The sequence below is a fragment of the Herbaspirillum rhizosphaerae genome, from assembly GCF_046025915.1.
Lineage (GTDB): Bacteria > Pseudomonadota > Gammaproteobacteria > Burkholderiales > Burkholderiaceae_D > Herbaspirillum > Herbaspirillum rhizosphaerae_A.
Genome location: NZ_JAQQFR010000009.1, coordinates 57672 through 257771, shown reverse-complemented (window position 1 = coordinate 257771; position 200100 = coordinate 57672). Strand labels below are relative to the sequence as shown.

The 200100-nt window shown below is 56.5% G+C and carries 191 protein-coding genes, 1 tRNA gene, 1 pseudogene and 1 riboswitch (1 of these 194 cut by a window edge); of the genes and pseudogenes, 117 read left to right on the top strand and 76 right to left on the bottom strand.

What is annotated here, in order from left to right; genetic code table 11:
- Nucleotides 1-217: 217 nt before the first annotated feature.
- Together PQR63_RS15470 and PQR63_RS15465 are read left to right on the top strand one after the other, a co-directional pair.
- Nucleotides 218-574, top strand: coding sequence for a DUF2750 domain-containing protein (locus PQR63_RS15470; protein ID WP_408168886.1), 357 nt, complete (start codon nt 218-220; stop codon nt 572-574).
- Nucleotides 575-961: 387 nt separating this feature from the next.
- Nucleotides 962-1195, top strand: coding sequence for a DUF6881 domain-containing protein (locus tag PQR63_RS15465; protein WP_408168894.1), 234 nt, complete (start codon nt 962-964; stop codon nt 1193-1195).
- A gap of 112 nt (nt 1196-1307) precedes the next feature.
- On the opposite strand, the gene PQR63_RS15460 is transcribed toward PQR63_RS15465, so the two are convergent.
- On the bottom strand, nt 1308-2282 hold the full coding sequence (locus PQR63_RS15460) for an AraC family transcriptional regulator (protein WP_408168885.1): 975 nt from the start codon (nt 2280-2282) through the stop codon (nt 1308-1310).
- Nucleotides 2283-2328: 46 nt separating this feature from the next.
- Here PQR63_RS15460 and PQR63_RS15455 point away from each other — a divergent pair, with 46 nt between their 5' ends.
- The 3 genes from PQR63_RS15455 to PQR63_RS15445 are packed head-to-tail and all read left to right on the top strand — an operon-like array spanning nt 2329 to nt 3798.
- Nucleotides 2329-3072 carry an SDR family NAD(P)-dependent oxidoreductase gene (locus tag PQR63_RS15455; protein WP_408168884.1) on the top strand — a complete coding sequence of 248 codons (744 nt, stop codon included), beginning with the start codon at nt 2329-2331 and terminating at the stop codon, nt 3070-3072.
- Between the two features lie 19 nt (nt 3073-3091).
- Nucleotides 3092-3496 carry a VOC family protein gene (locus PQR63_RS15450; RefSeq protein WP_408168883.1) on the top strand — a complete coding sequence of 135 codons (405 nt, stop codon included), beginning with the start codon at nt 3092-3094 and terminating at the stop codon, nt 3494-3496.
- An 11-nt stretch (nt 3497-3507) separates the two neighbouring features.
- Complete coding sequence (locus tag PQR63_RS15445; protein ID WP_408168882.1) at nt 3508-3798, top strand: hypothetical protein; 291 nt, start codon at nt 3508-3510, stop codon at nt 3796-3798.
- Nucleotides 3799-3864: 66 nt separating this feature from the next.
- Here PQR63_RS15445 and PQR63_RS15440 read toward each other — a convergent pair whose 3' ends face one another.
- From PQR63_RS15440 to PQR63_RS15415, 6 genes and pseudogenes are all read right to left on the bottom strand, one after another.
- Complete coding sequence (locus PQR63_RS15440; RefSeq protein WP_408168881.1) at nt 3865-4224, bottom strand: hypothetical protein; 360 nt, start codon at nt 4222-4224, stop codon at nt 3865-3867.
- Between the two features lie 105 nt (nt 4225-4329).
- Nucleotides 4330-4725 (bottom strand): DUF1398 domain-containing protein, encoded by a 396-nt coding sequence (locus tag PQR63_RS15435; protein ID WP_408168880.1) that lies wholly within the window; start codon nt 4723-4725, stop codon nt 4330-4332.
- 19 nt (nt 4726-4744) lie between these two features.
- Nucleotides 4745-5212, bottom strand: a complete 468-nt coding sequence (locus PQR63_RS15430) for a MarR family winged helix-turn-helix transcriptional regulator (protein ID WP_408168879.1) — start codon at nt 5210-5212, stop codon at nt 4745-4747.
- 66 nt (nt 5213-5278) lie between these two features.
- A pseudogene (locus PQR63_RS15425) lies at nt 5279-5563 on the bottom strand (HoxN/HupN/NixA family nickel/cobalt transporter); the annotation flags it as partial.
- Nucleotides 5564-5613: 50 nt separating this feature from the next.
- A complete protein-coding gene (locus tag PQR63_RS15420) occupies nt 5614-5790 on the bottom strand; it encodes a hypothetical protein (RefSeq protein ID WP_408168878.1) in 177 nt (58 codons plus the stop codon).
- 139 nt (nt 5791-5929) lie between these two features.
- A complete protein-coding gene (locus tag PQR63_RS15415; protein ID WP_408168877.1) occupies nt 5930-7048 on the bottom strand; it encodes a methyl-accepting chemotaxis protein in 1119 nt (372 codons plus the stop codon).
- A gap of 32 nt (nt 7049-7080) precedes the next feature.
- On the opposite strand from PQR63_RS15415, the gene PQR63_RS15410 reads away from it, so the two are divergent.
- A complete protein-coding gene (locus tag PQR63_RS15410; protein ID WP_408168876.1) occupies nt 7081-8325 on the top strand; it encodes a porin in 1245 nt (414 codons plus the stop codon).
- A gap of 48 nt (nt 8326-8373) precedes the next feature.
- Here the strand turns inward: PQR63_RS15410 and PQR63_RS15405 are convergent, their stop codons facing one another.
- Nucleotides 8374-9084: a GntR family transcriptional regulator gene (locus PQR63_RS15405; protein ID WP_408168875.1), complete on the bottom strand. Its 711-nt coding sequence runs from the start codon at nt 9082-9084 to the stop codon at nt 8374-8376.
- A gap of 212 nt (nt 9085-9296) precedes the next feature.
- Here PQR63_RS15405 and PQR63_RS15400 point away from each other — a divergent pair, with 212 nt between their 5' ends.
- The 6 genes from PQR63_RS15400 to PQR63_RS15375 all read left to right on the top strand — a co-directional run bounded on the left by PQR63_RS15400 (nt 9297) and on the right by PQR63_RS15375 (nt 15657).
- Entirely contained in the window at nt 9297-9725 is a 429-nt protein-coding gene (locus PQR63_RS15400) for a GlcG/HbpS family heme-binding protein (RefSeq protein ID WP_408168874.1), read from the top strand.
- Between the two features lie 3 nt (nt 9726-9728).
- Nucleotides 9729-10739 (top strand): amidohydrolase family protein, encoded by a 1011-nt coding sequence (locus tag PQR63_RS15395; RefSeq protein ID WP_408168873.1) that lies wholly within the window; start codon nt 9729-9731, stop codon nt 10737-10739.
- Nucleotides 10740-10772: 33 nt separating this feature from the next.
- Entirely contained in the window at nt 10773-11669 is an 897-nt protein-coding gene (locus PQR63_RS15390; protein WP_408168872.1) for a VOC family protein, read from the top strand.
- Nucleotides 11670-11725: 56 nt separating this feature from the next.
- Complete coding sequence (locus PQR63_RS15385) at nt 11726-12592, top strand: fumarylacetoacetate hydrolase family protein (RefSeq protein WP_408168871.1); 867 nt, start codon at nt 11726-11728, stop codon at nt 12590-12592.
- 5 nt (nt 12593-12597) lie between these two features.
- A complete protein-coding gene (locus PQR63_RS15380) occupies nt 12598-14175 on the top strand; it encodes a bifunctional 3-(3-hydroxy-phenyl)propionate/3-hydroxycinnamic acid hydroxylase (protein ID WP_408168870.1) in 1578 nt (525 codons plus the stop codon).
- Nucleotides 14176-14298: 123 nt separating this feature from the next.
- The gene (locus tag PQR63_RS15375) at nt 14299-15657 is read left to right on the top strand and encodes an MFS transporter (RefSeq protein ID WP_408168869.1); all 1359 of its coding nucleotides are present in this window, start codon (nt 14299-14301) and stop codon (nt 15655-15657) included.
- A 596-nt stretch (nt 15658-16253) separates the two neighbouring features.
- Here PQR63_RS15375 and PQR63_RS15370 read toward each other — a convergent pair.
- Complete coding sequence (locus PQR63_RS15370) at nt 16254-16772, bottom strand: hypothetical protein (protein WP_408168868.1); 519 nt, start codon at nt 16770-16772, stop codon at nt 16254-16256.
- A 1309-nt stretch (nt 16773-18081) separates the two neighbouring features.
- On the opposite strand from PQR63_RS15370, the gene PQR63_RS15365 reads away from it, so the two are divergent.
- Nucleotides 18082-19206: a hypothetical protein gene (locus PQR63_RS15365; protein WP_408168867.1), complete on the top strand. Its 1125-nt coding sequence runs from the start codon at nt 18082-18084 to the stop codon at nt 19204-19206.
- 179 nt (nt 19207-19385) lie between these two features.
- Here the strand turns inward: PQR63_RS15365 and PQR63_RS15360 are convergent, their stop codons facing one another.
- Entirely contained in the window at nt 19386-20534 is a 1149-nt protein-coding gene (locus PQR63_RS15360; RefSeq protein WP_408168866.1) for a hypothetical protein, read from the bottom strand.
- Between the two features lie 909 nt (nt 20535-21443).
- On the opposite strand from PQR63_RS15360, the gene PQR63_RS15355 reads away from it, so the two are divergent.
- On the top strand, nt 21444-25493 hold the full coding sequence (locus PQR63_RS15355) for a helix-turn-helix domain-containing protein (protein ID WP_408168865.1): 4050 nt from the start codon (nt 21444-21446) through the stop codon (nt 25491-25493).
- Nucleotides 25494-25557: 64 nt separating this feature from the next.
- Here PQR63_RS15355 and PQR63_RS15350 read toward each other — a convergent pair whose 3' ends face one another.
- Complete coding sequence (locus PQR63_RS15350; protein ID WP_094566321.1) at nt 25558-25806, bottom strand: helix-turn-helix domain-containing protein; 249 nt, start codon at nt 25804-25806, stop codon at nt 25558-25560.
- A 131-nt stretch (nt 25807-25937) separates the two neighbouring features.
- Between PQR63_RS15350 and PQR63_RS15345 the strand changes: the two genes are divergently transcribed.
- Genes PQR63_RS15345 through PQR63_RS15335 form a run of 3 tightly spaced genes read left to right on the top strand, consistent with a single transcriptional unit; the run spans nt 25938 to nt 28228 of the window.
- Nucleotides 25938-26597, top strand: coding sequence for a hypothetical protein (locus tag PQR63_RS15345; protein WP_408168864.1), 660 nt, complete (start codon nt 25938-25940; stop codon nt 26595-26597).
- Entirely contained in the window at nt 26542-27345 is an 804-nt protein-coding gene (locus PQR63_RS15340) for a hypothetical protein (RefSeq protein ID WP_408168863.1), read from the top strand. The genes PQR63_RS15345 and PQR63_RS15340 overlap by 56 nt, the downstream gene beginning before the upstream one ends.
- A 55-nt stretch (nt 27346-27400) precedes the next feature.
- Nucleotides 27401-28228, top strand: a complete 828-nt coding sequence (locus tag PQR63_RS15335) for a hypothetical protein (RefSeq protein WP_408168862.1) — start codon at nt 27401-27403, stop codon at nt 28226-28228.
- Between the two features lie 175 nt (nt 28229-28403).
- Here PQR63_RS15335 and PQR63_RS15330 read toward each other — a convergent pair whose 3' ends face one another.
- The 6 genes from PQR63_RS15330 to PQR63_RS15305 form a co-directional block, all read right to left on the bottom strand.
- Nucleotides 28404-28973, bottom strand: a complete 570-nt coding sequence (locus PQR63_RS15330; protein ID WP_408168861.1) for a hypothetical protein — start codon at nt 28971-28973, stop codon at nt 28404-28406.
- A gap of 439 nt (nt 28974-29412) precedes the next feature.
- A complete protein-coding gene (locus tag PQR63_RS15325; protein WP_408168860.1) occupies nt 29413-29637 on the bottom strand; it encodes a hypothetical protein in 225 nt (74 codons plus the stop codon).
- Between the two features lie 392 nt (nt 29638-30029).
- A complete protein-coding gene (locus PQR63_RS15320) occupies nt 30030-31919 on the bottom strand; it encodes a DUF6538 domain-containing protein (RefSeq protein ID WP_408168859.1) in 1890 nt (629 codons plus the stop codon).
- A 61-nt stretch (nt 31920-31980) separates the two neighbouring features.
- Nucleotides 31981-32070: transfer RNA gene (locus PQR63_RS15315), tRNA-Ser, on the bottom strand.
- A 67-nt stretch (nt 32071-32137) separates the two neighbouring features.
- The gene (locus PQR63_RS15310; RefSeq protein ID WP_408168858.1) at nt 32138-32941 is read right to left on the bottom strand and encodes an SDR family oxidoreductase; all 804 of its coding nucleotides are present in this window, start codon (nt 32939-32941) and stop codon (nt 32138-32140) included.
- A 172-nt stretch (nt 32942-33113) separates the two neighbouring features.
- Nucleotides 33114-33323 carry a hypothetical protein gene (locus tag PQR63_RS15305; RefSeq protein WP_408168895.1) on the bottom strand — a complete coding sequence of 70 codons (210 nt, stop codon included), beginning with the start codon at nt 33321-33323 and terminating at the stop codon, nt 33114-33116.
- Here PQR63_RS15305 and PQR63_RS15300 point away from each other — a divergent pair.
- Entirely contained in the window at nt 33295-34059 is a 765-nt protein-coding gene (locus PQR63_RS15300; protein ID WP_408168857.1) for a sulfite exporter TauE/SafE family protein, read from the top strand. The two genes, PQR63_RS15305 and PQR63_RS15300, sit on opposite strands and share 29 nt — an antisense overlap.
- Nucleotides 34060-34087: 28 nt before the next feature.
- Here the strand turns inward: PQR63_RS15300 and PQR63_RS15295 are convergent, their stop codons facing one another.
- Both PQR63_RS15295 and PQR63_RS15290 read right to left on the bottom strand, forming a co-directional pair.
- The gene (locus PQR63_RS15295) at nt 34088-35014 is read right to left on the bottom strand and encodes a LysR family transcriptional regulator (protein WP_094564080.1); all 927 of its coding nucleotides are present in this window, start codon (nt 35012-35014) and stop codon (nt 34088-34090) included.
- 312 nt (nt 35015-35326) lie between these two features.
- Nucleotides 35327-36577 carry a glutamate carboxypeptidase gene (locus tag PQR63_RS15290; protein WP_408168856.1) on the bottom strand — a complete coding sequence of 417 codons (1251 nt, stop codon included), beginning with the start codon at nt 36575-36577 and terminating at the stop codon, nt 35327-35329.
- A gap of 324 nt (nt 36578-36901) precedes the next feature.
- On the opposite strand from PQR63_RS15290, the gene PQR63_RS15285 reads away from it, so the two are divergent.
- From PQR63_RS15285 to PQR63_RS15260, 6 genes are all read left to right on the top strand, one after another.
- On the top strand, nt 36902-37762 hold the full coding sequence (locus tag PQR63_RS15285) for an HTD2 family dehydratase (protein WP_408168855.1): 861 nt from the start codon (nt 36902-36904) through the stop codon (nt 37760-37762).
- A 66-nt stretch (nt 37763-37828) separates the two neighbouring features.
- On the top strand, nt 37829-38989 hold the full coding sequence (locus PQR63_RS15280) for an acyl-CoA dehydrogenase family protein (protein WP_408168854.1): 1161 nt from the start codon (nt 37829-37831) through the stop codon (nt 38987-38989).
- Between the two features lie 47 nt (nt 38990-39036).
- Nucleotides 39037-40227, top strand: coding sequence for a CaiB/BaiF CoA transferase family protein (locus PQR63_RS15275; RefSeq protein WP_408168853.1), 1191 nt, complete (start codon nt 39037-39039; stop codon nt 40225-40227).
- On the top strand, nt 40227-41072 hold the full coding sequence (locus PQR63_RS15270) for an HpcH/HpaI aldolase/citrate lyase family protein (RefSeq protein ID WP_408168852.1): 846 nt from the start codon (nt 40227-40229) through the stop codon (nt 41070-41072). The genes PQR63_RS15275 and PQR63_RS15270 overlap by 1 nt, the downstream gene beginning before the upstream one ends.
- 144 nt (nt 41073-41216) lie before the next feature.
- Complete coding sequence (locus tag PQR63_RS15265; RefSeq protein ID WP_408168851.1) at nt 41217-42341, top strand: zinc-dependent alcohol dehydrogenase family protein; 1125 nt, start codon at nt 41217-41219, stop codon at nt 42339-42341.
- Nucleotides 42342-42362: 21 nt separating this feature from the next.
- On the top strand, nt 42363-43379 hold the full coding sequence (locus PQR63_RS15260) for a TRAP transporter substrate-binding protein (RefSeq protein WP_408168850.1): 1017 nt from the start codon (nt 42363-42365) through the stop codon (nt 43377-43379).
- Between the two features lie 77 nt (nt 43380-43456).
- Here PQR63_RS15260 and PQR63_RS15255 read toward each other — a convergent pair whose 3' ends face one another.
- Nucleotides 43457-44506 carry an NADP(H)-dependent aldo-keto reductase gene (locus tag PQR63_RS15255; protein WP_408168849.1) on the bottom strand — a complete coding sequence of 350 codons (1050 nt, stop codon included), beginning with the start codon at nt 44504-44506 and terminating at the stop codon, nt 43457-43459.
- 110 nt (nt 44507-44616) lie between these two features.
- On the opposite strand from PQR63_RS15255, the gene PQR63_RS15250 reads away from it, so the two are divergent.
- Nucleotides 44617-45849, top strand: a complete 1233-nt coding sequence (locus PQR63_RS15250; RefSeq protein ID WP_408168848.1) for an MFS transporter — start codon at nt 44617-44619, stop codon at nt 45847-45849.
- A gap of 19 nt (nt 45850-45868) precedes the next feature.
- Here the strand turns inward: PQR63_RS15250 and PQR63_RS15245 are convergent, their stop codons facing one another.
- The 3 genes from PQR63_RS15245 to PQR63_RS15235 form a co-directional block, all read right to left on the bottom strand.
- Nucleotides 45869-46441 (bottom strand): DUF7482 domain-containing protein, encoded by a 573-nt coding sequence (locus PQR63_RS15245; protein WP_408168847.1) that lies wholly within the window; start codon nt 46439-46441, stop codon nt 45869-45871.
- A gap of 161 nt (nt 46442-46602) precedes the next feature.
- Nucleotides 46603-48192, bottom strand: a complete 1590-nt coding sequence (locus PQR63_RS15240) for an ABC transporter substrate-binding protein (protein WP_408168846.1) — start codon at nt 48190-48192, stop codon at nt 46603-46605.
- Between the two features lie 151 nt (nt 48193-48343).
- Complete coding sequence (locus PQR63_RS15235; protein ID WP_408168845.1) at nt 48344-51361, bottom strand: bifunctional diguanylate cyclase/phosphodiesterase; 3018 nt, start codon at nt 51359-51361, stop codon at nt 48344-48346.
- Between the two features lie 609 nt (nt 51362-51970).
- Here PQR63_RS15235 and PQR63_RS15230 point away from each other — a divergent pair.
- Nucleotides 51971-53077: an S-(hydroxymethyl)glutathione dehydrogenase/class III alcohol dehydrogenase gene (locus PQR63_RS15230; protein ID WP_116433896.1), complete on the top strand. Its 1107-nt coding sequence runs from the start codon at nt 51971-51973 to the stop codon at nt 53075-53077.
- Between the two features lie 4 nt (nt 53078-53081).
- The gene (fghA, locus tag PQR63_RS15225; RefSeq protein ID WP_408168893.1) at nt 53082-53927 is read left to right on the top strand and encodes an S-formylglutathione hydrolase; all 846 of its coding nucleotides are present in this window, start codon (nt 53082-53084) and stop codon (nt 53925-53927) included.
- A 93-nt stretch (nt 53928-54020) separates the two neighbouring features.
- On the opposite strand, the gene PQR63_RS15220 is transcribed toward fghA, so the two are convergent.
- From PQR63_RS15220 to PQR63_RS15210, 3 genes are all read right to left on the bottom strand, one after another.
- Nucleotides 54021-55586 carry a DHA2 family efflux MFS transporter permease subunit gene (locus PQR63_RS15220; protein WP_094564066.1) on the bottom strand — a complete coding sequence of 522 codons (1566 nt, stop codon included), beginning with the start codon at nt 55584-55586 and terminating at the stop codon, nt 54021-54023.
- Between the two features lie 15 nt (nt 55587-55601).
- Nucleotides 55602-56804 (bottom strand): HlyD family secretion protein, encoded by a 1203-nt coding sequence (locus PQR63_RS15215; protein WP_408168844.1) that lies wholly within the window; start codon nt 56802-56804, stop codon nt 55602-55604.
- Nucleotides 56805-56915: 111 nt separating this feature from the next.
- Nucleotides 56916-58412 carry an efflux transporter outer membrane subunit gene (locus PQR63_RS15210; RefSeq protein ID WP_408168843.1) on the bottom strand — a complete coding sequence of 499 codons (1497 nt, stop codon included), beginning with the start codon at nt 58410-58412 and terminating at the stop codon, nt 56916-56918.
- A 232-nt stretch (nt 58413-58644) separates the two neighbouring features.
- Between PQR63_RS15210 and PQR63_RS15205 the strand changes: the two genes are divergently transcribed.
- The 8 genes from PQR63_RS15205 (at nt 58645) to PQR63_RS15170 (ending at nt 65715) form a co-directional block, all read left to right on the top strand.
- Complete coding sequence (locus tag PQR63_RS15205) at nt 58645-59271, top strand: TetR/AcrR family transcriptional regulator (protein WP_408168842.1); 627 nt, start codon at nt 58645-58647, stop codon at nt 59269-59271.
- A 120-nt stretch (nt 59272-59391) separates the two neighbouring features.
- Nucleotides 59392-60000 (top strand): methylamine utilization protein, encoded by a 609-nt coding sequence (locus PQR63_RS15200; protein WP_408168841.1) that lies wholly within the window; start codon nt 59392-59394, stop codon nt 59998-60000.
- A gap of 45 nt (nt 60001-60045) precedes the next feature.
- Complete coding sequence (locus tag PQR63_RS15195; protein ID WP_408168840.1) at nt 60046-62430, top strand: putative bifunctional diguanylate cyclase/phosphodiesterase; 2385 nt, start codon at nt 60046-60048, stop codon at nt 62428-62430.
- Nucleotides 62431-62577: 147 nt separating this feature from the next.
- The gene (locus PQR63_RS15190; protein ID WP_408168892.1) at nt 62578-63429 is read left to right on the top strand and encodes a DUF3034 family protein; all 852 of its coding nucleotides are present in this window, start codon (nt 62578-62580) and stop codon (nt 63427-63429) included.
- On the top strand, nt 63429-63872 hold the full coding sequence (locus PQR63_RS15185) for a group I truncated hemoglobin (protein ID WP_408168839.1): 444 nt from the start codon (nt 63429-63431) through the stop codon (nt 63870-63872). Before PQR63_RS15190 ends, PQR63_RS15185 begins: the two co-directional genes overlap by 1 nt.
- 124 nt (nt 63873-63996) lie before the next feature.
- Nucleotides 63997-64365 carry a COG4315 family predicted lipoprotein gene (locus tag PQR63_RS15180; RefSeq protein ID WP_408168838.1) on the top strand — a complete coding sequence of 123 codons (369 nt, stop codon included), beginning with the start codon at nt 63997-63999 and terminating at the stop codon, nt 64363-64365.
- 46 nt (nt 64366-64411) lie between these two features.
- Nucleotides 64412-64912: an RNA polymerase sigma factor gene (locus PQR63_RS15175; RefSeq protein WP_408168837.1), complete on the top strand. Its 501-nt coding sequence runs from the start codon at nt 64412-64414 to the stop codon at nt 64910-64912.
- Complete coding sequence (locus PQR63_RS15170) at nt 64909-65715, top strand: anti-sigma factor family protein (RefSeq protein ID WP_408168836.1); 807 nt, start codon at nt 64909-64911, stop codon at nt 65713-65715. Before PQR63_RS15175 ends, PQR63_RS15170 begins: the two co-directional genes overlap by 4 nt.
- Before the next feature lie 31 nt (nt 65716-65746).
- On the opposite strand, the gene PQR63_RS15165 is transcribed toward PQR63_RS15170, so the two are convergent.
- Nucleotides 65747-67792: a site-specific recombinase gene (locus PQR63_RS15165; protein WP_408168835.1), complete on the bottom strand. Its 2046-nt coding sequence runs from the start codon at nt 67790-67792 to the stop codon at nt 65747-65749.
- A gap of 196 nt (nt 67793-67988) precedes the next feature.
- Here PQR63_RS15165 and PQR63_RS15160 point away from each other — a divergent pair, with 196 nt between their 5' ends.
- From PQR63_RS15160 to PQR63_RS15140, 5 genes are all read left to right on the top strand, one after another.
- Nucleotides 67989-68171, top strand: coding sequence for a hypothetical protein (locus PQR63_RS15160; protein ID WP_094564055.1), 183 nt, complete (start codon nt 67989-67991; stop codon nt 68169-68171).
- A gap of 224 nt (nt 68172-68395) precedes the next feature.
- Nucleotides 68396-68587 (top strand): YjfB family protein, encoded by a 192-nt coding sequence (locus PQR63_RS15155; protein ID WP_408168834.1) that lies wholly within the window; start codon nt 68396-68398, stop codon nt 68585-68587.
- Between the two features lie 222 nt (nt 68588-68809).
- Nucleotides 68810-69103, top strand: a complete 294-nt coding sequence (locus PQR63_RS15150) for a helix-turn-helix domain-containing protein (protein ID WP_408168833.1) — start codon at nt 68810-68812, stop codon at nt 69101-69103.
- Nucleotides 69100-70425, top strand: a complete 1326-nt coding sequence (locus PQR63_RS15145) for a type II toxin-antitoxin system HipA family toxin (protein ID WP_408168832.1) — start codon at nt 69100-69102, stop codon at nt 70423-70425. Before PQR63_RS15150 ends, PQR63_RS15145 begins: the two co-directional genes overlap by 4 nt.
- A complete protein-coding gene (locus tag PQR63_RS15140) occupies nt 70422-71324 on the top strand; it encodes a pseudouridine synthase (RefSeq protein WP_408168831.1) in 903 nt (300 codons plus the stop codon). Before PQR63_RS15145 ends, PQR63_RS15140 begins: the two co-directional genes overlap by 4 nt.
- 15 nt (nt 71325-71339) lie before the next feature.
- Here the strand turns inward: PQR63_RS15140 and PQR63_RS15135 are convergent, their stop codons facing one another.
- From PQR63_RS15135 to PQR63_RS15125, 3 genes are all read right to left on the bottom strand, one after another.
- Entirely contained in the window at nt 71340-71933 is a 594-nt protein-coding gene (locus tag PQR63_RS15135; RefSeq protein ID WP_408168830.1) for an HD domain-containing protein, read from the bottom strand.
- A gap of 162 nt (nt 71934-72095) precedes the next feature.
- On the bottom strand, nt 72096-72344 hold the full coding sequence (locus PQR63_RS15130) for a DUF3297 family protein (RefSeq protein ID WP_408168829.1): 249 nt from the start codon (nt 72342-72344) through the stop codon (nt 72096-72098).
- A gap of 64 nt (nt 72345-72408) precedes the next feature.
- Nucleotides 72409-73146: a siderophore-interacting protein gene (locus PQR63_RS15125; RefSeq protein ID WP_408168828.1), complete on the bottom strand. Its 738-nt coding sequence runs from the start codon at nt 73144-73146 to the stop codon at nt 72409-72411.
- A gap of 32 nt (nt 73147-73178) precedes the next feature.
- On the opposite strand from PQR63_RS15125, the gene PQR63_RS15120 reads away from it, so the two are divergent.
- Nucleotides 73179-73643 (top strand): MarR family winged helix-turn-helix transcriptional regulator, encoded by a 465-nt coding sequence (locus PQR63_RS15120; RefSeq protein WP_408168827.1) that lies wholly within the window; start codon nt 73179-73181, stop codon nt 73641-73643.
- 64 nt (nt 73644-73707) lie between these two features.
- Here the strand turns inward: PQR63_RS15120 and PQR63_RS15115 are convergent, their stop codons facing one another.
- Nucleotides 73708-74601 carry an SDR family oxidoreductase gene (locus PQR63_RS15115; protein WP_408168826.1) on the bottom strand — a complete coding sequence of 298 codons (894 nt, stop codon included), beginning with the start codon at nt 74599-74601 and terminating at the stop codon, nt 73708-73710.
- Between the two features lie 125 nt (nt 74602-74726).
- Here PQR63_RS15115 and PQR63_RS15110 point away from each other — a divergent pair, with 125 nt between their 5' ends.
- Complete coding sequence (locus PQR63_RS15110; protein ID WP_408168825.1) at nt 74727-75698, top strand: AraC family transcriptional regulator; 972 nt, start codon at nt 74727-74729, stop codon at nt 75696-75698.
- A 63-nt stretch (nt 75699-75761) separates the two neighbouring features.
- On the opposite strand, the gene argC is transcribed toward PQR63_RS15110, so the two are convergent.
- On the bottom strand, nt 75762-76691 hold the full coding sequence (gene argC / locus PQR63_RS15105; RefSeq protein WP_408168824.1) for an N-acetyl-gamma-glutamyl-phosphate reductase: 930 nt from the start codon (nt 76689-76691) through the stop codon (nt 75762-75764).
- On the opposite strand from argC, the gene PQR63_RS15100 reads away from it, so the two are divergent.
- Nucleotides 76690-76851: a hypothetical protein gene (locus tag PQR63_RS15100; RefSeq protein ID WP_408168822.1), complete on the top strand. Its 162-nt coding sequence runs from the start codon at nt 76690-76692 to the stop codon at nt 76849-76851. The two genes, argC and PQR63_RS15100, sit on opposite strands and share 2 nt — an antisense overlap.
- A gap of 28 nt (nt 76852-76879) precedes the next feature.
- Nucleotides 76880-77764: a LysR family transcriptional regulator gene (locus PQR63_RS15095; protein WP_408168821.1), complete on the top strand. Its 885-nt coding sequence runs from the start codon at nt 76880-76882 to the stop codon at nt 77762-77764.
- Between the two features lie 14 nt (nt 77765-77778).
- On the opposite strand, the gene PQR63_RS15090 is transcribed toward PQR63_RS15095, so the two are convergent.
- Complete coding sequence (locus tag PQR63_RS15090) at nt 77779-78483, bottom strand: GntR family transcriptional regulator (RefSeq protein ID WP_408168819.1); 705 nt, start codon at nt 78481-78483, stop codon at nt 77779-77781.
- Between the two features lie 296 nt (nt 78484-78779).
- On the opposite strand from PQR63_RS15090, the gene dctP reads away from it, so the two are divergent.
- From dctP to PQR63_RS15020, 14 genes are all read left to right on the top strand, one after another.
- The gene (gene dctP / locus PQR63_RS15085; protein ID WP_408168817.1) at nt 78780-79802 is read left to right on the top strand and encodes a TRAP transporter substrate-binding protein DctP; all 1023 of its coding nucleotides are present in this window, start codon (nt 78780-78782) and stop codon (nt 79800-79802) included.
- On the top strand, nt 79799-80362 hold the full coding sequence (locus tag PQR63_RS15080; protein ID WP_408168816.1) for a TRAP transporter small permease: 564 nt from the start codon (nt 79799-79801) through the stop codon (nt 80360-80362). Before dctP ends, PQR63_RS15080 begins: the two co-directional genes overlap by 4 nt.
- A complete protein-coding gene (locus tag PQR63_RS15075) occupies nt 80359-81708 on the top strand; it encodes a TRAP transporter large permease (RefSeq protein ID WP_007884665.1) in 1350 nt (449 codons plus the stop codon). The genes PQR63_RS15080 and PQR63_RS15075 overlap by 4 nt, the downstream gene beginning before the upstream one ends.
- A complete protein-coding gene (mdcA, locus tag PQR63_RS15070; RefSeq protein ID WP_408168815.1) occupies nt 81709-83385 on the top strand; it encodes a malonate decarboxylase subunit alpha in 1677 nt (558 codons plus the stop codon).
- A 1-nt stretch (nt 83386) separates the two neighbouring features.
- Nucleotides 83387-83698: a malonate decarboxylase acyl carrier protein gene (gene mdcC, locus PQR63_RS15065; RefSeq protein ID WP_094564037.1), complete on the top strand. Its 312-nt coding sequence runs from the start codon at nt 83387-83389 to the stop codon at nt 83696-83698.
- A complete protein-coding gene (locus PQR63_RS15060) occupies nt 83695-84609 on the top strand; it encodes a biotin-independent malonate decarboxylase subunit beta (RefSeq protein WP_408168814.1) in 915 nt (304 codons plus the stop codon). Before mdcC ends, PQR63_RS15060 begins: the two co-directional genes overlap by 4 nt.
- On the top strand, nt 84606-85322 hold the full coding sequence (mdcE, locus tag PQR63_RS15055) for a biotin-independent malonate decarboxylase subunit gamma (protein ID WP_408168813.1): 717 nt from the start codon (nt 84606-84608) through the stop codon (nt 85320-85322). The genes PQR63_RS15060 and mdcE overlap by 4 nt, the downstream gene beginning before the upstream one ends.
- Nucleotides 85306-86016: a malonate decarboxylase holo-[acyl-carrier-protein] synthase gene (gene mdcG, locus PQR63_RS15050; RefSeq protein ID WP_408168812.1), complete on the top strand. Its 711-nt coding sequence runs from the start codon at nt 85306-85308 to the stop codon at nt 86014-86016. Before mdcE ends, mdcG begins: the two co-directional genes overlap by 17 nt.
- On the top strand, nt 86004-86957 hold the full coding sequence (mdcB, locus tag PQR63_RS15045) for a triphosphoribosyl-dephospho-CoA synthase MdcB (protein ID WP_408168811.1): 954 nt from the start codon (nt 86004-86006) through the stop codon (nt 86955-86957). Before mdcG ends, mdcB begins: the two co-directional genes overlap by 13 nt.
- Nucleotides 86954-87892 (top strand): ACP S-malonyltransferase, encoded by a 939-nt coding sequence (locus PQR63_RS15040; RefSeq protein WP_408168809.1) that lies wholly within the window; start codon nt 86954-86956, stop codon nt 87890-87892. Before mdcB ends, PQR63_RS15040 begins: the two co-directional genes overlap by 4 nt.
- A 444-nt stretch (nt 87893-88336) precedes the next feature.
- Nucleotides 88337-89053 (top strand): sensor histidine kinase, encoded by a 717-nt coding sequence (locus PQR63_RS15035; RefSeq protein WP_408168808.1) that lies wholly within the window; start codon nt 88337-88339, stop codon nt 89051-89053.
- Nucleotides 89054-89063: 10 nt separating this feature from the next.
- Nucleotides 89064-89510, top strand: a complete 447-nt coding sequence (locus PQR63_RS15030; RefSeq protein WP_408168807.1) for a response regulator — start codon at nt 89064-89066, stop codon at nt 89508-89510.
- A 16-nt stretch (nt 89511-89526) separates the two neighbouring features.
- Nucleotides 89527-91629, top strand: coding sequence for an EAL domain-containing protein (locus tag PQR63_RS15025; protein ID WP_408168806.1), 2103 nt, complete (start codon nt 89527-89529; stop codon nt 91627-91629).
- 64 nt (nt 91630-91693) lie between these two features.
- On the top strand, nt 91694-92329 hold the full coding sequence (locus PQR63_RS15020) for a nucleotidyltransferase family protein (RefSeq protein WP_408168805.1): 636 nt from the start codon (nt 91694-91696) through the stop codon (nt 92327-92329).
- 16 nt (nt 92330-92345) lie between these two features.
- Here PQR63_RS15020 and PQR63_RS15015 read toward each other — a convergent pair whose 3' ends face one another.
- From PQR63_RS15015 to PQR63_RS15000, 4 genes are all read right to left on the bottom strand, one after another.
- On the bottom strand, nt 92346-93380 hold the full coding sequence (locus tag PQR63_RS15015; RefSeq protein WP_408168804.1) for an XdhC family protein: 1035 nt from the start codon (nt 93378-93380) through the stop codon (nt 92346-92348).
- Nucleotides 93381-93442: 62 nt separating this feature from the next.
- Nucleotides 93443-95752, bottom strand: a complete 2310-nt coding sequence (locus tag PQR63_RS15010; RefSeq protein WP_408168803.1) for a xanthine dehydrogenase family protein molybdopterin-binding subunit — start codon at nt 95750-95752, stop codon at nt 93443-93445.
- A complete protein-coding gene (locus tag PQR63_RS15005) occupies nt 95749-96216 on the bottom strand; it encodes a (2Fe-2S)-binding protein (RefSeq protein WP_408168802.1) in 468 nt (155 codons plus the stop codon). Before PQR63_RS15005 ends, PQR63_RS15010 begins: the two co-directional genes overlap by 4 nt.
- 172 nt (nt 96217-96388) lie before the next feature.
- Nucleotides 96389-97339: a LysR family transcriptional regulator gene (locus PQR63_RS15000; protein ID WP_408168801.1), complete on the bottom strand. Its 951-nt coding sequence runs from the start codon at nt 97337-97339 to the stop codon at nt 96389-96391.
- 309 nt (nt 97340-97648) lie between these two features.
- On the opposite strand from PQR63_RS15000, the gene PQR63_RS14995 reads away from it, so the two are divergent.
- Together PQR63_RS14995 and PQR63_RS14990 are read left to right on the top strand one after the other, a co-directional pair.
- The gene (locus tag PQR63_RS14995; RefSeq protein WP_408168800.1) at nt 97649-97903 is read left to right on the top strand and encodes a DUF6139 family protein; all 255 of its coding nucleotides are present in this window, start codon (nt 97649-97651) and stop codon (nt 97901-97903) included.
- Nucleotides 97904-98061: 158 nt separating this feature from the next.
- Nucleotides 98062-98295 (top strand): hypothetical protein, encoded by a 234-nt coding sequence (locus PQR63_RS14990; RefSeq protein WP_408168799.1) that lies wholly within the window; start codon nt 98062-98064, stop codon nt 98293-98295.
- 80 nt (nt 98296-98375) lie between these two features.
- On the opposite strand, the gene PQR63_RS14985 is transcribed toward PQR63_RS14990, so the two are convergent.
- The 3 genes from PQR63_RS14985 to PQR63_RS14975 form a co-directional block, all read right to left on the bottom strand.
- Nucleotides 98376-99950, bottom strand: a complete 1575-nt coding sequence (locus PQR63_RS14985; protein WP_408168798.1) for a sensor domain-containing diguanylate cyclase — start codon at nt 99948-99950, stop codon at nt 98376-98378.
- A gap of 330 nt (nt 99951-100280) precedes the next feature.
- A complete protein-coding gene (locus PQR63_RS14980; protein WP_408168797.1) occupies nt 100281-100637 on the bottom strand; it encodes a hypothetical protein in 357 nt (118 codons plus the stop codon).
- Between the two features lie 162 nt (nt 100638-100799).
- Complete coding sequence (locus tag PQR63_RS14975; RefSeq protein ID WP_408168796.1) at nt 100800-101504, bottom strand: MgtC/SapB family protein; 705 nt, start codon at nt 101502-101504, stop codon at nt 100800-100802.
- A 457-nt stretch (nt 101505-101961) separates the two neighbouring features.
- On the opposite strand from PQR63_RS14975, the gene PQR63_RS14970 reads away from it, so the two are divergent.
- The 4 genes from PQR63_RS14970 to PQR63_RS14955 all read left to right on the top strand — a co-directional run bounded on the left by PQR63_RS14970 (nt 101962) and on the right by PQR63_RS14955 (nt 104741).
- Nucleotides 101962-102879, top strand: a complete 918-nt coding sequence (locus tag PQR63_RS14970) for a 2-hydroxyacid dehydrogenase (RefSeq protein ID WP_408168795.1) — start codon at nt 101962-101964, stop codon at nt 102877-102879.
- Between the two features lie 225 nt (nt 102880-103104).
- Nucleotides 103105-103584: an acyl-CoA thioesterase gene (locus PQR63_RS14965; RefSeq protein ID WP_053198921.1), complete on the top strand. Its 480-nt coding sequence runs from the start codon at nt 103105-103107 to the stop codon at nt 103582-103584.
- A 28-nt stretch (nt 103585-103612) separates the two neighbouring features.
- Nucleotides 103613-104008, top strand: a complete 396-nt coding sequence (locus tag PQR63_RS14960; protein ID WP_408168794.1) for a CidA/LrgA family protein — start codon at nt 103613-103615, stop codon at nt 104006-104008.
- A complete protein-coding gene (locus PQR63_RS14955; protein ID WP_408168793.1) occupies nt 104001-104741 on the top strand; it encodes an LrgB family protein in 741 nt (246 codons plus the stop codon). Before PQR63_RS14960 ends, PQR63_RS14955 begins: the two co-directional genes overlap by 8 nt.
- A gap of 12 nt (nt 104742-104753) precedes the next feature.
- Here the strand turns inward: PQR63_RS14955 and PQR63_RS14950 are convergent, their stop codons facing one another.
- Both PQR63_RS14950 and pdxR (PQR63_RS14945) read right to left on the bottom strand, forming a co-directional pair.
- A complete protein-coding gene (locus tag PQR63_RS14950; protein WP_408168792.1) occupies nt 104754-105500 on the bottom strand; it encodes a sulfite exporter TauE/SafE family protein in 747 nt (248 codons plus the stop codon).
- 55 nt (nt 105501-105555) lie between these two features.
- The gene (gene pdxR, locus PQR63_RS14945; RefSeq protein WP_408168791.1) at nt 105556-107043 is read right to left on the bottom strand and encodes a MocR-like pyridoxine biosynthesis transcription factor PdxR; all 1488 of its coding nucleotides are present in this window, start codon (nt 107041-107043) and stop codon (nt 105556-105558) included.
- A gap of 163 nt (nt 107044-107206) precedes the next feature.
- On the opposite strand from pdxR (PQR63_RS14945), the gene PQR63_RS14940 reads away from it, so the two are divergent.
- Both PQR63_RS14940 and PQR63_RS14935 read left to right on the top strand, forming a co-directional pair.
- Nucleotides 107207-107971: a GNAT family N-acetyltransferase gene (locus PQR63_RS14940; RefSeq protein ID WP_408168790.1), complete on the top strand. Its 765-nt coding sequence runs from the start codon at nt 107207-107209 to the stop codon at nt 107969-107971.
- A gap of 41 nt (nt 107972-108012) precedes the next feature.
- Entirely contained in the window at nt 108013-108924 is a 912-nt protein-coding gene (locus PQR63_RS14935; RefSeq protein WP_408168789.1) for a DMT family transporter, read from the top strand.
- A gap of 34 nt (nt 108925-108958) precedes the next feature.
- On the opposite strand, the gene PQR63_RS14930 is transcribed toward PQR63_RS14935, so the two are convergent.
- Nucleotides 108959-109888: an alpha/beta hydrolase family protein gene (locus PQR63_RS14930; RefSeq protein WP_408168788.1), complete on the bottom strand. Its 930-nt coding sequence runs from the start codon at nt 109886-109888 to the stop codon at nt 108959-108961.
- A gap of 178 nt (nt 109889-110066) precedes the next feature.
- Between PQR63_RS14930 and PQR63_RS14925 the strand changes: the two genes are divergently transcribed.
- Both PQR63_RS14925 and alaC read left to right on the top strand, forming a co-directional pair.
- Nucleotides 110067-110963 carry a LysR family transcriptional regulator gene (locus PQR63_RS14925; RefSeq protein ID WP_408168787.1) on the top strand — a complete coding sequence of 299 codons (897 nt, stop codon included), beginning with the start codon at nt 110067-110069 and terminating at the stop codon, nt 110961-110963.
- 168 nt (nt 110964-111131) lie between these two features.
- Nucleotides 111132-112400, top strand: coding sequence for an alanine transaminase (gene alaC, locus PQR63_RS14920; RefSeq protein ID WP_408168786.1), 1269 nt, complete (start codon nt 111132-111134; stop codon nt 112398-112400).
- Here alaC and PQR63_RS14915 read toward each other — a convergent pair.
- A complete protein-coding gene (locus tag PQR63_RS14915) occupies nt 112363-112812 on the bottom strand; it encodes a CopD family protein (protein ID WP_408168891.1) in 450 nt (149 codons plus the stop codon). The two genes, alaC and PQR63_RS14915, sit on opposite strands and share 38 nt — an antisense overlap.
- Before the next feature lie 248 nt (nt 112813-113060).
- Between PQR63_RS14915 and PQR63_RS14910 the strand changes: the two genes are divergently transcribed.
- From PQR63_RS14910 to PQR63_RS14900, 3 genes are all read left to right on the top strand, one after another.
- Nucleotides 113061-113918, top strand: a complete 858-nt coding sequence (locus PQR63_RS14910; protein WP_408168785.1) for an MOSC domain-containing protein — start codon at nt 113061-113063, stop codon at nt 113916-113918.
- Nucleotides 113919-114053: 135 nt separating this feature from the next.
- Entirely contained in the window at nt 114054-115199 is a 1146-nt protein-coding gene (locus tag PQR63_RS14905; RefSeq protein WP_408168784.1) for a branched-chain amino acid ABC transporter substrate-binding protein, read from the top strand.
- Between the two features lie 71 nt (nt 115200-115270).
- Complete coding sequence (locus PQR63_RS14900) at nt 115271-115582, top strand: hypothetical protein (RefSeq protein WP_408168783.1); 312 nt, start codon at nt 115271-115273, stop codon at nt 115580-115582.
- 366 nt (nt 115583-115948) lie between these two features.
- Here PQR63_RS14900 and PQR63_RS14895 read toward each other — a convergent pair whose 3' ends face one another.
- The 4 genes from PQR63_RS14895 to galU form a co-directional block, all read right to left on the bottom strand.
- On the bottom strand, nt 115949-116488 hold the full coding sequence (locus PQR63_RS14895) for a hypothetical protein (RefSeq protein WP_408168782.1): 540 nt from the start codon (nt 116486-116488) through the stop codon (nt 115949-115951).
- Between the two features lie 155 nt (nt 116489-116643).
- Nucleotides 116644-117405, bottom strand: a complete 762-nt coding sequence (locus tag PQR63_RS14890; protein WP_408168780.1) for an alpha/beta fold hydrolase — start codon at nt 117403-117405, stop codon at nt 116644-116646.
- The gene (locus PQR63_RS14885; protein ID WP_408168779.1) at nt 117402-118397 is read right to left on the bottom strand and encodes a M14 family zinc carboxypeptidase; all 996 of its coding nucleotides are present in this window, start codon (nt 118395-118397) and stop codon (nt 117402-117404) included. Before PQR63_RS14885 ends, PQR63_RS14890 begins: the two co-directional genes overlap by 4 nt.
- 301 nt (nt 118398-118698) lie before the next feature.
- Nucleotides 118699-119643, bottom strand: coding sequence for a UTP--glucose-1-phosphate uridylyltransferase GalU (gene galU / locus PQR63_RS14880; RefSeq protein ID WP_408168777.1), 945 nt, complete (start codon nt 119641-119643; stop codon nt 118699-118701).
- 593 nt (nt 119644-120236) lie between these two features.
- Between galU and PQR63_RS14875 the strand changes: the two genes are divergently transcribed.
- The 29 genes from PQR63_RS14875 to PQR63_RS14735 all read left to right on the top strand — a co-directional run bounded on the left by PQR63_RS14875 (nt 120237) and on the right by PQR63_RS14735 (nt 152020).
- Nucleotides 120237-120488, top strand: coding sequence for a GlsB/YeaQ/YmgE family stress response membrane protein (locus PQR63_RS14875; RefSeq protein WP_408168775.1), 252 nt, complete (start codon nt 120237-120239; stop codon nt 120486-120488).
- A gap of 254 nt (nt 120489-120742) precedes the next feature.
- Nucleotides 120743-121126, top strand: a complete 384-nt coding sequence (locus PQR63_RS14870; protein WP_408168773.1) for a hypothetical protein — start codon at nt 120743-120745, stop codon at nt 121124-121126.
- A gap of 181 nt (nt 121127-121307) precedes the next feature.
- Nucleotides 121308-122975, top strand: coding sequence for a phosphoglucomutase (alpha-D-glucose-1,6-bisphosphate-dependent) (pgm, locus tag PQR63_RS14865; protein ID WP_408168771.1), 1668 nt, complete (start codon nt 121308-121310; stop codon nt 122973-122975).
- Between the two features lie 240 nt (nt 122976-123215).
- Complete coding sequence (locus tag PQR63_RS14860) at nt 123216-123392, top strand: hypothetical protein (RefSeq protein ID WP_007880828.1); 177 nt, start codon at nt 123216-123218, stop codon at nt 123390-123392.
- 165 nt (nt 123393-123557) lie between these two features.
- Nucleotides 123558-124067, top strand: coding sequence for a hypothetical protein (locus tag PQR63_RS14855; RefSeq protein WP_408168769.1), 510 nt, complete (start codon nt 123558-123560; stop codon nt 124065-124067).
- A 231-nt stretch (nt 124068-124298) separates the two neighbouring features.
- Nucleotides 124299-125591, top strand: coding sequence for a cation:proton antiporter (locus PQR63_RS14850; RefSeq protein ID WP_408168767.1), 1293 nt, complete (start codon nt 124299-124301; stop codon nt 125589-125591).
- 217 nt (nt 125592-125808) lie between these two features.
- Complete coding sequence (locus PQR63_RS14845; RefSeq protein ID WP_408168765.1) at nt 125809-127479, top strand: methyl-accepting chemotaxis protein; 1671 nt, start codon at nt 125809-125811, stop codon at nt 127477-127479.
- A gap of 307 nt (nt 127480-127786) precedes the next feature.
- Nucleotides 127787-127948, top strand: coding sequence for a hypothetical protein (locus tag PQR63_RS14840; RefSeq protein ID WP_408168763.1), 162 nt, complete (start codon nt 127787-127789; stop codon nt 127946-127948).
- Nucleotides 127949-127987: 39 nt separating this feature from the next.
- Entirely contained in the window at nt 127988-128425 is a 438-nt protein-coding gene (locus PQR63_RS14835) for a hypothetical protein (protein ID WP_408168761.1), read from the top strand.
- A 200-nt stretch (nt 128426-128625) separates the two neighbouring features.
- Nucleotides 128626-128888: riboswitch (cobalamin riboswitch) on the top strand.
- 174 nt (nt 128889-129062) lie between these two features.
- A complete protein-coding gene (locus PQR63_RS14830) occupies nt 129063-129272 on the top strand; it encodes a CbtB domain-containing protein (RefSeq protein ID WP_408168759.1) in 210 nt (69 codons plus the stop codon).
- A 28-nt stretch (nt 129273-129300) separates the two neighbouring features.
- Complete coding sequence (locus tag PQR63_RS14825; protein ID WP_408168890.1) at nt 129301-130044, top strand: CbtA family protein; 744 nt, start codon at nt 129301-129303, stop codon at nt 130042-130044.
- Nucleotides 130045-130123: 79 nt separating this feature from the next.
- Entirely contained in the window at nt 130124-130462 is a 339-nt protein-coding gene (locus tag PQR63_RS14820) for a (2Fe-2S) ferredoxin domain-containing protein (RefSeq protein WP_050478082.1), read from the top strand.
- Complete coding sequence (locus PQR63_RS14815) at nt 130455-134588, top strand: cobaltochelatase subunit CobN (protein ID WP_408168757.1); 4134 nt, start codon at nt 130455-130457, stop codon at nt 134586-134588. The genes PQR63_RS14820 and PQR63_RS14815 overlap by 8 nt, the downstream gene beginning before the upstream one ends.
- Nucleotide 134589: 1 nt before the next feature.
- Nucleotides 134590-136554 (top strand): putative cobaltochelatase, encoded by a 1965-nt coding sequence (locus PQR63_RS14810; RefSeq protein ID WP_408168755.1) that lies wholly within the window; start codon nt 134590-134592, stop codon nt 136552-136554.
- Nucleotides 136555-136576: 22 nt separating this feature from the next.
- Nucleotides 136577-137305 carry a cobalt-precorrin-7 (C(5))-methyltransferase gene (locus PQR63_RS14805; RefSeq protein WP_408168753.1) on the top strand — a complete coding sequence of 243 codons (729 nt, stop codon included), beginning with the start codon at nt 136577-136579 and terminating at the stop codon, nt 137303-137305.
- Nucleotides 137302-138945, top strand: coding sequence for a precorrin-8X methylmutase (locus PQR63_RS14800; RefSeq protein ID WP_408168751.1), 1644 nt, complete (start codon nt 137302-137304; stop codon nt 138943-138945). Before PQR63_RS14805 ends, PQR63_RS14800 begins: the two co-directional genes overlap by 4 nt.
- Complete coding sequence (gene cbiD / locus PQR63_RS14795) at nt 138932-140113, top strand: cobalt-precorrin-5B (C(1))-methyltransferase CbiD (protein WP_408168749.1); 1182 nt, start codon at nt 138932-138934, stop codon at nt 140111-140113. The genes PQR63_RS14800 and cbiD overlap by 14 nt, the downstream gene beginning before the upstream one ends.
- The gene (gene cobI / locus PQR63_RS14790; protein WP_408168747.1) at nt 140110-140868 is read left to right on the top strand and encodes a precorrin-2 C(20)-methyltransferase; all 759 of its coding nucleotides are present in this window, start codon (nt 140110-140112) and stop codon (nt 140866-140868) included. The genes cbiD and cobI overlap by 4 nt, the downstream gene beginning before the upstream one ends.
- A 24-nt stretch (nt 140869-140892) precedes the next feature.
- Nucleotides 140893-141714 (top strand): precorrin-4 C(11)-methyltransferase, encoded by an 822-nt coding sequence (gene cobM, locus PQR63_RS14785; protein WP_408168745.1) that lies wholly within the window; start codon nt 140893-140895, stop codon nt 141712-141714.
- Between the two features lie 2 nt (nt 141715-141716).
- Nucleotides 141717-142538, top strand: coding sequence for a cobalamin biosynthesis protein (locus tag PQR63_RS14780; RefSeq protein WP_408168743.1), 822 nt, complete (start codon nt 141717-141719; stop codon nt 142536-142538).
- Nucleotides 142539-142586: 48 nt separating this feature from the next.
- Nucleotides 142587-144164 (top strand): precorrin-3B C(17)-methyltransferase, encoded by a 1578-nt coding sequence (cobJ, locus tag PQR63_RS14775; protein ID WP_408168741.1) that lies wholly within the window; start codon nt 142587-142589, stop codon nt 144162-144164.
- Nucleotides 144161-145306 (top strand): CobW family GTP-binding protein, encoded by a 1146-nt coding sequence (locus tag PQR63_RS14770; RefSeq protein WP_408168739.1) that lies wholly within the window; start codon nt 144161-144163, stop codon nt 145304-145306. The genes cobJ and PQR63_RS14770 overlap by 4 nt, the downstream gene beginning before the upstream one ends.
- A 16-nt stretch (nt 145307-145322) precedes the next feature.
- Nucleotides 145323-145925 (top strand): cob(I)yrinic acid a,c-diamide adenosyltransferase, encoded by a 603-nt coding sequence (gene cobO / locus PQR63_RS14765; protein WP_408168737.1) that lies wholly within the window; start codon nt 145323-145325, stop codon nt 145923-145925.
- 2 nt (nt 145926-145927) lie between these two features.
- Nucleotides 145928-147313, top strand: a complete 1386-nt coding sequence (locus PQR63_RS14760; protein ID WP_408168735.1) for a cobyrinic acid a,c-diamide synthase CobB — start codon at nt 145928-145930, stop codon at nt 147311-147313.
- Nucleotides 147310-147963, top strand: a complete 654-nt coding sequence (bluB, locus tag PQR63_RS14755) for a 5,6-dimethylbenzimidazole synthase (protein ID WP_408168733.1) — start codon at nt 147310-147312, stop codon at nt 147961-147963. The genes PQR63_RS14760 and bluB overlap by 4 nt, the downstream gene beginning before the upstream one ends.
- Nucleotides 147963-148550 carry a bifunctional adenosylcobinamide kinase/adenosylcobinamide-phosphate guanylyltransferase gene (gene cobU, locus PQR63_RS14750; RefSeq protein WP_408168731.1) on the top strand — a complete coding sequence of 196 codons (588 nt, stop codon included), beginning with the start codon at nt 147963-147965 and terminating at the stop codon, nt 148548-148550. Before bluB ends, cobU begins: the two co-directional genes overlap by 1 nt.
- Nucleotides 148547-149533: an adenosylcobinamide-phosphate synthase CbiB gene (gene cbiB, locus PQR63_RS14745; RefSeq protein ID WP_408168729.1), complete on the top strand. Its 987-nt coding sequence runs from the start codon at nt 148547-148549 to the stop codon at nt 149531-149533. Before cobU ends, cbiB begins: the two co-directional genes overlap by 4 nt.
- Nucleotides 149526-150554 (top strand): threonine-phosphate decarboxylase CobD, encoded by a 1029-nt coding sequence (gene cobD / locus PQR63_RS14740; protein ID WP_408168727.1) that lies wholly within the window; start codon nt 149526-149528, stop codon nt 150552-150554. The genes cbiB and cobD overlap by 8 nt, the downstream gene beginning before the upstream one ends.
- On the top strand, nt 150551-152020 hold the full coding sequence (locus PQR63_RS14735; protein WP_408168725.1) for a cobyric acid synthase: 1470 nt from the start codon (nt 150551-150553) through the stop codon (nt 152018-152020). Before cobD ends, PQR63_RS14735 begins: the two co-directional genes overlap by 4 nt.
- On the opposite strand, the gene PQR63_RS14730 is transcribed toward PQR63_RS14735, so the two are convergent.
- The 8 genes from PQR63_RS14730 to phnD form a co-directional block, all read right to left on the bottom strand.
- Nucleotides 152017-152403, bottom strand: a complete 387-nt coding sequence (locus PQR63_RS14730; RefSeq protein ID WP_408168723.1) for a hypothetical protein — start codon at nt 152401-152403, stop codon at nt 152017-152019. The two genes, PQR63_RS14735 and PQR63_RS14730, sit on opposite strands and share 4 nt — an antisense overlap.
- 182 nt (nt 152404-152585) lie before the next feature.
- Nucleotides 152586-152786 carry a globin family protein gene (locus PQR63_RS14725; protein ID WP_094563977.1) on the bottom strand — a complete coding sequence of 67 codons (201 nt, stop codon included), beginning with the start codon at nt 152784-152786 and terminating at the stop codon, nt 152586-152588.
- A 79-nt stretch (nt 152787-152865) separates the two neighbouring features.
- Nucleotides 152866-153591, bottom strand: coding sequence for a sulfite exporter TauE/SafE family protein (locus PQR63_RS14720; RefSeq protein WP_408168721.1), 726 nt, complete (start codon nt 153589-153591; stop codon nt 152866-152868).
- Between the two features lie 89 nt (nt 153592-153680).
- Nucleotides 153681-154508, bottom strand: a complete 828-nt coding sequence (gene phnX / locus PQR63_RS14715; RefSeq protein WP_408168719.1) for a phosphonoacetaldehyde hydrolase — start codon at nt 154506-154508, stop codon at nt 153681-153683.
- 17 nt (nt 154509-154525) lie between these two features.
- On the bottom strand, nt 154526-155644 hold the full coding sequence (gene psrA, locus PQR63_RS14710; RefSeq protein ID WP_408168717.1) for an iron-containing alcohol dehydrogenase PsrA: 1119 nt from the start codon (nt 155642-155644) through the stop codon (nt 154526-154528).
- A gap of 72 nt (nt 155645-155716) precedes the next feature.
- Nucleotides 155717-156556, bottom strand: a complete 840-nt coding sequence (gene phnE / locus PQR63_RS14705; protein ID WP_408168889.1) for a phosphonate ABC transporter, permease protein PhnE — start codon at nt 156554-156556, stop codon at nt 155717-155719.
- 20 nt (nt 156557-156576) lie between these two features.
- Nucleotides 156577-157422 (bottom strand): phosphonate ABC transporter ATP-binding protein, encoded by an 846-nt coding sequence (gene phnC / locus PQR63_RS14700; protein WP_408168715.1) that lies wholly within the window; start codon nt 157420-157422, stop codon nt 156577-156579.
- The gene (gene phnD / locus PQR63_RS14695; protein WP_408168714.1) at nt 157419-158285 is read right to left on the bottom strand and encodes a phosphonate ABC transporter substrate-binding protein; all 867 of its coding nucleotides are present in this window, start codon (nt 158283-158285) and stop codon (nt 157419-157421) included. The genes phnC and phnD overlap by 4 nt, the downstream gene beginning before the upstream one ends.
- 142 nt (nt 158286-158427) lie before the next feature.
- On the opposite strand from phnD, the gene PQR63_RS14690 reads away from it, so the two are divergent.
- Nucleotides 158428-159300 carry a LysR substrate-binding domain-containing protein gene (locus PQR63_RS14690; protein ID WP_408168712.1) on the top strand — a complete coding sequence of 291 codons (873 nt, stop codon included), beginning with the start codon at nt 158428-158430 and terminating at the stop codon, nt 159298-159300.
- On the opposite strand, the gene PQR63_RS14685 is transcribed toward PQR63_RS14690, so the two are convergent.
- On the bottom strand, nt 159281-160060 hold the full coding sequence (locus PQR63_RS14685; protein ID WP_408168710.1) for an alpha/beta fold hydrolase: 780 nt from the start codon (nt 160058-160060) through the stop codon (nt 159281-159283). The genes PQR63_RS14690 and PQR63_RS14685 overlap by 20 nt on opposite strands.
- A gap of 168 nt (nt 160061-160228) precedes the next feature.
- Here PQR63_RS14685 and PQR63_RS14680 point away from each other — a divergent pair, with 168 nt between their 5' ends.
- Nucleotides 160229-160435: a hypothetical protein gene (locus PQR63_RS14680; RefSeq protein ID WP_007880888.1), complete on the top strand. Its 207-nt coding sequence runs from the start codon at nt 160229-160231 to the stop codon at nt 160433-160435.
- Between the two features lie 94 nt (nt 160436-160529).
- Here the strand turns inward: PQR63_RS14680 and PQR63_RS14675 are convergent, their stop codons facing one another.
- Nucleotides 160530-161063, bottom strand: a complete 534-nt coding sequence (locus tag PQR63_RS14675; protein ID WP_408168708.1) for a hypothetical protein — start codon at nt 161061-161063, stop codon at nt 160530-160532.
- A gap of 158 nt (nt 161064-161221) precedes the next feature.
- On the opposite strand from PQR63_RS14675, the gene PQR63_RS14670 reads away from it, so the two are divergent.
- Complete coding sequence (locus PQR63_RS14670) at nt 161222-161893, top strand: CYTH domain-containing protein (RefSeq protein ID WP_408168707.1); 672 nt, start codon at nt 161222-161224, stop codon at nt 161891-161893.
- A gap of 275 nt (nt 161894-162168) precedes the next feature.
- Entirely contained in the window at nt 162169-163503 is a 1335-nt protein-coding gene (locus PQR63_RS14665) for an MFS transporter (RefSeq protein WP_408168705.1), read from the top strand.
- 114 nt (nt 163504-163617) lie between these two features.
- Here PQR63_RS14665 and PQR63_RS14660 read toward each other — a convergent pair whose 3' ends face one another.
- The 3 genes from PQR63_RS14660 to PQR63_RS14650 all read right to left on the bottom strand — a co-directional run bounded on the left by PQR63_RS14660 (nt 163618) and on the right by PQR63_RS14650 (nt 167504).
- Complete coding sequence (locus PQR63_RS14660; protein ID WP_408168704.1) at nt 163618-166452, bottom strand: FtsK/SpoIIIE family DNA translocase; 2835 nt, start codon at nt 166450-166452, stop codon at nt 163618-163620.
- Between the two features lie 163 nt (nt 166453-166615).
- Nucleotides 166616-167038 (bottom strand): cupin domain-containing protein, encoded by a 423-nt coding sequence (locus PQR63_RS14655; RefSeq protein WP_408168702.1) that lies wholly within the window; start codon nt 167036-167038, stop codon nt 166616-166618.
- Nucleotides 167039-167063: 25 nt separating this feature from the next.
- Nucleotides 167064-167504, bottom strand: coding sequence for a carboxymuconolactone decarboxylase family protein (locus PQR63_RS14650; RefSeq protein WP_094563964.1), 441 nt, complete (start codon nt 167502-167504; stop codon nt 167064-167066).
- Between the two features lie 234 nt (nt 167505-167738).
- Between PQR63_RS14650 and pdxR (PQR63_RS14645) the strand changes: the two genes are divergently transcribed.
- Nucleotides 167739-169187 (top strand): MocR-like pyridoxine biosynthesis transcription factor PdxR, encoded by a 1449-nt coding sequence (pdxR, locus tag PQR63_RS14645; protein WP_408168700.1) that lies wholly within the window; start codon nt 167739-167741, stop codon nt 169185-169187.
- Between the two features lie 20 nt (nt 169188-169207).
- Here the strand turns inward: pdxR (PQR63_RS14645) and PQR63_RS14640 are convergent, their stop codons facing one another.
- Both PQR63_RS14640 and hmpA read right to left on the bottom strand, forming a co-directional pair.
- Nucleotides 169208-169618: a hemerythrin domain-containing protein gene (locus PQR63_RS14640; protein WP_408168698.1), complete on the bottom strand. Its 411-nt coding sequence runs from the start codon at nt 169616-169618 to the stop codon at nt 169208-169210.
- Nucleotides 169619-169758: 140 nt separating this feature from the next.
- Nucleotides 169759-170940, bottom strand: a complete 1182-nt coding sequence (gene hmpA, locus PQR63_RS14635) for an NO-inducible flavohemoprotein (protein ID WP_408168696.1) — start codon at nt 170938-170940, stop codon at nt 169759-169761.
- Between the two features lie 189 nt (nt 170941-171129).
- Between hmpA and norR the strand changes: the two genes are divergently transcribed.
- Nucleotides 171130-172689: a nitric oxide reductase transcriptional regulator NorR gene (norR, locus tag PQR63_RS14630; protein ID WP_408168694.1), complete on the top strand. Its 1560-nt coding sequence runs from the start codon at nt 171130-171132 to the stop codon at nt 172687-172689.
- Nucleotides 172690-172703: 14 nt separating this feature from the next.
- Here the strand turns inward: norR and PQR63_RS14625 are convergent, their stop codons facing one another.
- The gene (locus PQR63_RS14625; protein WP_408168692.1) at nt 172704-174446 is read right to left on the bottom strand and encodes a methyl-accepting chemotaxis protein; all 1743 of its coding nucleotides are present in this window, start codon (nt 174444-174446) and stop codon (nt 172704-172706) included.
- A gap of 224 nt (nt 174447-174670) precedes the next feature.
- On the opposite strand from PQR63_RS14625, the gene PQR63_RS14620 reads away from it, so the two are divergent.
- Nucleotides 174671-175186, top strand: coding sequence for a nucleoside deaminase (locus PQR63_RS14620; protein WP_408168690.1), 516 nt, complete (start codon nt 174671-174673; stop codon nt 175184-175186).
- A gap of 18 nt (nt 175187-175204) precedes the next feature.
- Here the strand turns inward: PQR63_RS14620 and PQR63_RS14615 are convergent, their stop codons facing one another.
- On the bottom strand, nt 175205-175960 hold the full coding sequence (locus PQR63_RS14615) for a DeoR/GlpR family DNA-binding transcription regulator (RefSeq protein ID WP_408168689.1): 756 nt from the start codon (nt 175958-175960) through the stop codon (nt 175205-175207).
- A gap of 206 nt (nt 175961-176166) precedes the next feature.
- Between PQR63_RS14615 and PQR63_RS14610 the strand changes: the two genes are divergently transcribed.
- Nucleotides 176167-176757 carry an NUDIX domain-containing protein gene (locus PQR63_RS14610; protein ID WP_408168687.1) on the top strand — a complete coding sequence of 197 codons (591 nt, stop codon included), beginning with the start codon at nt 176167-176169 and terminating at the stop codon, nt 176755-176757.
- An 18-nt stretch (nt 176758-176775) separates the two neighbouring features.
- Here PQR63_RS14610 and PQR63_RS14605 read toward each other — a convergent pair whose 3' ends face one another.
- Together PQR63_RS14605 and PQR63_RS14600 are read right to left on the bottom strand one after the other, a co-directional pair.
- Nucleotides 176776-176952 carry a hypothetical protein gene (locus PQR63_RS14605; RefSeq protein ID WP_408168686.1) on the bottom strand — a complete coding sequence of 59 codons (177 nt, stop codon included), beginning with the start codon at nt 176950-176952 and terminating at the stop codon, nt 176776-176778.
- Complete coding sequence (locus PQR63_RS14600; protein WP_408168684.1) at nt 176949-178103, bottom strand: PepSY-associated TM helix domain-containing protein; 1155 nt, start codon at nt 178101-178103, stop codon at nt 176949-176951. Before PQR63_RS14600 ends, PQR63_RS14605 begins: the two co-directional genes overlap by 4 nt.
- Nucleotides 178104-178591: 488 nt before the next feature.
- Between PQR63_RS14600 and PQR63_RS14595 the strand changes: the two genes are divergently transcribed.
- From PQR63_RS14595 to PQR63_RS14580, 4 genes are all read left to right on the top strand, one after another.
- Nucleotides 178592-179074: a sigma-70 family RNA polymerase sigma factor gene (locus PQR63_RS14595; protein WP_408168888.1), complete on the top strand. Its 483-nt coding sequence runs from the start codon at nt 178592-178594 to the stop codon at nt 179072-179074.
- Nucleotides 179053-180195: a FecR family protein gene (locus PQR63_RS14590; protein ID WP_408168683.1), complete on the top strand. Its 1143-nt coding sequence runs from the start codon at nt 179053-179055 to the stop codon at nt 180193-180195. The genes PQR63_RS14595 and PQR63_RS14590 overlap by 22 nt, the downstream gene beginning before the upstream one ends.
- 114 nt (nt 180196-180309) lie before the next feature.
- Entirely contained in the window at nt 180310-182736 is a 2427-nt protein-coding gene (locus PQR63_RS14585; RefSeq protein WP_408168682.1) for a TonB-dependent siderophore receptor, read from the top strand.
- Between the two features lie 113 nt (nt 182737-182849).
- On the top strand, nt 182850-184154 hold the full coding sequence (locus PQR63_RS14580) for a PepSY-associated TM helix domain-containing protein (protein WP_408168681.1): 1305 nt from the start codon (nt 182850-182852) through the stop codon (nt 184152-184154).
- Between the two features lie 92 nt (nt 184155-184246).
- On the opposite strand, the gene PQR63_RS14575 is transcribed toward PQR63_RS14580, so the two are convergent.
- The 4 genes from PQR63_RS14575 to PQR63_RS14560 all read right to left on the bottom strand — a co-directional run bounded on the left by PQR63_RS14575 (nt 184247) and on the right by PQR63_RS14560 (nt 187631).
- Nucleotides 184247-184675, bottom strand: coding sequence for a response regulator (locus tag PQR63_RS14575; RefSeq protein ID WP_408168679.1), 429 nt, complete (start codon nt 184673-184675; stop codon nt 184247-184249).
- A 209-nt stretch (nt 184676-184884) separates the two neighbouring features.
- Nucleotides 184885-185691: a transglutaminase-like domain-containing protein gene (locus PQR63_RS14570; RefSeq protein WP_408168678.1), complete on the bottom strand. Its 807-nt coding sequence runs from the start codon at nt 185689-185691 to the stop codon at nt 184885-184887.
- A 122-nt stretch (nt 185692-185813) separates the two neighbouring features.
- A complete protein-coding gene (locus PQR63_RS14565; protein ID WP_408168676.1) occupies nt 185814-186554 on the bottom strand; it encodes an N-formylglutamate amidohydrolase in 741 nt (246 codons plus the stop codon).
- Nucleotides 186555-186770: 216 nt separating this feature from the next.
- Nucleotides 186771-187631, bottom strand: a complete 861-nt coding sequence (locus tag PQR63_RS14560) for an HDOD domain-containing protein (protein ID WP_408168675.1) — start codon at nt 187629-187631, stop codon at nt 186771-186773.
- Nucleotides 187632-187819: 188 nt separating this feature from the next.
- Here PQR63_RS14560 and PQR63_RS14555 point away from each other — a divergent pair, with 188 nt between their 5' ends.
- The gene (locus tag PQR63_RS14555) at nt 187820-190249 is read left to right on the top strand and encodes a DUF3141 domain-containing protein (protein WP_408168673.1); all 2430 of its coding nucleotides are present in this window, start codon (nt 187820-187822) and stop codon (nt 190247-190249) included.
- Between the two features lie 43 nt (nt 190250-190292).
- On the opposite strand, the gene PQR63_RS14550 is transcribed toward PQR63_RS14555, so the two are convergent.
- A complete protein-coding gene (locus PQR63_RS14550; RefSeq protein WP_408168671.1) occupies nt 190293-191348 on the bottom strand; it encodes a fatty acid desaturase in 1056 nt (351 codons plus the stop codon).
- 158 nt (nt 191349-191506) lie between these two features.
- Nucleotides 191507-192121, bottom strand: coding sequence for an OmpW/AlkL family protein (locus tag PQR63_RS14545; protein ID WP_408168670.1), 615 nt, complete (start codon nt 192119-192121; stop codon nt 191507-191509).
- Between the two features lie 347 nt (nt 192122-192468).
- Between PQR63_RS14545 and hemN the strand changes: the two genes are divergently transcribed.
- The gene (hemN, locus tag PQR63_RS14540; RefSeq protein WP_408168668.1) at nt 192469-193899 is read left to right on the top strand and encodes an oxygen-independent coproporphyrinogen III oxidase; all 1431 of its coding nucleotides are present in this window, start codon (nt 192469-192471) and stop codon (nt 193897-193899) included.
- 135 nt (nt 193900-194034) lie between these two features.
- On the opposite strand, the gene fnr is transcribed toward hemN, so the two are convergent.
- Complete coding sequence (gene fnr, locus PQR63_RS14535; protein WP_408168666.1) at nt 194035-194793, bottom strand: fumarate/nitrate reduction transcriptional regulator Fnr; 759 nt, start codon at nt 194791-194793, stop codon at nt 194035-194037.
- A 316-nt stretch (nt 194794-195109) separates the two neighbouring features.
- On the opposite strand from fnr, the gene PQR63_RS14530 reads away from it, so the two are divergent.
- On the top strand, nt 195110-196699 hold the full coding sequence (locus PQR63_RS14530) for a hypothetical protein (protein WP_408168664.1): 1590 nt from the start codon (nt 195110-195112) through the stop codon (nt 196697-196699).
- A 98-nt stretch (nt 196700-196797) separates the two neighbouring features.
- Here the strand turns inward: PQR63_RS14530 and PQR63_RS14525 are convergent, their stop codons facing one another.
- Both PQR63_RS14525 and kdgD read right to left on the bottom strand, forming a co-directional pair.
- Nucleotides 196798-197256: a nuclear transport factor 2 family protein gene (locus PQR63_RS14525; protein ID WP_408168663.1), complete on the bottom strand. Its 459-nt coding sequence runs from the start codon at nt 197254-197256 to the stop codon at nt 196798-196800.
- 51 nt (nt 197257-197307) lie between these two features.
- On the bottom strand, nt 197308-198219 hold the full coding sequence (gene kdgD / locus PQR63_RS14520; protein WP_408168661.1) for a 5-dehydro-4-deoxyglucarate dehydratase: 912 nt from the start codon (nt 198217-198219) through the stop codon (nt 197308-197310).
- Between the two features lie 566 nt (nt 198220-198785).
- On the opposite strand from kdgD, the gene PQR63_RS14515 reads away from it, so the two are divergent.
- Together PQR63_RS14515 and PQR63_RS14510 are read left to right on the top strand one after the other, a co-directional pair.
- Nucleotides 198786-199655, top strand: coding sequence for an NAD-dependent epimerase/dehydratase family protein (locus tag PQR63_RS14515; RefSeq protein ID WP_408168660.1), 870 nt, complete (start codon nt 198786-198788; stop codon nt 199653-199655).
- 198 nt (nt 199656-199853) lie between these two features.
- Nucleotides 199854-200100: the 5' end (the start) of a hypothetical protein gene (locus tag PQR63_RS14510; protein ID WP_408168658.1), read on the top strand. Its footprint extends 305 nt past the window's final position; only the first 247 of its 552 coding nucleotides appear in the window; its start codon is at nt 199854-199856; its stop codon lies off the right edge, out of view.

Sequence of the window (200100 nt, the reverse complement as noted above, 5' to 3'; positions counted from 1 at the left end):
GTTGTTCAAGGAAGTTCGGGCGCTGAAGCGAGAAGAGCAGCAAGAGTCAAAGCAATAGAGAAGCGGCTGCAAAATTGAGGCTTCAGTTAAAGCAATTTTTGCAATCATTTTCGATTTTCAGCGCTCATCTGGAGAAACGTCCGTTCAGGATTCGGGAAAGATTAAGGTCAGCTTCCGGCCAAGAACGGCCGTTCAATTATTGACGAAAATGTAAAAAATGGGGTTTTCATCAGCTCACGCAACAGCGTTCTATTCCGAGGTCGCGGCGTCGAAGGTAATTTGGACAATAAGAGACGCTGCAGGTTTTCCTGCGCCAAAATCAACCAGCAGCGGCCGGGCAATGCCGTTTTGGTCGTCTGAATCCAGAGCGACTTTAGTCGTGAAGAACGTCTCGGCATATGGTGGTTTTAAGGCCGTTGCAATCAGTCTGGAGGAGTTTTGCGCTCGCTGGATTCCTGGTTTGGAGAGCGATGGTCTATTGGCAGGCTTGAACTGGTCAGGCGAACGAGCAACCGGATACGATGTTTCTCCCGGGGACTTATTATGCAACCTCGAAGCTGCATGCCATCGATAGCTGTCAGGTGCCGGCCAGTAGCGGACCATACAATTGCTGTCCGCTGCCTACCATATACGAACAATTTCTCAGAACCAGATGCTCGACGAACATATATTGCGGTCAATAATCGATATGTTTATCTTCCTTGAGTTTACGGACGATTCGCATATGAATGAAGATGTGGCGGTTTCTCAGATGGAAGCGCTTGCAGCTCAACTACAACGAGCGCCAGGACCAATACAGCTAAACCTGGCTAATCAAATCCGAGACCTCGCACCTAGTTATGGCGAACGTTCGGATTTTGTTCGAGAGCTACCGCAGACAATTGGCCTTGAATAACAGTCATCATGTCAGCTTCCGGCCTCGGCCAAGCGCGGACGCTTACGTCAAACCGGCTATGCCAATATTCAGGGGGGCTTTGTTGGAACAGTACATAAAGGTGACTGGCGACACGATTTCGAATCGGAGCCTGTGATGCTATACAGCGAGCTCGATGAAAAGCGCAATGAACTCCGCAAGGTAAAGTCTATCGCAACGGCCATCATGATTTTTCCGATGGTTCTAGGTCAACAGGGAATACCAGGCTCAGTGAAGAACCATCCCGCTTATCTTGGATATCAATCAGGATGGACAGTTTGAAGCCTCTCCGATACAACAGGAAGAGTTTGACGCTGTGTGGAAAAACGCCTTGCTTTCATGAAGTCGGAATAGTCCGTTCTCGGCCAGAAGCTGCCATCCGTAACATCGACAGCTACGACCTCATTTCATTTGTGATTCTTGTGGCATCCAGCCCAGGCGGTCGACCAAATTCGCGCGAATACTCCCTGCTGAACTGCGTTGAACTCTGGTAGCCGACCTCATACGCAGCGGCAGTGACACTGTAGCCCGCCGACACGAGCAAGGTCCGTGCTTGGAGCAAGCGAACTTTCTTTTGATATTGCAACGGACTTAACGCCGTCACAGCTTTGAAATGCCGATGGAACGCGGAGGCGCTCATGGCAGCACTGTTGGCCAGTTGTTCCACGCGCAACGGCTCCGCATACTGGCGGCGAATCTGCTGAATGCTCAGGTTGACCTTGGCCAGGGCCGTGTCCGGCAACGCAATATCGCGCAGCATCCATCCCATGGGGCCCTGTAATACCCGATAAAGAATTTCACGCTCGTACACTGGCGCCAACGCAGGTATGTCGGCCGGATGGCGCATGAGACGGAGCATCCTGACCCAGGCATCCAGCAGCTCGGGCGTCACCGCTGCCACCGAGAATCCAGCTGCCTTATTCAAGCGTTGGGCAGTATTGGGCAGGTTTTCGAGCAAATTCGAGATAATGTTGGCATCCAAGGTCAAACTGACTGCCAGATAAGGCTCGCCTGTGTCGGCGGGATGCACGACACCGGCCGCCGGCAAATCCACGGACATGACGAAATAGGTTGCTGGGTCGTAGTGCAAGCTGCGTCCTCCGACAGTCAGGGTCTTGCCACCTCTGAGAATCAAGTTAACCATGGGGTCGTAGACAGCCGCCAACTGATGCTCGGGGATGACGCCCTGAACCATGGCGACGCGCGGTATGCCGGTCTCGGTGCGGCGGTTTTGGGCGAGGGCAGTAAGGGCGCGAAGCTCGTTCAACTGATTTTCCATGTTGAGATTAAACCTCATCTTGAACTTTATTGGCAATCGAAAAGCAGGAATAGGCAGGATTGAGGCGTAAACCGGCAGGCTGAATTCCATGTGCTTCGCTATCGTAGAGGCTCTAATTAACTACTCGGAGCTTCTCATGAACATCGTCGTCATCACTGGTGGCAGTCGCGGAATCGGTGCCAGTACCGCCCGGGAATGCGCGCGCCGCGGCCTGGGCGTTATCCTCACCTACAACAATCAGCAAGCTAAGGCTGAGGAGGTGGTTCGACAAATTGTTGAAGATGGTGGCGTCGCTACCGCCCTCAGACTCGATGTCGGCGATTCGCACAGCTTCGCCAGTTTTCGCAGTGCTGTTGAGCGCACTTTGTCTAACGTCTGGGATGTTACGCAGCTTGCTGGACTGGTGAACAATGCCGGCTACGGCTTGTTCAATCCTATCGACTCCGTTACCGAAGCGCAGTTCGACGGCCTGATGAATGTTCACCTGAAGGGGCCGTTCTTCCTTACACAGGCGTTGTTGCCGCTGATGATGGAGGGGGCCAGCATCGTCAATTTGACCAGTGCGACGTCGCGTGTTGCTACTCCCGGGGTGGCACCCTACGCTGCCTTCAAGGGGGGACTCGAGGTCCTGAGCAGATACATGGCCAAGGAATTTGGTGAGCGACGTATTCGCGTCAATGCGGTCGCTCCAGGTGCTGTTCGGACAGAACTCGGCGGTGGTCTGAATGAAGAATTTGAAGCTCTGCTGGCATCCCAGACCGCGTTGGGACGGGTTGGCGAGCCAGAGGACGTTGCGCGTGTAATCGCGACACTACTCACGCAGGATGGTGGCTGGATAAATGCGCAATCCATTGAAGTCGCCGGCGGTTACATTATCTGATTCGAAACAGGAGAAAGTCATGCTGGACCACGTATTTCTATCGGTAAGCGACATCGACCGCTCAATTGCCTTTTACGCTGCCGTGCTGGCGCCGTTGGGCATCACCAATCGACATGACTACGACGGCAAGGATGGCCCGCCGGGACACCCGGACCTGAAAGGTTTTGGTGCCAACGGCCGCATATTCTTCTGGTTGCGCGAAGGCATGGTTGCGGGCGGTGCGGCGCATATTGGCTTCGTGGCGCGCAGTCAGGAACAGGTGAACGCAGCGTACGCAGCCGCCATGGCCGCTGGGGCCATCAACAACGGCGAACCTTCGGCACGCGCATACTACGACCCTCGCTACTACGCCGCCAACGTGCTGGACCCGGATGGCTACAGCCTGGAATTCGTTTATAAGAGCTGGCAGCACGGAGACCAATAATGGCCGAGGCGATGGAAATTACCACCTTCTTCCTTGCCAAGAGCGTGACGATGAAGGACTTCATCGCTGCTAATGCCGACGTGGATGCATGGCTCAAGCAGCAACCCGGATTCATCCTGCGCCGCATCACCCAACGGGCGGACGGCCTGGTCACCGACATGCTACTGTGGACATCCGCGAAGAACGGCGAGCGTGCCGCTCACGGTATCGTTACTGAACTAGCCGGCTCGGCAGTACATGCGGCCATCGACCATTCCACAGTCGACTGGTCGGTGAACGTGTGTCGGCATCGGGTGAATTGAGATGTCCTCAATCGGTCAGATGCGGACTTTAATTCGGTCATTGTTGAGTCGGTGCTTTGTTCAACCTCAAAGCTTTGTGGTGCCTACGACGCTGGCCCCACTGACTATCAACACCGCTCCCGAGATAACTTTTAGCAGGTTCAGCGATTGCCACTCGCCAAAAATAGTCGCTGATAGGGCAATAGAAACCAGTGCATTGGTATAAGTCAACGGGGCTAGAATTGAAAAAGGGATATTGAGCGTTGAAATAGCATAGACCATTGAGCTGATGGCACTTGCCCAAACCAAGCCCATGGATGCCGAGAAGAAAATGCCGCTCGGTTGGCTTACCCAACCTGCGCCAATGACGCTTCCTACAACACCGACTGCTAAAACAGGCACTCCGACTGAGACGAGATAGTTCGCAGTGCTCGAACCTTCGCGCATGCTCAATTTCATTAGCACCGTTCACAATCCGAGAAGAAGAGTCGGTAGTACGATGCCGAGGAAAACTGACTTTAGCTGCATAAGGAAACCTGATGTACGTTTCAACTAATTTGGAAAATGCTCAACGTGAGTTTCGCCTTTTCGACCGAAATAGCTAACGTGTCGTCCCGCAAGCCAGACGGTATAGCCAACACAACCCGCAGCTTGTGATAGTTGTTTGAATTGGGGATACATGACTTCACCACGTTGCGCTCCGAGAATTGCCGCCTTGATTCCGGAACTTGAGAATTTCTCTGCAATTTCGACTTTTTGCGGACCTAGTTCGAGCGCGAGTGTTTCTCCACACGGCATGTAATAGGTCGCTCGACAAGTTCGGTAGTCGACCGAATACGATTCAACACCTGTACTGACAAGGGTGCCGATAACTTGGCCGAAGTGAATACGTCCTTCGTTAGATGCATTCAGCGTTTCTCGGATTATGGCTTCGATAGCGTGTTCCATTTGATTTCCTATTGTTGGGTTATCTGGTAGGTACTTGTTTTAACTGATGATGGACGACCAATTCTTGCATCAGCGTCATTAAGGTTTCTTGCTGTGCCTTCGTGAGATGTCCGAAAAAATGAATATCGTTTTCGTCTGCAAGGGTGGCCAACTTTGGCACTAACTGGTTTCCCATGGCTGTAAGGGACAGTACCTGTTCTCGTAAGCTGTCTTTTGCTTGCTGTCGCTCAGCAAATCCCTTGCTTTCAAGCTTCGATATAACCTTAGAGGCGGCTCCCTTGGTCATTCCTAGGGCACTAATGAGTTCTGCATGCGTTGCATCACAACGACCATACAGTGACCGCATTGCTACCCATTCCGTCACTGAGATGTCGTGCTCTGCCAAGATATTCTCGAAGCGGCTGGAAACTTGATTAGAGACAAAGCGCAACCAGAAGCCAAGATGAGAATCGAGAGCGCTAACTTTAGAAGTATTGACTTTTTTCATGATTAGGTTTCCGTGGAAACATGGAAACTATAGTTTCCGCGGAAACAAATGTCAACCGTTTGTTGCTTAACTGTGCGTAGTCGAGAGGGGGCCGACCAGCACGATAACGAACCCTGACAGATATGGAGCGTTACGCGCAAAGATTCCGAATCTACTCCAGCCCCTGGATACATGCTTAACGCTCAGTGCGGCCAGTGCTCCTGATGCGACCATTGTCAGTGCAAGCCCGATGCTGAAATAGAGCACGAGTGTTGCTTCGAGCGCTACCTTCTTCAGCTGAAGGCATAACAAGAGAGCAGTAATAGAAGCGGGGCAAGGAATTAATCCTCCCGTAAGTCCGTGGACCGGTATCAAAAAGATGTCGAGATGTTTTCTATTTTGATTTTACGTCTAGGCGGTGCTTATGTTGATGCCGCCTTATCTGCTGGCGGATAGACCGCAATTGGCGGATGGTCTAGCCTGCAAGTGGTCACGGTACCGGTGCTTAAGCAAGTCTCAAATGCCTTGGCCAATCCTGGTGACGCAAATACGTAAATTATCTGGCCGACTTCAACTTCGTTTGTTTTTTCTTCATCCATTGTGCCTCCCAGCGCGGGAGCAATATTACCACCGCGCGCTTAATCATTTTGGATGAAAGCGCTGACAGTCCCGGACTGTCGACTCATGAGCATTTAAAGTTTTCTTGCGGGATATTCAGCTATCCGCTGCGAAGTGGCGTCATTGGATGCGGAATGGTGCCACGATAGTGAGCAGACTCTCTACTTGGCTATTCATCAGTAGAGACGTATTGGCATTTTTTTCGACTCGTGCGGCGTTCTGATGTGCCATTTCGTCGATTTTGTACATTGCCATCTTGGCCTGTTCAAGGCCGGTCGACTGTTCACTACTTGCCGCTGCAATTTCTGACATTATTGCGGCCCCGTCACCGATGGAGCGGACAATACGGTTCATGCGTTCTGCAGCGTTGTTCACTAATCGATTACCGTTCGATACATTCGCTGCAGACTTTTCTATCAGAATTTTGACTTCGCGTGCTGCGTTAGCTGAGCGCTGAGCCAGTGTGCGGACCTCGCTAGCTACAACCGAGAATCCTTTACCTTGTTCTCCAGCTCTCGCAGATTCGACCGCAGCATTCAAAGCCAGAATATTTGTTTGAAATGCGATGGAGTCGATGAGGCTGACAATGGTCACAATTTCCTGCGAGCTTTGCTCAATGGCAGTCATCGTTTTCGCTACATCGGTTATCGCCGCAAGTCCCTCGAGTGCTGCCTCCGAAGCGGCATTTACTTTGGTCTGGGCATTGTTCGCGTTGTCAGCGCTCTGAGCGATAGTTGAGGTTATTTGGTCGAAGGATTGGGAAGTTTGCTGGAGAAAATCAAGCTGCGTGTTGGTACGCACCGCAAGCTGTTGGCTCTCGCGCGCAATCTCTTTTGCGACCTCCCCGACCGTAGAGGCAGCTTGCGTCATGCCCACAACGAGTACCTTTGTGCTCTCTCTTAAAGTCGAAAGCTCTTTCTCGAGGCGGGCGAGCTTTGGTCCACCAACAGTTGCGGTTACTTCCGCCAAATTTCCCTTGGAAATTGCCCCGAGTTGGACAATCGCTCTATCGAGGGGTATCAGAACCGCCCGATATAAACCACGCCCACACAAGGCAGTGAGCATAACCCCCAATCCGGCGAGGATTGTCAGGAGCATGTTGAGCTGACCGGATTGGTCTGGTGTCCGACTACTTGCCACTATCGCCAGCGTTGCAATACACACGAACATTGCCCCCAGCATCAAGAAGCAGCATCGCATTTTTGCTTTAATAGTTAAAGTTGGTATTTTGACAATCATAGGGTCTCCGATTTTTATATGAGGTGCTTGATTTGCTGTTACCTTTTCAAGGTAATAATAAATATATATTCAATTTAAAAAGAAAAATATATACAAAATTAATTTATGGGAAATATAATCGATTAAATAAGAATAAGAAATTATTAATCGATAACAACTCGCCGCCTATTCAAGGCGGCATTCGGAGACCTTCAATGAAAATTAAGAATACGTTGGTAGCGTGCGCTTGCGTGCTGCCCGCCGTTTCGGCGCCGGTATTTGCGCAAAGTTCAGTGACCATCTATGGCGTCCTCGACGCCTCGATACAGACTGCACATACGGGCACAGGAACCACCACGCGCATGGATTCAAGCGCTGTGGCGCCGTCGCGCATCGGCTTCCAAGGAACGGAGGATTTGGGCGGAGGTATGGCCGCCGTATTTCGATTGGAGAATGGCTTCAACCTGGATACTGGTGGTATTGCCGGCAATGGAGCTCTCTTCAACCGTGAGTCTTGGGTAGGTTTGCGCGGAGCTTGGGGGCAAATACAGGCAGGTGTGAATTACACGCCTCTGTTTTCGACTTACGTGAATTACTCCTTGGGGGAGCTGAATACACTGGGGTGGGGTAACGCGACAAACAACTTCGTGTTCGTACCCACAGCTCGGGTTTCAAATTCCATCCGTTACGTCAGTCCGAATATGGGTGGGGTTACTGTCCGGGCGGTCTATGCCTTCGGAACGGAAGGGGCTGACCCGCGTACACTTGGTGATACCGCATCCTTAGGAGCGAACTTTAAGAGCGGTGCCTTCTCGGTCGACCTCGATTATCTGCAGCAGAAATATGCGAACAGCACTGCAACCACCGCGCCGGTCAACTTGGGTAAATACTATCTCGGTGCTGCATCCTACGACTTTGGCTTTATCAAGCCAGCGCTTTTATATCAAATTCACCGAGGTAGCCCGGACCCTGCCACGGCCATATCGAGTACCTACGCCAATCCGAACAATAACTTCTACGAACTCAACGCGACTATTCCCAACCTGGCTGGAGGAACCTTGCTCGTGAGCGCGGGACAATATCGACGCCAGTCCAGTAGCAGCGGAAACGCGACCTCATACGGAGTGCGCTACGACTATCGGCTTTCCAAGCGAACTGGTTTGTACGCGGGTGTATCTCAAATTCGCAACAATTCCAATGCGGCATTCACCGTCAATAACGCTGGCGGCGCTGGAGTTGCAACCACGGCGGGGAAAAACGTTTCGTCGATGATTGTGGGGATTGTCTCGACGTTTTAAGACGAGCTTGAGGAGCATTTCGGGCGCCTGATGGCGCCCTTTTTTAACTCACTTTGGGAAGAGGGTCGAGTCCTCGAGAATAATGTCCGCAGTGGCACGATAATGCGAGGTCAGTAGCTTGACGACCGAATCGGCATCTCCCGCGAGTGCTGCATCCAGAATGTCTTTGTGCTCAGACTGCTCGTGGCGCTTTGGGAAGACTTTTCGCACGGAAAGTTGTCGGTAGCGGTAAAGCTGGTCTGCCAATTGCTCGCAGAAGGAGATGAGCCACCGTGAGCCGCAACCGCCGATAAGGGCCCGGTGGAATGCTCGATGCAACTTCTCCCACTCAAGGTTTTCTTCATAGTGGTCATCGGCGAGAGAGCGCGGCGTCTTAGTCAAGCGGTGGAAGGCAAGCACTAGCTCTTCCTCCCACGACACCGAAGAGGCTGCAATCGATTCTCGCACGGCAACCTCCTCTAACCAGCAACGGGTCTTGGTAATTTCCACCAGGTCGATAGCGCTGATGCTCTTCACCACAAATCCACGTTGGTCACGCCTTTCTACCCAGCCATCAGACGTCAGTCTGTTCAGAGCTTCACGCACTGGTGTGGGACCAGCCTGATAGTAATCGGATAAAAACTCAATTTGTAACTTGCGGCCTGGTTCAAGCTTGCCTGCAAGCAGGTCCGTACGCATCCGGTCATAAAGATTAGTGGCCAGGGTCGACAGCCCAGGTGGTGCCAAGGGGGTGACTGAAGCGGATGGTGCTTGCACCATCTTTTCGTCAATAGCGACTACGGAACGGGTTTTGGGCATAGGAATGGGGCAGAACGCAAGTTTCACGCGAATGACCGAGTATAACGTATTGCGAGCAATGCACGGCGTTATCTATCAAAAACGAAATTAAATAAGAAAATATATATATTTTATTGTGTTTGTTATTTTTGTATATATAATCATCCAACAGCAAACAAACTAATGGAGATGTTATGCCCGAATTGTCGCTCGCTCAGGCCAATCAAATTATTCAAGCTGCACTGGCCGAAGCCCGCGCACGTAATACCAAGCCGATGGGCGTGGTGGTGCTAGATGCGGCAGGACAGCCTAAAGCAGCACAACGTGAGGATGGAGCTACCGCATTCCGTATGCAGATTGCAGAGGGTAAAGCTGGCGCCGCAATCGCAATGAGCGTAAACAGCCGAGGTTTAGTGAAACGGGCAGCCGACAATCCGTCTTTTTTTGCCGCTTTAGCTACCGCCGGTCAAGGGAAGTTCATCCCGCAAGTGGGAGCGGTGCTTATTCTCGACGATGCGGGCAATGTCATTGGTGCCGCAGGTGCGAGCGGTGATACGGGTGACCAAGATGAAGCGATTTGTATCGAGGGTATAAAGCGCAGCGGTCTGCGTGTGGCAGAGTAAAAAATGGCTGACACGCAATGCAGCTGCGGTATCGATGTGCATGCGCACGTGGTGCCACATTCCTTTCCCAGCTATCTCGGCAGCATAGTTCCGCCAAATTGGCCGTCAATGGCTCCGGCACATGAGTGCCATCGCCATGTGATGATTTCTGGAAAGGTCTATCGTACTGTTTCTGACCGCTGCTGGGACGTCTCTAAGCGGATAGCTGACATGGACGAAACAGCCATGAAAATTCAGGTGATTTCACCAATGCCGGAGTTGCTTTCATATTGGATGGACGCGCGACCCGCGCAACAGTTGCTCCGATATATCAACGAGCAGCTGGCGGAAATGGTGGGATATGCCGGCGGAAGGATGGCGGCGCTAGGAGCGGTGCCGTTGCAAGACGTGGACTTAGCCATTAAAGAGTTGCGGCATTTGAAAGAGACACTTGGCTTTTCTGGTGTTGAACTGGGTAGCAATATCAACGGAAAGCCGATTGGTGACCCGGTCTTTTTACCATTTTTTGAAGCGGCCAGCGATATGGGCGCGTCGATTTTTGTCCACGCAGTGAAGCCCTCTGGAATGGAACGTTTGGTGGGACCGCCGCAATTGCAACAAGCATTGGCGTATCCAAGTGACGTTGGCCTGGCAGCAGCATCGGTAATCACCTCTGGCCTACTTGAGCGCCATCCAAAGCTACGTATCGCTTTCAGCCATGGTGGCGGCACTTTGGCTAGCCTGCTGCCTAGGTTGGAGCAGGCGCAACAAGTTTTCCCCGCGCTGGCTGATTCAATCAACACCCCTGTCCGAAGCGTGGCGCAAAAAATGTACTACGACGCCTTGGTGTTCGACATGCCAACGCTGCGTCATCTGGTGCAGATGTTTGGTGATGACCGCATCATGATTGGCACGGACTATCCGTTCGTATTTCGCGATAAGAAGCCAGTCGAAAGATTATTCGATGCGATTGGAGACCACGCCGTACGGGAACGAATTCTTCATTTGAACGCGAAGGCGTTTCTGGCAATTTGACCATTCATCTAATTTAGCAACGAAGGAGCACATATGTCTGTATCCCCAGTGGCTGGACTGCGGAGTATCGCAATCGGCGTCACTAACCTGGATGAAGCAGAGAAGTTCTACACCGAGATTTGGCATCTGTCAGTGGCTGCGAGAACACTAGACGCAGTCTATCTGCGCGGCACCGGGCCCGCGCATCACATTCTGGCTATTCATCGTAGTGATGTGGCAGATGTGCGCTCTGTCACCTTCCAAGTGCGCCAAGCGGACGACCTGAAAAAAATTGCTATAGCTGTCCCGAACGAAGGGGGAGAGTTACTCAGCGATATTACGCCTGTGAGCGAACCTGGTGGGGGACGAGCCATCATCGTAAAAGACCCCCAAGGCCGGATTCTGCGTTTTGTGTACGGCGACGACAAGCATGGGGATGTGGAAAGCCGCAAGGATTTTCCCATCCGTATTACTCACACTGTCTTCAACAGCGCGGACGTCGCCATCGCCCAATCGTTCTACGAACGCGCACTTGGCTTCAAGCTCTCGGACCGTACACGCATCATGGCGTTCATGCGATGTGGAGCAGACCATCACAGCATTGCGCTGGCGGACGCAGAGGAGAATACCCTTAATCACATCGCCTTCGTCATGCCGGATATCGATTCAGTGATGCGCGGTGGCGGTCGTATGCGTGACTCTGGCTATCCGATTGAATGGGGCGTGGGGCGTCACGGTCCTGGCGACAATGCGTTTGCCTATTTCATCGGCCCCTCGAATTTTGTTATCGAATATACGGCCGAAGTGATGCAGGTCGATGATACGTACGTCGTGGGTGGCCCCGATGACTGGAAATGGCCTCCGGGGCGCGTCGACCAGTGGGGTATCTCGCCGCCACCATCCGAAAAAATCAAGGTGGCTCAGAAGCAGATTCGCTTCGTGGGCAACTGAACAAGTTCAAGGCGTTATTGCGCCGAGTTATCAGAACATTAAACCAGGAGAAATAAGTGAAATTCGTTACGTTCAAAACATCACAGGGCAATCGCCTGGGTCTCGTCGATGGTAGTCAAGTCATTGATGTAAATGCTGCTGCACCGCAGGTTCCATCTGACTTGCGTGCTGCGCTGCGCGCTGGCATTGACCTGGTTGCCGTCGCTAAAGAACTAATGGGTAAAGAGGCTGGACATCGTGTTCCGTTGGCAGGAATCACCTACGCTCCATTGATTCCAGAACCGGGAAAGACAATTTGCCTCGGTTTGAATTACTACGACCACGCAGCTGAAGGTGGCCGTGACAAGCCGGTCTATCCATGGTTCTTCTTACGTTCTAGCACTTCGCTGCTGGCGCACCAAGAAACTGCCATTCTGCCAAAGGTATCCGAGCGCTTCGACTATGAAGCCGAAGTGGCGGTAGTGATTGGTAAGAACACTGGAAAGCACGTGACGCAAGACCAGGCACTTTCCTACGTATTCGGCTATTCCGTCTTTAACGACATGTCGGTGCGCGACTATCAAAAAAAGACGCCTCAGTGGACTATCGGCAAAAACTTCGACAGAACCGGCGGTTTCGGGCCAGTTCTGGTTTCTGCAGATGAATTGCCGCCTGGCGCTGAAGGCCTGCGCATCCAAAGTCGCCTGAACGGCCAGGTGATGCAGGACGCAAACACTAAGGACATGATTTGGAATGTGGCTGAGACCATCGCGTTGCTGACTGAATGCATGACGCTCGAACCAGGTGATGTTCTTATCATGGGCACACCAGCAGGTGTTGGCCAAGCGCGCAACCCACCGGTCTGGATGAAGCATGGTGATAAGGTGGAAATCGAGGTCGAAAATATCGGCTTGCTTGTGAACACCATCGGCGCAGAAGGTTGAACAGAATGAAATCCAACTACGACGTTATCGTAGTCGGCTTTGGCCCTTCGGGAGCAGTTGCTGCTGCTTTGCTGGGGCAAGCCGGCCTCAATGTGTTGGTAATCGACCGTCTGCATCACGTCTATGACAAGCCGCGCGCCATCGCTTTGGACCACGAAATCATGCGTGTTTTCCAGCAACTGGGCGTGGCAGAAGCCGTAGCTGAGCACATCGAGCCGTTTACTCCTTCCGAGTATTACGGCGCGGACGGCGAGCTCATCAAGCGCCTAGCTGCTGTTGAACCGCCTTTCCCGATGGGTTACACGCCGTCGATGGTGTTCACGCAACCACCTGTAGAAAGAATTTTACGCGAGCGAGTAGCTAGTCTCTCCAACGTTGACGTGCATACGGGCATCGAATTCAAGAGCATGCAGCAGGATGCAAACTCGGTGACTGTAACTTTGCGCGACGAAAATGGTACAGAACATGCCGTTTCCTCGAAGTATCTGATTGGCTGTGACGGGGCCTCGAGTAGCGTAAGGGATGCGGCCGGAATTGAGCTCGAAGACCTAGACTTTGACGAACCCTGGCTGGTGGTCGACGTGCTCGTCAACGAGAAAGGTCTGGCCAAGCTTCCAGTGACTAGCGTCCAGTTCTGTGAACCAGAGCGTCCCTGCAGTTACGTGATTGGTCCGAAGAACCATCGCCGTTGGGAAATCTCGCTGTTGGAAGGGGAAGACCCTAAATACATGGCCACCGAAGAGGGGGCTTGGAGTGTTCTGAAGCGCTGGATTTCTACCGACGATGCAACTCTCTGGCGCCAGGCTAGTTATCGCTTCCATGCGCTTGTCGCGAAAGAATGGAATAACGGACGTGTGTTCATCGCCGGCGATGCGGCTCACCAGCAGCCGCCTTTTCTGGGGCAAGGCATGTGCCAAGGTGTTCGGGACGTCGTCAATTTAATTTGGAAGCTCAAACTTGTGATTACAGGTAACGCTGACGAGAGCTTGCTCCACACATACGGTGAGGAGCGCGGTGCCCATGTACGTGCGCTGACCGGACGTATCAAGGATATCGGCAAGCTTATTTGCGAGCGTGACCCGGAAGCTGCTCGGCAACGCGACGCCCACCTTATCGCTGCAGATGGCGGAACTATCAAGACGGTGCCGCGACAGAACATCATTCCCTCGCTTGACCGCGGGCTACTTTCACCGGTTCCTAGCGCTGCGAACGGCACGTTGTTCCCTCAACCTAGAATTTCGGTTTCTGGTGCCGATGTATTGATGGACCGTGCCTGCGGAACTGAGTGGCGTATCGTCTTCGACCCGACGCGCGTTCAGCCAGTGGATGCTCTGCTCAAGGTAGCCCGTCTAATTGGTGCGCAGCTTGTGCCGATTTTGCCTACGGCTGTTCAAGATTCTCCTCCGAAAGGCTATCGCGAACGTGATGGCGTTGTGAACGGTTGGTTTGAACGTATTGGTGTATGTGCGGCTATCGTACGCCCGGACCATTACGTCTATGGCGCAGCAAATGATATCGATGACCTGCTGGAGCAGTTGAACGGCTTGCAGCAACGCCTCGGTGAGACAACCGCTGTCGTTTAAGGCGCGGAAATACAAAAACACAAATTAATAAGAGGGGCGGTCAAGTGACCAAAGCCTCCGGTGAAAAATCAGTCATGAAAATGACTTGGTGAACCTGGATTTTTCCCACATATGGAGACATAAATGAAAACAATGCTCAACCCGCTCGACGAAGTCGGCGGGGCTCCCATCGGCCGATTTCACTGGACTTTCGGAATCCTTATCGGTTTCGTCATGCTGTTCGATGGCTATGATTTATTCAATGCCGCATACGTGATTCCCCTCGTCGCGAAAACGTGGAAGCCAGACCCTACTATGGTAGGTATCATGCTCTCCAGCGGAATCGTCGGCCTTTCGTTGGGCTCGGTGTTGCAGGGCTTACTAGCTGACAAGTTTGGACGACGAAAGGTTTTGGTGGCAGCCTTATTTCTGCTCACGATATGCAATGTGATATTGGCCCTGGTAGTAACTTCGCCATGGTCATTCGCCTTCAGCCGTATGGCATTGGGTACTGCCCTTGGTATGATTACGCCGCTGGTAATTACCTACATCAATGAGTGGGCGCCCAAAAAGCAGTCCAACACTTTTACTATTTGGACGTTCCAAGTTGGCTTCTCGCTCGGTGGTATCTCCGCAGGCATAGTAGGTATCACCTTGGGGCAACACTTTGGATGGCAATCCATTTACATTGTGGGTAGCGCCTCTCTGTTGGTCGCTATCTACGGGTGGCTTCGACTGCCAGAATCGATTCAATTCCTCGCGCTGAGAGGCGAGGAGGAGAAAATCCGAAAGCTGCTGTGTAAATTGCGTCCGGACCGGACACAGATTTACCGCGATGCTGGTTTCATCAATGCCAAAGCCGCGGAAAAGCGTGGTTCGATAAAGGTGTTGCTGTCTCAAAAATACAGGCGTGCTACTTTAATTAACTGGGTATCTGGTTTCCTGAGCCTGTTTTGTATTCATGGGCTGACCGGATGGTTACCGTCGATGGTGATTCAACGCGGGGAGGCAGTGTCTTCGGCATTCGCCTATGGCTCTTTGATTATGGTTGCGTCGTTGTTCGGAGGGATGTCCAGCGGTTGGTTCGCGGATAAAGTGCATAGTCGCATCAAGGCCATGGTCGTATGGTACGCCGCCGCAGCCGTCGCAATGGCATTCTTGGCGATGTTCTCCGAGCGTTATATGATGATTTTCTTCGTCGCAGCAGCAGGATTCTTTGTGTTTGGTGCGCAGGCCGTACTAAATAACTTCCAGGTAATGTCCTATCCGACGGAAGTGCGCGGCACTGGTATGGGCATCGCAGTGGGCGTGAATCGTTTGGGGGGCATCATGGGGCCATTCCTCATCGGTGTCCTCCACACCATCAATTCGGACCCTTCGACCACCTTTATAGGTCTTGGCGTAGCCTTGCTGCTTGCGGCTCTGAGTGTATCCCTTGGCCGTGCAGCGACGCTACAGCCCCGAACTCCCGCTCCCGAAGGTAACTCTTTCGCTGCTAAGTAAATAATTCTCCAGTTTCATGACACCCATGTTGTGTGGGTGCTTCAAGCCCTTCCAGGGCACCACCTGAGGCGACTCTCACAAAGAGTCGCCTTTTTTTGCGAATGGTGTAAACGAAAAAACTACTTTGTTATAGCGGTGATAGTCCAGGAGCGTTCAGCAAAGAGAGGGTACTTAAGCTATTCAACGTACTCGCCAATACAGAGAAGCCAAAACCTATGTCGACATTTCTCGGGGGGACTGCTTGGTGGACCTACGTCCGCAAGTCATACCGGAATCGGTACTAACAAGTTGCCATCCTCACTGGAATCATTCTGGCAATTATGTAGTCATCTGTTTGATGCCCTAAGCATCATTTCTCGAGCTACAATTTAAGTGGGCTGTTACAAGAGCATTTAGATAAGGGCGTGGTCGGTGGTAGGAGTCTTCACCTTGTCGGGCAACGGATTCGACCGATGAATTCGGGATAGAGGCATCGGGAAACCGCTGGTGCTCGGAACCGGTCGAAAGACTAGCTAACGAGAGGTTGCGGGTGACCCGCCCCCTTTGTATTCTGTTCACTCAGGGCTTTCTTTCGGCGCACTACCGATGGTCGGTACTTATCTACACTCGCCCTTCTTTAAGCGGCGCACGTCTTCAACTTTTTCTCGTACTATTTTTCCATCAGTCTCCGTTAATCTGTCGATGGCAACTCGACACATCTGACCATTCGCGATGTAGGTCATTTCGTATTGCTCATCTTTTTTGGGATTGAAGGCAACCTCGACGTAACATTGAACCCCGGCTCCTTGATACGCCGTAAATATTTGCATTTCTTTGCCGGCTTCGATTACTCGCTCCACGACGTTTTTATTTCCGTCGTTCGGCTGTGAACCATACATATCTGCTCTACTGATATCAGACTTGAGAAACGAGCTGAATCCCGCAAGCACTGGGGCGGAGTCGACCTTACATGTTGTGCTGGCATAAAGGAGCGCTGTTCCAGCACTGTGGTTCACCACCCGAATTCTTGCGGTATCCCCCGAGGTCGGGGATATGTATGGGTTTTTTACTGCACAGCCAGTGACGAGCGTGAGAGCGGCGAGCGCAGCACAAGATAAAGACGGATGTTTTCTCATTTTGTTATTTTAATAAGTGCTTTTTGGAAACTTATTATATTGGGGTTTCAGCGTGCGGAATAAAGTATCTTGAGTAGGATGGGCGCGACTTGCGACCGATTCGAAAGAAACCGTTTCAGGAGTTTTCAATGCCAATCACCTTCTTTTAACTATACAAAGTAAGACAATCATTTTGTGCAGGTCCTGAACCGCAGCGAAAGCTGAGGCGCTCGCATGCACGGCGGTCTGCCCCAAGGCTCTCTCTCGTAGCTACCAGGGGCCTTCGGACAGACCGCCAACTGTAAACACACATACTGTCCGAAAGGACATGCCGGGGCGCCACCCCGACAGGCATCAGGTCGCCAACCTGATGCCAAGCAAACGCTGTAGCTGCATGCCTCTAATAGGGCTGGTGCGGCTGCGATGGGCGCTGAAGGGTGTAATTCCCTTCTTCGACCCAATCCGCCGGCATATTGCCAAGGCGAGGTTGGGCGACACGGAAACGGCTCCAGGCAGGCAATGGCCTGGTGACCTGTTATTTGGTGAAAATCGGTGAAAGACCGATTCGGGGGATGTGCCGCAAGGGCATAACCCGTACCGCACACGTAGGCTGATGAGCGTACAGCGATGTACGAGGGCTGCAAGGGGAAACCTGGCGCAGTTGGCACCTTGGGAAACCATGGGCCTCTGGATAGCTTAAGCGTGTAACGGCGCCCCTCGATGGGTGCTGTGCGGAGCAACGTAGAGCCATAGGCATGAAGCCATGGTTCGTAATCGATGAAGCACAATCTGAGTACCTGAGCCGCTATGGAACATCGAGCCAGGGAAACCTAAGGGAAGTCGGAAGACTAGGGGAGTGTGGAGATGGTGGCGCTACGTTGCGCAGTAGCTGGTAACTAACGTGGGAACCTCTCGCCGTACCGTATCGGATGGCTCCGTACGGGACGATGGCGAGAGGGGGAGATTAACTGAATAGGGTTCGACTCAATGTGCGATACGACCGAAGCACTTGGGGAGCTGCGAAAGCGGCGGCATGGTTGGCGCCATGTCCCGAAAGGTTGAAGCGTTTTGCGAAAGTATGTGGTTAGGCTTGGCGGCCTGTTTCAGTGATGTGCCGTCTCGCCCGCTTGGCGGCGGACGAGACGAACTCTAACCTTGGCGGGTTGGATAGCGAAAAAGGAGAAATGGAATCAGGAATATATTCACAATGCCGGGCATCGCATTTCGATGCCCGGTTTCTCTCGTAATGGTGCCAGAGTACGTTCTAATGGAGATAAGATGAGTTAGGTAGAATCCTAGAAACGTCAAGACTGAATCGCTTTCAACAAACATGGCACTCAAGTTCATCAATCCCTTTAACGGCAATCCCACGAAAATTCGACTCACTGAGTTTTTTCTCTTTCATCCTCATACCTATTTAGACATCGCTGGCCATTCAATAAGTAGAACCTTTAAATTAATGGGGAAGGAGTCGCTTCTAAAGCGGTTAGATGCAATTAAGCCAGAAGATAAAGTATCTCCAGACCGAATGCGTAGTCTTATCGCGGAAATTATGGATGTAAGTAAGGCCCCTGAAGAGTTGAGGAAGAAATTCTCTGAGGAATTGGAGCGCGCGATTGAGAATGAAGAAAGAGGCGAGTCCAGTCATGAAAGTATGGGGATGTATGAGGCTATGGTCGCCGGATTCAATCCTCCAGGACGGGCATTGGGAGCGACTCAAGAATTTCTCCTGAAGATAGAAAGAGAATCTCGGGCCGCGCTTGCTCTTATGCACAAGCGACGATTTGCAGACGCAGCTCAAGAGATACTGAAAAATAAATTCTTTGCGCCATTTCTTTGGGAAGGTATTCGTGATGCTCTTGAACGAGTCACGGATTTTGGAACTTTGCTTTTGTTGCGTGCGAGTGTAGCCATGGAGGTCTTTCTCGCTGTAATGGTCATTTACGAATCCGAGTACGAGGCAGCTGCCGGTCGGGATGACCCAAGCTGTATGCTGGATGTATGGCCAACTGTAGGCCTCCAGGCTAAGAATCCGTTCGGAATGCTATTCGAATGGACCAAACGGGAATCTGGTGTCAGCACACAACGAGCATTCCTTGACCATAAAGCCCTAAAGGAGGTGGAAATGGACGAATTGCGGCTGAAGAGATGGAGCAGCGGAACGCACCAGCCTCGCAAAGAATGGCTGGACTGCGTGGCGGCGGGGCTTTGGGGTAATGCTGAGCATCCGGAATTTCAAATGCGTTTGGGCTATGCGCAGCAGGTCAATTTCCTCGGTCATTTCTATCATCTTTTGGTCGCACGTTTACCGGGGGAGATGACGGTTAGCCAAGCTCAGGAGGCTTATCCGTGGCCAAACTTTCCGTATGAGTATGCGGATTTTGCTTCTTGGGGTCGGTCACGCTATCCCTTCTGGCGGGACTACGCCCGCGACTACAGAGCCAAATTCAAGTAGTCACGGGCGCATCATTACTTGTTCTTCGGCGGATTGTTGCTGCGACCGCCGCCAGATTTTTCACCGGTCTTGCTAGGTGCGTTTTCGAGGGTGTAAGTGATTGCGCTCATATCGGTTCCTTGGTTATGCCGGACATCCCGGTGAGGAAAGTATCGCCTTAGTTATCGACATATCCGGTATCAAGGTTTGGAAATCTGACGGGGGGCGATAGTATCTTCTTCGTCGGCTCCGTTATCGACTGCTCTGGGGATTTTCCAATTTTTGCGCGCGACTACTATCTTCTTCCAGTCTGCAGAAATATCGTACTCTCGAATCCGATGACTTGGGTCCACGGATGCACTTGTCAGCTTCTCTACTGCAGCAACGAAGGCTTGTTTGAAGTTTTTTGATGTTCCTGGGTAGCCAGTCATTTTTTGCAGATATTCAAATGGAAGCCAACAGCATCGACTATGGCTGGCATAAAAACCGGCAATCCATGCCATCAGACCGTCATAGGTCAGAATATCTTTGTGCAAGGCTGTCCAACCTTGCGGGCCGCACAATTCTGCCACTCCGTCTAGGACTTGGAAGCGAATCAGGTCACTACCCCGTTGTCTCCCGTGTTCACTTCCATCCTGAAAACTAGCGTTAAGAATTTTTTGGCCTCGAAGGTTCCAACCCTTATATCTGATTCGGAACTGTACGGCATCGAGTCGAATTAGGCTGGCGAGAATAGCTCTATGAGTCGATTTTCCATACAGTTCCCCCATCTTCTTGGCGAAACCATAGAAATTGGTCTCCGTTTGCTCCGATGCGCCTTCCTTGGTAAGTGGCTTGTCGCGATAGAACTCGACACAGGTCCCCCATACCTTGCGGTCATACTGGCAGAGATTGTAGCCCTTTAGCTGCGCGTCAATGTAGTCAAAAGAGACAACGTCGGCGAAATCGTTAGTCTGTTCAAGCTTGCCGCTTAACAAATGGGCGTTACTCAACTGGACGCCGCGACCAGTTGTAAAAATTGCAGACCTTAGGCAAGCGTTGGGGACCACACGAAAGTCTTCTCCTACAATTGGAAGGAATACCTCGCCGTTAACTCTCACCGCTTGGGTAAGTCTGGCTTTGCTTACGTCCGATTTCAATGGCCGGCCATCGAAATTGAAAATAGCGTCGCTTGCATCAATCGCTTTTTGAATTCTTTCGGCTACGTTCTCGAGTTCTACAAAGCCAGCCATTAGCTGGCCGGGGCTAACTGTCATTCCCATGGCAGCTGCAGCAAGGTCGGCTGCTGTGTTTTTAACCTTCTTTTGGTACTTGACAAGTTGGGGAGTTACTTGGATTTTCTTGGTCATCTTTACTATAAGAACTCAGTGGTGGAGTTAACATATAGTTCGATTCGTAGATGATGATTTTGAAAGGATGGTGTCTAAATTTCCAAATTCCCCTTATGGCACCCGGACTATTCAACTCGGACTTCGGCAGAAATTATTTTTTTTCCTTTTGAATTTCGCCGGTACCACCTGGTATTCGCGGCTGGCTATCTTCAGACTTTGTACTGGGTTTAAAAATACCAATCGCGCAGTTTGAAAATTCCATTCACTGGTTTTGGAAATTCTATTCGCTGGTTTTCAAAATTCCCGAAGTGCCTGAGCGTCAACGCTGATAAGCGATTGCGGTGTTCCTTAGTAGTCGTAGTCGTTGTAGATATCAAAATGATTGTGCCTCTTCGGCTTTCGAGTGAAGAGTGTCTGGGTGAGTCGAGGTGATATTCGGGTCTCTCTTTTGTCGAAGGTGAAAATGAATTACCCTGGCTGCCTGTGGCAACGATGGAAGAGAAATCGCTCCTCGAAGAATTCTTTGCGACCCTAAGCCTACTTGAGGGCGGTTTTTATATTGAACTGAAAGCAGCCAGGGAGGGCGATTTTGGAACTTCATCTAGTTGACTTGGCCCTCCAACCTCATTTCCTATGGCTTGGGCATATTCGGTAGCTCCTTGAGATGTCAGCCGATGCTCAACGCCCTTCAGTACCAAGCGATAACCCTTAAATGCATCGACTTGGATGTCCAAGAGCTCCAGTAAAATCTCGCCATTTTCTTTCTGAAGACGGGTGACCTTAGTCGGTTGGCTACGTGCTGTTTACCCGTCAATATCTAGATGGTCAATAACCACTGTCATGCTATGGTTATTTCAACTTGAGTCTTGAATTTTGTGAGTTATTTCTTATACTCATTTTAATGTGTGTAAGAAATGAGGTGCATCCGTGTCTAAAACAGGCAACATCCCATATCAAGCATTTGGCGAGCTATTGGCAAAACGCCGGAATGCGGCGGGCTTCGCGAAGCAACGGGAGTTGGCTGAGGCCTTGGGCGTAACTCAGCAGACGGTCAGTCGGTGGGAAAAAGGGTTAGGCAGACCTATATCTAAAGAGATTCTCCGACTGGAGAAGCTGGTCAAGGCGCAGGAGGGGGAGCTTTTCGCAGCTGCCGACTATAAAGACGCACCTCTCCAAGCGAAGAGCGAATTGGCGACTTCTTACGATAAACCTCTCCCCTTGGCTGCATTGACGCCAGATACCTTTGAGATTTTTTGCACCTCTCTCTTGGACCGTCTCTATCAGCCCTTGGGAGGGCATGTTCATCGATACGGCGCAACAGGGCACACTCAACACGGCATAGATATCGTAGCTAAGGGGCCATTTGGGACGCACACATTCCAATGTAAAAGGGTTGTGGAATTTGGGCCGCAAAAAGTTCATAGCGCAGTTGCGAAACAGACATATGAAGCCGACCTGAAGGTGCTCCTATTGTCGAGTGTAGCCAGCCCCAACGCGCGAGATGCGGTGGCGATGCACGCAGACTGGCAAATCTGGGACCGCGACGACATTACTCGCAAGCTCCACGAGCTGCCACTTTACGACCGACTAGACTTAGTCGACCGATTTTTCCATGGCCAACGATTGAACCTGTTAGGCATTGAGGAGCCAGGGCCGATTCAGGACGAGGAGCGATTTTTCATTCAATTCTTGGTTCAAGACAGGTTCTTTAACCACGCTTGGGCTCTGGTCGGTCGGGAAAGTGAGATTGAACAGGTGGTCGTCGCAGCACGAAATGAAAAAGTCCTACTCACTTGTCTGATTGGGAACCCGGGGGCAGGAAAGACACGTGTTCTTCGGGAGATTTCTCGGCTGCTTGGTAGCGAAGGAGGGCTCCATGTTCGATTCATCTCCCCGACAGAGGAAGTGAAAGCTCATCATTTGGATGGTCTGCGCGATAGAAAAGGCGTAGCTACTATCCTGGTCATTGATGATGCCCATGATAGAGAGGATTTGGGCGTATTGCTCCGCCATGCCGCTGACCCGGGAAATCGAACTCGGCTGCTGTTTTCGCTTCGTCCTTATGGTGTTTCCACTCTGGTTAGCCAAGCGGCCGATGTGGCGCTTTCGGGGCCGTCGGTAGCGCTTGTTCAGATGACGTTGCAGTCAAAGGAGCAGGCTAGATTGTTGGCCGAGTCAATATTGAGGGAGTGCGGAGCAGCGTTAGAGGCTGCTGCCGAAATTGCCGAGGCAACATACACAACACCGTTGGCAACAGTTCTAGCCGCTCAGTTGGTCGCACGAGATGCAATATCTTTGCAGTTGCTTGGAAAAAGTGAAGAGTTTCGTCGATATGTGCTGTTGAAGCTGCGAGACGAAATAACAGCGAAATTGGTGTCTAAGCACGAGGAAGAAAAGCTAAAAGCTGTGCTCAGCGTCACAGCTTTACTGCAGCCAGTGATTCCTGATGACCCGAATTTGGTCACAATACTCACGACGGTCTACGGAGTATCGGACGCAGAGATTGCACGTCTGATGCTTCTGTTGGGACAGTCAGGCGTTCTGTTCAAGCGAGGTATCCGCACGCGATTGGCGCCCGACCTGCTCGCGGATGAGTTTATTCGGTGGAGCTATCTGAAAGAGGATGGAACGGTAAACGGAAGCTTTGCGGCGATATTTGAGCTTGCAAATAAAGACCATTTGAAGAATATGCTCGTCAATCTTGGGCGATTGGATTGGCGGCTGCGGGAAGGGGCGACTGACGATAGCGATGCGCTACGTAGCATTGAGCCGCATCTTCGCTGGCATGGTGACTATGTAAATCGGCACGTTCAGGCGGTGGAGGCGATGGCCTACTATCAGCCTCGCTTGGCCTTGAACTTTGCACGCAGGCTTGTAAATGAAGGGCACGGCAATGACACTCATGTGTGCAATATAATTCGTAACGCTTCCTACAACTACGACTACATTGAAGAGGGGTGCACGCTACTTTGGAAAGCGGGTAAGAATGACAATCGGCAGCTCAATCAAGAACCTGGTCATGCGGTCCGGATTCTGAAGGAGATGGCTAAGTACCAGCTACATAAGCCGGTAGAGCATGTACGTAAAGTGGTTGCTTTTGCGTTGAAGCTTCTGGAGCGCCCCGCCTCAGTGACATCCCTGTATACCCCGTTCGAGATGTTGATAGGGCCACTGGAAACAGAGTTTCAATCTACCTCATACTCAAAATCGACCTTCACCATCAGCCGTTATCGAGTTGCGTTGAAGAATGTGCAGCAGTTGAGAGATGACGTCACGAATGCTCTTCTGGATTTCCTAAAACTGGGGCGAGACAGGCGAGCATTTTTGGCAGCGCAGACCTGGCAGAACGGTCTGAGTGGAGCGATACCTGGTGATTCATCGGTTGATGAGTGGGCGGCCGAGCATGGAAAAAATCTGGCAGCAATAAGCACGTTAGTGAACGAGACGTACATACCACCGGTAGTGCTTGTAAGGTTGGCGCAGTCGCTCCGCTGGCATGCATTCCATGGAAGGCCTGAAACGTCAGTCCTCGCAAAACCAATTCTGGAACTTCTTCATCGCGATTTGACGACTCGGCTGACGCGCGCCCTCATCGATGGTTGGGGCATGGAGACATGGGATATCGGCGATTCACTCACCAGGTCAGGTTATGAAGAGGAGCGTCAGACATTGGTCGCGGAAATCGTGAAGGCCTATCAAGCCCCATCCGCACTATTCGAAGTGGTGAATTCTTGCCTGGATGAGATGAGCGCCATCGCTAGAGGATATGGAAGTCCATATATCTTTGTTGGATATCTATTGGAAGCTTCTCCAGCCTTTGCAGAGGAGATTGTTGCTCGAAACTTCGAAGGCAAAGCGGAACATCTGGCTTTGCACGTTGGGCGCGCACTGAGTATCGTCATTGCCTCAGGTGCTCCCGGCACGGTCAGTAAATATGTTCAAAGGTCCAAAGATTCATCAAAGGAATTGTCGCAGCTGGCGGAGGCCTATGCGAGTTACGTGCCGAAAGGTCCGTATCGACCGGATGAAGTCGCGCTTTTCGAACGAATCATGTCGTCCGATGATGAATCCGTTTTGTTGCCAGCGACATTCTTGGTGCAACAAGTCGCTTCAACGAATCCAGGCTTGGCAGTCGAATTGATTTGTAAGGTCGATTTCACGGTGTCGACGCGCGTCACCCACGATTGTCTGATGTGGGTCGCGGGTGGACAAACAATTCCGCAGGAGATAGTTAGCAGCATGCGGACACGTTTGTTGGAAAAGCTTGTGAGTCTTAAGGAACTGGACGACCATTGGGTGAAAGCCTTCTTGAGTTCATCCGTCAAAGAAGACTCTACAGCCGTGATGCAATTTATTCGTGCTCGCATGGTTGAGTGTGAACGCCATGGTACTTGGCGCTTCACTCCACTTCATAAGGAATATGGCGGAGCTGAAGATGGAATCGGATTTAACGAGAGCGAGAATGGATTACGGCACTTGGTTGAGTTCCTAGACTGGGGTTTGAAGAATACTACGCAAGACGGCAGCTTGCCCCGTATTGGAGAGGTAGTGGCCGGCATGTGGGGGAGCTACGATGAGGTAATGCTGAATGCATTGCTGACTTGGATGGCAGCTGGTGACCGTGAGCGCGCTTTAGTGGTTGGCCTGATACTGCGTGAAAGCCAGAATTCCTTTGTATATGAGTTTCCAGAGTTCATTCGAAAACTGCTCAATGCAGCTGAGCTGATTGACGACGAGGCACTTGATGCAGTTAGGTCTTCAATCGTAGCCGCCACGAATACTGGTGTTCGTCACGGCACGCCTGGCGAGCCATTTCCTCAAGACGTCAAGCTCGAGAAGCACTGCTTAGAGGTTCTAAGCACGCTTAGCCGTGTAGAGCCAGCTTATGAGCTTTACGACAGCTTGCTTAAAGATGCGCGCTATTCGATGGCACACGAGCGCCGGACTAGCCGCTACCTCGATGAAGAGGATGATTAGACAACTCCGATGGCCGGTAGCGGTGGTGACAGAATTGCGACGTCGCGATGCGCCCCCCCCCCCTTTACTTTTCCTCCAGCTGTTCCTGGACCAGCAATACGAACTGATGTGGCGTTACGTCAAGCGCCTGAGCAATCTTGAATATCGTAAACAGTGATGGCTGTTTCAGCCCCAATTCAATCTCGGATACGAAATTCCGCTGGATTGTTGCCTTAAAACTCAATTTCTCTTGCGTTAAATCCATCTCCTTTCGCAGTCGCCTGAGCACTTTCCCTGCGGCCGCTGCCACTTCTTCTGCTTGCAATTGAGTCATTGATTTCTCCCGCTGTAGTAGGAGAAATATTTGCCCCGTGGTACTCTTTAGTCTTCCCGCTATAGCGTGAAAACGCATGTTGTTTAGATAATTTTCATATTGCCAAAACGGCAAAATATGGAGTGAGATGAATGCTAGATGTACTGAGTGTCCTGAATGGACTGTTCTTGGGCGGCACAATGCTTGCCAATATCACGCTTTATTCAGACGCAGATTATGAAGTTCAGAGAACGTATGAAATCAGGGATGTCGCGACGCCGATAAGTGCGCATCGAGAATGGTGGCGCGATGAGAGCAAGTGCAAATTCATCGGAGTAATGGTCCCGTACGCGAGAGATTGGCCAGAAACCATCAGGAACGGAGAAATTGAAACCGTTTTACCACCAGAGCCAGATAAGGTCGCTGGCCAGGCATTCATCATTAACCGTAAGGTGTGCCCCGGCAAACCGGATGAGGCCATTTTTCGGGGGGCGGATAAATGGCGTAATCCAGGCATCTTTTTAGAGAAGCATCAAATCACGGCGGAAGATTTGACCGGCATGAAGCCACAAGACCGCCCTAAATGGTTTGGGCAGGTCATGGCGCGGATTGAGCGAGTCGCAAGGAATGATGCCCAGATTAGAGAGTTTCTGCAGTTCACAATGACGCAAGCCAAGCCTTCAAATGAGCGCGCAAGTGAGTCAGAAGGAGCTCAAGAGACCTTGGACGAAAATTCAGTTGTGAAGGAGTCGACGAATGAATCAATTAAAAATCGGGCGACAGATGATGACAAACGAAACAACCCAAGGTGAAAAAGATATCTCCGCGTTCAATCAGCTATTCACGGCACGCCGTGAGGAACTCAAAAGGGCCTGCAGGGAGGAGGCGTTAAGTGACGAAAGCTCATTCTTCTACGTGAGAAAAGGTAGAGCCGAAGCATTGATTGAGGCGCTAACCGCTCCTTATTCTGTTTGTGCGAAATGGTACAAGCCCTTGATGCTGCAAAAAATTCAAGACATAGCTGCTGACCCGTTTACGGGTGACGCAGGACGGCATCTGGATAGCATTACATCGTACGTTGAGTTGGCAGCCGAAGAATATTGGGAAGAAAAGAAGGCTAGAGAATGCGCATTCTCTGAGCTCAAATCTAAGATTAATAAGATTCTGGGAAATGAAAAGGCGATGGAATCGCTTTCGTTGGATTACAAAAGAAAATTGTATGAGGCGCGCCTCCAAATATCGGGGGAGCCACAACCCCTGGCAAGCAAGCCCACGTTTATTAAATCGGACTTTCATGTGTCAGGAGCGTATCAATCGCTGGAACGCAATGCCGCGCTTGCGTGGGACATGGCTGGACTTCAATGTGTTCTATTCGACAAGGTAGCTCAAGACGAATCGGTGGATAGAGAAATCTTGGAAGTTTCGCTGTGCGCCTTGACGCAAGCTTATGAGCTCGCTGCAGAGAGCAATGCGCGGCTGAAGGAGCTTGAGAAAACGGTTAGCGAAAAGGTTGAAGCTTGTTGGACTCAGTTGAAGATAAACGAACTATTTACCAAATAATTTTTCCACTGGGCAGTTAATTCCATTGCTCCTCTTTGGCACGCATATTCAAAAAATGAACCTAGAAAAAATCAAAGCTTATCGTTCGTCGGAAGCCCCCCTCACCCAACTAGAGCGGATGTTGGCTTCTATTCGCATATCACCATCACGGTTATCCAATATCGTCATCATTGGCCCTCCGTGGATTGAAAAGGCTTTTTATAACGAGCTTGTCGCATGCCGATGGGCATATTACCAAGGCAATACGCCGACAATCACTACTGGACGTGCGAATGCGATTAAGCATTTGAAAAAGATGGCCAAGAGGAGCTTTTCGGCGGAAGCGGTCCATGCTCTGACATTCACGATGAAACGGAAGCAGTACGGCTTGTTAGGCGGAGTTAAAACCGTTTGGGCCAACACCATGCCCCAGTTTCTGGGCGGCGGGCGCCATCGAGCGGATATCGTGGTGGTTGGAGAGCCGGATGTGTTTGACGTGAAGTTGAAAGAACTCGCCAACTTTATTCAAGGCCTGGAGCGAGGTGGAATATTGCAGGAAGGGGCAGTCAAAATCGTAGACGGTAAGTTCGTGGTTAATGCATCCAGGCCAATTCTTCTGGATTTAGATGCCACCGTTGATGAGGTCTACTCCCCGATGAGATTCAGAGTCATCCAGGAAGAGGAGCGCCAACGACAAGATAAAGCAAGGATTGCGGAATATCTTTCGTCCAAAGCGGAGTATCACTCGGAAGAGGTGTTTCAAGGTTTCGCGGAGAGTTCTCTACCTGAGATGAGTGCCGATTCTGGCCCGCTGGTAAATCCGGCGACAGGGCTTCCAATGGTGCAGGGCGGACAGATAGACGTTGGTGGCAATACATATGGGTTCGATAACTCGCACATTTGAGTGGGAAAGGCTGGCCATTTCGACCAGCCTTCTATGAACCCATTTAGCTTATTCAACTTCCTGACGTATCAGAAAAGAAAGACGGCTCGATGCCCGGTCTTTTCTTATCTATCGGCGTTTGGCAACCCCACTTTTCGTTTGACAACTACCGGTCGCCGCGTTGTCGACCGTTTATTTAAGCCAAAGCCAAACCTGGCAGAATATCGCCGTATTCTTTCAATTTAGGCAGATAACGAAGCAACCGGGCAGGCTTAAACACTGTCGCATAGGCCGACACATCTAAGCCTTGCTCTTCGCCTGCGGTGATGATTGAAATACCCATACTGAGAAGCATGTCGAAAATCGTTCCATTGCGCAGCATATAGTCCAGCTCTTGCTGACGGTTGGCCGGCGCGGTCATGTTGAATCTGAATTCCTCAATTAAGGAGAGGACCGTCACGCCTTGACTAACCTCGAAGGAGAAAATTGCGTTAACCGCGCGCCGCCGACGCGTCTCGCAGCTCGCCCCCACCAGATTGATAGCATCCCCTACCGGGATATCGAAGGTTTTCCGTCCAGGCCCTTTTACCTCAGTTCCACCTACCAAGCGCAAACTGTTCAACACGCGCACCTCCTCAGCCTCCACATTTGGGGTAGCGTAAGCATGACGAATTTGGACGGCTGGGTGAAGGCGCTTGTATTCGCGTTTCTTGTCGGCCTCTAATCCACCTTTGATGACACGGAGGGGGCGTTTTTTTGTATGCATATATTGTGAAATTCCCTTGTAAAGTTAAAGCGGTTTTGGCATCAAAGATTCTGTATCTCTGGCGTCAGCGATGAGACGCTCCATTCAAATCAACTAGGGCGCTTAAGAAATTTTTCTTGCGCGGTGGTTTTCTACAATCATCTAATGCGTTAGTGCATATACTGGAGTGACGGCAACTCAACTCGAGGACATAACGCCGTCACGTGTGGGAGGTCGGCCGCACGTAATTACTCCAAACCATCCTGTGATAGTCCGGACTATCACGGCTCAGCGCCCGACCTGCTAAGTATGGTTTGCGCCAAGGACCGCATGCAAATGCGGTCCTTGGTGTTTCAAGGTGCAATTGCCATAGACGGTTGAAGTTAGTTTCAAACGGATTGCCGCAGTAAGTCGGAGCGGAAGTCATGAACGCAAGCGCTCTAGATGTCCTTAGGTAGGGTCAACGGCAACTCGCACGGCGAATGGGCTTGCCACCTACCGGCGCATAAATTTCCTCCGCCAATTGCCTTGCTAATTGAGTCAATGCAACTGCAACCAACGACCGCTCGGCCGTAGCTAGCTCGTGGGTGGTTTTCGCTTTGGCTAATTTCAATGTGGCTCTTCGAGTCGCGGCCGTACTGTTGATGGTCTGTACTTTTGCTAACCATTCGGGATGTTTTTTCATGAAAGCTCCAAGTTGATTTCGATGCACTCCACTGACTTAATTTATTCGCAGTAGTGCGCGGTGAACTACGATAACAACGAGATTCAGAGCCGCACAACGAAAATATTTTCACACTTGGCAGAACGCGTTTTTAACGTTATATCAATCGTTGTTTTTGGGTAACATTTTGCTTTTTATCCATTAGAGCCAGGCAGCTTAGCGGCTTAGCAAGGGCGGAGTGGCCATTGCGAGAGGAAGGGTGTTGATGAAAGTTTGGTAGAGAAGGAAACGACACCGCGGCAGGGGAGGCCGCGATGCTACAAGTTCATTGCCAGTGCATTTTGCGTGTTCAGCCACGACATCCATAAATTTGAATAGGGTGGCTGGCCACTTGGTTGCTCTTTATTAAAATCTCATTTCCATTCACTGCCCCAATCTCTATTCAGAATCACTATGAGATTGCCCGCGACAGATGGTTTTCCATCGAGCCATTCTTTATAAGGCTTGGGAAGCTTGAGGCCATCGTATTGAATTCTTGCCACGTATTGAACGACGCGGGTGGCGATGTAGCCTGTTCCGTAATGCCGTTCGCTACCTACTACTCTGAACAAATCCATATCTCTATCGCCGGGTAACGCTCGGCCTGAGTAGAACTGACCTAAACCTGCGGGCCAGACGTCATCCAGTTGAATATTTCGCAAGCAATCTTCAAGCGTGTGTCTGAAACTGTGGTTGCCATAGCCGTTTCCGAAATTCAATTTATCTCGCACATAGCGAAGAAAACTCTGCTCGTATGCGCGTCCCCATATGGGATGTTTGCTGTCTCGGTCTGGAAGGGCAGAAGGAAAACATGGAGAGGTGGCGCCTCGAGACTTGGCTTCGCTTACCATGCCCATAAAGCCAAGCTCAAGTAAGACAGGATGAATCGGCACATCTCGTTTTGAGGCTTCGTTTTTTACGCGACGGACAGGTAGAGCCGATTCTGAGTCGCCGTCCTTTTTGCTGCCTTCTTCAGTTTGAATGCGAAGTAACGGATGCTCGCCAGGAACTATATCCGAGACTCGAATTTGAGTCGCTTCTCTCACGCGCAGGCCGTGATAAAGACAGATGAGGGGTATCCAATACCTAGCGGATAAATCCCATTTCATTTTTCCTTTGAAGCTTTCAGAATCAGGGTTGTACCATTCTGATGCGTAGAGATTATTTAGCTGCCCGATTGTGAAGGGGAACCGAGGCTTCTTCCGATTATTCTCATCTATATCGGGAATTTTCGGCATGGCGAGAACGTCCGCTGCAGGATTATTTGTACAGAGATTCTTTGTCTTCGCCAGAAAAAAAACCACTTTAAATTCCCTGCGAACTTGATTGCAGTATTTCATACTCCAGCCTTTTTCTGAGGCGTCCAAACGACTTTCAAAGAAATTGTAGATATCGTTTGATGTCACCTCAGACAAAGCCGCGTCTTTGCAAAAGTCTGTTAAGCCCTGCCACCAGGATAGTCTCGTTGTTTGCGTCTTACGACCATAATTAGCCAGATGTTTTTCGTAGTGCGGTACAACACTGGATAGTGTCGCGGGAGAAGATTCAGCAGTGGCGACAGGCTTTCTACGGGTACTGATATCGAGTAACCAAGCCGGCCCAGGGTCTTTTTCAGAGAATTCGGATATGTCTGGCTGAAGGAGGTTGCCGGCCTGCCGTTGTACCAATGCTTCGATTCCTGGTTTCGCAGCTAGCACGAAATCATAAGCAATCGTTTGCCATTGCTCTGCAGTGGCTTGAACGTCGTAGCCCTGTAGATATAACAACTGATGTATGACTTGAGGATAAGCCGAGACGTTGCCTGATGCGATGGCAAAATTGGCTTTTTGGAGCATGGAATCGAAGGTCTGTGATAGGTCAGCGAATTCTGCTTCATCCAATTGACCGGTGCGTCGTTTATTGAGGTCTGCGTCCAGTCCGGACAAAAATAGCGCAGCAGCGTGGCCACTGAGATTCGGCGAGTCCCCAGGAAGCACTTTGTGCTTCCCGTTTTTCAAAAACTGCTCGCTTGTACTTCCTACCTCTAGTTTTTTGCGAGCGGCCTCAATCATCTGGGCTACTTCGGCTTCCAGTTTTGCGCATTCGAGCACTGCTTGTCGGTAATCTTTACCGAGTGCCCGTATAAATTCTGTCTGTTTGATAATGTGCCGGACGTCGGCAGGAATGCTTTTGCGGAATCGGTAACCGCTTTTTATTTTTTGAAGATTTGAAGGCAACTTGACCCCTTTGGTCGAGGCCTCAGACTGCTTCCTTGTACTACTCATTTGTACCAGCTCGTTGTAAAAAGTCCTTGATAATACATGAAATCAACGACTTGGAGCTCTGTGGCGGAAGGTGTGAGATTCGAACTCACGAAGGGCTTACGCCCTCGCCAGTTTTCAAGACTGGTGCATTCAACCGCTCTGCCAACCTTCCTGCGCAAGCCGCGCATTATACATGAGTTGCCCGGCTGCTACCGTTTTGGTTTTTGGAAAATGCCAGTTTAGAAAATACCTGGGTAAGCGCCGCCATCCATGAGTACGTTCTGACCATTGATATAGCCTGCGTGTTTGCTGCACAGAAATGCGCAAGTGGCACCGAATTCGTCCGGGTCGCCGAAGCGGCCAGCTGGTGTTTCGGCCATGCGTTGCACGCGGACTTCTTCCGGTGTTTCGCCTGTCAGTTTGGCGGAGCCGACGAAGCTGCTGCGCAGACGGTCGGTTTCGAAACTGCCAGGCAGCAGGTTGTTGATGGTCACGCCGCTCTTGGCGATATGGCGCGAGACGCCGGCGACGAAGCCAGTCAGCCCCGAGCGGGCACCGTTGGACAGGCCGAGGTCGTAGCGAGGCGCTTTGACCGAGCTGCTGGTGATGTTGACGATGCGGCCCCAGCCGCGCGCGATCATTTGATCGACAGTGGCTTTGATCAGTTCGACCGGCGTGAGCATGTTGGCGTCAATGGCCTTGAGCCAGATCTCGCGATCCCAATCGCGGAAGTCGCCCAGCGGAGGGCCGCCGGCATTGTTCACTAGGATGTCGGGGCCGTGGCCTTTTTTACCAGCGATTTCGTCGACGGCGGCGAGCGCTTTTGCACGGCCTTCCGGTGTCGCGATGTCAGTGGCGACGGCGATCACCTTGATGTTGCCGAGTGCGCGCAGTTTGGCGGCGGCTTGATCCAGCGCTTCCTGGCCACGTGCGACGATGACGACATGTGCGCCTTCACGCGCCAGATGTTCGGCACTGGCATAGCCGAGACCTTTGCTTGCGCCGCAGACGAGGGCGATTTTTCCTTGTAGTCCGAGATCCATGATTCTTGAGTCCTTAGTGTTGGGTTGTCACATTCATGCTTCGATACGTGCTTTCGCCGGATTAAAAATTTTCATCCGACGCTTCTGAGCAGATCGTGTGCTTCGCTTGTGACGGCGAGGTCTGGCTGATAAACTGGCCGACAGCTTGGGGAGGGCGCGGTTACGATCCGTTTTATTTTTTGCGGATCAGGTAAATCGCCAGCGCGATAATGATGACAACGCCAGCTTCAAGTACAACAACCAGAACGCCGCCACTTCCATTATTCACGCCTATCTCCTTTTTGGTTCGCCAGTTCGGCAAGTCTTCTCGGTCTTTCGACGGGACTTGTCCAGCAAGTGCGTACTTTACACCTATGATGCATTCCTTGTATTTCACGGTCATTGTTAACTTCTTACTCGGGGGTGTGCTGGGTGCCTTAGGCGGTTTATTCGGCATAGGCGGCGGCTTGATTGCGATTCCCATTCTCGGATTTTTATATGGTATGGATCAGCAGCTCGCGCAGGGCACGGCACTGGTGATGATTGTGCCGAACGTGGTAATCGGTTTTTGGCGCTACAAGCAGCGCAACAATATTGTGCTGAGCTCGACATTGCAGATGGCGATTCCGGCGGTGTTCATGACGTATTTCGCGGCGCGATTCGCAACGTCTATTGATGCGCGTTCACTGCATCTCGCGTTTGCGATGTTCATGGTGGTACTCGCGGTGTACTACTTGTGGACTTTGATGCGAAAGCAGAAGGAAATGATTCCGCGTGCGCGCCTGCCGAAGAAATATATTTTTCTGATGGGTATTGCGGCGGGAGCATCGGCTGGTTTTTTCAGTGTCGGCGGGGCCATTGTGGCCGTACCAGGTTTGGTAGGGTTGTTCGGTCTGACACAGACTGCAGCCCAAGGCTTGGGTCTGGCGATGGTCGCACCTGGCACTCTGGTGGCGCTATGGACGTATGCCAGCGCGGGACATGTGGACTGGAGCGTCGGTATTCCGCTGGCACTAGGCGGTATGTTGAGTATTTCCTGGGGCGTGGCGCTGGCTCATCATTTGCCGGAACGACGTTTGCGGATGTTGTTTTGCGGCGCTTTAATCGCCATTGCGCTGTGGATGATGACCCACGGTTAAGCGCATCGCAAAGTGCATCATTGTTAAATCAGGCAGCTTCTTTCTCTACCGGCACCGGCGGCACTTGCGCCGTCTGCTGCTTGATGAATTCCACCAGATCACGTGCATACAAGGGCAGGGCGTCCAGATTCTGAACCACCATGCTGCGCTCGCGCACGCTCCACGGGTCGGTCAATTCTGTCAGGCTCAGTTGCATGGTTTGTTTGTGGCGCAGTGCGGCTGAATGCGGCACGATACCGATACCGACATTCGTCTCCACCATACGGCACATGGCTTCAAAACTGCGTACTTGAATCCGCAATTTGAGGCGCTGTCCGCTTTCCGACACGATGCGGTTGAGGAAGTGATGCAGCGTGCTGCCTTCGTGCAGACCGACGTGTTCGTACTCCAGTGTTTCCGCGAAGGCGACCTTGCCGGCACCTGCGAGTGGATGCTCCAGCGCTGTCGCAAGGACCAGTCGATCGGTAGAGAAATTCAGTATCTCCAATCCCTCTCCCTGCACCGGGCCGGCGACGATGCCGATGTCGGCTGTGCCTTCCTGAATGCCGCGCATGATGTCGTGATTCAGCCGTTCTTCCAGCGCGACGTTGACTTGAGGATGCAGTGTGAGAAATTTACCGAGGATCTCCGGCATGAACTCGGTCACTGCTGTGGTGTTCGCGAAAATACGGATATAGCCCTTGATGCCATTGTTGTATTGCTGCATGTCGCCTTTGAGGCGTTCGACCTGTTGCATGAATTGTTGCGCATGGCTCAGAAAGGTCTGGCCGGCGGGTGTCAGTTGTACGCCTTTGCTCTCGCGATAAAGCAGGCGCATGCCGAAGCGCGTTTCCAGCTCCTTGATGCGGTTGCTGGTCGCCGCCAATGACATGTTCATGCGCTCGGCGCTACGCGTGAGGCTGTTGAGTTCGGCAATCAGAATGAACAGGCGCAGGTCGGTCAGGTCGAATAGCATGATGTCGGAGTCTCTCTGAAATGGTCGCCGGTTTGATGGGGCCGGTCTGTTTTGTCTAGACTTATATTACGCCTAAAATGGCAAGGTCAGTGACTGCGGTCATGTGCCGTCGGCAACGACAACACAATTGTGCCCTTGTTGCTTGTGCTGCTATTTTCGCCTGTTTAATTCTTCCTGTGGTTTCTATCGGCATTCTGCATGACGGCGGCAACATGCTCTCAGTGATGCGCCAATAAGTAAGAGTGTAAGAGTAAGTTGACGCAAGGAAAGCGGGCTATTGGCAGCCCGCTTTGGTTTGGCCTGAGCTGACGCTTACTTGCCTTTTCCCATCGCTTCCATCATGCGTACCGTGAGATACAGACGCGGCACAATACTGTCCAGATCGGCCCATTCATCGGAAGAGTGGATGCGGTCGCCGACGATGCCCATACCGTCAAGGACTACAGGCTTTCCGGTTTCAGGATGATAGGCGAAACCGGCATCGGTGCCGTAACGCATCGAGACCGGCGTGATCGACTTGCCGAGTTCTTTGTAGATGCTGTCTGCGGTTGCCGCGAGGCGATCGCTTTCAGCATTCTTGCTGAATGGAGGACGGCGGTTTTCAACTTTAACCTTGACGTCGGTTTCCGGAATCAGCTTCTTTTGGATAATTTTGTCGGCATCGGCTTGCACACGCTGAATCTCGGCGACGTCAGACATGCGCATGTCGGCGGTGGCGCTGGCCTTTTCAGGAATGATATTGACGCGGTCGCCGGCCTGAATCACGGTCCAGTTGACCGTGGTGCCTTTGGCGGGGCTGCCCAGATCCTTCAACTGGATGATCTGATTGGATAGCTCTACTGCCGCATTGCGGCCTGCTTCCGGCGCGGAGCCTGCGTGCGAGGCGCGGCCCTTCACGTCCAGGTGGACGTAGGCGATGCCGTTGGTGGCGACCGTTACAACGTCAGCCTCCGGCGGCTCAAACACCAGTACGTAATCCTGATCTGCCGACAACTTGGTGATCATGTCACGTGAACCAAGCGAGCTTTTTTCTTCGTCAGGATTGAATAACACAGTGAGTGTCTTGTAGTCCTTGAATCCGCGTTCACGTGCGATGTCGAGCGCATAGATAATTAACAGTGCGCCACCTTTGGCATCGGCTACGCCGGGACCATAAGCCTTGTTGCCGACGATCTTGAAGGGGCGTTTGGCGGCTTCACCAATGCCGAACACCGTGTCGAAGTGAATCATCAGCATGATGTTCCTGGTGCCGCTGCCTTGCAATTTGCCGATTACCATTTTGCCGGCAGCCGGCGGTGCTGCGACAATCTCGACGCTGGCGCCAACTTCTTTCAGGCGTTGTGCCAGCACGGCTTCCACTTGTCCGAGACCTTTGGCATCGTCAGTACCGGAATCGATATTGACCAGCGTAGTCAGATCCTTGATCAACGGATCCTTGCGTTTTTGTGCCGCTTGCAACAAGGCGTTGTCGGCTTGCGCTGCCGGTATTGTTTGAGCGAAAGACGCTGCGGAGTTGGTGCACGCCAGAACAGCGATCAGCGATATCAGATGTCTTTTCTTCATAGGTCTCTCTTGGAGTTGTTGATTCAAAAGCAGGCTCTTGCTGACTAAACAGAAATTTGCCATGGAGCACTATAGCAGCAGATTTTCGTGTGGCGACTGCGACTCGTCGCGTGGCTTGTCCACTCTGGTGTGAGTGTGAAAATTGCTGCAATTGCACATAGGTGACTTCAGAAAAGACGATGCCCCCCTTCAAAAAATACAGATTGTTTTGACAACGTCCGGCGCTCAGACTCTGTTGCGTTCCCGAATCATCCGGCTTCATGGCGGGTTGGATACGGATGCCTACAGAAAGTAAACACAGAGTGACAAAGACGGGCCACGCATATGAGCACGCATGACATCGACCTGACGCTATTGCGTCAATGGGTAGGCAAGACAGAGTCGCACAGCGACACCATCAATCCGGCTTTCGCTGCAGCGTTGGCGGCGACGCTGGACCATCCGCAAGCACCGGTGACAGGCGATGCCTTGCCGCCGTTATGGCATTGGATTTATTTCTGGACGGTGTGCCGCCAATCGGAAGTCGGCGATGACGGTCATCCACGCCGTGGCGGATTTTTACCGCCGGTGCCGCTGCCGCGCCGCATGTGGGCAGGCGGACGCCTACGCTTTGCAGCGCCCCTGCCGATTGGGGCGACCGCAGTCAAGACCTCGCGCATTGCCAGCGTCGATGTCAAAAAGGGCAAGACCGGCGAGCTGGCTTTTGTCACTGTCGCGCATGAGATCGCGCACAACGGCCAACTTGCCGTCTACGAAGAACACGACATCGTCTATCGTGGCATGCCGCAACCGGGCGCAGTCCCGGTCGCACCGAAAGCCGCGCCGACGGAAGCCGACTGGCGCCGCCGCATTGAGCCGGATCCGGTGCTGCTGTTCCGTTATTCCGCACTGACCTTCAATGGTCACCGCATCCACTACGACCGCAGCTACGTCACAGGCGTTGAGGGCTATCCCGGACTGATCGTGCACGGGCCGTTGATTGCCACTTTTCTGGTCGACTTGCTGGGACGGAGCCTGCCGTTGGCACGCTTGATGGAATTCAATTTCCGCGCTGTCGGTAGCTTGTTCGATACCGAGGCCTTCGAGGTTTGTGGAAAATTATCAGCCGATGGCAAGAGCGCAGAACTATGGGCGCAGAACCTGCGCGGCGAGCTGGCAATGCAGGCGCAGGCCGTGCTGGCGTGAACAAGTCATCCATTTCTCCAACAGTCAAATAAGCAAATAAACAAATAATCAACAGAGGAATCATCCATGTCTCATCAGTCGGACGCTTATCAAGACTTGCGCGACGCCGTGCGCGATCTTTGCAATACTTTTCCGCCGGAGTATTGGCGCAAGGTCGATGAAGCCCGCGGCTATCCCGAAGAATTCGTCGATGCACTGACCAAGGCCGGCTGGCTGGCGGCGCTGATCCCTGCTGAATACGGCGGCTCAGGTCTGGGGCTGACGGAGGCGTCAGTGATCATGGAAGAAATCAACCGCACCGGCGGCAATTCAGGTGCTTGCCACGGCCAGATGTACAACATGGGTACTTTGCTGCGTCACGGTTCCGAGCAGCAGAAGCAGCTCTATCTGCCCAAGATCGCCAGCGGCGAATTGCGTCTGCAATCGATGGGCGTGACCGAGCCGACAACCGGTACCGACACCACCAAGATCAAGACCACCGCTGTCAGAAAGGGTGACAAGTACGTCGTCAACGGCCAGAAGGTGTGGATCTCGCGCATCCAGCATTCTGACCTGATGATTCTGTTGGCGCGTACGACGCCGCTTGATCAGGTGAAGAAGAAATCAGAGGGCATGTCGATCTTTTTGGTCGACCTCAAGCATGCCATCGCCAATGGTATGTCCGTACGACCGATCCTCAACATGGTCAATCACGAGACCAACGAGCTGTTCTTCGACAATCTGGAAATCCCGGTTGAAAACCTGATCGGCGAAGAAGGAAAAGGCTTCAAATACATCCTCGACGGTCTCAATGCCGAACGCACGCTGATTGCAGCCGAATGTATCGGTGACGGCTACTGGTTCATCGACAAGGCAGCGCACTATGCCAAGGAACGTATCGTCTTTGATCGGCCCATCGGTATGAATCAGGGAGTGCAGTTTCCGATTGCGGACAGCTATATCGAGTTGGAAGCGGCTAACCTGATGCGCTTCAAGGCCTGCGAATTGTTTGACGCCCATCAACCCTGCGGCGCGCAGGCCAACATGGCGAAATTCCTTGCGGCCAAGGCATCGTGGGAAGCTGCCAACGTCTGTCTGCAAACACACGGCGGTTTTGGTTTCGCCTGCGAATATGACGTCGAGCGCAAGTTCAGAGAAACGCGTCTGTATCAGGTTGCACCGATTTCCACGAATCTGATTTATTCCTACGTAGCCGAGCACGTCCTCGGATTACCACGGTCGTTCTGATGCAATGATGTGTTCGTCTCTATCAACTTTCAGGCAAGAGAAAAATCATGATGCAATCCTTACGTCCTCTTGAGGGCATTACCGTCGTCAGCCTTGAACACGCCATTGCCGCACCGTTCTGCACACGCCAGCTGGCTGACATGGGCGCGCGGGTGATCAAGGTCGAACGTCCCGGTGTCGGCGATTTTGCACGCGGCTACGACGAACGCGTTAATGGTCTCTCATCGCATTTTGTCTGGACCAACCGCTCTAAAGAAAGTCTGACGCTCAATCTGAAAGACGACGAGGGCAAGGTCATCATCGACAAGTTGTTGTCCGAAGCCGATGTGCTGGTACAAAATCTTGCCCCCGGCGCGGCTGCAGGGCTGGGCTTGTCGGCAGCTGTGCTGCACAAGAAGAATCCGCGTCTGATCGTCTGCGATATTTCCGGCTACGGCGAGAACGGCCCTTATCGCGACAAAAAGGCCTATGATTTGCTGATTCAGAGCGAAGCCGGTTTTCTGTCTGTGACCGGAACGGCAGACGAACAGGCGAAAGCAGGTTGTTCAATTGCCGATATCGCCGCCGGCATGTACGCCTATTCGCACATTCTGGCAGCCTTGATCAAACGTGGCCGCGACGGCGTAGGCAGTCACATCGATTTGTCGATGCTGGAGTCGCTCACGGAGTGGATGAGTTTTCCGATGTACTACGCCTATCAGGGCGCATCGGCACCGGTGCGTTCCGGTGCGGAACACGCCACGATCTATCCTTACGGCCCATTCACGGCTGGCGACGGCAAGGTCGTGATGCTGGGCCTGCAGAACGAGCGTGAGTGGAAAGTGTTTTGCGAATCCGTGTTGAAGAATCCAGCCCTGACGCAGGATGCTCGCTTCTCGACCAATTCACGCCGTCATGAGAATCGCACTGAATTGCGGCAACTGATCCTCGACATGTTTGCACCGCTGACGGCGGAGCAGGTGGTGGCCCGTCTCGATGACGCGCAGATTGCCAACGCCCATGTCAACACCATGCAAGACCTCTGGCAGCATCCGCAACTGGCGGCGCGTGAGCGTTGGGCCGAGGTAGGTTCACCGGCAGGAACGCTGCCGGCGCTGCTGCCGCCGGGCGTCAACAATACGTACGACTTCCGCATGGATCCTATTCCCGCGCTGGGCCAGCATACCGATACCATCCTCGGCAAACTTGGCTATGCACTGGAGCAGATCGACCAGATGCGCGAGCGCGGAGCAATCTGATGTCAGCCGCCGCTTCGGTCCGTTCTTATCTGTTTGTTCCCGCCAATCGGCCTGATCGCTACGTCAAGGCATTGGACAGTGGTGCCGATGCCGTGATCGTGGATTTGGAGGACGCGGTTGCCCCCTCGTTCAAGACGCAGGCAAGGGACACCTTATCGGACTGGCTCGCTCGACAAGAGCAGCCAGCAGTGAATCTGTGGGTGCGCATCAATGCGGCTGACACGCCATGGCATGCGGATGACGTCCGTTGTTTCGCCGAGGTGCTTGCCGGCAGGATCGCCGGGATCGTCCTGCCCAAAGCTGAGGATGGCGACACGATTCGACATATCGCTCAACACTTCACCGGCCCAAGCAGCCAGGCGCGTGTGCTGCCGTTGATCGAAACTGCAGCCGGCATCGCGCAGATGCGTCAGATTGCCCAAGCCGGTCACGTTGAGCGGCTGGCGTTCGGTTCCATCGATCTGCAAGTTGATCTTGGCATGCAGTGCGAACCGCAGGAGAGCGAGCTGTCGCATCTGCGTATTGAGATGGTGATCGCATCAAGGCTGGCGAATATTGCCCAGCCCGTTGATGGCGTGACGACGAGTTTTGACGACGTGCCGTTTCTGGCCGCTGCCGTCAGCCGGGCGCGGCGCAGCGGCTTCGGTGCGAAATTGTGCATTCATCCCCGACAAGTGGGCGTCGTCAACCAAGGCTTCTTGCCGAGTGATGACGAGATGGCCTGGGCGCGTGCCGTCATGGATGCAGTGGCAAAAAGTGACGGTGGAGCAATCTCATTGAACGGCAAGATGATCGACAAACCAGTGATCATGCAGGCGGAGCGGTTCCTGCGTCAGCACAGGTAGGCGTCTGATGAAGACCGAAGTGCGGCAATAGTCGAATTGCGGGCAAAAATAGAGTAAAACAGAGACCGAAGTCAAAATGTACTACTCAATTTGCAACCCAATCCCATCCGACTATAAACGCATCATCCGAAACAGGAGACAGACATGAAGATCCAAGCCGCAGTATTACGAGAAATGACCACGGTCGAACCTTTTGCCAGCAGCCGGCCGCTGCGGATTGAAGAACTGGATCTCGATGCGCCGGGGCCAGGCGAAGTGCTGATCAGGATGCGCGCGGCGGGCTTGTGCCATTCCGATTTGTCGGTCATTACCGGTGCACGTCCTCGCCCGATGCCGATGGCGCTGGGGCATGAGGCTTCCGGCGAAGTTGTTGAGGTTGGTGCAGGCGTTAGCGATCTGCGTCCCGGCGATCTGGTCGTGCTGGTGTTTGTGCCCAGCTGTGGGCATTGCATGCCGTGCATGGAGGGACGCCCGGCGTTGTGCGAGCCTGGGGCGGAAGCTAATACTAAAGGCCAACTCCTATCCGGCGCGATGCGCTTGCGCGGGCAGAACAAAGTCGTCAACCACCACCTCGGCGTATCGGCATTCGCAGATCACGCGGTGGTGTCACGCCGCTCCTGCGTCAAGATCGAAGCTGATATCGATCCGATTGAAGCAGCCTTGTTTGGTTGTGCCGTATTGACCGGTGTCGGCGCCGCAGTCAACACCGCCGAAGTCAAAGCCGGAACCACCGCAGCCGTGCTCGGCCTGGGCGGCGTTGGCCTGTGCGCCATGTTGGGCGCACTGGCTTCCGGCGCGCGTGAAGTGATTGCAATTGACCTGCACGACAGCAAGCTGGAGTTGGCGAAGTCGTTGGGTGCAACGGCAACCGTCAATGCACGCGATCCCGACGCTGTGGAAAAGGTCAGGGCGCTGACCAAGGGCGGCGTCGACTACGCCTTTGAGATGGCCGGTTCAGTGCAAGCCATGGAAGCAGCCTACCGGATGACACGTCGCGGCGGCATGACGGTGACTGCCGGCTTGCCCGCGCCGGATCAGAAATGGGCCTTGCAACAAGTCAGCCTGGTGGCGGAAGAGCGCACCGTCAAAGGCAGCTACATCGGCTCTTGCGTGCCGGTGCGCGATATTCCGCGCTATATCGGCCTGTATCAAAGCGGACGGCTGCCGGTCAACAAATTGATGGGGCAGCGTCTGGCCCTGTCTGACATTAACAGCGGCTTTGACCGTCTGGCTTCGGGGGAAGGATTACGCGATCTGATTGTTTTTTGAGGTACAACGAGGAGACAAGGAATGATGAAAAAAATATTCACCGCTGCAACGATGGCGGTTGTTCTGGCACTGGCAGTGCAGGCGATGCCTGCGCTGGCGCAGCAACCTATCGTGATCAAGTTCAGCCACGTCGTGGCGAACAACACGCCAAAAGGCAAGGGCGCCGAACGCTTCAAGCAACTGGCGGAAGAGCGCACCAAAGGCCGCGTTAAGGTGGAGGTCTATCCCAATAGCCAACTCTACAAGGACAAGGAGGAGCTGGAAGCGCTACAGCTCGGCGCAGTGCAAATGCTGGCGCCATCGCTGGCCAAGTTCGGTCCGCTGGGCGTGAAGGAATATGAAGTATTCGACTTACCCTATATTTTCCCGAACCGCGCGGTGCTGGCGCGTATCACCGAAGGTCCGATCGGGCAGGGACTATTCAAAAAACTGGAAAGCAAGGGTATCAAGGGGTTGGCGTATTGGGATAATGGCATGAAGGTCATGACTGCCAACAAGCCTTTGCATAAGGTTGATGACTTCCGTGGTCTGAAGATGCGCATCCAGTCATCCAAGGTATTGGATGAGCAGTTCCGTGCCTTGAAAGCCAATCCGCAGGTGCTTGCCTTCTCCGAGGTATATCAGGCCATGCAGACCGGTGTGGTCGACGGCAGCGAGAATACGCCCTCCAATATCTATACTCAGAAAGTGTACGAAGTGCAGTCGCAATTGACGGTGTCCGATCACGGCTACATCGGCTATGCTGTGATTGTGAACAAGAAGTTCTGGGACAATCTGCCTGCCGACATCCGCACCCAGCTTGAGTCGGCAATGAAGGATGCAACACGTTACGCCAACGCGATTGCGCAGCAAGAGAATGAAGATGCGCTGGCGGCGATCAAGGCTTCCGGCAAGACCAAGGTCTACTATCTGACCGACGCCGAAAAAGCCGAATGGCGTAAAGCGCTGCTGCCGGTGCACAAGTCGATGGAGTCGCGCGTAGGCAAGGATCTGATCCAGGAAATTTATAAAGAGACCGCAACCTTGGGCGCGAAGTAATTTACCTTATTTGCGATCACGCCAATAAAACCCCCACCGGCGTAAACCGGTGGGGGTTTTGTTTTTCTCATCGTGGATCAGGGCGCTGGATTCGGCTGCGTCTTGTGGATCGCGTCGATTTGCTCAATGATTTCCGGCGACAGTTGCACCGACAGACTGTCGATGTTGCTGCGCAGTTGATCCATTGTGGTCGCGCCGATGATGTTGGACGTGACAAAAGGACGGCTGCTGACATAAGCCAGTGCCATCTGTGCCGGGTCGATGCCATGCTTACGCGCCAGAGCGACATAGGCCTTGGTTGCTGCTTCGGCTTGCGGGTTGGTGTAGCGGGTGAAACGTTCGAACAGGGTCAGGCGACCGGCGGCCGGACGCGCGCCGTTTTCGTATTTGCCGGACAGCATGCCGAAAGCCAGCGGTGAGTAGGCCAGCAAGCCGACCTGTTCGCGATGGGCGAATTCAGCCAGGTTGATTTCGAAACCGCGATTGAGCAGGTTGTACGGATTCTGGATGGTGACGATACGCTCCAGATCAAACTTCTCGGCGGCACGCAGGAATTGCGCCACGCCCCACGAGGTTTCGTTGGACAGGCCGATGTGGCGGATCTTGCCGGCTTTGACGAACTCGGACAGGATGCGCAGTGTTTCATCAATGGCGACGGTATCTTCGTTGGCAATATGCGAATAGTTTAGCTGGCCGAAGCTGTTGACGCTGCGATCCGGCCAGTGCAGTTGGTACAGGTCGACGTGGTCGAGTTGCAGGCGTTCCAGGCTGCCGTTGAGTGCCTCAGTCAGACCCTTGCGGTCGAAGTTATTGATGCCGCCGCGAACGTGGCGCGGGTTGTGCGGCTTGCGTGCCGGGCCGGTCGCTTTGGTGGCGATCAGCAATTGATCGCGCTTGCCGGATTTTTTGAGCCAGGTGCCGATATAACGTTCGCTCAGGCCCTGGGTTTCGGCCTTGGGCGGCACCGGATACATTTCGGCGACATCGATCAGGTTGATACCGCGCTCGGTGGCGTAGTCAAGCTGCGAGTGCGCTTCGGCCTCGGTGTTTTGTTCGCCCCAGGTCATGGTGCCGAGTGTGATCAGGCTGACGTTGATATTGGTGCGGCCAAGAGGGCGGTATTGCATGGGTGAATCCTTTCGGAAGGCTGACAGACGGCGTGCGGGAAATAAAGTAGTATATCCGCGCGTGAAACTTCGCGCAGCGCCTCTCACCGCATAAGAATATTTCCCCGCCAATGACCGCCTCCATCGCTCCGGAACAACTGTTACACCACCGCTCTTTTTGTTTGTTTTGGCTGGCAAGCGTGGCTTCGACAATTGCCCTGCAAATGCAAATTGTCGCCGTGGGATGGCAAGTCTATCAATTGACGCACAGCGCTTTTGATCTCGGTATTGTCGGGCTGGTGCAGTTCATTCCTTCGCTGTTTCTGGTGTTCATCGTCGGCCACGTCGCCGACCGTCATGATCGTCGCCAGGTGGCGCGTTTCAGTATTCTGGTGGAGGCGATTGCTGCCGGTCTTCTTGCTGCGGGTAGCATCGGCGGCTGGCTGAACAAAGAAACGATTTTTGCGATCGTCTTCGTGATCGGGGCGGGCAGGGCATTCAGCAAGCCGACAATGTCGGCCATGCTGCCGACCTTGATGCCGCCATCGCTGTTGCCGCGTGCTGTTGCCGGATCTGCATCGGCGACACAGGTGGCAATCATCGTTGGGCCGGCGCTGGGTGGTTTCCTTTACGTGGCGGGGCCATCGGTGGTCTACATCACCAGTTGCGCCATGTTCATCCTTTGCAGTGTGCTGGTGTCGCTGATCAAGGTCGAGACGCCTCCGTCAAAACGTGAAAACGCGACGCTCAAATCGGTGTTTGCCGGTATCGCTTACATTCGCAGCAAGCCGGCGATCTTTGGCGCGATTTCTCTCGACCTGTTTGCGGTGTTGCTGGGTGGTGCCACGGCCTTATTGCCGGTGTATGCCCACGACATTCTGCATACCAATTCTGTCGGCCTTGGGTTGCTGCGCTCCGCGCCTGCGGTAGGTGCTTTGTCGGTAGCCCTTTTTCTGGCGCGCAATCCGCTGAGGGGGCGTATTGGTCGCACGATGTTCATCGCCGTCGCTATTTTTGGTTGTGCGACGATTGTGTTCGGCTTGTCGCATTCCTTTGTCGTGTCGTTGCTGGCGCTGGTGGTGCTGGGCGCTTCCGACATGATCAGCGTAGTGGTGCGGTCGACTTTTGTGCAGTTGGAGACGCCGGACGAAATGCGTGGCCGCGTGAGTGCAGTCAATTCGGTCTTCATCGGGACGTCAAATCAGCTTGGTGAATTTGAATCCGGACTGACGGCGGCATGGTTTGGCGCGATACCGGCAGTACTGATCGGCGGCATTGGCACGCTGGTGGTGGTGGGGCTGTGGATACGCTTTTTCCCGCAGCTCTACCATGTCGACAGGCTCGCGCCCGCCGACAAAAAATAGAACGAAAAACGTTTGGTGCTCAGGGTTCAGGATCCTGATTGGCGAGGTGGATGCGGATGTTGGGCAGTGTGCCGCCTTCTGCCGAAAATACCACCGGGCAATTGACGATCAGGTTGGTTTTTTCAATGCTGACCTGGCCGGCTTCTTCCGCCGCCAGCACTTCTTCTTCCGATTTCAATACACGCGGCTGTTTTCCAGGTAGCCAGCTGACCTTGTGGACTTGCCATAGCGGCGAATAATTGACGTTCTCGTTGTTTGAGCCGGTCGGCGACGGCAGCGACGGCAACACGCCACCTTGCTTGAAATTCACAAACGAATAGATACGCTCTACAGCACCCGGTTGCCCCGGCTGGCGTTGCTGGTTGATGGCATTGGCCAGTCGCGGCACGTAGTTGGCGCCCATCTCGGCCGCAGCCTTCTTATCGGACACGTCGGTGGTGACGTAGCGCACGACCTTGCCCTCATACCAGCCGGAGATCAGAGGGAGTTCCACGATGTCACCGGTTTGCTGAGCCTGTGCGGGGTGGATAGTCGACAAGCCGGTGCAGAGCAGGAGTGAGGATAGTACTTTGAGGAAGAGGTTTTTTTTCATTTTGATACTTTCGGTCAGTCAATCAGCAAAGTGGCGCAAGTTGGAAAATAACCATTGGTCGTTATTTCGATCAGGATATTACAGCGACCAAGAAAAAAGGCCTGCGGCAGAATGCCGGCAGGCCTTTTTTACGTCATGAGGCGAATGCTGCGTTTATCGTGTTATTGCGGATGGAACTGATGTGCAAAGGTGAATTCGTCAATACGCGGGGTGTACTTGATGCCCTTGCGCACAGCCCATGTTGCGTACTGGTGATGCAGCGGGATCACGGCATAGTCAGTCAGTGCCACGGTTGCCGCCTGCTTGGCGAATTCCTGACGCTGCTTCTCATCCACGGAGGCCAGCGAGGACTGCACCAGTTTGTCGACTTGAGGATTGCTGTACTTACCCCAGTTCCACGAACCCCAGCCGGTGCTCGCATCTGTCGTGCCGACTAATGTACGCAGACCGAAATCGCCTGCCAGCGTGCCCCAGCCCAACAGGGAAACGCTAAAGTCGCCATTGCGTGCTTTACCGAAGTAGACCGACAGCGGGAAGGTTTCGACCTTGGTCTGGATGCCGACGCGGCTCAGAAATTGCGCGACAGTTTGGACCACGCGCTCATCGTTGATGTAGCGATTGTTCGGGCCATGCAGCGTCAGCGCAAAACCATTCGGATAACCGGCAGCCGCCAGCAGCTTCTTGGCGCCTTCAGGATCGTATTTCTCGACCTTCAGGTTGTCGGCGTAACCGAGGATGCCCGGTGCGACGATATTCGATGCCGGTGTTCCGAGGCCTTCCAGTGTGCGCTCGGTAAGCGCCTGGCGGTTGATTGCCTTGGAGATCGCCTGACGAACACGGATGTCCTTCAGCGGGTTCTTGTCCAATGGTTTGCCGGACTTGTCAGTGATATCAGGCGTCTTGTCGCGCGACTGATCCAGTGTCCAGAAAATCGTGCGCCACGAGGTACGTTGCACCAGTTCGAACTTTGGATTGGTTTTCAGCTTAGGCACGTCTGCCGGCGGGACACTGTCGATGGCATCGACTTCGCCTGCCAGCAATGCAGCCAGACGCGCGCCGTCTGAGGTCAGGATACGGAAGGTGACTTTGTCCCAGTCGGCCTTGCCGCCCCAATAGCTGTCGTTGCGCACCAGTTCAATGCTGTCGCCGCGTTTGAAGCTGCCGAACTTGAACGGACCGGTACCGATCAATGCTTTGCCGCTGTTGAAGTCTTCAGTGGTCGCGTTTTGCGCCGCCTTCTTTGAGACGATGAAAATGGTGCTCACATCCAGCGCCAGCGGGCCGTATGGTGTCGCTGTCTTCAGGCGCACGGTGTACGGATCGACGATTTCTTTAGCGACGATCTGCTTGGTATAGCTGGTGAACGGGCCGGGGCTGTTGGTCAGCGTGGCCGGACGATCCAGCGAAAAGACGACATCTTCCGCGGTGAAATCGGAACCGTCATGGAACTTGACGCCGCGGCGCAGCTTGAATTCCCAGGTGGTCGGATCAATGGCTTTCCACGATATGGCGAGACCGGGGATCAGTTTGCCGGTGGCATCGACATTGACCAGCGCGTCAAACAAGTGCGACGACAGTGAGATGTTCGGGGCGATATTGTTGAAATGGGGATCGAGTGTGGACACGTCGGCAAACAGACCGATCTTGAGTTCGGCGGCTGCGACGGAATGCGCAGTCAGAGGCAGCGCGACGGTGGCGGCGATGCCGCTGAAGGCCAGGCTGAGCAATTTTTTCTTGAAAGACAATGCCATCACAACTCCCTGTAAAAATGATGTAAATCAGGCGCTTATTCTAAGAGTACTTGTTGATTCAGGTGCAACAATATTCCTATTTGCTTATGCGGTGCGCGAATGACATTGGCAATGTACATGCAATAAGAGTTTTATGCAGAGAGTGCCGAAACTACAGCTTAGGTTGTGCGTGCTGCTGCAGCATCTGAACGAAAGCCGCATGCGGTATCGGCCGGCTGAAGAAATAGCCCTGATATTCATCCGAGCCGAATACTTGCAAGGCTTTCAACTGGACTTCCGTTTCCACCCCTTCAGTGACCACCTTGAGGTTGAGCGCATGGGCCATGGCAATGATGGCCTGGACGATGGCGCTGCCGTTGGCGTCGTGGGGGATGTCAGTAATAAAAGATCTGTCGATCTTGACGTTGTCGACCGGGAAACGCTTCAGATAGGCGAGGGAAGAGTAGCCGGTGCCAAAGTCGTCGATGGAAATCGTGAAGCCCAGCGCGCGGATGCCGTCCATGATGGCGATGGCTTGCTCGCGGTTGTGCATCACCATGCTCTCGGTGATTTCGAATTCCAGGCTTGCAGAAGACACGCCGCGCGATTGCACCACGCGCTGGATATCGGCCAGCAGATTGTCGTCATTGAACTGACTGCCGGCGAGGTTGATGGCAATGCGGCCAAACGCCAGACCAAGCCTGTTCAATGAGTCGATATCGACGCAGGCGCGATCCAGAACTTGCAAGCCGATCTGATCGATGAGTCCGGCTTCTTCCGCCAGCCCGATAAACTCGCCCGGTGGCAACAGGCCGCGTACCGGATGCTGCCAACGCACGAGGGCTTCGGCGCCGACGATGCGCGAACTCTTGAGATCGACCTTGGGTTGATAGTGGACGACGAATTCCTTGCGTTCGATGGCGCGGCGCAGTTCGGTTTCAAGCGCAATACGTTCGATGGTGTGCGTGTTGACCTCATCCGAATAAAAGCGGTAATCGTCCTTGCCTTTGTGTTTGGCGCGGTACATGGCAATGTCGGCGTTCTTGATCAGTGTCTGCGCGTTGGGGCCGTCGGTCGGATAAGTGGCGATGCCGATGCTTGTGCTGAGTTGGCATTCGTGGCCGCTGATGTCGAAGGGCTTGCGTGCTTCAGTCAGGAGCTTTTGCGCGATTTCGCCGAGTTGCAGCGGGTCTTCGTAGTCGTCAACCAGAACGATGAATTCGTCGCCGCCGACGCGTGCCAGGATGTCGAGTTCGCGGAGGCAATTGCGGAAGCGGATGGCGATTTCTCGCAGCAAGGCTTCGCCGGTTTCATGGCCGAAGGTATCGTTGATATTTTTGAAGCGATCCAGATCCATCAGAAATACTGCAACCTGTCCGCCGCGGTGCTCCGCATGGGCGATGGCATTGCTGATGTGTTGCGTGCACAGGAAACGATTCGGCAGGCCGGTCAGTTCGTCGTAGTGGGCCAGATGACGGATACGGTCTTCGGCCTTGCGGCTTTCGATGGCGACGCTGGCCAGATCGGCAACCACACCGGCCAGATGCAGGTATTCACTGGCAGGTAAGCCATGCTCTTTAAGCAGCGCCGAAAATACCCCCAATACCTGGCCTTCCTTGCCGACGATGGGCCAGGAGCCGCAGGAGGGGAATTCTTCCAGGTTGATGAATTGCCGTGCATTCTCCATGACCGGGTCAGCCAGGATGTCGCCGACAACATATGGCATGCGCGTGATGACTGCTTCGCTACTGGCGCCGTTGCCGTGCGCGATCGGCATGCCCAGATAACCGACGCGCATGCGTTCCGACAAGCGGGACGTAAAGATCGCGGCGAAGTACGAGGCTTCGTCGTTGAGCATCAGGATGGAGCAGACGCTTTGCGGAATCTGTGAATCGGCAAACTGCACGATTTCTTTGAGAATGTCTTCCAGATCGGCATCGGTCATGACCAGATGGAGGATGCGATTTTGCGTGGTCTGCAGCAGTTCGGCGCGTTTGCGTGCGCTGATATCGCGCAGGATTGCAAAGATCGCATAGCCTTTGTCGAGTTCAGTGCGGTTGATGGTGACGTCGGTGTAGATGATTTTGTGACGCCGTATCGTGACCCATTCAAATTGTTGCGGTTCGCCGGCAATGGCTTTTTCGATGAGCGCCATAATGTCCGGCTGTTGCAATTGAAGTGCGCTCTGACGTGAGAACAGGCCGACTTTCTTGCCGATGATGCGTTGTTTGTCCGCGACTCCGAAGAATCTGACTGCCGCAGCATTGCAGTCGATATAAAGCATGTCTTGGCTGATCAGTACGATAGGGTCGTTGCCGTCGTCGTAGAGTTGCCGGTAGCGATGTTCGCTTTCAGTCAGCGCGTCGTCCAGTTTTTGCTTGTAGTTGTAATAGATGATGAACGCGACCAGCGCCAGCAGGATGAATCCGCTGATGCCGACCGACAGAAGAATACGGTTAAGCGTGCGGCTCTTCCAGGGCATGAGTACGTCGTCCATGCGGCGCGAATACACGGCCACCATCGGCGAATCCGGGATCTTCTTGTAGGTGAAGAGCAGATACTCGCCGGTCAATATGGAATGCTCCGCGAACGCACCTTCATCAGCGCCGTTGCGGATGTTGATCATGCTCTTGGCGTCACGCAGGCTCCTGTCGATCCAGGTCGGTTCGAACGGGGACCGTATCATCAGCGAACCGTCGAGCTTGCGCAGCGAGACGATGGCCTTGTAATTGGTGATGCGTTTGTAAAAATCGAAGAAGTAGTTGACTTTGAGTTCGGCCACGATCATGCCGACATGCTGGCCGCGTATGTACAGGTTGCGTGCGATCGGCAGGATCAGTTCCTGGTTGCCGGGGCTCTTGATGAGCTGGCCGACAAAGTAGCCAGGTTTGGCGGGATTGGCATCGACTTGGCGTAATTGCAGATCGCTGAGCTCGATTTCGGTAGCGCCCACGCGTGAAGAACTGGCACGGCTGACGCCAGTCAGATCGACAAAACGCAGCACTTGCACAGGAGGTAAGACCTGTTTTTCGCGCACCAGCAATTCATACAGGGCAACGTCGTCTTCGAGGATATGCTGGTCGGCGATCTGAATAGATACTGCCGCGGAGTTCAGCATGCGGTCGACGTCGACAAGTATTCGCTCGGCGTGCTCTTCCACGCTGCGTACGGCAACCATCGAACTGCTCATTTCCGAGTCGATGGTTAACTGACGATCCTGCCGGACTTCCCACCATGTCTGGGCACTGATGACCGCAATAACGAATGCGACGAAGAAAAACAGAGTTCGTAGCGTGCTGGTTGCTCTTCCTGGCTTTTTCCCTTTTCCCATGTGGCGATAGTGAATTCTGTTGCGTCAGCCAACCATTCAGAACATCTGATCCCTTCGCGCTGTTCTTTTTGCCTTGCGAAGGGCGCTTGCAAGTCGTACAAATTTTGTTTCTTCTATGAATTGCTTGCTATGGGATCAACCATACCGTATGCAATGCTCTTTGTCATCCTCCTAACAAATTAACAGTTCGGATTGTATTCACCTCGGGAAGTTCGCTGCTGTTTATAGGGGATGAGGGGCTTACGGGGAATTCATGAAAAGATTCAAAGATAGATGAGAGTGCTTCTCTTTTGCGCCTGCGAATTCTTTGTGGCAATGCGATAATACGGCCCTTCAAGCAGCTTTCAATACCGGTCCGACCAGTTATCTGCACCGCCTGGCTAAGCGCAGGTGCGACAGAAGGCGGGGCGGGACGCGCAGGCGTGCACAAATAATCTCAGTATTCCATCAACAGATCAAAGGACAGAAATGAAAACCAAAGCAGCAGTCGCCTGGCAAGCAGGCAAGCCATTGACCATTGAGGAAGTCGAACTGGGCGGCCCGAAGGCCGGCGAAGTGCTGGTCGAAATCAAGGCAACCGGGATTTGCCATACGGATTACTACACGTTGTCGGGTGCCGATCCGGAAGGCATCTTTCCTGCCATTCTCGGCCATGAAGGTGCGGGCGTGGTGGTTGATGTCGGTCCTGGCGTCAAGAGTCTGAAGAAGGATGATCACGTCATTCCGCTGTACACCCCGGAATGCCGCGAGTGCAAATTCTGCCTCTCGCAAAAGACTAACTTGTGCCAGGCTATCCGCTCAACGCAAGGTCGCGGACTGATGCCGGATGCGACCAGCCGATTTTCGCTGGACGGCAAGCCGCTGTTCCATTACATGGGCACATCGACGTTTTCCAATTACATCGTGGTGCCGGAAATCGCGCTGGCGAAGATCCGTGAAGATGCGCCGTTCGACAAAGTCTGCTACATCGGTTGCGGCGTGACCACCGGCGTTGGCGCTGTGCTGTTTACCGCTAAAGTCGAAGCGGGTGCCAATGTAGTCGTGTTCGGCCTGGGCGGCATCGGTCTGAACGTGATCCAGGCAGCCAAGATGGTGGGCGCCAACAAGATCATCGGCGTCGATCTGAACCCCGGCCGTGAAGCGATGGCACGCAAGTTTGGCATGACCGACTTCATCAATCCAAAAGATGTCTCCAATGTGGTCGACGCCATCATCGGCCTGACTGACGGCGGTGCCGACTACAGCTTCGAATGCATCGGCAACACCACCACCATGCGTCAATCGCTGGAATGCTGTCACAAGGGCTGGGGCCAGTCGATCATCATCGGCGTGGCCGCAGCAGGGCAGGAAATCAGCACCCGTCCATTCCAACTGGTTACCGGTCGCGTCTGGAAGGGCTCGGCTTTTGGCGGTGCACGCGGCCGTACCGATGTGCCGAAGATCGTCGACTGGTACATGGAAGGCAAGCTCAACATTGACGACCTGATCACGCACAAGCTGCCGCTGGAACGTATCAATGAAGGTTTCGATTTGATGAAGAGCGGCGAGTCGATCCGTTCCGTCGTCGAGTTCTGAGATGGTGCTGGAACTGTTAAGCGACCACGGCTGCTTCGGCGGCGTGCAGGGCTTCTACAAGCATGACTCGCGAGAGATCGGCCTGCCGATGCGCTTCTCGGTGTTTGTGCCGCCGCAAGCCAAAGAAGGGCCGGTGCCGGTCTTGTTCTATCTCGCCGGTCTGACCTGTACCGAAGAAACCTTCATGATCAAAGGCGGTGCGCAACGTGTCGCGGCTGAACTGGGCGTCATGCTGGTGGCGCCGGATACCAGCCCGCGTGGAGCCGGTATCCCCGGCGAAAGCGACTCATGGGATTTCGGCGTCGGTGCAGGGTTTTATCTGGATGCAACACAAGAGCCTTGGAGCAAGCATTACCGCATGGGTTCGTATGTGGCGCAGGAGTTGTTGCAACTGGTGTTGGCGGAGTTTCCTGCGGATGTGGCGCGCGTGGGCATCTTCGGGCACTCCATGGGTGGCCACGGTGCCTTGACGCTGGCGTTACGCCATCGCAATGTCTTTCGTTCGGTGTCGGCTTTCGCGCCGATTGCTGCGCCGTCGCAATGTCCTTGGGGCGAAAAGGCGTTTGGCAATTATCTCGGCAGTGACCGGGCCGCATGGCTGCAATACGATGCCAGCGCACTGATGCAACAGCTGCAGACGCCGTTCCCGCAAGGGATCCTGATTGATCAGGGACTGGGTGACAAATTTCTGGAGCAGCAGTTGTTGCCTCAGGCGTTTGAAGCTGCCTGCGCGCAGGCGAAGCAACCGCTGACCTTGCGCCGGCATGAGGGCTATGACCACGGCTATTACTTCATCTCGACCTTCATGGAAGATCACTTGCGGTTTCATCACCGCATTTTGTCGGCCTGAGCAGACTGTCGACGCTGTCCGCTGTAATAAAAAAAGCGCTCGTTCTTATCAGGAACGAGCGCTTTTTCGTTTGGTACGCAGATCAGTGTGCCACTAGTGTGCAGCAGCTGCTGCCTCCGCACCGGCACTACCCTTGGCCGGCTTGATGATCCAGATCACGGGAATGATCACGATAAAGATCACTGCCGACAGCCAGAAGATATCGTTGATGCCGATCATTGCCGCTTGCGCATTCAGATTGCGTTCGATCAGGCCGGTCGCCTGCTCGGTGCTCATGCCGAAATTGCCGGTGAGATTGCTGAACATCTGTTGCAATGCCGTGCTGTAGGGCGTCGCATGTTCCGTCAATTGCGCGTGATGAACAATGGTGCGATTGTTCCAGGCCGTTGTCGCCACGGAAGTGCCGATTGCACCGCAGAACACACGCACGAAACTCGACAGACCGGCAGCGGCAGGAATGCGTTCCGGCGGCAAACCGGACAGCAACAGCACCGTCAGCGGCACGAAGAACATCGCCGTCGGAATACCTTGCAGCAGCGTCGGCAGGATGACAGTCCATTGATCGACTTCCAGCGTGTAACGCGACCGCAGCCAGAACACCAGTGCGAAACAGACAAAGGAAGCCGTCGCCACTTTGCGGGCATCCACACGCGGCAGGAACTTGCCGATCAGCGGCATCAGGATCACCGCAAAGATACCGAGCGGTGCCGTCGACAAACCTGAGTCGATCGCCCGATAGCCGAGATATTGCTGCAGCCACTGCGGCAACAGCACCAGATTGCCGAAGAACACGCCGTAGCCGATCGAAATCGCCACCGTACCGCCGAAGAAGTTACGCCTGCCGAACAGGCGCAAATCCACCACCGGGTGATCGTTGTTCAGCTCCCAGATCACGAAGTAGGCAAAGGCCACTGCGGCAATGATACCCAGTGTCACAATGGTCGGCGAGGCGAACCAGTCGAGATCCTTGCCTTTATCCAGCATGATCTGAAACGCCGCCACCCACGTGATCAGCAACAGCAGACCGATGGTGTCGATCGGCAGCTTGTGCGTAGGACTCTCACGATCTTTATAGATCGCTATCGTCATGCCGGCAGCCAGCAAGCCCACCGGGATGTTGATGTAAAAGATCCACGGCCACGTATAGGCATCGGTAATCCAGCCGCCCAGTGCGGGACCTGCTACGGGAGCAACCACCGCCGTCATGCCCCATAGCGCAAGGGCGAATGAAGCCTTGGATTTGGGGTAGGCCCCCAGCAGCAGCGACTGCGACAACGGTACCATCGGACCTGCGACCAGGCCTTGCAAGACACGCGCGGCCAGCAAAATCGGCAGCGTCGGTGCCAGACCGCATAGCCACGAGGCCAGCACGAACAACAGTACCGACGTCACGAACAGACGTACGGCGCCGATACGTTGCGTCAACCAGCCGGTCAGCGGAATCGAAATCGCATTGGCCGCAGCAAAGGAGGTAATGACCCAGGTGCCTTCATCGATCGAGACACCGAGGTTGCCCGAAATGGTCGGGATCGCCACGTTCGCAATCGATGAATCGAGGACGTTCATGAACACCGCCAGCGACACGCACAAGGTGCCGAGCACCAGCTTGCCACCGGTCAGCGGTGGCGGCGGTGTATAGGTTTGAGGACTGCTCGCCATGGAGGATGCGTCCGATCAGGTGTGAGGAATGACGATGGCAGTCTTTTTGCGCGCCGCTACCGGCAAGCCGCTGGCGTTGTCGCTGATGATGCGATCGACGATTTCATCGGCTTGCTTGCCCAGGTCGCTGTAGACGTTGGTCTGATAATTGGTGGCGGTTGCTTCGAGCGCCTTGCCGTCGCCGCGAATGTTCACGGTGGCGGTGGTCGACAGGCCGACGCGCAGTGGATGTGCTTGTACTTCTTGCGGGTCGAGTGCGATCCGTACCGGCACGCGCTGGACAACTTTGATCCAGTTGCCGGTGGCGTTTTGCGCAGGCAGCAGCGAGAAAGCGCCGCCGGTGCCGGCCGAGAAGCCGATCACGGTGCCTTTGTATTTGACACTGGAACCGTAGACATCGGCGACGACTTCAACCGGCTGGCCGATGCGGATGTGCTTCAACTGGCCTTCCTTGAAGTTGGCGTCGATCCAGATCTGTTCCAGCGGCACGATCGCCATCAGGGGGCTACCGGCGGCGATGCGCTGGCCGAGCTGGACCGAACGTTTGGACACAAAACCGGATACCGGCGCAACGATGTTGACGCGGGCATAGTTCAGATAAGCATTGCGTACTTGTGTCGCTGCCTGCAGCACGTTCGGATGTTCAGTCACGCTGGTGTGGTCGGTCAACGCGCGGTTGGCCGCCAGGCTGGCGCGAGCCTGCTCCAACGAAGCGTTGGCGTTCTTGACGGCATCCTGGGCGTGCGACAGATCTTCTTGCGAAACGGCGCCGGAGGCGATACCGGCCTGACGGCGTTGCAGGTCGTCACGGGTGCGCGCCAGATTGGTTTCTGCCGCGGTGACATTGGCCGACAAGGTGTCGTTGTTCAAGAAAGTCTGGCGTGTCTGACGCACTGCCTGCGCCAAAGCTGCTTCGGCTTGCGCCAGCGCGAGCTTGGTATCAGCGGCATCAAGCGCTACCAATTGCTGACCTGCTTTGACGACTTGCGTGTCATCTGCCTTGATGGCGGTGACGGTGCCGCCGACCTGAGCGGAAATCTGGATGACGTTGCCGCCAACATAGGCGTCATCGGTTTCTTCGTAGAAGCGGGCGACCAGGAACCAGTAAAGGCCGAACGCGATGGCGACCAGGATAATGACTAGCGTCAGCAGCAGCAACTGGCGCTTGCGTTTGCCATTACCGTTGCTGTTGCCGTTTTGTGGAAGGGCTTCACTCATGAATTACTCCGTGTATTTCTTGATTTTGTCTGGGAGGTGCAGCCAGCGATATCGATCAGTTTCGATCTGAAGGCCGGCTACTCCACGCTTGGAACAATTTTGTTAATAAATTTATTGGGGCTTTGCGGTACCTGCAGCCGGCGGTGCAATCGCCAGTCCGGCCTGCTGCGCGTCAAATCCGCCGCCCAGTGCCTTGAATAAACCGATCTGCTGGTTGCGGCGGCTGGCTTCCAGATTGATCAGTGCTTGTTGCTGGCCGAGCAGGGCAGTTTCGGCATTCAGCACGACGAGCTGCGAAGTCAGGCCGATGCGATAGCGTTCCTTGGCCAGGTCGTAAGCGCGCTGCGTCGACGCCAATGCTTCACGGCGGATCGGCAACTGCCGATCGATCGAACGGATGCCGGTAATCTGCTTGGCAACATCGCCATAGGCATCATTTAACGTCTGGTTGTAGGACGCCACGGCCATGTCGTACGAAGCGTACGAACCTTTCAGGTTGGCGCGCAATGCACCACCTTCAAAGATCGGCAGGCTGATGGCAGGGCCGTAAGCGATGCTCTTGCTGGCCGCGGTAAACGGATTCGCGTTCAGCAGCGAGTCAAAACCGATCATCGCCGACAAGTTGATGTCGGGATAGAAGCGCGCCTTGGCGACATCGATGTCTTTGCTGCTGGCTTCAACTTGCCAACGCGCGGCGACGATGTCGGGGCGACGTCCCAGCAGGTTCAGTGGCAAGGCCGATGGCAACGCCGGGGTGGTCAATGTTGTCATGCGCGGTGCTGTGACTTGCAGGCCACGGTCAGGGCCTTTACCCATCAGCACGCCAAGTTGTTGACGCGTGAGGGTGATCTGGCCCTCGCTTTGCACCAGTTGTGCACGTGCATCGGCGCTGCTGCCTTGCGACTGGCTGCGTTCGATTTGCGTATCAAGACCGGTTTTGACGCGGTCGGCGGTAATTCTTTGCAAAGATTCACGCTGCGTGACGGTACGCTGCAAAATGTCATGCAGGGCGTATTCGGTCGCTAGCTGGTTGTAAGCTGACGCAATCGAGCTGGTGATGACGAGACGAGTTTCCTGCGCGCTGGCTTCGGCCGCTTTTTTCTGCGAGACCGCTTGTTCAAGCGCGGCGTGGTTCTTGCCCCACACATCCAGCTCGTACCCCAGATTCAGGAAAGCCTTCTTTTCGTTGTACCAGCTGCCGCCGTATGGGGCAGGGTAGATCGTGGTTTCCGGGAACAGGTTGCGGGTAAACGACGCTTCGGCGTCGATGGTCGGCAACAACGGCGCGCCTTTGCTTTCAGCCAGTGCGCTGGCGGAAGCGATGCGGGCCTGGGCTTGCTGCAGGCTGGGATTGTTTTCCATGGCTTCTGCAATAAGAGCGGTCAGCTGCGGGTCGCCAAATTGTTCCACCCAGTTGGTGGTTGGCCATTGCCCCTGGCCTTGGCCGGACAAGCTGCGCTCGACGGCGTAGTCGTCGGGTTGCGCCATGTGTTTGTCGCTGTTGATACCACTGAAACTGGCGCAGCCGGACAGGCCCAGCACGCCGATTGTCAGGGTACACAAAGCGATCACCCGCAAACGCAGTGCGGGCGATGAGGCGGATTTCATGTAGTTCTCCAAGGTGATTTTTTGTTGCGATATCCGGGTCAGAACGGGTGGTGCTGTTATTGGTGCTTTTAGTTGAATTTGTCGCCGACGTTGCTGTGATCTGCCGATACGCTGGAGAACTCGTGGAAGGCGTCCCGCCGAAGCTCTTTGGAGACTGGCGAGTAAAAACTCATCTTTTGTATTATACTCGTATATACGAACATTAGCTCATGTTGTAAATTGGAATAAAAAAATGAAACTGCAGCCAAGGAAAGAACCCCGCCAGGCACGCTCCAAAGCCATGGTCGACACGATTCTCGACGCCATGGCACGAGTGCTGGTCGAACGTGGTTATGCCAAGACCAATACCAATCTGGTGGCGGAAGCCGCTGGTATCAGCGTTGGCTCTCTGTATCAGTATTTTCCCAACAAGGACGCGCTGATTTTTGCGTTGCGTGAGCGCCATGTCGCACGCATGCTGCATCTGTTCGAAGAAGTCGTTGCGACGATGGATGCGTCGGGCAGTCTGGAAAGCGATTTCGAGGCGTTGATCGAGGCGCTCGTCGCCGCGCATCTGGTTGAGCCTGAACTCAATCGCATCCTGGAAGAAGAGTTTCCTTCTTTTCACCTCCCGGTTTCCAACCATGTGCGCCAGCGGTTTTTCGAGGCGATCAAGGGGGTGTTGACCAAGCATCGCAAGACCATCACCTCGCCGGATGTCGATGTGGCGGCCTTTGTTGTGCAACGCATGCTCAAGGCGCTCGTCAATGCGGTAGTATTGATTGCGCCACCGGGGCTTAATGCTGCGCATGTGCGATCCGAAATTGTTCCTGCTGTTGTTGGTTATTTAACTGCGCAAAGATCAAATTTGATTGCATAATGAGCCTCGCTCATTAAACATTCATAAAATCCAGAATGAGCGGGTCGGCAGGAGTCTCTGCCCAATTTTCGATTCATTCAGATCATGCGTTTATCGTTCGTTCAAGAGCATGCTCGCCGCATGCTCAAGGCAGCAATCGTCCTGACGGTGTCGGCAGCGTCCGTACACGCGTTGGGGGCCACCGTTACCGTGCAGGTGCTCGATGTGGCGGGAACGCCAGTGCCCAATGCTGTCGTCTACGCTGAACCGACCGGGGGGCAGAACGTCCCCAAGTCGCTCAAGCAGGCCGAAATTGAGCAAAAAGACATCAAATTCTTCCCCTTGGTCAGTGTTGTGCAAGTCGGAACACCCGTGTTATTCCCGAATCATGACAAGGTTCGCCATCACGTTTATTCGTTTTCTCCTGCAAAAACATTTGAGTTGAAGCTATATTCCGGCGTACCGACAAGTCCCATCGTTTTCGATAAAGTTGGTACAGTCATCCTGGGTTGCAATATTCACGACCAGATGGTGGCGTATCTGCAAGTGGTAAACACGCCGTATTTCGCCAAAACAGACATGTCGGGCCATGCCAAGCTGGAAGGGCTTGCCAACGGTAAATACGCCTTGAAAGCCTGGTACTTCAAGATGGCGCCCAACGAGGTAGCCATGGAACAGCCGCTCAACTATCAGGGCGTGGATATGGCAGCATCGGTAAAATTGGCTGTCAAGGCCGTGCCGGTACAGTAAGCAGCAATAAGCAAGCACAGACACACAAAAGGGGACATATTCAAAGTGCGTTGGCATCGTCTAGAAAACCGCATCGTTGCGTTGTTCATCGTCCTGATTCTGCTGGTGCAACTGGCGGGTTTTGTCGCTATTCGCAAAGCCATTGATGAAAATGCCCGTGCCTCGATTCGCGACGAACTGATCATCGGCGAGCGTGTGTTTTTACGCTTGCTGGAACAGAACGCCGACAAACTGACGCAGGGTGCACGTCTGTTGGCGTCGGATTTCGGTTTTCGCCAGGCGATCGGTACCGACGACCGCGGCACAATCACCTCTGTACTGGAAAACCACGGCGCCCGCATCGGCGCAACCTTGTCGATGCTGATCGGCACAGACCAACAGATCAAGGCTTCCACGCAAGCGTATCCCAGCGCAGACCTGCAGCGTAGCGCGCTGGAGTTGGTGACCAAAGGGGCCGATACCAATGGCGCGTCGGAGACAGTGATCGTCGACGACAGCTTGTTCCAGATCGTGGCTGTACCGGTACGTGCACCGGTCGTCATCGGCTGGATCGTGATGGGCTTCCCGGTGGATCAGAAGCTGATCTCCGACATGCGCGCCCTGTCGTCGCTGCAAGTTAGCGTCATGGTCAGTACACGCGGCGGCCAGTGGCAGCAGGACGTGTCGACGCTGCCGAAAGAAGAGTCCGGCATGCTGATGCATCGGTTGCCGCAAAAGCCCGACACCAGTTCTTTCATTCCACAACTCACAATCGGCGATAACGATTACAGCGCACGCCTGCTGGTGCTGGCCAAGGGATCGTCCAATCAAAGTGCTGTCGCGGTATTGCAGCGCTCGATCAGTGAAGCCGTCGCGCCATACCGACGTCTGCAGCTGATTCTGCTGACGATCAGTGTGATCGGCGTGGTCATGGCGATCTTTGCCAGTGCTTTCGTGGCGCGTCGCATTACCCGCCCGTTGCGGTTATTGGCGGACATCGCCAAGCGACTGGGCGCCGGCGACTATCGCGCCCGGATTGAAATCAAGGGCGGCGACGAGATCGGCAAACTGGCGGATGCCTTTGAGAGCATGCGTACCGGCATCGCCAACCGCGAACTCGAAATCAGACGCCTGGCGTATTGGGATCCGCTGACCGATTTGCCGAATCGCGTGCAGTTTGCAACCTTGTTGAATTCCGCCATCGAACGCGCCAAGGCCAGCAATGGACAGTGCCATATTCTGATGATGGATCTGGATCGCTTCCAGCACGTCAACGACGTGCTGGGTCACAGTTTTGGCGACAGCCTGTTGCGAGAAGTCGGCCGTCGCCTCGAGCAGCAACTGGAACGCGAAAACGACAAAGTCGCTCGTCTCGGCGGTGATGAGTACGCCATCTTGCTGCCGGCCACAGATGTAACTGAAGCGATCCGCCAGGCCAAGCGCATCTTGCAGTCCTTGGAAATGCCGATCTCCATTGGCGACCAGACCGTCGATCTGGGCGCTGGTATCGGTATATCGGGTTATCCGGAAAACGGGCAGAACAGCGATACGCTGCTCAGCAGCGCCGAAGTCGCGATGTACGTTGCCAAGCGTCGTGGCAGCGGCTTCACCGTCTACGATCCGTCGATCGACAAGAGCAGCCAGGAAAGCCTGAGCCTCTTGAGTGAGTTGCGCCGCGCGCTTGATCGCAATGAATTCCTTCTGTATGCCCAACCCAAGGTTGAACTGGCCACGGGTAAGGTGGTCGGTGCCGAAGCGCTGGTGCGTTGGGTGCATCCAGAAAAAGGCTTCATCGGGCCGGACAACTTCATTCCCTTTGCCGAGACTACCGGTTTCATCCGCATGCTGACGTCCTGGATGCTGAACAGGACGGCAATCCTCTGCGCCGAGCTTCAGAAGAAGGGCATCACACTGAAATTTTCGGTCAATTTGTCGACGCGTGATTTGCTCGATCAGGATTTGCCGACGCATTTCGCCGATATCCTGACGCGTAATCAATTGTCGCCGTCGTCAATGTGCCTTGAGATTACCGAGAGCGCGATCATGGATGATCCGATACGCGCTCAACTGACGCTGGAGCGTTTGCACGGCATGGGCGTGGAACTGGCGATTGATGACTTCGGTACAGGTTACTCGTCGCTGGCTTATCTGAAGCGTTTGCCGGTGGACGAGCTGAAAATCGACAAATCCTTCGTCATGAACATGGAACACGACGCCGATGACGCCAAGATCGTCAAATCGACGATCGATCTCGGTCATAACCTTGGCCTGCGCGTTGTCGCGGAAGGCCTTGAGACGCTTGCCGTCTGGCATTTGCTCAAGCAGATGGGCTGCGATCAGGCGCAGGGATATTACATGAGCAAGCCGATGCCGGGAGACCGCTTTATCGAGTGGCTGGAGCAATGGAAAGCCCCGGAAATGCCTGGCCAGTCGGAAAATATGGCGATATGATTTGCTGAAGAGCAAGTCGTGCCAGCAGGGGGGAACATGACAAACAAGCAATCCAATAAAGCATCCAATTCGTTAAAGCCGCTCGGCGCACTTAAACCGCGCAGACCAACCAGGCCACTGATCGCCATGTCAGCCTGCGCGCTGGCAATGGCGGCGACTTCCGTTGCGGCACAAACCAGCAGCATGACGCCTGACTTGGGCAAACTGATGGCGACGGCCGGTGTGATTCAGGTCGAAGGTGCGGGCGGTGGCGGACTGGTGCCATGGGCGACCATCACCGGCTACGGCACGCGCGACAGCTATGGCGCCAATGCGCACTACACCTATGTCGGCACGCAGGACTACAAACTTGCCTCGTATGGCGTTGCCGTCGGCATCGCCGACCGGGTAGAGCTGTCGGTGGCCAAGCAACGCTTTACCGGTAGTCAGGCGCCACTCAACAATCTTCGCATTGACCAGGACATCTACGGCATCAAAGTCAAACTGGCAGGCGATATTGTCTACGATCAGGACACCTGGATGCCCCAGATTGCCGCCGGCATGATGATCAAGCGCAACAACGGTATCGGCGGGTTGGGTGCGGTCAATAACGTCAAGCTGCTGGGCGCCAAGGATGACTCCGGCATTGATTACTATCTCGCGGCGACCAAGCTGTTTCTGGACCAGAGCCTGTTGATCAACGCTACAGTGCGTGCCACCAAGGCCAATCAGATGGGTATCCTCGGATTCGGCGGCGACAAGGGCGACCGCTATCAAGCCATGCTGGAAGGCTCGGTAGCGTATCTGCTTAACCGTAAATGGGTGTTGGGTGCCGAGTACCGCATGAAACCGCGCAATCTTGCCGCCGACAACGAAAAGGATTACTACGACGCCTTCATTGCATGGTTCCCAAGCAAGAATCTGTCGCTGACGCTGGCTTATGTCTCGCTGGGCGATATCACCATCTATAACCCCAAACGCCAGGATGGCGTGTATCTCTCCGTGCAGGCGGGCTTCTGATGAAAACTCCGACAAATAAAGCCGGCTGGCTGGCTGCGGTCCTGGTCATCCTGATGACAGCATTGCCTGTACAGGCGCAAAAAACCGACGACAGTCTCTATCGCGACCTGGGTGGGCTGGAGGTGCTGACCAAAGTGGTTGACGATACCCTGGTGTTGGCGTTGGCTGATGTGCGCATCAAGGATACCTTCAAGGATACCGATATGAAGCGCCTCGCCAAGCTGATCACGGAACAGTTCTGTGAACTCAGCGGCGGCCCGTGCAAATACAGCGGAGACCCGATGAAAGAAGTCCATCAGGGGCTGGCGCTGAACAACATGCAATTCAATGCCCTGGTGGAAGATTTGCAGGCTGCGATGGACAAATCGAATATTCCTTCACGCACCCAAAACAAACTGCTGGCCTTGCTGGCGCCGATGCAGCGCACGGTAGTTACCAAGTAGTGGAGCACAGCAGGGCAGAGGCGAAAAATATTTTCAGTCGCGTGGAATAAAGCCGTCGTACACCACGTATACCGGGTCATGGGTAAGGCAAACCGCGTAACCCTGACACCAAAGGAATACTGAAATGAAACTGCTCCCACTTTCCCTGCTGACTTTGTCCTTGCTGTCCTCCGTAGCTCCTGCCGCTTTTGCCGAAGACATGGCCGTCAAGAAGATGGATGACATCCTCGTCACGACCAGCGGCATGACCGTTTATACCTTCGATAACGACACCGCCGGCAAGAGCGTCTGCAACGGCCCATGTGCCGCCAACTGGCCACCGGTTGCGCCAACAGGCACGCCGAGCGCACCGTTTTCCGTGATCAAGCGCGATGACGGCAGCCCGCAACTGGCCGTCAACGGCAAGCCGCTGTACACCTTCGCTGCCGACAAAAAAGCTGGCGACCGTAACGGTGATAACTTCAAGAACATCTGGCACGTCATCAAGAACTGATCTGCCTGATCAGTCCCATCGTCCGAATCGCTCACACCGCAAACTTATGTCCGACGAAAGTCATTTGTTAGCTTGCATCCCACGCCTGCGCCGCTACGCGCGGGCGTTGGTGGGTGATCGTGCAGGCGCGGACGACCTCGTGCAAGACACCATGGAACGCGCCTGGCAAAAGCTGTCGAGTTGGCGCAAAGGTACCGATATGCGGCCCTGGCTGTTCAGCATCATGCACAACCTGCATGTCGATCAGCGTCGCAAGCCGGTGATACCGACCGTGACGCTGGATGACGAAGATGCGCTGGCCACGCCTGCCTATGCGCCGGATCGGCTGGTGGGCTACGATCTGGAATCGGCCCTGCGTTTGCTGGCGGCCGAGCAGAGAGAGATTCTGTTGCTGGTTGTACTGGAAGAAATGACGTATGAAGAAGTGGCTGCGACCCTGAACATCCCCATCGGGACCGTCATGTCGCGCCTGTCGCGCGCCCGTGAGCGCTTGCGAACGCTGGTCGAGGGGCGGCCCCAGCTTTCGCCGTTGAAGGTGGTCAAATGAAACCGATGCCGATTACCGAAGCCGACTTGCAAGGTTATGTCGACGGCCTGCTGCCCGAAGAACGGCTGGAAGAAGTTGCCGCCTATCTGGAAGGCAATCCGGATGAGGCCGAACGCCTGCGCACCTATCGCCATCAAAATCAAGCCTTGCATCTGTTGTTTGATCCCGTGCTGGATGAGCCGGTGCCGGCGCGTTTGTCGGCACGCCCCAGCAGTAACTGGGAGTTGTTGCAACGCTACGCCGCGATCTTGATCGTGGCAGTGTTCGCCGGGGCCGGCGGCTGGTATCTGCACGGTGCTGCGCAATCGTCGTCGGTGACCTGGATCGCCAGTGTGGCAGGATCGGTGACACGCGTGGATGCGCCGTTGATGATGGCGCGCCGTGCGGCTGTCGCGCATGCCGTCTATACGCCCGATCCACGCCGGCCGGTTGAGGTTGGGGCAGATCAGGAGGACTCCCTGGTACGCTGGCTCTCCAAACGCATCGGCGCTGATGTGCGAGCTCCCAAGCTGGCACCGCTGGGCTATGAACTCATCGGCGGACGTCTGTTGCCGGGCCAAAGCGGGCCGGTGGCGCAATTCATGTACCACGACGGCGCCGGTCAGCGATTGACCTTGTACGTTTCCACCGACCAGGTGCAGAACAAGGACACCGGGTTCCGTTTCGCTCAGGAAGGCACGGTCAACGTGTTCTATTGGATCGACGGCAAGTTCGGCTATGCTTTGTCCGGCAGCATTGATCGCGGTGAGTTGGCCCGGATTGCCAATACGGTCTACGAGCAGTTGGACAAGCCGGCAAAATAGATCTCAGAGCGAAAGTTGCAGAGCGAAAGCGTCAAGACGGCTCAACGCCGCTCTCTGGCTCCGGCAATGGTGCTGTCTTCGGTGGAATGAAAAAGTCCACCGGCTTTTTCAGGAAGCGTCGGCACAGCGATTTCACCAATGGCCAGCTATGGCGGAATTTGACTTGGCGTGACCGTAAGGCCACAAACAGCGCCAGCGAAAAGCTCACCCACAAGTTCACCATACCGATCGCCAGCACGCCAAAAGTCGACACCGCAATCACATGCCAGCTCACCGCGTGGTCGAGGGCAACCAGCGCAATCGCAAAATTGGTCGCGGAAAACGTGATGTGGCGGATGTCGATCGGCAGGCCGATCATGAAGCCGATCGTGCCGATGGTGCCCAGCAAAATACCGAAGTAAAAATTCCCCATCAGGCCGCCAAGGCCCGTTTCCAGATAGTCACCCAGACGCGCCGTGCGGGCTTTGCCCAGCAAACCGTTGAGCCAGCGCGCACGCGCCACGCGTTGCGACATGCGGGTATAGAGCGCCTTGTTGTCGTAGTAGCCGGAGATCAAGCCCGCCAGGAATAGGCAGACGCCCGCGATGGCAGCATGGAACAAGGCCAGACTGGAAAACGGATCGATATCGTGCAGCAGATGTTCAGCCTTGTCCGGTGTGACGAAGTGGTGCCCGGTCATGAGGAAGTACCCATAGACCAGCAGATAAGCCACAGGGAAGGCGATAGTCAGATTGCCCAGCACAGCAACGAACTGGGTGCGGACAACCTTGACGATCAGTTCCGTCAGGCTGTCGAGATCGATGTTGCGGCCGTCGCGGCTATGCAAGCCCGCCGCAATACGCGAGGCGGTCATCGCCGGTTGTTTGGTGGCGACAGTAAAGTGCAGCACGTGGATGAACATGAAGCCCAACGAATAATTCATGCTGAATAAAAAGGCTTCCACCAGCGGCGCAGCGCGCAGATACGAAAACAGGATCTTGATCAGCGACATGAAGCCGATGATGAACCCGGCACCCGCTGCCGAGCGGTACATGGCGGCGTATTCGCGGCGGTCTTCGGCAATGTAATGCTCGCCGGTACGGCTGGCGTTTTCGGTGATGTTGCGCGCCAGCAGGTTGATATTGGCGGCAAACAGGTCGCGCACGGTGTATTTGCGGTTGTGCGCTTCGATCAGTTCCAGCCCCAGTTGAAGGCCGATGCTGCGCTTTTCGTTGGCGATAGCGGCGGATGAGTCGGTAGTACCGACATCAACCAATGACAGCAATTTGTGCAGGCGATCCAGATGCTGATCGAGGCGCACCAGACGATAAGTGACGGAGATGCTGGTGCCCAGGCGCAGGGTGCTGTTGCGGATCTTCTTTACGACATCCTGGCATTGCTCCAGCATCACCAGTACGTGGCTGGCATCTTCTAAGGGTGTCGGGTCGCCATTGAGATGACGCATATAGCCGTCGAGATAGCGATGCAGCTCGACGTTTTGCATCAGGAAGGGCGATTCAAACGCTTTGATGTCACTGTAAATGCGGATCAGCTCAGGTTCGATACCGATTGCGCTGATGCGATACGACAGCACCTGGATGGCGAGCAGGATTTCAGTCAGCGTCTTTTGCTCGTCGATTTGTTCGAGATCGGGCAATTCGATTTCTGCCTGACTGACCACATCAAACAGTGCCGCCCAGTCCTCCGGCGAAACGGCCTGCATCCACAGATAATCAGTATCGAAAGGGAATATCTTTTCCAGACAATCGGGCAGATAGCGGTCGTCCAGGGCCGGCGGCAGGATGCGATAGGCGATACGGCGATGCAGCTCTGAAAAGAAGCCGTCATTGGAGAGAATGCCGATGTCGGTGTACAGGCTGGTCTGGCGCCGCACCGACAACAAATGCAGCAGGTAATGGCGCAACGTTGCCGCATGGTGCGGATGCTGTTGCAGCACGTGCGTCAGTGTGCGCACGTTGGTGATGGCCAGTTCCGGTGCTTCGCGTTTCTTCGGGCGTATGGCTCTCATCAATTCGATCAGCAGATCGAGTTCGGCATTGACGGGGGACGCGCTGATTTTTTCTAATATGTGGAGCATGGGGAAAAGCAGGGAGTGAAATACCGGAATGGCAAGGATACCGAGACGATCTTAAGCGATTGGATGAGGCCAGTGTAAGGCTTCAATGGAGCAGAATCTTAACCTATGTAAAACAAAGATAAGGACATGTGCAAATCGTAAAGAGTTGTCAGATTGTGTCGCTAACGGGAAGTTGCACCTGTACGAAGGAGTCATCATGGAGATCGCATCTCTGGCAACTGGTGTCGCAACCGCTTGGCTGGCGAAAAAAGCCGTGGAAGGAATCGGACTGGATCTGACAAAAGTGGCTAATCATGTTGTCGATGATGTGGTCGCTCTTGTCAGCCCGGCCCTGCCAGCCAACCCGAATATAGGCCGTCTCATCAATACCAAGGCCTGAGGGGGAAACCCGGCACATCAGGGTTCATTTTTGAAATCGCATCCTCGTGATGCGATTTTTTTTTGCCTGAATGAACCCGAAATTAGCGTGAATGAGTCGCTAATGAAGCGCTAACTATTTGTTTTATTGGCAATAATTTGAAATTAATTTTGTAAAAAATCTTGATTGACGTAAAGAAATACGGAAATATGTCGTTAAGAAATACAGTCATTCAAGGAGTTGTCATGGATATTGGAAACATTCCCGCCGTTGCCTCGGCATTGTCCGCTGCGGAAACTGCCGACGCGGTCAGCATGACCATGCTGAAAAAGGCTTTAGATACCCAAGCCGCTGCGGCCATCGGCGTTTTACAAGCACTGCCGCCGCCATTGCCGGCCAATCCGAATGTCGGCCGTAACGTCAACACCGTTGCCTGATTGTTGATCGGCACGTTCTTTTACAGGCAGGTTTTGCAGCCAAATCGCCCCTTACAGGGCGATTTTTCATTTGTGCTCTCTATTTCGGATATAAGCCCGGGATTCATTTAATTTGCATAATTAATTGGTTATTTTAATAATTTGACTAATTTATTGTGCAAATCCTTGATTTTTTCAAAATGCATAATAAAATGGTCTTTAAGATCATAAGCACACTTTATTATGCATTCCGTCCAAGACCTCGGTGCGCGCATCCGCGCAGTGCGCAAATCGCAGAAGCTCAGTTCGGCCAGTCTGGCCGAGCGTAGTGGTATCCACCGTAATACGCTGCAAGCGCTGGAAACCGGCAAGGGCAACATCGAACTCAGCAAGCTGCTGTCCATCTGCAGCGAACTTGGTCTAGAGCTATTGCTGGTCCCGCAGGAGATCTCCGCACAACGCGCGGCGGATGGTGAGGGCGGCGTCCGTACCGAACTCTCCGAACGTCTGCATCGTCTGATGAGGAGCACGCCATGAGCATGCTGCGGTCATTGCGGATCCGGCTTGGCGTGACTGAGGTGGGTTCCTTGTTTGCGCTGGATGACGGCCGGGTTTATTTCCGCTTTGACGATGCCTATGCAATCGATGCACAACGGCCGGTTCTGTCGCAGCTCTATCGCGCGTCGACCGAAGACCGCACCGTGGCGCAGTTGCTCAATCCCGCACTCGAAGTCAATCGTGGGGACGGCAAGGGCGGTTTGCCGCCGTTCTTTCAGAATCTCCTGCCCGAAGGCCAGTTGCGCAAGCATCTGATTGAACGTGCGGGTTTGCCCCCGGATGACGAATTCGGTTTGCTGGCTTTTTGTGGCAAGGATCTGCCGGGCGATGTCTCCGCCTTGTCGGAAAGTCTTGATGACGTGCATCTCGGCCGCCTGATCGGGCAGGGGCGCGATAGCTACGAAATGAGTGCAGGGCAATTGCCGACGCCGGACGGCGAGTCGATTTCCGGCGTGCAGCCAAAAATCGGACTGGTGCGTGCTTCGGGCGGACGCTATGTCATGCGTTCCAAAGATGCGCAGGGCGCGCATTTCATCGGCAAGTTGCCGGCCTCTGACTATCCGCACATGCCTGAGGTTGAGTTCTCGTCGCTGGCATTGGCGCGCGCCGCAGGCGTGCAAGTCTGCGAGCACGAACTGGTTCCACTCACCGCGATTGCCGACCGTCTACCGTTCGGCCTGCGCAGTGATGCTGAAAACTTCTTGCTGATCCACCGTTTCGACCGTGATGCAACAACCCCGACCGGGCGTCTGCACATGGAAGATTTTGCACAGATCACCGGGACGCCCGCCGCTGCCAAATATGCCGGTACGTATGCGGCACTGGGCATCGTTCTGCTTGAGCGCAGTGCCAAAGGCGAGGACGATTTATTCGAGCTGCTGCGCCGGATCAAGGTGAATGAACTGCTCGGGAATTTCGATGCGCATTTGAAAAACTTCAGCATGCTGTATCGCACATCGCAAGTCGCAGAGTTGTCGCCAGCTTACGATATCGTCGCGTATTCGGCTTATCTGGCGGGGCATGGCCATGCCTTGGCGTTCGCGCCGGGTGAACGTGCGCGGCAACTGCTGACGCCGGCCGTGTTGCGTGAACTGGCCAATATCTGGGGCGTCCCGGAGCCAAAACTGCAGATGATTCTGGTCGACACCGTCGAACGGGCCATGCAAAGCTGGCCCGAACTGCTGCGCACCTTGCCGCTGACCGACGTCCAGCGAACCCGTATCAAAGCCCATCTGGATACCAATCCCAGCGTCATCGCGTGGCAACGCCGTGCCGCACGCAAAATTACCGGCAAGGCATGAAACCGAAAGCGCCTTTGCCGTCGAAGGACGGCGTCGCACCCAGTTATCTGTGGCTGCAAGATGCACCGCAACAGTGGCGCGACATGCTGGTATTCCTGTGTGCACGGTTTCCCGGTGTGTCGGAAGATACCTGGCGGCAGCGTATGGCGCGCGGAGAAGTCGTCAATCAGCGGGGTGAAGCCATGACGCCTGCATCGCCGTACCGACGCGGCGATTGCATCTTTTACTACCGCGATCTGGAGGGCCGGGAGGAGGTGATTCCCTTCGAAGAAACCATCCTCCATCAGGACGATCATCTGCTGGTGGTCGACAAACCCCACTTCGTGCCGGTGATCCCGACAGGCCGCTTTTTGCAAGAAAGTTTGCTCGTACGCCTCAAGAAGAAAACCGGGCTGGATAATCTGACGCCGATCCATCGTCTCGACCGCGAGACCGCCGGTGTCATCATCTTTTCACATAATCCGGATAGTCGCGGCGCGTATCAGTCAATGTTTCAGCAACGCACGATGGACAAGACCTACGAAGCGTTGGCAGGCTTGCTGGAAGGGCGCGATTTCCCTTTTGTGTATCGCAGCCGTCTGGTGGATGCCGACAAATTTTTCCTGATGCGCGAAGAGGCCGGTGAACCGAACTCCGAAACACATATCGATCTGATTGAGCGCCAGGCAGATCAGGCGTTGTACCGGCTCAATCCGGTGACCGGGCGCAAGCATCAACTGCGTGTGCATATGGCTGCACTGGGTATTCCGATCCTCAATGACAGTTTCTACCCGCATACGGTGCCGGCGGATGCGGCCGATAACTACGATGCGCCGCTGAAATTGCTGGCGCGCTCGATTGCTTTCACTGATCCATTGAGCGGAGATGTGCGTTATTTCGAAAGTCTTAGAAGGCTCTGATGGCTCTGATTTTCTTCAGCTACCCGATGCTTGCTGCGCGAAGTGCTGCCTTACCCACTGCTCGCATGCAGTCCACAAAAAGGGCGCACCTTTTTGAATAACGGGTCCGTAGCGGGAGAGCACTTGTTCCAGTGAAACCCCGTTCTCTGTCCAGGTGCCGCCGCCGGTAAAGATATTGATCAGGAGGGGCTGAAAGCGATCAAGCGCTTTGGCGAACCTGGCATCCTCGGTTTCTCCGCGTTCAAATTCTTGCCACAACGACAGAAATTCATTGCCTTCAGGCTGCGGCAGAAGGCCAAAAAGTCGCACTGCGGCCTTCGCTTCCTGTTCGGCTTGCACCGCCACTGACGAACCGCCATGAATGGGGAAATCACCGACGTCGATCTCGACAATGTCATGCAACAGGAGCATCTGCACAACGCGATGGGGATTCACCGGCGCACAGGCATATTCATTGAGCAGCAGCGCGTACATCGCAAGATGCCAGGAGTGTTCAGCGGAGTTTTCCTTCCGGCTTTTGTCGAGCAGCGGTGATTGCCGGACAACGGCTTTCAACCGATCGATTTCTCTGAGAAAACTCAGCTGTTTTTCCAATCGCGCCAATTCCATAGCCTTGCCTTCACCTGTTGTCTGAGTGGATAACTACGCGGACGCTTTTTCAGAGCAGAGAACGCAGTCCGCAGTCGATCAAAAGGGCACGTCGCCAACAATTAGCGCGCGTGCCCTTGCAGAGAATCACAGAAATAAAAAATACTGATCAAACAGTGGTTTCTAGCGATAGAAAGCTTCGACCTTGCCTTTGACTTTGGTCATCAAGGGATTGCCCTTGCGATCCAGCGCTTTTCCGGCGGGGACTTTGACCCAGCCTTCGCTGATGCAATATTCGTCAACATCCGTGCGCTCTTTATCGTTGAGCCGGATGCCGACGTTGTGTTCAAAGATCGCAGCGTTGTAGAAAGGGCTACGAGGATCGATTGAGAGGCGATCGGGAAGTGGGGGGCGGTTTGTTGTGTCGTTCATGGCCACAATTATCGACGATAAGATTCAGCAAAACAATTCTTTTGCGTGGTTTTGCTGCTCGGACTCAATCCAGTTTCTCGTGGAAATCGGTTGCGCCGCGCTTCCAGTAGGCGGATACGCGCATGGCTTCTTTCGGATGCTGTTTCTCGTCGGCCAGTACGGTGCGCACGGACTTCATCGTAGCGGCCTCGCCGGCAGCCCAGATATAGCCGTCTCCAGCAGGCAGGTTCAGGTTGCGGATAGCGGTGAGCAGTTCTTCGCTGGAGCTGACCCATTTGATATCAAGATCGGCCAGTGTTTCGAACTGCCGGATGTCGCCCATTTGCGCCACCTCAACAATAGCCGTCACCTTGGCGCCTGGAGCCAGCTCTTTCAGGCGTCGGCTGATGGCCGGGACGGCGGACAAGTCGCCGACCAGCAGATGCCAGTCGTAATCCGTCGGCACCACCATCGAGCCGCGTGGGCCGGCGATGACCGCGTCCATGCCGACTCTTGCCTGGCGCGCCCAGTCAGTGGCGGCGCCTTCCGCGTGCAGCGCAAACTCCAATACGAGCTCTTTGCGTTGTCCGTCGTGGTTGCATGGCGTATAGTCGCGCCGAACGGAGTTTCCTGTTGCATCCGGGAAAATGAACTTCACGTGGTCGTCGAACGAAAGCGATACAAAATCTGCCAGTGCGTCTCCCTGGAAAGTTACGCTGAGCATATTGGCTCCAATCTGGCGGACATCGCTGACTTTGACGTCGCGAATCTTGAGTTCGTAGCGTACGCGCTGTACTTCACGGGTTGTTGTCTTGGATTCCATGATCTTAAAAATTAGTTGATAATGTCACTATTATGAAAAAACAAGTTGATAAAGTCAATCAATCACCTGCCGCCGAAAGGGTCTTTGATGCTATTCACACCGTGATGCATCTTTACCGTTCGGGGCGATCGCAGGCTTTTCGCGAGGATGCTCGCGGGATTACGCACATGGAAAGCCGGGTGCTCGATTATTTTTCGCGTCATCCCGGCGCTACGCTGAGTGATCTGGCGGCGCATTCCGGGCGGGACAAGGCTCAGCTCACGCGCTTGGTGAAAGGATTGCGTGAACACGGCGATCTGGAATCCAAAGAAGATATCAAAGACAGGCGCAGCGTCCGGCTGCAATTGAGTGCACAAGGGGAGGTGCTGCAGCGCGATCTCAGAAAAACCGGTGCGCTGATATTGGAACGCGCCGTGGTGGGCTTGTCTGAGAGCCAATGCGAGGATCTGGTGACGCTGTTGAAAAACATCCAGTCAAATCTGGAAAGCGAACGCTGATCATCTATGCAACATACCCGGGCAGCGCGATAAAGCCGCCCGGCATACATTGGCTTGTTTCTTTTTACTCCTGAACGTATTTCATCCGCTCTAGATCCGCAATCAGTCCGGGGCCGACCGGCTGCCAATTGAGCAAAGACTGCGTTTGGGCGCCTGAAGCGGGAAGATCGCGGCCGACAAAATCACCGAGCCATCCGAAATGTGCGGCCGCTTCTTCAGGAGACAGGCTGACGACCGGTATCTTCAAACCTTTGCCAATCACTTCAGCGATAGTCCGAAGCGATATGCCTTCTTCCGCCACGGCGTGATATCTGCTGCCGGGTTGCCGACGCTCCAATGCCAGTCGGTAAAGCCGAGCCACATCGCTGACATGTGCTGCGGGCCAGCGATTTTTTCCTTCGCCGACAAACGCCGAGACGCCTTTTTCACGTGCTATTTGAATCAATGGGCTGATGAGACCTTGCCTGACGGTGTCATGCACCTGTGGAAGCCGGACGACCGACACGTTCACGCCGCGGTTTGCAACTGAAGCACCCGCCAATTCCGATGCCTTGCGTGGGTTCGGATGATTGGGATTGAAGTTGTCTTCCGCTGCCGGTTGCCCCGGCGCAATGGCTCCCATGCCGGTAGCAGAGGTGATGATGAGAGGACGATCGGAACCGGCGAGCGCGGCTCCCATTGCTTGAATCGCTTCCCCGTCCGCTTCGCAGTTTGCGACGAACTTCGAGAAGTCATGGTTGAAGCCGGTATGGATGACGCCATCCGACATGGCTGCTCCACGGTGCAGGCTGTCCAGGTCTTCCAGATCGCCTCGAAACACTTCGGCGCCCGCCGCCATCAGGGACTGGGCGCCTGCTTCCGATCGGCTCAGTCCAAGTACCTGATGGCCGGCCTTGATGAGTTCGGCAACGATGACCGAACCGATGAAACCGGTCGCGCCGGTAACAAAAATACGCATGATGAATTTACCTTTGTATCAGTTGAGGACTTTTGTTGCCGTCCGATGGGGTTGAATATAGGCGCTTGTATCCATACCATCAATGCGATAAAGTCCGTATTATTGGCTCAATCGTCCGGATATCTATGGATCCGTTATCAGATGTGTTGTCGCTGTTCAAACCGCGAAGTTATGTCGCCGGGGGATTCGAGATCCCGGGTGAGACGGCGATCCAATGGCCGGAGCATCCCGGCATCAAGTGTTATGCCGTGGTTTCCGGTCAATGCTGGTTATCGGTGGAGGGAGTTCCCGAAGCGGTTTTGCTGACCGCTGGGGAGTGCTATCTCTTGCCGCCGGGACCGCCGTTCCGACTGGCGACGGATTTGTCGGCCGAACCGGTCGACTTCAGCGTGTACCGCTCAAAATGGCGCTCGGATCAGGATGTCGTCGAGAAAAAAGCAGGAAGCTGCCATCTCGTCGGCGGCCATTTTGTTCTGACGGGAAGTCATGCCGATTTTCTGCTGAGTTCATTGGCGCCCATCATTCATATCCGCAAAGAGTCCGACAAGGCGGCCATGCGGTGGTCGCTGGAGCGCATGAGAGACGAAGTACGCGATCCGCAACCGGGCGGCTCGCTGATCACACAGCAACTCGCCTACATGATGCTGGTGCAGGCATTGCGGCTGCACCTCTCCGATGGCGCAACGCAAGGGATCGGGTGGCTGTTTGCACTGGCGGACAAGCAGATGGGTGCGGCGATCCGAGTCATGCACGATGAGCCCGGGAACGATTGGACATTGCAGAAACTGGCGGAGCGTGCCGGTATGTCGAGGTCGGTTTTCGCCTTGCGGTTCAAGCAGACGGTCGGGACGACGCCGATGGAATACCTGACGCGCTGGAGAATGTTGCTGGCAGGCGATCGCCTGAAGAATTCGCGCGAGTCAACGTCTAACATCGCCTTGTCGCTGGGTTACGAGTCTGAAAGTGCGTTCGGCAAAGCATTCAAGCGCGCCATGGGATGTACGCCTAGAGAGCATGGCCGCAAAGTGTCACTTCAGGCTATCGCGCCGGCCACCAACGATGTCAATGGCAACGAGGTAAGCGTTTCGTCGCATTAGTGATGGTGTTTATTCGTCAAAAAAGCCGCTCATGCGGCTTTTTTGTTGTGGGATAGAGGCAGTTCAGCCGTGCGCCAGCATCAGGTCCAGGTTCTGTACCGCCGCGCCGGAAGCTCCCTTGCCCAGATTGTCGAATACTGCCGACAACAGCACGTGTCCGTGTTCCTCATTGATGAACACGCCCAGATCCATGTTGTTGGTGCCGTTGAGCGCCTGAGGATTAAGGTTCGTCAGTGTCTTGCTTTCTTCCAGTGAAATCACCCGCACGTATTGCGAGCCGTCGTAGTGGCTGTTCAGAGCCGCATGCAATTGTTCTCCCTTGACGCCCTTGGCCAGCAGACGCAGTTCCAGTGGAATGGTCAGCACGATGCCCTGGCGGAAAGCACCGTAAGCAGGCACGAAGATCGGGCGATGAGTCAGCCCTGTGTAGTGTTGCATCTCAGGCGGATGTTTATGCGCGAGCGCGGTGCCGTACACCTGGAAGGCCAACGCCTGTGCCGCCGATGGGCCTTCGTATTGCTCGACGGAAGGACGGCCGCCGCCGGAATAGCCGGAAACCGCGTGCACATTGATCGGGTAGTCGCGTGGCAGCAAGCCGGCTTGTATCAGAGGACGCAACAGGCTGATCGCACCAGTCGGGTAACAGCCGGGATTGGTCACGCGTTTTGCACCGGCGATCAGTTCTGCTTGTCCGGCATCCAACTCAGGAAAGCCATAGACCCAGCCCTCTGTTGTGCGATGGGCGGAACTGGCGTCGATCACCCGTACGGCTGGATTTTCGATGGCGGAGACGGCTTCCTTCGCCGCGGCGTCAGGCAGGCAGAGGATGGCGATATCTGCGGCGTTGATGGCTTCGGCACGGCGCAGAGGGTCTTTGCGTTCTGCCGCCGGCAGTGTCATCAGTTGGATATCGCTGCGGTTGCGCAGGCGTTCGTGGATTAGCAAGCCGGTAGTGCCCTGGTCGCCATCGATAAAGACAAGAGGAGTGGCCATGATCGAGTTCCTTGAGAAAGAGTACAAAGAGTACAAAGAGTGCAAAGCAAAAAACGCAAAGGATGGAAAGACACGTACGAAAGAAGCTGGAACTGATCTTGCGCGCATTGATAGAATAGGAAAAGTTGAATTTAATAACGATAACATTCAGTTTTTCTGATCTTTAATGGATCAATAAAGGAAGCCATATGCGAGAAATCAATCTGGATCGGCTGCGCACTCTGGTTGCGATTGCAGATCTGGGCTCCTTCGCCGAGGCGGCGCGTGTGCTGCATCTGGCGCCGCCGACGATCAGCCTCCATATCGCCGACCTCGAAGAGCGTGTCGGCGCAGCCTTGTTGTCGCGCCAGCGCGGGCAGGTGCGCCCCACGACGATCGGCGAGACCTTGATCGAACGCGCGCGCCGCTTGCTGGCGGACGCCGAGCAAGCGTTGCAGGACGTACAGCGGCAAGTGCAGGGACTGGCCGGACGTGTGCGTCTGGGGGCATCGACCGGGGCGATTGCGCATTTGCTGCCGCAAGCTCTGGAGGTGTTGGGACAGGATCATCCCGGCATCGATGTGCAGGTCGAAGTGTTGACCTCGCAAGAGACGCTGACACGCTTGAATGAAGGGACATTGGATGTCGGGTTGGTCGCTTTGCCGCAGTCGCCGATGGCGCGGTTGTCGGTTCAGCCGTGGCGGCGGGATCCGGTGATGGCGTTCTTGCCGGCGGACTGGCGTTGTCCCGCGCGTGTCACGCCGGAATGGCTTGCGGCCCAGAAGCTGATTCTCAACGATTCAGGCACGCGCCTTTCGCACTTGACGCAAGAATGGTTTGCTACGGGCGGGCAACGGCCGGTGCCGCGCATTCAGCTCAACTACAACGATGCGATCAAGAGTTTGGTGGCGGCGGGTTATGGTGCGACCTTGCTGCCGCATGAAGAGGGCGCTTCACTGCCGGATGCGCGTATCCAGATGCGGCCTCTGCGGCCTGTCTTGTGGCGTCAGCTCGGCATTGCGCACCGCGCGGAAAACATCGAGCGGCCGACGCAGCACGTATTGGACGTGCTTTGGGGATTCAGTCTGGATTGACGTCTAGCCTGGCATCACGCCAGCACATCGCTGAGCGACGTTTTTTCGCTATCAGGTGTCGACTTCAACTGGTGCAGCGACGCCACCAGGTCGGCAAAGCGCTGTCCCTGAACCATCACATGCTGGCGCAACAGTTCGACCGTGCGGTCGCTGTCGCCGGAGATGATGGCGTTGACGACGCCTTCATGCTCGTCATAAGACCTTTTCAGGCGATCGCGCACGCGCAGTTGCAGGCGGCGGTAGGGGCGCAGACGGCGTTGCAGGACGCGCGCCTGTTCTTCGAGGAAGGCGTTGTGGCTGCCGGCGTAGATCTGGCCGTGAAAGTCTTCGTTCTTGTAGAAATAGGTATCCGGATCGGCGGCGTCGCGCGCATCCTTGCAGGCCTGATGTGCCTCCATCAGCGCGGCATGTTCGGCGGCCGACATGCGCCGTGCGGCCAGACGGCCACACATGGCTTCCAGTTCCGCCATCACTTCAAACATCTCTATCAGTTGCTGCGGCCCGATCTCGGCCACGATGGCACCTCGCCGCGGCCGCATCACGATGATGCCCATCGATGCCAGCTGAATCAGCGCTTCGCGGATTGGCGTACGGGAAACGCCGAATTGCTCGGCCAGCACCGTTTCGTCCAGATGCTGGCCGGGCGTCAGCTTGCCGACGGCGATCAGCTCTTCAATCGATTCGCGTAGCGTCTCGGAACGCTTCTTTGGGGTATCCATAAGTGATATCAAGTATGCAATGAACTAATTCTAAATCATCTCTGGTGCTTGACAATGTATTTGTTTTGTAAGAACGTGTATACAAGAAAGATACATAAAAAAGCAAAGAGTACAAAGCAAGTGCAGAGACAACGTCGCAGGGCAGCTACAAATTAACGTAGGTCCATAGCCCGGCGACGTCATGGCAAGAACAAGCCGGCCTTCAATATATGGAGCCGGCAAGCATCAGTAACAGCCGGCACCAAATAATTAAACAACTAAAAGCAGTATTTCTTTCACCTTAAGGAGGAGCAGCAATGACTTCGCAAACCCGTAGACGCATTATCGGAGCGCTGGCAACAGCACCATTGTGGACAGCCGGTACCTCGGTATGGGGACAGACCACCTCGCTGAAGATTTCCCATCAATTCCCCGGCGGCACGATCAATGAAGGCGATTTCCGCGATCGTCTGACCCGCCTGTTTGCTGAAGAAGTCAGCAAGCGCACCAAAGGCAGCCTCAAGTTCGAGATCTATCCCGGCTCCTCGCTGATGAAGGTCAATGCACAATTCTCGGCCATGCGCAAAGGCGCGCTCGACCTGTCGCTGGTGCCGCTCAATTACGCCGGCGGCGAAGTTCCGGAAACCAATATTGGCCTCATGCCTGGACTGGTGACCTCTTACGCGCAAGGTTCGGCATGGAAGAATGCTGAAGTCGGCAAGGAACTCGCACGCATCCTGGCCGAGAAGGGCATCCTGATCGTCAGCTGGATCTGGCAAGCCGGCGGTGTCGCCTCGCGCGGCAAGCCTATCGTCGATCCTGCCGATGCCAAGGGCATGAAAGTGCGCGGTGGTTCGCGTGAAATGGATCTGATCCTGAAAGAAGCAGGCGCCGCCGTCGTGACGCTGCCGTCCAATGAAATCTACGCGGCCATGCAAACCGGCGCGATGGATGCGGCGATGACATCATCGACGTCTTTCATGTCCTTCCGCCTGGAAGAAGTCGCCAAGGCGCTGACTACCGGTCGCGACAAAGCGTATTGGTACATGTTCGAACCGCTGATGATTTCCAAGTCCGTGTTTGAAAAACTGAGCAAGGATCAGCAAGCCGCCATCATGGCAGTCGGCGCCGAGATGGAGCAGTTCGCGCTGAAGGCTGCGCAGACTGATGACGTCGCTGTCGCCGCCGTGTATCAAAAGGCTGGCGCCAAGGTCGTCGACCTCGATGCCGCAACCGTCAAGAAGTGGCAGGACATCGCCCGTGCGACTGCATGGAAGGACTTCGCCGCGCGTAACGCCAACTGTGCCAATCTGCTGAAACTGGCGGAGAAGCTCCTATGAGTCACGGCTTCGAGATGCAGCCGCAGGCCAAGTCTGCCGTGCCGGCCAACGCCGTGCTCGCAGGGCTGCACCACGGGCTTGAGAAGTACAACAAGCTCGCGGTGTTCCTGGCGATGATCGCATTGATGCTGACGTCCATCATCCTGACGTACTCGGTGGTGGTGCGCTATTTCTTCCATCAGCCGACCGACTGGCAGGACGAGGCATCGGTGTTCATGCTGGTCGGCGTGATCTTCTTGTGTTCGGCGTATGTGCAATCCTTGCGCGGCCATATCGGCATCGAGGCGCTGGCGGGCTTTCTATCGCCGACTGCCAACAAGATCCGCATGTTCTTCGTCGATCTGATTTCCTTCGTGTTTTGCACCTTCTTTGCCTGGAAATCGTGGACGCTGTTTCACGAAGCCTGGGTGGACGGCCAAACCACCTCGTCGACCTTCGCGCCGCCGCTGTGGATTCCGTACTCGATGATGGCGCTGGGCATGACCATGCTCACGCTGCAATTGCTGGTGCAAGTGCTGACTCGCATCACAGGAACTGTTCCAGCGAAGGAGGCAGCATGACACCATTGGTTCTCGGTTCCCTGTATGGGATCGTCACCATCCTCGTGATGTGTTCCGGCATGCCGATCGCTTTTGCGCTTGGCGTGGTGGCGACGTCGTTCATGTATTTTTTCATGCCGGCATCCTCGCTGGATACCGTGACGCAAAACGTCTACGAAGAGATTGCATCGATCACCTTGCTGTCGATTCCGCTGTTCATCCTCAAGGGGGCGGCCATCGGCAAATCGCCGGCTGGTAAGGATTTATACTCGGCCATCCACGCCTGGTTGAATCGCGTACCGGGCGGCCTCGGCATTGCCAACGTGTTTGCCTGCGCCTTGTTTGCGGCAATGGCAGGTTCGTCGCCGGCAACATGCTCGGCCATCGGCTCCGCCGGTATTCCTGAAATGCGCCGTCGCGGTTATTCACCGGGATTTGCAGCAGGCATCATCGCTGCGGGCGGTACGCTGGGGATTCTGCTGCCACCGTCGATCACCATGATTTTGTACGCGGTGGCGGCGGAGCAATCGCTGGGACGCTTGTTCCTCGCAGGCATCGGGCCGGGCGTGTTGCTGGTGATTCTGTTCGCCGGTTATGCCGTGTTCCGTGCACGCAAGGAGTACAAGATGGCGCATGCCATCTATACCGGTGGCGGCGCCAAATCGGCTTACCTGGATGACGAGCATTTCACGCTGGCGCAAAAGGTGGAGATGCTGCCGCGCGTGCTGCCTTTCCTGATCTTGCTGATCGGCGTGATGGTAGCCTTGTACGGTGGCTTTGCCACACCGTCGGAAACTGCCGGTCTGGGCGCCTTGCTCGCTATCGTGCTGATCGCTGTCGTCTACCGCATCTACAAGCCGCGCGAGCTGGTGCCTTTCCTCAACTCGACCATCAAGGAATCGGGCATGCTGCTGCTGATCATCGGCATGTCGCTGCTGTATTCCTATGTGATGAGTTACCTGCACATCAGCCAGTCGGCGGCGCAGTGGGTGGTGGACATGCATCTGTCGAAATGGCTGCTGCTGGCGGTGATCCTGCTGATGGTGATCGTGCTCGGTTTCTTCCTGCCGCCGGTATCGATCATCCTGATGACGGCACCGATCATCCTGCCGCCCTTGCGCGAAGCCGGGTTTGATCTGATCTGGTTCGGTATCGTCATGACCGTGGTGATGGAAATGGGCCTGATCCATCCACCGGTGGGTTTGAACCTGTTCGTCATTAAGAACATCGCACCCGACATCCCCTTGTCGGAAGTCATCAAGGGTACGATTCCTTTCCTGGCGCTGATGTTCCTGGCGGTGATTCTGTTGTGTTTCTTTCCGGGTATTGCCACCGGCTTGCCCAATATCCTCATGGGAGTGAAGTAAATGCCTGTAGCCACCCCGACCGACCACGTCTGGAATCGTCGGCAAACAAATCGCAATGAACGCCTGGCGCGCGCAAGCAGCGTGCTGGGCAATTCGCTGGAGGGTAAGCTCTTGCCCGCGGCGCGCATTGCTGATTTGTTGTACGCCGTCATCGAATCGGGCGATCGCGTTTGCCTCGAAGGCAACAACCAGAAGCAGGCCGACTTTTTGTCGAAGGCGTTGGCCGGGCTTGATCCGGCGCGTGTGCATGACCTGCACATGCTGTTTTCCGTGCTGGCTCTGCCGGAGCATCTGGATGTCTTCGAAAAAGGCATCGCCTCGAAACTGGATTTTTCCTTCTCCGGTCCGCAGGCCGGTCGGTTGGCCAAGCTAGCGTCTGCCGGCAAACTCAATATCGGCGCGATCCATACCTATCTGGAATTGTTCGGCCGCTATTTTGTCGACCTGACGCCGCGCGTCGCCCTGGTGGCGGCGCAGGCGGCGGATCGCCACGGCAATCTCTACACCGGCCCCAATACCGAAGACACGCCGGCGATTGTCGAAGCGACTGCCTTCAGCAGCGGCATCGTGATCGCACAGGTCAATGAAATCGTCGACGTGCTGCCGCGCATCGATATTCCGGCAGACTGGGTCAGCTTTGTGACCAAGGCGCCGACACCGCATTACATCGAGCCGCTGTTTACACGTGATCCGGCGCAGATCTCTGAGATTCAGGTGCTCATGGCGATGATGGCCATCAAGGGCATCTATGCAGAATACGAAGTACAGCGCCTCAACCACGGCATCGGTTTCGATACCGCTGCCATCGAGCTGATCCTGCCGACTTATGCCGAATCGCTCGGCCTGCGCGGCAAGATTTGCAAGCACTGGGCCTTGAATCCGCATCCGGCGTTGATCCCCGCGATTGAAGCCGGCTTCGTCGAATCGGTGCATTCTTTCGGCTCCGAACTGGGCATGGAAGACTACATTCGTGCGCGTCCCGATATTTTCTTCGTCGGCCCGGACGGCTCCATGCGCAGCAATCGTGCGTTCTCACAAACAGCAGGCCACTACGCCTGCGACATGTTCATCGGCTCGACCTTGCAGATCGATTTGCAGGGCAATTCGTCGACCGCAACCCTGGGACGTATCGCCGGTTTTGGCGGTGCACCCAACATGGGTGCCGATGCGCGCGGCCGTCGTCACGCCAGCCCGGCATGGCTCAAAGCTGGTCAGCAGGCGAGGGCCGGCAAGAACACCATCCCGCGCGGCCAGAAGCTGGTGGTGCAAACGGTGGAAACTTTCCGTGAACACATGCAACCGGCCTTTGTCGAAAAACTCGACGCCTGGCAATTGGCCGAACAAGCCAAGATGCCGATTCCACCGGTGATGATTTACGGCGACGACGTCACGCACATCCTGACCGAAGAAGGCATCGCCAATCTGCTGTTGTGCCGTACCGAAGAAGAGCGCGAGCAAGCCATCCGCGGCGTCGCCGGTTACACGCCGGTCGGCCTGGCGCGCGACAAGCGTATGGTTGAGAATCTGCGCGACCGGGGAATTATCCGCCGCGCCGAAGACATGGGCATTGACAAGCGCCTCGCCACGCGCGATCTGCTTGCGGCCAAGAACATGAAGGATCTGGTGCGCGCCTCCGGCGGCTTGTACAACCCGCCCAAACGTTTCAGGAACTGGTGATATGGAAACCTTGAATTATCGTTTTGAAAACGGCACCCGCAAACTCTCCGCCAAGGCCGAACTGGTCGGCGTGGTCAGCTCCGGCAATCTGGAAGTGCTGATCGAACCGGCCGACCTGCAAGGCGGCTGCTCCGTTGAAATCAAGACCGCAGCACGTGGCTTCGGCGCGATCTGGGAAGCTGTTATCGGCGACTTCAACAAGCGCTGGCAACTGGCCGATACGCGCATCTCGATCAACGACATGGGCGCGACTCCCGCCGTAGTGAGTCTGCGCTTGGATCAGGCGGTGGAATCGATGGTGGAGGCGAAATGATGGCGACCAAAAGTGTGAGCTATCTCGAAGCCAACGCCCGCGAACGCGTCGCGCTGGTGCTCGATGCCGGCAGTTTTGAAGAGTTTCTGCCGCCGGCCAAACGTATCGTCAGTCCGCATCTGGGCCAACTGGATGCGCCGGTGTCATTTGATGATGGTGTCGTAATCGGACGCGGCAGTCTGAATGGTGCGACCGTATTCGCAGCAGCGCAGGAGGGTGGTTTCATGGGCGGCGCAGTCGGCGAAGTCCATGGCGCCAAACTGGTCGGTTTGCTTAAACGCGCCGTACAGGAACAAGCTGAGGGCGTCATCCTGCTGCTCGAAACCGGCGGCGTGCGTCTGCACGAAGCCAATGCCGGCTTGATCGCCGTATCCGAAGTGATGCGCGCCGTGCTGGATACGCGCGCAGCCGGTATCCCGGTCATTGTGCTGATAGGCGGCTCCAACGGCTGCTTCGGCGGCATGGGTATCGTTGCTCGTTGCGCCAACGCCATCATCATGTCGGAGGAAGGGCGTCTCGCCATGTCGGGACCAGAGGTTATCGAAACCGCCAACGGCGTCGAAGAATTCGACTCGCGCGACCGTGCGCTGGTCTGGCGCACCACTGGCGGCAAGCATCGCTATCTGCTGGGTGATTGCCAGGGCATCGTGGCGGATGATGCCGACGCGTTTCGTGCGGCAGCATCGCAGACTTTGCAGGCATTCAAAGGCAATCCGACGGCCTTGACCTTGCAGGCGCTGGAAGCGGAACAAACCATGCTCGAACAACGCATCGCGCGCTTCGGCGATGCGACCGATCCGCAGGATATCTGGGAGCGTCTTGGTGTGGAGCAGGCACAGCAGATTCCCATGCTGGAAGCCGGGCCCTTCGTTGCATTGGTTGAGGCGCATCGCGTGAAAGGAACACCATGAGCTGGCAAACATTGGCGGATGACTTGTTCCCGCAGGGTCATAGCATTACCGAGAAGGCCGAATTCTTGTCCGGCACGGCGCAAGTCGACGGCGAGATCGTGACGGTCGTCGGCACCACCGGCCATACGCCGATCGGCATCGAGATCGCGCTGGCGCAAGCGCAGGCAATCCTGCAAACCGTACGAGAGCATCCGGGGCGTTCCATCGTCATTCTGGTCGACACGCAGGGACAGCGGCTGCGTCATCGCGACGAGATGCTCGGCATTAACAGCTACATGGCGCATCTGGGTAAATGCATAGCTCTGGCGCGTCAGCAGGGGCACAAGATCATCGGGCTGGTGTATGACCAGGCCTTGTCGGGTGGCTTCATTACCAGCGGCCTCATGGCTGACGCCTGCTATGCCTTGCCGAATGCCACCATCCGGGTGATGGGCTTGCCTGCCATGGCGCGTATCACCAAGGTGCCCGAAGAACGTTTGGTCGAACTGGCCAAGAGCAATCCGGTGTTTGCACCCGGCCCCGAAAATTATCGCCGCATGGGTGGTGTCGCTGAAATCTGGAGCGGCGATCTGGCCGCACAATTGAAGCAGGCACTGGCCGACGCAGACAACAAGGACGGTCGCGCCGCCCTCGGTCAGGAACGCGGCGGCCGCAACTGGTCGCAGCGTGTCGTCAATGCCATCGTCAGCGGCAGCGATGTCCAGCCCTTATAAACGACACAGTCTGGTCTGGCTGAGTGAACGCGGCTGGCAAGATGCCGCGTTGACGCTGCCGGATAGGCATGATCAGCATCGCCAGCATCTCCGGCGTTGGCAGGCGAACGACTGGCCGACGGTAGTCCGTCGTCAGGATGCTGATTGCCCGGCAGATGCCGTCTGTCTGGGCGTGGCTTTGCCTCCGGATGCAGAGGGCAACAAGCTGCGCTTGCCTTTGCGTGTGGCAAAAGAACACGTGCACCTTGTGCAAGATCCGTTGGCGATCCTCAACGTGATTCCGCATGTGACGGCTTCATGGCGGGATGCATTGCAACAACTGAACAACGACGTTGCCACAAAAGGCTTGTCGGTGAGCGTTTACGGCTCGCTGGCATTACAGGCGCTCACCGGTCAGGGTTATCTGCGTGCGTCGTCCGATATCGATCTGTTGTTCCGCCCATTGAGCGAACAGGAACTGACGGATGGTATTCATCTGCTCCAGCTTCATGCACAAGCCTTGCCACTGGATGGCGAAATCGTTTTTCCTGACAATGCCGCAGTATCGTGGAAGGAATGGGTGCAGGCTTGTCATCACCCCGATAATCGCGTGCTGCTCAAACGCAGCGGTGACGTCGCGCTCATGCGTGTCGGCGACTTGCTGGCGATGCTGAACCATCATGAAGAACATCAGAGGCCGACATGCCCAGTCTGATCTCTCTATCCAATCAGCCAGCCATGCGCCTGGCGACTGTGCCGCACTACACCGAGCGACGCCGCCGGCAACGCAGCCTGCGCGATTTTTGCCGCAAGCTGGCACGGGAGGCAGTGCGCAGTTTGTATCAGGAGCTGGTGCTTTATCCCAAACCTGGACTCGTCTCGCTGGTCGACAACGGCAGTCACGACGACATGGATGCCTCGACCTTCATGCGCAGTCTGTTTTCGCTAAGGCACTACTTCGTTGAGATCGCTGAAGCCGGCACACGCGGTGCGCCATTCAGTGAGCTCAAGCAACTCGGCATCAAAGCAGAGCAGCGGATGCTACGTGCCACCTGCGGTATCAACACCCATCGCGGTGCGATCTTTGGGCTGGGCATGCTGTGTGCAGCGCTGGCATCTTGCCGTGCACAAGGCATGACGCTCTCTCCGCAGGCGGTGCGCGCCACTTTGCTGATTCAATGGGGCGATGCCTTGACTGCCCATACCAGCCCCAGCCCCAGCACTGGCGACGCGGGCAGCAATGGTCTGCGCGTTGCGGCGCATCATGCCGTCGGCGGCGCACGCGAAGAAGGCGCGTTGGGATTTCCCTCAGTCTTTGATATCGCCTTGCCGCAATTGCAGACGACCCTGGATGCTGGACGTGACTGGCAATGCGCCAAAGTCGATGCCTTGTTCGCGCTGATGGCGCATGTCAGCGACACCAATGTCTACCATCGCGGCGGCAATGCCGGAGCAAGCATGGTGCAGGCCCGCAGTCGTGCTTTCATGGCGGACGGCGGCACCGGCAATATCAATTGGCAGGCGCAGGCCGAAGCATGTCATCGAGAATTTGTGCGACATCGCTTGTCGCCTGGCGGTGCTGCGGATCTGCTGGCTGCAGCCTGTCTGATGCATGCTATTTGTGTAGACAATGACTTCGCTGTTTTGAAAGCATGACCGAACGCTTTGCCATTCTCTGCCCGGGGCAAGGCGGCCAGCATGCCGCCATGTTCGATCTGCTGCGCAATGATGCGCACGGTGCAGAGATCTTGCAAAGCTATGGCTTGGAACAGCAGTTGGGGCATCCTCTCGATGTCCTGTTGCAAGATGATCGCCTCTTGTTTGCCAATCGCCATGCGCAGCCGCTCGTGGTGGCAGCCGGCCTCGCTGCATGGCAGGCCCTGACGCTGGACAGTGAAATCCCGGCTCCGCATCTGGTGGCCGGGTACAGCATTGGTGAGTTGACTGCTTATGGCGTCGCTGGATCAATGCCGGCAACAACCGTCATCGATCTCGCCATCGCGCGCGCCGGCTACATGGATGCATGCCTGCGCGACGAACCTCAGCAAGGATTGATGTCGGTCGGCGGCTTGCCGGTTGAGGAAGCTGCTGCTGTATTACGACAGCACAATGCCTATGTCGCGATACAGACAGGCTTCGATACGCTGATTTCAGGTGGTCGCAACGCCGACTTGCTGGCGGCAGGACATCAATGTGAGACGCTTGGCGCCAGAATTGGCATGTTGCCGGTCGGCATTGCATCGCATACACCGCTGATGGCATCGGCGTCCATGCCATTTTCCGGAGCCTTGAATGCGATCGCCTTCGGTTCGCCTGCGATCTCCGTGTTGGCGGGTATTTCGGCACAAGAGGTGCATGATCCGGATACGGCCAGGCACAGTCTGGTACAGCAACTTACCACCACGATCCAATGGTCTGCCTGCATGGATGCCTGTGCGGAACGGGGCATTACGGTCGCGTTGGAACTCGGGCCGGGATCCGCCTTGTCACGCATGCTGCGCGATCAGCATCCTGGCATCGAATGCCGTTCTCTCTCAGACTTCCGCAGCCTTGCGGGAGCGTCGAAGTGGTTGCAAAGCCGTCTCGGATAACTTGATTTGCTTGGTTTTCCAACCTACGCGGAAGATCTTTGTTGATGAAAAATCAAGCTTTGCACACGCATATTTAAAACCCGATACGTACGCTTGAAATGTAACTATCAATTAGGTACATTGGACTCGTCATTCAGGTTTTATAAAAATATAAACAAACAATCAACCTTGCTCCACTGACAGAGTTTTGGGTGCTCCCGCAGCATCCGATGAGACAAGAAACCAGGCAGCAATCAAGTAAAAATGCGTTTTCTCACACTATTAGCTTGCCCGATATAAAAGTACGCGAACATGTGACCCGGTATTGGATTCAGGTACTCGACTTACTTACGGCTCTTTTTAGATACGGACATAAGCGCCGACAATCAGCACCTGCACGCACTCAATCGCGCCCTCAAGCTGGAGATCCTGGCACGCAGCAAACTGGAAGAGACCAATCGTGAATTGACACGCGAGCTCAAAGACAACATCGAAAAGCTGGAAGCAAGCAACAAGGAAATGGAAAGCTTCAGCTATTCGGTATCGCATGATTTGCGCGCACCGCTACGTGCCGTTGACGGCTTTGCGCGTATGCTGGAAGAAGACGTCGCCGATCAGCTTGATGAAGAAGGTCGACGCAAGCTGCAAGTCATACGCGACAACACCCGCAATATGGGGCGTCTGATCGATGAATTGCTGGAGTTTTCGCGGTTGGGACGCAAAGAACTCAACTACGGCCATCTTGATATGTCCGCGCTGGCACAGGCGGCGTTCAAAGATGCGACGAGCGTCGCCGTCAACGATACGACCTTATCGCTGAGCGCGCTGCCTGCTGCGCGCGGCGACATTACCCTGATCAAGCAAGTCTGGTTCAACCTGCTGTCGAATGCCTGCAAGTTCAGCGCCAAGCGCGAACAGGCCCACATCACCGTTAAAGGATCGGTGGAAGGCGACGCCCTGACGTACACGGTCAGTGACAACGGCGCCGGTTTTGACATGCGCTATTACAACAAATTGTTTGGTGTCTTCCAGCGTTTGCATCGTGTCAGCGAGTTCGAAGGAACCGGTGTCGGACTGGCGATCGTACATCGCATCGTAACGCGTCATGGTGGGAGGGTCTGGGCTGAAGGCGTGGTTGGCGAAGGCGCGGTGTTTCACTTCACCTTGCCTGCAGCAACATGAAAGGACGGCGATGAACAGCTTCGAAAGAATCGATATCTTGCTGGTGGAAGACAATCCCTACGATGCCGAGTTGTCGATGCGCGCGCTGCAAAAGAAGAAGCTGGCCAACAAAGTCGAATGGGTGCAGGACGGCGCTGATGCGCTGGACTTTATTTTCAGCCAGGGTATCTACGAACACCGGGTACAGGATGAGCCTCTCAAGCTGATTCTGCTGGATATCAAACTGCCCAAGGTCAGCGGCATTGACGTATTGCGCAAGATCAAGGCTGACCCTGTCGCCAGATCGATTCCGGTGGTGATGCTGACGTCTTCCGCTGAGGGACAGGATCTGAGCGAGTGTTACAAACTCGGCGTCAACAGCTACATCGTCAAGCCGGTGGAGTTCGAGAGTTTTCAGGAGGAAGTTGAAAAAGCGGGTTTCTACTGGATGCTCGTCAATCGCGTACCGGCATCGTAAAAAATAGGGCATGGGGATGAGAAGAAGCACACTCAAAATTCTGATAGTGGAAGATGATCCTGACGATGTGGAACTGTCACGTTATGAACTGGTGCGTGCCGGTATCGCTTGCGACATCTATCAGGTAGAAACCGAAGATGCTTTTCTCGACGCGCTAAGCCGCTATCAGCCGGATATCATTCTGGGCGATTTTTCCTTGCCCAACTTCGACGGCATGTCGGCGCTGCAGATCGTGCAGCAGATCACGCCGAGTACGCCTTTTCTATTTGTCTCCGGCACCATGGGGGAGGAGCGTGCGATCAAGGCGCTGAAGCAGGGCGCTTATGACTATGTGCTCAAGTCCAACCTGGCGCGTCTGCCGTCGGCTGTGGAGCGCGCCCTGCAGGAGGCACACCAGAATCAGATCCGTCACAAGATGGAACAGGCTTTGCAGGCCGAGCGCAATCTGCTGTCCGCCATCTTCGATACGACCGGCGCGCTAGGCATGATGCTGGACAAGGACGGCCGCATCATGCGTTTCAATCAGGCGGCCGAACGCACCACCGGCTATACCTTCTCGCAGGTGCAGGGTAAACAGTTCTGGGATGTCTTCTTTCCGACGGAAGAGGTGGAACCGGTGCGCAACCATTTCCTCCATTGGCATTTGCAGTCGCAACCCTTGCAATACCAGAGCCGCTGGCTGACCACCGGCGGTGAACGCCGCGAAATTCTGTGGCTGACCACCTTCCTCCAAGACGATAGCGGGCTGGCGCTCAATTTTATTTGCAGCGGCATCGACATCACACAATGGCGTCAGGCAGAAGATCGTGTTCATCGGCTGAGCAACTATGACGTCCTGACGGGCCTGCCCAATCGCAGCCTGCTACGCGACCGCCTGGAGCAAGGCATTACGCGGGTGGAACGTGAACAGCGCCCCGGTTTGATTGCGGTCATTCTCGTCGGCGTACGCGGTGCCATCGCCGTACGCGAAAGCCTCGGGCTGCAATTGAGTGAAGATGCGCTGGTGGAGGCCAGCCGCCGTTTGTCGGGGCTGATGCAGCATGATGCGACGCTGGCGCGCTTTGGGGACACCAGCTTTGCGATGGTCTTGCATGTGCAGGCCCAGGATCAGATAGCCATGGTGGTGCAGGAAATCATCGACGTGCTCGACCTGCCGTATCACGTCGACGGCCATGAGGGCGTCTATCTGGAGTCCAGCATCGGTGCGACCGTTTATCCCAATGATGGCGATAGCGGCGATGCCTTGTTGCAGGCCGCCGAGGTTGCCATGCATCGCGCCATGGACAACGTGCTGGAGCGTTTTCAATTCTATACGCCGAGCCTGAACAGCCAGGTCAGCCACCGATTGCAGATGGCTTCGCAATTACGCCAGGCCGTGCAAAAGCATGAACTGATTTTGCACTATCAGCCGCAGGTGTCGCTGGACAGCGGCAAGATTGTCGGTGTCGAAGCCTTGCTGCGCTGGCAGCATCCGGAAAAAGGCATGGTCTCACCGTTGCAGTTCATCCCACTGGCAGAAGAAACCGGATTGATCGTGCCGATCGGCGAATGGGTTCTGCGCACTGCGTGCGAACAGGGCAAGCGCTGGCATGATATGGGCGTGCACGGATTGACGATGGCGGTCAACTTGTCGGCCAAGCAGTTTGCTCTGAATAATCTGGCCACTGTGGTGCGTCATGCGTTGGATGACAGCGGCTTGGATTCGCATTGTCTGGAACTGGAACTGACCGAAAGTGCTTCCATGGAAACCCCGGAAAAGAGTATCGAAGTCATGCAGTTGCTCAAATCCATGGGCGTACGACTGTCGATCGATGATTTCGGGACGGGCTATTCCAACCTCAATTACCTCAAACGTTTTCCGGTGGATCAATTGAAAATCGATCGCTCCTTCGTGCAGGACGTCACCTCCGATGCAGACGATCTTGCCATCGCCAGGGCCGTCATCGCGCTGGCGCGCAGCCTGCATCTGGAAGTGCTGGCCGAGGGAGTGGAAACTCTGGGACAGTACAATGTGATGAAGGAAAACGGCTGCGACAAGGTGCAAGGCTACTACTTCAGCAAGCCGTTGGCTGTGGACGATTGCACCCGGTTTTTACTGGAACATACCAAGGCCAGCTGAAGATGCGCTAACGCTTGTCGGATGACCATTGCAAGGGCGCTATTTTGGTGGATAATCGGCGTCCATGACCTCCGTAACTTCTTCTCCGTCCTCTTCTTCGTCTTCTGTATTTGTCGGCCTCTTGCTGGCCGCCGGCAAAGGTTCCCGCTTCGATCCCAGCGGCGCTGATAACAAGTTGCTGGCACCATTGTCTGATACGGACGATTGCGTCGTCGTCGCTGCTGCTCGCAAACTGCTGGCGGCATCACCGGCCTTAGCGGTCGTCGCGATCGTCAATTCTCTGCAGGGAGAGGTTGCTCTGCGTCTTTCTGCGATGGGATGCCAGGTGGTGGAGTGCAGCGATGCAGCTGAGGGCATGAGTGCGTCGCTGATGTGCGGAATCCGGCATACCAAGGATGCCGCAGGCTGGATTATTGCGTTGGGTGATATGCCGCATGTGCAGACATCAACACACGGCGGTTTGTTGGCGGCACTCAAGGACGACGTCGATATTGCCGTGCCGGTTTATCTCGGCAAACGTGGTAATCCCGTGGCCTTCAGCCGCAAGCATTTGGATGACCTGCTGCAATTGAGCGGTGACCGTGGTGCAAGGGCGTTACTGAAATCGTCACCGGTCAACGAGATCCCCGTCAACGATCCCGGTATTCATCGGGACATCGATACGCGTGCCGATCTCGCTGCTTCAGGCGGTACTGACTGAAGCGAAAAACTGCGTCTTATTTGGTGAATTCACCGACCATGCAACTGCCGCCACCTTCGGTGCCAGATCCAGGCAGAGGATCGGTACGAGCAGCATGCGTCTGTGAGATGGACACGCCGTTGCGGATGGCGGTCATTTCCGCCAGGACGGCGATGGCGATTTCCGGTGGTGTACGGGCGCCGAGGAAGAGACCGACAGGGCCGTGCAGCTTGTCGATCTCGGCGCTGCTGATGTCGAACAGGGCCAGCCGCTCGCGACGCTTGATGTTGTTGGTGCGCGAGCCGATGGCGCCGATATAGAAAGCCGGTGACTTGAGGGCTTCGATCAGCGCCATATCGTCCAGCTTGGGGTCATGCGTGAGTGTCACGACCGCGCTGTTGGCATCCAGTTGCAGGCGCAGCAGCAGATCGTCAGGCATCTCTTTGGAGAGTTCAACGCCGGCGATATCCCATTCCTTCAAATACTCTTCGCGCGGATCGCAGACGATCACCTGATAATCCAGCGCGAGTGCAAACTGGGCCACATAGCGCGACATCTGCGCAGCGCCGATGATGATCAGACGATAGCGTGGGCCGAAAGGCGCGATCAGTTGGCGATCCTGCACCCGCGTCTGGTGTGCGTTGCTGTCGGTGGACAGCGTCGCTGCGCCGGTGTCGAGATCCAGCGTGCGTGTAACACGCAGTCCCTGGCGTACGGCTGCCAGCAATTCCGCGATGCGCGACGCGGCCGAGAGCGGCTCCATCAAGAGTTCCAGCGTGCCGCCGCAAGGCAGACCGAAGCGGTGTGCTTCGTCGGCGGTGAGTCCGTATTTCAATTCAAAGGGCGAAGTTTCCTGCAATTCACCGGCTTGTATGCGACGGATCAGATCGTCTTCCACACAACCACCGGACACGGAGCCACGCACATGACCATCGCCGCGAATCGCCATCATTGATCCGACCGGGCGCGGTGCCGATCCCCAGGTGTGGGTAACGGTGCCGAGCAGGACGTGATGTCCCTGCTCGTGCCAGGAGAGAGCGGTATTGAGGACGTCGAAGTCGATGGATTCCATGGGTTCTCCGTGTTATTTCTGTACCAACTACGAGCTAACGGTTGCCTTGTTGGTTTCAGTCATCATGCTTTTTCAGGTTTCTTCAATTGCTCGCGAATCGGCAACTGGCGGATGCGCTTGCCGGTTGCCGCAAAAATCGCATTGCATAACGCCGGCGCAATCGTCGGCGTGGCTGGTTCACCGACGCCGCCCAACGGTACGTCCAGTGTATGCGGAACAATGTGCACTTGTATCTGCCCCGGTGCAGCAAAAGCCCGCAAGACTTCGTAGTCGTGGAAGTTGCTTTGCTCCACGGCGCCGTTCTTGAACGAGATTTCACCCGTCATCGCCAGACTGATACCCATGATGCAGGCGCCCTCAACTTGTGAACGAATGCGATCCGGGTTGATCGATGGACCGCAATCGACGGCGACGTCGACACGGGGAATCGATACTTCGCCTTCGTCGTTGACGATCACCTCGACCACCGCAGCGATATACGTCACAAAGCTGTAGCACACTGCCAGTCCGAGTCCGCGGCCTTTGGGCAGCTTGCGTCCCCAGCCGGCCTTGGCCGTTGCCAGTTCGATCACGCCGCGCATGCGACCGGTATCGAGTGGATAACGCTCAGGCGACTCGCCGTAGTTCCAGCCGTCGGACATTTCTGACGGGCTGATCTTGCGCGCAGGGCCGATCAGTTCCAGCAGATAGTCGCGATGATCGCGCTTGGCTGCGGCAGCGAGTTCGGCACTGAAGGATTGGACGGCAAAAGCATGCGGAATGTTCGACACCGAACGGAACCAGCCGATGCGCGTGTGCGCTTCGACTTCCGGTGCTTCCACGCGGAAATTCGGAATCGCGTAAGGAATGTTGATCGCCGACATGCCCAACTCAAACGGCGCTTCCCCCTTGGCTCCCGCAACGAAGATCGATGCAATGGTGGGGGCGACCGTACGATGCAGCCAGGCATTGACCTTGCCGTTGGCGTCGAGCGAGGCTTCCAGATGTTCGACCGATACGGTATGCAGATAATCGTGGTGGATGTCGTCTTCGCGTGTCCAGGTGACTTTGACCGGCGCACCGTTCATCGCCTTGGACAGCAAGGCCGCTTCGGCAGCAAAATCCGGCTTGGACTTGCGACCAAAGCCGCCGCCCAACAGGGTGACGTTGACGGTGACTTCTTCCGGCTTCAGGCCGAGATGGCCGGCGACGGTTTCGCGCGTGGCTTGCGGCGCTTGTACGCAGGCCCACACCTCGCACTTGCCATTGACGATACGAGCGACCGCGGCCGGTGGTTCCATCGTGGCGTGAGCGATATGCGGCAGATAGTATTCAGCCTCGATCCGGCGCGTTGCGCTTGACAGCGCAGCCATCGTGTCGCCGTTATTGCGCACGGCCTTGGCCGGTTTGCGTGCTGCGGCTTCCATGGTCTTGCGGTATTCAGCCGAATCGTAAGACGCGTTGGGGCCGTTGTCCCAGGTAAGCTTGAGTGCTTCGCGGCCTTTGATCGCGGCCCAGGTATTGCGCGCAATCACAGCGACGCCGCCGAGCGGATTGAATAGCGCTGGTGGCGGGCTGCCCTTGAGTTCGACCACGCGGATCACGCCGGGGATTTTCAGTGCCTCGCTGCTGTCGACGCTGGTCAGCTTGCCGCCAAATACCGGCGGACGGGCGATGACGGCGTAGACCATGCCTTCAAGGCGCGTGTCGATACCGTATTGCGTGTTGCCGGTGACGATATCGTGCAAGTCGATGCCGCGCGTGCTGTCCTTGCCGATGTAGCGGAACTGCTGCGGTGTCTTAAGACGAACCGCATCGCGCGCCGGCAAAGGCAGTTTGGCAGCATCGGCTGCGACATCGCCAAAACCGAGCTTGCGGCCGCTGGGCTTGTGGATGATTTCGTGGTTCTTGGTCTCGACTTCGGTGACCGGTACTTTCCAGCGTGCTGCTGCGGCGGTTTCCAGCATCAGGCGGGCAGTGGCGCCAACCTGGCGCATGGGGCCGAAGGAGTGGCGCATGCTGCGCGAGCCATCGGTGTTCTGATTGCCGTATTTTTCCTGATCACCTTGCGCTTGCACCACGCGCACACGGTTCCAGTCAGCTTCCAATTCATCGGCCACAACCATCGGCAGGCTGGTGCGCACGCCCTGGCCCATTTCGGAGCGGTGGGCCACGATGGTAACGACACCGTCTGTACCGATGGAAACGAACAGCAATGCGCTGTCCTTGAGTCCGCCGGGCATCCCGTCGCCACCGAATTTAGGCGCGTCCGCAGCCGCGACGACCCCATTGACACCAACCGTCAGCGCCAGGCCGGTAAAGGCGCCGATGCCTTTGAGCAGGCTGCGGCGGCTCAGTTGTACTTTGCCGAGATCATCAAAGACTGCGCTCATTTTGCGCCTCCGTTTTGTGCCGCAGCTTGCTTGATGGCAGCCTTGATACGGGTATACGTACCGCAGCGGCAGATGTTGCCGCTCATGGCGTCGTCGATGTCTTTGTCGGTCGGATTTGGCGTGGTCTTCAGCAGTGCCGTGGCAGACATGATCTGACCGGCCTGGCAATAGCCGCATTGCGGCACGCCCAGTGCCATCCAGGCGTCCTGCACCGATTTGCCGATCTTGTCTTGGGAAACTGCTTCGATGGTGGTGATCTGCTTACCGGCTGCGGCTGAAATCGGTGTAATGCAGGAACGGATCGGTTCACCGTCCAGATGCACCGTACAGGCGCCGCACAAGGCCATGCCGCAGCCGAATTTGGTGCCGGTCATGCCGAGTTGATCGCGCAAGGTCCAGAGAATGGGGGTGTCTTCAGGCAAATCGACGTTGTGCTGTTTACCGTTGATGGTGAGCGTGGGCATTTGTTGTTATACCTTTCCGACTTGGGGATGACCTAGTGAAGGAATATTTCGCTGCCATAGGCAATGTAGCAGCAAATCCATAGCGCTGGAGTATCGCAATGATTGCCCACTGTTGAAATGGAAAGCTTTGGAATTCTCGATTCCTGTTCGAGGAATAATTCTGCGCAGGGTCCTACGTAGCCGATTTCGAGTCAATCGGGAAATCACCTGAAGCTGATAGCGCATCCACCAATGCGTCAAACACCAATCGGACACGTGCCGGCACCGGGCCGCGCTGCGGGCGATAGACGTAAAGGTCCCAGGGGGTTGGTTCCAGCTCCGGTAGCACCGTCACCAGTTCACCGCTGCGGATATGAGGCATGGCCATGAAGGCGGTCAACTGACCGAAGGCCACGCCGTCAAGCACGGAACGGCGCTCGGTGTCGGGATCGTCGGTAATGAAAGCGGGCAGGCGTGGGCCGACTTGCTGGCCATCGGCAAAATACCAGGGCCAGATACGTCCGGTGTTGCGATCGACGATGGCGCTCATCGGACGTTCAACCAGTTGCTCAAGCGTAGTCGGGACGCCGCAGCGCGCGATCAGCGCCGGGCTGGCGCAGACAAAGAAAGCCACCTTGGCGACCGGACGCGCTACATAGCGGCTGTCGCGCAGAAAGCCGACCCGGATACCGATGTCGATCTTGTCATCCACCGCATCGGTGATGACCTCCGACAGGCGCAGATCCAGCGTGATGTTGGGATGGTCGAGGGCGATCTTGTTCAGGATCGGCAGCAGATAAGTGCGTGTGAGCGTGCTGGGCGCGGTGATGCGGACGATGCCGCGCAATTCATTGTCGTTGCGGTGGTTGTTGTCGAGAAACAAATCATCCAGGGCATTGATCGACATGCGAGCGCGATGCATAAGGCGCTCGCCGAACGCCGTGATGCGCACTTGGCGCGTATTGCGGTGAAACAGCAGTTCGCCGAAGGCTGCTTCCAGCTCTTTGACGGCGCGTGTGACGACTTGCGGTGAGATGCCCATGCGCACGGCAGCCTCGCGAAAATTCGCGCTTTCTGCGGCCATGCAAAAAATTCGTAATTGCTCGATGCGGTTCAGTTTGCTCTCCCTGTTGCGGCGCTGCATGCCCGGTTAAGGTTGCAGTTTGGCGCTCCGGGCATTATTCCATAAACAGGAATTGAGGGCTGTGGCAGGACAATTTCTGCAATTTTGCGCGGATGTTCTATGGTGAAGTGATAGGCAGTAAGCATGCTGCCAAATACCGGAAATGAGGAGAAATGCGAGCCAAGGTTCATCCTGGAAGCTCGAAAAAATCGGGTTGAACTAATGATTTTTACCCTAGTCCCACTTGAAGATCATGCTGAAAAGCACGTATTTTTGATCATGCGCAACATGAGTGAATTGAGTAATGATTGACAAACCGGCAAGGGAGAAATGATGAAAGTAGATGTGTATAAAAGGTCTGAAGACAGCAACCTCTGTTCTTATCTCGTAGTTCCGACCGAGAAGCCTTTGCCCCAGGAAGTCGCCAGTACCGACTGGCTGGTTCATGAACTGAATGTCGACTTTGAACGCGACGGCAAGAAGCATTTCACCCTCAATCCAGAGGACGCGTTTCATCAGATCGGTGAGAAAGGCTATGCAATCAGTCATCTGGACGATCGCACTACGGATACCGACGCACACTAATCCGTCATCAGTTGCCAACAGGAGGAGTTTGCTGCAGACGAACTGATGGCGTAAGGGGCGGAGAAAGAACGTAAGGAACGGGAAAAGAGCGTAGTGTAAGGAAACAGGCAGCAAATCGAAAGAACCCTAAAACTCTACGCTAACGAGGAGACATCACCATGCCGATAGAACAGGTAGGCGACTACGAAATCGAGTATGCCGGTGTGAAGCTGGCATCGGATAGCAATAACTGGGCTGCGACGGTCACAATCTTTGGCCCGTCGACCAACCCCATGCATCGCAATGCTATTTTCCCGTGCCAGCGCGTCTTGCTCGACACCACTTTCGAGGATGAAAAATCAGCCGAGCAGGAAGCACGAAAAGCGGCAGTGGAGATGCTGCCGCATCACTGATCTTTGATCTCGATTGTTGATGATTTGCGGGCGGTACGCTGACCGCAGATCATCAGCGCAGCCAGAGGATGACCTCAACACTATCCCGGGCCACAGGCTGGCGGGATCTCATCGTCGCTGCTGCAAACCTGGTCACGTCCGCGCGCCTTCGCAGTGTAGAGCGCCTTGTCGGCTGCGCTGACGAGATCCATCAGATTACAGTTCTTGTTCGGTACGATGGACTGGGCGCCTACGCTGATGGTGACGATGCCCGTTGGATTCTTGCCGTGAGGAATATTAAGATTGCGTACGTCAGCGCAGATCTTTTCTGCAACGTTGACCGCGCCCTTTAGATCTGTATTGGGCAGCAAAATGGCAAATTCTTCGCCTCCATAACGGGCCGAGAGGTCGCCGGGACGGTTCATCTGAATGACTTTGCCGATCTTTTGCAGACAGACATCGCCGGCAGGGTGGCCGTAAGTATCGTTGTATTTCTTGAAGTGATCGACATCGATCATCAACAGCGCCAGGTGCTGGCTCTCGCGTTTGGCGCGATTGAATTCATTGGCCAGCGTGACGTCGAACTGCCGGCGGTTGGCCACACCGGTGAGACTGTCTTCCAGCGCCATCTTTTGCAAAGTCTTGTTCATTTCCACCAGTTTTTCACGGGCGGCCAGCAGTTTTTGCTGAGCTTGCGCGCGCAGCTTGATCTGATTGACCAGGCGTTTGCCCAGCCAGGCCAGCATCGCGACGAGAATCAGCACGCCGATGGACTGCAGCAGCGTTTCCGTACGCCAGCCTGCGAGAACTTCGTCGTACGACACGCCTGCTGTTACAAACAGTGGGTATTTTTCCAGCCGCTTGTAGCTATAAATGCGCATCAAGCCATCGCGTGGTGACTTGATCAGCGCCACGCCGCGTTTGTTCCGGCGCGTGTGGTCGCTGACCAGATTTTCATTGCTGATATTTTTGCCGATGGAGTCGACTTGTAACGGTCGTTCCGCAAGCAGGATGCCGGTTTGTGACGCCAGCAGGATTTCACCTTTCTTGCCGGTGTCGAAGCTCGTGTAAAACTTGAGAAAATACTCAACGGTCACGGTCGCCAGCGCGACGCCTGCAAAACTGCCGTCGGGGTGATTAATGCGTCGTGAAACGGGAATAACCCAGTCGCCGGTGGAACGGCTCTTGACCGGCAGACCGACGTGAGCGCCCCGATCGTTATGGGTCATGTGATAGATGAAGTACTCGCGATCCGAGTTGTTCAGCATCCAGGGCGAATCGTCGAGAGAGTTGACCAGCCATTTGCCGGTCTGGTCATAGATGAACAATCCTTGCAGTTGCGGCAGCTCTTTGACGTAAGAGGCCAGCAACGGATACAGGCGTGCCAGCGCTTCGCGGTCGTTGCCTTCCACTTCCAGCCGCTGCACGATCCCGAACAGCACCGAATCGGCGGACGTCAGCGTCGCCTCGGCATGTTCTGCCAGCGCTCGCGACAGATTGGCGGTGGCGACTTGCGCATCGTCAATGTCCTTGCTGCGGACATTCCATGAAAAGAAGATATGCAGCGCGAGAATGGAAATGCAGACCAGGCCGACAAAGACGGTGGCAAAAATGCGAATGTTGACGCGTTTGGCGCTGGACACGGCTAAGGCCGGCGCCTCTTCAGGGGTAGTCATCTAGATCGATTCCATTTTCGTTCTATGAACGGATATCGGTGAAACATAACTACGGGCTATAACAAAGAGTTTTTACTGTCGACGCACTGTACTTGCGTCATGTACTTGTTTGTACTTATTTTTGGTGCAGTGAAAATAGCAACGAAGTACTTACACGATAGCAGTAATGCGTAGAAATGTGCGCAAAGAGAAGATGAATTAATCCCGCTCATTTCTCTCGCTGACATGATTCATCCGGCGACATATCCGCTTCTTCTTAGTTACCTGATTCTGATTTTTGCGGAGTGTCATCATCCGTTTCACTGATGAAGCAGCGGGATCCCGCATGGCTCAACTGCGTGCCCCCGGTACGCTTTGCCAACGCACGCTGCGGACGCATTTTTCCAGGCCCAGGCGGCTCACCAGACGCACCAAAGCGGCGCGTTCGGCGGTGGTGCAGGTCAGGGAAATGGTGTAGTCCACCAGTTGCTGGTGCGCGCGCGGTTTGATTTCCAGTTCATAGCCCTGATCGAAGCCGTCTTCCAATTGCAGCAGGATCAGTTCTTCGATGTGCTGCGCCTCGTCGCAACGGCATGATGCGATCACTTCGTACGGCAGGCGTTGCAGCGGAACCGGTGGCGTATTGTTGAAAAAATAGTTGCCGTTGAAGAAGGTATCGAGTTTGGTTTCCAGTTTGGTGATGCGCATGGCTTTACTCCTTTCCCCTGGATCGCTCGTGCCGCCGAATTGTCCGGTTGCGGCGAGATGATCCTCTTATGTATAAATTCTGTGTAACTCTTGCGTAATTGTTTTCAGGTGCGTTCAGCGATGTACAAGCTGTTCCTGCAATGCTGCTATAACGCCAGCGGTCTACACTTCGACGACATTCAAGACAGCCCATCGCGCTGCGCTGACGCCTTTTTCCAGGCTGACCCGGCTGACGATCTGTTCCAGCTGCAAGTGATTGCTGGGCGAGGTGATCAGGTCCGCGCGGACTTCTAACTGATTACCGGAAGGCAGGTCTTCGCTATGCAGTGACTGTACGACCAGGTGCGGCATGCCGTTGAGCATATGTAGCATCAACGTGCGGACTTGCACTTCATCGTCGGGACGGCAAACGATGGAGAGGCGATAGACCTGTTCGACTTCGGTTGCGCGTTGCAGATCTTGTTTGTTGATCAGATGCGCGACACTGCGCAACAGCACGTTAGCGCCCAGGATGGCGCCGGCGCCGATAGTGGCTTCTAACGCATGTCCGAGCCCCGACAGCACGCCGATGGCGGCTGAGCACCATAAGGTCGCGGCGGTGTTGAGGCCGCGTACATTGGCGCCTTCGCGCATGATCACACCGGCGCCGAGAAAACCAATGCCGGAGACGACGTAAGAGGCGATGCGCGTAGCGCCTTGTGGGTCGGTCTCGAATGCAGAGACCATGACAAACAGTGCCGCGCCGGTGGCGACCAGCGCATTGGTGCGCAAGCCGGCCATGCGCTGCCGCATCTGGCGTTCGGCGCCGATGATGGAGCCGAGAACCAGTGCCAGCAAAATCCGTAGAGCGAAAACGTGTGCATCCATGAAGAAATCCTTCCACATCCGGATGTGCGCGGCGCATAGCTCACAGGCCTTGGCACATGAACTCGGAGACGCGCACACATCGTGCCTGCCGGGGCGAGCAACAAGCCGCCTGCGCAAGCATTAAAAATGAAAGACGGGAAGACTGGATAGGGAAGGGTGAGAATTCACCGCGACACTGCAACCGGAACAACTTCGGCTGCAGCCATGATGGTGCTGCGAGGGAAGCGTGTCCGGGTTATCGACCCGTCTGCGTTAAATAACTAGAGCAACTGTCCACTTCGTGTTAACACCAAAAATTGAGATGGGCGCAATATAAAGGATGAGAAATAACGCGTCAAGCAAGAGTGCGAATGGTGTTGCTTTCAGGGCACCAGAGGGTGGTCGCGCGTCGTAATGCAATTCGCCATAAAATTGCATATCTTCAGACTACGCCTCTCCCTTCCATTTCAATCCGACAATGAAACCTCAACTCCTGGTCCTTATTCATCTTTCCGAACAAAGCAAAGCCACCATCGGCAGCGCTTTCGAGATCCTCTATGCGCCCGACAAGCAGACTCGCGATGCCGCTATTTCCGGCGTCGCCAAAGACGTCAAAGTGGTGCTGACCAATGGTTCGACCGGACTCACTGCGGCCGAGATGGATACGCTGAGCCAGCTGGAGCTGGTCTGCGCCCTCGGTGCCGGCTTCGAGAACATCGACAGTGCACATGCCGAGAAGCACGGCATCAAGGTCGCTACCGGCGCGGGCACCAATGACGATTGCGTCGCAGATCACGCGATGGGCCTGGTGCTGGCCGTGATGCGCAATATTCCCCAACTCGACATTGCGTGCCGCAGCGGTATCTGGCGCGAGGCCTTGGTTCTTCCGCCGCAGTTGGCGGGCAAGCGCCTGGGAGTAGTTGGCTTGGGCACCATCGGCAAAAAAATTGCCCGCCGTGCAGCTGCCTTCGACATGGAAATCGGCTATTTCAACCGGTCGCGCCGTGACGACGTCGATTACCGTTATTTCGAAAGCGTGCCGCAACTGGCAAGCTGGTGCGACGTGGTCGTGATGGCCACGCCAGGCGGTGCCGCCACCCGGCATCTGATCGGTGCGCGTGAATTGCAGGCGTTGGGCCCAAAGGGTTTTCTGGTCAATATTTCGCGCGGCAGCGTGGTTGATACCGCAGCGCTGGCCGAGGCTTTGCGCAAAGGTGAACTCGGAGGCGCTGGTCTGGATGTTTATGAAAGCGAGCCGAACCCGCCACTGGAATTGCTGGAATTCAAGAACGTTGTGCTGACGCCGCATATGGCAGGCTGGTCGCCGGAAGCCATCACGGCCTCGGTTGACAAATTCCTGAGCAATGCCGACGCGCATTTCTCCAAGGCAGGCTGAGCGCAAAGGTCATAGACGGGCTGGCTGGGCAGGAAACTTGCTTAGGTTTGGGCTTGCCTGACAGGATTATTCCAGTTAGGCTTGCCGCTTTGTTGCGCTGCACCGGGAGAAGTCGGGGGCCCGAAATTCAGAATTGAGTTTCCGGGATGGCTTCAAGTTAGCCGGCGGCGCGACGTAAATGAAACATATCACTTGAATTCATCAAAAAAGAGAAAGCCGCGCACCATGGACATGCCATCTCACCAACTCACCATGACCGTTTTGATGACGCCAGACATGGCCAATTTTTCGGGCAACGTGCATGGCGGCACCATTCTCAAATTCCTCGATCAAGTCGCTTATGCGTGCGCCAGCCGTTACGCCGGCCAATACGTGGTAACGCTGAGTGTGGATCAGGTGATGTTTCGCCAGCCTATCCACGTCGGCGAACTGGTCAGCTTTCTGGCCAGCGTCAATCACACCGGTACGTCATCAATGGAAGTCGGCATTAAAGTGGTGGCCGAGAATATTCGTACTCAGGAAGTGCGCCACGTGAACAGCTGTTTCTTCACCATGGTGGCGGTTGACGGTGAGCGTAAACCGGTGGCGGTACCGTCACTGCGTCCGTTCACGGGAGAAGAAAAGCGTCGCTTCGAAGCCGCCAAGCTGCGCAAGAAGCTGCGTGCGGAGCTGTCGCAGCGTTTCGAAGAAGCCAAGCTGTCTTGATTGATCACATCTACCGAAGGGAAGTGAAATGCTTGCCAGTTTCGCGACCCTGTTGGTCTTCCAATGTCTCGGCGAAGGCATTACCTTCGCCCTGAAACTTCCGATCCCCGGCCCCGTCGTTGGCATGCTGCTGCTGTTTTTCAGCCTGGTGGCGTATCCGCCTTTGCTGGAAAAAGTCGAAGCGACGGCCTCCGAGTTGCTGCGGCATCTGTCCTTGCTGTTTGTACCGGCCGGTGTCGGCATCGTCGCCGCTGCCGGGCAGGTCAAAGGGCACTGGCTGACGGTCATCCTGGCGGTCGCAGTCAGCACCTTGCTGACGCTGGCCGTGACTGCCACCGTCACACGCGCTGTCATGAACTGGCAAAAGCGGCGTGAAGCCTTGCCCGGCAAGCCGGAAGAAGGCAAGGAGGACGGCCATGCGTGAGATCCCGCCATTCGGTCTGATCTGGGTGTATCTGTCGGCCTCACCATTGCTGGGACTGACGCTGACCCTGTGCGCTTATGTTGTCGCGTACTGGATTTACGGGCGCTGCAAATTTTCTCCGCTGGCCAATCCTGTGGCGATCGCCATCGCACTGGTCAGTACCGTGCTGCTGATAAGCGGTATGCCATATAGCGAATACTTCGCCGGTGCTCAGTTTGTTCACTTCCTGCTTGGGCCGGCCACCGTTGCGCTGGCGATTCCGCTGGCGCGTCAGTTGCCGCGTTTGCGCAGCTCCTTTTTACCGTTGCTGTGCGGCTTGCTCGCTGGCTCGGCGACCGCAATCGTTTCTGCAGTGACTTTGACCGTATTGCTGGGGGGATCGTATCAACTGGCGGTGTCTATCGGCCCCAAGTCCGCGACCACGCCGATCGCCATGGGCGTCGCGGAAAAGCTCGGCGGCCTGCCGGCATTGACGGCGGTGCTGGTGATCAGCACCGGGATCTTCGGCGCGATTGCTGCGCGCTTCCTGTTCAATCGCATGCGCATTGATTCGGCTGAGGTTCGCGGTTTCGCGCTCGGCGTGACTTCGCACGGTATCGGTACGGCGCGTGCTTTTCAGGTCAGTCCGGAGATGGGCGCTTTCGCCGGTCTCGGCATGGGACTTAACGGCGTGCTGACGGCGTTTCTGGCGCCGTGGCTGATTCCGGTCTTTGCCGGATTGCTGGCGCGTTGATTTTCGCTGATATCAGGTAAGCAATTTCGGGATCGACGAGGCGAGTAATGCAAATCCCGACAAGGTCAACAGGCTCAGGACGATCTTGCGAAAGGTCGCTTCACTGATACCCAGATAAAGACGGGTTCCCAACAGCGTCGGAATCAACATCGCCGGCGCGACGATGCCGAACATCGGCAACATCTTGCGCGTGACAATGCCGCTGAAAATATACATCGTCAGAGTGACAAGCTGCATGCTCAGATTGAAGTTCTGGATCACGGAGCGCTGTTCGTCCTTGTCCAGCCGGCGCAGATTGCACCACAGCGTAGGAATGACACCGCTGAATCCACCGATACCGCCCATGATGCCTCCCATCACGCCGACCACGCCGTCGGCGGCACGTCCACCGAATTTGACGGGCGGCATCCTGGGAATCAGCAACATGGTTGGACACCAGATCGCCAGAAAGACGCCCAGAAACAGCTTGAACATGTTGGCGTTGAGCAAAGGCAAGATGAACACGCCGATCGGGATCCCGACCAGACCGCCCAGCACAAAGGGCAGCAAACGTCCCAGCTGGAACCCGCGCCGCACTGAGAACACGGCCAGTACTTGTCCCAGCAACGAGCCAAACACTACCAATGCGGCCGCCACCATCGGATCAATAGTCCAGACCCAGAAAGACATGGCGACCAGTCCGAAAGCAAATCCCGACAAGCCCTGAACGAAGCCGGCAACCATCGCGCCGACGGCGATGATCAAAATCGTTGAGTCCATGTGTTATTTTCGTCCTTTGATTTTTGCGTCGTTTTCGTCAACCATGGCTTGAACATCAACGCCACGCTTTTGCCAGCGCCTTAATCGCGTCGACAATGGCGGTCTCATCTGCGCCGCCAAAGCCCATGACAAGCCCGGCGCTGTTGTCGGCGCTGTCCTGATTCACAACATCGGGAAGCCAGAAGCGCGTCAAGGCATCGATTTCCACTCCTGCGCGCGTCGCTTTTTCAATCATGTCTTCTTGTTGTGCCACCGAGGGCAGACGCACCGTGCAATGCAAACCGGCATCAATCTGCGGCAAAACAAGACCGCCCGGACGGATGCGATCCCAGGCTTGCGTCATGGCGTCGCGGCGTGCCCGGCTGGCGCGCCGCATGCGGCGTACGTGGCGCTGAAAATGTCCCTGTGCGATGAATTCCGCCATCACCGCTTGTTCGGATACGGACGAGTGGCGGTCGTATTGCATGCGCAGATTGATCAGCGTGTTCGCCAACGCCGGCGGCGCCACGATATAACCCAGCCGCAAGCCGGGGAAGGCAATTTTTGAAAATGTGCCCATGTACAGCACGCGTCCGCTGCGATCCAGCGATGCCAGCAAGGCCAACGGTGTGCCGCTGTAGCGATACTCGCCGTCGTAGTCGTCTTCGAGGATGTAACTCTGATTGGCTTCGGCCCAGGCCAGCAATTCCAGTCGGCGCGCCAGCGATAGTGTTACCCCGCTGGGATACTGATGCGAGGGCGTGACATAGGTCAGGCGGATGTCGCGATGGGCGTGCAGCTCTTGGGCAATCAGTCCTTCGGCATCAACGCCGATACCGACGACTTTGCCGCCCGTCAGAGTCAATGCCGATGCAGCGCGCGGATAGCCGGGATTTTCCATTGCCGCCAGATCGCCGGGATTGAGCAGCAACTGGGCACACATGAACAGCGCCTGTTGGGTGCCGGCGGTGATGATGATCTGATCCGGGTCGCACACCAGACCGCGCGCATTGCGCAGATAACCCGCCAGCATTTCGCGCAGTTGCGGATCGCCGGCTGGGTCGCTGTAACCAATGTGGCTCTCCGGTGTACGTCGCCAGAAATCCGCTTGCAGCCGCGCCCAAACATCTCCGGGAAACAAATCCAGCGCCGGTACGCCGAGACGGAACGCACGCGGCTTGCCGGGCTGCGGCATGAGCTTGGTGTGCGTGGCGACACGTTGTCCCAGCGCGGACAGGCGCGGCTTGATGTCAGCCTTCACGGGTGTTGGCGTTTTGGGAATGTCGGTCGCCGGTGCCGAGACATAAGTGCCATCGCCGACGCGCGCGCTGATGTAGCCCTCGGCATACAACTGATCGTAGGCGCGCACGACCGTCGTGCGGGACACCTTGAGCGCCTGGGCCAGTTCGCGCGTGGTTGGCAGCTTGACCTGGCGGTCAATCTGGCCGCCGAGTATGCGGTCGCGCAGGCTCTGATACAGCTGCACCGCCAATCCCTTGCCGGGTGTGAGGTGCATCCCGGTGGGGTCGAAAGGGAAAGGGGAGGTATGCAGGTTATTTTGCATTGGTTTGATAAAAATACTGAATATTGGCTCTTTTGAAAGACCAAATTTATCATTAATCTATGAGCTCCAGTGCAGATTCGTGCGGATTAGTTCAACAATCTGATCGTTCGTTTTCCTTATTTTTTATCGCTCTCCTATTTTCTATTCAGCGTCTCCATCACCTATGACAACATCTACCGCTCTTCACGCCTGTAACGAATTCGGCCAGCCGGTCGGCCTGCCGTTGATCGACTGGACGCCCCGTCAGTTGCCGCCGTCGGTGCCCATGGTCGGCCGCTATTGCCGTGTCGAACCAATCAAGGCCGAGCTGCATGCGGAACAGTTGTTTGAGGCCAATGGCGACGATGCAGGCGGCAAGAACTTTACGTATCTGTTTGCCAATCCGCCGTCCAGTTTTGCTGAGTATCGCGAATGGGTTGAAAAGATGAGCGTCAGCAAAGATCCGATGATGCACGCCATCGTTGATCTGGAGAGCGACCGCGCGGTAGGCGTAGCGTCGTTCATGCGCATGGATCCGAACTTCGGCACCATTGAAGTGGGCAACATCAATTTTTCGCCGCGTCTGCAGCGCACACGGGCCGCCACCGAGGCGATGTTTTTGATGATGCGCCGCGCATTCGACGAGTTGGGTTACCGCCGCTATGAATGGAAGTGCGACAGCTTGAATGCGCCGTCACGTGCAGCCGCGCTGCGGTATGGTTTTACCTTCGAGGGCATCTTCCGCAAAGCGGTGGTGTACAAGAATCGGAGCCGCGATACGGCATGGTTTTCCATCACGGACAGCGAATGGCCGCAGGTCAAAAGCGCTTTCGAGCACTGGCTCGATCCGGAGAACTTCGATGCCCAGGGCACCCAGCGCGACAGTCTGGGAACGTTGATGGCGCGTCATCGCCAGGCCGGCAGCGGTGCCGAAAAAGCTGCCGCATAATTGCGGCTTCCGTTTACCCGAAATGAAATAACAAAGAAAATATGCGCGAATCAAGCTTGTCATCCCGCCAGGCAATCCTGTTGCTCGGCGTGGTTGTCATCATCTGGGGTACAACCTGGCCGGTCAATAAAGCCATCCTGCATTACATGTCGCCAATCTGGTCGACCGCGATACGTTCATGCATCGGCACAGTCGTGTTGCTGTTCATCTGTCTGGCGCGCGGTCGCCTGATCCTGCCGCAGTGCGGCGATCTGCCGGTGGTGTTCAGCGTCGGTTTATTGCACATGACGGCATATTCCATACTCGGTAATGTCGGCATGCAGCATGTCGCGGCGGGTCGTTCTGTGGTGCTGGCCTACACCACGCCAATGTGGGTGGCCCCCTGTGCGCGCTTGTTTCTCGGCGAAGCATTTACGATGCGGCGTGCTATCGGCACGGTATTTGGTTTGCTGGGGTTGGTGCTGATTTTTAACCCGCTGGCGTTCGATTGGGGCAATCAGGCTTCGGTGCTCGGTAACGGCCTGATTTTGCTGGGTGCGATGTTTTGGGCAGCGAGCATTCTGTACGTGCGCGGTCACCGCTGGATCGGCCAGCCTTTCGACCTGCTGGTGTGGCAGGCATTGACGGCAAGCTGCGTGCTGGTGCCATGCGCTTGGCTGTTCGAAGGTCCGCCGCAGGTTGATTTAAGTGCTCAGGTGATCGGTCTGCAGCTCTACAGTGCAACCTTCGGTATTGCGATTGCCTACTGGGCGATCAACAAGGTGAATCAGGCATTGCCGGCGATGACCACCTCACTGGGCCTGTTAGGCGTACCGGTATTCGGCATTGTGTGTTCGTCGCTGGCGTTGGGTGAACCGCTGGAGTTCAGCCTGGTGGCCTCGATGGCGCTAATCATTATCGGCATCGCCATTGGCGCATTACCCGAGCGTCGAGCGTCGGCAACGACGAGCTGACATGAATTAACCTGGATCTGAAGAACATTGAAGATCAGGCCACGTTTTCCATTTCCTTCGCTTCTTCGATGATGCGCGCGGCGGGCCAGTGTTGTAGTTCGCGCCGGCGGTGCAGGCAGCTATCAAGCCATTGCAGCGTCTCCATCCAGAGATTGTCGCGAAAACGGTCATGGAAAAAGGAGAAGTGACCGATCTGTTTCAGATGCAGATCGCCGGGCGTCAGACTGACCAGAGTGCGATCGCTGTTGATGTAATAGTCGAGCAGGCGTATCACCGCAGCCGGCGTGCCGAAGGGATCGTCACTGATGGTATAGGCCAATGTCGGGCAGCCAAGCAGAGGAAAGTACTGCACACGGTCGGCATCCGGATGTTCCAGCCGGGCACGGCGAAACGCCCATTCATACGCTACGCCTGCCGGCAGATCTTCAAGCCAGCCCAGTGTGCTACCGGGAAAATAACCGAGCAGTGTCGTCAGCAGTGGCATCGCTACATGCCATTTCAGGAGCATTTTCCGCCGTGACGCTTGCGCGTAATCGCGCCAATAGGCGAACTGCGCGCCGACAATGAGCATGCGGTCAATGCGCCATGATGAGGGCGCATAACCAGGCATGACGCCGCCGATGCTGTGGCCGACGACATGAAGTTCACTATCGGGGAAATTGTTGGCCACCCATTGCAGGATGCCCTCAAAGTCCTTGTTACCCCAGTCAAATTTACCGGCTTTGAGCTTGCGCAACGAGGACGGCCGCGAAGCACCGATGCCGCGATAGTCCCACGTCAGCGCCAGATAGCCATGATCCGCAAGAAAGCGGGCATAGCGCGCATAGTAGGCCGCCTTGACGCCGGTGGCGCAGTTGATGATCGCCAGCCGTTCCGGACGTGGCGAATCATCAGCGTAGTACAGCGTTGCCCCTAGCGAATAACCGTCGGTGGCTTGGATGTGGATGTTGGATTCGATGTGCATGAGGTGTGCGTGAGATGTACTCAAGATGTACTTGAAAGGCGGCGCCATAAATAACTCAGGTGTTTCCCTCATTGTAGGAAGCGAAACCGTTTCGCATAAGCTATGCTGACTTCATCAGTTTGTTGAAGTTAACTCACCAATATACTCAACTTGTATCTTCATCAATAAGCGTGCCGCCATGAACCTCGATGCAAATTCACTTATCATTTTTTGCCATGTCGCCAAAGCCGGAAGCCTGAGCAAGGCCGCCAAGGCGCTCGACTTGTCGAGGTCGGCGCTGAGCCATCGCATCAAGGCCATAGAAACCCGGCTGGGCTGTCAGTTGCTTATGCGCACCACGCGCAAGGTCGGATTGACGGAGGCGGGTTATCGGCTGGCGGCACATGCCGACCGCATGGCCGACATCCTCAAGGATGCCAACATGCTGGCGCACGGTCTCAATGAAGATACGAGTGGATTGGTGCGCATCTCCGCGCCGCTGGCGCTCGGTGCGGTGTGGCTCAAGCCTTTGCTGATGTCCTATATGCAAGCCAATCCGCGGGTGCAGGTTGATTTGCGTTTTAGCGAACAGGCAGTTGATATCACCAGCGACCCCGTTGATCTGGCGATTCGTGTGGCATCGCAATTGCCGGAGAATGTCGTCGCCCGCAAGCTGTTCGGTATTTCATGGAAGCTCTGCGCCAGCCCCGATCTGGCCGGGAGGTATGCCGCAGAGCTGGCGACAGGCGATCTGCAGGCGATTCCGCTGGCGGGCTTTGCACGCAGCCGGCAATTCGTGCAACCGCTGATACAGCACGCCAACAAGAAACTGCAATGCCCGACCGAGCCTGTGTTGCTATCGAATGACCTTGATGTCGTGCGCGAGTCAGTGAGACGCTCGCTGTGCATGGCGGTGATGCCCGATTATTTTGTCAGTGAAGATATCGCGGCAGGGCGTTTGGTCGACCTCTATCCGGATACGCGGGTCGATGTCGGTTTTGGTGAACAGGTCTACGCACTGCATCTGCCGGGACGTTTGCTGCCGGCTCGGGTGCGCAGCCTGATTACATTTCTGGCGCAGGAAAGTACCAAGTAAGGCCCGCGACAGGGGTATGACTGTTGAGTTTTTCTGGACGATCCGATGCGTCATTCTTTTTATGCGCAGGGGCTTCCCAAGGATGAAAAAATTGACGTAGAATCGTCGACGGATCTCTCTGATCCAACGTCGCTCGGACGGTTCCGGGCGCTCACGTGAAAGTACAACATGACTCAATCCCGCAGTCCGCGCAGCTTTGCGCGCATCGATCGTCTTCCTCCCTACGTTTTCAATATCACCGCCGAGCTCAAGATGGCTGCGCGCCGTCGTGGTGAAGACATCATCGACATGTCGATGGGCAATCCCGATGGAGCCACGCCGAAGCATATCGTTGAGAAGCTGGTCGAGGTGGCGCAACGCCCCGACACGCACGGCTATTCCGCATCCAAAGGTATTCCGCGCCTGCGCCGGGCGATCACGCATTGGTACAAGAGCCGCTACGATGTCGACTTCAATCCCGACAGTGAAGCCATCGTCACCATCGGCTCCAAGGAAGGCCTCGCACATCTGATGCTGGCGACGCTGGACAAGGGCGATACCGTGCTGGTGCCGAACCCCAGTTATCCGATTCATATCTACGGCGCCGTGATTGCAGGTGCGGATATTCGCTCGGTGCGCATGAGTCCCGATGTCGATTTTTTCGCCGAGCTGGAACGCGCGATTCGCGAGAGCTATCCCAAGCCGAAGATGATGGTGTTGGGATTTCCCTCCAATCCGACTGCGCAATGCGTGGAGCTGGAATTCTTTGAGCGTGTGGTCAAGCTGGCGCGTGAACACAATATTCTCGTCGTGCATGATCTGGCTTACGCCGACATCACCTTCGACGGCTGGAAAGCGCCATCAATCATGCAGGTAGAAGGCGCTCGCGACGTCGCCGTGGAATTTTTTACCCTGTCCAAGAGCTACAACATGGCCGGCTGGCGCATCGGCTTTATGGTCGGCAACAAGGAGCTGGTGGCGGCATTGGCGCGTATCAAGAGCTACCACGACTATGGCAGTTTCACCCCGGTGCAGGTTGCGGCGATTGCCGCGCTGGAAGGGGATCAGAGTTGTGTGGAAGAGATTCGCGCCAACTACGAAAGCCGTCGCAACGTCTTGGTAAAAGGCTTGCATGAAGCCGGTTGGATGGTGGATATACCGAAGGCATCGATGTATATCTGGGCACGTATTCCGGATGCGTATCGCCATCTTGGATCGCTGGAATTTTCGCGTCAGCTCCTCGAAAAAGCCAAGGTATGCGTCTCTCCCGGCATCGGCTTTGGCGAGTACGGCGATGAATACGTGCGCTTCGCATTGATCGAAAACGAATCACGTATTCGCCAGGCCATACGCGGCATCAAGTCGATGCTGCGCGGTGAAAAGACCGACGCGGGAGACAAGCCCGCGCCGACCGTGAAGGTCAAACCAAAAAGACCGGGCCCAGCGCACCAAGGGTAATCACCAGCAGGCCGAGAATCAGGTTGATGCCGACGATGCGTCGGATCTGCGCGAGCGCCGCACCGCCGGCGCTCCAGTCTTCTGCTGCGACGGCGCGTTTAAGGCGTTTGAACGGTGCAAAGAATACGTGCGCAAAGATCAGCATCATCAGGATGCCTAGTCCTGCCATGGCTGAGACATACAGTGGTGGCTTACCCAACTGCGCCATCATGTGCAGGCCGCTCGCCAGTATCAGCAGGATGGCCAGCCATACCCAGGTGAAGAACTTTGCGAATACGCCTGTCCAGAGCGTCAGTCGCTGTGGTGGCTGTAGTACGGCGCCGGCGACCGGTCGCAGGCATTGGTAGGCGAAAAACATGCCGCCGACCCAGACGATAAAACCGAGGATGTGCAAATACTTGGCAAAAAGCATCATGGCAGAGAAAATCCAAAGTGTTGAAAAAGGCGGTGGATGGCGAGGGCGGTTTACTTAGTCAGTTAATTCTGGTTTCACCGCATGTTCTTGCTACATCGCACCAGCGAACCCGGATTGTCGCACGGCATGCCTGGAGCGGCTCGATACGCTACTATTTTGGGCGGGGCGAGTACAGCGTTCGCATTTTTGCGCGACTCCAGTTGATTGCCGCAGAAAAAAGTAAAGAATAGTAAGGATCGTATTTCATGGCCACACTAAGCACACTGCATGTCTATCCCATCAAATCCTGCGCCGGTATCAATTTGTCCGAAGCCGGCATCAGTGAGCTGGGGCTTGCCATGGACAGGCGCTGGATGCTGATTGATCGTGACGGTCGATTTTTGACACAGCGTGAGCATCCACTGATGGCCACCGTCAAGACCGCGTTAAGCGAAGATGCATTGATCGTGCGGGCACCGGACATGCCGGAACTCCGCCTGCCGCTGGAACCAGCTCCTCTTGCCGTCACGTTGTCCGCCAGCATCTGGGACTACCCTGTGCAGCCGCTGGATTGTGGCGAGCAGGTGCATGACTGGTTTTCCTCTTATTTCGGGACGGATACCAGACTGGTTCAATTCAACCCTGCAGATCAGCGTATCTGCAGCCAGAAATGGACCGGCGACACGGTCGCCACAACACAGTTCTCAGACGGTTTTCCGTTGCTGGTGGCAAATGAAGCGTCGCTGGAGGATCTGAATCAGCGCCTGAAAAAGAAAGGTGCGCCGGCAATTCCGATGAATCGTTTTCGACCCAACCTGGTCTTGTCAGGGCTGGATGCCTACGAAGAGGACTATATCGATACCTTGACGCTGGGTGAGCCGGGCAATGAAATCGTTCTCAGAATGGTTAAGCCGTGTGCCCGCTGCCCGGTGCCGGGAATCGATCAGGAAACGGGGCAGGGTAGCTCGCAATGGCCTAACGAGCCGCTGGATACCCTGGCAACTTATCGCGCCAACGACCGCGTGGACGGTGGCCTGACATTTGGGCAGAACGCCGTTGTCATCCGGGGACACGGCAATGTTTTGCGGGTTGGGCAGGAAGCGCATATCGAGTTGAATTTCTAGAACGCATTTCATGTACATTTTTTATCGCTGTCCGCGACAGCGCAGGCATGGAACTTGCGACATGGTTTCTGACGGTCGGCTCGTGCGATCAGGATGCAGACAGGACTAAGGTTAAGAATCTGGGGAATGCAAGAAATGAAACTGCTGGATTCTTTGAAGTTGCTCGGCCTCGGTGCAACGATGCTATTGTCGTTGCACGCGATGGCGGCAGACAGAACGGTATTGATCGGTTACGCAGCGCCATTGACCGGCGCATCCGGCTCCATCGGCGCCAGCCTTGTGCACGCTGCGGAGATCGCGGTGGATGACGCCAACAGGCAGGCCATTCACATTGACGGCGACAGGCTGGTGTTCAAGTTGCTGACGCAGGATGACCGCTCTGATCCGCGCACAGGATTGCTGGTCGCCGACTACTTCGTCAAAAGCGGCGTCGTAGGTGTAATCGGTCATTGGAATTCAGGTGTCGGCATTCCGGCCTCACAAATCTACAAGAATGCGGACATCGTCCAGATCGCTCAGGCGACGACAGCCCATGCTTATACGGAACAATCTTTTCCGACAACGTTTCGCATCGTCCCGCATGACGACGAAGGCGCCAGCTATACCGCGGAATATGTTGTGCGCCAGATGAAGTCGCAGCGCATTGCCATCCTTGATGATCAGACCCCTTTTGGCGCAGGCTACGCCAAGCATTTTGCGCAAATGGTCGAGTCGCTCAAAGGCAATATCGTCAGCCAGTTTGGCGTGAGCAGCCGTACCTCGGATTTCAATGCCGTGCTCCGCAACATTCAAAAGCAGAATCCGGACGTCGTCTTTTTCGGTGGACTCGACGCCCAGGCAGGGCAATTGGCGAAAGAACTGAAACGGTTTGACATCAAGGCGCCGTTAGTCAGTGTCGGCGGTACGGTCGGCGCGCAGTATTTGAAGATTGCCGGCGAAGCAGGCAACGGAACCGTCGCGCTGGAACCGGGGCAGCCTTCCTACAAAGGCGCGCCATGGCAGCAATTTGAGAGGGCCTACAAGAGCAGATTCGGCGGCGACATGGGCTTGTATGCGCCATTCTCCTATGATGCGGTGCAAGTCCTCGTGGCGGCGATCAAGCAAGCCAATTCACTGGATCGTCAGCGCATCATTGCTGCGATGCATCAGGTTCGTCACAATGGATTAACGGGCGCGATCTCTTTTGATGCGGAGGGCAATCTGTCCAATCCTGTTTTTACGATTTTCGAGGTAAAAAATCAGAAATGGGTGCCGCTTAAAGTCATCGGCGGCAAAAAATGAAGCACCTGACATACCGCGGCGGAAAGATACAGTGACATAATCGGGGTTCCAATTTTTACTTGCCCGAACCCATGCCTATCATTCGTGTCATCACTGCCGTCAACTACAACAAACAAGGCAACGTGCAATACGTGCGCTGGGGATTGGCAAATACGGATACCAACCGATGGGCCGTCGCGCCGAGCGACAGCCACGTCATTCATGTCCTCGAGGCGCTCAAGTACGGTGAAGAAGTCTGGACGGTATTTGTCGATGGCGACAAAGTCCTGCCTGGTCCACGCGTTCAGGCCGTCAAAGTTCATCCCGGATTAAAAACTATCGCGCTGATGCATACGGAAGGTGAAGAGCCAAAACATAAGCTGGAGCAGATTGCGGTGTTTTAAGAAGTAGTAAACATCCAGTCCAATATTCAAGCATATTCAACAACGCTTGGTAACACCAAGCGACATCGAACGACATCAAACAATATCGAGCAACATGGGCTGCTGTACCGTGGCCGCGAAGGGTGACTATGCTCGCCGTTCTCCGACGCGATGGCTGGATTTCGAGATGCTGCCTCACATCACTTGATGAGAATCAATTCATCGCGTTAGATAAAGGCTATCGGGTATCTGGTAACGCCTGACGAGGGGTGCTGCAAATGGGCGGGGGACAGTCGAGGCTGAAGCAGGATTGTGCAGGGACGGGGTGTCGCGAGGAAGTCGCCTCCGAAAACACCATTGGCATCTTCGGAGGAACGGCTGGAAGAATTACTTCTTCGGGCGGCCGACTTTCAATGGGGTCAGGCCTGCCAGCAGCGTCTTCAGCTTGCCGGTTTCCAGATTCTTGATCAGCGATACGCCGATGCGGAGCAGGTCGCTCTTCTTGATTTCAAAACCAGCCTTCAGGCAAGCCTTCTTGACTTGGCCCAGAACTTCATATTCGGTTTCAGGCATCGTGAAGCTGTCGCGAACTTGCTTGATCTTCTTGAGCTTCACTTCTGTTTTCTTTTCGGTCTTGGCGATTGCCTTGACTGCAGCTTTTGCCAAGGGGGCAAGCGGCTTCTTCAATGCTGGTGCGATAGATTTGGTAGCGGCTTTCACGGCTGGCTTGTTGACGATCTTGGCCTTGGCCGGAACAGCTGCTTTAACAGGTGCAGTCACTTTTTTTGCGACGACTTTTGCGGCAGGTTTTGCAGTAACTTTTGCAGCGGTAGCCGTTGGCTTGATTGCGGACTTAGCTGCAGGTTTGGCCGGCTTCGCTGGTGTTGCGCGCACAGCTGTTTTTGCTTGAGGTTTTTGTGTTGCCATGGTTGCTCCTGGATAAATAATATAAACAATATATATTCTTTTAACGTATTGCGCAATCGTAAAACGTACTACAGGATTGATTTCAAAGAGGTTTTTGTTTTTTCTTTCAAATGAAAATAAATGTAATCGTTATCATTGTCATATGAACACCCACATCATGCCTTGCTCATCGCCGGCGTCGCCCAGGCATGAATTTGCTGTGCGACCCATACCGGTTCATCCAACGGCAGATCATGTCCGGCCGTGCCATGCACATGCAGCGGTGCTTGCCAAGCCCGGGACAGCGCGGCGGAGCAGCGTGGATTGACGAGCTTGTCGGCACCGCCGCACAGAATCAGCAAAGACACGCGTGGTGCTTGTTGCGGAGCGTTGTACCTCATTGCAGCCAGAAGCTGGCGCAGAGCATTCTCACGCGCGACGGGGTGTTCGCGCAAAAAACGCATCCATTCACTGAGCAGGCTGGCCGGTGAGTGACGATTGCTGGTGAGGCGAAGTATGGTGCGTTCCCGCGTTGCGGCATCAGGATTGCCAAGAGCAAGTTTCAACAGTGCAGGATAATTGCGTGGCCGCAGGCGTTGATAGAACGGGCTGAAAGGCCGCAGGCTGGTGTTGATCAGCACGGCCTTGTCGATCTCGTCCGGATAGCGGGTGCTCCAGTCGCAAGCCACCATGGCACCCAGAGATAGAGCGAGAAGATTGAAGGGCGGTGCAATGCCGCGTGCCGCGAGTTGCCGACGGCAAGCTTCAGTCATTTCTTGTACATAGGACGGACTGCGTTCCCGATACAAACTACCATTGCCCGGAAGATCCAGCATGACAATTTCTGCACCCGGGAAATAGCCGGATAAGTTTTGCGGAAACTCGCCCCAGTGACGCGTCTCGCGCATCAGGCCTCGCAGCAAGATCCACGGCGTCATGCGCCCGTCACCCTGATCGGCGTGCTGCCGTCTTCGCCAGGCAGCCAATGTTTGTGAGCACAGGCTGCGCGGGTCAAAAAATCAAACCAGACCAAATGGCTGCGAAGCACCCGTTGCAAGCGATGTGGCGCGTTTGGGTTGAACATGCCGGTGCGTGAAAACAGTTGACGTGGATTTTTCTTGACCCAGCGCCATGATCCCATTTCCAGCGTAAGCGGCAAGAAGACATTGTTTGTCTCCGCCGCCGTTTGTAGGTAGAGGTAATCCCACAAGTCGCCGTGAGTCAGGTATTGCAGGCTCTGCGGCTCGAAGAGATAGTTGTGGTCGGCGTAGGTCTGGCTGAAGAGATCCTTGAGCGCTTCGATTTGCGGCATGTGGCGTATCGGCTGAGAGCTATGCGCAAAGGGAAACCATATCCGGTCTTGCAAGCCGAATCCCGAATGACAATCCAGTGCAACGCTGAACGCGCGGCTGCTCAACTCTTCGCGCACGACGTCGCATAATGCTTGGGCTTCGGGCTCCATTGGCGCATCGGCAGCGCCGCGATACCAGGGCAGGCGGGCGCTGAAACGCTGGCCGCCGAGCAGAAAGGGGACTTTTTCGAGGGAGTCTACCGGCGCATTGCGCATCAGATCCACGCCGCTGGTATTGCAGCGGGTGTTGTTCCACATGCCGGCCGGATTGACCAGAGGCATGAAGATCAGGCGTACCGATTCGAGTTGATGATGCAGGACCTTGTCCCACTTGAGGCGTCCGATCAGACTGCGCAGGAAGGCCAGCAGGATGCGCGTACCGATGCGTTCCAGCCCATGTACTCCGCCGAAGAAGCCGACTGCCGGCGCCGCCGGATCCTTGCTGCCGATACTCAGTACATACACCGGGAAATGCCGTCCCTTGAATTCGACGTTGCAGGCGGAGCGCGCCTCAAGCCATGGCGCACCTGCCTGAATGATACGTTCCAGTTCGGTCAGTTCGGGTAGCTTCAGATCCATGCGCTTGCCGGCTCCATGCACTCAACGAGGTGTGGCGTATTCTTGCATAGAATTGTCGCCGCAAAATGACAGTATTGTTTTATTTGCCAGCAAACTCGCGGCGGGTGGAACGAAGGGCTGGGTGTGACGAGAAAAAAGAACCTGTCTGCGTCACTTTTGTGGTGACGGCAGACAGGTCAATAGGGGGAAGGTGAAATGAAAAAACTACTACTGCACGGGGACTGCACTACAAAACGCTATGTACGCAACGAAGCATGAATACTGAAACTTCTTGATTCATCGATACAGATCTGATCTTTCCTCAGGCGATCTTCGCCAGACGGACCGGTGGTTGGAGAACTTCCTGAGCTTCTTCATCGGCGGCGTGCACTTCACGCAGATATTCAGAAAACTCCTCGCCGACTTCGGGATGCTTGGCGCCCATGGCAACCGTGGCCTTGAGGTAGCCGAGCTTGGAGCCGCAGTCGTAGCGTTGGCCTTCGTAGCGATAGGCCAGCACGGTTTCGTTTTGCATCAGATCGGCGATGCCGTCCGTAAGCTGGATTTCGCCGCCGGCGCCTTTGCCGATATTTTCCAGATGTTCAAAAATGGCAGGCGTCAGCACATAGCGGCCCACCACCGCCAAGGTTGACGGCGCAACGTCCGGCGCCGGCTTTTCAACGATGCCGCTGATGACGTCCAGGCGATCACTGTGCGGGCTGTCGGCATCCGTGCTGACGATGCCGTATTGTTTGGTTTCACTGCGCGGTACGTCTTGCACGGCAAGCAGGCTTTTTTGTTCCTGCTCGAAAACATCGATCATTTGTCCCAGGACATTCTTGCCGTTTTCCGGCGCGTCCATGAAGTCATCTGCCAGGACGACGGCAAACGGCTCGTCGCCGACCAGCGATTTTGCGCAAAGCACGGCGTGACCCAGACCGAGAGGAGAGGACTGACGGATGTAGACGCAATTGATGTGTTTAGGGATGACGTTGCGGGCAAACTCCAGCAGTTTGGTTTTGCCTGCAGCTTCGAGTTCTGTTTCCAGCTCGTAGGCTTTATCGAAATGGTCTTCGATGGCGCGCTTGTTACGTCCGGTGATGAAGATCATTTCGGTAATGCCGGCTTCCACGGCTTCTTCCACGGCATATTGAATCAGCGGCTTGTCGACAATGGGCAGCATCTCTTTAGGCTGCGCTTTGGTCGCCGGCAAAAATCGGCTGCCGAGACCTGCAACAGGAAAGACGGCTTTGGTGATTTTTTTCATGATGTTTGTTCCTTGGTAAATACCGGATCAGACCGGAAGAAAAATCGACGCTATTCAGTTTCGATCAACGATCTGACGCGTCTATATTCGCGTGTATATTCGTTTCCTGCGATGTTTGTTTTTCGCTAATCTGCACTGGCGGAATTCTTGCCGCGACGCGACTTGCGCAAAGACACCAGCATTGCGCAAGAGTGAAATAGCGGCGCGGCGCTCGGACAAGCCTGGCTGAGAAAGCTGGCTGCAAAAAGCGGCCACGAGGCGCTCTTGTCTACACCATCATTAACAGTGTGCGTTCGCCCTTGGCTCCGTTCGTTTTGCTCTTGCATGTTGTTCCCCCAGTCAGATTAGTTGGAGCAAGCTTAAAAAATCACCCACTGTTTGGCTATAGGAAACATTCCTTTTGATTTGTAGGAATCGGAGAAGAATGCCGGGCGAGGTCGAAATCACCGCAAAGTCGCAAGAGCACGCGGTTTGCCGCTTGTCCTACAAGGGAATTGGCCGCTGTCCGATATGTTGGGACGGCAACGGCAAATAAGATTCTTCCAGCCGCGCAATCCGGCGGCGTTCGAAAAAAATAAACTGAAAGGAACATCATGTCTCACGGAATCATTGCCTGGCTGGTCATCGGCGCCATCGCAGGCTGGCTTGCAGGCGTACTCGTCAAGGGCGGCGGCTTCGGCTTGCTGGTCGACATCCTGGTCGGCATCATCGGGGCATTCATCGGCGGCTGGCTGGCAGGCTTGTTCGGCATCGGCGTTGGTGGCGGCATCGCAGCTTCCATCGTCACTGCGACGATAGGCGCAGTCGTTTTGCTGCTGCTGTTGCGGCTTGTTCGACGAGCGTAACGAAGCACGTAGAACGGATAAATAAAGAGCGGGCAGGAGGGTGTGCACTATCCTCGCATTATCTGTGCATCACGGTGATGTACATCCAACTGCCCCTTTCGAAAAAAAAACCGGCGCGTTACCACATTTTAAAAAGCACGTACAGCTACCAGAAAACAGAAAACGAACGTTGTCACTCATCTATCGTCCGTTTTCAAGATCTCGTGTACATTTGAATTTATGCAGAAGATTCCTTCATTGCGGGAGTGAAGATCATGCAGACCACAGCACATACCGACAGACCCAGGTCAGTCCATTCCTCCGGCGTATCGGCCCAGTCGATACAGACGGCTCAAGCTGCTCATACTGCGAATACTGCGCGCGCCACATCCAGCGCGCCCCTGCCGTATCAGCCTAGCCAGCCGCATGTATTGACGGATGATCTCAAGGCCCAACTGGCTCAAGAGAATCAGCGTCGACGCGCAAACCTTTACCCCAGACTTGCCCAGACGCTCGCGACTATCGAGCCGAGCAGCGTGCCGCAGAGCTATTCGGAGCAGCGCGCCATGTCCTTGCAAGAACTTGCTGCTGCCAATAAGGCGAGACGCAACAGATTGCGTGAGGCCGGTTATGCGGTATCCACGCCAGAGATGGCATAGCCTTCATTGCTGCGCGAGGTTGCCGCGCTTACAATATGGGAAGTGACGCGTCATTCATCGATGACGGTGCGACAGCGCATTCGTATGTATTCATACCGATGTGAATCCTATATGGCCTGTCGCGTCATCTTCTTATCTTTTATACCCAAGAAACAACAGAAACAGCAGGCAAACGATAAACATGAGCAGCATCAGTCCTCTGGCCGGTCATCGCGCCGACACTTCTTCCCTGGTTAATTTGCCTCTGCTGGTCAGCAGCTATTACAGCCTGCATCCAGATGCCGGCATTGCCGCGCATCAGGTAGCGTTCGGCACGTCAGGGCATCGTGGCAGTTCGCTGACCTACAGCTTCAATGAGTGGCATGTGCTGGCGATTACGCAAGCTATCTGCGACTACCGTGTCGAAAACGGCATTACCGGCCCCTTGTTTCTGGGCATCGACACGCATGCGTTGTCGACGCCGGCCTTTTCCAGCGCACTGGAAGTGCTCGCGGCCAATGGCGTCCAGACCATGATTGCGCGGAGTTCGCCGCACGGGTCTCCGTACACGCCGACGCCCGCCGTGTCGCATGCGATTCTCATGCACAATCGCGCTCATCCTTCTGCTCTGGCGGACGGCATCGTCATTACGCCATCGCATAATCCGCCTGACAACGGCGGTTTCAAGTACAACACGCCTAACGGCGGGCCAGCCGACACCAACGTCACCAGCTGGATAGAAAAACGCGCCAACGTTTTTCTGCGTGACTCCGTGCGCACGGTCAAGCGCATGACATTCGATCGTGCTTTGCGCGCGTCGAGCACGCATCAGTACGACTATCTGGAAACCTACGTCAACGACTTGCCCAACATTATCGATCTCGCCGCTATCCGCGATGCAGGCATCAGCATCGGTGTCGATCCTCTTGGTGGAGCCGGTGTGCATTACTGGGGAGCGATTGCAGATCGCTATGATCTGAAATTGGAAGTCGTCAATCGTGAAGTCGATCCGACGTTCCGTTTCGTACCAATGGACTGGGATGGGCAAATCCGCATGGATCCGTCATCGCAATATGCGATGCGCGAATTGATTTCGCTCAAGGATAAATTCGACATCGCCTTTGCCTGCGACACCGATCATGATCGCCACGGCATCGTTACCAAGAGTGTCGGCCTGATGCCTTCCAATCATTATCTGTCGGCGGCAGTGTCCTATTTGTTCCAGCATCGTCCCGACTGGCGCGCCGAAACAGGCGTCGGCAAGACCTTGGTCAGCAGCCAGATGATCGATCGTGTGGCGGCGCAATTGCAGCGGCCTTTGCAGGAAATGCCGATCGGATTCAAATGGTTTGTCTCCGGTTTGCAGGACGGCAGTCTTGGCTTTGGTTGCGAAGAGAGCGCCGGTGCTTCGTTCCTGCGTTTTGACGGGACACCCTGGAGCACTGACAAGGACGGCATTACCGCTGCATTGCTCGCCGCAGAAATGACGGCGCGTACCGGGCGCGATCCGGGAGAAATTTATCAAGGCCTGACGGAGCAATTGGGCTTGCCGTGCAACGGCCGCATTGAAGCTGCCGCGACGCCGGAGCAGAAGAAACTATTGTCCGGTTTATCTTCTGATAACGTGCGTTCAACCGAGCTCGCTGGCGAAAAAATCCGCCAGATTCTCACTACCGCACCGGCCAACCACAAGGCTTTCGGCGGTGTGAAAATCATCAGCGACAACGGCTGGTTTGCGGCCCGTCCGTCCGGCACGGAAAACATCTACAAGATCTACGCAGAGAGCTTCCGCGATGAGGCGCATCTCGACAGTATCTTTGCTGAAGCACAGCAGATCGTCACGGATGCGCTGGCAGGTGGCGCGGCATGAATTAATTCAGGCTAGCCTCTCGCGATAGAGTCGTCATTGGACACTATCGCGAGCGCCGTCTTGCACGGCGGCATGAGACTTTCACCGTCTTGTGCCGCCGTTTTTCATGGCAGGCGAGATTTTCCTTTTCATTCCCATTCCTCCTACACCTGAATAAGTGCCTGTCCTGCTGGCACGGGGTCCAGGCTTGCCTAAGATAAAGCTGTACTTCGTTTTTAGACGGCTTTAAAGGAGAGCATCATGCCGAGAGGCGACAAATCTTCCTATACCGATAAACAAAAACGCCAGGTTGCCCACATTGAAGAGGGCTACGAAAAGCGCGGCGTCAGCCATAAAGAGGCAGAGCGGCGTGCCTGGGCAACGGAAAATAAAATCTCCGGAGGCGGGCGCAAATCCGGTTCCGGTCGCAAGCACTAAGCTGCTGCGCATTAATATTTCGACAGGCGGTTCAGAATGTTTGCAGACAGCATGATCCTGCACGCAATGGCAGAGGCGCAGAGCGAACAGTCCGGTACAGCTACAGCTGCAGTCCCGGCTTCGACCGTTCCACCGGGCGGCGAAAATCCAGTCAAGGAGAGCACGATGCCTACGCAAAAACAGACGCAGCAACAGATGCAGCAAGAAGCACCGCAAAGCCAGCAGCAAGGACAATCAGGACAATCCCAACAGCAGGCATCTCATGTCCAAAAGGACGTGCAGGAAACAGCTCCCGCGAAGCCTTACACGGATCCGCTCGGACGTCCGCTATATCAGGGCACGCCACGCTTCACCGATCAACAGGCCGGCGGCGATCTGACCGGTGACGAATCCGATGCGCGCGACGACAATTATGTTGAAACCGGCTCGGGGCAGAATGCACGCGATGTGTCAGCGCATGCGGATCGTCTGCCTGCCGCATCTGCAGAATTGCTGCGATCGATTGCGGTATCGACTGGCGTCAAAGGTGATCTCAAGGAAACGCTGAGGCCGCCGGTGAGCGAGCAACACGCCTCGACAGAACCCGAGCCGGACGGCACGGAAGATCCAGGCGCAAATGCCGATGACGGACTGATGCCGCGCAAAAAAGATGGCAGCGCATCCGAGCAACACTGACTGAGGACATGCGGATAGCAGGAGTCGGCAACGGCGACAAATAGTCGATACGGTGCCCGCACTAACGGGTCTTGCTCTGACTCTCATTTCTCTTCGGCAGCTGACATCCGCGCATGTCAGCTGCCATTTTGTTTACGCTGTTTGGTAGCGTTCAGCATCGTTTGCGCCCAGTGTTCACTTCAGCCGAGATCGCTCATCGACATCCCTACCGTATATTTTTTGATCGCCGGCGTGTTGCTGACTTTCATGGTGTTTCTTGAGTCGGTGCTGGAGAAACTGCCATTCAACGCTGCCATGTTGTACCTGCCAATAGGCTGGCTGCTCGGGCCTGCCGGCACCGGTTTGATCCATATCGATCTGCGCGCGCATGCGGATGTACTCACGGTCATCACGCGCGTTGCATTGCTGTTGTCTCTGTTCACCGTTGGCTTGAAGTTGCGCGTGAAGTTTCGTGGCAAGGGAAGTCACTTGTGGTGGCTCCCACTGCGTCTAGGCGCGCTGTCGATGCTCATTACGGTGCCTTTGCTGGCTATCAGCATGACCTTCCTGTTCAATCTGCCATTTGCGGTGGCGATGCTGCTGAGCGCCATTCTTGCGCCCACCGATCCGGTGCTGGCTTCCGATGTGCAGGTGAAGAATGTCGACGATCCGGATCAGTTGCGCTTTAGTCTGAGCGGCGAGGGCGGTCTCAATGACGGGAGTGCATTTCCTTTCGTCATCTTGGCTTTGATATTGCTCGGCGTAACCGATGAGATTACACAAGTGGATCATTTCGGATGGTTCGTGCTGTGGGGCGTTGCCTCCGGTATCGGATGCGGCGCCTTGTTTGGCTGGGCCATGTCGCGTCTGGTGCTGTTCGCGCGGCAGCGATTTGGTTTGGCGCTGGGCATGGAAGAGTTCATGGCCATCGGCATCATCATGCTGTCGTACGGCGTTGCTGAGCTGGTGAATGGTATCGGGTTTTTATCGGTCTTCGCCGCTGGTCTGGCGATGCGGCAGGTGGAGTCGGCCAGCAGCGGCGACAAGCCCGCCGGAGAACTGATTGCTGCAGCCGAGGGCAGCGGCAAGTCTGCCGCCGCCGTTCATCCTGAACAGGCACCGGTCTATCTGACTGAGACGGTGCTCGGCTTCAATCAGCAACTGGAGCATTTCGCCGAGTTTTTCATGGTGCTGTTGATGGGCATCCTGCTGTCGGAATTTGGCATTTCGGGTGAGGGCGTGCTGATTGCCGGTCTGCTGTTCTTCGTCGTCCGGCCGATTGCCGTCGGCATCGGTTTGCTTGGCTCGGATACCGAAACTTCGCATCGCTGGCTGATCGCATGGTTCGGTATTCGCGGTGTCGGTTCACTGTATTACCTGTGTTTTGTTTTGCAGTTCTGGCATGACAGACTTAACGTGCGCATCGCGCAGGACGTACTGACCGTCCTCGCACTATCCGTATTACTTCATGGCATTTCCTCTGCGCCGCTGATGCATCTGTATTGGCGAAAACGTGTCAAATCCGGCGCAAAGCCGGAATCGTGAAGTAATAAAACTACATTTACTACATCGACATTTTTTACTTCGCATCAGCGGCTGATCCAATAAAAATCGACATCTTCGTCTTAAAAAGCTAGAAGCAAATCCATCTCTGTGCCAGAATAATCAAAAAATATAGTAAAACTACATAAAATCAGGCTCGCTGAATTGTCTTTGGTGCAATTCCATGCAATTGGCGATTCTGCACAAAACAGGAGACTTCATGACTTTTTCCCGCCTTCGGATCGGGCAGCGCTTGTCGCTGTGCTTTGGCGTCATATTGGTATTGATGGCGGCGGTGACCGCGTTGGCAGGCTTTTCGGCGCATCGTGCTCAGCAGCAGTTGGCGGCCGCGCTCAGTCATACCAACGGCAAATCCGAAATTGCGGCACTGATGCGCCAGAGTCTGTTCCGTCAGGGCCAGGCGGCGCGCAACGTGGCGACGCTGACTGATCTCAATGCCATGCAAAAGGAGATGGCGCGCATTGGTGTGGAGCGTAAAGCCTATCGCATCAATCAGGCCGCCTTGCTCAACAGCGGCGTGAGTGCAGAAGAACAGGCCATCATCAACGACATGGATGGTCTTGATCGTCGCAGCGAACCGTTCATCAAACAGGCAGAGGAGTTCGTCGCCGGCTTCAACGCTGGGCAAGCGACCAAGTTACTCAATGCCGAAGTCGCGCCGCTGCAAAATCAGTGGCTGGAAGCCATCGACAAATTGGTCAAGCTGGAGCAGAGCCAGATCCAGAGTGATCTGGATGACTTCGCTGCCAGCGGCAGGCAAACCACCATGGCGACTATCGTGATTTGCGGCGTAGCCATGCTATTGGCGATACTGGTGGCGTGGCGTCTCAACCGCAGCATCACGCGTCCGCTGAATGATGCGGTGGATCTTGCCAGCCGCGTCGCAGCGGGCGATCTCACTGCCCATATCGCCGAAGGCGGTAAAGACGAAACCGGGCAGTTGCTTGCTGCGTTGGGGCGCATGAATCAAAGCTTGCTGCAGACCGTCAGCGAGGTGCGCAATGGCACGCAAAGCATCTTCCGTGTGTCGCGGCAAAACGCTGCCGGCAATACCGATCTGGCGGCACGCACCGAAGCGCAGGCCGGTTCGTTGCAGCAGACCGCCGGCGCCATGGCGGAGCTGACCGGCATCGTCAGTCGCAATGCACTGCAAATCGGCGAAGCCAATCGTCTTGCGCAATCGGCTGCCGGCGTGGCTTCGCGCGGTGGTGACATCGTGTCGTCCGTGGTCGGCACCATGACGGCGATCAAGGACAGTTCGCGCAAGGTGGTAGACATCATTTCGGTCATCGACGGCATTGCCTTCCAGACCAATATCCTGGCGCTGAATGCCGCAGTGGAAGCGGCGAGGGCGGGTGAGACAGGTCGCGGCTTTGCCGTGGTGGCAACAGAGGTGCGCCATTTGGCCATGCGCAGCGCTGCCGCCGCCAAGGAAATCAAGGTACTCATCGGCGACTCTGTGGAACGTATTGACGCCGGCAGCCGCCAGGTTGACGACGCCGGCCAAACCATGCGCGAGATCGTCGACTCGGTTGAGCACGTGGTCGGCATCATGGATGAAATCGCCGCTGCCAGCGACGCACAGAGTCACGGCATCGCGGACCTCAATCAGGCCATCACGCAAATCGACGCTGTCACGCGCACCAACGCGACGCTGGTGGCGCAGGCCGCAGTGGCGACAGCCGACATGCAGGAGCAGGCGCACAAGCTGTGGAATGCCGTGAGCGCCTTCCGCGTCGGTGAGGAGCCAGCCGATCTGCATGAAAATTTGACGGAAGTGCAAACCGAACTGAATGCTTTGCCGACAGCCAGTACCGTATCGGCTCTGCCTCGCCGTGACACGCCGATGATAGCGGCCGCTCTTGCCTGATCCAACTCATCTGTACATCTTGTCACTCTTGCGCCGGATTGACCCGGCAGCACGGCGTAAGAGTTGATGAAGTCCGAAAAAGTGTTTGTCCTATACGCAGCGTGCGTCTGAGCGCGTAGCCTGATGTTGTGTCGCCGCCCGTCGACGGTTTCGTCGGCGTTGCGCGCGCTTCTTTGCATCTCTGCATCAGAAAGGACATCACATGCACAAGCCACAAGATATTCCGCCGGTTGAAGTGCCGCCTCTCGATCCGACGCCGCAGCAGGATCCAATTCCCCACCAGAATCCGCTGTGAGGAGCTGCACGCATGCATACACCGCAAGAGATTCCACCGACCGCGCCACCACCGCCAACGGACGTCCCGCCGGATGAGTACAACCCGGTACAGGATCCGCCGCTCAATCCGACCGAGCCGGGTATTCCGGATACGGATCCTGCAGAGCCGCCGTTGAAAATGACCGATCTTTGATTTTGGAACTTGTTCTGTCCGATTTAACGAGGAGTAATCATGGCTACCAGCACACTCGATCTTGATGTCTTGCCGATCTCGGATCGTCAGCTCAACAAAGGTCACGACAACCACGCACTAGGCCCCAGCGACACATCGGACAGCGGCAGCGACATGACCAATATCGCCACTGAAGCCGACAGCGACTCCGCCGGCACCGGTGAGCGCGCTTCGATTGAGCGCGGCAGCCGTGACCGCGCACCAGAAACACCCGAGTCGGTTGAGCAGGTGGCGAGTGACAATGAAAGTGGCGAAGATATTGTTGCTGCCGACGAGCGCGAGCTTGAAAAGCAGACGGACAGTGTCAAAGACGCCAAAAAGCTCAAGCGCGACCGTGATCTCGACGATGCGTTGGAAGACACTTTTCCGGCCAGCGATCCGATCAATCTGACGCCGGAGCCGCCTAAAAAGGTCGCAAAAGGTCCCAACTCCAACTAATCGCCGCGCTAAATCCATAGCTTTTCGCTATTTGACTGCTATGGAATACGCAAGGACTGCGCATTGACCCCGTCGCGGGTCGTGCGCATCCCGTCGCCGAAGTCCGGTTTGATGCCGATTCCCAGCTGGTTGCCGACTGGTTTAAGCACCGTTTCAAAGCCTCTTGCAGTTGCCAGAATCCCTCCACCCACCTATACTCGCGGGGTAGCATTGCCTTGGGTATCCTGCGTATTTCTTGCGCTGGATTTAATCGGGAAGCCGGTGCGTTAATCCAGATGATCTCTCTGGAAACCATTCCGGCGCTGCCCCCGCAACGGTAAGCGAATCAGCGAATCTGCATTCAGCCACTGTGTAGGTGTCTTATTGACACGGCATGGGAAGGCGCAGATTCCGGTTCCGGTCAGATCATTCTCACCGCGAACCCTTCGCAAGCCCGGAGACCGGCCCTTGGTAACGACTTGTTTTGCATCGCGGAGGGCGATCGACGGACTGCTTCCCGGATTGCATGATGTTTCTGCACCCGCGTTGTTTCCTCATTTTCCTTCGTGACGTTTCCGTTATTTCCGTTATATGTGCTGCGGCAGTCTTGTCAGCGACATGTCCGGTTTGGCTCCAACGCTTATTCGAAGGAAGACATATGGATCTCACCACCGGCGCATCTGCCAACGACACCAGCACCATCGATTCCACCACTGGTTCCAGCATGTGGCGCGACCGCATTTTGCCGGGCATTGCCGCTGTAGTGCTCGGCGCAGGCCTGATCTACGCCGCCGGCTTTGCTTCTGCGGTGGAACTCCACAACGCCGCGCATGACGGCCGCCATTCGGCAGGCTTTCCTTGCCACTAAGAATACTATTCAGCGGAACAATTGAATGATGAATCTCGCAGTATTGCGGCGGATCGCCTCCACCGTCCTGTTGGCTGGCGCTTGCGCCGGTATCTTGCTGACTGGCGTGCAGCAGTTGCAGGTCTCCAAAATCATCCTCCAGGCGGAGGTCTACGAAGACGCTGCCGCTGTTAAAGCGCATGAAGAGGCGCACGAACATGAACATGCGTCCGCGGCAACACCTGCCGCCGGGGCGCCTGCAGAAGCGCACGAGCACGACCATGGCGCTGACGAATGGGAGCCCGCCAATGGTTTCGAGCGCACAGCCTACACGGTGCTGGCCAACATCAGCATGGCAATTGGTTTCGGACTGTTTCTTGCTGCCGCAATCGTCATCAGCGGCAAGCAAGTGACCTGGCGTTCCGGTTTGCTGTGGGGTGTCGCCGGCTATCTGGTGTTCTTCGTCGCGCCGTCGCTGGGCCTGCCGCCTGAAGTGCCGGGCACCATGGCGGCGCCTTTGCATGCGCGCCAGCTCTGGTGGGTAATGACGGCAGGCATGACTGCCGCCGGCCTGGGTCTTGGCGTGTATGCGCGTCACTGGGCGCTGAAGTTGCTGGGCGCGGTCTTGCTCATCGTGCCGCATATCATCGGCGCGCCGCATCCGGCCGTGCATGGCAGTGCCGCGCCGGAAGAGTTGGCACAGGCCTTCATCCACGCAACGGCTTTGGCCAACGGTTTGTTCTGGCTGATGCTGGGCGGACTGATTGGATACTTTTACAAGAAATTCGCCTAAAGCTTTTAACGCTAAGCACAAATGCCGATCCGACCGTAACAGGTCGGATCGGCATTTGTGCCATTAAAGAACTGAACACATGAGAACCCACCACCGGCACGTCCTGATGTGCACCGGCCCGCGCTGCACCGAAAACGGTGTGCTGGCCGAGGCCATGTTCGCCGTCCTCGGCGAACAGATCGATGCGCGTCCCGAGCTGCGCGTCAAGCGCACGCGCACGCATTGCATGGTGGCCTGCAAGGCACAGGCGCCGGTCGTGGTGGTGTACCCGGAAGGCGTGTGGTACCGCTGCGAAGATGCCGCGGCGATTGAGCGCGTGGTGGTCGAGCATCTCGAAGGAGGGCAGGAAGTCACTGACCTGATTTTTCACCGTCTCGGCAGCGGCGACGTCAATCCCGAGGAACCAGAAAATGTCTGACAGCGCTACACAGCCCGTCGCTGCACCCTCGGCACGTATTGCCGTGCTGACGCATGCGTCCACCGACCTTGCCATTCTGAATCACGCGTTGACCCAATTGCCGGAGGATTTTCCGGCAACGATAGGCATCAACCTGCAAGGCGTGGAAAACGAAACACGCATGAGTGAGCTGTTACAGAACGAGCTGGCGGACGCCGACATCATCGTGCTGCGCATCCTCGGTCGTCTCGGCAGCGTCGCCGGTTTTGCGGAACTGCTGCGCCATGCGCAACGCCAGGGACGCCATCTGATCGCCTTGAGCGGTGCCGGCGAGCCGGATGCGGAATTGGCGGCGGTCTCGACCGTACCGGCCGATGTGCTGCGCGAGGCGCTGGCGTATTTTCATGGTGGAGGCAGCGTCAATCTGGCGCAGTTTTTACGTTTCGTATCAGACCGCCTGCTGCTGACCGGCTTTGCTTACGATCCGGCAGTGGCCTTGCCCGATCACGGCATTTACCATCCGGATCTGGAGCAGGATGCCGTGATTGCAGACTGGCTCAGATTGCGCATCGACGTCGCAGGACGCCGCAAGCCGGCAGTCGGCATTATCTTCTATCGCGCCCACTGGATGAGCGGCAACACACGCTTCGTCGACGCATTGGTGACGGCGTTGGAGCAGCGCGGCATGGATGTGCTGCCGATCTTCACGGCGTCGCTGCGCACCTCGGCGGCAGATTCCGATCTCCCGGCTGCGCTAAGTTATTTTGCGGACGAAGAGGGCGCGCACGTCGATGTCCTGATCAACACCACATCCTTCGCCATGGGTGAGATCACGCCGGGCGGCCCGACACCTGCCGGCTGGTCGGTGTCGGTATTGGAAAAACTCAACGTCCCCGTGCTGCAAGCCATGACCAGCGGCATGACGCAGGACCAGTGGGAAATCTCCACACGCGGCATGAACCCGCTCGACGCCGCCATGAACGTGGTGCTGCCCGAGTTCGACGGCCGCATCATTAGTGTGCCGCTGTCGTTCAAGGCGCAGGCGGCGGGATTGTCCGGCGACGTGGTGGAGTTTCATCCGGTGGCCGACCGTGTCGAACGCATCGCTGGGCTGGCAGCGCGTTTTGCGCGTCTGCGCGCACTGACCAACGCCGACAAACGTATCGCTTTCATTTTCACCAACTCCAACAGCAAGGCCTCGCAGATCGGTAACGCCGTCGGTCTCGATGCTCCAGCCTCGCTGATGCGCATCCTGGAGTCGATGCGCGACGCCGGTTACGCCATCGGCAATCTGCCCGAGAGCGGCAGTGCGCTGATCCACACGCTGGTTGATCGCTGCTCCTACGACAACACCTATCTGACCAGCGAGCAGTTGCAGCACGCCGTCGGTCGCGTGTCGGCGGAGCGTTACGCCGAATGGTTCGCGGAACTGCCCGAAGTGCTGCAGCAGAAAATAGAAGCGCAATGGGGCGCCGCGCCCGGCGTAGCTTACGTCCACGATAACCAACTGGCGTTTGCCGGTGTTGAGTTGGGCAATGCCTTCGTCGCCTTGCAACCGCCGCGCGGTTACGGCATGGATCCGGACGCGATTTATCACCAGCCCGACTTGCCGCCCACGCATCACTACTACGGCCTGTATCGCTGGCTCAGCGACGAGTGGCGCGCGGACGCCATCGTCCACGTCGGCAAGCACGGCACGCTGGAATGGCTGCCGGGCAAGGGCGTCGGCCTGTCGGAGAACTGCTTCCCCGATGCGCTGCTGGGCGACATGCCGCTGTTCTATCCCTTCATCATCAACGATCCGGGCGAAGGCTCGCAGGCCAAACGTCGCGGGCATGCGGTTGTGGTCGATCACCTGACACCGCCGATGACCACCGCCGACAGCTATGGCGCGCTGGCACAGCTGACGCAACTGGTGGACGAGTACTATCAGGTCGAAGTGCTGGATCCATCCAAGTTGCCGCTGCTGCAGCAGCAGATCTGGGAGCTGGTCAAACAGACCAATCTCGACAGCGATCTGCAGATGAAGCTGCTCCATCACGATCACGACCACGATGACGAACACGGCCATCACCATCATCACGGACATGCGCATGGACACGACCACGATCATGACCACCATGATCACGATCATCCGCACGACCACAGCCACGATGGCGAACTGCCTGAAGCGCTCAGCGGCATGGGCGGCTCCGACGTTGCGCATCTGATCGAAGACCTCGACGGTTACCTGTGCGAACTCGGTGCGGCGCAGATCCGCGACGGCCTGCATATTCTCGGCCGCGCGCCTGATGAGACGCAGATGCCCGACATGCTGGTCTCGCTGACGCGCCTGCCGAACCAGGACATCCCCGGGCTGCAGGAAGAAATGGCGCGCCTGTTCGGGCTCAAGCTCGACATGTTGCTGGAGAACAAAGGCCAGCGTCTTAACGTCGACAGCGCTCTGGCGCGCATCGCCGATCGCGCTGTCGTCACGCGTGCCGACGCCATCGAAGCCATCGATGCCTTGTGCGTGCGCTTGATGCAGACGCTGCAAGATTGCGGCTACAAAGCCGATGCCATCGACAGCATCCTGCAATCGATGTTCGGCGACCTGAGCATAGCCAAGCCGCGCATGCAAACGGCCTCCGTACGCCAGCCCGGCAGCATGCTGGGGCAGATGAAGATGCAGGCGCGCGCCAAGCCTTTAGCCGTGGTGCCGCCAGTTACCATCGCAAAACCGGCCACGGACTCAGCTGATAAATTCGCACCTTTGCACCGCGTCCTTGATTTCACCTGTCGCCAGCTCTTGCCCAACCTGCATCGCGCTGGCGACGAGATCGGCAATCTGTTGTTGGGCTTGGAAGGCGGCTATGTGCCAGCCGGCCCAAGCGGCTCGCCGACACGCGGCATGGCGCATATCCTGCCGACCGGCCGCAATTTCTATTCGGTCGATCCGCGCAGCGTGCCTTCGCAGTCGGCATGGCGCGTCGGCCAGCAACTGGCACGCGAAGTGCTGGAGCGCCATCTGCGCGAAACCGGCGCGTATCCGGAAAGCGTCGCCATCAGCATCTGGGGCACCAGCGCCATGCGCACGCACGGCGACGACGTGGCGCAGATTCTGTGCCTGCTCGGCGTGCGTCCGGTGTGGCGTCCGGGCAATCGCCAGGTCTCCGGCATCGAAGTGGTATCGCTGCAAGAACTGCAACGTCCGCGCATCGACGTCACTACGCGCATCAGCGGATTCTTCCGCGACGCCTTCCCGCAACTGATCGATCTGATCGACGACGCCGTCAATGCCGTCATCGCACTGGATGAGCCGCTCGATCAGAATTTCGTACGTAAGCATTATCTGCAAGAGCTGGGCGAATGGATCGGCAAGGGCCTGGACAAAGACGAAGCCGAGGAGCGTGCCGCCTATCGTATCTTCGGCGCCAAGCCGGGCAGCTACGGCGCCGGCATCCTGCCCCTGATTCAGGAAAAGAACTGGCAAGCTGATGCCGATTTTGCCGAGGCTTACATCAACTGGGGCGGCTACGCCTATGCGCGCAAGCTGGGCGACAAGCAGGGCAGCGACCAGCGCGATGCCTTCCGCACCCGTCTGTCGGGCGTGCAGGTGGCCTTGCATAATCAGGACAACCGCGAACACGACATCTTCGACAGCGATGATTATCTGCAATATCACGGCGGCATGATCGCGACGATCCGTTCCCTGACCGGCCAGCAGCCGCGCCATTATTTCGGCGACAGCCACGACCCGGCGCGCGCGCAGGTCCGCGATCTGAAGCAGGAAACCTTGCGCGTGTTCCGCTCGCGCGTGGTCAATCCGAAGTGGCTCGACAGCATCCAGCGCCATGGTTACAAGGGCGGGCTGGAGCTGACGGCGACGGTCGATTATCTGTTCGGTTACGACGCCACGGCGCAAGTCATGGACGACTGGATGTACGAACAATTGGCGCAGACCTACGCCTTCGATCCCGGTATGCAGCGCTTCCTCGAAGAAGCCAATCCATGGGCGCAGAACGCCATTGCCGAACGCCTGCTGGAAGCGGCAAGCCGCGGCATGTGGGCCGAACCGCAGGCACAGACGCTGGAAGACTTGCGCCAGCTTTATCTCAAGAGTGAAACCTTGCTGGAGGCGCGTGGCGAAACCCCGCGTGGAGTCTGATATGAGTGTTCCTTTGTTTCCACCGTTATTTCCATTCTCCGCCATCGTCGGCCAGCCGCAGCTGAAGAATGCTTTGCTGCTGTGTGCAGTCGATACCACATTGGGTGGCGTCCTGATCCGCGGCGACAAAGGCACCGCCAAGAGTACCGCTGCACGTGCACTGACGGCGGTGTTGCCTCCCATTGAACGTGTTGCCGGCTGCGCCTTCAATTGCCTGCCGGGGCAGCCTGCCGAGCAGTGCGCGGTCTGCCAGGGCGACGCCAAGACGGTTTCCGCAACAGTGCCTTTTGTCACCTTGCCGCTGGGTGCGACAGAAGACCGCGTGCTCGGCACGCTCGATCTGCAACGCGCCTTGAAGGGCGAGAAAAACGCCTTGCAACCGGGCCTGCTGGCTGCCGCGCATCGCGGCATTCTGTACATCGATGAAGTCAATCTGTTGCCGGATCATCTGGTCGACGTGCTGCTCGACGTCGCGGCGATGGGCGTCAATTCTGTCCAGCGTGAAGGCCTGTCGGTCTCGCATCTCGCACGCTTCACGCTGATCGGCACGATGAATCTGGAAGAGGGCGATTTGCGTCCGCAATTGCTGGATCGTTTCGGTCTCATGGTGGAAGTGGTTGCGCCGCGCGACAAAACCTTGCGCGCTGAGGTCGTACGCCGTCGTCTTGCCTACGAAGCCGATCCGCTTGCCTATGCCGCGCAATGGAACGATGAGCAAGACAATTTGCGCGCTCGCATCGCCGCTGCGCAGACTTTGCTGCCGCAAGTCGTACTGAGCGATGCCTTGCTCGATCTGATCAGTCATTTGTGCTGCGAGTTCGAAGTCGCCAGCCTGCGCGCCGACATCGTCATGCACAAGACCGCGCGTGCTTTTGCGGCGTTGGACGGCCGTTTGCAGGTGACTCCTGACGACGTACGTGCGGCGGCTGAACTGGTCTTGCCGCATCGCCGTCGTCGCAAGCCGTTCGAGCAGCCCGGCCTGGATCAGGACAAGCTCGATGATCTGATGCAGGAAGCAATGCAGGCTCCGCAGCAGCAAGGCGGCAATGGACAGGATCAATCGGACTCTTCTTCTGATAGTGATGCTGAATCAGAAAATCAATCAGAGAAGCCATCGGATAGTGGCGACAGCCAGCAAGTATTCGCTGCCGCAGCTGTCGGCAACGCTCGCCAGCTCAAAGTCGATGCGCCGGTGAACAATGTCGCCACGCTCGCCGGTCGCCGCAGCGATTCCGCGGATGCAACGCGCGGCCGCATGATCCGCGCCGTACCGGACAGCAATCCTGCCAGCCTCGCGGTCGGTGCAACGCTGCGTTCAGCGGTCTTGCGCAGCGCCGCCGAAGGCGCACAAGAGGGCGCGGTGCAATTGCAGGCAAGCGATTTGCACGGCAAGGTCAAGGCCGGCAAGAACGCCAACCTGATCTTGTTCGTGGTCGACGCTTCCGGTTCGATGGCCGCGCAACGGCGCATGGAGACAGTGAAGGGGGCCGTGCTGGCTTTGCTGACGGATGTCTATCAACGCCGTGACCAGGTTGCGGTGATCGGCTTCCGTGGCGACAAGGCTTCCTTGTTGCTGGCGCCGACACGCAGCGTCGATCTCGCCGAACAAGGTCTGCGCGAACTACCGACCGGTGGCCGCACGCCGCTGCCGCATGCCTTGCAACTGGCCTTGCAGACGCTGGACCAATCCAACGGGACAGCGCCGCCATTGCTGGTGCTGCTCAGCGACGGCAAAGGCAACGTCGCGCTGGAAAACGGCGGTGATCCCTGGCGCGAGACGCTGGCGTTGGCCGAGCAACTGGCCGCACGCGGCACGCCTGCGCTGGTGCTCGATACCGAAACCGGCTACGTCCGTCTGGGCCGCGCTGGACAACTGGCACAGGCGCTCGGTGCGGAATGCATGACGCTGGAAGAGCTGACGGCCGACAATCTGGCGCTGACGATTCGCGCCCGTATGACTCATTAGAGAATTAATCAAGGAACAACATATGATCATCTGCATCGGAGCAGGTCCCGGCGATATCGGCTACCTCACCCAACGCGGCGCCGAGCTGATTCGCAATGCCGACGTGGTGGCGGGCTTCGACGCCGTCGTCAATGTCGTGCAAAGCATTATCCCGCCGACGGCGGAAGTCGTCCTCATGAACTATCGCGACCAGGTCGCCCAGCTCGATCTGGTCGCGGCTGCACATCACGCCGGCAAGCGCTGCGTAGTGGTGTTCATGGGCGACATCCATTTCAGCGGCTTCCAGTATCTGGAACGCGTCGAGCGCGCTTGCGGCCATCCGGTCGAGACTTTGCCTGGTATTTCCTCCGCGCAAATTCTGGCGTCGCGCGCCAAGGTTTGTTTCGACGAAACAACTTTTATTACCTTCCATCGCCGCGGCGACCTGACGCCGTTCAAGCGCCATCTTGTGCATGTGCTCAATGACGGCCGCAATGCGATTGTGATACCGTGTCCATGGGATGCGGCGCGCTCCTTCATGCCGCGCCATATCGCGGCTTATCTGCTGGAAAACGGCGTGCAGCCCGACCATCCGACCGAAGTCTGGGAAAACCTCACGCGTGGTGAAGCAGAGTGGCATGGCTCACTGGCCGAATGCGTGGACAAGGAGTTCACCGACATGAGCATCATGCTGATTCGTACCCACACGCCCATGGACAGCCAGATCGAGCCGCCACCGGATACATCTGCCAAGTCTGCGGAGGTTGCATGAGCGTGGTGCCCGCCGATATCGTCAGCAGTGCAGTCAACCCTGTTGACCGTATTGACAATGCGACAAGCTACGGCATCGTGATCGCTGGTCACGGCAGCCGCGACGCCGACGCTGTGCGCGAATTCGAAGCGCTGGTCGATATTGTGCGCGCCCGTGCGCCAGGCCGCGTGGTAACCCATGGCTATCTCGAATTTTCCAGTCCGACCATCAGCGAAGCAGTGGAAGCTAATGTCGCCGCGGGCAGCAAACAGGTTGCCGTCGTACCTGGCGTCCTGCTGGCTGCGCGTCATGCCAAGAACGACATGCCGGCCGAAGTATTGGAGCTGGCGCGCAAGCATCCCGACGTCGATTTTCATTTCGGCGGGGCGATGAACCTGCATCCGCAATTGCTGCAACTGGCGCAGGAACGCGTGCTCGCCGCCGAAGCACAATCCGCACAAACCATTCGTCGTGACGATACCTGCCTGGTGCTGGTCGGTCGCGGCACTACCGATCCCGATGCCAACGGCGAGGTCTCTAAACTGGCCCGCATGCTGGAAGAAGGCATGGGCTTTGGCGGCGTCTACGTTTGTTATTCCGGTACCGCAAAACCGCTAGTAGCAGATGGTTTGCGTGCGGCAGCCTTGCTCGGTTTTGCGCGCATCATCGTGTTGCCGTTCTTCCTGTTCGATGGCGTGCTGGTGAAACGCATCTACGCTGCCGCCGATGACTTGCAGCAGCGTGAGCCGGGGCTGGAAGTGCTGAAAGCCGGCTATTTCGGCGTGCATCAACACGTTGCCGACGTCATGCTGGAGCGTGCGCGCGAGGCGGTCGAAGGACGTGCCGCTATGAATTGCAGCCTGTGCAAATACCGTGTGCAGATCGTCGGTTTTGAAGAGCAGATCGGCGAGCCGCAGCGCGCGCATCACTTGCAAGTGCGCGGTTTGCTGAATCGGGAGACTTTGGCTGCCGAGCCGAAAGCCGATTTTCCTCCCTATGTACCGCATCCGATCGAGAAGGAAAGCTTCGAGATCATCGCCGCCGGCCGCGACTGGTCGATGTTTCCTCCTGCGCATCTGACGGCTTTGCAGCGGCTGGTGCACACCAGCGGCGATTTCAACGCGGTTGACGATATCTATTTTTCCGCTGGAGCAATCGAAGCCGGCATTCGCGCCATCTTGCGCTGCAAGCGCGTGGTGACCGACGTAACGATGGTGCAGACCGGCCTCAAGCGCGCGCTGGTCGAACAGCTCGGCATCGAGACCTGGTGCGGTGTACACGACCGCGAAACGCACTTGTTGTCGCAGGCGCAAGGCATCACACGCTCGGCAGCAGGCGTACGTCGCGCATGGGAGAAATTCGGTAACGACATCATCCTCGCCATCGGCGATGCACCGACCGCAATTGTCGAGACCACACGCCTGATCCGTGAGCACGGCTGGCGGCCGCAACTGGTGATCGGCTTGCCGGTCGGCTTCGTCGGCACGCGAGAAAGCAAAGACGATCTGCGTCGCTGCCTGCAAGTGCCGCGGATTACCAACAGCGGCACGCGCGGCGGATCGCCGTGGGCGGCGACGGTGGTCAATGCCTTGATGATCGACGCGATCGGACAAGTCATTGCCGCGCAGGAAGCGGAGTTGCAGATAAATGCCGGAGCTTGAACGCGCCGAATTCGACCTGACCGTGCTGGCCCCGAACGGCCTGCGACGCGGCAGGACGACCGGCAGTTGCGCGACAGCTGCGGTGAAGGCTGCGCTGACCATGCTGTTGCGCGACGAAAAAATCGACAAGGCGGAGGTCAGCCTGCCGGATGGCAAGCATTATTTGTTGGTGCCAATTCAGGACGTCCGGGTGCTTGATGAAAAACGCGTGCGTGCCGAAGTCCTGAAATACGGTGGCGATGATCCTGACAACACGCACGGCGCGACGATTTTTGCCGAAGTGGCGCGCAACGATATCGGCGAGATCCGCTTCCTGGCGGCGACCGGTGTCGGCACGGCGACGCAGCCCGGCTTACGCGTGGCGGTCGGCGAGCCGGCTATCAATCCGGTGCCGCGCCAGATGATGCGGCTGGCCGTGAAGGAAGTGCTGGAAGAACTGGGCATGCAAGGCAGGATAGGCTCAGGTTTCGATCTTGCCATCGGTTGCGAGGACGGCCAGAAGATTGCGCAGAAGACCTTTAATCCGCGTCTCGGTATCGTCGGCGGCATTTCGATTCTGGGTACGTCGGGCATTGTGGAACCGATGTCGCTGGCCTCGTGGATTGCGTCGATTGAGGTGTATATCCGCGTGGCACTGGCTGACGAAAGCAGGCCGAACGGCGTTGCCGCCTGCGTGGCATATCTGCCCGGCAAGATCGGCAGGACTTTTGCGCGTGATGCGTTGGGCTTGCCGGAAGTGCGCTCGGTGCAGATCGCCAACTTCCTCGGAGACGCGCTGGACTTCACGCAGACGGCGTTGGCCGAGCAGGATGCAGAGTTGGACATATTGTGGCTGGCAGGTCATCCCGGCAAGCTGGCCAAAGTGCTCGACGGCGTATGGGATACGCATTCGAGCAAGAGCAACATGGCGATGGGCGGTGTAGCCCGCGTGGCGGCGGAGCTGGCGGCGACGCTGGGATTTTCCGCCGCGCTGATCGCCGAGATAGAAAGTGCAAACACAGTGGAAGCAGCAATCGAACGTTTGAAAGATGAGCCAGGCTCAGTTAGCTTGTGGCGCGAGATCGAAGCGCGCATCGCCACGCTGGCGCAGGCGCGCATGCCGTCCGTGAAGCGCGTCGAGGTGCGCCTGTTCGATCTCGACGGCAATTTGCTGGGAGGTCATTCATGATTGCAGGCAATGAGCCAGGCATGTTCTGGGGCATCGGCGTCGGTCCCGGCCCGGCGGGGTATTTGCCGCTGGCGGCGATGCAGGCCTTGCAGAAGGCCGATCTGATCTACGTGCCGCGCGCCAGGAGCGCCGACACGTCCGTCGCGCTGCAATGCCTGGAAGGCGTGGCCGTCGCGCCGGAACGTCTGCGCGAAGTCGAGTTCAACATGGACCCCGATCGCAACGTGCTGCGCGAACACTACGCACAACTGGCGCAGGATATTGCCGCCGAATTGCAGGCCGGTCGCAGCGTGGCCTATCTGACCATCGGCGACACGCTGACGTATTCGACATACGGCTACATCCTGGCGGCGCTGAAGGATTTGCTGCCAGTGTTTCCGCACCGGACGTTTCCAGGTATTACCAGTTATGCGTCGGCTGCCGCCGCGCTGGACTGGCCGTTGGGCGTTGGCAAGGAGCGCACGCTGATCCTGCCGTGCCCGGACGATCCGGCGAGCCTGCAACATGAGATCGAAACCCACGACATCGTGGTGCTGATGAAAGTCGGCGCGCGCCTGCCGTGGGTGCTGGCGTTGCTCAAGGAAATGGGCATCGCCGAACACTGCGCCTTTGCCCGCCGTATCGGGCTGGACGGTGAAGTATTGGCAAACGACTTGCGCGAACTGGAAGCGGGCGACCGGGATCATGCCGTAAGCGGCTATCTGGCGACCATGCTCATTCGCAAGACCGCATTGGAAAAGAGACATCAGGCATGAAGGTGAATTTATGAAAGTCTACTTATGAAGGTCTACTTTGTAGGCGCCGGCCCCGGCGCCCCCGATCTGATCACGCTGCGCGGCGCCAAGCTGCTCGGCAGCGTACAGATGGTGTTGTACGCCGGCTCACTGGTGCCGACCGAAATGCTCCAGCATTGCCGTCCCGATGCCGAACTGATCGATACGGCACAGCTCGATCTGGAGCAGCAGCAGGCTTGCTACGAGCGCGCAAAAGTACAGGACATCGACGTGGTTCGTCTGCACTCCGGCGATCCGGCGATTTATGGCGCGACCGCCGAGCAGATGCGCCGGCTGGAAGCGTTGGGCATCGCTTATGAAGTCGTGCCGGGCGTGTCTTCATTCACTGCCGCCGCCTCGGCGGTGACGGCGGAACTGACCAAGCCGGAAGTATCGCAGACCGTGATCCTGACGCGTGTCTCGGGACGCGCCTCGGCAGTACCGGAGCTGGAATCGATTGCACGTCTGGCCGAGCACCAGGCGACCATGTGCATCTTCCTGTCCGGCCCGCATCTGAAAAAGATCGTCACCGACCTGCGCCTGCATTATCCCGACACCACGCCGGTGACGCTAGTCTACCGCGCCACCTGGCCCGATCAGCGCGTCTATCAGGGCACGCTGGCGACGGTGCTGGAAGAGACCAAACGTGGTGCCTGGAATCTGACCACCATGATGCTGGTCGGTGCGGCGCTGGATAAGGGGCAGCAAGTTGAGTCGAGTTTATATTCCAAGGATTTCACGCATTTGTTCCGCGTCGTGAAAAAGAATAAAAAAGACAACGACGCCGCAGAATCCGTGGAAATTTCAGCCACCGGAGACGAGGTCTGATCATGAGTAATTCCCTGCAAAGTACGCATGCAACAACGCAATCCAGCACGCTTGGCATATGGCTGGTGCGAGCGGAGAGCGAAGCGCTGGCGGCGCGTCTGCAGGGACAGCTCGGTGGAACTTTGTATCGGCCGTGGCTCAATGCCGGTATTCCGCAGAAGCAGCAATTCCGCGCCTCCTACCGCAATCAGGGGCAATGGGTGATGCTGGCGGCGAGCGGCGTGGCGGTGCGTTTTCTGGAAGGCTTGCCGCAAGACAAACTGACCGACCCCGCAGTCGTGCTGCTGGATGAAGCGGGACGGTTTGCCGTGTCGCTCTTGGGCGGCCACGAAGGCGGCGGCAATCGTCTGGCCTATCGCGTCGCCAATGTCGTCGGTGCGGTGCCGGTAGTGACGACAGCCACCGAAGCCCTGAAACCGCTGGTGCTCGGCATCGGTTGCCGCAAGAACGTACCGGTGGAAAAGATCTCCGCTGCCGTTACACGTGCACTGGCCTTGTTGGGACGTCCATTGAGTGACGTGCGCGAAGTGGCGACGATTGATCTGAAGGCGGAAGAACCCGGCTTGCTGACCTTTTGCGCCGCCAATGAACTGCCTCTACGCGTGATCGCCGCCTCGGATGTCGCCGCGCGCGGCTGGGTGACGACACCGTCGGAATGGGTGCAAAAGAATGTCGGCGTCGACGGCGTATGCGAACCCTGCGCGCTGATAGCCAGCCCGCGCGGTGTCTTGGCACTGCCAAAGACTGCGCTCGACGGCGTCACCGTAGCCGTGGTGGAAGATATCGGCTTGCCGGATACGGACGCGCCGGCAGGCACAGTCTAGACGGAACAATGCAAGTAAATAAACAAGTATCAAAGAGAAAGTAGTTTTATGAGTGGAGTTTTAAACCTGGTATCGGTCGGCCCCGGCTTTGGCGATCTGATCGTGCCGCGCGCCATTGCCGCCTTGCGCGACAGCAACGTCATCGTGGCTTACGAGTTGTATCTGCGCTGGATCGCCTCGCACATCGAAGGCAAGCAAATTTTTACGCCGCCGCTGACGCAGGAGCGTGAACGCGCCTTGCTGGCGATCGACAAAGCACGCAGCGGCGAAAAGGTGGCGTTGATTTCCAGTGGCGACATCGGCATCTATGCCATGGCGGCGCTGGCCTTCGATGAAATGAAGGAAGACGACGACTACCAGGTCAATGTCATCCCCGGTGTTACTTCGGCCAACGCCTGCGCGTCCTTGCTGGGCTCGCCGCTGTCGCATGACTTCGCCACGCTGAGCCTGTCGAATTTGCTGTGCCCGTGGGAATGGATCGAAAACCGTGCGCGTCACATCGCACAGGCCGATCTTGCCTGCGTGCTGTACAACGTGCAAAGCGCCGGCCGTCAGGAAGGTGTCTATCGCATTCTCAAGCTGATGCTGGAATCCAAAGCGCCGCATACGCTGTGCGGCGTGGTGAAGAACGCCTATCGTCCCGGCCAGGAAGTCAGCATCCATCGTCTCGATGAGTTGCCGTCCCTGCAATTCGACATGCTGACCAGCATCGTCATCGGCAATCGTTTTACCCAGCGCAAGCGCGGCTACATCTTCACACCGCGCGGCTACAACGACTGGCATGACGAATCGACCGTGGCCGCAGAAGAACCGGCATTGCCGTCGCAGGCTATATGGGTCTTTGCCGGCACCAGCGATGGCAATACACTGGCCAGACAGCTGGCCGAACAAGGCCATCAGGTAGTCGTCTCGACCGCCACCGAATACGGCGGCGAGCTGGCCTTGCAGGATTGCCCCGGCGTCACCGTCTGGGCCGGCCGTCAGGGTGTGGAAGCGCGCAAGCAGGCCTTGCAGCGCCACGCAGCGCGCGTGCTGGTCGATGCCACGCATCCGTATGCCACGTTGATGTCGCAGCAATTGATGGGCTTGTCGCAAAGCCTGGGCGTCCCTTATCTGCGTTATGAACGTCCAAGCGCAATCGTCGACATCGCGAGCGATGCGCTTGTCTGCGATTCGATGGAGCAGGCCGCCGAACAGGCGATTGCAAAGAGCGAGCGCATCTTCCTCGCCACCGGTTCCAAGGATCTCGCCACCTTTTTGCAAGCGCCGGGCGCGGATCGGAAACAATGGTTCGTACGCGTCACCGCTGAGCCGGAATTCATCCAGCGCGCCATTGATCTGGGTATCCCGCGTAGCCGCATTTGCGCCATGCAGGGACCGTTCTCGCAAGCCTTCAATCAGGCGCTGTGGAGCGACTGGAACATCGATTGCGTGGTGACCAAGGATTCGGGCGATGCCGGCGGTTATCGCGCCAAGGCGGATGCGGCGAAGGCGTTGAGTATTCCATTGCTGACGGTACGCCGTCCGGCGCTGGATTATCCGGTGCAGGCCGACAGTCTGGGCCACGCTTCGGCGCAGGTGCAGGCATGGTTGCAAGAGCAGCAACAAGAAGGCAAGCACGCATGACGCCAGCGCAGCCTATCCCCGTCACCATCGTCACCGGCTTCCTCGGCGCCGGCAAGACGACCTTGCTGCGCAGTCTGGTGCAACGCCGCCAGACGCGCCGGCTGGCGCTGCTCATCAATGAGTTCGGCGAGGTGACGATCGATGGCGATCTGATGCGGGCGGTGAGCAACAGCGGCGATGACGCGGAGCATGTGCGCATCCATGATTTCTCGTACGGCCTGATTGCGTACGGCGACGATGAGCGCTTTGTGCCGACCATGCTGGCGCTGGCCGCGCGTCGTGCACAAGTCGATCATGTGCTGATCGAAACTTCCGGCCTGGCTTTGCCGACGGCGGTGATGGAAAGCCTGCAGACGCCTGAACTGGCGGCGCATTTCATCCTCGACGCCACCCTGGCGGTGGTGGATACGCCTTTGCTGCTGGACGACCGGTTCGCACAAGGAAGCAGCACAGACAACGCCGTTGCCGACATGTTCGGTCGGCAACTGGAATACGCCGATGTGGTGGTACTCAACAAGATCGACGATCTGAGCGAAGGGCAATTGCTGGACGCCGAGCAGCGCGTCCGCGCCTGCGCGCCCAACGTGCGTTTCCTTGAGCTGGCTTACAAGGCGCAGCTCGATATCCGACTGGCGCTAGGCCTGCGGTTGCATCAGCCGACCTTGCAGGCGCATCAGCACACCTACACGCATGTGCGTATGCCCGGAGTCGACGCCAGCGTGCTGGCCGATCAGGGGCGTCTTAATGGCCATGCACATTCAGGTCTCGGCGCGCACAGCCACGGACTGGCGACGCACAAGCATTTTCATGAACAGGATCCGGGCTGGCTGTCGTTTACGCTGCGCAGCCAGTCACCGCAACCGGCAGACAAACTGAAGCAGGCAATTGCCGAAGCCGCGAAGTCGGAGCCGATCTTGCGCACCAAAGGTTTTGTGCGCACGCTGGAAGGCAAGCGGCCGCAACTGGTGCAGGGTGTGCGCACGCGCGTGACGATTAATTTAGATGCGGCGGACGCCGCCAACGCGGCTGCAAACGAAGCGGTGGAAACCGATAAATCCGAACTGGTTTTCATCGGCTATCACCCGAGCCGAAGCAAAGTTGCCGCCTTGCTTTCCGAATTAACCGGTACAAACTGGAAGTAAAGCAAAGAGAGAACATATGAAAACCGATCCGGAATCGCACAAGCGCATGACCCAGCGTCACAAGGAAGGCTTCGAGAAAAAGAAGGCTGCCGCGCAAAAGGAAAAAGGCTTGCTGATCGTCAATACCGGCACCGGCAAGGGCAAGTCCAGCGCCGCCTTCGGCATGGGCATGCGCATCCTCGGCCACGGCATGAAGCTGGGCGTGGTGCAGTTCATCAAGGGCGCCTTGTACAGTGCCGAACGCGACTTTCTCGGCGGCCACGCCAATTGTGATTTTCATGTGGTCGGCTCCGGCTACACCTGGGATACCCAAGACCGTGATGCCGACATGAAAACCGCTGCCCACGGCTGGACTGAAGCGGTTCGCATGATCCAGGATCCGTCTTATGACATGGTGATCCTCGACGAGATGAACATCGTGTTGAAGTATCAATACCTCGATCTGCAGGAAGTGCTTGATGTCTTCGCCGCGCGCCGTGAGATGCTGCACATCGTCGTCACCGGCCGCCACGCGCCCGATGCGCTGATTGAGCAAGCCGATCTGGTCAGCGAAATGCGACCGCTCAAGCATCCCTACAAGGAACAAGGCATCAAAGCGCAAAAGGGCGTGGAGTTCTGATCATGTCTGCCTTGCCTTCTGCGAATAATCCGATCCTGTGTCCAGCGTTGTTCATCAGCGCACCTGGCTCCAACCACGGCAAGACGACCGTGACGGCGGCGCTGGCGCGCTGGCATCGCGATCAGGGACGCAAGGTGAGGGTGTTCAAGACCGGGCCGGATTTTCTTGATCCGACCATTCTTGAACGCGCCTGCGGCAGCACCGTGTATCAGCTCGATCTGTGGCTGATGGGCGCTGCTGAATGCCGACGCCTGCTGCATGAAGCCGCGCAGGATGCCGACCTGATCCTGATCGAAGGCGTGATGGGCTTGTTTGACGGAGAACCGTGCAGCGCGGACCTGGCGGAGTTGTTCAAGCTGCCGGTGGTCGCCGTGGTCGATGTCGCCGGCGTGGCGCAGACTCTGGGCGCGATTGCCTACGGTCTGGCGCATTACCGGCCGGGATTTCCGCTGATCGGCGTATTGGCCAACGGCGTTGCCAGTCCGCGCCATGAAGAAATGCTGCGCCAGGGCATGCCGCACGGCATCGACTATCTCGGCAGCATGCCGCGCAACCTGCAATTCAAATTGCCGGAACGCCATCTCGGCCTGGTGCCGGCGGCTGAAGTCGCCGATCTTGATCAGCGTATCGCCGCTGCGGCGGCGGCCATCGGCCAGACCGAATTATCCGAACTGTCGCGCTTGCCGGCACCGGTCGAATTTGCCGCCATCGATCCGCAGGAACATCCGTCGACGCCGAAATTGATTCCATTGCTGCAAGGACAACGTATTGCCATTGCGCGCGATGCGGCGTTCTCTTTCATCTACCCCGGCAATCTCGATCTGCTGCGGCAGCTGGGTGCGCAGCTGACTTACTTTTCGCCGCTGCAAGATGCGCGCCTGCCGCCTGCTGACAGTGTCTATCTGCCGGGCGGTTATCCGGAACTGCATTTGCAAGAATTGCAGAACAATGCAGCCATGAAGCAGGCCTTGCACGATCATTGCGCCGCCGGCAAGCCCTTGTACGCGGAATGCGGCGGTCTGCTATATCTGCTGGAAAGCCTGACCGACAAGAACGGCGCCCGCGCGCGCATGTTGGGCATCCTGTCCGGCCGGGCGGTCATGCAGCGCCGTTTGCAAGGGCTGGGCTATCAGACCATTCCGTTTGTTGAGGGCGCCATGCGCTGCCACACCTTCCATTATTCAACTACCGTGACGGCGATGGCGGCGGCTTTTACCGGCGAGCGTCTGTATGACACCTCCGCCGGAGAGCGCGTATATCGCTCACGAGGCGTAACGGCGACGTATCTGCACGCTTGCTTTGCATCGTCGCCACAAGCAACGGCGGCGCTGTTTACCGGGAAAATTGCGGTGCCGGAGCCGGCGGGCGACGAGGATACGTCGGCATGAGCCATCGTTACAGTCAAAGCGATATCGACGCCGTCTATCGCGTCATCGCTGAGCGGCGCGACATGCGGCATTTCCTGCCTGATCCGGTGGATGCCGACTTGCTGCAACGTCTGCTGCAAGCGGCGCATCTTGGCCCCAGCGTCGGCTTTATGCAGCCGTGGCGCTTCATCCGCATTGCCGATCGCAGCAAGCGCAATGCGATTCATGCACTGGTGGAGCAGGAGCGCATCCTGACTGCAAAGGCGCTTGAAGAGCGCGAAGACGAATTCATGCGCCTGAAGGTAGACGGCATCCTCGAGTGCGGCGAAGTGCTGGTGGCGGCCTTGATGGATGGCCGCGAGCGCCACGTATTCGGTCGACGTACCTTGCCGGAGATGGACCTGGCGTCGGTCGCCTGTGCTATCCAGAACATGTGGCTGGCCGCGCGCGCAGAAGGTATCGGCATGGGCTGGGTGTCGCTGTTTGATGCGGACAAGCTGGCGGCCTTGCTGGCGATGCCTGAAGGAGCGAAGCCGGTGGCAGTGATCTGCCTCGGCCATGTCAAAGAATTTTATGCGCGCCCGATGCTGGAGCAGGAAGGCTGGGCGGCGCGCCAGTCGCTGGACGATCTGGTCTATCGCGATGCGTGGGGAATCAAGGAAGAAAAATAATGAATCAGCGTACTTTGGTATTCGGTGGCGCTCGCTCCGGCAAGAGCGCGCAGGCGGAAAGGCTGGCGGCGGCGAGCGGCAAGCCGGTCATCTATATCGCCACCGCTGCCGTCGGCGACGACGAGATGGCCGCGCGCATTGCCTTGCACCGGCAGCAGCGCAGCGAGCACTACGCGCATTGGAACACGGTGGAAGAGCAACTTGCCTTGGGCGATGCCATCGCTCAACACAGCACGCCTGACAATGTGGTGCTGGTCGATTGCCTGACGGTGTGGCTGTCGAATCTGCTGTTCAGCGAGCACAAGGAGTATCCCGATATCGGCAGGATTGAAGCGCCTGCGCTTTTTGCCGCCGAGCGCGAGCGTTTTTTGCAAGCCTTGTCACAGGCCCAAGGCGAGGTCGTGCTGGTCTCCAATGAAGTCGGCATGGGCATCGTGCCGCAAGGCGCCATCTCGCGCTGGTTCGTGGACGAGGCTGGACGGCTCAACCAGGCGGTTGCAGCGATCTGCGAACGCGTGCAGTTCGTCGCCGCCGGCTTGCCGCTGGAACTAAAGGGGCACGTTGGACACATGGGGCACAGCGCATGATCGGTTTCGACATGACGCTGCTGGCGTTGCTGATGGTGGCTGGCGTTGCGCTGGACTGGCTGTTGGGCGAAGTATCGCGCTGGCACCCGCTGGTCGGCTTTGGATGCTATGTGCAATGGCTGGAACGTCAGCTCAATCGCCAGCCGGGGAGTTATGCGCGTGGCGCGCTGGCGTGGTCGCTGGCGGTGTTGCCGCTGGTGGCGCTGTCGGTCGTGATCACGATCTTGCTGGCGCGGCAATCCTTTTGGCTGGCGGCGGCCTGGCATGTGGTGCTGCTGTATTTTTGCATCGGCTTGCGCAGCTTGCGCGATCACGTGATGCCGATTGCGCAGGCCCTGAAAGCGGGTGACCTGGCTGCGGCGCGCAACCTGACTGGGCGCATCGTCAGTCGCGACACCACGCAGTCGCAGGAGACCGACCTTGCCAAGGCTGCGGTCGAATCCTTGCTGGAAAACGGCAACGATGCCGTGTTCGGCACCTTGTTCTGGTTTGCCGTGGCCGGAGGGCCGGGGGCTTTGCTGTTTCGTCTGGCGAATACGCTGGATGCCATGTGGGGTTATCGCACCCCGCGTTTTCTTGCGTTCGGTTGTGTGGCGGCGCGTATCGATGACGGCCTGAACTGGATTCCGGCGCGGCTGACTGCATGGTCGTATGCGCTGCTGGGCAACTGGCGTCAGGCGCGCACTTGCTGGCGTACGCAGGCCTCGGCGTGGAGCAGCCCCAATGCCGGACCTGTGATGTCGTCGGGTGCGGGCGCGTTGGGATTGGCTTTAGGCGGTACGGCGATTTACGACGGTGAAGTGGAAGAGCGTCCGCCGCTGGGCATGGGACGCGATGCTGTCGCAGACGACATCGTCCGCGCATGGAAACTGGTGTCGCGCACGGCGATGCTGTGGCTCACAGTGATGTTGACGATATCGATGTTGATGACGATGCTCTATACGACTTATGTCAGTTTGACGATGGGAGGTACGCATGCTTGAGCATGGCGGCAACCTCAATGATGCGGTGATGCGCCATGGCATTGCGCGCGCAGAGTGGCTGGACTTATCGACGGGGATCAATCCGAACTGCTATCCGGCACCATTGCTGCGCGACGATGCCTGGCATCGCCTGCCGGAGTCCAGTGATGCGCTGGCCGTCGCGGCATGCGCCTATTACGGCGCACCGCGCATGCTGGCGGTGGCTGGCACGCAGGCGGCGATACAGGCTTTGCCGCAGCTCAGGCTGCGTGAAAAAGGCGTGTCGCGTGTGGTCGTGGCGGCACCGGCGTATGCCGAGCACGCCCATCGGTGGCAGCAGGCCGGACATGCCATGCGCGAAATTGACTATGCGGACTTGCAAAAAGCGCTGGATACCTGCGACGTGATGGTGGTGTGCAATCCTAATAACCCGACCGGTGCGCGCGTCGTGCCGGATGTTTTGCTCGGGTGGGCGCAACAACTGGCGTCACGCGGTGGCTGGCTGGTGGTCGACGAGGCATTCGGTGACACGACGCCGCATCTGAGTGTAACCGGACAAGCGGGCGTGCAGCCCGGACTGATCGTGTTGCGTTCGGTCGGAAAATTCTTTGGTCTCGCGGGCGTGCGGCTTGGTTTTGTCGCCGCGCAAGATGCTGTGCTGGAGTCCCTGCAGGAATGGCTGGGGCCATGGACGGTCAGCGGCCCGGCGCAAGAGATCGGCATTGCAGCCTTGTGCGACGAGGATTGGCAACGCACCACACGCGAACGTCTCTTGGCTGATGGTGAGAGACTGAACCGCCTATTGGCAGGCGCCGGCATACAGGCAAGCGGCAGCGCGATGTATCAATGGTGGGCTGAACCTGATGCTGCCGGATTCCATGACTGGATGGCGCAGCAGGGGATCTGGGTGCGTTTGTTCACACGTGGCGCCGGTGGTATAAGGCTGGGTCTGCCGCCGGATGAAGCAGGCTGGCAGCGTTTGCAGACAGCCTTGCAAGGTTGGAGCCAGAACAATAACAAGAGCGTGGAGCGTATCGCATGAGCCGGCTCCCCGGGCTTCCATTTCATACCTTGATGGTGCAAGGAACCACCTCGGACGCCGGCAAAAGCACGGTGGTTGCCGCCTTGTGTCGCTTGCTGGTGCGCCACGGCGTCAAGGTCGCGCCGTTCAAACCGCAAAATATGGCGCTCAACAGTGCGGTCACCAGCGATGGCGGCGAGATTGGCCGGGCGCAGGCTTTGCAGGCGCAGGCTGCGCGCATCGCCCCGCACACCGACATGAATCCCGTGCTGCTGAAACCGTCCAGCGATACCGGCGCGCAAGTGATCGTGCACGGCAAGGTGCGCGCCGACATGAACGCGCGCGACTACCATCGCTACAAGACCAGTGCGATGGCCGCCGTGCTGGAGTCCTATCACCGGTTGCGCGAGCAGTACGATGCCGTGCTGGTCGAAGGCGCGGGCAGTCCGGCGGAGATCAACCTGCGCGCACGCGACATCGCCAATATGGGCTTTGCCGAGACAGTCGACTGCCCGGTGATTCTGGTGGCTGACATTGATCGCGGCGGTGTGTTCGCACATCTGGTCGGTACACTCGATTGTTTGTCGGACAGCGAACGCAAGCGCATCGTTGGCTTCGTCATCAATCGTTTTCGCGGCGACATCAGCCTGTTGCAACCGGGGCTGGACTGGCTGGAAGAACGCACCGGCAAACCGGTGCTGGCGGTATTGCCGTACTTGCATGGTTTGCATCTGGATGCCGAGGATGCCGTGGCTTCCACGCAGAGTGTCAGAGGGAAATTTCGCGTGGTGGTGCCGGTCTTGCCGCGTATCAGCAATCACACCGACTTCGACGCCTTGCGCGCGCATCCGGATGTGGATCTGCAATTCATCGGGCCGGGCCAGCCGATTCCGCCTGCCGACCTGATCATCCTGCCGGGCAGCAAGAATACCCGCAACGATCTGGCCTGGCTCAAGCAGCAAGGATGGCCCGACGCCATCAGAAAACATCTGCGCTATGGCGGCAAGCTGATCGGCATTTGCGGCGGCTTCCAGATGCTGGGCCGGAGCGTCGACGACCCGCATGGCGTGGAAGGCACACCGGGCAGCATGGAAGGGCTGGATCTGCTGGCGATGCGTACCGAACTCACGCAGCAAAAACAGTTGCTGCAAGTGTCAGGGCGATGCGCGTTTATCGACGAGGACGCTAGTGTCACCGGCTATGAAATTCACATGGGTGTTTCAGCAGGCGAGGCCATGCAACGTCCCGCGTTCCATATCGATGGTCGTCCTGAAGGCGCGCGTTCGGCGGATGACCAGATTCTGGGAAGCTACCTGCATGGCATGTTTGATACGCCGCAGGCATTTGCTGCCTTGTTGGCGTGGGCCGGTCTGGGCGGCGTCGATGCCGTCGATCTGGATCAGTTGCGCGAGCAAAGCCTGGAGCGCGTCGCCGACGCTACACAGCCGTTGTTTGATGCCTTGCTGAAGGTCAACTACCGCGCTTAGCGGAAAGCGCCGAGAACGTCGTAGCCGATGTTGCCGTTGGTGGCATCACTTTGTTTTTTCGACGATTTTCCTGCAGTATCGTCGCGCCATGTACCGGGCTGAAAGTGCCAGCCGTCGGCATATTGCTGCCAGCTTGGTGCAACATAGCGTTGACCGGGACGGGACAATTCCCAGTGTCCGGCGCACCAGACAAACCAGTTGCTGGTGAATTTCCAGTAGCCCGGGCTCCAGATGACGCCGTCGCGTTCGCTCGGTGCGGCTTCCGTCTTCGGCGGAGGTGGCGGCATGGTGGCGACGAGCGAGGATTCTTCGGATGCAGCGGGGATGGCAGCCGGTTTCTTGCCGGCGAGAATGGCGGAGACACAGAGTCGGAAAGTCAGCATGATGGTCTTTCGGGGGCTTATACAGGACTACGAGTGGGACGATGATCCACTGTAGCCCTATCGCCGCCGAAAGCCATCCGCCGAATCCAATTGTTACACCTGTCGTACAGTTCATTACTTGCCGGACAAACTTTGTTACAGCAGCGGCGTGCTTGTCTGTACTTGCAGGAAAGATTGTCTATTTAATTGAGCGCTTCTTTCGCGGCTTCTTCCGGCGTCAGACCGTCATAGAACAAATCGGTAAACCATTCGACTTCTTCCTCGATGTGTTCTTGCGCCTGCGCAAGCGTTGCGCCGCCCTTGACCAAAAACTTCTCGACTTCGGTACACCACTGGATCAGCGCTTCGGTTTCCGGATCCAGCTTCTCTTCTTTCTTGGGCATGATTGTTTCCTTGTTCAGTTACGTAGTCGTGCTGGCAGCATAAGCCAAAAGCGTACGGCGTGCTTGCCTGATAGATCACTCAGCGTATGGCCGTCCACAGCAGCGACAAGCCTGACAGCAGCAACAGCAAATCCAGCAAGCGCTGAAAATTGGCTTCGCTCATCTTCATGACAAAAAACTTGCCCGCGAACGTGCCGGCCATCAATGATGCGCCCACCAGCAGACCTTGCAGGAAAACACTCAGCGGCATGGCGCCGAACTCGCGGAAAGTCAGTACCTTGCTGACATAGAGAAACAGCGAACTCGCTGCCTCAGTCGACAGAAATGCACCTTTGGTCAGACCGTAAGCCGTGAACACCGGCACGCTCAGCGGCCCGGTGGAAAGCACGATGCCGGTCAGGAAGCCGATCACCGCGCCCGCTACCGATAACTGCCACAGACGGACTTTGAAGTCGTGCTTCTTCAGCCAATGACGGAAAGGCACCATCGCCAAAAAAAATACCCCGAGACTGACTTCGATCAGATGCGCCGGCAAGACCAGGAGCGTACGCGCACCGATCGCTGCGGCTGGAATACCGGTGATGGAATAGGCCGCAAAGGCACGCCAGTCGACCACGCGCCACCAAGCCAACACGCGTGCCAGATTCGCCATCAGGGCCGCGACCGCCATGATGGGGACGGCTTGTTTGGGGCCAAAGTTGTAGACCAGCACCGGCAGCAACATGATGGATGAGCCGGTGCCGATGACGCCGCTGACCATGCCGGCAGCGAGGCCGACAAGCAGGATAAAAAGATAAGTCGCCACGTGATTTTTTATGGAAAAGGACGTGGCATTGTACGCTGAAGGATGGCCGGGCTTCCGCATCTGAGAAGCCCGACAACCCGATGACATGCTTAAGGACGTTCGCCGGCCTTCAGTCGTTCTGCAATCAGCTCCACTACGGCAGGCAGATCAGCGACGGAGTCGATCACATAATGGGCTCCGGCTTCACGCAAGCGCATTTCTGCCAGCGCCTTGAGCGCCTTGATTTCTTCCGGCGACAATTGCGCCAGTTCCGCCTTGGTACAGCCGACTTCATTGCCGGACAGAGAAATGCCGACCGTCCACATGCCGGCGTTGATGCCTTCTTCGATACCCGGCGTGGTGTCGTCGACCTTGATGCAGGCGGCGACGTTGCTGATCTTTAACGCCAGCATGTTGGCCAGCGCCATGTACGGGCCTGGACGTCCGCCTGCAGGTAATTCATCACCGGCGATGACGTGGTCGGGGGTGATGCCTTCGGCTGCAGCCAGCGGCAGCAGCACGTCGAGTACCTGACGCGGATAGCCGGAGCAGGAGCCGATTTTCAAACCTTGCTGGCGTAGCCAGGCGAGTGTTTGCTGGACACCGTCGATTGCTTGCGAATATTCGCCAACCTTGGCGATCTGCATCGGCATGAAGCGTGCGTAGAGGGCGTCAACATCGGCATCGGTCGGCAACTGTCCGTGACATTCCTTCCATTGACGGGCGATTTCGGGATTGTCGAGCAGGGTGCGGATGTGCTGCCACTTGGACAAGCCCATCGGGCCGCGTGCCTGCTTGAGCGAGATGTTCATGTCGAAGCTCTTGAAGGCATCGACGAAAATCTGTGTCGGCGCCAGCGAGCCAAAGTCGACCAGTGTGCCGGCCCAGTCAAAGATGACGGCCTGGAGCTCTGTGGGTGCGGTGCTTGTACGGGACATGGGAGTTCCTTTCTGGTTCACGGATGGATGGCGTGTAATGTGTTGGAGGTGTCTTTTGCTGCGGCGATAAAGTTGCGTCCGCGTGGACCTTGCAAGGCGCGTTGCACCAGCGCGTCCCAGGCATCGGCGACGCCGTAATGTGCCGGATCAGTGCTCACACCCAGGCGTTCAAGGAAGCCGGATAAATTGTCGACCGCTTCCTGCGCGTCGACGGCATCGAAGATCTTCAGCAGCAGCGCATCGACGTCGGCCGCATTGCCGAAGGCCAGCGCCATGACGTGCGGCAACGAGAACGAGCAGGCGATGCCATGGGTGACGCCGTGATGCAGCGTGATGTCGTAAGACAGTGAATGCGCGAGCGCCGTCTTGGTATTGGAAAACGCCAGGCCGGCTTGCAGCGCGGCAACCGCCATGCGTTCGCGCAGCTGCAGGTCACGCGGACTCTGCAGCAAAGCGGGAAGCGTATTGACGATGCTGCGTGCCGCCGTAGCTGCAAGGCTGGCGGAGACCGGATTGCGATTGACGTTCCAGATCGACTCCAGCGCATGCGACAACGCGTCGAGTCCGCTGGCGAGTGTCATGTCCTGCGGCAGGGTCAGCATCAGTTGTGGGTCGATGATGGCTGCCTGCGGCCAGGTCCAGTCCTGATGCAGGGAATATTTGTTGCCCGCGGCCGCATCCCAGATGGTGGCCCACGGCGTGACTTCGCTGCCGGTGCCCGCGGTGGTTGGGATGGCGATCAGCGTCTTGGCGCCGATACCCGACAGCGGTGCAGCATCGCGCAAATGTGAAAGCAATTCGTCGAAACGGCCGGAAGGCGTTTTGCTCAGCATGGCCTTGGCGCAGTCGATCACGCTGCCGCCGCCAAAGGCGACGATGCAGTCGACATCGGCATAATCGCGCCATACGCGCTCATACATCGCGGCAAGCCAGCTGACGTCGGGGTTCGGTTGCACGGCGTTCTCGATGCCTGCCAGTTGTGGCCCGAGTAATTCAGCGATGCGCTCTTCCATCCCCAGCGAGGCAGCTTGAGGGAAGGTGATCAGCAGGGCGCGCTTGCCGTTCAACAAGCCCGGCAGCTGCGCCAGACTGCCGCTACCGGCCTGTATGGCGACCGGGTTGTGATAATTCCACATGGAGTTCTTTACTAAAAATGTGTCTGAAAATGAATGCTGCTGGATAAATTCAGCTGAATTCATGCAGCCGAATTAATGCGTCTTGCCGTCCTGGATCATCTGACGCAAGCGGCTCGAGATCGTATCGGCGACGACCACCATCAGCGTAACAACCACGATGCAGGTTGCGGTGTCCTGGTACTTGAACAGCTTCAGGCTGTTGACCAGTTCGAAGCCGAGACCGCCGGCGCCGACCATACCGAGCACGGTGGCCTGGCGCAGGTTGACTTCAAAGCGGTACAGCACGGTGGCGATCCAGGCAGTGATGACTTGCGGCAAGACGCCGAAGACGATGACTTGGAGCGGACGGGCGCCGGTGGCGCGCAAGGCTTCCAGCGGGCCATCATCGATTTCCTCAATGCTTTCGGCGAAGAACTTGCCGACCATGCCGACGCCATGCAGCGCCAATGCCAGCACGCCGGGGAAAGGGCCGAGCCCGACGGCGGAGACGAACACCAGCGCGAGGATCAGTTCATTGATGCTGCGCGTGACGTTGAGCATCTGGCGCACTGCCTGATAGACGACACGGTTGCGATTGAGATTGCGTGCTGCAAGGAAGGACACGGGAATCGCAACGATGACGCCGAGCAGCGTGCCCCAGATGGCGATCTGGACTGTCTCGATGGCGGGGCCGACCAGATTTCCGAGGATCTTCCAGTTCGGCGGGAAAGAGCGGCTGAGAAAATCGCCGATCTGCGGCAGGCCGTTAGCCAGTTCACTCCAGCTTAGTTGCGTGCCTTGTGCGCTCCACGTCAGAACGAAAGCGACTGCGGCGACGGCGGCAATGCACAGCAGCCAGGCACGCAGGGTTAGCGGACGGGCGCCGGTCCAGACGTAGTCGTGATAACTGGAGCGGGATCCGTCGCGATCCATTTCGGGTTGCATGGGAACGCTCATGACAGGGCTCCTTCCAGCACCATTTCAGTGGGCTGATCAGTGGGCTGATGTATGGACTGATTTGTGTGGCGAATCGGGTTATGCAATTCGTCCTGTGCCTTGACCTGGTCAAGACCGGAATAAATCAGATTGAGATGCGAATCACGCAGCTCGTCGCCGCGGCCATCGAACACCAGCTTGCCGCCCGACAGGCCGACGATGCGATCGCCGAATTCACGGGCGTAGTCGACCTGGTGCAGGTTGCAGACGACGGTGATGCCGAGTTCGCGGCAGGCTGCACGCAGATATTGCAGCACCAGCCGCGAGGTTTTGGGATCGAGACTGGCGACGGGTTCGTCGGCCAGGATGACTTGCGGACGCTGCGCTAGAGCGCGGGCAATGCCCACACGCTGACGCTGGCCGCCAGAGAGCGCATCGGTGCGCTGTTCCGCTTTGTGTTCCAGTTCGACGCGGCGCAGGCAGTCCATCGCCAGGGCGATATCCTGACGGCTGAACAATTGCAGCACCGAGCTGAGCGTCGAGGTCTGGCCGAGCCGGCCGGTCAGTACGTTTTTCAGTACCGACAGGCGTGGCACGACATTGTGATGCTGAAAAATCATGGCCACTTGCTGGCGCAACTTGCGAACGTTGCCGTTGCGCGCATCGGTGGCGTCAAATCCGGCCGCCACCAGCTCGCCGGAAGTCGGTGTCGCCAGGCCGTTGATACAGCGCAGCAAGGTCGACTTGCCGGCGCCGGACGGTCCCAGCACGACCAGGAATTCTCCGGGAGCGACATCGAGGTCGATGCCGCGCAGCACGGCATTGCTGCCGTATTGCTTGGTGAGCGAACGGATCTTGATCATTTCATTGCCTTGAGGTCGAGATTGAGGATCTTGGCGGTGTCGCGGACAACGTTGTAGGCGGCGTCGTTGGTCGGCACGAAACCGTTCAGCACGCCCTGGTCGCCCCATTCGACGTTCTTGATGTTGGCGAAGGCGGTGGCGATCTTCTTCTTCAGTTCAGGATCGAGATCCTTGCGCCAGACCATCGGCGATTCAGGGATGTCCGGCGAAGTCCAGACGATGTTGAAATCGGCTTGCTTGATGATGCCTTTGGCGACGGCTGCGGCGAAGATGCGGTCGGCGACGGCTGCGGCATCAACCTTCTTGTTGGCCACGGCCAGGATGCTGGCGTCATGCGAGCCGGAGAAGATCACGCGCGAGAAATACTTGCTCGGCTCGATGCCTTGCTTTTGCAGGCCTGCGGTCGGGAACAGATGTCCTGATGCCGACGACGGATCGACGAACGCCATCGTATGGCCCTTGAGTTGCGGCACGGTTTCGATGCCGCTGTCCTTGCGTACGATGATCAGGCTCTTGTAGGAACTCTTGCCGGTCTTCTTGGTTTCCGCCACGGAGAAGGCTTCGACGTTGGCGATCGAGGTTGCCAGCACGTAAGAGAACGGACCGAGATAGGCGACATCAAGCTTCTTCGAGCGCAGCGCTTCGATGATGCCGTTGTAGTCGGTGGCGATGAAAGGCTTGACCGGCATGCCCAGTTGTTCTTGCAGGCTGTCGATGACCTTTTTGCTGTTTTCCAGCATGGCTTGCGAATCTTCGGCCGGGATCAGGCCGACGGTCAGTGGCTGGGCAGCAAATGTGGAACTTGCGGAAATCAGGCTAAGGCACAGGGCCAAAGGGCGGAAAAGGGCGGAGAGACGTTTCATGATGCTCCTGGCGGTGGTGAGTGAGGTCCGTCCTGGAGAAGACGGGCTTGTGTTCATGACCGACAGAATAGGGCGCTATTGTGACGTCTTTATTATCGATATAATCAGGAGATTGATGCTTACCTATTGATGGAATCTATAGATGACGCCTTCGCAACTCCGCGCCTTCCTCGCCGTCGCCCGCAACCGTGGCTTTAGCGCGGCTGCCCGCACCTTGGGTGTAAGCCAGCCGACGCTGACTTCGCAGGTGCAGGCGCTGGAGCGGCAGCACAATGTCGAGCTGTTCTACCGCCGTGGCCGTCGCCTGGATCTGACCGATACCGGGCAGCGCCTGTTGCCGATCGCACAAAAGATCGCCGAGCTGGAGCTGGATGCCTACAACCTGCTGTACAACTCCGGCGTGCTCAATGTCGGACACCTGAAGATCGGCGCGGTCGGGCCTTTCCACGTGATCGAGATGGTGGATGCCTATCGCCGCAAGTTTCCCAATGTGGAATTGTCGATCCGCATGGGCAATTCGGCGGAGACCATGGCCGATCTGGAGAACTACGTCACCGACGTTGCCGTGCTGGCCAGCTTCAACGACGATCCACGCTTTGTCGCGGTGCCGTATGCCGATCACGCCATCGTAGTGTTCGCCCATATCGACCATCCGCTTGCCAAGCATGATTCGATCAGATTGCAGGATTTGCACGGCCAGCCGATGGTGATGCGCGAGCAGGGTTCGACCACGCGGCTGGCGCTGGAAAAGGTCTTGAAGGAAGTGGATGTCATGCCGCGCGTGGTGATGGAAATCGGCAGCCGCGAAGCTTTGCGCGAAGCCGTGGCGCGCGGAATCGGTTTGGGGACGGTGTCGGAGGCGGAGTTTGTGCCCGATCCGCGTTTCAAACTGCTGCCGATTGAGGGCAATCCGGTCAGCACGCATACCTATATTTATTGTCTGGCAGATCGGAAAGACAGCCGTCTGGTCGCGTCTTTCCTGGAGCAGGTTTCTGCTATGCCTGCGACTGAATGAACGCATTCATCAGTTCAAGCACGGCGGTCGCCTGTTCCTGATGTGGTGTATGGCCGCATTGTTCCAGTAACTGCATGCGCGCACCGGGAACGGCTTCGACGATGGCGTCGACCTGGCGACGGGTGCCGTACTGGTCGTCGATGCCTTGCAATATCAGCGCAGGGCAGACGATGGACGGCAACACCTGTTCGATATTCCACTTGGCAAAATCCGTTGTCAGCCATGTGTCCGACCATGCCTTGAAAATCTGCTCGGTCTTGTCGCCGTGATATTTGCTCAAGCCGCGTAATTTGCCATCGGCATAGGCTTGCTCTGCGACGCGGATGCCGTCGAGGGTGACGGTTTCGACAAAGACATGCGCGGCTTCAGTGATGATTCCGAGCAAGCTCGCCGGTTGTTGTGCTGCATGCAATAAGGCTATGCTGCCGCCGTCGGAGTGGCCGATGAGGATGTAGGGCTGCTGTGCAGGCAAGGCATGTGCAAGAACCTGCGGCAACTCATCAAGCGCATAGCGATGTAAATAATCTGTTGCACGTGCATGTTGCAGCGCATCGGAAAGGCCGTATCCGAGACGGTCATAAAGCAGGCCTGGGCATCCGGTTATCTCGCACAAACGGCGCGGAAAATCCTTCCACATTGCAGTGCAACCTAAACCTTCATGAAGGAAGACGAGACAAGGTTTTTCAGCTTGTCCATCGATCAATTCGTAGTAGATATGACATGCTTCGCCGACGGCGAAATCGATGCGGACATGAGGCATGGAAGGAAACGGCGCCTGTGATGAGATGCGCTAGTTTTCCATGTTTTTACGTTTTCGTGCGAAACCCGACGCAAAAGAAAGTGAAACAAGCCGAAATCTCTCTCCCACTCAAAAATAAATCTGCTATCTTTATATCCGGTACTGACCTGAACACATAAGGAGACACGTATGGATTTGGTTGAGAAATTCGACGCTAAAGGCAAGACCGGAGCTGCCTATCACGTAGAGGTGTACCAGACGCCAATCGAAGAGGCGGACAAGACTGCACCGGAAGGTCTCAAAACCTACAAACTGAACGATGGACGGGCGCTTGATCCTTTATCGGACGCCAAATTCAAGATCGTTCAGACCGGAGAAAAAATCTATCGCGTGTGACAGACATTTAGTCATCAGCATACAAACAGGCACAAAGCTAAACGGCAGACATCGCGTCTGCCGTTTTTATTTATACGATTCAACCAGTGACTGATTAACCGCCGCTGCTCGGCTTACGATAGCCGCCTTCCACCCAGCGCTCGGCGCTGGCTGCACTCAGTTTGAAATTCGGTGCGACCTGCACCTTGGCCAGCAACTCTCCGGCTTCATCCCATGCTTTCAGATCGGCGTAAGGGAAGTCATCATCGGGCACGATATCCAGCGTCACCTTGATGCTGCCTTCGGCGCTATCGACGGTAATGTTCTTGTGCAGTTGCGCATGCAGCTGCTGCTCGCTGCGGCGGCGGAATTCCGATGCTGTTTTCACCAGCGTATTAAAGGCCGGCTTGTCCATCGGTTTTGGGTTCTTCTTGTCGCGGCCCATGGTCCAGGGACCGATCAGCGTCGGTTCGCGCTCGCCTTCGCGTGTCATTTCGACAGCCCAGCCGTCATCGTCGTCGTTCTTGATGATGCGCGCCGTCCAACCCTCGTCGCGCCATAAGCGCGGCTCGTGAATGACATCGGAAACATCGGTGGTTTGATCGTTGGTATTGTCGCTATCGGGGAGATCGGAAGGGTGGTCGGACATGGAACGCAGTCAAGATGGAGCAAGGCCCGCCATGATAGTGGAATATGACAGCCCATGCTCACAATCATCCACATGCCTCGCATTGCTATGTAACAAGCTATTTCTTTGAGAAAATTAAATTTTGTGTTTGGGCCTAATCGCGAAACAAACGGTAATAAATGTTAAGTGAAATTGCGGTTAAACTCCCGACCATGGAAATCGAACTCAAACTATCCATCGCTCCAGGCGATGTCGACGCCTTTAATCAATTGCCGCTGTTGAGGGAATATTCCTCCGGCGCACCGGAGCTGCAGGGCTTGTTCAGCATCTATGTCGACACGCCTGCCTTGCATTTGAAGAAGCATCGTTCGGCGTTGCGGGTGCGCAAAGTCGGCGACAAGTGGTTGCAAACCTACAAAGGCGGCGGTCGCGTTGACGCCGGCTTGCACCAGCGCCATGAATGGGAGTGCGAGGTTCCCGGCCCGGAGATCGATCTCGATAGTCTGCTGCCGCTGGTGGACAATCCTGCCGCGCGCGAAGCGCTGGAGGCACCGCATCTGGCGGAGCAATTGCGGGAAGTCTTCACCACCAGCTTTTTGCGAACCATCTGGATGCTGAACCTGCCGCAGGATACCGTCGTCGAACTGGCGCTGGATCAGGGTTTTGTCTCGGCAGGAGTGCGTAGTGAAGCCTTGTGCGAGATTGAGCTGGAACTCAAGTCCGGGCAGACCGAGGTCTTGCTGGCATTTTCAGAATCGCTGCGGCAGGCGATCACACTGGAGCCGAGCAATATCAGCAAAGCGCAACGTGGATTTGCGCTGCGGTTTCCTGAAGGTGACAGCGCGCTGTAACCCTCTTTTCCAGCAGTTTTTTTACAGACCCGTTCCCCTCGATCGGATGGCTTGCTGGCGCAATAATCCATCGCAACAATTCTTCCCAACATTTCAATGATGTCTTTTTCCAGTAGTGGCATGGATGCTGCTTGCCGGAGAAAGACGGCTTTTGTCTGGCGATTTCCACTGTTTTGCACTGATATGAGGCGTAATCACGGGCGCAACCCCACGCAAAACGATTGAAATAGCGAGACCAGCGCCGTCATCCGCATTGACTTCGTCTGGGGGGACACATGAACACCATTGCAGCAACAACAGCACCAATACCAGCCGCCGGCAGCGTTGAAGAGCGCGACGTCACATTTCGCCGCATTGTCTGGCGCATCATTCCTTTCGTCACGCTGATCTGGTTTTTGGCCTGGGTTGACCGCGTCAACGTCGGTTTCGCCAAGCTGACCATGATGAGCGATCTGGCCTGGTCGGACGCCGTCTATGGTGCCGGCGCAGGGATCTTCTTCATCGGTTATTTCATTTTTGAGGTGCCAAGCAATCTGGCGCTGCAAAAGTTCGGCGCGCGCAAAACCATTATGCGCATCACCATCGGCTGGGGCATTACCTGCGTGCTGATGGCCTGGGTGCAGACATCCACGCAGTTTTATATCCTGCGCTTTCTGATGGGCGCTTTCGAAGCCGGATTGCAACCGGGCGTGATTCTGTATCTGACCTATTGGCTGCCGACGCATCGGCGTGGCAAGGCCCTGGGTGTGTTCGTCTCTGCGTCAGCGGTGTCGCTGGTGCTAGGCAGCCCGCTGGCGGCGTACATCATGGAATTGTCGCAAGGTCTTGGCGGTTTCAAGGGCTGGCAGTGGCTCTTTATCATCGAAGGCATTCCATCGATCGTGGCCGGGCTGGCTGCGTATTTTCTGCTGACCGACCGGCCGCGCGACGCCAAGTGGCTCAGCGACCGTGAAAAGGCCCACGTCGAGACCGAATTGTCGGCAGAAGATCAGGCTTTGGGGCCGCGTGAACACAGCTTCTTTGCTTCGCTGCGCAGTGCGCGCATGTGGGCCTTGATTGCCGTCTTTTTCTGCATCATCGCCGGTAACGCGACGCTGGTGTATTACGGCCCGAGTCTGGTAAAAGAAGTCGGTTTCACCGATATCAAGACCCTGGGGTGGGTCATGGGCGGCATCTATTGCTGCGGATGGTTCGGCATGCTGCTCAACGGTTATCTGTCGGATCGCAACAAGGAAGTGCGCATCCATACCGCCGTGGCTGCCGCCATTGGTGCAATCGGGCTGTTGCTGGCGGCTTATTTTCTGGGGCAGAAGAGTGCTGCGGGTGTGGTGTTTGCGCTGGCGTTATCCTCGGCCGGCACGATGGGCGCTATTCCGGTGTTTTGGCAATTGCCGGGGCGCTTCCTGTCGGGTACGGCGATTGTGGTGGGGCTGGCCGTGATCAATTCGGTGGCGAATCTGTCGGGCTATTTTTCCCCGCAATTGCTGGGTTATCTGAAGACCACAACCGGACAATATGGCAAGGGCCTGACCACCATCGCCATTGTTGAGTTCATGGCGACGGTGATGATCTTTGCGTTTATCAGCAAGACATCTAAAGCGGAAAAATAAGACTGTCCGAGCGTTTTGCTGTCGTCCCAGCGAACGCCGGGACCCAGTGTCGTGACAAACGTCGATACGACGCTGGGTCCTGACTTTCTTCAGGACGACGGCGCTGCAGGTTCGTTATAAATCAGGGGGCGGCGGTGCGAGCACATCGCGGGCACCGCTCTTGGACATGGAGGACAGGATGCCAGCCGCCTCCATCTGCTCCACCAGTCGCGCCGCACGGTTGTAGCCGATACGGAACTGGCGCTGCACTGACGAGATCGACGCGCGGCGGCTGCGGGTGACATAGGCTACGGCTTCGTCGTACAGCGGATCGCTTTCGTCGCCCGGCTCACCAAACATATCGCCTTGCTGCGGCTCTTCCGAGGCCGGACCGGCCAAAATTGCCTCCTCGTATTGCGGCTCGCCGTGGGCCTTCAGATGTTCCACCACGCGGTGTACTTCTTCATCCGATACAAAAGCGCCATGCACGCGTTGCGGATAGCCCGATCCCGGCGGCAGGAATAGCATGTCGCCGTGGCCGAGCAAGGTCTCTGCGCCCATCTGATCCAGCACCGTGCGCGAGTCAATCTTGGACGACACCTGGAAAGCCACGCGTGTCGGGATATTCGCCTTGATCAGACCGGTAATGACGTCGACCGATGGCCGCTGCGTTGCCAGAATCAGGTGAATCCCGGCGGCACGCGCTTTTTGCGCCAGACGGGCGATGAGTTCTTCGATCTTCTTGCCGGCGACCATCATCAGATCGGCCAATTCGTCGATGACCACCACGATCATTGGCAGACGATCCAGCGGCTCCGGCGCATCCGGTGTGAGGGAGAACGGATTCTTGACGTACTTCTCAGCGGCAACACCATCGGCAATCTTCTGGTTGTAACCAGCCAGGTTACGTACGCCCAGCGCCGACATCAGGCGATAGCGCTTGTCCATTTCCGCCACACACCACGACAGCGCGTGCGCAGCCAGCTTCATGTCGGTGACCACCGGCGCCAACAGGTGAGGGATGCCGTCATAGACCGACAATTCCAGCATCTTGGGGTCGATCATGATCAGGCGCACTTCGTCCGGCGTTGCCTTGTAGAGCAGCGACAGAATCATGGCGTTGATCGCCACCGATTTGCCCGAACCGGTCGTACCTGCCACCAGCATATGCGGTGCACGTGCGAGGTCGGTCGCCACCGGTACGCCGGTGATGTCCTTGCCCATGGCGAGTGTCAGATGCGAGGCGGAGCGCGCATAGGCTTCTGACTGGATGATTTCGGCGAGACGGATCATTTGCCGCTTGGGATTCGGCAATTCCAGGCCCATGCATGTCTTGCCGGGAATGGTCTCCACCACGCGAATCGAGGTCAGGCCGAGCGCACGCGCCAGATCTTTCATCAGATTGACGATCTGCGCACCGCGCACGCCCAATGCCGGTTCGATCTCGAAACGGGTAATCACCGGCCCGGCGTAGGCACCCAGCACGGTGACCGGGACTTTGAATTCTTTCAGGCGCTGCTCGATCAGCTGGCCGATTTCAACCAACTGGGCTTCGTCCATCTCTACCGGCATGTCGCTGCCCTGATCGAGCAACTCGATGCCAGGCAAAGGAATATCGGTCGGACGATAGGCTGCCGATATCTCTACAACCGGCGCCATCGCTTGTTGCGCTGCGGGAGGCGTTTGCGTCCAGGTGCGGATCTGCATCGGAGCCGCAGGTGCAGCGATATAGTGCTCTTCGGGAGTATCAAACAGCAGCGTCGTCTCAGGCGCAGCGACTGGAGTAGCAGGAGCGACAGGGGGCTCCCAGACAGGTTCGACGCGTGACTCGACAATGTTGAATGCCTGGGGAGCGACAACGGCTTCTGGTTCCGGCTGATCGAACGGCGGTGACGTTGACGCGGAGATGGTTTCGGCAAAGACTTGCTGCGTTATCACTGGTGCGGCCGTCGCTGTCGCAACCGTAGCAGCCACCGGTACCAAAGAAGGAGTAACTGCTGGCGTTATAGGAGGTACTGATGGCGTAAGCACTGTTTGCGCCACCGCAGGAGCGGCATGAGATGGCAGGCGTGACGCCAGCGTCGCGCTCAACGAGGTCGGGATCGCGTGGCTGCGGTCGGCGGCAGTACTGATGCGCACCTTGGTGCTGCTGCCTGGAATCGGCGTAATCCGTGGTTTGCTGATGATGCTGTTGGCAAGCGAAGGCTTTTGCGTTGTCAGATGCGCCGCTGCTGGCGCAGGTTCTGCGGCTTGCATCGAACTGGAGCGCGCCAGCATGGCTTGCGTCGGGCGCAAGGCTTCAAACGGCGCCCATTCGGAAGCCGGACGAGCCGGGCGCTTGAGTGGTTCAGTCGAACGTGGCGCAGTCGGCCAATTGCCGGCGGGCGTTTGCGATGGATTGGCGCTGCGCGGCATTTCGTTAGGCAGCGGCCATGGATCGCGTTTACGGGTAAGGTTGCCGAAAGGCTGCGGAGGCTGCTGTGGTTGCCGTGATGGTAGCGGCTTGACGGATCCAGTGACTTTTGGCGCCTGGCTGGCGGGCAAATTGCGTACGGTCGGTGGGATATTGGCTTGCGTGCGGCGTGCCACGGATGCCTGCAGCGGCAAACCGGCGGTATCGGACTTGTCTTCGGCAACAACCTTGCGACTGCGTCCGAACAGCCAGAACAATCCCAGCAAACCGCTTGCCATCAAGGCAAGTACGCCGAGCAGCTTGCCAAAGCTTGCGGAGATGCCGCGCGCCAGCGCCTGGCCGAAGAAATCGCTTTCCAGAGCGACATCGCCCTGGCTTCTGAGCATGGCTTCAATGGCGCTACTGGCACAGAGGACGATCAGCGTGCCCAGCCAGATGCGGATGGCGCCGCGCCCGCGCAAGCCTTTGCCGGACAGCAAAGACACCAATACTCTGCCGAGCAGGGGCAGTATCCACAAAAACGACCAGCCGAACCAATCAAGTAAAAATAAGCGCATCCCCTAAGTTTACAGGAAGCCGGCCCCCAAACTGAAATTTCCAGCGGGGAAATCTGTAAATCGGCTAAAAAATCGGAGAGAGTCAGGCAGAAAAAAGCCCGCTTCCCAAGATGCAGATGCATTTATGGGGTGGAAACGGGCTGGGGGAGGCTTGTTTCGCGGTCTACTTTTCCAGCGGCACGGTCAGTGGCTGGCCATCCTGCACCAGCGACCAGACCAGCAGTTTGGCCGGTTTGGTGGCGCTGGGGTTGCGCGACACCAGATGCGGTGTGTTCGGCGCTTCGTACCAGGATTCGCCGGCCTTGTAAGTGACAGTCGCGCCGCCTTGCAGCTGCGACACGACTTCGCCCTCAAGCACATAGGCAAAGATCGAACCGGGATGACGGTGGGCGACCGAGCTTTCGCCGGGGCCGTAGGCCACCACGGCCATGACGCCGCTTTTGCCGGGTGCATCATCGGACAGGGTCTGATGCTGCAATGGCGTGACGACTTCGTCGCCGTGTTTGCCGTCATGGGCGCCGGCACCGGCCGCCATGGCCAGCAAAGCCACCAGCAGGGCGCTTTTTGCAGTAAAGATGAATCTCACGTCAGGCTCCTTGTTCCTTGTCGTCTCAGGCAACAGGCATCTTGCGGAAGCCGATCGCAAAACGGTTCCAGGCGTTGATGGTGTTGATGGCCAGAGTCAGGTTGACCAGCTCGGCATCGCTGAACTGCGCGCGTACCAGCGCATAGTCTTCGTCAGGTGCACCGGTTTGGGAAATCAAGGTCAGTGATTCGCTCCAGGCCAAGGCTGCGCGTTCACGTTCAGTGAAGAACGGGGTTTCGCGCCAGACCGGCACCGCGTAGAGGCGGCGTTCAGTTTCGCCGGCCTTGCGGGCGTCGGCGGTGTGCATATCGACGCAGAAGGCGCAGCCGTTGATCAGCGAGACACGCAGGCGAACCAGTTCCAGCAGGGAGGTTTCGAGGCCGAGTTTGCCGACCACGTTTTCGAGTGCAATCATGCCCTTCAGGACTTCAGGGGAAGCTTTGTAGAAATCGACGCGTTGTTCCATGGTAATGCTCCTTGAGAGTGGATTAAAAAGTCAGTTAGTGAGGCAGATAAATCGTTAATAGGCGTCAGCGGGGCCATGTTCGGTTGCCGTTTTTGCTTAGCCAGTGACGTCATCTTAAGGAGTCCAATGCCCTTCACGAATAACCAATTTCTCGAAAAATCAGGAGACCACTTCCATCGGTACCGCTAGAATCAGCGATGACAAGAACAACCACAACTGGCTTGCGGAGACCTCATGGAACTGCACATCGTCATCGAAGGAAGCAAAGACCTCGCCGGGCAGGTTTATCGCCAGCTGCGCGACGCCATCCTGACTGGCCGTCTGGCGCCGGGAGAGCAGGTGCCGCCGTCACGGCTGTTGGCAACGCAGCTCGGTTTGTCGCGCAAAACCGTCTCCGAAGCCTATAGCCGCCTGACGCTCGACAAACTGCTGGTCGGCCAGATAGGCAGCGGCACCTTCGTCAATACGCCGGCAGAGGCCAAGCCGAAACCGAAACGTTTCGAAAGCCAGGATCTCGCCGCCGGCAAACTCATCGAACATTGGCTGAATCAATCCTTTCCGTTGTCGATGCGGCATATCGGCCCGGAGACACGCTCGCAGTATGACTTTCAGGGTGGCATTCCGGTGCGCCGGCAATTTCCGCAGGAAGAGTGGCGACAATGTGTACTTTATGGATTGCGCCAAAGCAGCAACAGCAGTGGGTTTTATGCAGAAACAGAAGGTTTGCCCGCGCTGCGCGAGGCGATAGCGCGCCATGTTTCGTTCGCGCGCGGGGTGCAATGCACGGCGTCCGACGTACTTGTGACCAATGGCGCGCAACAGGCCTTGGATCTGATCGCCCGCGTACTGGTCGAGCCCGGTAGCGTGGTCGCGGTGGAAGATCCCGGCTATCCACCGGCGCGCATGCTGTTTGCTGCACAGGGGGCCAATGTTGTTGGCGTCCCAGTCGACAACGAGGGTATGCAGGTTGATCGCATTCCGGACGGCACGCGCCTTATTTATGTCACGCCGGCGCATCAGTTTCCGCTTGGCATGCCGATGAGCGCGGATCGCCGCGAGGCCTTGCTGGAACGCGCGCGTGAACTGAGGGCGATCGTCATCGAAGACGATTACGACAGTGAGTTCCGTTATGAAGGACGGCCGCTGGATTCCTTACAGAGCCTGGATGTTGACGGCCTGGTCGCCTTTGTCGGCACCTTCTCAAAGACCATCAATCCGGAACTGCGTGTGGGCTATGTTATTGCGCCGCCGGCCATCCGCCGCGCCATGACGATCGTCAAGGGACTCTCGGACTGGCATACGCCGACCATGACGCAATGGGCAATGACCAAATTCATCGACGAGGGCTATCTGCAAAAGCATATTCGCCGTTGCCATGGCATCTATGTCGCCCGGCGCGAAAAGCTGCACGCGGCGTTCAATGGCGACCTCCAGCCATGGATGCGTGCGGTGCCGACCAACGCCGGTTTCCATCTGGCGGCGGAGATGACCGCCGAGGTCGATATGACGCAACTGCTGCGGCTGGCGCGGCGTGTCGATGTCGCGCTTTATACGCTGGACGAGTTTTACTACGAGGCCAAGCCACAACCGGCCTTGTTCTTCGGCTATGGAGCGATCGAATCACTCGACATCGAGGTGGCCTTGGGGCGTGTGGCGACGATCTTGACGGAACTGAGCCAATAGGGACCAGGCAGGGGCTGGGCTCAGGCAACTTCAATCATCGGATAGAAATCACGGTCTTCGCGCTGCATGCGTTCAAACAGGATCTTCAGTACACGGTTTGCCTCGGTGCGAAAGCCTTCCGGATCGGCGATCAGGTGTCCGGCATCATTCCATTTGCGCGCAAACTCACCGTAAGTTTCAGCAATATGCGTCATTTCATGCTGATACTGCTTTCCCAGCATTGCCAGTCGAGGATTGTTGGCTTCCTGCAGCGCGGGATAGAGGAATTTGTCCTCAATGGACAGATGCAGCTTGATCACAGAACTCATCTTGATGACCAAGGCTGCAATGTCGGCGGCGTTCTGAGGAATCCCTTCATGCGACAACTCTTTGAGCTGGCGGATGCTGTTGAAAATAGCTATATGCTGATGTTTGTATTTGTCGATGTTCATGGTGGTACTCGCTAAGCCTGTCTTGCCTGTCAGGCCCGAAATAAGATGAAAGATAAAAAAGCGCCGGATCGCGGTGATTCATATCGAGCGAACCAGTCCGATCCGGCGCAAACCTCGCAACACTTGAGACTATTTCGCTATCAATCCAGCGACGAAGCCGGGCCGAAGAACTCGTAGCGGCTTTGCGCCGCCGGCACGCCGAGGTCGCTCAGGTGACGCTTGATGGCTTTCATGAAGGACTTGGGACCGACGAAGTAGGCATCCACGTCCATCGATGCCGGCAGCCAGCTGCCCAGCTTGTCGCGATCGAGATAGCCGGTCGCATGCGGTGCCGGATCTTGTTCACGCGGCTGCTCATAGCAGATGTAGTGCTGCAATTGCGGATGCTCTTGCGCCAGATCGGCGATTTTCTTGCCGAAAGCATGCACGCCACCGTGGCGCGCCGCGTGGATAAACACAACCGGACGCTTGGTCGGCAGCGCTGCATCCAGCATCGCCAGCATCGGGGTGATGCCGACGCCGCCGCTGATCAGCACCAGCGGTTTGTCGCTGGCGGTCAGTGTGAACTCGCCGGAAGGTGGCATCAGGTCGATGCTTTTGCCGACCGTCATGTGGTCGTGCAGATAGTTCGACACCTTGCCGTTCGGCTCGCGCTTGACGCTGATGCGGTACATCTTGCTGTTGGGTGCGGCTGACAGCGAGTATTGGCGGCGCATTTCTTCGCCGTCGATGTCGACGCGCAGACCGATGTACTGACCGGGTTGGAAGGCCAGGATCGCCTTGCCGTCTTCCGGTGCAAAATAGAAGGAGGTGATCTCATCGCTCTCGTCGACCCGGCGCACGACCACGAACTTGCGCATGCCGCGCCAGCCGCCGTCGGCGGTTTCTTTGGCGCTATAGATGCCTTCTTCAGCTCCGATCAGGATGTCGGCCAGCTGTCCGTAGGCAGCGCCCCAGGCGTCGATCACCTGATCGGTGGCGATCTCGGCGCCTAGTACTTCTCGGATGGCGCGCAGCAGGCAGTCGCCGACCATCGGATAATGCTCCGGCAGGATTTGCAAGGCGACATGCTTGTTGACGATGGTACTGACCAGGCCGCCGAGCTGCTCCAGCTGATCGATATGGCGTGCATACATCAGCACACCATTGGCCAGCGCACGCTGTTGATCGCCGCTGCCTTGGTGCGCTTTATTGAAGTAAGGGATGACCTGGGGATAGTCACGCATCAGCATTTTGTAGAAATGCGTGGTCAGTGCTTCGCCGCCGCTTTCGAGCAGGGGAACGGTGGACTTGACGATGGCACGGTGAGCATCGGATAGCATGGAGAACCTCTTTTTGTATGGGTTAGCCGGAGACAACCGGCAAAAACATCGAAATGTCGCTGCAAAAAATCATTTCGTCCCTATCCTCTATACAATCTCCATGCCAGATGAAAAATCCTTTACAATCAGCTGCTTAGAAATTTGACGAGTCAAATTGACCTGAGTCAAATCGACACGAAAAGAGTAAAAATGACTCCAAAGCTCTTGCTGGACGCGCTGATTCCCCTCATGGCCGACTTGTCGCGCGAGATGCACGACAGTGAACGCTATCGCCGCTTGCTCGACACCTTGCGCATGCTGTTTCCGTGTGACGCCGCGGCCTTGTTGCGGCTTGATGGCGAAGTGCTCGTGCCGCTGGCCATCAACGGCTTGAGCAGTGACACCCTTGGCCGGCGTTTTCGCGTGAGCGAACACCCTCGGTTTCGGATCCTCTTATCGAACGTGCCGCCGACGCGCTTTCCGGCGAACTCATCGTTGCCGGATCCTTATGACGGATTGGTCGAAGCCCATTCCGGCGAACTGCATGTGCACGATTGCATGGGGTGCCAGATCACCATGAATGGTCGGCCCTGGGGATTGCTCACGCTTGATGCGTTGGGAGCAGGGCGTTTCGACTCGGTCGATACGGCGTCTTTGCAAGCCTTCGCCAGTCTGGCTGCGGCAACTGTCAATGTCGCCGAACGGATTCACGATCTGGCAGAGACCAGCGAGCAGGAGCGCCAACGCGCCGAAGCCTATCGGCTGGCCGCAAACCAGAGCCGGCGCGAGCTGATCGGCCAGAGTCCGGCACACAAGAAAATGATGAAGGAAATCCGCCTGGCCGGGCCGAGCAACATGACCGTGCTGATCACCGGAGAAACCGGCGTCGGGAAAGAGCTGGTCGCCAATGCCATCCACGCCGCTTCGCCGCGTGCGCGCAAACCCATCATCAGTCTCAATTGCGCCGCCTTGCCGGAAACCCTGGTGGAGAGCGAGTTGTTCGGTCACGTGCGTGGTGCGTTTTCCGGCGCCGTCAGCGATCGGCGCGGAAAATTCGAGCTGGCCGACGGCGGCACCTTGTTTCTCGATGAAGTCGGCGAGCTGTCGCTGGCGGTGCAAGCCAAGCTGCTGCGCGTGCTGCAGAGCGGACAGATCCAGCGAGTGGGATCGGATGAGGAGCATAAGGTCGATGTGCGAGTCATTGCCGCGACCAATCGCAATCTGGAAGAAGAGGTGCGGCAAGGGCGTTACCGATCCGACTTTTACCACCGGTTAAGCGTCTATCCATTGCTGGCGCCGCCGTTGCGCGAACGTGGGCACGATATTCTGTTGATCAGCGGATTTTTCCTGGAAGAAAACCGTTTCCGGCTGGGTTTGCTGAGCTTGCGCCTGGCCACTGACGCGCAGGAGGTGTTGCTTGGTTATCGCTGGCCGGGCAATGTGCGTGAACTGGAGCATGTCATCGCGCGCACTGCGCTCAAAGCGCTGGCAAAGCAGCCGGAACGTCCCCGCATCCTGACGCTGGCGGCAGAAGATTTTGATCTGGTCAATGAGGTCAAGCCCCTGATCTCGGAGCAGGAAGAACAGATCCAGTCTGAGCTGGATCTGCAAAACGGCAGCAGCCTGCGTGATGCCGTCAGCGCCTACGAACGTCGTCTGATCAGCGCCAGCCTGGCGCGCAATGGTGGCAATGTCGCTTCCACCGCCCGCGAGCTGGGTATTGACCGCGCCAACCTCAACCGCATGGCAAAACGCCTGGGGCTGAAGTAGCGCAGCTTACAGTCTTAAAACTGCTCCCATGAGCCGCCGTCATCGTGAGCCGGTGCTTCGCTGGTCAGGGACTTCTTTGGCGCCGTTGCCGGTACGGCGGATTTGACGCTGGTCCTGGCGGGCAGGGCGGCCGCCTTGGGTGTGATATTCATTGTGCGCTTCAGGGGCGCAGCCGCATGTACCTGTGTGCTGGGTTGGGACAAGGCATTGCGATCCAGCTTGAACACGCTGACCGTCTGCGACAGGTTGCTGGCCTGCTCCTGCAAGGACTGGGCCGCGGCAGCAGCTTCTTCCACCAGCGCGGCATTTTGTTGCGTCACCTCATCCATCTGCGTAATGGCGCGGTTGATTTCATCGAGGCCGACACTTTGTTCCTGGCTGGCAGCCGTAATTTCTCCGACGATATCGGTCACGCGTTTGACGCTGCTCACTACCTCATCCATGGTCGTACCGGCTTGCTCCACCAGCCTGCTGCCGACGTCGACCTTGGCGACAGAGTCATCGATCAAGGTCTTGATCTCCTTCGCAGCAGCGGAAGAACGCTGCGCCAGACTACGCACTTCGGAGGCGACGACCGCAAAACCACGGCCTTGTTCTCCGGCGCGAGCCGCTTCCACTGCCGCGTTCAGCGCCAGGATGTTGGTCTGGAAGGCGATACCGTCAATCACGCTGATGATGTCGACAATCTTGCGCGAAGACTCGTTGATCGAACCCATGGTGTTGACCACCTGACCGACGACATTGCCGCCCTGAACCGCCACTTCCGAGGCAGATACGGCAAGTTGGTTGGCCTGGCGCGCGTTGTCGGCATTCTGTTTGACGGTCGACGTCAGTTCTTCCATGGCCGAGGCGGTTTCTTCCAGCGAGCCGGCCTGTTGCTCGGTGCGCGACGACAAGTCCATGTTGCCGCTGGCGATTTCGCTTGATGCCGTCGAGATTGTGTCGGTGCCGGTGCGGACGCTACTGACAATACGCAGCAAATTGTCGTTCATCAGCTTCAGCGCCCCCAGCAATTGTCCGGTTTCGTCATTGCTGTTCTGCCGGATGTCCGCAGTCAGGTCGCCGTCGGCAACCTGGCGGGCTACCTTGACGGCTTCGCCCAGCGGCTGCGAAATAAGACGTGCAACCCAGATCGCCAGCGCCAGCGCAAGTGTCACGCAGACCACCAGCATGCCGATGATCCACATGCGTGAGCTGGCGTAGGTGTCGTCGGCGGTTTTGCTGGAGACTTCCGAGCCGTTATCATTGACCTCGACCAGTTTGTCGATCATATCGATCATCTGGCGATAGTTTTTGGTTGAGTCTCCCTTGAGCAAGGTGCGAGCTTCTTCGTTCTTGTTCTGACGGGACAGGGCGATGATCTTCGGATGCTCGCCGACAAAAATATCGATGGCCTTTGATACCTCTGGAAACGCTGCACGTTCGGCCGGTTCGGTCATCTGACCTTCATATTTCTTGCGCAAGGCAAGCAAGGTCTCGATCTGTTTGTTGACGGACTGCTCTATCTCGTCGAATTCCTTGGGTTCGGATGCAAGGATATGCTGCTGCTCAAAGCTGCGGACGCGGGCGGCGGTAAACTTGAGTTGGGCCAGTGTGCGTATGGATGGTAACCAGTTGGTTGCGATATCGCTCGAGGCTGTATTGACTTTGTCGAGCTGGACAATGGCGAAGATGCCCAGACCAATAACAAGCACAATAATCGACAAAAAAGTCGAGATCAGTTTGGTAGCGATTTTTAAGTTATAAAACCATTTCATGGTTGTCTCCTCGCTGTGTGAATCGCAGTTTTTCATCACATTCCTGCAGGAATGCACTTTTCTAGAATTGCATAGAAATTAACTTTATTCAAACAAATACGAATATTTTTTATGTATTTTTAGTTAATTTGCATCTTGTAATTCCGTACTGATTTGCAGGTGGCATAGCAGTTGCTTCACATCAATGAAGCGTTATTCAAAAACACGAGAAAAGGATCAATGTCATGCAACAAGCATCAGATTTTCCGGCGCAAGGTTTGAGCCCGACACAGGATCAGATTCGCCGCCATTTGCATCGATCCAACGAGGTCGCCAAGCGCGCGGTGAGTATCGGTCACCATCCTTTCGGCGCAATCCTGGTCGGTCCCGATCAGGAGACTGTGCTGGTGGAGCAATGCAACGTGGATACGGTCAATCACGCCGAGTCCGTGTTGGCGCGCACTGCGGCGTTGAACTACTCGCCTGAGTTTCTCTGGAGCTGCACCTTATACACCTCGGTTGAGCCGTGCTGCATGTGTGCCGGTACGGCGTACTGGGCCAATATCGGACGGGTGGTGTATGGGATGACCGAGCGCCAGTTGCTCGACGTAACAGGTGCCCACAAGGAGAATCCGACCATGAGCGTGGATTCGCGCTACGTGTTTGACCATTGCCAGAAACCGGTCGAGCTGATCGGCCCGATGCCGGACATGGTCGATGAGATCGTGGAGTTGCAGCGCAGCTTCTGGGCTTCTCGCTAAAACGGATGGATCCGGAACTTAAGCCAGCGTGATCTCGATGCCTTGCGCTTGATAAGGTGCGATCAGTTCGGGATCCGTATCGCGATTGACAACGATACGGCCGACTTCGTCCAGGGGGACAATTTCGAACGGTGAAGTCGTTTCCAGCTTGTCGGGGGAAGCCAGCACGATGGTTTCGGCGGCAGCCCGGCTGAAGGCGCGCTTGATTGCGGCTTCTTCAAAATCCAGCGAAGTGATGCCGGTACGCGGATGCAGACTGCATACGCCCATGAAATATTGATCAGCGCGCACTTTGGCGATTTCTCCAATGGTGCTGCTGCCCATGGCCACTACCGAATGCTTGAACAGCTTGCCGCCGATGATGATGACGTCGATGTAGGCGTGCGTTGACAATTCCACTGCGATCGACGGACTGTGCGTGACCACGGTCGCATGCAGATCAGGCGCGAGATGACGCGCCAGTTGGACACAAGTCGTGCCGCCGTCAATGAATACGACCTGACCAGGCTGCACCAATGCCGCAGCAGCACGGCCGATGTCAGCCTTGGCACCGGGTTCGATGCCTTGACGGTTGGCGAACATCACCATCGGTGGCGTGATCGGCAACGCGCCACCATGCACGCGCCGCAATAAACCTTCCTTCGCCAGCTCACGTAAATCCCGTCGGATGGTGTCTTCGGACACCTCCAGTTGCTCGCTTACGGGCTTGGCGACAATGCGGCCGTCGCGACTCAGCAGATCAAGCAGATGTTTTTTTCGTTGGCTGGTCAGCATGCATTTCCAGGTGAATTCAATTGGAGCAAGGAGTGGCAGTGTACAAGAATACGTGCATAAACGTGCAAGTTCGTGAATTAACTGGATAATTATTGCACGAATATTCTTGATGTTTCACGATATTGCATGATAATTTAAATAAAGGAGGCATATTCCCGCACACGGCAACGCCTGCATTCACGTATTCACTGCACAGGAGCAAACAGATGGAAAACGAGCGCGTCCGCATCCGCAATGTCGAGGTCTTGTCTGACGATTGGTATTTGCTGAAGAAAACCACCTTCGACTATCGCCGCGCCGACGGCGTCTGGCAGACCCTCAATCGCGAGACTTACGATCGTGGCAACGGCGCGACCATCCTGCTGTACAACCTGCAAAAGCGGTCGGTGATCCTGATCCGGCAATTCCGTTTTCCGACATATCGCGACGGCCATGACGGATTTTTGGTCGAAACGCCGGCCGGCTTGCTGGACAATGCCAGTCCCGAGCAGCGCATTCGTGAGGAGGTTGCGGAGGAAACCGGTTATCGCGTGGGTGAGGTGCGCAAGGTGTTCGAAGTGTTCATGAGTCCAGGCTCAGTGACTGAGAAGCTTCACTTTTTTGTCGGCGAATATGCCGGTGATGACCGTGCAGGCGAGGGCGGCGGCAATGTTGCGGAAGGCGAGGATATCGAAGTGATGGAGGTGCCGATTCAGCAGGCGCTGATGATGATTGCCGAGGGCGAGATCGCCGACGGTAAAACCATCATGTTGCTGCAATACGCGCAATTGCATCTGTTCGGCGCGGGACCGAACTAATCAATCACTCACAATCCATCAGTAAACTCGGGCAACGCGCCACTGTCGCCAGATGTGGCGCGTAACAACGATCACGGGTACGCCCAAGCCGATCCAGCACAGCCAGTCCCAGATACCGTCGCCGAAAATGCCTGCTGCCAACCCGCCCAACGACAAGACGCCGAGCAAGATCGGCATGCCCCAGGTTCCCTTCATGTTCTTTCTCCGTTAAATTCCAATGATGCTGATTCAACTGGTGTGGCCGCATTCGCAGAAGCGCCGCGCCGATGGCGCTTGAGCCAGACCACGAAGCCGGTTACGGTCGCGCCCGCCGTCATGATAGTCAATAAGGCCCACAGGATCTGCAGAGGTCGTCCGGCATAGTTGCCAAAGTGGAATGGGCCTGACAACAACAGTACCTGTAAATACCACGGCATGCCGCGTACTGCCGATACATCGGCGTTCTGCGCATCGACCATGGCGATGGTGAAGACGCGTTTTTCCAGTTCGGTATGCCCGCGCAAGACGACGCCGTAGTGGCGGCCGGTCGAGTATTCCGTGCCTGGATAAAACACGTAGGCGATGTCTTTGCCGGGGACGGCGGTTTTTGCTGCGTCGATCGCCTTGTCCACGGCCACCAGATGCGATGGTGCAGGGCCGGGCAGGGTATCAATCAACTGTTTCAGCTCAGTCTTTTGCCACAAGCCCAGGATCAGCGGCGAGAACGATAGAAACGTGCCGGTGAGTCCTACCACCAGCGCCCATACCATCACGACGATGCCAAACAGGTTGTGAAAATCGGCATTCACAACGCGTGTCGTCTTACCAAAACGTAGCAAGCCGAAGGCCAGTTTGCGCATGAAGGGGGCATACAAGATCAGCCCACTGACAAGACTCAATACGAAGATCACACCTATCACGCCCATGAACAATTGCCCGGGCAAGCCGAGGAACAAATTGATATGCAGCTTGAGGATAAAGCCGCTGACGGTTTCGCCCGGCACCGTATTGTTGCGCTCACCCGTGGCGCCGTTGAACTGTACGCTTTTGCCGACGGCCAGCTTGGGGTCTCCTGGTGGGCCGACGCGAACATTGACGAAATTTTCATCACCGAAAAAAATCGATTTTGCGGCTTGCCCGGCGTGCATTGCCTGCGCCACATCGATCAACGATTGCACCGTTGGTTTGGCTTTTTCAGTGGCTTGCGACAGCGCCGGTTCAGGGTGTCCCTGACCGAGCAGATCATCGATGTCGTCGTGAAAAATCAGCAGCAGGCCGGTCAGGCACAGCACCAGCAGATTGAGGGTGCAAATCAGGCTGGTCCAGCGATGGATGGCATACCAGGTCCGCAGGGTGGACGCTTTCATAGTGGCTTCCCTAGTCTTTCTTATTTGATGAAAACTGTCCGGCACCGCCCTTGCTGCGGTGTGGTGGTCTCCGGGACATGGATGACGGCGTTCAAGGCGTTCAGGTTCGATTCGCGTCGGGCGACATGGCTGCCGAGTCGGAAGACATCGGGCGCTGGCTTTGCCGGGGAGAATTATAAATGAAAATAATTCGCATCGACGTCAAAAAGAATTGCGCAAAGGAAAATAGATTAAATCGAAGGAGATGTCGATGGATTGCGGATTGAAGAGCGACGTAGCCGCAGAGTTTTATTTATGGCAATTGCTATTACGGTAAGAAAATAACTAAAAATGGCCGGTAAGTGGCTCTGGTGGCGGATCTTTACACGCGGAGGGATTGTGTCGTCAGCTTCATGTGAATTAAAATGATAAGCATTATTATTTGATTGTCTTTGTTATTTAAAGTCGCCAACGTGGCCCAATCCGCGCTTCAGCACGATATGCATACTATGCACAACCTCTACAGCAGCCATCATGGCTGGTTGTATGGCTGGCTGCGCAAAAAGCTGGGCTGCGCGCACAATGCGGCGGATGTGACGCAGGACACTTTTTTGCGGATCATCGCATCGCGCGATGCCTTGATCGGTATGCAAGAACCGCGCGCCTATCTCACCACCACGGCAAAACGCCTGATGCTGGATCGCGCGCGCCGGCAATTGATCGAACAAGCCTATCTCTCTGAACTCGCCTTGGCTGCGGAGACCATCACCAGCTATCCCGATCCGGAAGAAATTCTGCTGGCAGTGGAAGCGTTGGAGCAGATCAGTAACGCGTTGCTGAAGGTGTCCGATAATGCGCGCAATGCTTTCCTGCTGCACTACCTTGACGGTCAGACGCATGCAGAAGTCGCGGCGCAATTGGGTGTGTCCACCCGCATGGTGCAGAAGTATCTGGTCCAGGCGCTGGTCAAATGTCAGTTGGCACAACCATGACGCTGCATTCTGCTGCAGGAACTGCGTGCGCAACGCATGCGCCGGATTCTTCTTCCGCAAGCACGGACAGCATCACCGAGCAAGCCGCGCAATGGATCGTCCAACTGAGTGCAGATGATGCCGGTGAGCGCGAAGCCGCACAGCGCGGCTTTGAGGTTTGGAAGAAAGCCGATGCACGCCACGCCGCCATGGCGGAACGGCTGCTGGACTTCATCGGTAAAGTCCGGCATATGCGTGGCAACGGCAATGACGGCGGCAACAACAGCAACAGCAAAGCGCGGCCTGCACGTGCGGCGCTGAATGCTGTTTTCGCCAGCCGTACTCAAAAAGACGTCCAATGTACAACTGGAACGCGCCGCAGCCGCGCCAAACGCGTTACGTCAGCATTGTTCTTTGCACTTTGCGTCTCGGTTCCGGCTTGGGTCGTTACCAAGATATATCCACCCCATTACCTGATGGCTGACATGCGCAGCGCCACCGGCAAGTGGGAGACCCGCGTCCTCGAAGACGGTACGCGTATCACACTCAACAGTGCCAGTGCGGTGAATCTGCACTACGACGCCAAACGACGCGCTCTGGAATTGGTACAAGGTGAAATCCTGATCGATGTCGCCAAAGATCCGGGCAGGCCGTTTGTCGTGGAAACAGATCAAGGCAGCATCCGCGCGCTTGGCACGCGCTTTGTCGTCAGCCGTGAGGCCGATGCAACAATCCTGAGCATGCTGGAGTCGCGCGTGGAAGTCCGTTCGGCGAAGCATGCCGCAGAAGAGGAACCGACGATCGTCAGCGCCGGCCAGCGCATACGAATGACTGCTGAAGGCATCGGCACTATCGAACAGATCGATGCCCGCAGCGTCGCCGACGCCTGGAAATTCCATCAGTTGGTGGTGCAGGGGCAAAGTCTCCCGGACGTCCTCGACGCTTTGGATCGATATCGACCTGGCGCGATCAGCTACGACCGCGCCGCCCTGGAAGGCATCAAGGTTTCGGCTGTTTTGCCGCTGGATGACACCGGGCGTGCCTTGCAATTGCTCGGCAACAGCTTTCCGGCGTTGCGCATCCGCATGCTGTCGCCGTATCTGGTGCGGGTGGATGCAACACATACAGCGGTGCAGCCTTGATCTGCGCCAAGGCCAGGAAGCACTCCATGCGGCAAAAATATTTTCAGAAACCGGTTCCGCTTTTTGTTTGTCGTGCGTCAAGGGAGTATGACCAACGAAAAGAGAGTCTCCATCATGCAGTCCCGACGTTTCACGCATTCCGCTTCGACCGCATCTGCATCTACCTCCAGACTGAATTTGAAGCCACTGGCATTTGCCGTCCGGCTGGCGCTGTCCGCCGCCTTGATGAGCAGCATCGGCAGCCAAGCCTATGCACAGGTAGCCGCGCAGACGGTCTCTTACGATATTCCCGCCGGCCCGCTGGGCGAGGCACTGAACCGTTATGCCCAGCAATCGGGTATTTCCATCGCGATCGATGCGAACAAAGTGCAGGGCAAGCGCACGCAAGGACTGCAAGGTACTTACAGCGTGGACGATGGCTTTCGCGTGTTGTTGCGCGATACGGGATTCGACATGCGCAAGACTGACGTCGGGTATGTGCTCGTCGCGCCCATCCAGCAGGACAGCCGTAGCAGTGCAAGCACCTTGCCCGCAGTAAGCGTCACGGCAGCCGCCGACAACACGCTGCACTTGAATGAACGCGTCACCAGTGGGGCGCTCGGCACCCGTTCGCAACTGGATACGCCGTTTTCGATGGCGGTGATCAAGTCCGAAGATCTGGCCGAGCGCCAGGTGACCAAGCTGGGCGACGTCTTTGCCCTCGACGCCTCGGTCACCGATAACAGCGGCGGCTATAGCAGTTGGGCCAGCTACGTCACCGTGCGCGGCCTGGCGCTGGATTGGCAGAATGCGTACCGTATCGACGGCAAGCCTTTTCTGACCTACGCCATCACCTTGCCCTACGAGCATTTCGAGCAAATCGAGTTGCTGAAGGGATCTTCCGGCTACATGTACGGCTTCGGCTCGCCAGGCGGCCTGATCAATTACGTCACCAAACGCCCGACTGAAGAACCAGTGCGCAGCATCGAAGTCGGCTACAAGTCCAACAACATCTGGAGCGAGCACGTTGATCTGGGCGGACGTTTCGGCAACGACAAGATGTTTGGCTATCGTCTGAACGCGACACACGAGCAGGGCCAGACCTTCAACGACGGTCACATCACGCGCGATTCCGTTTCGCTGGCGCTGGATGCGCGCCTGACGCGCGATCTGATCTGGGATTTTCAGGCCTTCTACCAGAACCGCAATTCTGAGAACCAGACGCCGTCTATCTATGCTGGTAGCTACACGCTGTCGCAATTGCCGCGCGTACCCAGCAGCGACGACCAGAAGTTGCTGGGGCAAGGTCAGCATCTGAACACCAACTTCCAGATGGTTTCCACCGGGTTGAACTACGTGATCAATCCGGACTGGAAGGCCAGCGTCTACTACAGCCACAGCACTTCCAAGCGCAGCCGCAACGAATCCTCGCTGTACCTGAGCAATCTGGCCGGCGACTACGCTAACGACTATCGCTCGGATACGCGTGAAGGCCATACCTTCGACCAATGGCAAGCCATGGTTGAGGGCAAGGCGAAAACCGGTTTCATTGATCATCAACTGGTGTTCGGCGCTTCCTGGCAAAAGCAGGTCAACGACTACAGCGTCGCGAGCTTCTATCAATCGCTGGGCAGCGGTAATCTGTATCAGCAAAATCCGAACAACTATTACAGCGCAACCTACCTGAACACGTATCACGCGGGCGATATCACGCAGCAGGCGCTGTTTGCCAGCGACACGCTGAAGTTCTCCGATCAATGGTCGCTGCTGGCCGGCGCCCGTTATACCAACTTCGAGCAAAACAGCTACAGTGCCCTCGGCACACGCACCGCGCAGTACAAGAAAGACGGCGTGATCACGCCGACCGTGGCGCTGATGTTCAAACCGGAGCCGGGTACGACGATCTACACCAGCTACGTTGAATCGCTGGAGCAGGGCGGCGCACCGACTATCACCAACTCCAACTACGGCACCACGCTCAATCCGCTGACCAGCAAGCAATACGAGTTCGGCGTCAAAACCGATCAACAGCGCTGGAGCGCCACGGCGGCCTTGTTCCGCATCGAGCGCGCGTCGGAATACACCAATACGACGACCCAGGCACTGGTACAAGACGGCCGGTCCACCTATCAAGGGTTGGAATTGGGGGCGGCGACCAAGCTGGGACACGACTGGCAGGTATCGAGCAATCTGATGTTTCTCGATACCAAATACAGCAAAGGACTCACTTATAATGGCAACCGTGTTGCCGGTGCGCCTGACTTTGTCGCCGCCGGTCAGGTGACGTACCAGGTGCCTCAGCTGAGTGGCCTGAAGCTCTCGGCAGATACCAAGTACACCGGTACAACCATGCTGCGCGCCGCCAACGATATTAAATTGGCCGGCTATACGCTGTTTAATGTGGGCGCCAATTACACGACCCGCATCGGAAAATACGATACGACTTTCCGCGCGGCGATCAACAATCTGACGGACAAGCATTACTGGGAATACCAGTATGAAAACTGGATCAAACCTGGCGATCCACGCACCTTCAGTCTGAGTGCCAAAGTGGATTTCTGATTGCTTTGCATCCGGTCTGAGTTGGTCTGAATAGCTCGACATGAGCTGAACCTGCCGGCGGTCTTGTCCCAACTCGGACAAGACCGCCTTGGCGTTTTTTTTGAAGTGACTTTATGCGTGCAGTTCTTGTCCTTTTACATCGTTGGTTCGGCCTTGGCGTCGCGGTGTTCCTGTTCATTTCAGGCGCTACCGGCGCGATCATTTCCTGGGATCATGAACTTGACGCGATGCTCAATCCGACGCTGTTTCATGCCAATAGTGCAGAGCAAGGCATTGTCGGCACCCCAAAGCCGGGCCTCGAACTGGCCAATATTGTCGAAGCAAAAGAACCTAAGCTGCGCGTTACCTATGTCCTGACCGAGAGTGAACCCGGCCATACCATCCCCATGATGATCGAGCCACGTCTTGATCCCGCAACGGGCAAGCCGTACACGCTCGATTACAACCAGATCGCTGTTGATCCGATTACCGCCGAGATCCAGGGGCGTCGCATGTGGGGCGCCATCTCGGTCAGCCGCGAGAACCTGCTGCCTTTTCTCTACAAACTGCACTACACCATGCACCTGCCCGACGTCGGCGGCATCGAAACCGGTATCTGGCTCATGGGCATCATCGGTATCGTCTGGGCACTGGATTGCTTTATCGCACTGTGGCTGTCTTTCCCTAACTGGAAGAGCTGGCGCAAATCTTTCGCTTTCCGCTGGAAAGACGGTGGCCACAAGCTCAACTTCGACCTGCATCGTTCCGGCGGCGTCTGGGTGTGGGGCTTGCTGCTGGTACTGGCAGTGACCTCAGTCTCAATGAATCTCAACCTGCAGGTCATGCAGCCGATCATCAAAGTGTTCTCCACCGTCACGCCGACCGCATTCGACACACGTACCCCGGTCGCACCGGAGAAGGTCGTGGAGCCGAAGATCACGCGTGAGCGCGTTGTTCAACTGGCCACCGAAGAAGGACGGCGCCGCGGCTTTGACGTGCCGGCCGGCGGCGTATTCTATTCATCGATGTTTGGCCTGTATGGCGTCGGCTTCTTCGTCCCCGGCAATGATCACGGCGACGTTGGTTTGGGTAATGCCTGGCTCTATTTTGATTCTGCTACGGGCAAGCCGGAAGGCGCGCGCGTCCCGGGCACCGGCAGTGCAGGCGATCTGTTTATCCAGGCGCAATTCCCATTGCATTCCGGCCGTATTCTGGGCCTGCCGGGTCGCATCTTCATCTCCTTCATGGGTGCGCTGGTTGCCATGCTCAGCGTCACAGGCGTGATCATCTGGTTCCGCAAACGCCAGGCGCGCGTACGCCAGAAGATCAAGGCAAAAGAGCTGGAAGAGGCTTCGGGAAGCAATACATCCGGCATCAAACCGGCTGCCGCCAAGACTGGTAACGGCGTGGAGGGCAGGGAAAGCGCTTCATTGTCATAAACACACTGCAAGCTGAAGCAAAAAGAGCCGCATCAACTTGGTTGAGCGGCTCTTTTTGCTTGCGCAGTCGATTCTCATGAGAACGTTTTCATCTAGCGCACAGGTAGATTGCGGGTCGTCCAATACGACACCGCATCGGTAACCGTATCCATCAGCGTGCGCGCATCGGTAGACTTCACCAGATACCCGTTGGCGCCCAGTTCGTAACTCTTGCGGATGTCTTCGCGATCGGTCGAGGTGGAAAACATCACTACCGGGATATGCGACGTCGCCTTGTTGCCCTTCAACATGCGCAGCAGATCATGTCCGCTCAGGCGCGGCATATGCAGATCCAGCAGGATAAGGAAAGGGTGCAGATCGCGCCGCGCCGTGTATTCATGGCGAAACAGCACATCGGAAGCATCCTCGGCATCGCTGAACCATTCCCACTTTTCGGTGAGTTTCTTACGCAGAATCGCGTACTTGGTCAGTTCAGCCACTTCCGAGCTGTCGTCCACCAGCAGGATGTCGGATTGTTGCATGCTCGTCACCTTCACAAAGATTGGGTCTCAATGGAGGCTCACCTTGTGGGGAGCCCATGAACACACCGACAACGGAATACGGTCCGAACATTGCGTTTCGCTTACCGAGTGTTCATGAGTTCATTTTGGCACGCTCGTACAGAAAGAATATCGGGGGATTCCTTAATAAATACTAATCGGTAGGTTTTTATCAAAAAAGCAAGCAAGTCCTAGGTGATTTCATCCGTCCAGACCTTGAATTTGCTCAAGGTATTAGGGCCGAAAGTGTTGTTGAGTGCCACATCGGCGGCATCGCGGCCGCGGGCAATCAATACTCTACCGATGCGCGGCGTATTGTTGCGGGCGTCAAAGGTGTGCCAGCTGCCGTCCAGAAAGACCTCAAACCACGCCGCAAAATCCATCGTGCCATGCGGCGGCGGTGTGCCGATATCGCCCAGATAGCCGGTGCAATAGCGCGCCGGAATATTCATGCAGCGGCAAAAAGCGACTGCCAGATGGGCGTAGTCGCGGCAGACGCCGACTTTTTCCTGAAACGCTTCCAGTGCCGTGCGCGTCATGCGCGCGTTTTCATAGCCGAAAGTAATGTGCTGATGGACGTAGTCGCAGATCGCCTGCACCCGTCCCCAGCCGGTGGGCGTATGTTCAAAGAGCTGCCAGGCGGTTTCCGACAGGCGGTCGGTTTCGCAGTAGCGGCTGCCCAGCAAGAACAACAACGGCTCTTCCGGCAGGTCTTGTACGGCGAGCTGCCGCGCCTGCGGCGAGAGCACATCGGGAATGCCGCTGTCGTTGACGATGGCATCGGCAGAGATGCGCATGCGACCTTGCGGGGCGACGATGCGCGTACACCAATTGCCGAAGCTGTCGCGGTAAGCCGTTCTCGGCACCGGCGGATCGAACATCAGATCGTCGCGGCTCACCAGATCCGATACCCGCGTGAAGTGGACATTCAGATTGAAGATCATGGGCGTGGGCTTCGGGCAATCGTAGATCATTTCAAAACCGATATGGATTTTCATGGCGGGTTCCGGTGTTCAATCTATTGCAAAGGCGACTGCAAAACGCAGGGCGCAACTACAACGGCTGAGGTTGAAAAACTGAAAGAAGGCAAAGATTCTGCGGCTGGAAACGCATGGGACACTTATTTTGCATACTGCGCACATGCCGTGCGCAAGCTATCCGGCAGCAAGGCGCCCAGCGCCGTCCACTGCGCCGCATCTGCCTGCACGATATGCTGATTAACCTCCAGCTCGATCCCGATATACGCAGACGGCGAGAAGTGGGTGCGCAAGTAAGCAGTCAAACCATCCCCTTTGCCTGCATAAGGATAATTACGGCGCACGCGCAGTGCCGGTGCGGCTGCGGCCAACGTCGATTGCCACTGTGCGCACAGTTTCACTTCACCATCCCGACCGGGGTGATAGAGCAAACCAACATCGGCGCTGCGTACTTTGCCGTCCAGTTCAGGCGTAAAACTGTGTGAAGAGATGTGAATGACGCGCTTCCCCGCAGAGACGGCTTGCCTGACCAGCGCTTCGACCTTCGTACGATAAGGGCGATAGTAGTGCGCCAGAATTTCCTCACGTATCGCCGGTGATAAACGGCGTGTTGTCGTCGAAAAAAGACGCGGATGACCGATAGAACGATTGAGGTCGACCAGCAAACGGCTCACAGTGGCAGTCACAAGCGCACCGTCGAAGGCCGTCGCCAGCTTTTGCGCCATCAGCAACGCACCCGCATCGTAGCCACGGTGAGAGTCAAGCAAAGCCCGCTCGTCGCGAAACAGGGCATCGTAAGGCGCGGGAATAAGATTGCCCCCGTGTTCACAGGTAATGATGAAAGAATAAATCGAGAGCCCTTCACACGAGATGTTCAGATACATGCCGGAACATCGCAACTACACTGTGCCGGTCGGAAGGGTAAGAGATTTGCAGTGTTGCAAAAGCGGGGAATGCGGTGATGCTGACAGCTATCGACATACAGTAACACGTATGTGATGACGCTATGTTCTCGGGGCGTAGGAAAGCGTGCAATGACCGGTAGGAAGTCCTTCACAAAACGGGGCATCGCCATCGAACCAGCAAGGGCCCGTTTGGGATTATTCCAACATTGCGTCCAAACCTTCAGTCAATTCCTTTAATGCCGGCATGGCACGATCAGCCCGATCCTTGGCATGCGCCACCAATGCCGGCATCCAGCTGGCATCGACACCCAGTTTCTTGGCAACCGCAGTCGGGTAACTTGCTACGATTTCGTCATCGCTGAGTTCCAGTACTTCGGCCCGGGCACGCCAGGCACCGAGGTGAACCCAGGCGGCGGATTTGCTGAACGTGCTTGGCGAAAGCGGATCAGGGACGTCTTGCAGGGCGGTGCTCAGGTTTTCCGGGAAATTCCAGATCTTCGCCAGTTCGGCCGAGACTTCAGCATAGTGAAAGCTGAGTTTTTCTTTTTCCAATGCGGCGCGACCGGCATCGAGGACATTCAATTGCTTGTCCAGCGGCGCCATCTCTGCCGGTGCGACGGCATGCATCTGCAACTGGCCGATACCGTGCATCATGCCCAGTGTGAATACGGCATCGCCGTTGTCGCCACCCTTGTGCGCCAGCCAGCGACTCGCGCAGGCGGTGTAGAGGTTGTAGCGCCAGAACTGCTGCAAATCCATACCCTTGGTGTTCTTGAAAGCGGCGACCATGCCGTTGCCCAGCACCAGGTTGCGCACCATCACGAAGCCGAGCATGCGCAGTGCGTCGTCGACAGTGCCGACGGTGCGAGATACATGGAAGTAGGCGGAATTGGCCAGGCGCAATAATTTGGCGCTCAAGGCCGGATCGCTGGCGATGAGATGGGCGATCTCCGTGGCGGAGATGTCTTCCGAATTGAAGCTCTCAATGAGCTGCTGTACGACTTTGGGGACAGTGGGCAGCTTGTTGGGCTGATCGACCAGACTCTTCAGTTCCATGCGGTGTTCCCCTTTTTGCCAACTTTGCATCAAATCGGTAACTACGACTTCACAAATTTTGCGTACACTCAATTCAAAGAATTGCGGTTTTATTGTCGCAGAGATCAGAGAATTTAATCTCATCTTTCTCGGTATGATGTTCCTGATCGTTGTATAAATCGTCACACCACCATCTAAGGAGTGGATCCATGGCAACGCGTAAGAAACCTGGGCAAACCGAGGAAACCGCGCCGCAAGCCGCTTCTGCTTCCGTTTTTCCGCAACTGGGCGACGTCAATGCCTATCTGACGGACGCCATGCAGCGTACGTATCTTTTCCTCGATACCTTGCTTGATCGCGGCAACAACTATCTGGAACATCTCGACCAGGGCACGCCGCCGCTGCTGAAGTTTGAGCACGAGGTGGTCATGGATGGCCATGATCTGCCCAATCCCTGCAATTACGCCTTGCTGCGTTTGCAGCCGCCTGCCAACATGCCGGTCAAGGCGGATGCGCGTCCGGTAATGGTGGTCGATCCGCGCGCCGGACATGGTCCGGGCATCGGCGGTTTCAAGTTCGATTCGGAAGTGGGCATGGCCATGCGCGCCGGGCACACGGTGTATTTTGTGACCTTCCGCCCCGAGCCGGAAGATGGTCAGACGCTGCTGACCGTCATGGATACCGAAGCGCTGTTCCTCGAAGAAGTCATCAAGCGTCATCCGCAATGCACCGCCAAACCGGTGGTCATCGGCAATTGCCAGGCCGGCTGGGCGATGATGGCCCTGAATGCGCGCCGTCCGGACTTGTTTGGGCCGCTGATGATTGTGGGTGCGCCGGTGTCCTACTGGGCGGGCAGCTCGACACTCAACCCGATGCGCTACAGCGGTGCGTCGCTGGGCGGTTCCTGGTTGGCATCGATGACCAGCGACATGGGCGCAGACCGTTTTGACGGTGCTCATCTGGTCGAGAATTTCGAGAAACTCAATCCTGCCAACACGCTGTGGAGCAAGTATTACAACCTCTGGTCCAACGTTGACACAGAAGCCGAACGCTTCCTTGAGTTCGAACGCTGGTGGGGCGGCTATTTCCGTATGACCGGTAGTGAAATCGAATCCATCGTCGAGAACCTGTTCGTCGGCAACAAGCTCGCGCGCGGCACCATGATGGCCGGCGACAAGGCGATCAACCTGCGCGACATTACCTCGCCGATCGTGGTCTTCGCCTCCTGGGGCGACAACATCACACCGCCGCCGCAAGCGCTGAACTGGATCATCGATGCCTGGGGCGACGAACGCGCGATTGCCGCTGCGGGTCGCACCATCATCTATGTGCTGCACGAAAGCGTCGGCCATCTGGGCATCTTCGTTGGCGGCTCGATTGCGCTGAAGGAACACGATCAGCTGGTGACCTCGCTGGACGTCATCGAAAGCTTGCCGCCCGGCCTGTACGAGATGAAGCTGGAAGCCAAGGCTGGGAAAGAAGAACAACGTTGGGACGAGTTGGAGCCGGGCGATTACACCGTGCACTACCAGCATCGCACCATGGAAGACATACGCAAGATCAATCCGGAAGGCCGCGAGGAAGAGGCGATGTTCTCCACCATCGCGCAATGGTCGGAGTTCAACGCCAACCTCTACAAGACCTACGTTCGTCCTTGGGTGAAGATGACCGCGACGCGAGAAATCGCCAACACCATGGTCAAGCTCAGCCCCTTGCGTATGCAGCGGCAGATGTTTTCCGACAGTTTCTTCATGGCGCCGTTCATCCGACAAAAGGCTGCAGAAGCACGCGCCAATCGCGTCACGGTCGACAACGATCATCCGCTCAAGCAGTTCGAAAAGAAGATGGCGGAACAGATCACTGATGAGCTCAATGCCTATCGTGACCGCCGCGATGCGCGCACAGTCAAGACGACTCGTCAGGTGTTCGGCCCTGAAGGCCTTGGCGCCTGGCTCAAGCCGCAAGAACCGGATGCAGACGTGGCGCATGCACGCGCCTTGCGTGAGTTGGAAAGCTATCGTGAATCCGCGTTGGCCCACATTGCCGAAGGCGGGTTCGCCGAAGCGGTTTGCCGCATTGTGGTCGCCGGGATGATATCCATCGGCGCCTTTGAACGTCGTAGTCTGCGTCTGGCGCGTCTGCTGGCGCAGTTGCCGAGCATGCACTCCAGCGTTTCTGCCAAGACCAATTGGGTGCAGTTGTTGAAAGAGCAGGCGCGCATTACTGCCGTGGCGCCGATTGAAGCCTTGAATGCACTGGAACAATTACTGCCCGATACCGCGACCCGTGAACGTGCGTTGGCGGTGTCGGCAGCGGTGATGATGATCGAGCCGACGCTGGCGAATCCACGTTCGGAAATTATCGAGTTCCTGATCGATACGCTGGGTGTCGACCCGCAACGCGTGATCGGTCTGGCGCGCAAGCTGACCGACGCATTGGAGAAGCCTGAGCCGAAGGTGGCGAAGGTGGCTGCAAAACCAGCTGCAAAAGTCGTGGCTAAGGTAGTAACCAAGACGGCGGCCAAACCTCCGGTCAAGAAGCCTGCAGCAGTGACGGCAAAAGCAAAACCGGCAACAGTAAAAAAAGCTGCCGCCAAGCCCCGTACAGCAAAGAGCAAGGCGACAGCAAAGGCGGCTTAGGCCTTCGATTGCGAGGCCTGTTCGCGTATGGGACGAACAAGCCCTAAGCCGCTTCCACAACTACTCTTAAAGGGGTACTTGTCGGACGGCCCTTGAAATCCGTCCAGCACAAACGATCGAAGTCATACAGCTTGCAGCGCCGCGCCGTATCGAAATACCAGCGCCAGGAAAACTGTTGGATCACGATGCGGCCCGGCAGCATGGTTTCCAGCATTTTTTGCGCCTTCTTCAGGCGATACAGCGGCACGCTCATGTCGACGTGATGTGCGGTGTGTTCCATGATGTGATGCAAGGCTGAGCCAATCCCGTGACGGAAGGTCAGATGTACCGTCGTCGAGACGAAAGGCTGTGCCGCCGCCCATTCCGATTTATCCTTGTACCAGGCAACGTCGGCGTGCGTGTGATGCACGTAGACGACGAAACCGATCATGGCTTTCCAGAACAGTACCGGCACTACGAAAGCCGTCAGCAGTAATGTCCAGAACGACTGACCGCTTGCCTGTGACGCCCATCCTAGTCCGGCTATCCAGACCGCCGCCGCTGCGCTGACCAGCACGCCATCCCAGATAAACTCGGCGCGTCGCGTCGGCATTTGTTTGCGCGACGGGAAGTACATCTTCTTCCACCACATATCCACCGTGTAATACAGCCACGGCGCCCAGCCGCTGCGATAGAGGCGTTCCAGCTTCTGACGCCAGCGCGGCAGCGCCTGAAACTCCTGGAGAGAATGCGGCTGCCAGACGAAGTCAAAACCTTTCAGATTGGTGTAGCCGTGATGCACGACGTTATGGCCGACCGCCCACAGACTGTAGGGTGTCAGCGACGGCATGAAGACAAGACGGCCAAGCCAGGTGTTGAGGCGGCGATTGGAAGTGAAGCTCTGGTGGCACGCGTCATGGCCGAGGATGAACAGACGGCCGATAATGAAGCCGGTCAGCATGCCCAGCAGCACCTTGGCGATCAGATTGGATACCCATACCGTCGCCGTCAGCGACAAGCCGAACAGGCAGAAATCCAGCAGCACCAACGCGATGGCAAGTGGTGTGCTGCGTGCGACGATGGGTTCCAGCCAAGAGCGGATGATTTTCCGATGTGGCATGGGGCCATGAGGGGAAACGGGAGTAAGCGGCGTCAATTTGGAAACAAGATGCGGCATGAGACAAAACCTTAAAACGTTGTTGTGGTGTTGTTCTAGCGAGTTGCAAGATGGCGCCACCGGATTCAGGTGGCGCGCATATGACTACTCAAGCGTTTCGCTCAGAAACGGTAGCCAACACCAACACCGATCAGCCACGGATCAATCTTCACCGTGCTCAGCTTGCTGCCGTCGGCCGCCAGCACATCGCTGCGGATCTGTACTTTCTTCACGTCAAAGTTGATCAGCCAATGGCTATCCAGCTTGAAATCCACACCGGCCTGCAGAGCACCGCCGATGCTGTGATTCTCCAGACGCGCACCGCCGTTGAGCAGATTGACGTCGGAAATGCGCGTGTAGTTGATACCGGCACCGACATAGGGGCTGATGGGCGAAGAGGGCGTGAAGTGATATTGCGCCAGCAGCGTCGGCGGCAGGTGCTTGAAGCTGCCGATGGTATTGCCGTCGAGCTTGACGTCATGTTTTTGCGGATACGTCAGGATCAGTTCCGCCGCCCAGTTGGGCGTAAAGAAATAGCTGATGTCGACTTCAGGAATGGTCTTGGAGCTGACGCTCAGGCGATCCGATGCACCGACGCCACCAACCGGATCGGATTTGTTTTCCGGGCTGATATTGACGGCGCGCACACGCACCAGCCAAGGGCTTTCCTGTGCTGCAGCAAAGGATGAGGCAGTCATGGCGCCGGCAAGCGCCAACAGCATTGCGATCTTTTTCATGATAATTTCCCCGCGCTTTCTCTCGATGAAGGCGCCTTGTTGTGAATAAAGTTTGCGATTGAAGTTTGCAATGCAGCGAAATGTACGCGTGATGCCGGACAGGGGATTTGATGTCGATCAAAAAATAAAAAGAAGCGCTTTGCAATGCAGCAAACAATTCTGCTGAAAACCACATCCGGCGGCTATTACTGCCCGATTCGCCCACGTTTGACCGCCTTTTGATATAGGTCAAGATCGTGGACAGAGGAGGTCTTTAGACTTGCCGTGATCGGGCCGCTTGCCGTGTTACTTCGATACGGCAACCCAGCAGTACCTAACATTTCGCGGTCGCCTCTGGAGCTAAAAACATGGTGGTATCCGCAATGCCGATGGTCGCTGAACCATCTGTCGAATTCGACGCGCAAATGGTGCGCAAGCTGAGCCAGTCCGGGCCAAGATATACGTCTTATCCGACTGCTGACCGCTTTAGCGAGGACTTCGGCTATCGCGACTATCTGCAGGCGGTGGCGGGCATGCGTACGCGCGGCAGCCGTAATCCCTTGTCGCTCTACGTCCACATCCCGTTCTGCGAAAACATCTGCTACTACTGCGCCTGCAACAAGATCATCACCAAGAATCGCGACAAGGCGGCGACCTATCTGAGCTATCTCAAGCACGAGATTGAAATGCAGGGCAGGTTGTTCGACGGCATGAATCAGGTCGAACAATTACATCTGGGCGGTGGCACGCCAACCTATATCTCTGACGCCCAAATGGCGGATCTGATGACGCATCTGCAGCGCTGGTTCCGCTTTGCCGACGATGAAACGGGTGAGTATTCCATCGAGGTTGATCCGCGTACCGTATCTGCCGAACGCGTCGTCAGCCTGCGAAAGCAAGGTTTCAACCGGCTCAGTCTGGGCGTACAGGATTTCGATACGGTCGTCCAAAGGGCCGTCAATCGGCTTCAGCCGGAAACCATGACGCTGGATATCATCCGCGCGGCACGCGAGGCCCACTATCGTTCAATCAGCATTGATCTGATTTATGGCCTGCCGGGCCAAAATGTCATCAGCATGGCGCAGACGCTGAACAAGGTCATTCGCGCGGAACCTGACCGGATTTCTCTCTACAACTACGCGCATCTGCCGCATGTTTTCAAGCCGCAGCGTCGCATCGACGTACAAGAGTTGCCAAGCGCTGAAGCGCGGCTGGACATGTTGGCATTGGCTATCCGGCGCCTGACTGATGCCGGTTATGTCTACATCGGTATGGACCATTTTGCGCTGCCGGATGACGATCTCGCGATCGCCCAGCAGCAGGGACGTTTGCACCGCAACTTCCAGGGCTATTCCACACACGCGGAGTCCGACATGGTGGCCTGCGGTGTGTCAGCAATCAGCTCTGTCGCATCAACCTACAGCCAGAACGTGAAGACGCTGGAGGAGTACTACGATGCCATCGACAAGAACGAGCTGCCCATCGTGCGTGGCATCCGCCTCAACATGGACGACGTACTGCGCCGGCTGATCATTCAGCGGCTGATGTGCAATTTTGAGTTGTCGATCGCGTCCATCGAGACGGCGTACCCGATCACGTTTGGCGATTATTTCGAGAGTGAACTAGAAAACCTGCGTCGCCTGGAGCGGGACGGTCTGGTGATCATCGACGATGAATGGATCACCGTGACGATCAAGGGACGCCTGCTGATCCGCAATATCTGCATGGTGTTTGACCGCCACTTGCAGAACGCGCTGCTGCAGCAGACTCAGCCGCAACGCTATTCAAGCACTATCTGATGCTGTGCAGGATCTTTCTATTGCTGTCATCCCAGCGAAAGCTGGGATCCCGTGTCGTGACCATGCTTGATACGACGCCGGATTCTGACTTTCGTCAGGCCGACGGTGATTTATTCACGGCCAACTGAACCGGGCCTAGGTCATGGGGCAGGTTTCAGCGCCGGCCGCAAGCGCCTTGAGTCGCTCCGGATCCAGCAGTTCAATCTCGCGTTTGTCGACGCCGAGCCAGCCCAGCTTGCGAAAACGCGATACCAGGCGACTGATGCTCTCTATCGTCAGACCGAGATAGTTGCCGATATCTTCGCGCGACATGCGCAGCTGGAAGCTGGTCGACGAATAACCGCGCGCCGCATAACGCGAAGACAGATTGACGAGGAAGGCCGCAAAGCGTTGCTCCGCGCGCATATTGCCGAGCAAGAGCATGGCATTTTGCTCGCGTGTGATTTCCTGGCTCATGATGCGATGAAAGTGCCGCAATAGCGTCGGGATCACGCCGAACAACTCTTCCAGCCGATGAAACGGAATCTCGCATACCTCGCTGTCCTCCAGCGCGGCGACGTTGCAGTGATGCTTGTCGGAGCTGATGGCGTCCATGCCCATCAGCTCGCCCGCCATTTGAAAACCGGTGATCTGCTGTTCGCCTGCCGGATTGAGCTGATAGGTTTTGAAATGGCCGAGGCGGATGGCGTACAGACTGCTGAACGGGTCATCCATGCGATATAAGCTCTCGCCCCGGGCGACACGGCGACGCCGTCCGATGATCTGGTCGAGACGGTCCATGTCGGCATTGTCGAGTCCCATCGGCAAACACAGCTGATGCATGCTGCAGTTGGCACAGCTGGTTTTCATGGGTTGGAGACTGGCGGATCGCTGAATCACTTGAGGATTGCTCATGGCATGGAGGCGTGTGGACGCGTGAACGTGCCGAACGTACGGACGCGCACACAGATAATTGTTTTATCCAATATAGCGCAGGCAGAAGGTCTATTGGCGATATGGGCAAGGGTATCTGGCCGGTCTTTGATCTGGATCAAAAGATGGCCTTTCATCGCGTCCAACTTTGTTCTTTGAGGTGTTTTTTGAACCAGAGCCGTAGCGGCTCGTCTCAAAAAACAACCGGCGATTTGCAAAGACTTGTAAAGATTTCGAGAAAACTACCGTAAAGCAGCTAGCGAGGAGTGATGTGCTCGTCGCCCTTTAGATTGCCACTATGACAAACGTGTCTTCGCTGGGGACATCGAGCCCCGCCGTATCGCCATCGGTACAGACAAACAAAACCGCAACGGCGGCCGGCAGCTCTTCTGCTCAGAACGCCGCCCAGTCCTTCACCACGGTGACACTCGGCCAGTCCGGTGGCAGCGCGCAGGTTTATACCTTGCCTACCGCCAAACCACCGGAGCCGCCGGTTTGGGAGAACACGTCCAGCGATGCCGTCAGCAAGCTGATGGGGGCGAACAATAACGCTTCTACGTTGGCGCTGCGATTCAAGGATATCGGCGCTGCCTTGCTGGGACGTTTTGATACCGAGTCGACCGGATTCTCGCAATCGGTAATGCAGTTTGCATCCGGCATGGCACCGGGCAATGCGTTGGAAACAACGATGCAGTCGCAACTGCACAAGACCCCGGACAATCAGATCAGCCTGAGCATCCAGACCGTCGGCGGAGCGCAGGTGGAGTTGACGCTGGGTAGCACCGACACCGGCCTGGCCGTCGACGTAAAGGTCACCAAGGGCACGTTGAGCGATAGTGATCGCGAGGCCTTGTCCAAGCTTTCCGGCGCTTTTCAGAAGGCCATTGACGGTTTGACCGCGAATCCGCCACACATGGATCTGACGGGCCTGACTCAGTTCGACACCACGGTGCTGGCATCGGTTGATCTGCATGCGAGCGTCAAGGTGAACGGCGACAGCCAGATCATCGATTTCCATGCCGACAGTAAGACGCGCTCGGTCAATTCAAGCGGGCCGATGGGCGCCATGAAGGTCGCCGTCGATCTGTCCAATCCCGCCATCATCGGCACTGCTAAACAGCAGGCACAGGCAATCGCCGGTTACCTCAAGCAATTCGACTACGAACAGACGCGCGGACATGGCGATGCGTCGCTGATGGGCATGTTCAAGGATGCGTTTTCGCAGATGAACAGCAACTATCCGGCGTCGCAGCAGCAAGCCGGCATGCCCGGAGTCTTCAAGCTGAACGCGGAAGATCACAGTCTGCTCACAGGTCTGGCTGATTTTACGGCGTCGGTAACGCAGAACAGCCAGTTCAGCAATCCCATGCACTCGAATGAATCGGATAGCTTCGCCTACGACGTTTCGCAAAGTAGCAGCGTCAAAGGAAACGGACAATTGAACCGCGCTATCACGCAGCATCAGCAATCACACCTGACCGCCAGCTATCACGAACCGCTGACGCCGGGACTGCAATTGAAGTTGACGACTGACAAGAATTCGCAGAACTACTATTACACCCAGATCGACGACCGTGCGAGCAGCGATGCCAGCATCGCCTACGATCTCGGTGCGCTGACCAAGGCATCGCTGACCCAGTCAGCCAGCCAGTCCAAGCGCGTCCAGAAATATGTGATGGGCAATCTGGAGTCAGATGTCACGACGCCGTCGTCGTCGTCTTGGGTGATGGATTATCTGATCCAATTCAAGGCTGCGCAGTCAGCCAATAATAACCGTACGTCGCAGGACAACTACAGTTGGGAGCTGACGCTGGCGTCAATCAACAGCATGACCGTGTTCCAGGCGGATCCTGCACAACTGAGCGGTCGCAAGTCTGCTGCGTCGTAACGACCTCATAACTATCGTCTCAGCACTGGATTTTCGTGCATCCATAAAAAAACCGAAGCCGAAGCTTCGGTTTTTCATTTCATTGCAGCAAGCCTGAATCAGGTCGGCGCCGCAAAGCGTACTGCCTGACGCGCCAGCAGATGCCAGTGACCGCCGGTTTTTTTCCAGACCATCAGGATTTTGAGCGAAACATTGCCCGGCTTGCCGGAGTCATTGGTCGCTGCAGTCAGGGTGTGACGCACGACAGCCACGTCTTGCTGTACGTTGATCGTCTGGTCGGACAGGGTGATGCTGACGAAGGTCGATTCACCGCTGACCAGCTGGCCGATGAATTCAGCCTTGGTTTGCACGACGCCGTTTGAGTGGCCGTAGCTCAGGTGGTTATCCACCAGCTGTTCCAGGGATGCACGGTCGATCGGGGAGGTCATGGCGGCGCGCAGTTTTTCAACCGCAGTCGCAACGGCTTGTTCGTCGGCTGTCGGTGCCGCGGCAGCGCCTTGCGCAATGACCATCGAACATGCCATGGCGCTGCAGAGATACATCAATTTCCTGAACATCTTGTCTCCTTGGGTTTTGGTGGGGTACGGCGTTAATTCTTTCCTTAATTCTTATTGCGGACCCAGCTTGGCGATCAGGGCACCCAGCGCTTCTGCTTCGGCGCTGTTGAGATCCGTCAGCGGCGGACGCACCGGGCCGGCGTCGTGGCCGACCAGACGGGCGCCGGCCTTGACGATGCTGACTGCATAGCCTTGCATGCGATTGCGGATCTCCAGGTACGGCATGAAGAACTCGCGCAGCAGGTGATGCTGGGTCGCCATGTCGTCGTTGGCGACGGCGCGATAGAACTCCATCGCTGTTTTCGGGATGAAGTTGAACACCGCCGAGGAATAAACGGGAGTGCCCAGTGCCTTGTAGGCCGCGGCATAGACTTCGGCCGTAGGCAGGCCGCCAAGGTAGGCGAAGCGGTCGCCCATCTTCATATAGATCGAGGACATCAGTTCGATGTCGCCAATGCCGTCCTTGAAACCAACCAGGTTAGGGCAGCGTTCGGCCAGACGGGCCAAGGTAGCTGGCGTCAAACGGCATTGACCGCGGTTATAGACGATCACGCCAAACTTCACGCTCTTGCAAACGGCTTCCACGTGTGCTGCCAGACCATCCTGCCCGGCTTCGGTCAGGTAGTGGGGCAGCAGCAGGATGCCATGCGCCCCGGCTTTTTCAGCCGCCTGTGCGCATTCGATGGCGTAGCGGGTCGGGCCACCGGCGCCTGCGATGATCGGCACTTTGCCGCGGCAGGTATCTACCGCAGTCTGGATGATGGTTGGATATTCCTGGCCGGTCAGCGAGAAGAACTCACCGGTGCCACCTGCAGCGAACAGGGCGCTTGCGCCATAAGGAGCCAGCCATTCCAGGCGCTCAATGTAACCGCGGCGGTTGAAATCGCCGTTAGTATCGAAGTCAGTCAGGGGGAACGAAAGCAGGCCGGAGCCCATGATGGATTTGAGTTCTTGTGGCGTCATGATGGCGATAGAAGTAGCTGGGTGGCTGGAGTGGCTGAAGAATGTCTCTGCGTTGGATTGGAATTATTTGTTATCAGTCATCATACAATGCGATCTTCTCATTTGCCAATGGTGATAAATGACTTTTTCAGGCAGGGTATGAGGAAGGGCGGATTGATCGGGGAAGTTTGATGCAGCGCGCTACTAGGCGATTCGGCCGATAAAAATAATGATGAATAATTACTTTAACTATGGGTCTTAATTAATTGAATATATTGATATATATTGTAAATAAAAACTTAAAGTAATTTCTCAATCAAGTCGAATTCAGATGATCTAAAAAATCGTCCATTTGATGCGCCGCAGCGCGAGAATATTTTATTTCCAGCTCGGACTTTGTTTGACAAGGAAATGAAGCGAGGCCGATAATCCGTGCTCGCGTTATAAGACAACGTATCACGTGAATCAATGCGGTGCGGAAATGACGCCACACCATAGCTGGCTCAGGCGGAAAGACCGTCACCGGCAGGCTGATTGCAAGAGCAAGACGAATTCCGAATACCTACCCAATACTGGAAACACTCAACATGGCCGACCAAGCAACAACTTCAAGCACGGCAGCATCCGATTTGCATTCATCCCCATCCGGTCAGAAGTTTGGTCGCTTATTGCTGACCGGTGCCGGTGGCGGCCTGGGTAAAGTCTTGCGTCCGCGGCTGGCGGCATTTGCAGACGTTCTGCGCGTCTCCGATCTGGCTGCTGCTTTGCAGGGCGATGCAGCGGCGCACGAAGAAGTTGTCCCTTGCAACCTTGCGGATCGCGCGGCAATGGACGCACTGATCGCCGGCTGCGACGCCATCGTTCATCTGGGCGGTGTTTCGGTCGAGCGTCCGTTTGAAGAAATCCTCGAAGCCAATATCAAGGGCATCTTCCACGTCTATGAAGCTGCTCGCCGCCATGGCGTCAAACGCGTGATTTTCGCCAGCTCCAATCATGTCACCGGCTTTTATCGCCAGGATGAAAAGATCGATGTGCGCGATTTGCGTCGTCCCGACGGTTATTACGGGCTGTCGAAGTCCTATGGCGAAGACATGGCGCAGTTCAACTTTGACCGCTACGGTATCGAAACCGTCAGCATCCGCATCGGCTGGTCGTTCCCCGAGCCCAAGGATCGCCGCTCGCTGGCCAGCTGGCTGAGCTACGACGACCTGACCGAGCTGCTGCGCTGCAGCCTGTTCACTCCAGATGTCGGACACACCGTCGTCTATGGGATGTCTGACAATCCGTCAACCTGGTGGGACAACCGCTACGCGGCGCACCTGGGCTTCAAGGCACGCGACACGTCCGACATTTACCGTGCCAAGATCGAAGCACAGCCCATGCCGGCTGCGGACGATCCTGTACGTGTCTATCAAGGTGGGATCTTCACCGTCACCGGGCCTTTCGATCCCAAATAACTATCCGGCAGGAATCTCGTTGTACGAGGCAAAAAGGGACACCTATGGCCTCTGCGATTGTTTTTACCGACAGTCGAAAGCAATGCTCACTCATCTAGAATAAATTCTAGAAACAGCCTTAATCTTGCGATTTTTCTTCAGCGTAGCGATTTATGACCGATGTAAAACCTGTCATCAACGCGCAAAGAGGAGAAGGCAATGATCGAATCCATTTCGTCCACCCCAGAGGTTACTAACGAGGATAAGGACGTACCGGGGCAGAGCAGCGAACTGAAAAAATTGAAAAAGAAACTGAAGGAAATAACTAAAAAATATCAGAACATAACATCAAGCGGATTATCTGCCGCGGACCAGAAAAAGATCGCGCAGATGCTCGTGCAGCAGATGATGTTGGTAAGAACGGGTATGGAGCAGGAACATCAGAAGGAAGAGGAAAAAGTACAGG

Bases quoted from the DNA above. Each gene is read 5' to 3' on its own strand.
- hmpA (WP_408168696.1), bottom strand. From the start codon at position 170,940: ATGCTATCCGATGCTCACCGTGCCATCGTCAAGTCCACCGTTCCCCTG.
- PQR63_RS15290 (WP_408168856.1), bottom strand. From the start codon at position 36,577: ATGAAGAAAAGACATCTGATATCGCTGATCGCTGTTCTGGCGTGCACC.
- PQR63_RS15230 (WP_116433896.1), top strand. From the start codon at position 51,971: ATGAAAACCAAAGCAGCAGTCGCCTGGCAAGCAGGCAAGCCATTGACC.
- PQR63_RS15390 (WP_408168872.1), top strand. From the start codon at position 10,773: ATGTCTGTATCCCCAGTGGCTGGACTGCGGAGTATCGCAATCGGCGTC.
- PQR63_RS14930 (WP_408168788.1), bottom strand. From the start codon at position 109,888: ATGCACATCGAATCCAACATCCACATCCAAGCCACCGACGGTTATTCG.
- PQR63_RS14760 (WP_408168735.1), top strand. From the start codon at position 145,928: ATGTCTGCCTTGCCTTCTGCGAATAATCCGATCCTGTGTCCAGCGTTG.
- kdgD (WP_408168661.1), bottom strand. From the start codon at position 198,219: ATGACGCCACAAGAACTCAAATCCATCATGGGCTCCGGCCTGCTTTCG.
- PQR63_RS14615 (WP_408168689.1), bottom strand. From the start codon at position 175,960: ATGCTGACCAGCCAACGAAAAAAACATCTGCTTGATCTGCTGAGTCGC.
- dctP (WP_408168817.1), top strand. From the start codon at position 78,780: ATGACTTCGCAAACCCGTAGACGCATTATCGGAGCGCTGGCAACAGCA.
- PQR63_RS15135 (WP_408168830.1), bottom strand. From the start codon at position 71,933: ATGGAATTGGCGCGATTGGAAAAACAGCTGAGTTTTCTCAGAGAAATC.
- PQR63_RS14670 (WP_408168707.1), top strand. From the start codon at position 161,222: ATGTTAAGTGAAATTGCGGTTAAACTCCCGACCATGGAAATCGAACTC.
- PQR63_RS15320 (WP_408168859.1), bottom strand. From the start codon at position 31,919: ATGAGTAGTACAAGGAAGCAGTCTGAGGCCTCGACCAAAGGGGTCAAG.
- PQR63_RS14910 (WP_408168785.1), top strand. From the start codon at position 113,061: ATGGCCACACTAAGCACACTGCATGTCTATCCCATCAAATCCTGCGCC.
- PQR63_RS15470 (WP_408168886.1), top strand. From the start codon at position 218: ATGGGGTTTTCATCAGCTCACGCAACAGCGTTCTATTCCGAGGTCGCG.
- PQR63_RS15020 (WP_408168805.1), top strand. From the start codon at position 91,694: ATGACCTCCGTAACTTCTTCTCCGTCCTCTTCTTCGTCTTCTGTATTT.
- phnD (WP_408168714.1), bottom strand. From the start codon at position 158,285: ATGAAACGTCTCTCCGCCCTTTTCCGCCCTTTGGCCCTGTGCCTTAGC.
- PQR63_RS15375 (WP_408168869.1), top strand. From the start codon at position 14,299: ATGAAAACAATGCTCAACCCGCTCGACGAAGTCGGCGGGGCTCCCATC.
- pgm (WP_408168771.1), top strand. From the start codon at position 121,308: ATGAGCAGCATCAGTCCTCTGGCCGGTCATCGCGCCGACACTTCTTCC.
- PQR63_RS14590 (WP_408168683.1), top strand. From the start codon at position 179,053: ATGTCAGTTGGCACAACCATGACGCTGCATTCTGCTGCAGGAACTGCG.
- PQR63_RS14990 (WP_408168799.1), top strand. From the start codon at position 98,062: ATGCCGATAGAACAGGTAGGCGACTACGAAATCGAGTATGCCGGTGTG.
- PQR63_RS15440 (WP_408168881.1), bottom strand. From the start codon at position 4,224: ATGCGCGAAGGTTCGAGCACTGCGAACTATCTCGTCTCAGTCGGAGTG.
- PQR63_RS15010 (WP_408168803.1), bottom strand. From the start codon at position 95,752: ATGAGCGCAGTCTTTGATGATCTCGGCAAAGTACAACTGAGCCGCCGC.
- alaC (WP_408168786.1), top strand. From the start codon at position 111,132: ATGACTCAATCCCGCAGTCCGCGCAGCTTTGCGCGCATCGATCGTCTT.
- PQR63_RS14975 (WP_408168796.1), bottom strand. From the start codon at position 101,504: ATGGATGCACACGTTTTCGCTCTACGGATTTTGCTGGCACTGGTTCTC.
- PQR63_RS14555 (WP_408168673.1), top strand. From the start codon at position 187,820: ATGGCAACGCGTAAGAAACCTGGGCAAACCGAGGAAACCGCGCCGCAA.
- PQR63_RS14845 (WP_408168765.1), top strand. From the start codon at position 125,809: ATGACTTTTTCCCGCCTTCGGATCGGGCAGCGCTTGTCGCTGTGCTTT.
- PQR63_RS15275 (WP_408168853.1), top strand. From the start codon at position 39,037: ATGATGCAATCCTTACGTCCTCTTGAGGGCATTACCGTCGTCAGCCTT.
- PQR63_RS15235 (WP_408168845.1), bottom strand. From the start codon at position 51,361: ATGAGCAGTTCGATGGTTGCCGTACGCAGCGTGGAAGAGCACGCCGAG.
- phnE (WP_408168889.1), bottom strand. From the start codon at position 156,556: ATGGATCGCGACGGATCCCGCTCCAGTTATCACGACTACGTCTGGACC.
- PQR63_RS14585 (WP_408168682.1), top strand. From the start codon at position 180,310: ATGCAGTCCCGACGTTTCACGCATTCCGCTTCGACCGCATCTGCATCT.
- PQR63_RS15415 (WP_408168877.1), bottom strand. From the start codon at position 7,048: ATGATTGTCAAAATACCAACTTTAACTATTAAAGCAAAAATGCGATGC.
- PQR63_RS15100 (WP_408168822.1), top strand. From the start codon at position 76,690: ATGATCGAGTTCCTTGAGAAAGAGTACAAAGAGTACAAAGAGTGCAAA.
- cbiD (WP_408168749.1), top strand. From the start codon at position 138,932: ATGCCGGAGCTTGAACGCGCCGAATTCGACCTGACCGTGCTGGCCCCG.
- PQR63_RS14690 (WP_408168712.1), top strand. From the start codon at position 158,428: ATGACGCCTTCGCAACTCCGCGCCTTCCTCGCCGTCGCCCGCAACCGT.
- PQR63_RS15025 (WP_408168806.1), top strand. From the start codon at position 89,527: ATGAGAAGAAGCACACTCAAAATTCTGATAGTGGAAGATGATCCTGAC.
- PQR63_RS15450 (WP_408168883.1), top strand. From the start codon at position 3,092: ATGCTGGACCACGTATTTCTATCGGTAAGCGACATCGACCGCTCAATT.
- norR (WP_408168694.1), top strand. From the start codon at position 171,130: ATGACTCCAAAGCTCTTGCTGGACGCGCTGATTCCCCTCATGGCCGAC.
- PQR63_RS15205 (WP_408168842.1), top strand. From the start codon at position 58,645: ATGAAACTGCAGCCAAGGAAAGAACCCCGCCAGGCACGCTCCAAAGCC.
- PQR63_RS14915 (WP_408168891.1), bottom strand. From the start codon at position 112,812: ATGCTTTTTGCCAAGTATTTGCACATCCTCGGTTTTATCGTCTGGGTC.
- PQR63_RS14730 (WP_408168723.1), bottom strand. From the start codon at position 152,403: ATGCTGACTTTCCGACTCTGTGTCTCCGCCATTCTCGCCGGCAAGAAA.
- PQR63_RS14890 (WP_408168780.1), bottom strand. From the start codon at position 117,405: ATGACGCCGTGGATCTTGCTGCGAGGCCTGATGCGCGAGACGCGTCAC.
- PQR63_RS15295 (WP_094564080.1), bottom strand. From the start codon at position 35,014: ATGCTATTCGACCTGACCGACCTGCGCCTGTTCATTCTGATTGCCGAA.
- PQR63_RS15350 (WP_094566321.1), bottom strand. From the start codon at position 25,806: ATGACTCAATTGCAAGCAGAAGAAGTGGCAGCGGCCGCAGGGAAAGTG.
- PQR63_RS14830 (WP_408168759.1), top strand. From the start codon at position 129,063: ATGGATCTCACCACCGGCGCATCTGCCAACGACACCAGCACCATCGAT.
- argC (WP_408168824.1), bottom strand. From the start codon at position 76,691: ATGGCCACTCCTCTTGTCTTTATCGATGGCGACCAGGGCACTACCGGC.
- PQR63_RS15400 (WP_408168874.1), top strand. From the start codon at position 9,297: ATGCCCGAATTGTCGCTCGCTCAGGCCAATCAAATTATTCAAGCTGCA.
- cobD (WP_408168727.1), top strand. From the start codon at position 149,526: ATGCTTGAGCATGGCGGCAACCTCAATGATGCGGTGATGCGCCATGGC.
- PQR63_RS15365 (WP_408168867.1), top strand. From the start codon at position 18,082: ATGGCACTCAAGTTCATCAATCCCTTTAACGGCAATCCCACGAAAATT.
- PQR63_RS15325 (WP_408168860.1), bottom strand. From the start codon at position 29,637: ATGAAAAAACATCCCGAATGGTTAGCAAAAGTACAGACCATCAACAGT.
- PQR63_RS15005 (WP_408168802.1), bottom strand. From the start codon at position 96,216: ATGCCCACGCTCACCATCAACGGTAAACAGCACAACGTCGATTTGCCT.
- mdcE (WP_408168813.1), top strand. From the start codon at position 84,606: ATGAGCTGGCAAACATTGGCGGATGACTTGTTCCCGCAGGGTCATAGC.
- PQR63_RS14995 (WP_408168800.1), top strand. From the start codon at position 97,649: ATGATGAAAGTAGATGTGTATAAAAGGTCTGAAGACAGCAACCTCTGT.
- fnr (WP_408168666.1), bottom strand. From the start codon at position 194,793: ATGAGCAATCCTCAAGTGATTCAGCGATCCGCCAGTCTCCAACCCATG.
- PQR63_RS14545 (WP_408168670.1), bottom strand. From the start codon at position 192,121: ATGAAAAAGATCGCAATGCTGTTGGCGCTTGCCGGCGCCATGACTGCC.
- PQR63_RS15310 (WP_408168858.1), bottom strand. From the start codon at position 32,941: ATGGATCTCGGACTACAAGGAAAAATCGCCCTCGTCTGCGGCGCAAGC.
- pdxR (WP_408168700.1), top strand. From the start codon at position 167,739: ATGGAACTGCACATCGTCATCGAAGGAAGCAAAGACCTCGCCGGGCAG.
- pdxR (WP_408168791.1), bottom strand. From the start codon at position 107,043: ATGCAAAATAACCTGCATACCTCCCCTTTCCCTTTCGACCCCACCGGG.
- PQR63_RS15180 (WP_408168838.1), top strand. From the start codon at position 63,997: ATGAAACTGCTCCCACTTTCCCTGCTGACTTTGTCCTTGCTGTCCTCC.
- PQR63_RS14600 (WP_408168684.1), bottom strand. From the start codon at position 178,103: ATGAAAGCGTCCACCCTGCGGACCTGGTATGCCATCCATCGCTGGACC.
- PQR63_RS14935 (WP_408168789.1), top strand. From the start codon at position 108,013: ATGCGCGAATCAAGCTTGTCATCCCGCCAGGCAATCCTGTTGCTCGGC.
- PQR63_RS14960 (WP_408168794.1), top strand. From the start codon at position 103,613: ATGCTTGCCAGTTTCGCGACCCTGTTGGTCTTCCAATGTCTCGGCGAA.
- PQR63_RS15420 (WP_408168878.1), bottom strand. From the start codon at position 5,790: ATGGATGAAGAAAAAACAAACGAAGTTGAAGTCGGCCAGATAATTTAC.
- cbiB (WP_408168729.1), top strand. From the start codon at position 148,547: ATGATCGGTTTCGACATGACGCTGCTGGCGTTGCTGATGGTGGCTGGC.
- PQR63_RS15150 (WP_408168833.1), top strand. From the start codon at position 68,810: ATGCATTCCGTCCAAGACCTCGGTGCGCGCATCCGCGCAGTGCGCAAA.
- PQR63_RS15145 (WP_408168832.1), top strand. From the start codon at position 69,100: ATGAGCATGCTGCGGTCATTGCGGATCCGGCTTGGCGTGACTGAGGTG.
- cobM (WP_408168745.1), top strand. From the start codon at position 140,893: ATGAAGGTCTACTTTGTAGGCGCCGGCCCCGGCGCCCCCGATCTGATC.
- PQR63_RS15115 (WP_408168826.1), bottom strand. From the start codon at position 74,601: ATGCGTATTTTTGTTACCGGCGCGACCGGTTTCATCGGTTCGGTCATC.
- PQR63_RS14840 (WP_408168763.1), top strand. From the start codon at position 127,787: ATGCATACACCGCAAGAGATTCCACCGACCGCGCCACCACCGCCAACG.
- PQR63_RS14885 (WP_408168779.1), bottom strand. From the start codon at position 118,397: ATGGATCTGAAGCTACCCGAACTGACCGAACTGGAACGTATCATTCAG.
- PQR63_RS14805 (WP_408168753.1), top strand. From the start codon at position 136,577: ATGATCATCTGCATCGGAGCAGGTCCCGGCGATATCGGCTACCTCACC.
- PQR63_RS15255 (WP_408168849.1), bottom strand. From the start codon at position 44,506: ATGCAATACCGCCCTCTTGGCCGCACCAATATCAACGTCAGCCTGATC.
- PQR63_RS15430 (WP_408168879.1), bottom strand. From the start codon at position 5,212: ATGAAAAAAGTCAATACTTCTAAAGTTAGCGCTCTCGATTCTCATCTT.
- PQR63_RS15360 (WP_408168866.1), bottom strand. From the start codon at position 20,534: ATGACCAAGAAAATCCAAGTAACTCCCCAACTTGTCAAGTACCAAAAG.
- PQR63_RS15075 (WP_007884665.1), top strand. From the start codon at position 80,359: ATGACACCATTGGTTCTCGGTTCCCTGTATGGGATCGTCACCATCCTC.
- PQR63_RS15175 (WP_408168837.1), top strand. From the start codon at position 64,412: ATGTCCGACGAAAGTCATTTGTTAGCTTGCATCCCACGCCTGCGCCGC.
- PQR63_RS15170 (WP_408168836.1), top strand. From the start codon at position 64,909: ATGAAACCGATGCCGATTACCGAAGCCGACTTGCAAGGTTATGTCGAC.
- PQR63_RS14525 (WP_408168663.1), bottom strand. From the start codon at position 197,256: ATGTTCAGGAAATTGATGTATCTCTGCAGCGCCATGGCATGTTCGATG.
- PQR63_RS15245 (WP_408168847.1), bottom strand. From the start codon at position 46,441: ATGAAAAAAAACCTCTTCCTCAAAGTACTATCCTCACTCCTGCTCTGC.
- PQR63_RS15380 (WP_408168870.1), top strand. From the start codon at position 12,598: ATGAAATCCAACTACGACGTTATCGTAGTCGGCTTTGGCCCTTCGGGA.
- PQR63_RS15015 (WP_408168804.1), bottom strand. From the start codon at position 93,380: ATGGAATCCATCGACTTCGACGTCCTCAATACCGCTCTCTCCTGGCAC.
- PQR63_RS15130 (WP_408168829.1), bottom strand. From the start codon at position 72,344: ATGAACGACACAACAAACCGCCCCCCACTTCCCGATCGCCTCTCAATC.
- PQR63_RS15265 (WP_408168851.1), top strand. From the start codon at position 41,217: ATGAAGATCCAAGCCGCAGTATTACGAGAAATGACCACGGTCGAACCT.
- phnX (WP_408168719.1), bottom strand. From the start codon at position 154,508: ATGTCCCGTACAAGCACCGCACCCACAGAGCTCCAGGCCGTCATCTTT.
- PQR63_RS14675 (WP_408168708.1), bottom strand. From the start codon at position 161,063: ATGTCCGACCACCCTTCCGATCTCCCCGATAGCGACAATACCAACGAT.
- mdcB (WP_408168811.1), top strand. From the start codon at position 86,004: ATGCCCAGTCTGATCTCTCTATCCAATCAGCCAGCCATGCGCCTGGCG.
- PQR63_RS15090 (WP_408168819.1), bottom strand. From the start codon at position 78,483: ATGGATACCCCAAAGAAGCGTTCCGAGACGCTACGCGAATCGATTGAA.
- PQR63_RS14855 (WP_408168769.1), top strand. From the start codon at position 123,558: ATGCCTACGCAAAAACAGACGCAGCAACAGATGCAGCAAGAAGCACCG.
- galU (WP_408168777.1), bottom strand. From the start codon at position 119,643: ATGAAAAAAATCACCAAAGCCGTCTTTCCTGTTGCAGGTCTCGGCAGC.
- PQR63_RS14870 (WP_408168773.1), top strand. From the start codon at position 120,743: ATGCAGACCACAGCACATACCGACAGACCCAGGTCAGTCCATTCCTCC.
- PQR63_RS15405 (WP_408168875.1), bottom strand. From the start codon at position 9,084: ATGGTGCAAGCACCATCCGCTTCAGTCACCCCCTTGGCACCACCTGGG.
- PQR63_RS15210 (WP_408168843.1), bottom strand. From the start codon at position 58,412: ATGAAATCCGCCTCATCGCCCGCACTGCGTTTGCGGGTGATCGCTTTG.
- psrA (WP_408168717.1), bottom strand. From the start codon at position 155,644: ATGTGGAATTATCACAACCCGGTCGCCATACAGGCCGGTAGCGGCAGT.
- PQR63_RS14770 (WP_408168739.1), top strand. From the start codon at position 144,161: ATGACGCCAGCGCAGCCTATCCCCGTCACCATCGTCACCGGCTTCCTC.
- PQR63_RS14530 (WP_408168664.1), top strand. From the start codon at position 195,110: ATGACAAACGTGTCTTCGCTGGGGACATCGAGCCCCGCCGTATCGCCA.
- PQR63_RS14680 (WP_007880888.1), top strand. From the start codon at position 160,229: ATGGATTTGGTTGAGAAATTCGACGCTAAAGGCAAGACCGGAGCTGCC.
- PQR63_RS15370 (WP_408168868.1), bottom strand. From the start codon at position 16,772: ATGAGAAAACATCCGTCTTTATCTTGTGCTGCGCTCGCCGCTCTCACG.
- PQR63_RS15120 (WP_408168827.1), top strand. From the start codon at position 73,179: ATGAAAAAACAAGTTGATAAAGTCAATCAATCACCTGCCGCCGAAAGG.
- PQR63_RS14560 (WP_408168675.1), bottom strand. From the start codon at position 187,631: ATGGAACTGAAGAGTCTGGTCGATCAGCCCAACAAGCTGCCCACTGTC.
- PQR63_RS15330 (WP_408168861.1), bottom strand. From the start codon at position 28,973: ATGCATACAAAAAAACGCCCCCTCCGTGTCATCAAAGGTGGATTAGAG.
- PQR63_RS14950 (WP_408168792.1), bottom strand. From the start codon at position 105,500: ATGGACTCAACGATTTTGATCATCGCCGTCGGCGCGATGGTTGCCGGC.
- cobO (WP_408168737.1), top strand. From the start codon at position 145,323: ATGAAAACCGATCCGGAATCGCACAAGCGCATGACCCAGCGTCACAAG.
- PQR63_RS14650 (WP_094563964.1), bottom strand. From the start codon at position 167,504: ATGGAACAACGCGTCGATTTCTACAAAGCTTCCCCTGAAGTCCTGAAG.
- PQR63_RS14985 (WP_408168798.1), bottom strand. From the start codon at position 99,950: ATGACTACCCCTGAAGAGGCGCCGGCCTTAGCCGTGTCCAGCGCCAAA.
- PQR63_RS14940 (WP_408168790.1), top strand. From the start codon at position 107,207: ATGACAACATCTACCGCTCTTCACGCCTGTAACGAATTCGGCCAGCCG.
- PQR63_RS14905 (WP_408168784.1), top strand. From the start codon at position 114,054: ATGAAACTGCTGGATTCTTTGAAGTTGCTCGGCCTCGGTGCAACGATG.
- PQR63_RS15460 (WP_408168885.1), bottom strand. From the start codon at position 2,282: ATGGAATTCAGCCTGCCGGTTTACGCCTCAATCCTGCCTATTCCTGCT.
- PQR63_RS14605 (WP_408168686.1), bottom strand. From the start codon at position 176,952: ATGAAGGGAACCTGGGGCATGCCGATCTTGCTCGGCGTCTTGTCGTTG.
- bluB (WP_408168733.1), top strand. From the start codon at position 147,310: ATGAGCCATCGTTACAGTCAAAGCGATATCGACGCCGTCTATCGCGTC.
- PQR63_RS15285 (WP_408168855.1), top strand. From the start codon at position 36,902: ATGAGCACGCATGACATCGACCTGACGCTATTGCGTCAATGGGTAGGC.
- PQR63_RS14575 (WP_408168679.1), bottom strand. From the start codon at position 184,675: ATGCAACAATCCGACATCCTGCTGGTGGACGACAGCTCGGAAGTGGCT.
- mdcG (WP_408168812.1), top strand. From the start codon at position 85,306: ATGTCCAGCCCTTATAAACGACACAGTCTGGTCTGGCTGAGTGAACGC.
- PQR63_RS14815 (WP_408168757.1), top strand. From the start codon at position 130,455: ATGTCTGACAGCGCTACACAGCCCGTCGCTGCACCCTCGGCACGTATT.
- PQR63_RS15080 (WP_408168816.1), top strand. From the start codon at position 79,799: ATGAGTCACGGCTTCGAGATGCAGCCGCAGGCCAAGTCTGCCGTGCCG.
- cobJ (WP_408168741.1), top strand. From the start codon at position 142,587: ATGAGTGGAGTTTTAAACCTGGTATCGGTCGGCCCCGGCTTTGGCGAT.
- PQR63_RS15160 (WP_094564055.1), top strand. From the start codon at position 67,989: ATGGAGATCGCATCTCTGGCAACTGGTGTCGCAACCGCTTGGCTGGCG.
- PQR63_RS15300 (WP_408168857.1), top strand. From the start codon at position 33,295: ATGATGCATTCCTTGTATTTCACGGTCATTGTTAACTTCTTACTCGGG.
- PQR63_RS15200 (WP_408168841.1), top strand. From the start codon at position 59,392: ATGCTCAAGGCAGCAATCGTCCTGACGGTGTCGGCAGCGTCCGTACAC.
- PQR63_RS14800 (WP_408168751.1), top strand. From the start codon at position 137,302: ATGAGCGTGGTGCCCGCCGATATCGTCAGCAGTGCAGTCAACCCTGTT.
- cobI (WP_408168747.1), top strand. From the start codon at position 140,110: ATGATTGCAGGCAATGAGCCAGGCATGTTCTGGGGCATCGGCGTCGGT.
- mdcA (WP_408168815.1), top strand. From the start codon at position 81,709: ATGCCTGTAGCCACCCCGACCGACCACGTCTGGAATCGTCGGCAAACA.
- PQR63_RS14875 (WP_408168775.1), top strand. From the start codon at position 120,237: ATGTCTCACGGAATCATTGCCTGGCTGGTCATCGGCGCCATCGCAGGC.
- PQR63_RS15260 (WP_408168850.1), top strand. From the start codon at position 42,363: ATGATGAAAAAAATATTCACCGCTGCAACGATGGCGGTTGTTCTGGCA.
- PQR63_RS14625 (WP_408168692.1), bottom strand. From the start codon at position 174,446: ATGAAATGGTTTTATAACTTAAAAATCGCTACCAAACTGATCTCGACT.
- PQR63_RS15435 (WP_408168880.1), bottom strand. From the start codon at position 4,725: ATGGAACACGCTATCGAAGCCATAATCCGAGAAACGCTGAATGCATCT.
- PQR63_RS15240 (WP_408168846.1), bottom strand. From the start codon at position 48,192: ATGGCATTGTCTTTCAAGAAAAAATTGCTCAGCCTGGCCTTCAGCGGC.
- PQR63_RS14820 (WP_050478082.1), top strand. From the start codon at position 130,124: ATGAGAACCCACCACCGGCACGTCCTGATGTGCACCGGCCCGCGCTGC.
- PQR63_RS15185 (WP_408168839.1), top strand. From the start codon at position 63,429: ATGAAAACTCCGACAAATAAAGCCGGCTGGCTGGCTGCGGTCCTGGTC.
- PQR63_RS14660 (WP_408168704.1), bottom strand. From the start codon at position 166,452: ATGCGCTTATTTTTACTTGATTGGTTCGGCTGGTCGTTTTTGTGGATA.
- PQR63_RS14955 (WP_408168793.1), top strand. From the start codon at position 104,001: ATGCGTGAGATCCCGCCATTCGGTCTGATCTGGGTGTATCTGTCGGCC.
- PQR63_RS15125 (WP_408168828.1), bottom strand. From the start codon at position 73,146: ATGGAATCCAAGACAACAACCCGTGAAGTACAGCGCGTACGCTACGAA.
- PQR63_RS14685 (WP_408168710.1), bottom strand. From the start codon at position 160,060: ATGCCTCATGTCCGCATCGATTTCGCCGTCGGCGAAGCATGTCATATC.
- PQR63_RS15215 (WP_408168844.1), bottom strand. From the start codon at position 56,804: ATGAGTGAAGCCCTTCCACAAAACGGCAACAGCAACGGTAATGGCAAA.
- PQR63_RS15305 (WP_408168895.1), bottom strand. From the start codon at position 33,323: ATGACCGTGAAATACAAGGAATGCATCATAGGTGTAAAGTACGCACTT.
- PQR63_RS15345 (WP_408168864.1), top strand. From the start codon at position 25,938: ATGCTAGATGTACTGAGTGTCCTGAATGGACTGTTCTTGGGCGGCACA.
- PQR63_RS15445 (WP_408168882.1), top strand. From the start codon at position 3,508: ATGGAAATTACCACCTTCTTCCTTGCCAAGAGCGTGACGATGAAGGAC.
- PQR63_RS15040 (WP_408168809.1), top strand. From the start codon at position 86,954: ATGACCGAACGCTTTGCCATTCTCTGCCCGGGGCAAGGCGGCCAGCAT.
- PQR63_RS15155 (WP_408168834.1), top strand. From the start codon at position 68,396: ATGGATATTGGAAACATTCCCGCCGTTGCCTCGGCATTGTCCGCTGCG.
- PQR63_RS14970 (WP_408168795.1), top strand. From the start codon at position 101,962: ATGAAACCTCAACTCCTGGTCCTTATTCATCTTTCCGAACAAAGCAAA.
- PQR63_RS14640 (WP_408168698.1), bottom strand. From the start codon at position 169,618: ATGAACATCGACAAATACAAACATCAGCATATAGCTATTTTCAACAGC.
- PQR63_RS15190 (WP_408168892.1), top strand. From the start codon at position 62,578: ATGGCGGCGACTTCCGTTGCGGCACAAACCAGCAGCATGACGCCTGAC.
- cobU (WP_408168731.1), top strand. From the start codon at position 147,963: ATGAATCAGCGTACTTTGGTATTCGGTGGCGCTCGCTCCGGCAAGAGC.
- PQR63_RS14565 (WP_408168676.1), bottom strand. From the start codon at position 186,554: ATGTATCTGAACATCTCGTGTGAAGGGCTCTCGATTTATTCTTTCATC.
- PQR63_RS14825 (WP_408168890.1), top strand. From the start codon at position 129,301: ATGAATCTCGCAGTATTGCGGCGGATCGCCTCCACCGTCCTGTTGGCT.
- PQR63_RS15165 (WP_408168835.1), bottom strand. From the start codon at position 67,792: ATGCTCCACATATTAGAAAAAATCAGCGCGTCCCCCGTCAATGCCGAA.
- PQR63_RS14810 (WP_408168755.1), top strand. From the start codon at position 134,590: ATGAGTGTTCCTTTGTTTCCACCGTTATTTCCATTCTCCGCCATCGTC.
- PQR63_RS14780 (WP_408168743.1), top strand. From the start codon at position 141,717: ATGAGTAATTCCCTGCAAAGTACGCATGCAACAACGCAATCCAGCACG.
- PQR63_RS14860 (WP_007880828.1), top strand. From the start codon at position 123,216: ATGCCGAGAGGCGACAAATCTTCCTATACCGATAAACAAAAACGCCAG.
- PQR63_RS14965 (WP_053198921.1), top strand. From the start codon at position 103,105: ATGGACATGCCATCTCACCAACTCACCATGACCGTTTTGATGACGCCA.
- PQR63_RS15110 (WP_408168825.1), top strand. From the start codon at position 74,727: ATGGATCCGTTATCAGATGTGTTGTCGCTGTTCAAACCGCGAAGTTAT.
- PQR63_RS14725 (WP_094563977.1), bottom strand. From the start codon at position 152,786: ATGCCCAAGAAAGAAGAGAAGCTGGATCCGGAAACCGAAGCGCTGATC.
- PQR63_RS14925 (WP_408168787.1), top strand. From the start codon at position 110,067: ATGAACCTCGATGCAAATTCACTTATCATTTTTTGCCATGTCGCCAAA.
- PQR63_RS14980 (WP_408168797.1), bottom strand. From the start codon at position 100,637: ATGCGCATCACCAAACTGGAAACCAAACTCGATACCTTCTTCAACGGC.
- PQR63_RS14735 (WP_408168725.1), top strand. From the start codon at position 150,551: ATGAGCCGGCTCCCCGGGCTTCCATTTCATACCTTGATGGTGCAAGGA.
- PQR63_RS14610 (WP_408168687.1), top strand. From the start codon at position 176,167: ATGGAAAACGAGCGCGTCCGCATCCGCAATGTCGAGGTCTTGTCTGAC.
- PQR63_RS15000 (WP_408168801.1), bottom strand. From the start codon at position 97,339: ATGCAGCGCCGCAACAGGGAGAGCAAACTGAACCGCATCGAGCAATTA.
- hemN (WP_408168668.1), top strand. From the start codon at position 192,469: ATGGTGGTATCCGCAATGCCGATGGTCGCTGAACCATCTGTCGAATTC.
- PQR63_RS15140 (WP_408168831.1), top strand. From the start codon at position 70,422: ATGAAACCGAAAGCGCCTTTGCCGTCGAAGGACGGCGTCGCACCCAGT.
- PQR63_RS15455 (WP_408168884.1), top strand. From the start codon at position 2,329: ATGAACATCGTCGTCATCACTGGTGGCAGTCGCGGAATCGGTGCCAGT.
- PQR63_RS14550 (WP_408168671.1), bottom strand. From the start codon at position 191,348: ATGCCACATCGGAAAATCATCCGCTCTTGGCTGGAACCCATCGTCGCA.
- PQR63_RS14665 (WP_408168705.1), top strand. From the start codon at position 162,169: ATGAACACCATTGCAGCAACAACAGCACCAATACCAGCCGCCGGCAGC.
- PQR63_RS14570 (WP_408168678.1), bottom strand. From the start codon at position 185,691: ATGAAAATCCATATCGGTTTTGAAATGATCTACGATTGCCCGAAGCCC.
- PQR63_RS15335 (WP_408168862.1), top strand. From the start codon at position 27,401: ATGAACCTAGAAAAAATCAAAGCTTATCGTTCGTCGGAAGCCCCCCTC.
- PQR63_RS14595 (WP_408168888.1), top strand. From the start codon at position 178,592: ATGCACAACCTCTACAGCAGCCATCATGGCTGGTTGTATGGCTGGCTG.
- PQR63_RS15060 (WP_408168814.1), top strand. From the start codon at position 83,695: ATGATGGCGACCAAAAGTGTGAGCTATCTCGAAGCCAACGCCCGCGAA.
- PQR63_RS15220 (WP_094564066.1), bottom strand. From the start codon at position 55,586: ATGGCGAGCAGTCCTCAAACCTATACACCGCCGCCACCGCTGACCGGT.
- mdcC (WP_094564037.1), top strand. From the start codon at position 83,387: ATGGAAACCTTGAATTATCGTTTTGAAAACGGCACCCGCAAACTCTCC.
- PQR63_RS14835 (WP_408168761.1), top strand. From the start codon at position 127,988: ATGGCTACCAGCACACTCGATCTTGATGTCTTGCCGATCTCGGATCGT.
- PQR63_RS15095 (WP_408168821.1), top strand. From the start codon at position 76,880: ATGCGAGAAATCAATCTGGATCGGCTGCGCACTCTGGTTGCGATTGCA.
- PQR63_RS14895 (WP_408168782.1), bottom strand. From the start codon at position 116,488: ATGGCAACACAAAAACCTCAAGCAAAAACAGCTGTGCGCGCAACACCA.
- PQR63_RS15270 (WP_408168852.1), top strand. From the start codon at position 40,227: ATGTCAGCCGCCGCTTCGGTCCGTTCTTATCTGTTTGTTCCCGCCAAT.
- PQR63_RS15340 (WP_408168863.1), top strand. From the start codon at position 26,542: ATGAATCAATTAAAAATCGGGCGACAGATGATGACAAACGAAACAACC.
- PQR63_RS14900 (WP_408168783.1), top strand. From the start codon at position 115,271: ATGCCTATCATTCGTGTCATCACTGCCGTCAACTACAACAAACAAGGC.
- PQR63_RS14620 (WP_408168690.1), top strand. From the start codon at position 174,671: ATGCAACAAGCATCAGATTTTCCGGCGCAAGGTTTGAGCCCGACACAG.
- PQR63_RS14515 (WP_408168660.1), top strand. From the start codon at position 198,786: ATGGCCGACCAAGCAACAACTTCAAGCACGGCAGCATCCGATTTGCAT.
- PQR63_RS14580 (WP_408168681.1), top strand. From the start codon at position 182,850: ATGCGTGCAGTTCTTGTCCTTTTACATCGTTGGTTCGGCCTTGGCGTC.
- PQR63_RS15280 (WP_408168854.1), top strand. From the start codon at position 37,829: ATGTCTCATCAGTCGGACGCTTATCAAGACTTGCGCGACGCCGTGCGC.
- phnC (WP_408168715.1), bottom strand. From the start codon at position 157,422: ATGATCAAGATCCGTTCGCTCACCAAGCAATACGGCAGCAATGCCGTG.
- PQR63_RS15030 (WP_408168807.1), top strand. From the start codon at position 89,064: ATGAACAGCTTCGAAAGAATCGATATCTTGCTGGTGGAAGACAATCCC.
- PQR63_RS15395 (WP_408168873.1), top strand. From the start codon at position 9,729: ATGGCTGACACGCAATGCAGCTGCGGTATCGATGTGCATGCGCACGTG.
- PQR63_RS15250 (WP_408168848.1), top strand. From the start codon at position 44,617: ATGACCGCCTCCATCGCTCCGGAACAACTGTTACACCACCGCTCTTTT.